The sequence below is a fragment of the Yoonia maritima genome (assembly GCF_043641945.1).
Taxonomy (GTDB): domain Bacteria; phylum Pseudomonadota; class Alphaproteobacteria; order Rhodobacterales; family Rhodobacteraceae; genus Yoonia; species Yoonia maritima_B.
In genome coordinates, this window is sequence record NZ_JBHZRX010000005.1 from 1 (window position 1) to 224,607 (window position 224,607).

Genomic DNA, 224,607 nt, shown 5'->3' on the forward strand with positions numbered 1-224,607 from the left:
TCACCCAACACCCGCAACCCCTTTTTCAAAAAATCATAAAGTTTTTGAGACATTCATTTTTAATCAAACAAATTCAATAGCTTACAAACCACACCACAAGCCAATCCCAACACCAACCGCCCAATCCTTACGCAATTCATAAACGCAAAACACCACATCTAGACTTATCCACACAAACACCCACAACAAACACTGGAATCACACCAATCCAAAGCAAACAAAACACCCAAAGAATCAAAAAACCCGGCAAAATGCCGGGCTTTTTGATTCTTAAGCGACTGAACAGCCTTCAGAGAAAACGCTGCTCCTCTAAGAGGTCAGGAAGATCGTTCTCGTACAGCACAACGTCCTTAGCTTGGATATCTGCATCAATCTTCGCGCGCGCCTCGTAAAAGGATGCGACTTCGATCACTTTGACCTGCCCCCTATCAAGGCCATCCGCAAAGCTACGGATCCGGCTTGGGTTCACTACATACACTGTGTCGCAGAAATCATTGCAGGTCTGGGCAAGCCGGGCGTGAACCGCGTCATGCTCTAACCCCAGTTCAGCGACACCGGGCGTCACAAGGATCGCGCGACCGCCACGTTCTTTTGCAAGATCATGCATCGTGGCGACGGCAGACTTAAAGCCCAGCTCATTCGCGTTATACGCGTCATCAAGGATCAGAGGCTCACCGGGGTTCTCGACTTTTTGCAAACGGTGCGGGATTTGCGAGACTGTCTTGGTAAAGAACGGCAGGTCGTCGACGAGCGCAGGATCAACATGCAACGTCAAGACAACGGCCAGCGCGGCGTTCATCACGTTATGATCACCTAGCAATGGCAGATCAAAGCTAACATCAGCATGCGATCCATCAACCCAGTGCAAGCCAATCGTCCAGCCACCACCTGCAGCCGTTTGCGCATTCACGATCACGTCTGCATCTTGCGCACCGACCGAAATGACCTGCTTACCGTATTGTTCTTTTAGTTTTGCAAACGGCTCATGGCGCAACACATCGACATTGATGATGGCAGTGCCGTTGTTACTACACACATATTCTACCAGTTCTGACTTTGCCCGCGCGATTGCTTCGATGCTGCCAAAGCGTTCCGTGTGTGCGTCGCCCACTGCGGTCACGATACCAAGGGTCGGCTGTGCAAAATCGCAAAGCCGCTTGATCGAACCTTCACCATATGCGCCCATCTCGGCGATGAAATATTTGTGCGACCATTGCAGGCGCTGGCGGATATGGCGGGTCAGCCCCAGCACAGTATTAATACTGCCCCGGCTATAGAATACGGGCGCTGATCCTTCGAGGATCTCTGCAAGGATGTGTTTGACGGTCGTCTTACCAAAGCTGCCGGTAATCCCGATCCGTTGTGGATCCATGCGTGCCAGCTTTTCGCGGGCCTCTACTATATACTTGTCGTTGATGCGTTGCTGGAACGGTGCAAGCACCTGATTGGCTGCGATCAAGGCAAAGGGGGCTAGCTGAATGGTGATGATCGCGAAGATCAGCCAGTAAAAGCTGATTAAGAACGGCAAAACCAAAAATGCTGCTGCAAGCAGATAGATCCGGCGTGCGCGTTCGGTCATCGCAAGCGGCTTTTTAAAGCGGTACCGTTTCTCGTCCCAGATAATCGCGCCGAGTGTCGCCGCAAGGATCAACAGCACAACGGCGCTTGGACCTGTCATCAACATGATCACCAGCGCGATCAAAATGGCAGCACTTGCACGCACATCATACAGGCGTACCGATTGCAGTGCGCCGACATAGCGGGCACCGTCGTATTCCTCTTGCTGGAAGTACGCGAGCAGCGTGCGCAGCCGCGTTTGCAGCAAATAGCCAAGCGCACCCATGACGATCAGTTTAGCGAGAATAATCATGTGCGGGCCTCGGTCAGGATATCTTTGATCACGTTTGCAATCTGGTGCCGTCCGCGTGTCAGAACAGACAGGTGGTCGAATTCAGGACACTCTATATAAGTAGAGTTCGGGATATGAGCGTGCAGCACCCTGCCTTCAGCTGGCGGGGTGGCCGTATCCTTTGATCCGTAAATCAAATGCGTCGGCGCGATGATACGCCCCACATCGTTTGTCTGATCTTCCTTAACCGTCTGGATAAAGATGTCGCGCATCCCAATCTCGCGACTATGGACATAATCGGCACTGCCGTATTTCTTTTCTAGGTCGATGATCTCGTAGTCATCTGTCGCGCGGGCCTTTTTGCGTTTGAACAAGAAGCTACGCCATTGACCGCGAAGCTGTTGCCAAAGAGAGCGAGGAAGTTTCACCCCTGCCCCCGCAACAATCACCATCTGTGCAATCGGGCTTTGCTGTTGCGCAGCTAATCGCAGTCCGACACGACCACCAAAGCTGTGGCCGACCCAGATACACGGCTTATCGCCAATCTTTTCAGCCATAACTGTACGCATGTAGTCGGCATAGTCATTCGTATCCCACGCATCATCTGGGCGGGGTGTATCGCCAAAGCCGGGCAAATCAAAAAGAATGCAGCGCGCCTGCCCTGCAATCAATTCCGCCACGGGCAGAAAATCTGCATGGGTTCGCCCCCAACCGTGGGCAAAGACAACAACTGGTCCATCTGGTTGCCCCAGCTCGACGCTCGCGATTGGCTTCATCCGCATTCACCTTTTTATCTATTGGCACCACCTGCTGTGGCGCTTGCCTGCCCTTGGACGTATAACTATCACTGAGGCAAACGATATTCTAGGACAGTACAACGTGACCAAGCTAAATATAGCAGTTGTCTTTGGCGGACCAACCCAAGAACACGACGTGAGCGTTGTCAGCGCCCAGCAGTTGATGGATGCCGCCGATCTACGCAAGCTCAACATCATCCCGATTTATCTAGATTTCGAAGGGCGCTTTATGCATGGCGCACGCCTGCGTGATCTTGGCGCGTTTCGGCCCCGCCCCGGTGGACTAAAGCAAGTGACGTTTGCATGGGGCGACAATGGCCCTTGTATTAATGCCGCTGACGGCAGTTGGTCTAAGAATATTGACTGCGTACTACCGGTGTTCCATGGGCCCTACGGCGAAGACGGCCGCATCCAAGGGATGATGGAATTGCTTGGCATTCCAGTCACCGGGTTTAACGCCACGAATTCTGCCATCGCGATGCGCAAAGACGCGACAAAGGCGATTGTCAAAACAGTTGGCGTGAATGTGGTTGATCACGTGGTGGCAAACCATGCGACCCTGCAAAACCCCAAAGCCTTTGCACAAAAGGTCGCCCAGCAAATTGGTTACCCGGCAATTGTGAAACCTGCCAACCTTGGGTCCAGCATCGGGGTCGGCATCGCGACTGACGACGAAACCTTGATCGCGCTTAGCCAAGCGGTGCTGCGCCAAGACGGATTTGCGTTGATCGAACCGAAGGTTCAAAATCTGGTCGAATACAACGTCGCGCTAACATATCGCGACGGTCAGATTTGCCATTCTGCGATCGAACGCCCCAAATCTTCCGCTGACTTACTGGACTTTAAAGAGAAGTATTTGGCCTCTGGCGACGGCGGTCCACCCAAGAAGGGCGGCAAACTGGGGAATTCCCCTGTGCCATCACAAGGGATGCTTTCGCTAACCCGCGACATCAACCCGGACATCCCCCAAGGGTTGAAGGCGCGCATTTACGAATACGCATCAGCTGCATTTTCGGTGCTCGGGCTACGCGGTGCGCCACGCATCGACTTTATGGTCGATAGCGAAACCGGTGAACTGTGGTTCAACGAGATCAACCCGATCCCCGGATCATATGGGTTCTTCCTTTGGGAAGCCGCCGATCCGCCACTCCTGTTTTCAGAACTGATCCAGCATTTGGTGGAAGAGGCGATTGGCGACAGCTTAAAAACCTTTGACGATCCGGTACCGCAAGGGGCACATCTACTTCCCCGCTAGGTCGAAATAGTGAAACCCATCATGAAAGGTGTCGCCGTCAAAGGTCGACACCTTTTTTCGATTCCCTGCGGCCACACACGACACATGCACCCAGCCATATTCGCCACAACGCGGGTCGAACTTTTCAAGGATCAGTTCATCGAAATCCGTGTTGTCGATGAGCCAAAGCGCCAGCGTGTCATTCGCAATACCGCCCATCATGATATCAGCCGCCTCGCCTCTCAAATGCTGCGAATCCGGCAATCCACCGATTTCAGCATTCAAACGGAGGCAACGATATCCACTTGTGATAAACAACGGGAGATCGAAGTGGGTAATCGCCGGCTGCAAAACCTGCTGGCAAAGTCGGGTTAGGTTTTCAACCACGCCCACGTCTTGCGGCAAGTTATAGATGCCCTGCTCTGCCGCTGTATCGCTTTGGCACAGGGTGAATAGATCCAAATCCGTAGAAAGCATCGGATTAAGCGGGTTTGTTTTATACATCACGGTTGCCCCGATTTACGGACGATATCACAAAGTGCGTCGAACTGATGCGCCAATGGGTTCGTTTTACGCCAGATCATCCCCACTGTTCGGCTGGGTTCTTTTCCGTTGAAGCGGTTTACGCAAACTGGCGCTGCCCGTCCTTCGACAGCAATTGCCATTTCAGGGATCAACGTCACCCCAATCCCTGCCCCGACCATCTGCACCAGCGTCGACAGCGAACTGCCGTCCAACCCTTCACGCGGGACAGCGGTCTGTATGTTGCAGAACGAAAGTGCCTGATCGCGAAAACAGTGGCCCTCTTCCAGCAAAAGTAACCTCATGGCCCGTAATGCGTCAGGGCTTGGCACGGGCAATTCTGATTGTGATTCATGCCGGACTAAAACCATGCTTTCATCAAACAATGGAACTTCGGTCATCCACGGTTCCGACACTGGCAAGGCAACAATCGCCAGATCGATCTGTCCGTCAGCAAGTTCATCAATTAGTCGCGGCGTCACGGTTTCCCGGATATGCACGTCGAGTTCCGGATGCGCTTCATCCAGATGGCTTATCAGCTTGGGCAGAAGGTATGGCGCAATCGTTGGAATCACCCCGATACGCAAACGCCCGTATAACCCACCATGGGCAGCCCGCGCCATTTCGCCCAATTCGTCAACCGATTGAAGGATTGAACGCGCACGTTCAGCAAAGCTTTCGCCAAATGATGTCAGGCGTACATGCCTTGGGCTGCGCTCAAACAGTGGTGTTCCAAGGCTTTCTTCTAGCTCTTTAATCTGAACAGACAAAGCAGGTTGAGAGATAGAACAAGCATCTGCTGCGCGGCCAAAATGACCGTGGCGGGCAAGTGCTTCGAAATAGCGCAGTTGTTTGAGCGTCAAATTCTTCATAAGTTGAAGTTATCGCAACAATTAAAAAATGCAACTTAAACTAATTCTAAAACTATGGTAATTGACGTCCGTGCGGTGGGGGAGGCCCCGGTCGCGACAGCTTAGCTAATATAAATAGACCCAGCCAGGATCGGAGAAAAAGATGGACGGAGACAACGTCGGGAAATGCCCCGTTGCACACGGAGGTGCAGTGCACACTACATTCGCAGGGCGGTCAAACCGTGACTGGTGGCCAAACCAGCTAAACCTGCGCATTCTGCACCAGAACACACCAGCATCTGATCCGCTTGGCGCGGATTTTGATTATGCGGAAGAGTTCAAAAAACTAGACCTCGAAGCACTCAAGGCCGATTTGACGGCCCTGATGACAGACAGCCAAGATTGGTGGCCTGCTGACTATGGTCACTATGGTCCGTTCTTTATTCGTATGGCTTGGCACAGTGCCGGTACATACCGTACGGCGGATGGCCGCGGTGGCTCGCGTTCAGGTACACAGCGTTTTGCGCCACTGAACAGCTGGCCAGATAACGGCAACCTCGACAAGGCACGCCGCCTGTTGTGGCCAATCAAACAAAAGTACGGCAACCAGATTTCTTGGGCCGACTTGATGATCCTGACCGGTAACATCGCGCTCGAATCTATGGGTTTCAAAACCTTTGGTTTCGCTGGCGGCCGCGAAGACATCTGGGAACCAGAAGAAGACATCTATTGGGGTGGCGAAGCTGAATGGCTGGCGACTTCCGATAAAGAAGGCAGCCGCTATTCTGGTGAGCGTGAACTGGAAAACCCGCTAGCTGCGGTTCAGATGGGTCTGATCTACGTCAACCCAGAAGGCCCAGACGGCAACCCTGATCCACTGGCATCTGGTCGTGATGTACGTGACACCTTTGCACGTATGGCGATGAACGACGAAGAAACTGTTGCGCTGGTTGCGGGTGGTCACACATTCGGTAAGGCACATGGTGCGGGCGACCCAGCACTTGTTGGTCCTGAGCCAGAAGCGGCACCAATGGAAGCGATGGGCTTTGGTTGGGCAAACGCATTCGAAAGCGGCAAGGGTGTTCACACCACGACAAGCGGCATCGAAGGCGCATGGAGCCCAACGCCGATCAAGTGGGACATGACATTCCTTGAAACTCTGCTGAACAACGACTGGGAGCTTACGAAATCCCCAGCCGGTGCGCACCAGTGGAAACCTGCGAACGGTGCAATGGCTGATGCCGTGCCAGATGCGCACGACGGATCACGCCACGCGCCGATGATGACAACAGCAGATATGTCGCTGAAGCTCGACCCGATCTATGCACCAATTTCCAAGCGCTTCTTGGAAAACCCTGCAGAGTTCGCAGACGCGTTTGCACGTGCTTGGTTCAAACTGACACACCGCGACATGGGTCCAAAGTCACTGTACCTTGGTGCTGACGTTCCCCAAGAAGATCTGCTGTGGCAGGATCCAATCCCTGCTATTGATCACGACCTGATCGACGACGCCGACATCGCAAAGCTGAAAGCTGACTTGCTTAGCTCTGGCCTGACAATCTCGGAACTCGTTTCGACAGCTTGGGCGTCTGCATCTACATTCCGTGGTTCAGACAACCGTGGTGGTGCAAACGGTGCGCGTATTCGCTTGGCTCCTGCAAAAGACTGGGAAGCAAACGAACCAGCAAAGCTGGCCAAAGTTCTCGCTAAACTGGAAAGCATCCAAAGCGCGTTCAACGCTGCACAGTCCGGCGGCAAGAAAGTATCGATTGCTGACTTGATCGTTCTGGGCGGCAGCGCTGCTGTTGAACAAGCTGCGAAAAATGCGGGCCACAATGTGACTGTACCGTTCACACCGGGTCGCACAGATGCATCGCAAGAAGACACCGATGTCGAAAGCTATGACGTGCTAGAGCCGCTTGCAGATGGTTTCCGTAACTACCTGCAAAAAGACTTTACCGTTCCGGCTGAAAAGCTGCTGGTAGACCGTGCTCAGCTTCTGACGCTTTCCGCGCCAGAAATGACCGTTCTGGTTGGTGGCCTGCGCGTACTTGGCGCCAATGTCGGCGATAGCAAAAGCGGCGTCTTCACAGACAAAACTGATGCGCTGACCAACGACTTCTTCGTGAACATTCTGGACATCAAGACCGAATGGAAACCAGTCGAAGGTGACGCGAACCTGTTCGAAGGTCGTGATCGGACAACTGGCGAAGTCTTTGGCACTGGCACACGTGCTGACCTCGTGTTTGGTTCCAACTCGCAGCTGCGCGCAATCGCAGAAGTTTACGCGCAAGACGACGCAAAAGCGACGTTCGCGGACAACTTCGTTGCTGCATGGACCAAGGTGATGGAACTTGATCGCTTTGATCTAAAGTAATCAACAACATGTAAGAAACGAAAAGGGCGCGACCAGCAATGGCCGCGCCCTTTTTCCATTGGTCCAGTGCCGGTTTATTCTGCCGGCATTGGCGCCGCGTTCCCGGCAAAGCGTGCCGCGCGGCGTTCGCCCAGCATCAACATCGCAGGTGTCACCAGCAACGTCAGGATGGTCGCAAAAACCAACCCACCCGCAATCGCGCTAGACAGTTCGGTCCACCATTGGCTGGACGGCGCGCCATAGACGATTTCGCGGGTGAAGAAGTTGATGTTCAGCCCAATCACCATCGGCATCAGACCCAATGCAGTCGTCACCGAAGTCAGTACAACAGGGCGCAAACGCTGCGCACCTGTGCGCAAAGCAGCCTCTAGCGAAGAAAGCCCCTCTTGCTTGAACTCGTTGAACGCGTCGATCAACACGATGTTGTTGTTCACAACAATCCCCGCCAACGCGATCACACCGATCCCGCCCATTACAACACCGAACGGACGCCCGGTGATCATGAGGCCCAGCAACACGCCAGCAATCGAGAAGATGATCGCCGACATGACGATGAACGCCTGCCAAAAGCTGTTGAACTGCGTCAGCAAGATCACAAACATCAGGCCAATCGCGGAAACAAATGCCCCCATCAAGAAGATCATGGATGATGCCTGATCCTCTGCTTCACCGCCGAACTTCACCTCGATACCAGCAGGCAGCCCTAAACGATCAAGCGACCCTTCCAAGGCAACCGTTTGGTCGTTCGCCAGAACACCCGGCGCTACATCAGCCGAAATCGAAACAACGCGTTCTTGATCAATGCGCGTGATAATCCCGCTGCGTGGTGCCGGGATGAACGACACAAAGTTCGAAATCGGAACGAGGCCCGACGCAGTCGGAACGCGCAGTGATTCCAGCTCTGCAAGCGTCCGGTCAACCGCTGGGAAGCGTACGACGATGTCGACTTCTTCGTCGGTATCGTCAGGACGGTAATCTGCCACTGTAATCCCGCGCGTCAAAAGCTGAACCGCTTGCCCAAGCAGGGCAACGTCAGCACCGCTGCGTGCAGCCTCTGACCGGTCAACGCTGATCTGCCATTCCACACCCGGACTTGGGCGACTGTCGACAACGTCGATGAACCCGCCCATGCGCTCCATTTCATCCAAGATGATTTGAACGCTGGCTTCTTGATCGGCAGTGTTATTGCCACGGATTTCAAGGTTAATCGGCTTGCCACCACCCGGCCCACCAGAGTCGGTTTGGACCTGAATATCGATACCCGGAATCTGCGCCATATCCGCACGAATGTCTTCGGCGATCAAAGCTACCGGACGGCGTGTATCCCATTCGGTTAGTTCCAGCTGGATTGATCCGATCACGTCGCCAGTGCTGCTGGACGAACCTGAGCGCGAATAAATGCTTGCAATTTCATCATAGGTTTCGAGCTTTGCTTCAACCTGACGAACCAAGGCATCTTGTTCGTAGACAGAAAAGTTATCTTTGGCGCGCACTTCGACCTGTGCATAGTCAGGTTCAACCGATGGAAAGAACGTCAGCCCGTTCCCAAAGGTACCGTAAGCAACAAACGAACCGACCAGCGCCATAATCGCAAAGCTAAGAGTAGTCCAAGGGCGCAACAGCGACCATTCAAGAACACGCACATAGCCGCCCATAAAGCCGGTCATTTTGCGTGGATCGCCACGTTCAGCCGCATACATCTGCGCCTGCGCCTTTGCCGACTGTGGCTGCCGTTTGCCGATCAGACCACCCATGACTGGGATAAACACCAGCGCCATGAATAGTGACGCGGCCAATGTGCAGATCACAGTAATTGGCAGGAACTTCATGAACTGGCCAACAATGTCTTTCCAGAACAACAGCGGCAAGAACACACAAAGGGTTGTCGCAGTGGACGCAATAATAGGCCACGCCATCCGCTTGGCGGCCTCTGCATAGGCGACCTTTGGTGATCGCCCTTCGTGAAGGTAGCGGTCAGCCAGCTCAACGGTCACAATCGCGCCGTCCACAAGCATCCCAACCACAAGGATCAACGAAAAGAGCACAACGATGTTCATCGTGTAACCCATGATAAACAAAGCAGCGACACCCGTCAGGAACGCACCCGGAATAGCAAGACCAACCAGAATGGAAGACCGGAAACCAAGCGCGTAAACTACCACAACCATCACTAGGAAGATCGCTGCGATCACGTTCGCCTCTAGATCTGAAAGCATCGAAACCACGGTTTCGCTTTCATCCAGTGTATAGCGGATATGAACGCTTTCAGGCCAAGCTTCGCTTGATTTAGTTACGACTTCACGAACAGCAGCAACTGTTTCAATGATGTTCGCGCCTGCACGTTTCTTGATTTCCAGCGCCAGTGCGGGCTGTCCATCGATCCGAGCGAAACCTGTCGGATCCACGAAAGTACGGCGGATCGTAGCAACATCACCAAAGGTAACGACGGTTTGGTCGCGGACCATGATCGGCAGTTCCATCACGTCCTCTAGGTCTTCGATAAGACCGGGTACCTTTAGAACTAGTCGTCCCGCTTCGCTTTCGATCGCACCCGCGGCAATCAACTGGTTGTTGCGTGTTATCGAACCAATCAATTCGTCGAACGAAATATTGTAAGTTTCAAACACAGTTGGGTCGATCAGCACCTCAAGCAGTTCGGTACGCTTACCGCCCACATCCACTTCGAGAACACCGCTCAGCGCCTCAATATCGTCTTTGAGGTCTTCGGTGATGGTGTTCAACGTCCGCTCTGGCACGGGGCCAGATAGGATCACCGTCAAAATCGGGAACAGCGCCGTATTGATTTCGGTGACGGTGACGTTAGCATCTTGGGGTAGCTCGTTCTCGGCCTTGTCGGCGGCCTCGCGCACGCGATCCAGCGCTTCGTCAGAATCGAAACCAGGTTCAAATTCCAGCTGAACACTAGCGTGCCCTTCGCTGGCAGTACCTGTCATCGACTTTAGGCCCGTCAGCGATGCGAACTCGACCTCCATCGGGCCAACAAGAACATCTTCTGAATCCTCTGGCGAAATGCCGTCTAGGCTTGTTGATACATAGACAATCGGGATCGGAACTTCTGGGTTACTTTCTTTGGGGATGGCAGAATATGAAACCGCACCCACTAAAAGCAAGAAAACCAAGACAAGCTGAACAACTTTGCTGCGTTTAAATGCAGCGTCAATTATGGCGTTCATTGTGATGCATCCGCTGTTTGATCGGCGACAGGTGGCCGTGGGTTAACAACGTCGCCTGCGTTCACGAAGCCTTGGCCAACGGTAATGATGTCAACCTCGTCAGGCAGACCAGTGACCCAAATGCCATCGGGCTGCGCGCGCACGATAGACACCTCACTAAATGCAACAACATCACCCTCGGCGACGGTTTTCACCCCAAGATCACCATTCGCGCCAAGCGACAAAATCGCTGGCGAGATAAAGTGACCACGCGCCTGCCCAGTTGGGATTTCGATCCGTGCGCTTAGGCCAGCTGGCATTTCGCTGTTGGGGTTATCTACTGAAACCTCGACACGGAAGGTCCGGGTCTGGGCATCAGCGTTACTTCCAATAAAGCCGATCACACCTGTACGTTCTTCGCCAGTGATGAATGACACTTTGGCTGTATCGCCTTTATGCAACCGCGAAAGCGCCTGCTGCGGGACCTGAACAACAACGGTCAGCGGGTCGTTATCCAAAACTTCGGCGACTGCATCGCCGTTATTGACGAATTCACCGACATCAAGCGTCATATCGTTCAAACGGCCCGGGAAAGGTGCCGTGATAATTGTGTTTTCCAACTGCTCTTTTGCTGCGGTGACAGCCGCCTCTGCTGCGGCTTTGGTTGCGCGTGCCGCACTCACACGGTCGTCCGTCGCGATACCGCGATTTTGCAAAGCGATTGCGTTATCATAATCACGCGTTGCTTGCTCTAGTTGCGTTTCCGCCTGCAATAGCTGCGCTTCGATAGTTTCAGCGTCAATGCGCCCTATTTCTTGGCCCGTTGTCACCAAATCCCCGCGTTCGACAAGAACATCAACAATCTGGCCGCTGGTCTTCGCACGGATTTCAGTCGAACGATCCGGTGTCGACTGCCCTTCTGCGGTCAACACCAACTGCACATCTTGCGCCGCCGAAGGAAGCACGGCGACGGTGACGATGCTAGGCGCACTGTCATCGGCAACTTCTTCTTCAGGTTCTGTGGGCGCGAAATATCCGCTGCCCATCCAGCCAACCATGGCGAGCCCCATAAAGATGGCCACCCACTTTGACCGCCCCGCCCCTTTGTCGCCATCAAACGTAAGTTTGCCGGTCAAATCCGGAGCACCATCCTGAGACATGTCGTTCTTCCTTCGATATCAATAGAGCGTCGGGCGGACATAGTGCCACACCGCAATCCGCCCTTAGTTAGGGGCGAAGGTCTAAGGTTACCAGTGCGTCAGCCTAGAAAAACCCGGACATATCCGCAAATTGGCCACACAAACTAATCAATTGCCCATAAATGCGACATCTATGTCGCGCACCGCAAAACTTGGGGCACTAGATGAAGCGGATATTTGGCTTTTCAAAAAAGTGATATCACGACTTGTCATTTCTTCGCGCAACCTTCCTATTCTGCATAAATAGCGAGGCAACATGACTGAGAACTCTCTGGACCCTGAAGATTGGGATGCGTTCCGCGCAAGAGCGCACGCGATGTTGGACAAATCAATCGACAAGATGGCAAATGCCCGCGAAGGGCGTGTTTGGACGCCTGTACCAGATGATATTAAGTCCCCGTCATCAATTCCGGTGCAAGGCGACGCAACCAAAGTAGACACCCAGCTGGCCGACCTGTTGCCTTATGGAGTTGGCAATACGCACCCTCGCTTCTTTGGGTGGGTTCACGGATCAGGGACGCCATCAAACATCATGGCCGATATGGTCGCGGCTGCGATGAACGCGAATTTAGGCGGGCGTGACCACGGCGCAATTTACATCGAAAAACAGGTTGTGAACTGGTGCAAGAAGATGTTCGGCTTTCCAGCGACCGCAAGCGGGTTGGTCGTATCCGGGACATCCATCGCAACCTTGGTGGCCTTAAAGGCCGCCCGCGATCACATGAGCAACTTTGCCTCGCGCCAATCAGGTATCCTAGCTGGCAAGCTGGTCGGATATACATCGACCCAGACCCATTCTTGCGTTGCGCGGACCTTTGATATGCTTGGGCTAGGTACAGATGCGCTGCGCAGAATCCCGGTAAATGACGCGTTTGAAATAGACACCAATGCGCTGCAATCCGCGATCTCTGCTGACCGGGCTGCGGGTCTAACGCCTTTTGCCATCATCGGAACTGCGGGCGCGGTGAATGTCGGTGCGATTGACGATCTAGAGACGCTCGCCGACATTGCTCGGTCCGAAAAACTTTGGTTGCATGTCGATGGCGCATTTGGCGCGACCGCGATCTTAAGCGACAAAATCAAGCCACGCCTATCGGGCCTTACCCGCGCCGACAGCATCGCGTTTGATTTCCACAAATGGCTTCATGTGAATTACGACGCTGGGTTTGCGCTGATCCGAGACGAAGATGCGCATCGCCGCGCGTTTTCTGAACGGCCTGATTACCTGAAGGGCACTGATCGTGGTGTCGCTGCGGGAAACCCTTGGCCGACCGAATATGGGCCGGAACTGTCACGCGGGTTTCGTGCGCTCAAAATTTGGGCGCAGCTTGTGGAACATGGTACAGAAAAACTGGGGCAGTTGATCACGCAAAACTGTGATCAAGCGCAGTATTTGGCCGAACTCATCGACGCTGACCCAGTTTTGGAAACGCGTGCCCCCGTCGCGCTGAATATCTGTTGTTTTAGCTATGTCGCGTCAGGCACGAACCTGAGCCGTTTGAACGAAGAAATCGTGATCCAGCTACAGCTGCAGGGGATCGCTGTACCGTCAACGACGCAGATCCACGGGCAAACCGTGATCCGTGTGAATATCACAAATCACCGAACCACGCGTGCCGATCTGGACATCTTGGTCGACGCTGTGCGTAAGATAGGCGCGCAACTGGTCGAAGGGGGCGAATTTGCGACAGCTTAAGACGACTGCGGCGGCTATGGTCGCCAGCGCGCGCGCCAAAATCACGGAAATCGACACCGCCGATGCCATCGAGATGGTTGATGATCCGGAAGTCGTGTTCGTTGACCTGCGCGATGTACGTGAACGCCAGCGCAGCGGCGCGATCCCCGGCAGCTTTCACTGTCCGCGTGGCATGGTCGAATTCTGGGTCGATCCCGACAGCCCCTACATCAAAGACATCTTTGCCCAAGACAAACGTTTCGTCTTTCACTGTGCCTCTGGCTGGCGATCCGCGCTGACCGTCGCAACCCTGAACGAAATGGGGTTTGAGGCGTCACACCTGAAAGACGGGTTTACCGACTGGGTGGCCAAGGGCGGCCCAATCGAAAATTGCCCATGACCAAACCTGAAATCTGCCCGCTAGGCGTCGACGGCGTATTGGTACGTTTCGCGCGCACCTTAACAGACGAAGCCAACAGCCAAGCGCTCGCTTTTCGGACGCAAATTATGCATGCGGGACTGCCAGGCGTGACCGAGGTTGCCTCATCTTTGACCTCTGTCAGGGTCGGTTTTGATCCACAACGAACTAACCGTACCGAGATTACCCAGCACATCGTGGACCTTCTTGAACGCCCTGAAAAACAGGACAGTGGCCCCCGCCGTCTTTGGCGGATTCCCGTGGCCTTTGGCCCTGAGCTTGCGCCGCAAATGGCACAGGCTGCAAAACTGGCAGGCGTGACACAAGAACAAGCCGTCAAAGAAATCACATCGCAACGCGTGCGTGTGATCGCGCTCGGGTTCGCCCCCGGGCAGCCCTATCTGGGGATGCTGCCGCCACATTGGGACATACCGCGCCAAAGTGAACTGACCCCAAAAATGCCCAACGGTGCCTTGGTCGTCGCCGTGCGTCAGCTTATAATTTTCGCGGCGGACGCGCCGACAGGCTGGCGGCATATCGGGCAAACCGCATTTCGGGTCTATCAACCCGATGCCCCGGAACCTTTTGCATTCAACCCCGGCGACACCGTGGAATTTTGCGCCGTCGCGGACAGTGAATTAACCGCATTGCAAAACCGAACCGACACCAATGGCGGCGCCACCTGCAAGGTACTGCGCTGATGCCGACACTTACGATTCACAGCATCGGCCCCGGTGTCACCGTGCAAGATTTAGGACGTCCGGGGTGGACCGCCCAAGGTCTATCAACCGGCGGCGCAGCGGATCGGCTAGCGATACTTGAGGCCGCAGCGTTACTGGGAACACCGCCACAAGCAGGGTTAGAGATGATGGGCTTTGGTGGGGTGTTCAGCACGGACACCGACACCCGCATCGTCCTGACCGGGGCACACATGCAGGCAGCCATCGACGACAGCCCTGCCCCACATAACACAACTATCCTTCTACGGGCCGGACAACGGCTAAACATCGGCGGCGCCAAACACGGTACCTTCGGTTATCTGTCGTTCGTAGGTGGTATCCAGACCGATCCCGTGTTGGAAAGCAGGTCCACGCACCTAACAGCAGGCATCGGTGCAGTGCTACAAGCGGGCAACACGCTGCCACTTGGCACAGACAGTGACACCACGTCTGCGCCAATGCGGTTAACTACTGACGATCGGACCACTGGCGGCACGATCCGGGTGATGCCCGGCCCCCAGACCGCATTCTTTAGTGACGACACGAAAGCCAGCTTTGCGCAGACGACATTCGTTCGAAGCCCGCGCGGCAATCGGCAAGGGGTCCGACTTGATCACGATGGGGCTGGCTTTTCGTTAGATGGCGCGCTCAATATCACTTCCGACCTCATCGTGCCGGGCGACATTCAGATGACAGGCGAAGGGGTGCCGTATGTCTTGTTGTCAGAATGCCAAACGATTGGGGGCTATCCCCGCATAGGCACTGTGCTACCCGCCGATTTACCCAAACTCGCCCAAGCCGCCCCGGGAACAAAGCTGCGCTTTGCGTTCATCAGCCTTGCCGATGCCGACGCAACAGCCGTTTCAGACACGACATTGTTGGCGAACCTACGCAAAGATTGCCAGCCAATGATCCGTGACCCACATGACATTGTAGACTTGCTTAGCTATCAATTGATCAGCGGTGTTACCGCCGGGAACGACCCATAGGGAGAATACCATGACACGCAAAGTCGATTTAAACGCCGACATGGGCGAAGGTTTTGGCCCGTGGTCAATGGGCGACGACGCAGCACTGCTTGATATCGTGACCTCGGCCAATATTGCCTGTGGTTTTCACGCAGGCGACCCAGATGTCATGGCCAAGACCATGGCACGTGCTGTCAAAAACGGCGTGGGTATTGGGGCGCATCCGGGCTTTGCGGATCTTAAGGGCTTTGGCAGAAGGCAACTGCCTATTCCCCCTGATGAAATTGCCAACGCTGTGGCCTACCAATTGGGTGCTGCGCAAGCCATGGCGCGGCGTGCCGGTGGGCAAGTGCGTCACCTTAAACTTCACGGGGCCTTGTCAAACATGGCCTGTGTCGATGCCGATCTAGCTCGTGTTTGTTTTGAGGCCGCGCTAGCCGTCGATCCCGACATAATCATCATGGTTCTCGCCGCGACCGCGATGGAAGACGTCGTACGCGATTTGGGCTGCGCTTGGGCAGGAGAAATCTTTGCGGATCGCGCGTACAATGATGATGGCACATTAGTTGACCGCAGGTTGCTGGGCGCCGTGCTGCACGACACGGCCATTGCCGCTCCGCGCATTCTTGAAATGCTCAAAGCGGGGGCCATCATCGCCGAAAGCGGCAAACGCATCCCCTGCGAAATCGACACGATCTGCCTGCACGGCGATACCCCAGAAGCCGTCGAAATGGCCCGCGGCATCCGGGATCACCTGCAAAACGCAGGAATCACACTGCAAACACTATAAATCTCTGCACCTTCAAAGATTCCAACTAAATCCTTTCATGCGCTTCCCCCTATCGCTTGGGACGAGGGTACCGTTAACTGCCCCTAAGGGAGATAAATCCATGACAAACGCACCATACTATAGCCCCAAGGGCGGGCTACCTCCGCAGACCCAACTGCTGACCGACCGCGCAATGTTTACCGAAAGCTACGCGGTTATACCCAAGGGCACGATGACTGACATCGTGACCAGCTACCTGCCACATTGGGAAAAGACCCGTGCCTGGGTTCTTGCGCGGCCAATGTCGGGATTTGCGGAAACTTTTAGCCAGTACATCATGGAAGTCTCACCCGGTGGTGGCAGCACGCGCCCAGAACCTGATGCAACTGCCCAAGGGGTGCTATTTGTTGTCGACGGTGGGTTTACCCTGCGGATCGGCGACGAAACTCATCGGTTGAAAACAGGCGGCTATGCATACCTACCGGCGGGCTGTGAATGGGCACTGTCGAACGACACCGACGCCCCGGCAACATTCCACTGGGTCCGCAAAACCTATCAGGCCGTCGACGGGATCGACGCGCCGGAACCTTTCGTCACGCATGAAGCGGATACGACGAAAATCGAAATGCCGGACACTGACGGTAAATGGGCCACAACACGCTTCGTTGAGCCAACAGACATGCGCCACGATATGCACGTGAACATCGTGACGTTGGAACCCGGCGGCGTCATACCATTCGCCGAAACCCACGTCATGGAACACGGACTGTACGTCTTAGAAGGCAAAGCCGTGTACCGCCTGAACCAAGACTGGGTCGAAGTCGAAGCCGGTGATTTCATGTGGTTGCGCGCGTTTTGCCCACAAGCCTGCTATGCAGGCGGCCCGGGACCATTCCGGTATTTATTGTACAAAGACGTGAACCGGCACATGCCGCTAGGTAGGCCCAAATAATGCCAGAACTTGATTACTACGAAGAACGCTGCGCACTTGCCGCCGCGTTCCGCCTCGCGTTTCGCGAAGGTTGGCACGAAGCAGTCGCAAACCACTTTAGCCTCGCGGTTTCCGACGATGGTAAGACGTTTTTGATTAACCCAGCAGGGCTGCATTTTAGCCGCATCAAAGCGTCTGACCTGATCCTGTGCAACGCTGATGGCCCTGCTCCAACGGTTGGTCAAGAAAATGCGCCTGACTCCACGGCTTGGGCGATCCACGGCGCGTTCCACCGTCATGAGCCACGCGCCCGTGCCTGCCTGCATGTACACGCCGACAACGCCACGGCGCTATCATGTATTGTTGGGGCGGAACTTCCGCCCATCGACCAAAACACCGCACGATTTTTCCGGCACTATGGATATGACGACGGATACGGCGGTATGGGATTAGGATCAGAGGGCGAGCGGATTTCCAAAACCCTTGGCCCGCACCGCATTCTGGTGATGGGCAACCATGGTGTGATGGCCGCTGCCGAAAGTGTCGCGCGCGCCTTTGATGAATTATACTACTTTGAACGCGCCTGCGGTACGTACCTTAAAGCCGCTGCAACAGGGTTACCGTTAAAGGTTCTAAGCGATGACATCGCCGAAAAAACCGCCCGCGATTGGGAAGACTACCCGATGGAAACATGGGATCAACACTTTGAGGCAATGTGCGCGATATTGGATCAAGAAGGGTCTGATTATCGGGACTGACTGGTCAAATTTGTCGTTAAAAGAATAACCGCTTTGCGGACAAAGCTACCATCCGAATGACAATTTCCATTGGTAGCTTTAGGTTTAGGTCTCGCGTTGCAAGTAACCGATGATAGTACCGACCAGAGCTGAGTGAATATCAGCGCGGGATTGCCCTCCAGCGTCATCGCAAAGCGGGTCAAGTTCGCCCTCGTTTTTCAATATCCGCGTGCCTGATGGTTTGCATTGCGCCAAAAAGCTGAAGTGCGTGGAATCTGGGACAAGCGTGTATTGTGCGTGCGGGATTAGCGCTGCCGCGACACCTGCGTCAACGCCCGCCGGTATGGTGCCATCGTCGCCCAGATTGATCACCTGCATCGGTATCGCAATTTCGGCCAAGCTTTCAGCCGTCAGGGTGCTGACAATCCCCGGATCAACGATAACCGCATCAGTGATCCTTGGATCACGTAAATCCTGTCCCGCGGGTGATAAATCAAAGCTGTGCAGGTCAATACCAAAGTGCGCCAGAAATGCACAATCTGACATACCGTGATCCGTGTCGTCGCAAAACCGGTGCAGACGATCTGGATCAACCCGTGCACCCGCTAAAGCCAAGGCCGTATAGCCACCCGCCGAGAACCCAAGCGCCGAAATTTGGTCGGGATCAATATATGGATAGTCTTCAGTGTTCGCGGTCAGTTCGTCAAGGACGGCGGACACGTCGGCCGGACGCTCCCAAACCCTGACCGCAGCCTCAGCCGAGGCATTACCAGTCGTGGTCCCGGGATGGTTGGGCAGAACAACAACATAGCCCGCCTGCGCCAGTTCTGACGCGATCCATCCGAATTGTCCTGCGTTACCACCCGCACCGTGCGAAATGACAACAACTGGAAACCGGCCCTCTCGATGCGGCGCACCGCGGCCAGCGGGCGTGCCATAGAACACGCCGTTGCCACCAACGGTAACGGCTTTGCCGCCAGGGTTGGCCGGATACCAAATGGCAAAGTCAACCTCGCCACCGCGCACCGGTGCATAGGCCGCGCTATAGGTAATGCCGGCTGTTCCGTCATAGGGCGGGCGGGTAAGGTCATATATTGCCCACCCAGCCGGCCCAATCGCACCGACGAAAGCGGTGATTTTTGTGATTGATTTGAATATTGGCATCGTCTTTCTCCGTCTGTTCGATGGTTGATGCCAATAGGTGTGACGCAGATTGCACACCCATGCGTCCTAAAACACGTTCGAGGTCGCCTCATATCGCGTTCAAGGATAACGTCAGCCCAATTCACCTCGAAAGAATGCGTTAAGATGCTGTTTGTCCCATTGCCTTTGTTCGCCACATTGTTTTTGGGGCTGCTCCTTGGGCGCTTTGTCTTGACCCGCGACATGTGGGTACGCGCGCACCAATTATTTGCGCTGCTGGTGGGTCTTTATACGGTGCAATCATTGCTCTCGACCTTGCGGTGGGGGTACGAGATTAAGGAGGTGGCCGTCTTTACCGTTCTACTGGCACCTATCTTGCCCGCTGCAGCCTATCTTGCCTACAAAACGCTTTCGGGTCAGCACATGCGCTGGCAAATTTGGCCTTTGGGCGTTGTCGCGCTCAATTGGCTGGTCTTTATGGTTGCACCCAACGCGGCTGATCTGATGATCTTGATGACCTATATCGGCTTTGGCATCTCGCTTTTGCGGCTGGGTTGGAGAGGTGTCGATCATCTGTCGCTTTCGCCAATCAACGACGTCCGCGAGATTTTGACCGCTATATATGTAACAGGCGCGGCTTTGGTCGCTTCGGGGCTGACGGATGTTTATGTGATTTATGACTTCGTCAAAACCGACGGGCAGAACGCTGGTCTGGTTCTGACGTTTGTACAATCTGCCTTCGTCCTGATCATTGGGGGCGCCGGCGTATTTGGCAGGGCCACACAGCAGACGGCCAACGAAGCCGAAACCCCTGCGCCTGAAATAGAAGCAACCGAGGCCGACAGTGATATCGTCGCGCGGCTTGAAGACCTGTTCAAGCATCACAACCTGCACCGCAGCGAAGATCTTAGTCTGCGACGCCTGGCCCGCCGCGTCGGGGTGCCTGACCGTCAGGTATCAAACGCGGTTAATCGGCAGCGCAAGATGAGCGTTTCGCAATTCGTAAACACGTTTCGCATTGAGGACGCATGTACGATGTTAAAGGATACCGATCGCACTGTCCTTGACGTTTCACTGGCGGCCGGGTTCGCTACAAAATCGAACTTCAACCGTGAATTTCTACGGATAACAGGAGAAAGCCCATCGGAGTGGCGGCGCAAATTCGGTCAACAATAGAGAGCTATCCCGTGGCCGCGAACAGAAGCCGACATTCGCGCATCATGCAGCATCATGCACTTTGGGCTCACTACCGTCATTCGTGGCACGTATTTCTTTAAACAACATCCGCCCATATCGGCAGGTGGTCCGATGCATGTCTCGCCGGTCCTTCTTGCACGACGCCTGCGTCGCGTAACTCTATTTTTGATGACATTGCGATCCGATCCAATGCCGCGATGGGTCGTGCTGCGTGGAAGCTGTGGCCGGGGGCGTGGACGTTGAACTGGCCTAACGCTTCTAACCCTTTGTGCGGGGACCATTCGTTGAAATCTCCTGCAACGATAACGCGTTCAGCCCCTTCGACGGCTTTGGCAATTGCGTGAAGCTGCCGCACGCGGTGACGCCGCAAGAGCCCAAGATGGGCGGCGACGAAACTGAAGGCAGGCAGATCAACGCGGACAGCGCCACGTGGTTCTAATCCCGGCAGGTCGATATGCGTGACCGCGCCAATTTTCATGCCCTTACGGACCAAGATCGCGTTGCCGTGCCAGCCAAGGCTGACGGCATTACGCGCGACAGGGACGATTTCGAAATCGGTCTCGGCCTCGATCACGTTTCGGGCCAGCGCACCGGGGCGCGCACCCAGTCGTAAATCCGCCTCTTGCAGGGCAATCACGTCGGCCTCTAGGCCATTGAGAACCTGCACAATACGCATCGGATCACGCCTGCGATCCAAACCTTTGGCTTTTCTTATGTTGTAACTCGCGACCCGAAGGCCATTATTAAATGTAGACATGTTAAGAAAGATGGGGGCGCGACCTTCAAATGAAAAGGCCAAGCCATGATCACTGACAAGGTTCTGAAACAAAGCAGGGTTATGCTCGTGCTTTGGGGGTTACTGTTGCTTTCGGCAATTGTGGCCATGTTTGCAGGGCGTTGGTCCTTGGCGTTTGTCGCATTCAGCACGCTAGCGTTGGCAATTGCGCCGATATTCTTGGCCTCTCGCCTTAACCTGACACTGCCTCTGCCGTTTCTTGTTGCAACGACCCTGTTCACCTTTGCGACCGTTTTTATGGGCGAAGCGTTCGATTTTTATGAGAAGGTCTGGTGGTGGGATATCGCCCTACATGGCGGGTCCGCAGTTGGGTTTGGACTGATCGGGTTCTTGTTCGTTTTCATGCTATTCGAGGGGGATCGCTACGCTGCCCCGCCCGCCGCGATCGCTTTTATGGCGTTCTGCGTGGCGATTTCCGTCGGTACTATGTGGGAAAATTTCGAATACCTGATGGACCTGACCTTTGGACTGAATATGCAGAAATCAGGGCTTCAGGACACGATGGGTGACTTGCTTGTTGATAGCGTCGGCGCCCTGTTGGGCGCACTGTCGGGCTACGTCTTTCTGAAAGGGCATCGTACTGGCGTTACGACCATTCTGATCCATCAGTTCGTCGAAATGAATAAACGACTGTACCGCAAGTCCAAGGACCGGCTGCGGAAATAGCTCTTAAGGGTGGAACCCGGCCGGTATGTTGTCGCGGTCGTTTAGCAACAGGTCGGCCATTACCTCGCCTGCTTTTGGAGCCATACCAAAGCCAATCTTAAAGCCACCGTTCGCGACGAATTCGCCAGCGCGTGTGGGGTGCCGCCCAAGAATCGGGGAACGACTACGGCTGCGCGGGCGCACGCCTGCCCAGCGTTCGATCACAGGTGCATTTTTCAGCACTGGAAACGCCGCGATCGCACGGGTTAGCACATCGTCCAACTGATCATCAGTGGCCGTTGGATCGCCGAATTCCCGTTCAGACGTGGACCCAATTGCAACCGTGCCGTCGCTGTGCGGAATGATGTGTAGCGCGTCTGCAAATAGCTGCGGCTTGCCTGACGCATTGAATTCAAGCACTGCAGCCTGACCTTTGACGCCGCCGCCGCCCAGTTCTGCGACGCCTTTCCACCCTGTCGCCCAAACGACCTGCCCTGAAGCCGTGCCAGTCGTATCGAGGGAACCGCCAAGCGCAATCACCGCGTCAGCCAAAGCGCGGGTCGCGCGGCGTGGGTGGATCAATGCGGACAGTGTATCGCGAACCAACAGGCCGGTGGGCGATGGCGGCATCCAATCGCCTTGGCCTGCGGGGACGACCTCCCAAATCGCTTTGCCTTCCCAAAGCTTTGCGGCAGTGATCGCCCGATCACGCGCCAGTGAAACGGCCCGTTCATCGGCCAAGGGCTGAAGCCGCCCTGACCGTGAATAGCCAACGTTAGACTCTGAAATAGACTCTACTTCGGCCCAAAACTGTTCAGCCATGATCAGGCTTTCGAATTGAAACGCTTTCTTTTCATTCCAGTTCTCGGGGACATGGGGTGCCAGTGCGCCGACGACACCACCGCTTGAACCTGCAGCAACCCCATTTGGGTCGATCACTTGGACCTTCGCGCCACGCCGCGCACAGGCATAGGCCACCGATAGTCCAAAAACGCCAGCGCCCATTACTGTCACATCAGCCGTTGCCATTCCGGTTCCTTCCGCCCAAAGATGGGCTGACTCCTAAGGCATGACCTCATGACAAACCAGACCGCAAAACTTGACTGGCGGGACGGCCGTGTGCCGATCTCGACCCAATTCGATGATCCTTACTACTCGCTTGATAATGGGCTGGCCGAAACACGGCATGTGTTTTTGGACGGAAACGACCTGCCCGCCCGATTTGGCGGCACGTTTCAGATTGCCGAGCTTGGCTTTGGTACAGGCCTAAACCTATTGGTGACTTGGGCGCTGTGGGATCAGGCAGGGCGTCCCGGCCAATTGCGGTTTACGTCTTTCGAGGCCTTTCCGATGGCAAAGGAAGACATGCGAGCCGCACTAGCGCATTTCCCGGAGGTCGCCGAATATGCAGCCGTCCTGCTAGACCATTGGTCGCCGGGCGACGGGGCAACACAATTACCGGGCGGTCCATTGCTTGATGTTATTGTGGGGGATGCCCGTGAAACGGTTCCCGCTTGGGACGCCAGCGCAGACGCATGGTTCCTAGATGGGTTTTCACCCGCCAAGAACCCTGAACTGTGGGGAACAGACCTTTTACGTGCTGTCGGTGAACACACCAACTACGGTGGCACGGCCGCGACCTATAGTGCGGCTGGCCACGTCCGCCAAAGCCTGGCCGCCGCAGGGTTCACCGTGACCCGCACACCCGGATATGGGCGCAAACGCCACATGACTCGCGCAAGGATCGACAATGCAGAATAACGCGCGCCTTGGCATCATGTTCATGATCGCCACCACTTTCGTGTTTGCGATCCAAGACGGAATCTCGCGCCATTTGGCAGGGAACTACAACGTCCTGATGATCGTGATGATCCGGTACTGGTTCTTTGCGGCCTTCGTCATCACCATCGCCAGAAAGCAATCTGGATCCATCAGAAAGGCCGCGGCCACAAAGCAGCCGATCCTGCAAATCACGCGGGGCGTTTTGCTGTCGCTTGAAATCTGCGTGATGGTCACGGGGTTCGTGGCACTTGGACTGGTCGAAAGCCACGCTGTTTTCGCATGCTACCCGCTATTGATCGCAGCCCTATCTGGCCCGGTGTTGGGCGAACAGGTCGGATGGCGACGTTGGACTGCCATTGGGATAGGCTTTGTCGGTGTGCTGGTCATTTTACAGCCGGGCTATGCTGTCTTTGCGCCAGCTGCGGTGATCCCTTTGATCGCGGCATTAATGTTCGCGCTGTACGGCCTTTTGACCCGATACGCGTCACGCAAAGATACAACGGTGACCTCGTTCTTTTGGACGGGCGTCGCGGGTGCTGTCGTTATGACCATTGTCGGCGCATGGTCATGGGAACCAATGACGAGCCAAGATTGGGCATGGATGGCGACGCTGTGCGTTACTGGCGCCACTGGCCACTGGCTGTTGATCAAAACCTACGAAGTTGCCGAAGCCAGCGCCGTGCAACCGTTTGCATATCTACAACTGGTTTTTGCCAGCGCTATTGGCGTCTTTATTATGGGTGAGACCATACGGCCCAATGTGGCGTTGGGCACAGTAATCGTTATTGCAGCGGGGCTGTTTACCCTGTGGAGGGCACGACAAAAGTCTTAGCCGTCTTCGGGTCGGGCAACTGGCCGCTGCTGTGTCGGTGTTTCTTCCTGCGGCTGGCGCTCGGGTCGGGCCCTTGGGCGCAGCAATGGCTTTTCACCGATGAGCAGATCAGTGAACGCAATCGGTCCCGTTTTACCGGTTAACCGTGCCTCATAGATTGGCAGGCTTTCGGTCACCCGCATCACGTAGTTTCGTGTCTCGCGAAATGGAATGTGTTCGATCCAGTCTATTACATCCATTTCACGCAAACGCGGATCACCACGTTCTTCCATCCACGTACGCGGACGGCCCGGCCCGGCGTTATAACCTGCAGCAATCATCACGGGCGTCGGCCCAAACTGTTCTTGCAGTCCCGCCAAATACTGCGACCCTAACGTAGCATTATAGCGCCAATCATTCGTTAGCCGGCCACGCGAATAGGGCATATCCAGCAGTCCGGCGACTTCCTCAGCGGTGCCCGGCATAAGCTGCATCAACCCAAGAGCACCGACAGGGCTGCCGATCGTTGTGTTGAATTCGCTTTCGCGCCGGGCAATCGATAAGGCAAGCGCCGGGTCAACCGGCAGGTCCATCTCTGCCAAATCATGGATAGGGTAATAAAGTGATGGGATGACAATCCCCCGCGTGACTGCCGTTTTTCCCAGTAATAGAGTATAATATTGCTCGTTTAAGTGATCGAGATAGGCACCGGCTTGTGCCAACTCTACTGGCGATAGTGTCTTGCCCAGCTCTGCAAAGAACGTCACCGCTGCGCCACGTTCACCGCCAGCCAACAGCATGAAGGCGACCTTTGTCAGCTCTCGTTCAAAGACGAGCGCTCCCTTCCATTCGACGTCTGTCCCGACGAGAAACGGATCAAGCGGACGGCCCAGCTTTTCGGCGGCCAGCAGACCGTAAAACGCTGTCTGATGCGCTGCCGCTGCGCCATAAGAAAGCGTGGCCAAATCCGCGTTATTCATGACCGCATGCGTTCGGCCCATCCAATACTGCATCCGACTGCTAGAAATCGGACCGGACACAGCCGCCGACGCCTTTTCAAAATGCTCTAAAGCGCGTGATGGGTCGCCAAGATATGTCAGCGCGAGATAACCGGATAACCACTCTAAATCGGCATAAAACGCACCTTCATCCAGATAATGGCGTGAAGCGATGAGGTAAGCTTGTTCGGCCCTGCCTTCGCGCATTTCCCAGCGCGCAAGAACACGACGCCAGCCTGCCCAGCGGAATGGGTCGCCCAGCGCCGCGCGGCTAGTTGATCGCTCGCGAAGCATCGCAACCGCATCGGTCCAATCACCACGCTGCGCGCGCCAATTATAGCGGTCATATGCGAATCCTGGGTCTTCGCGCAGGGACGCAGGGACTGCTTCGTAAAGCGGCAGCATATTCCGTTTGCCCGCGATATAGCCGATGCGCGCTTCAGCTAGCGCGCGCTGATCAGACTCTAACAAAGGCAACATGCGAGTCGCATCGGTCCGCCGGGATCGCCACAGCATCGCGTCAGTGCGCGCCACGTGATAGGGTGCTAACACATCTGAAAAGGCAGACATCAACGCGTCTTGGCCATCGTCAGTTAACCCAAGTTCAAGCCAAGCCGTCCGTAGATATTCATGCGCTTTGTCAACCTGTCCGCTGGTCATCAAGGCTTCGGCGAGGCGGGTGGCACCTTCGCCGGTTTGGGGCGGATTATCGGCAAACCATGCGATGACTTCATCAGCCGGATGGCCCTTTTCAATCAAAGGTTCGGCCTTAGCACGCAGCCGATCTAGACCCGGCCAATCCGGATGCGCAGAAACAAAACGACGGTAGTCCTGAAAATCAGCGTCACCATCACGTAACCGCAACCATGTTAGAACTTCGGCCGTCAAAGGGTCCGCTTGCGAAGCCAGATTGTAGGCGGCATCCCAGTCAACACTGGCTGCAGTTAACGCGGCAACTGCCTTTGGGTCGACCTCTTGGGCCATCAGTGGCGCAGACAGGAATGTCACGGCCATCGCAAAGGTTATATCTCGCATCAGAGTCACCGCACCGTCTGTTTTCAAATAAACTAGCGTTGCGGCTGGTAATAACAACTCACAAACTTGGCAATCGGCAGAAACCCGTCTAGTGTCCGCGCGATTTTACCGGGCGATTCAATGCCCACAGCAACAAGGATGCGTGTCATGTTCAAAGGGTCACTCCCCGCCCTCGTCACGCCGTTTAAAGACGGCCAAGTGGACACTGATGCGCTGAAAAAGCTGGTGGACTGGCATGTGGATCAGGGGTCACATGGCTTGGTCCCAGTCGGGACAACTGGCGAGAGCCCAACACTGACACATAGTGAACACGACGCTGTCGTTGCTTGCGTGGTCGAAGCCGCCGCTGGCCGTATTCCTGTGATTGCGGGCGCGGGTTCGAACAACACAGTCGAAACTGTACGTTTGGTCAAAGCAGCGAAAGCTGCGGGTGCTGATGCGGCGCTGGTGGTGACACCCTACTACAACAAGCCAACACAGGCTGGGTTAATCGCACATTTCAGTGCGGCTGCTGACTGTGGTCTTCCGATCATCATCTATAACATCCCCGGTCGATCGGTTGTCGATATGACACCTGCAACGATGGGCGAACTGGCCAAACTAGAGATGATTGTCGGCGTCAAAGACGCGACTGGCGACCTGTCCCGCGTGCCAAAGCAACGCATGACATGCGGCACTGATTTCCTGCAGCTATCCGGCGAAGATGCGACTGCGCTAGGCTTTAACGCCCACGGCGGTTGCGGATGCATTTCGGTGACTGCGAACGTGGCACCAAAGCTGTGTGCCGAATTCCAAGAAAGCACGCTGGCTGGCGAATACGACAAAGCGTTGACCCAACTGGACCGCTTGATGCCTCTGCACGAAGCGATCTTTACAGAGCCCGGCGTAGCAGGTGCGAAATACGGTATGTCGTTGCTAGGTCTATGCAGCGAAGACGTCCGCTCACCTCTGACTGGACTAACTGATGGCACCAAAGAAAAAATGCGTGCCGCAATGGTGCACGCTGGTTTGCTGAACTAAGCGCAAAAAGCAGGGTGGGTTAAAACCCACCCTACGGTTTCATCGCGTTAGTCTGCGGTTGCGAACCACACGTGGTTCAGTCTCCATAGTCCAAACGCGATCGGAATAGCGGCCAAGCCAGCGATTACATATGCAAGTGGCTGGTCGTAAAAGCTTTCAAACATTTGGGTGTAGGCGTGGATACCTGCAAAGGTCATCCCGGCGTTAAACAGTCCACGACGGTTGGTCATGGCAGCCCACGCAATCAACCCGACCAAGATCACCGCCCAGACGACGCTAAACACATGTTCGCCAATCACAAGCGTGGTTTCTTTGAAAGCGTCTTGCGCTTGCTGCCAGTTTTCGTAGCTGCCGTTGTAATAATAGTAGGAATTTGGTCCCCAAAGCGTTTCACCAATGACATCTCCCCATAGGCTGCCAACCAGAAACGCAAGGTTCGCGACGACAAATCCCATGATTGCTAGAATGCCGGCATTGCGCGCGAGCCGCCCGGTCCAACGGTTCGCAGCCCATAGGCACAGACCAATTAGCGCCGCCATTTGCAGAATGCTAAGCGTCGGTTCGGGTGAGTAGAATGCATATGCGGCGTGAAAATAGCCAGTGCCTGTATCCAACATCTGAGCGAACGGAACGATTGCAAGTGCCGTCACGAATCGGATATCAAGAAGCACCCCACAAGCGGCAATTACTGCGAATGCGTAGAAATGCAGAAACGAATAGACCCAATCGGGGTAGTTGTAGGCGTATTCATTTGCAAAGGCATATGCCCCGCACAAATGCATGGCCGCCCCCATCAATAGGACTGCCCCATACGAAAAGCGCAAGTGAGGTAACGCCTTGGCGAACCGCCATGCGCAAAGCCCGGCAATGATACCGCCCATTGCGAACATGACGGGGCCTGCTTGGCCTTGGTACTTGTCTAGCAATTCAATGCCAGAACCGCTGATCAGCATCCCTGCACCGATGAGCGCGCTTGCGTTGCCAAACATCCGATAGACTGCTGTCCCAAACCGGAGGATCAATAACCCGACCCCAAGAAATAGTCCGCCAGAGATTGCAACGCTCAGTGGGCTGGCCAGATAGAACACGAGCCCCAGCGTCGCGGCCAGTATCCCGGCAATGAGTAGTGTGTTAACACAAAGCCCAATCATCGCAGCGCGCGCCCGATGTTTGATTTCGACCGCCTGCGCGGGGTTAATCACCCCATCGGCAACCAGTTTTCCTGTTTCAGCAACGTAATACATTAATGCCTCCGCGTTTGCTTAATCGCGGCTTAACATGAATATGAACATCGTTCAATAATTTATTTGATCAACGTTCACGCAGCCAGTCTGGATCGTAAGTAATGTCATTACACCCGCCAAATCGCGCGGCCCGCTCTAGCTCTGCGTGCAAAGCGCTTTGTCGCCCTGCCCCCATGCGCACCCCGTTTTCGGGCCAAAAAGCAGTTATGGCCAAGACGCCATTATCGCGTTTCATGTCGATCCGGCCGATTAGTCGGTCTCCTTCGATCACAGGAAACACGTAGTAGCCGTACTTGCGCTGCGGCGCGGGTACGAAGATTTCGATCCGGTAGTGGAAACCAAATAACCGTTCTGCCCGTTTACGGTCACGCAGTGCGGGATCAAACGGGGAAAGGATGCGTAGGCGCGGTACCGGTGCCGCGACGGGCCGGTCCATCACATCGGGCCACGCAAAGGACCGACGTAACTTGCCATCAACACCTTCGACGTCCACCTCAATAATACGGTTATCGGCTAGCGCGGTTGTGCACCATGCTTTTGCCTCTGCCGGTGTGACGTTATCCCAAAACGCCGCCAGTTCGCCACTCGTGGCGAACCCCAAACGATCCAATGCGCCAGCGCAGCACCATTCGATTGTGTCTTGCGTATCAGGCTGGCGAGCACGGAAAGCATCGGGAATGACCCGTTCAGTCAGGTCGTAGACTTTGGTAAAGCCATCGCGGCGCAGGACCGACAATTGCCCAGAGCGCCACAGGAATTCGAGCGCTGTCTTTGACGGGTGCCAATCCCACCAACCGCCGGAACCACGGCTTTCGTCTTTGCCAACCTGCCCCGATGTGCAGGGGCCATCGTCCGATATACGACGCAGGACTTCTTCGGTCTTAGACATAAAGTCGTCGCGCCGGCCATCCTTCCATCGATTTGCCAGCCGGGCTTCGTCGCGTTGAAATCTCAGACGCCAATGTGGAAAACTGGCAATAGGGATCGCAGCGGCGTCATGGGCCCAATGCTCAAACACTTGCCGATCCCGGTGCAGCAGGTTTTGCAGCGCGGCAGGACGATATTGTTGTCGGCGCGACCATAAGATTAGGTCGTGCGCACGGGCGAATGTGTTCACGCTGTCGAGCTGCACAAAACCAAGATCATCAATAGCGGCCGCCAAATCCGCGCCTTTACCCGGTCCAGTGGGACGCGATGTTAGACCATGCCTTTCTAGGAAAACATGTCGGGCACGTGTGTTCGTCAGAATAGGAGCGGTCATTCAGAATGCTTTCTAGTCGCAAGTTGCTGAAGGCGGACCTGGCGCAATGCCTCGACCAATAACGCCGTGACCATGCCAATGTTTAGCAATCCGTTTGCGGCAGCCAAACCGCCCAGCAAACGCCACTCCATCGGCAATAGGATGTCCCCGAACCCAAGCGTGGTGAATGCAACCAACGAGAAATAGACTGCGGGTTCCATGGCATCAAAAATGCCAAGCCCACGCAATGTCAGCGCCCATATCCAGACGCCTGCTGTCATTTGGCCAAGTATCCAAACAGACGCCAAGCAAAGCATTAGCATGAGCTTTGGACGATGCGGTTCACGGGTCAGCCAAGGATGAAGACGCAAAATCAACCCCTCCATCACCCAAAAGCTAAAGCCCGCGATAGCAATCGATAGCAGCGAAAGCGCTGAACCCAGCGCGAGTTGGACGAACATCAGCCAAGACCTTTGTGTTTCTTCACGCCACCATAACCACGTGAATAACAATGCAAAGCCGCAATCACTTGTTCCGCACCTCAACTTGGCCTATCTCAACGCAATCATGGCAAAGAAACCAGAAAATAAGAATTACAAAGTCATCGCGGAAAACCGGCGTGCCCGGTACGATTATGCGATTGAGGACGACCTTGAAGTCGGGATCATATTGCATGGATCCGAGGTGAAATCGCTGCGCATCGGCCAATCGAACATTGCTGACAGCTATGCGTCAGTTGATGACGGTGAACTGTGGCTGACGAACGCCTATATCGCGCCTTACGATCGCGCGATGTTCAGCCACGAAGAACGTCGCAAACGCAAACTTTTGGTCAGTCGCAAAGAGCTGTCGAAGCTTTGGAACGCGACCAAGCGCGAAGGCATGACTTTGGTCCCGCTGGTGATGTATTTTAATGACCGCGGACTAGTGAAACTGAAAATCGGGATCGCTAAGGGTAAGAAAAACCACGACAAGCGTGCGACCGAAGCAAAACGTGACTGGGGCCGCCAGAAACAACGCCTGCTTCGCCACGGGGACTAATTGTCGCAGGAAAACCTTTGCTGAATCCGAATCATTGGTTAACCTTCCTTCCAAGCGCGGTAACGGATCAGACCGACGCAGTATAAATAACGATCCACTTGGAAGGGACTATCTATGGAACAGATGATTATTCAGCTCATCTCGGGTGCTGTTGGTGGCAACGCAGCTGGCGCAGCAATGAAGAACCTGTCGCTGGGTACAATCGGCAACACAGTTGCAGGCCTAGTTGGCGGCGCTGGTGGCGGTAGCCTCATTGCTATGTTGGGTAGCGGCGCAGCGGCCGCTGGCGGCGGCGGTGACATCATGGGCATGGTGACACAGATTGCTGGTGGCGCCGGTGGCGGTGCAATCGTAACTGCGATTGTCGGTATGATCAAAAGCAAGATGTCCAGCTAATACGCCAAGACAGCTTACTTGCGCCTCCGTTAATTCACGGGGGCGCAATGCGTTTTAAGGGGCAGATCGCACCAAATACATGCGATTTGAATAATTATGTCACATTACCGCTGACCTAGGCCCGCAGCCCTACTTGTCATAATACACAGCGCAGGCTACCCCTTCGGCAATTGCCACGAAAGGTGAATGCCATGACAAAATCTGCGCCCGATGACCCCAAAACACTGGTCAGCACAGACTGGCTCTCCGAGCATCTTAAAGATCCCGATTTACGTATATTCGACGCATCGTGGTATTTGCCAGATGCAGGCCGTGATGCACGCGCCGAGTTTGAAAATGGCCACATCCCCGGCGCCCGGTTTTTCGACATAGACGAGATCAGCGACCTACGGTCCGAGCTACCGCATACAGCCCCACCGGTCGAAAAATTCATGTCACGTATGCGTGCAATGGGTGTCGGTGACGGCCATCAGGTGGTTGTTTATGACGGAAGTGGGCTGTTTTCCGCCGCTCGTGTTTGGTGGCTTTTCCGCCTCATGGGGCAGACCAATATCGCCGTCTTGGATGGCGGGTTGCCGAAATGGATCGCCGATGGCCACAAGACGACAAAGACACCTGCGACGATCCGCGATCGACATATGACGGTCAAGCAGCGTCCCGATCTTGTGAAGGACGTGACCCAAGTCGCGCGCGCCGCGAAACTGAAGGATCATAACATCGTCGATGCGCGTTCGCCCGCGCGTTTCCGTGGCGAGATCGAAGAGCCGCGCGAAGGCCTGCGTTCTGGACATATCCCGGGATCGCGGAACGTTTTTTACCAAGACTTGCTGAACGCTGACGGCACGATGAAGCAAGCAAATGCGCTGCGCACGATTTTCACAGATGCAGGCGTTGATATGCAAAAGCCCGTTATCACCACCTGTGGATCCGGCGTGACTGCCGCGATCCTATCGCTCGCCCTCGAGAGGATCGGCAAAACCGACCACTCACTTTACGACGGCTCATGGTCCGAATGGGGCATGTACGCCGACCTTCCAATCGCTACCGGAGCCGCTTAATGCTGGAAAACCTTACAGCCCTACCTGCCGACAAAATTCTTGCCCTGATGGCCAAGTACAAAGAAGACCCGCGCACCGATAAGGTCGATCTGGGCGTCGGCGTTTATAAAGATGCCAGCGGCAACACCCCCGTGATGCGTGCGGTCAAAGAGGCCGAGCGTCGGATTTTGGCAGACCAGACCAGCAAAGCCTACACTGGTCTTGCCGGTGATCCTGCATTTGGCACAGCGATGCGTGAATTGGTACTGGCTGACAGCGTTCCAGCCGAACGCGTTGCTGCAGTTGCAACACCGGGCGGTACAGGCGCAATTCGTCAGGCACTTGAGCTGATCAAAATGGCTGCACCTGACGCGACTGTTTGGCTTTCCAACCCAACATGGCCGAACCACCCGTCGATCATCAAATACCTTGGCATGAAAATGGCCGAGTATCGGTATTTTGACGAAGAAACCCGTGGCGTTGATTTTGACGGCTTGATGGCGGACCTCGATGGCATCGCTGCTGGAGACGTTGTTCTGCTTCACGGCTGCTGCCACAACCCGACCGGTGCGAACCTAACACTTGACCAGATGGATCAAGTGATTGCCAAGCTTCAGGCCAAAGGCGCGGTTCCACTTGTTGATATCGCCTACCAAGGTTTCGGTGATGGTTTAGACGCCGACGCAGTAGCCACGCGCCGGATCGCAAGCAGTTTCGACAATGTGCTGATCGCGGCAAGCTGTTCAAAGAACTTCGGGGTTTACCGCGAACGTACTGGTATTCTGATGGCCGTCGCAAAAGATGCTGATCAAAAGGCGCTTGCGCAGCAGACGCTCGCATATCTGAACCGTCAGAACTATTCCTTCCCGCCAGATCACGGCGCACGCGTTGTGACCACGATCCTGACGGATCCCGAACTGCGTGCCGACTGGGAAGCCGAGCTGGAAGAAACCCGCAATGGCATGCTTGCGCTACGTCAACAGCTTGCGGACGAACTGAAACGTCTCACAAACAGTGACCGCTTCAATTTCCTTGCTGATCACCGTGGAATGTTCAGCCGCTTGGGTACATCACCTGAAAAGGTCGAGCAGCTTCGCGCGGAGCACGGCATCTATATGGTTGGCGATAGCCGCATGAACATCGCCGGTCTAAACGCAAAAACGGTTCCGGTTCTTGCAAAAGCAATCGTCGACGCTGGTATTTAATCCCTGCGAAGGAATTTTTAGAAATTCCTTCTGCCGATAAAAATTCTAGAATTTTTATGCGCCCGCAGCGTAATTTGCTGCGGGCGCATAATTTTCTTGCGATCCATCGCGCAACATTATACCCCGAATGGCGACCAATTCGTAATTTTGATGCACGAAGGAAACACCATGTCATTCCGTCTTCAGCCTACTCCGCCTGCTCGCCCGAACCGCTGCCAACTGTTTGGACCGGGTTCAAACACTAAGCTATTCGCAAAAATGGCAGCAAGTACTGCTGATGTGATCAACCTTGATCTTGAAGACAGCGTATCCCCATCAGACAAGGATACCGCCCGCGCCAATATCATCGAGGCAATCAACACAATCGATTGGAACACAAAGTACCTGAGCGTACGGATCAACGGTCTCGACACCCCCTATTGGTATCGCGATGTCGTTGATTTGCTAGAACAAGCCGGCGACCGTTTGGACCAGATTATGATCCCCAAGGTGGGTTGCGCTGCGGATGTATACGCTGTCGATGCACTGGTAACTGCGATTGAAACCGCCAAGGGCCGGACAAAACCAATCAGTTTTGAGGTCATCATCGAATCTGCGGCTGGCATAGCGCACGTCGAAGAAATCGCGGCAAGCTCACCTCGCCTTGCAGCCATGTCACTAGGCGCTGCGGATTTCGCGGCCTCTATGGGTATGCAGACAACTGGGATCGGTGGAACGCAAGAAAACTATTACATGCTGCATGGCGACACACGGCACTATTCTGACCCGTGGCACTGGGCGCAGACGGCGATTGTCGCCGCTTGCCGTACTCATGGCGTTCTTCCCGTTGACGGCCCGTTTGGTGATTTCTCTGACGATGAAGGCTATCGTGCACAAGCGCGCCGCTCAGCAACACTGGGAATGGTTGGCAAATGGGCGATCCACCCAAAACAAATTGCACTCGCCAACGAGGTATTCACGCCGTCAGAGGAAGCCGTTGCCGAGGCCCGCGAAATCCTTGCCGCGATGGAAGACGCCAAGGCACGTGGCGAAGGTGCGACCGTATACAAAGGCCGCTTGGTCGATATCGCATCGATCAAGCAAGCCGAAGTCATTGTGCGTCAGTCAGAGATGATTGCGGGCTAAGACGTTCGGTTCACTGACCTGCAAGGGTCAGTGAACCTGCGTTAAACGCAGTTCTGCAATCTGTTGCATCTCGCATAATATCTTCTTGCAACAATGGCGTTGACGTCATGCCAGGGCCTGCGAAACGCATGTCGTCACACTCTTGGTCATTCGCCCACTGACCGCTGTCATTACCAAAATCAATTGTCCCATCTGCGGCGACACCCGCCAAAGTCAGCCGTCCAGCGTCAAACGCCGCTTTGCAATCTGCCGCATCACCAAGCACATCTTCTTGCAACAACGGCGTCGAGGTCAGCCCAGGACCTGTAAAGCGACCGTCATCACATTCTCCGTCATTAGCCCATTGGCTGCTATCGTCGCCGAAGTTGATGTTTTGAGCCATAACCGGGCCACCAGCGAAACACGCCATAATACCAACAAGACCAATAATCCGCATAATCTGCTCCTCAAAAAGAATACGTGTCGTTTTTGCGGACATCGTCCACAATTGTAAACATCTTATGGCTCCCGTTGCCATCAGCCTGACCTTGCGCCATATATCCCACAGCTATCGTAACAAGGTTGGCACAGCGCATGACACAATATCTCGATTTCGAAAAACCTCTGGCTGAGATTGAAGGCAAAGCAGAAGAACTGCGCGCCATGGCTAGGGACAATCCCGAAATGGACGTCGAAAAAGAAGCTAAAGCGCTTGATAAAAAGGCGGCTGATCTTCTTGTGTCGCTTTACGCGGACCTTAGCCCTTGGCGTAAATGTCTGGTGGCCCGACACCCAGAACGCCCGCATTGCATTGACTATATCAATGCCTTGTTCACTGAATACACGCCACTGGCTGGTGACCGGAACTTTGCTGACGACCACGCCATCATGGGCGGAATCGCACGTTTGGACGGCAAACCTGTCATGGTGATTGGCCACGAAAAGGGTAACGATACAAAATCGCGGATTGAGCGTAACTTTGGCATGGCCCGCCCAGAAGGTTACCGTAAGGCGATCCGCCTGATGAACCTTGCTGATCGGTTCGGCATTCCAGTTATTACACTAGTCGACACCCCCGGCGCTTATCCCGGCAAAGGTGCCGAAGAGCGTGGTCAGTCAGAGGCAATCGCGCGTTCAACAGAGAAATGTCTTGAGCTTGGCGTTCCACTGATCAGCGTTGTGATCGGCGAAGGTGGTTCTGGTGGTGCCGTTGCATTTGCGACAGCAAACCGTGTCGCGATGCTCGAAAACTCGATCTATTCGGTGATCAGCCCCGAAGGCTGCGCATCAATCCTATGGAAAGATGGCGGCAAGATGCGCGAAGCAGCCGAAGCCCTGCGTCTGACATCCAAAGACCTGAAAGAATTGGGCGTCTGCGATGCGATCATCCCAGAGCCAAAAGGCGGCGCGCACCGTGACGCAGAAAAAGCGATCAGTGCCGTTGGCGCAAAACTGAAAACGCTATTGGCTGAGCTTGAAGGGAAATCCCCTGAAAAACTGCGCGCTGATCGTCGCAATAAGTACCTTAAGCTAGGTTCAAAAGGACTGGCGGCTTAATCACTGATGCGGGCCTTTGTGACCGGACATTGGCAACTGATCCTTCTCACCGCCATAGTGTTCGCCCTATGGCGGACACCCGCGATGGTCCCGCTTAAGATTTTGATCGTGTTTTTGCACGAACTATCCCATGCGATTGCCGTCCTCTTCACTGGCGGTGAGATCGTCGATTTTTCGATCAACCAGAACCAAGGCGGCGCGGTCTGGAGCCGTGGCGGGAACCGTTTCATTGCCCTGACTTCTGGTTACTTGGGGTCGCTTTTAATCGGCGTCGGACTGTTAATCGCCGCAATGCGTACGAACGCTGATCGGATGATTATGGCAGCCCTTGGCGCCGCGATGTTATTGATCACCCTACTCTATATTCGCACGCCATTCGCAATGTCCTTCACCGTGGCAATGGGCAGCGCGATGCTCATACTTGCGTGGAAATTTGGGCATGCCGTGAATGACCTCCTGCTGCGTGTTATCGGCCTAAGCAGCATGTTCTACGTGCCCTATGACATTATCAGCGATACCATTCTGCGGTCCCAGCTACGGTCAGACGCACGGATGCTGGCCGAAGAATTCGGCGGCGCGACAATCATGTGGGGGATGATCTGGCTGATCATCAGCATCGGCGTAATCGGGCTTTGCCTGCGCTATGGCCTTGGAAGGAACAGCAACATTCCACTACCACAGTGGACAAGGTCACACACGTAGGTTTGGCACCGAAAGTCTTCCGAACCCTTGCGTATAAGAAAGTTGAGCATTGTGTCTCAATGCCTTCTAAGCGGACAAAACGGACCTAAATGGTCGCCCTCTCAGTGTATGCTTACAGCATATTGGCAAAGATATCGAAAGTTTCTGTGAGACTAGCTTCCGCTGAATGAACAAACGACGGCTCGATTGAAATGCATTGATCGGAAGCGACGATTTCGCAACTTGCGTCTTTAGTCTTAAACAAGAGAAGTTCCTGCTTAACGAAGTGCTGGTCGAACATATCTCCTTCGACGCTTGTCTCTGATTGAGCGACTATCATCTTAGCAGGCCGGAGGATCAGGTAACGTCGTGTCGTTGCTCCATAAAGGCGATTTTTCCAACGATCTTCGTATCGTTCAAGACCGCCTACTGAAACAGATACTTCTTTCACACCATTTTTGTAGCGGCCATGGGCTAAGACACTTCTTCGGATTTCTGGGTCTGTCCAAGCGGAGTAGGCATCCTCCGCTGACATCGGAAATTCTCGGCGGACAACCACTGTAAAATGACGTGATTTCTTTTTTTCTGGCATTTCTATCATTCTTCAAATGCTATCGTTGATTACAAGCGCAGCCAATCATCATGACTTAAATTCGGATGCCGAAGCCGCCATTCGCTGCACATCAGCATTCATGCACTTTGGGCTCCAAGCGGTTATTTGCTGCAACCGCACCAAAACTTGTTTGAGTATATCTTTGACGTAATATTCAAAGTCGCTTGGCGTTTGCTAACCGATCAATACCTACCACATCGTCTTTTCTGCTCGTGCGCCCCAGCTCGCGTCATATTCGACACCATCAAACCCTGCTTCTTGCTCGGCAAGCATCTGTCCAACGGTGGGCAAGTTGGCGCTTTCGTCATCTGCTTTCCAAATCCCAGCACGCAGCAAAGCACGTGCGCATTGGCTGTAGACCTCGGCCACGGCAATCACCGCAACACTGCGGGGGTGGTTACCCCGTTGATCAAACCGCCCCAACAGGTCGGGATCAAGCGATACAATTGCGGTGCCGTTGACCCGGACGACATTGTTGGACCCCGGTACAAAGAACATCAGACTGATCCGACCGTCTTGAACGATGTTGCGCAGTGTATCCATACGGTTGTTACCGCGCCAGTCGGGCAATAACAGTGTCTTTGAGTCCAGCTCCTGAACGACAGGGCCATCATCGCCACGTGGGCTGCCATCGGTGCCATTTGGGCCAACGGTGGATACGACACAAAATCGCGACGCCATGATCCATTTGCGGTAGAGGGGTGTCTGGTGGTCGGCGACTTTTATCAGCGATGCCTTGCCCGGTTTGCCGTAGATCTCTTCCAGTGCCGCAATATCAGTGACCGTGTGGTTATCCATTGAAACCGGCTTCGGCGTTGAGCCTATCGCATGCCGTTTCGATCTCTTCTTCAAGCCTTGCCATGAATACGTCGACGTCTAGGCCTTGCTCAATTTGTGGCAAGAATTCAAAGACAGCCGTACCCGGCTTGCGGTATATCCCGCGTTTCGGCCAGAACAGCCCAGCGTTGGTCGCGACTGGAACCACTGGCTGGCCCAATTCACGGTAAAGCAAACCCGTTCCGATCTTGTACTTGGCCTTTACGCCTGGCGCGATCCGCGTTCCCTGCGGATAGATGATTAGCTGACCGGGCAAAGCGCGCCCTGCTTTTACGTCCTCTAACATCTTTTTAATGGCTGCACCGCGCTTGCCGCGGTTCACCGGGATACAACCGATGCGCAGACCAAACTGTCCGATGATTGGCGCATATTTCAGGATCGCCTTCATAATGAATTTACCGCGGGGGATGGCGCCGTAAATCGCCAGCACATCCATGAACGACTGATGCTTCGCCGCGACCATGACTTCGTCTGTTGGAGGGGTTCCACGAATTTCCCACTTTAGCCCGATCATCCATGACGACGACCAGCGCACATACCGCACATAAGCATGACAGCCCGCAATCGCACCATGCCGCGATACGATGGCGGCTGGAAAGTATAGGACGCCAACGACAAGCATCGCCACGTACATTTGTCCAATGAAAATAAGCGACCGCAGCCACTGGATTGCATAACTCATGTTTGTTCCCTTAATCTCGCAAATGCAGCTGCCCGTGTCGCAAAGAAACCAGTGATCGCAGCCAACAGTGGCATCACAACCGGCCAAATCCATCCCGCGCCTTCAAACCCGACCTCAGCAAAGAAGCCGCCGCCGTCGGGCAAAACCTGCAACACAATCAAGCCCAACACAACGCCCGCAATGGCCCCTAATCCAGCCCGAAGCGTGTAACGCCGCACAAACGCCCGCGCGATATAGACATCGCGCGCACCCACTAGTCGGAGAACCCGGATCACCTGCGCATTCGCTGCCAAAGATGCATGCGCTGCAAGCGTGATCATCGCTGCGACACTTGCGCCAATTAGCAAGATCACGAACCAGCCAATCAGTCGAACGCGTCCAGCCGCAGCAAGCAGAGGATCACGCCAGTTCGCATGATCATCAAGAACTGCGCCGGGAATTTCAGCCGACAATCGTGCCCGCAGGCCTTCGACGTCATAGGGCGCATCCTCTGCAATGATTTCGACCAGTTGCGGAATAGGTAGCGTATCAAGCGGCAAGTCATCACCGAACCACGGTGCAAGTAGTTCTTGCTGTTCCTCGCCTGACAGCGCGCGTGCGCTTGCCACGCCAGGGGTCGTTTCAAGCACCTCTAACGCCTTTATCAGATGGGAACTCGCTAGTTCCGGGTCGGCAGGCAGGCGCAGTGTTGCTGCTTGGGCCAGCTCATCTGCCCAACGATCCGCTACGCGCCCCGTCGATAGGGACAAAGCCAGCGCGATAATCGCCAAGAACGCCATTACTGCAGAGACAAAGACAGTCAGCCGTGCAGTGATACCTGTCGGCGGCACGACGCGGTCAGCCTGCGGGTCACCGACAATTAAATCCAGCAGCGCTTTCATAGCACAGCCCCCGCTGTCGTCAGCTGCCCATCCTTTAGCCGCAGCACACGTGCATCTACATCTGATTTCAGCGATCTGATCATAGTCAAATCATGGGTCGCGATCAGTACGGTTTTTCCCATCCGGTTTAGCTCGACCAAGAGCCCCAAAAGCCGTTGCGACATTTCCCAATCCACATTGCCGGTGGGTTCATCCGCGATAATGACTTCAGGTGACATGATCACCGCCCGTGCAAGTGCGGCGCGCTGGCGTTCTCCGCCAGACAGCTCTGGTGGCAGCCGACCGGATTGCGCACCCAGCCCAACCCACGCAAGCAGTTCCTTGAGATTCCCTGCAGCTTCGGACACGCGATCAGCGACAGTCAGGGGCAAAGCGATGTTTTCGGCGACGCTCAGGTGGTCCAAAAACTGGCAGTCCTGATGCACCACACCTATCCGACGGCGAGCCATCGCCACCCCATCACGATCTAGGGTTGTAGCGTCTTGTCCGAACAATCGCACCTTGCCGCGTTGCGCCTGCAAATCTGCGTAGCACAAGCGCAACAATGTCGTCTTTCCAGCCCCCGACGGACCCGTCAGAAATTGAAACGATCCGGGTGCAAGTGTCAGAGATAGTTGAGAAAATAGTGCCGATCCATTATGGCCGTACGACACATTATCCAGTTCAATCACGGTTTTTCCTTTGCGTCACGCGCATGTATTGCCTAAATCAGCGCACGGTTACAATGACCGCTGAAGTCACAATCGCGCAAAAGCTTTGCGTTTGACGCTATGATTGCTAGATTACAGACGGATTTAGTAATTTAGTAATTTTGTGTAGGGCAGAAGGATAATAAGAAATGCGGCTGATTTGCCCCAAGTGTAACGCACAGTACGATATCGCCAGTGATGCAATTCCAGAAGGCGGTCGCGACGTACAGTGTTCAAGCTGTTCACATACATGGTTCCAAACCGAAGAAACGCCACCTGCCGCTAGCGTTGTCGCCCCTGCGGTTGCGGCCGCTGCTACTGCGGCATCATCTGTCGCCGCCGAAGTCGAATCCGCTGTAACCAAGCGCAAGCCTCTTGATTCATCCATTGCAGATATCTTGCGTCAGGAAGCTGCCCGCGAAAAAGCAGTTGAGCAAGGCGAGACAGTTGCCGCTCCTGCGGAGGACGTTCGCGAACCGGCGCTCAATCGACCAGCCGAGACAGTTAACGCCGATGAAACCCGCCGCCGCATTTCCATGATGGCTGCCGAAGATACAACAACGCCTGCAACGGTTGCTGCCGCCGCAACTGGCGCTGTAGCTGCTGACGCGAACTTGCGCACCGTACCAAGCATCGACGAAATCAATGAACAGCTGCGTGCCCGTTCTCAGGGCGACGGCATCCTAACTGAAAGCGAACAAGAAGAAGTAGCCAAGCGTCGCGGCTTCCGCCGTGGCTTTGTTTTGATGCTATTGCTTTTGGCAATTTTGATCGCGCCGTATTTCTTTGCTGACCAGATCGTCGAACAGTTCCCGCAAGTCGCTGAGCCGATGGAAACCTATATCGAAACGGTCGATAACCTGCGTCTATGGCTGAACGAGCAGTTCCAGACAGCGCGGGCGATGATCGAAGGATTTACCGGGGCAGAAGCAGCACCTATTTCTGCGGCACCAGCAACAGATGCGCTCGCGATTGAAACGGCGCCAGCTTCGATGCCGACAGCCCCACTGGACTAAGCCCTAACTAGAACTGATCGAGCAAGCGGCGCAAATAGTCGCGCTCGATCTCTGGGCGTTCCTGATCGCCAGACCGGCGACGGATTTCGTCCAACAGTTCCTCTGCGCGACGGTTTACATCCTCGCCACCCAACAGTTCCTGATCAGTGCCCGAAAGCCCCGTGTTTCCGATCTCGCGGCCCAACGGGTCACGCGCACCGGGAACAGGACGACCCGATGCTTCACCTTGCTCGGTACCTTGCCCCGGTTCGTTATTACCGTTTTCTGCCAGCGCCTGCCCCAGTTCACGCATCCCATTGCGCAGAGCATCCATCGCTTCGGCCTGACGGTCAATTGCTTCGGCTAAATCACCATCGCGCAATGCGTCTTCGGCACCTTCCATCGCACCTTCGGCACGTTCAAGCGAGTTGCGCGCGATGTCACCGGCTTCGCCATCAAGGTTTGGGAGGCCTTCGCGCTGTCGCTGCAGTTCATTGCGCAACGCTTGCTGCCGCTCAGCAAGGCTGCGTTCATCGCCTTCGCCGCCTGAACTACCCTCACCTTGCTCTCCGCCCTGCCCGCCATCGCCGGGGTTTTCGCCTTGGCCCTGCTGACCATCTTGGCCGGGCTGTTCACCGCTTTGGCCTTGCTGGCCGGGCTGTTGCCCCGGTTGCTCGCCCTCTTGGCCCTGTTCGCCTTGTTGGCCGGGCTGCGGCTGTTGTTCGCCTTGTTGGCCGGGATTGAACTGTTCTTGCAAGTCGCGGAACGCATCATCCGAAAGATCTTCTTGGTCGCGAAGCGTTTCAGCAAGATCCTGCATCGACTGCTGGCCCGGTGTCTGTGGCCCATCGCCACCTTCACCTTGCGTGATGCGCAGGTTTTCCATCATCTCGTTCAGCTGTTCCATCAGCTCTTGCGCTTCGGCCATGCGACCCTCTTGCATGAGCTCTTCGATACGATCCATCAGCGCCTGAAGTTCATCCATCGACAGTTCAGTCGAGTTCCCACTGTTGTCAGCCTGATCGGTCCCATCGCTTGGTTCCATTTCTTCGGCCAACATACGCATGTAATCATTGGTTGCTTCGCGCAATTCCTGCATCAGTTCGGCGATTTCCTCGTCGGACGCGCCATTGCGCATCGCCTCTGCCAAACGCTCTTGGGCGCGCTCAAGCCGCTTGCGCGCATCGGCCAAACGGCCATCTTCGAGCTGCACCGCCAATTCCCAAAGCGCATCGACAATCTCGGCCTGACCTTCGTCGTTCATGCCGAATTCGGCCATCCGGTCCAATTGGCGGATAATCGTGCGAAGGCGCAGATAAGGTGCCTCTTCGATGGAAAGGTCTTCTGGCCGGTTGGACAGCGCACGCAGCACTTGGTCCACGCGACGCACGTTCGCTTTGGACCACATCAGATCACGGCGCTGTTCGATGACCGCTTTGGCAAACGGCTGAAAGAATCGCCGCCCGGGTAGGATCATAGGTTCCGCCGGGGCGTCAGTGCTTAGCCCAGCTGCGTCAACCACCTGCAACTGCATCGTCACTGGTAAGTTGGCCAAAGGATGCTCGCTCAGGTTCTCAATCAGGAATTCTTCGAAATCTGTCCTGTCCCCAGTGAACGGCATCGGCAAGTCCAACACCAAAGGTTCGATCGGATCAGGGTCGATGGTCAGACCGTATTCGCGGGTTACCGCAGTCAGGTCCAAGGCAATCGTCGCAGTGCCGCTTTCGACGCCATAGTCATCCAGCGCCATAAACGGCTGGGATAGTTCGCCCATCGCATCAGATTCGATCGGGCCGGTTAGTTCGACCTCTGGCGGGAAATCCGTGATTGCAGTGATGTCCCAAGCAATGCCGTTTTCGCCCGCAACCGACAAGGTCCCTGAGTGCGTCACATTAAACTGCTGTTGCGCGTCAGACGCAGCGCCCACTTCGCCTGTGCGCCCTGAAATGGTTTCTGCAACCGTCAGCGCGCCGACTTCGCCATATAGGCGCAGGGTCACTTGGCTACCTTCGGGTACGGCCAAATCCCCGGCGGGGATATCATTCAGATAAATCGCAGGTTTGCCAGTGTACGCAGGGGGTTCAACCCAGCCTTCCCAGACCGGACCGGTGACAAGGCTTGGATCGCTACCTGCCACCATGTCGCCAACTGTCGTGACCCGCAAAAGCGACCCGAACAACAAAGCAACCACGAAGAACAGCAAAGCGATAAACCGCAAACCAAATGGATCGCGATCCGTCAGCCGTAGGTTCGGCTCAATCGCATGGGCTGATTTCGTTCGTTCAGCCATGCGTGCGATATGCGCATTCCAAACAGCTTGCGAAGCTGGATCACTTGCGCCGATGGCTTGTGTATCAGCAATGGCCGCAATCGGGCGGCCCGGCATCGCGGCGTCAACACGCGCGACGGCCTCTGACCGTTTGGGAATACGAAACCAGCGCAGCCCCCAAAACAGTGCAGCAAAAGTCCCGAGCGCTGCGACGACGACACCAGCCCAGAATGCCTCAAGCGGGAGCTGTTCGTGCCAGCCCATCATCAAAGGCGTCAGAATCAACAACAGCACCGTCCAAAGCGGCCAAAATGCCCGCACGGTTTGTTCTGCGATCATGCCCAAACGCGTGAGCGTGATAGGCCAGCGCAGGTGACGCAATTGCTCGGACTGGTCCTTCAGCGGGCCTCTCCTGTTACTTCGGCTACTTTAGCCATGGGGGTAGTGTATCGCGCGCAATCATTTCTTCATAGGTCGGGCGCTTACGGATAACTGCAAATTGATCCCCATCGACCAAAACCTCTGGGATTAAGGGACGCGAGTTGTATTCGGACGCCATCACGGCACCATAGGCACCAGCAGATCGGAACGCGATCAAATCATCGGGGCCGACAGCGGGCATTTCGCGCGCCTTAGCAAAGGTATCGCCGCTTTCGCAGATTGGGCCAACGATATCGTATTTCGCAGGCTCTTCACCCGGTGCAGGTTCAACAACAGGGATGATATCGTGCCATGCCTCGTACATCGCGGGACGGATCAGATCGTTCATAGCGCCGTCAATGATCAGGAATTCGCGATCTTCACCGGATTTCACATAGATCACCTTCGAAACCAAAATCCCTGCATTGCCAGAAATCAGACGACCCGGTTCGATCTCAATCTCGCAACCCAAATGACCAACAGTTCGCTGAACCATCGCACCATATTCGGTAGGTAGCGGAGGTGCCTCATTCGAGCGAGTATAAGGAATACCAAGACCGCCACCCAAATCGAGGCGGCTTATTTCATGACCATCAGCGCGCAACTGTTCTGTCAGTTCAGCGACTTTTTTATAGGCCGCTTCAAAGGGGGCAAGTTCGGTTAGCTGTGACCCAATGTGCACATCGATCCCAATGACCTTAAGGCCCGGCATTTTAGCAGCCATCGCATAGACCTCGCGCGCGCGCGAAATCGGGATGCCGAACTTGTTTTCGGATTTGCCGGTCGCGATTTTGGCATGCGTTTTGGCGTCTACGTCTGGGTTCACCCGCACCGTGATTGGCGCGACTTTTCCTAGCGACTGCGCAACAGAGTCAAGCATCGCCATCTCGGGTTCGCTTTCGACGTTGAACTGGCGAATACCGCCTTCGAGCGCCACGCGCATTTCGTCTGCGGTTTTCCCGACACCCGAAAACACGATGCGGTCACCGGGAACGCCAGCAGCTTTGGCGCGCATGTATTCACCTACGGATACAACATCCATGCCAGCCCCAAGGTCAGCAAGGACCTTAAGAACGGCTTGATTAGACAGTGACTTCATCGCGAAGCAAACGAGGTGGTCACCCCATGAAAGTGCTTCGTCAAAGAGCGTAAAGTGACGTTTCAGCGTCGCCGTGGAGTAGACATAAAACGGGGTGCCAACCGCAGCTGCGATGTCAGCTACGGGTACATCTTCGGCGAATAGCGCGCCATCACGATACAGAAAGTGATCCAAACCTGTCTTCCTTGTCCAAAATCAGTCTTGGACATATCAGATCAAGGACAAAGACCAACCCTTGTTTCGCGGTTACAGCGTGCGAACTGTATGGGTGTCGCGTGAAAAAACGACCCGGTCGCGCAGATAGAGATAAAGCGGCAAGCCACAGCTTACCCCGATGCAGATCGTAGCGGCGATCGCCCACAAACTTCTTAAGTTACGCGTCTTTGCCACCTCGGATAAAATCCAAATGATCAGTACGATTGCAGCAATCGTTACATCCCAAGTCAGACCAGTTGACGCTAAGTTCGCGCGCCAACCGTCAACCAGCCCGATAAGGCTCCAGCCTTCAAGCTGAAACCACTGAATGAAAAAGTACATCGGATGTACCGCGCCCCAAATGGCCAACACTAGATAAACCGGACGCATTAGAAACTAGCCCCAACACTGACGGCACCATTAGTTGCGCCGACGCTGGTGCTGGTGCTTACGCCCCCAGTACCAACGCTAAGCCCAACGTTTGCAGCGGGCCGCCATGGCGCGCCATCGGCGCCACAACTGGCCAGTGCACCAACCGACAGAATCAAAGCAATTCGTTTCATCCAAGTACCTCTTTCCAATGCGCGACCTGCGCGCGAACCTGCTCTGGGGCTGTGCCGCCAAAGCTCATTCGCGAGGCGACGGAGTTTTCTACCCCAAGCACATCAAAAACATCGGCGCGGATACCAGCGTGAACTGACTGCATGTCTTCAAGCGTCAGGTCTGGCAGGTCACAGTCCTTACCTTCGGCCATAGCAACAAGCGATCCGGTCACATGGTGCGCGTCACGGAACGGTAGCCCAAGTTCGCGCACCAGCCAATCCGCCAGATCAGTTGCAGTCGAAAATCCGCTGGAAGCCGCCGCTTTGAGGCTTTCACGGTTCGCGGTCATATCTGAAACCATGCCTGTCATCGCGGCCAATGCCAGCATCAGGTTGTCTGCGGCATCAAAGGTTTGTTCTTTGTCTTCCTGCATATCCTTGGAATAGGTCAGCGGAAGCCCCTTCATCACTGTCATCAGCGCAACGTTGGCACCAAAGATGCGGCCGATCTTAGCGCGGATCAGTTCAGCGGCGTCGGGGTTGCGTTTTTGTGGCATGATGGAAGACCCAGTTGACCATTTGTCGGACATCTTCACAAAGCGGAACTGTGCAGACGACCAGATCACCAGCTCTTCGGCCATGCGTGACAGGTGCATGGCACAAATGCTGCTTGCGGCAAGGAATTCGAGCGCAAAGTCACGGTCAGAAACGGCGTCCAGAGAGTTGGACATCGGACGATCAAAGCCCAAGGCTTCTGCTGTCATCTCACGATCAATCGGGAAGGAAGTCCCAGCCAGCGCTGCCGCACCCAAAGGCGATGTGTTCATACGCTTGCGTGCATCGGCAAAACGCGAACGGTCACGTGCGAACATTTCAACATAGGCCAGCATATGATGACCCCATGTCACAGGCTGCGCAGTTTGCAGGTGGGTAAAGCCGGGCATGACCCAGTCTGCGCCAGCTTCGGCCTGACCAAGCAGAGCCTTTTGTAGGGCGGCTAACGCTTCGTCCGCTTGGTCACATTGATCACGCACCCAAAGGCGGAAATCGACGGCAACCTGATCGTTACGCGACCGGGCCGTGTGGAGGCGACCTGCAGGTTCGCCAACCAGTTCTTTCAAACGCGATTCCACATTCATGTGGATGTCTTCCAACGCAGCCGAGAATTCAAACTTTCCTGTTTCAATCTCTGACAATACGGTGACCAGACCTTCCTTAATCGCCGCGGCATCGGTATCACTGATGATGCCTTTAGCAGCCAACATGGTTGCATGGGCAAGCGAACCTGTGATGTCTTGCGGCGCAAGGCGGCGGTCATACCCGATGGAAGCGTTAATCGCCTCCATAATCGCGTCTGGTCCGGCGGCGAAACGCCCGCCCCACATCGAGTTTGCGGTCTTGGTCATGAGGAAAAAAGCCTATGCGGAAGTTAATGTCAGCCCTGCTTTATACGGCCCTAGCTGTTGTTGCAAATACTGCCACCGCCGACACTGCCGCGATTGAGGCACTGCGCGAAGGAAACATGCGCAAGCTCATGTTTCACCAAACAGCCGTGGATAGTTCAGACGCTGTGTTTTTTGCCGAAGATGGAAGCGAAATGACCTTGGCTGCCTATGAAGGGCAGTATGTCGTTTTGAATTTTTGGGCGACTTGGTGCGCGCCTTGTCGTCAGGAAATGCCGCAACTTTCTGCGCTCCAAGACCTGATGGGCGGCGACGATATGCAAGTCGTGACCATCGCGACAGGTCGCAACCCTGCCCCGGCGATTGATCGGTTCTTTGCTGAAATCGAAGTCGAGAATTTACCAAAACACACTGACCCGCGCCAATCGCTTTCGCGCAGCATGGGCGTTCTTGGGTTGCCCGTCACTGTTGTGCTTGACCGTGAAGGAAACGAAATCGCGCGTATGCAAGGCGAGGCTGACTGGTCAAGCGATAGCGCGATAGCGGTGATGGAAGCGTTGATCGCAAGGGGCAGTTAGGCCCGCCCAGCGGACCCCGATAGCAGCAACGGATCAATTCCCATACGCTTTAACGCCGCCGACCATTTATGGTCGTTTGCCCGGCCAAATATGATGTCGCTATGCGCATCGCATGTCAGCCAACCATTATGCGCGATCTCAGACTCAAGCTGACCGGGACCCCAGCCAGCGTAACCAAGCGCAAGCATGGATGTCTCGGGGCCGTTACCTTTTGCAATATCTTCGATAACCGTCATCGTCGCCGTCATCGAAATATCTTTTGCAACCTCGAGGGTGCCAACATCCGAAGAGTATTCACTGGAATGCAGTACGAATCCGCGTGACTGATCAACCGGGCCACCAAAATGGACACGGATGTCACGAACGCCCTCTGCTTTTTTGATACCCATTTGTTCCAGAAGATCCGAAAAATGTATCTGAGACTGGGGCTTATTCACGATTAATCCCATGCCCCCATCCGCAGAATGGGCACACATATATATCACACTATGAGCGAAACGCGGGTCGTCCATGGCAGGCATGGCGATCAGCAGCTTACCCGTCAGGCTGGTATCTTGGGCTTCCATGGCCCCTAAATTGTTCATCTAGGGCAGGTTATGCAAGTAACAACGTTGCAATTACTCGCCTGAACGTGACTTCCCATTGCAGTCAGAATGCATAATTACATCTGCATGCGTATGATTACCCTGATACCCTTTGCCCTGTTGGCCGCACCCTCTGCTAGCCTAGCATTGCCTTTGGACAAGCTTGCTCAAGTCGAAGTCCTGCCGGGATGGCGCGCCGCAAACGGCGACCATATTGCGGGCCTTCGAATCACACTGGCGCCGGGTTGGAAAACCTACTGGCGTGCGCCCGGTGACGCAGGAATTCCCCCGATATTTTCATTTACGGGATCTCAGAACATTCAGGCCGTTGCCCCTCATTGGCCGGTACCCGAAGTATTCGACAGCAACGGCGTGCAAACGATTGGATACCACGACGGCGTGGTCTTTCCGCTTACCGTGTTTAGCAAAACACCTGACCAGCCGATGCAAATTACAGGTCAGATTGATCTCGGTGTTTGCGAAGAAATCTGTATCCCTGTCAGCCTCGACTTTGATGCGACACTACCGATCCGCGGCTCTCGCGATAGTGCGATAACTGCCGCACTTGTTAACCGTCCGCTGACGCAAAGTGAGGCCGGTGTTGGTGACGTGACCTGCGCAATTGATCCGATTCACGATGGGCTACGCGTTACGACGAAATTTGACCTTGCTCCGCTCGGGTCGTCTGACGTTGTGATCGTAGAAGCTGGTGATGCAAACATCTGGGTATCCGAAGCGCAAACCCAGCGTACTGGCAATCAGATTAGCGCAACGGTCGATATGGTGCATAATACCGAAACCGCGTTTGGCCTTGATCGCTCAAAGATCAAAATCACTGTCTTAGGCGGGCACCAAGCGGTCGAGATTCACGGCTGTTCAAGCAGCTAGGCTTTGCCACGCTTAAGGCCTATGCCAATCATGCTGGACGCATAAATGCCCAGCAGCAGCACAAATAGCAGCACGACATAAATCCCGAACGCCACGCCAAATCCGCCAGCGGCTAGCATTGGCAATACCGCCACCGCCCCCGCCCATGGCGCCCCTGTCAGCAGCAGCGGCGCGATCAGCGCGGCAAACAAACCCACCGCTGCAATCCCTGCCAACGCGGCAGGCACAGACATCGCTGCCCGACGCGCGCGTAATGCGCGCTTTGCTGCTGTGACTTGTCGTTGGAAATCTGCCTGCATCGCCATGACAGAAGGCACAACTAGCAGCACCAAAAAGAAGCCAAACGCCAAACCAAAGACCAGTGTGATCACGGTCGGTTTAAGGAATTCCGCCTGTGTAGAGCCTTCATAAAGGAGTGGAGCAAGCCCAAGCACGGTCGTCAATGTGGTCAGCATGACCGGACGCAAACGATCGACCGTCCCATCGATGATCGCAGGGATCAGGCCACGTTCTTCTGCGTATTCATCGATTGTCGTGACCAGAACGATGCTGTCGTTGATGATAATCCCGACCATCCCGATCAGGCCAATAACGGTGAACATGCTCATCGGAATGCCCCACGCGTTATGGCCGTAGATCGTGCCGACCAATGCAAATGGAATGATCGACATCACCACAATGGGCCGCGTCCAGCTGCTAAAAATCCACGAAAGGGTTAGGTAAATCCCCAACAACGCCAAGATCAGACCAGTGCGGGCATCCGAAAGAAATTCGCGCTCTTGTTCGCTTTGCCCCGACAACTGCGTTTCGATACCGAAATTGCTTTCGACGCGGGGCAAGATATCGTCGTTGATTAGTGTCTGAATTTCAGTGGCTCGCGTTGCGTCGTCGCTATCCAGATCACCTGTTACGGCGATCAACTGAATACCGTTTTCGCGCCGCACAGTCGAAAATCCAGTGCGTGTTTGCACCGTGACGACGTCGCCCAGCGGAACATAGACACCATCGGATGTTCTTATCTGCATGCGATCAAGGAAATCCGCTGACAATTCTGTTTCAGGTAACTGGACTTGGATCGACGCCGAACGTGTTCCGTCTGGGTATGTCGCGGCCTCAATCCCACCTAGGCGGTTCCGCAGTACGCTGCCAAGCCCGTCAATGCTTAGGCCCAGACGCTCGCCCTGCGGTGTCAGCTCGAGGATCATTTCTTCCTTGTCGTATGACAGTGAATCCTCTAGCGCAGAGACTTCTCCAAATTGCGCCAGTTCGGTTTTCAGGGCCTCGGCAGCCGCCTTGAGAGTGTCACTATTTGCGCCAAACATCTGCACCGAGAGGCTATCGCCACCCGGCCCGCTTCCCCAACGGCGAAAACTAACCGTTTCTGCCAGCGGGTGCTGTTGAATGCTGTCTTGTAGGGCGCTTACAAATGCGGCGCTGCTATAGGGGCGGCTATCACGGTCGATCAACTCAATCGTGATCGCACCCAACTGGTCCGCGTCTTTGGTATCAGACCCAGCAATCGCACGACCCGAATTTCCACCGATTTCAGCAACGACGAATTTCAGGGGGTTATTGCCGTATTCTTCTTCGTATTTGGCGCCCAATTCATCTGCAGCACGCTGCATTTCGCGCATCATTTCCATGGTGTCCTCGCGCGTCGCACCAGGCAGCATCGCGAAGTTACCTGTGACTTGGCTTTGCTCTGGCGCGTTGAAGAACCGCCAACTGACGTCGCCACGGATAAACAACGCAAGTTGCGAGGCAAGCGTCAGCAGCGCCAGCGCGAAGACTGGATACCGTGCCCAAACGACAAACCCCATAAACGGGCGGAATAGTGTCTCTCTGCACCAGACAAAGCCTTTGTTTACGAAACGCGACGGAGCGTCGTACCAGTGATCTTTCGCCGAATGGCCAATGGTGTGGGACAGGTGGTTCGGAAGGATTAAAAAGCATTCGGCCAAGCTGGCGATCAACACGACGATCACCGTGAATGGGATATCGCCGATCAAATCGCCAAAGCGCCCGCCGATTAACACAAGGCCATAGAAAGCGATGACCGTCGTGATCGTCGCAGATAGAACGGGACTAAACATGCGTTTAGCCGCATTTTCAGAGGCTATAACAGGGTGTTCGCCCAGATGGCGCACCCGGTAGTCCGCGTGTTCACCCACTACGATGGCGTCATCCACCACGATCCCCAGCGTGATAATCAGCGCGAAAATAGAGATCATATTGAACGTGATCCCAGAGATATACATCAATGAAATCGCAGCCAGCATTGCCACCGGGATACCCGCAGCGACCCAAAACGCGGTCCGCGCGTTCAAGAAAAGGAACAGCAAGACAACGACGAGCAATAGTCCAGTCGCACCGTTTTCCATCAGAATTTCAAGGCGCGCGGTAATCAGTTCGGCGCGCCCGTTGGTCAGTTGAATAGATACGCCTTCGGGCAGCGACGCGGTCAGTTCTTGCGCGACATCCTGAACGGTATGCTGCAATTTGATTGCATCACCCTGTGCGGAACGCGTGACCTTTAGTTTGATTGCGGGGTTTTCATCAACGTAATACGCACGTTCGCGATCGGTTCCTTCGACGCGCACGGTCGCAACATCAGCTATCGTTAATTGTGATCCGTCAGCGTTTGAGCGCAACACAATCGCACCGATATCTTCGGCACTTCGCTTTGCTACACCTGTACGCACACGCGCATTCCCAGACACGTCGCCAGCAGGGTCTGCCGCGGCTTCTTCGGCGATACGTGACGCGATATCGCTTAGGCCGATATCGTACTCGATAATTGAAAGCGAAGGCACCTCGACGATGGTGGAAGGGGCCGCAACCCCTTGTACAGACACTTGCGTGACGCCTTCTGCGAACAGACGCGTAGCCAATTCATCTGCGAACCTTGCCAGCTGATCGACCCCAACGGGACCTGCGATGACCACATCAGTGACCGTGTCCGACCAGCCTCCGCGCCGCACATTGGGGTCATCGGCGTCGGCTGGCAGGTTGCTCGTGCTATCGACAGCAAGCTGCACATCTTCGGTCGCCTGTTCGATGTCGTAGCCCGGTTCAAACTCTAGCCGAATTGTCGCCCGACCTTCGACTGAAGTCGCGGTCGAGGACATCACGCCTTCGACGGCCAACAGCGCAGGTTCAAGAACCTGCACGATGGCAGTGTCTACATCTTCGGCACCGGCCCCTGACCACGAAACCGAAACAGACAAGTCATCAACGACCACATCCGGAAAATACTGCGCTCGCATTTTGGGCAGCGCCAAAAGGCCCGCCGCGAGCATCAGAACCAGCAGCAGGTTCGCTGCCGTCCGGTGACGCGTGAAATATGACAACACGCCGCTTGCGCCAGTGCTAAGCTGTTCGCCGCCCGTAACCATCAGCTGCCCATCCGGCTTTCGAGGCGTTCAATCGTTTCAGATGACACCTCGTCTTGTTCCAATTGTCCGATAATGCGAGCCTTTACATCGTCGGGCATCCGACCAGCCGAAACAAAGGCGATTAACTTTGCCCGGCGTTCAGGGTCTAACGTTACCATTTCAGGCTCGAACACAGCGATTTCTTGCCCTTCTGGCATTATGGGGCTGACCTTGATCCCTGCGCCCAACAACGGTGAACGCTCAGCAACGATCGCGCGGCCGGCATAGTCGCCGACGCTGATAATCACGTTGTCGCCCTGACGGCGTAGCAAACTGACCTGCCCAACAGACAGCCGTTGGTCGTCGCCTATCAGCAAGACGGTTTGATCTGCGGCCACGGCTGTTGCGGGGACCAATGCCACGTTTTCTAACGCCGGTTCATCAATGCGCACAGTCACAAAATCGCCGGGGCGAAAGCCCAGCGCAGTGTCTAATGTGGCGAACAACAACCGACCGGTTTGGCCACTTGCGACAGACGCGCTTTCACGCGTAATTTTTCCGGTCGCGGTCAGGTCAAGACCGGCAACATCCAGTGCGACGTTGACAGGCGCCTGAACCAACTTGCCCTGACCATCCAAAAGACGGGCGTATTGCGAGGTAGAGACACGAAACGAGACCTCTAGCTGCGTCGGATCAACGAGCTTCGCGAAGGATTCATTTGCCGTAACACGGCCTCCGGCGCTGACGGTCACATCTGAAAGCTGTCCGTCGAATGCAGCATAAACTTCGGTATCGGCTAGGTCGCGTTCAGCTTCGGCCAAGTTGATCCGTTGCCGGGCAAGGCTGGTCGTTGCCTGATCAATGCGGGCTTGGGCGGATGCGACTGACTGGCGCTGCGTCAGCACCGCAGCCTGCGCAGAGGATGATGCCAGTTCAGCCGTTTCAACAGCCGCTGCCGTTCCCACGCCGCGCCCAGCCAAATCTTGCGCCCGTGTCAATGCCTGATCGCGCAGTGCAGATTGCGACCGTGCAGCCGTTAATTCATCTTCGGCCAGAACCAAGGCACGTTCGGCATCGCGCAATTCAGCCTCTGCATCCTGCAAATCCGCGCGGACACGATCTAATGCGGCCTCAGCGACGCCGGGATCGATACGCAACAACAGTTCGCCTTTTGTCACGGTCCCGCCATCAATCAAGGATTCACTGACTTCCTGAACAATACCGCCCGTGGCACTGCGTAAATCGAGGGTCCGCTGACTACGAAGCTCACCAAAAGCGGTTAGCTCTGGAACGATGGTTTGCGGGTCTAACATAGCGACATTCACCGACAAAACGCGTTCACGTTGCGGGAAACTGCGCGGTTCTTGGTTCATCTTCGCAACGACTGCGCCACGTATTAGACTGCCCGCCCAAGCAAGTAGGACAAGCGTCACCGCCAAAAGAAAGACGCCAGTCAGGCTACGTCGCAAAAACCGCATATTTATTTCCTTGAGCTAAACGCAAATGCATTTCTGCTAGGTTATACGGAATACAAAACTATTTCCGTCGCAGATGTTCATCTAATCTTGGCATTATCTCGACAAAGTTACAGGGACGGTGCCGATAATCGAGCTGTTTGCACAAAATTTCATCCCACGCGTCCTTGCAAGCACCCGGACTGCCTGGCAAAGCGAACAGATATGTGCCTTGGGCCACGCCAGCAGTTGCGCGGCTTTGCACAGCACTTGTCCCGATTTTTTGCATGCTAACGATGGTAAAAACCGTGCCAAAGGCATCGATTTCTTTCTCATACACATCGCGGTGTGCCTCAACCGTCACGTCGCGCCCCGTAAGCCCGGTACCCCCGGTCGAGATGACAGCGTCGATATCATCATCACCGCACCATGCACGCAGCTGGTCAGCAATCTGCGCCCGTTCATCAGCGATGATCTTGCGATCCGCTACTACATGTCCTGCGGCAGTGATCCGATCAACAAGTGTCTGACCTGATTTATCATCTTCCAACTGTCGGGTATCACTTACAGTCAGTACAGCAATGCGGACAGGTACAAAATCAAGCGCCTCGTCAATCCGGCTCATGTCTTTAATCTCGCGTTAACTTCAAGCAAATCGGCCCAGGCCTCGCGCTTGGCCGCAGTGTTGCGTAGCAGATAGGCCGGGTGGAACATTGGCAGGCAAGGTTTGCCCAATACCTCGGTCCATGTCCCGCGTATCCGCGTAATCCCTGTTCGCCCAAGAAGCGCCTGACACGGCGTGTTTCCCATCAAGATCACGACATCTGGATCGACCAGCGCAATGTGCCGCTCCAAAAACGGCAGCATCATTGCGATTTCTTCATTATCAGGTGTCCGGTTCGATGGCGGCCGCCACGGCATCACGTTCGTGATATAAACGCTTCGGGCAGCATCTTCTTGCGCGCGCCCCAGATTGATCGCACCCAACATCCGATCAAGCAATTGCCCAGCTCGTCCGACAAATGGCTTACCAGCACGATCCTCTTCACGGCCCGGCGCCTCACCTACGATCATCACCCTTGCTTCGGGGTTGCCATCGCTAAAGACAAAAGACCGCGCGCCGCGTTTGATCTCACAATGCTCAAACGCCTGCATTGCAGCAGCAAGCGCAGGCAAATCTGTCGCATTCGCCGCGGCTGCTTTGGCAACTGCGACAACGTCAACTTCGACTTCTACAGGTATAGGTGGCGGGCCTGTCGGAGTTTCGGGTTTTGGTTTCGGCTTGGCTGCCTCAAGCGTGTAGCGGTCAACAGGGGTGTCCTGAATGGCGTCAGTCGCCCCCAGTTCCACCTGCCATTCCAGCAGCGCGCGGTCATCCCAATATGTATTCCCCGAATCCATGTCGCATAGACTACGCGGGAATTCATAGGATGTGCAGTGGCTTGTGCAAAATCTGCAGGAAAGAACGCACGGATGCTACGGGAAGTTTGCATATTGCAGAACCAATACTCCAATGCCTAGCAAACCATTGATGCCCCTTCGCGGACTGCTATAAGCACTTTAAACCGTGACAAGGGGCCGATCATGACATTTCGCGCAAAACATCTTTTGGGCATTGAACATCTGCACCCGACGGAAATTACCACGCTGCTGGATTTAGCCGATAGCTATGCTGAACATAACCGGCGCGGCGTTGCGCATCGCGATGTGTTGGCGGGCATGACGCAGATCAACATGTTCTTTGAAAATTCGACCCGAACACAGGCGAGTTTTGAAATCGCGGGTAAACGTTTGGGCGCCGACGTGATGAACATGGGGATGCAGGCGTCTTCGATCAAAAAGGGCGAAACCCTGATTGATACGGCGCTGACACTGAATGCGATGCACCCTGATTTGCTGGTTGTTCGGCACCCACATTCTGGTGCGGTCGATTTGCTTGCGCAAAAGGTCAACTGTGCGGTGCTGAATGCTGGCGACGGGAAACACGAACATCCAACGCAAGCATTGCTGGACGCGCTCACCATTCGCCGGGCCAAAGGCCGGCTTCACCGTCTGTCCATCGCGATTTGCGGCGATGTCGCGCATAGCCGCGTCGCCCGGTCAAACATCATGCTACTGGGCAAGATGGAAAACCGCATTCGCCTGATCGCGCCTCCAACCTTGATGCCTTCGGGGATGAATGAATTCGGCTGCGAAGTGTTCGAGAACATGGAAGAAGGCCTGAAAGACGTCGATGTTGTCATGATGCTTCGGCTGCAAAAGGAACGCATGGATGGCGGGTTCATCCCTTCAGAGCGTGAATATTTCCACCGTTACGGGCTGGACGCAGACAAACTGGCGCATGCCAAACCTGACGCCATCGTCATGCACCCTGGCCCCATGAACCGCGGTGTCGAGATCGACGGTAATATCGCTGACGACATCAACCGCTCTGTGATTCAAGAACAGGTCGAAATGGGCGTCGCCGTGCGTATGGCTGCAATGGACCTATTGGCACAAAACCTTCGCGCGAGCCGTACGCCGCAAGGGCAAATGGTGTGACGACTGATGCAGCTTAACATCCCCGCCAATGATCACGGACAAATTCGGGTCTTCGCGACCGAGTCGCCGTTGCCGCCAGAAGTGACGGGAAAGTCCCCCAAAGGGATTACGGACCTGTTCGGCACTAGCCTTGATGTGACCTACGTTGATGTCGTTTGCATTGCTGATTTGGGCGATATGAGCCTGAGTGACTATATCGCTTCGGGGTATGACATGCAGCCCGACGCGGTCGATAAGGCGGCGGTCGATGCGATCACGGGTTACGCGATTTTGCTGCTTTCACGCGCGACTGGCGGACAAGACGTTACTTTGAGCCTTGCCCCCGATCTACGGCATGTCACGACATACAGCCCAACCATTCGCATGACACCGCCAACTGAACTGCCCTCTGAAGGTGCCGAAGGCGTCATTACCCCCAAGCCTACCAAAGCCCCAAAGTCGGATGCACGTATTGGCGGGATGGTCGCAACTGCCGCCCTTATCGTGATGTTTCTGATCGTGGCCATGATGATTTGGATCGCCGGATGACTCCACGCTGCCCGCTAGAATTTGAAACAGGACCCATCGCATGACCGATATGCTATTTACCAACGCGCGCCTGATTGATCCGGTGGCCCTGACAGATAGCCTTGGGGCGTTGTTGGTGCGAGACGGCAAGATCGTTGACGTGTATGAAACCGCCCCCGACGCGAATGGTGCGACCGTGGTCGACTGCGGCGGCAAGTGTCTTGCCCCCGGCATTATCGATATCGGTGTCAAGGTGTCAGAACCCGGTGAGCGGCACAAAGAATCCTTTCGCTCCGCTGGGCGTGCGGCAGCGGCAGGAGGTGTGACCACGATCGTGACCCGCCCTGACACCATTCCATCCATCGACACGCCTGAAATCCTGGAATTCGTTGAACGCCGTGCCCAAGCGGACGCGCCTGTTCACGTCTTGCCTATGGCGGCCTTGACCAAAGGCCGTGAAGGCCGTGAAATGACCGAGATTGGCTTTTTGCAAGATGCCGGCGCAGTTGCGTTTTCTGACGCTGACCGGGTGGTTACTGATACCAAAGTATTCAGCCGCGCGCTGACCTATGCGCGTAGTTTGGATGCATTGGTGATCGGTCACACCCAAGATCCGGGGCTTTCCAAAGGTGCTGCTGTAACCTCTGGCAAGTTCGCATCGCTGCGCGGTCTGCCCGGCGTGTCCCCTATGGCTGAACGCATGGCGCTGGACCGCGATATCGCACTGCTGGAAATGACCGGCGCGCGTTATCACGCAAGCCAAATCACGACAGCCCGCGCCCTGCCCGCCCTAGAACGCGCTAAGCGTAACGGGCTTGATATTACCGCTGGCGTTAGCGTTCATCACCTGACGCTGAATGAAATGGATGTCGCGGACTACCGTACCTTCTTTAAGGTCAAACCGCCCCTACGCAGCGAAGAAGACCGCGTCGCAGTTGTCCAAGCTGTCGCTGACGGGCTGATCGACATCATCTGTTCGATGCACACGCCGCAAGACGAAGAAAGCAAACGTCTGCCCTATGAGGAAGCCGCGAGCGGTGCCGTAGCACTTGAAACGCTGCTGCCCGCCGCTTTGCGCCTGTACCACGCGGAAATGATCGACCTGCCGCGACTGTTCCGGGCGTTGTCGCTGAACCCGGCACGGTTGCTACGGCTTGACGCCGGTCGGTTACTTGCAGGTGCGCCAGCTGACCTCATCTTGTTCGACCCAGATGCCCCGTTCCAATTAGACCGGACTATGCTTTTGTCAAAATCGAAAAATACCCCCTTTGACGGTGCGCGTATGCAGGGCAAGGTGCTGGGAACTTGGGTCGATGGCGAACGCGTTTGGGAGAAAGCATAATGCCTGCAATTGAAAGTGGCTTTGCGGTTTTAGCCTTATGGGCTGTGATTGGTTATCTTTTCGGGTCGTTGTCCGGCGGTATGCTCATGGCGCGTGTGATGAACCTTGGGAACCTCCGCGAAATCGGGTCAGGCAATATTGGCGCGACCAATGTGTTACGGACAGGCAACAAAAAGGCGGCTGCGCTCACCTTGCTGTTTGATGCCGCCAAAGGGGCGATCGTCGTATTGCTTGCCCGCGCCATTGCGGGCGAAGACGCCGCGCAGATCGGCGCGTTTGCTGCCTTTGTTGGGCACTGCTTTCCCGTATGGTTGAATTTCAAGGGCGGTAAGGGTGTTGCGACTTACATCGGTATTTTGCTGGCACTGGCATGGCCGATGGGATTGGTGGCCTGCCTGATCTGGCTCGTGATGGCGGCAGTCACGAGGTATTCATCGCTTGCTGCGCTGGTCGCTGCGGGTTGGACGCCCATCGTGATGGCGTTCACTGGCTATGGGCATAGCTTCTTTTTGACCGCGCTTCTTTGTCTGCTGATTTATTTTCGGCATTGGGACAATATCAAACGCCTGAAAGCCAACACCGAGACCAAGATCGGGGCAAAGGGTTAACCAAAAAATCATCGCATTAGCGACACGGATAGGAGGCGCAGTTGTTCATTCAGCTGCGCCTTTTTTCTGTTGGCTCACCACTCCCACGGCAAACTCTTGACTTAGCTGCATGTACTGCTATTTCTGTTATTACAGAAATAACGTTAATTAGAATCGGTGAGGTTCAAATGTCTGTCGCAACTCTACTTGCCCCAAATAATCCAAAGCGGACCATCCGCTACTCCGTTAACCCAACTGCATTCGTTGCCGCGCTAATCCTTGCACCCGTCAGCGTAACTTTACTGACGTGTTGGACCATCATCGGACTGTTTGCTCTCCCGTTTGGGGCAATTCCGTACTTGCTGCTTGGCACTCCAGTGTTGCTATGGGCAGTGACCCGGATCGAACCCGAGCTCTGGAGCTACGCCATACTTGGCTTTGCTGTGAATTTGGTTTGCCTGCTTGCCAGCCTCGCGGCGCATGCTCTCAGCCTAAGCAGCCAGAGCGAGCAGCTAGTCTTCATATTCGCATACGGCCTACTTTTTGGTGCTCTTTACGCAGGCGCTTTTGGCGTCATTTACGCAAATCTCTATCCAAACAGACGCATCCTACAAATCTAGAAGGACAAAACACTATGCTTAGTTATTTGATGCTTTACTTCGGACTAGCCGCCGGCGCGTTGGCGGGGCTGTCATTCATGATCTTAAAGATCGGCAGCGCACTTGCCGATTGCCCAGACACCGGGCGCGCCGCAAAAGCGGGATCAATGACGATTGTTGCAGGGTTTGTCACCATTGGTGCAGGCGGCGTCATTTTGATCGCGGCAGGTGTGCTAGCAGTTTTGCCACACATGGCGCCAGCTGGCGTTTTGACTGCGCTTGGCCTTGCTGTGCTTTGCCTTGGGCTTGGGTTTACGCAAGCTGTTGCAACGCTGCGTGACATCGTTGCGCAAGCAGCGGCACGGGTAAGCGCCACCACTGAATAACAAAAGGTTCCGAAACGGATTAATAGCTGTATTCGCTGTAGATCCGTTTCAGATCACCATTCCAATCGCCATTGTAATGATCCAGCAGTTCATCGGCCAAGGTCTTGCCTGACTCGATGCTTTCTTTCAGCGCGTTTAGGAAATGGGTTTCGTCCGGGATCAGACCACCAGCGCCGGGGCGTGCGCGGTTCTTTAGGCCAGCTTCGGAAATCGCAACGACCTCGCGGGCGAGTTCATGCATATTGATCCCATCGACCTGCGCCTGAAGCCCATCAACGGAGGCAGCCACACGCAAGGCTTCGCGCTGTTCTGCTGTCCAGTCTTTGCAAATATCCCAAGCCGCATCGAGCGCCGTTTGGTCATAGGTCAGCCCAGTCCAGAACGCAGGCAAAGCGCAAAGGCGCCGCCAAGGGCCACCATCAGCGCCGCGCATTTCAATGAACTGCTTCATGCGAGCTTCGGGGAATACGGTTGTCAGGTGGTCGGCCCAATCTGACAACAGAGGTTTTTCACCGGGTAGCGCGGGCAATTCACCCTTAAGGAAGTCGCGGAACGACATGCCCAGCGCATCGATGTATTTTCCATCGCGGTAAACAAAGTACATCGGCACATCGAGAACCCACTGAACCCAGGCTTCGAACCCGAAACCTTCGTCAAAGACGAATGGGATCATGCCTGTGCGCGACGCGTCAAGATCACGCCAAATACGTGAACGCCACGACTTGTGCCCGTTTACCTTGCCTTCAAAGAACGGCGAACTTGCGAACAAAGCGGCGGCAACCGGCTGTAGCGCCACGGCGACACGCATCTTTTGGACCATGTCGGCTTCTGATCCGAAATCAAGGTTCACCTGCACGGTGCACGTCCGGCGCATCATCGCAGTACCCATTGTGCCCACCTTTTTCATATAGGCGTCCATTAGCTTGTAACGGCCTTTGGGCATCAGGGGCATTTCTTCGTGAGTCCATTCGGGGGCCGCGCCCAAACCGATGAATTTCACGCCAATCTCATCCGAGACTGATTTCACCTCGGCCAAGTGCGTATTCACTTCGTCGCAAGTCTGGTGGATCGTCTCAAGCGGGGCACCGGATAATTCAAGCGCACCACCGGGTTCCAAGCTGACATTCGCGCCGTCTTTGGTCAGGCCAATGATCTTGCCTTCCTCTTCGACACGGGACCAGCCAAAGCGGCCTTCCAGCCCCTCAAGCACGGCTTCGATCGAACGCTCGCCTTCATAAGGAAGCGGACGCAGGGTGTCCTGACAATAGCCGAACTTCTCGTGCTCGGTGCCGATGCGCCATTGATCCTTGGGCTTGCAACCCTTCGAGAGCATCTCGGCCAGTTGATCGTGATGCTCGATTGGGCCACCACCGGACTGAGGAATAGACATGGCGCGCGCTCCGTGCTTGCTGCGTTTCAGAATTTCTATCGGTGACCTGCCGCAAGGCTCATGTCAATGCAAGACCGGACGAACCCTTGCCCAAACGGTTACGCGCGCATCTGGTGTGCGTGAAAGCGCGTCGAGCACATCAGCTGTCTTGATCCCGGGCAATCCCGCGAAAATATCGAACAGCGATTCCGCACCAGTCGCATTAATAGGGATAGATAGATTTTGCCCACCGACACCCGTTAGAACCCAATTCGGATCAGGGTGTGCGCTTGGATCCAACTCTAGCTTGGTCAGGTCTGCAACGTCGATGACGCCACCATCAAGCGGTCCGAAATATGACAGCCGGCGCTCATTTATCTGCACAACACCAGCGCCAACGCCTTGCTGCCGAAAACGGGCGCGTTGAACGCCCGCGGCTGCCAAAATTGCGCCGATTAATACCACGAGGTATCCAAGCCATTGCACCGCACCAAATGCCCGCAACCCCCACCAAAGCCCCAGCACCATCAGCCCGACACCGATCAACGTATCGCGCCAGCGCCATAGAAATGCGCGGACCTCGGGGCGAAGAAAGTCAGACATGGATCACCTGTGGTTCCTCATAAACCAGAATAGAAAACGCGCCGATCTTGTTGAAACCAATCGCCTCATATGCACGCGCAGCGTTGTCACTTGCCGCAAATAGGATTGCGTCCGTCACACCGTTACGACGTGCCTCTTGTAGGTGGAGCCCAACAGCCCGCCGTGCAACCCCCTGGCACCGGAATTCAGGCTCCGTGTAAACACCACCGATCTGAACGACCTGTGGCAACTGCGCATTAAACCCCGTCATCGCAACGGGTGTTCCATCGCGATAAAGCGCCCGGTGGCTGTCCGCATCAAGATAGGCGGCGATCTCTCTGGCCGCTGTTACATCAGGCTCTTCTCCCGGCACAGGCATGACTTCGGTCAGATAAGCAGCCCGCCAGCCCAGCACTGTGTCTTTGGGCGCATTCGCCAGAGGATACAGCGCAAACCCCTCGCAATCAGGCAATTGCAAATCCGACAGCGATAGATGGTACAGTGGTTCAACGTCATCGATTCCGGACTCACCTTGCCAGTTCAACGCATGACGCAGAGCCGCCACTTGCCCAGCATCGCCCAAAATCCCGCGATATGCCTGCCCTGCCAAAACTGTCTTGATATCGCCCCACGGGCCAGTCGGGCATTGCGGGAACAAGAAGCCCTCGTCCGTCACAGTCAGCACATCGGTGATTTGTCCGTCCAGCCAACGCACCCAAAACGTCACAGCACGCGGGTGGCCACCCGACATGCCGTAGCTGCGTAAGTTCGAAAGCGGAAACATCGACGTGGCGATGTGGTTGGTCAGGAATGCCTCAATCGCGGGGCGGTCAGCCTCGGTCGCGCGGATCACCCCCAGTCCCCCAGTGCCTGTTGCCAAACCGTGAGTGCGGCAACTGCTGCTGTGTCGGCCCGCAAGATGCGTGGCCCTAGGCTTACGGGGTGGCTGAAGGGGAGTGCGTGGAGCTTTTCACGCTCGGCCGGGGAAAATCCGCCTTCGGGGCCGATTAGGATCGCCCATGGGCCGGGTGTGTCTGGCAAGCCGATCGGGTCGCCGATTTTTGCTTCATCGCAGAACATCAGTTGACGGTCTGCGGGCCAGTCGGCCAGCAAGCGGTCCAGCTTTTTCAATTCTTCCACTTTGGGCACAAATGTACCACCGCATTGCTCGGCGGCCTCGACCGCATGGGCCTGTAGCTTGTCTTGGCGAATGCGATTCGCGCTTTGGGTATAGTCTGTTTGCGCAGGGATAATCCGTGCCGCACCCATTTCGACCGCTTTTTCAACGATGAACGCGGTACGTTCTTTGCGGATCGGGGCGAATATCAGCCACAGGTCAGGCGGCATTTGCAACGAGCGCGTCTGTGTCTGACACAGCAGAATACCGCCCTTTTTGCCTGCTTTCACAACCTCCGCGTCCCATTCGCCGTCGCGGCTGTTGATCAGAGACAGCACCGCGCCTTCGTCCAGTCGCATCACCCCAAATAGGTAGTGCGCCTGATCACGATCAAGCGGAACTGATTGCCCTTCACCCAGCGGGTGATCTACATAAAGTCGAACCTTGGAAGCCATAGGCAGACCATATGACCGAGAACGCGCCAACACCAGAGCAGACAGGCACAGTTTCTGATGCCGTAACAGGGAATTGGGTCGATACCAGCGCCCCGGCCTTTGCCCGCCCATACCTGCGGCTTTCCCGCGCGGATCGTCCTATTGGAACGTGGCTGCTGTATATGCCCTGCCTGTGGGCGTTGGGGCTGGCGATGCTGGCGACGAAAAGCGCAAGTATCCATGATCTTTGGATTGCCGTTGCATGTGGTATCGGCGCATTCCTGATGCGCGGTGCGGGCTGCACATGGAACGACATCACGGATCGTGAATTTGACGCTAAGGTCGCACGCACCCGGTCACGGCCAATTCCATCGGGCCAAGTCACCGTGCGCGGTGCGGTTATCTGGATGATCGCGCAGGCGCTTGTTGCCTTTGCAATTTTGCTGACCTTCTATTGGGCGGCGATTATTCTAGGGGTGCTCGCGCTATTGCCTGTTGCGGTTTATCCGTTTGCAAAACGGTTTACCTGGTGGCCGCAGGTGTTCTTGGGGCTCGCGTTTAACTGGGGTGCGCTGCTTGCTTGGGCTGCACACACAGGCAGTATTGGACCAGTCCCGGTCGTTTTATACCTGGCAGGTATCGCTTGGACGCTATTTTATGACACGATCTATGCGCATCAAGACACCGAAGACGACGCGCTGATCGGCGTGAAATCCACCGCCCGTCTTTTTGGCGATCAAACACGCGAATGGCTGCGGCTGTTCTTGACCATCACAATCTTGCTGTTCGGTGCAGCGGTCGTGTTGGCATGTATCGACAGAAGCATACTTTCGCTGGTCATCGCGCTTGGTGGACCTTGGGCGCTGGGCTGGCATCTAACTTGGCAATTGCGGCGTTTCGACCCTGACGACAATGATGGGTTACTCCACCTTTTCCGATCAAACAGAAACGCTGGGTTGATCGTCCTGCCATTTTTCGCTCTTGCGATGTTCGTGTGATTGAACAACGTCGCAGCTAGTCCTATGCAGGACGCCAATCAACAAAGCGGATACGCATGCGCCTTTCAGCTATTTTCATTCGTCTCGTCGCCTTTGCCATAGCAGGCATTGTCTCGGTCGGCGCGGCACGCACCACAGTATCGGTCGTCGAAGAACGTTCGGTAGAGGGTGTACAGCAAACCCTTATCAATCAGGGATATTTATGGGCCTCCGTGCTTGGCGATGGGCTTCAAGTCATCATCGAAGGGCAGGCCCCAACCGAGGCTGTACGGTTCCGTGCGATCTCTGCCGCTGGGGGCGTCGTGGATGCCAGCCGCGTTATAGACAACATGTCTGTGACCGATTCGGAAAAGATCGCAGCACCCGAATTCGCCATCGAAATCCTGCGCAACGATAGCGGCGTTTCGCTGATCGGGCTTATTCCTGCTTCAACAGATCGTGAGGCGCTCGCTGACCAAATCCAAGATATCGCCGATGGTCAGCCTGTTACCGATCTATTGGAAGTCGCGGATTACCCCACCCCAGAAAACTGGCGCCGCGCGCTGAACTATGGCTTCCGTGCTTTGGAAATGCTTCCGCGTTCAAAAATATCTGTGAATGCCGACCGCGTAATCGTGAACGCGATTTCCGACAGCCCCGAAGAAAAGCACCGTCTTGAAACGGCATTGGCCCGCAACACCCCAGCTGATGTCGAGCTATCGATAGAAATCAGCGCACCCCGCCCTGTTATTTCGCCGTTCACTGTCCGTTTTGGGATCGACGAAGATGGCCCGATGTTTGACGCATGCGCGGCAGACACCAGCGAAGCTGTTGCCGAGATTATCGCTGCCGCATCAAAAGCTGGTCACACTGATCAGGTGAACTGCACATTAGCACTAGGCGCGCCATCGCGTCTGTGGGGCGAAGCCGTCGCGCTTGCCATCAAAGCTGTTGGCGACCTTGAAGGCGGTACAGTCACGATTGCGGACACAGACGTTACCCTGCTTGCGCCCATGGGCACTGACGCAGGCAAATTCGACGATGTTGTCGGCGCACTTGAAAACGCTTTGCCCGAAGCATTCGCCGTCACCGCAGAGCTACCCGTCATGCCAGAAGCATCACCCGAAGGCCCGCCCCGCTTTACCGCAACGCGTAGCCCCGAAGGTCAGGTGCAATTGCGTGGCCGTATCCCGGATGACCTGACGAACACTGTCGCCGAAAACTTTGCCATCGCGAAATTCGGCCAAGGCAACATCACCATGGGTACACGCGTTGTCGAAGGTCTGCCTGCGGGCTGGTCTGTCCGGGTTCTTGCCGGGATCGAGGCCTTGTCAGAACTTTCGAACGGTGCAGTTGTTGTTGAACCTGATACGATCGAAGTCCGCGGCAACACCGGAAACGAAGTGGCGAGCGCAGATATCTCGCGCTTGCTGATCGAAAAGCTGGGCCAAACCGCTGACTTTGATATCGACGTAACCTACGTCAAACAGCTTGACCCTATCGCGAACCTGCCGTCGCCAGAAGAATGCATCGAACAAATCAAATCGGTGACCGCCGACCGCAAGATCACGTTCGATCCCAGCTCGGCTGATATTTCGGCTGGTGCTGTGCCACTTGTCGATGACATTGCTGACATCCTGAAAAAATGCGGTGATCTACGTATTCAGGTCGCTGGCTACACCGATAGCCAAGGCCGCGAAGAGATGAACCAGCAACTATCGCAGCGCCGTGCTGATGCGGTCCTGACAGCGCTGCGTGCGCGGCGTGTTCCTGTGTCTACTTTCGAATCGGTTGGATTTGGCGAGGAGAACCCAATCGCTGATAACGGTACCGAATCCGGTCGTGAAGCAAACCGTCGTATCGAATTTAGCTTGATTGTTCCTGAACCGATCCCCGAAGAAGAAACAACTCTTGAAGCGATCGCAGAAGAAGAACCGCTACCAGAAACAGTTGCGCCCGCAGAAGATGCATCAGGCGAAGAAGCCCCCGCTGATGAAGCGGCCACTGAATAACTAAAAGGCAAAGACGTTGAACAGAACTGAATTCATTATCGCCACCGCGATCATCCTGTTTGTAGCTTTCGCCCTAGGTTGGTTTGCAAGCTGGTTGGTTAATCGTTTCACACGCGTCACCAAAGCCGAGATCGGCGAACTGGATAAGATGGCGCAATCCCTGCATGAGGCAGAAGAGACACGCGATCAGGCCATTACCTACCTACAGCAGCGCGAAGCTGAGATGACCAACCAGCTGTCCCAGACAGAAGCCGAACTGCGTGCGGCAATGGACGGTTTACGCGAAGCACGTCGCGAAGCAGAAGAGCTTCGTGCCTATGTAGAGCGTCAAAACAGCAAATAATTCTAATCGCGCGGGGCGGCGGCGCGTTTCAACCGATCGTTGATCGCACGCCCTAGCCCGTGATTAGGGATTGGCGACACCGCAATGCGTGTCGCTCCCATCGCATCTAGCTGATGCAAGCAGTCAAACAGTCGCGCTGCCGCTTCGGTCAGATCACCTGACGGTGACAAGTTCAAATCCGCGTCTACCGGGCCAAAACCTAGCAATACTTCACCCTCTTCAACATGTTCAGCGTTCAGCCGCACTTGACCCTTTGGCGCATAATGCGACGCAAGTTGACCGGGTGACATGGGCGTATCGGGATCATCTGGCATTGCAATCGGGCGCCCAAGGCAGGCTGATATCGCCTCGGCAGGTATGCCACCTGCCCGCAACAGCGCAGGTTCCCCAACACAGCTCACGATAGTCGACTCAACCCCAACGCTACATGGGCCGCCATCTATGACAGCGTCGATTTTGCCAGTTAGTCCAGCCACGACATGTTCTGCTGTTGTGGGGCTGATCCGGCCCGATGGGTTGGCAGACGGTGCTGCCACTGGACCGCCGAAAGCCTGTAAAAATTCTTGGGCCACGGCGTGATCCGGGACGCGTACGGCAAGCGTATCTAACCCAGCAGTGACGAGTTTGGACACGCCAGCGTCTGGCCTTACGGGTAAAACCAGCGTCAGCGCGCCCGGCCAGAATGCCGCCGCCAGCGCACGCGCATCATCGTTGAAAACACAGTATTTTTCGGCCAGCTCAACGGTCGCCAAATGGACGATCAGCGGGTTGAAACTGGGGCGTCCTTTCGCTTTGTAAATGCCCGCAACAGCGGTATCATTGCATGCGTCAGCACCCAGCCCGTAGACCGTCTCGGTTCCGAAGGCGACTAGCCCACCTGCCCGCAAAATCTCAGCGGCCTTTGTGAAACCTTGGGCATTCGGTGAAATTTTTAGCAAAGGTGCATGAATCATGACGTGGCGTTTCGGTTGATGGGTCTGCGGGCGCAGGTAGGTTAGAAGCGAATGAGTGATGCATAGCCGTGGCACCCAATTTTGCCAAGCGGATGCATAGAGTGGAGAATACCCAATGGCTTATCGCGCCCCTGTCAGCGATTTTCGTTTTCTGATGGACCATGTTGTCGGTTTCGGCGAAGTGGCCGGAACAGATCGTTTTGCAGAAAGCACACCAGATATGGTCGATGCTATTCTCACTGAAGCCGCCAAAATGTGCGAAGAAGTCATTGCCCCATTGAACCGCGCAGGTGATCTTCACCCTGCGAAATTGGAAAACGGCGTTGTTCGCACGTCACCGGGTTTTGCAGATGGCTACCGCGCAATCGCAGAGGGCGGTTGGATCGGTATGTCTGCCTCCACCGACATGGGCGGCATGGGTCTGCCAATGACGTTGACCACTGCGGTCAATGACATGATGTCCAGCTCTTGCCTGTCATTGCAGCTAAATCCGTTGATGTCACAAGGCCAGATCGAAGCATTAGAGCACCACGGCTCTGAGGAAATCAAAGCGCTGTATGTCCCCAAGATGATCTCGGGGGAATGGTGCGGCACGATGAACCTGACCGAACCACAGGCAGGGTCAGATGTTGGTGCGCTGCGCTCAAAGGCCGAACCAAACGGCGACGGGTCGTTCGCGATTTCGGGCCAAAAGATATACATCACTTGGGGCGACAACGATTTCACAGAAAACGTATGTCACCTTGTTCTTGCACGCCTTCCTGACGGCGTGCCGGGCACAAAGGGCATTAGCCTGTTCATGGTTCCCAAATTTATCCCGGATGCCGATGGCAACCCCGGCAAGCGCAACAACCTGCGTGTCGTCAGCCTAGAGCACAAGCTTGGCCTGCATGGTTCTCCGACTGCAGTCATGGAATACGATGGCGCAACTGGATGGCTAGTTGGCCCGGAGCATGGCGGGATGGCCGCAATGTTCACAATGATGAACAACGCGCGTCTAGGCGTGGGCGTTCAAGGCATCGGCATTGCCGAAGCTGCCTACCAACATGCGCTGGCATACGCCCAAGAACGCAAACAAGGCAAAGCTGGCGGATCAGGCGCGATCATCGAACACGCTGACGTGCGCCGCATGCTGGCCAGCATGAAGGCCGACACTTATGCCGCCCGCGCGATTTCCCTGATGAACGCAGTTGCGATTGATATGACAACGGCGACTGGTGACGCAGGCTGGAAGGCACGCGCCGCATTCCTCACCCCAATCACTAAGGCCTTCGGAACTGATGTAGGCATCGAAGTGTCCAGCACAGGTGTGCAGGTCCACGGCGGTATGGGCTTTATCGAAGAAACAGGCGCGGCACAGTTTTCCCGCGATGTGCGCGTAACTGCAATCTACGAAGGCACCAACGGCATTCAGGCCATGGACCTTGTCGCACGTAAATTGATGGATGGTGGCGAGGCCGCTTTCCGCTTGCTCGAAGAAATCGAACAGGGCGCAGAAGCCGCGAAAACCACGCACCCCGACTTGGCCGAGGCCGTTTGGCAATCTGCGGAATCCTTGCGCGAAGCAACCGAATGGCTGGTTGAGCAAAGTGACCTAAATCAGCGCTTTGCGGGTGCGGTGCCTTACCTTCGTGCGTTTGCACGTGTATTGGGGGGGCATGTTCATCTTGCTTCTGCAATGGCCGGGGATGCGTCGCGCGTGAAATTGGCAACCTTCTATATCAAACGATTGCTGCCAGAACATGCTGGCCTGCTTGCCCATGTGCGTGAAGGCGCGGATGACCTGCTGGCAATCACAGCTGAAGATCTGGTCGCGTAATGGCGGACGGCGTCAGCGGCATACGCTACCCGTTTGACGCCCCGCCTGCACAAGGCGAAGCAGTTACTATCGCGCCCGGCGTATTATGGATGCGCCTTCCGCTGCCGATGGCGCTTGATCACGTCAATATTTACGCGCTGGATGACGGCGATAGCTGGACAGTGATCGACACTGGTTTTGCTAGCAACAGCACCCGCAAGATTTGGCAAAAATTGCTAGGTGGCCCCATGGCCGGCAAACCCGTTCGGCGGGTTGTTGTTACGCACCACCACCCCGATCACGTCGGTCTAGCAGGCTGGTTCATGGACAATGGCGCGACCCTCAGCATGCCGCGCACGGGCTGGCTAATGGCGCGCATGCTGACACTGGATGTACAAGAAACTGCACCTGCCGAAACACTAGCTTTCTACAAGCGCGCTGGGATGGATCCAGACGAGCTTGCCCGGCGCTCATCTGATCGACCATTCAACTTTGTTGATTGTGTTACACCTTTGCCACTTGGCTATGACCGCCTGATTGACGGCGGGTCGATCCAAATAGGCGGGCGGACATGGGACATACGCATGGGCGATGGACATGCGCCCGAACACGCAACGTTCTGGAGCCGCGACGACAACCTTGTCATAGGTGGTGATCAACTGCTCCCGTCGATTAGTGCGAACCTTGGGGTTTACCCAACCGAACCAGAGGCCGACCCTGTTGGTGATTGGCTCGCGTCCTGCGAACGGCTGGCACCATATGCAACGGACGATCAGCTTGTTCTGGGTGGGCATAAATTGCCGTTTACTGGTTTGCCACTACGGATAAAGCAGATGATCGAAAATCATCACAGCGCGTTGTCACGGCTGCTCGAGCATCTGTCAGAACCGCGCGCAGCAGGCGAATGTTTTGCACCGCTGTTCAAACGTAGCATTGGCCCTGCCGAATACGGGTTGGCATTGGTTGAGGCAATCGCACATGTGAACCATCTATATCACACTGGGCAAGTAACCCGTCACATGCGCGATGACGGTGCGTGGGTATTCCAAGCCAAGTAGCGTGGACTAAAATCCACCCTACGCGCGCTGCATTTTTATAATCGGGTCACTTCACGCTTTTCTGTCTCGGACATTTCCACAAGTTTCGTTATTGAAGAAATCAATAAGACAACCGAGGTGCGCAAATGACCAAAGATACCCCCATGCAGATGAGCATAGACACCTCTGCGGAGCTGCTTGAAAACGACATCCTGCCCAAATCGCACGAGATCCATACTGATCCCAATGTGCCTTGCCCATCCAAGGCTGATCTGCCCAAAGCGATGGCTGAATCCACAGCCAAGAAAAGCCCCGCCCAATGGGCATATGAGCGGATCATCATGTATATCCAGAACTTTGAAAAACAGCTGGATAATGATCACGAAGTTGGTGTTGGGTTGGCCGGCGGCCTAACTGGCGTTATCCGGATCGAAGGGCTCGGGTATTACGACCCCGACATTGTGACCTATTACGGAACGAACGAAGCGGGCGCCAAAACCCAGCTGATCCAACACGTCACGCAAATGAATGTGACCCTAATCGCGAGCCCCAAGAATATTGACCAGCCAGAACCCAACCGGATCGGCTTTCAATTGGCGGCAGCACTTGATCGCGATACAGATGTGACCACCTGACCGGGTGACAGGCCAGATATTATCGGCTATGCGACTATAAAACTCGTCTACTAAGGATTCTAAGTATGTCTGACTACAAACACGGCGAAATGGACATCACAGCGCAAGAAAAAGCGTTCAACGACTTTATCCAGAAGGTCACTTGGGGTGCGGTCATTTGCATCGTCGTGCTGATTTTCGTGGCGCTCGTTAACGCCTAAATCACCGATGTATCGTCGTCAGTTTATCGTTGGGCTTCCGCTCGCCCTGTCTGCATGTTCAGCGACAGAAGTGTGGGCACCCGATGACGTTGTGTCGCGCGCGATCTACCGCGACCCCAGCGCCGCATATCTGACACTTTATACTATGAAAAACGTGGGCTCTGACAGCGGGGCCCACTCTGCACTGTTAATCAACGCCAGCCAACGCGTCATTTTTGACCCGGCGGGATCGTTCGAACAGAACCGAATGCCGGAACGCAACGACGTGCTGTTTGGTGCTTCGCCGTTGCTCGAAGAATTCTATGTCAGCTATCATGCCCGCGTGACCTATTACGTCATCGGTCAAACAGCGCAGGTTGCGCCTGACGTGGCCGAACGGGCGTTGAAGCTTGCATTGGCTAACGGCCCTGTACCACAAGCGCATTGCGCGCGGTCAACATCGCGACTGTTGCGCCAGCTTCCTGGCTTTGCAGACTTCCGGCAGACTTGGGACCCTAACCGCATTTCCGAAGATTTTGCGCAACTGCCCAACGTCACTAGCCGTAGGTTCCACGAATCCGACGAGGACGACAAATCTATCGCTGCGGCGCGTATCAACGCGGCCCTTACGGCGCAGTAATCCCCATCCCCGCGTAAAGCGTCACTACCCCAGCGGCAATCGCCCACAACACGTTGCGCGTCCACAACCCGACACCCACGGTGGCCAAGGCCGCAAGAATTCGTATCAGATCAGGCTGACCACCAGTCGCAGCAGGCCATAAAACCAGCGGCGCGACCATCCCCGGCAACACAGCGACTGGCGTGAATCGTAGCAAACGCAGAACGAAAGGGTGCATCGGACGGTCACCTATAAGACCCAAGAACGAAAATCGGATCAGGTAGGTGCCAACGCCCAATACCGCGATTATGAACCAAATCTCAGTGCTACTAAAAGTCATTGCGCGCGTTTCTCCGTCCATGTTTCAACCATCGCACCCGTCAGCATCGCGACAGCCGCAGCAATCAAAAGCCCTGTGCCAGACGGCAACCCGCTCAGCACGAGCGCAACGATGACGGATGCCCCTGCCGCTGCAACGTGGGCTAGCGATTTCATCATCGGGGCGACCATCGCCAAGAACATGATCGGCATGATGAAATCCAATGCCCAAGCCTCGGGGATTGCCTTTCCCGCCAGAATGCCGACCAAAGTCATACCAATCCAAACAGGCGTAATCGGCGTTGCCACCCCGAAAAAATATGCAACGCGATCTGGCACTGACATCTCTGGCCGTGCCTCGTAACGTGCAACCGAAGTGATATAGGTCTGATCAAAATTCAGGTACGAAACCAACGCCCGCTGCCACAGCGGCGCATTCCCGAGATAGGGCACAAGCGACGCCGAATACATCGCCATCCTCAAGTTAACAGCAAGTGCAGCCAGCAGAACAAATGCGATCCCAGCATTTTCCGTGATCATCTGAACCGCCGCAAATTGTGACGCCCCCGCGATGACCAAAACGGAAAACCCCATTGCCTGCCCAACGCTTAGACCAGCATCCATGGCGACAACACCAAACAGCACCGAAAATGGCGCGGCCATAAAGATATACGGCAAGCCATCGCGCAATCCGGCCCAGTAGGCGGATTTCGCTGGATTTTTGACGGTGGAAGTCGTCATCTCTTTCCCCTAGCTTTGATGTGATACGACAGGCTTAGACCTGCAAAACGGGAATGACAATTGGCACGACTTGATAACATCACTGACTATCTGATTGCGCCCCAGCCTTCGGCTACCGGATTGACGCGCGCGGTAACGGGGACCGACCAAAACGGCACCAAAATCGACCTAAACGTGGTCGAAGAACGGCCGCTTACGATATATTTGAATTCCCAAGAAATCGTGACCGCCATGACCATCGGTGATTACCCCGAATATTTGGCGCTTGGCTTTTTGCGGAACCAAGGGATGCTACGCAACGGTGAGGTGATCAAGGGCGTCGACTATGACGACGAACTTTCGGTCGTCGTCGTGCGTACCGATGGACAAACGACCTATGAAGACAAGCTAAAGAAAAAGACACGGACCAGCGGCTGCGCTGTTGGCACAGTCTTTGGTGATATGATGGAAGGGCTGGACGACGTCACACTTGCCCCGACGCCTGTCAAAACATCTGACCTTTATACACTCGCCGCTAAGATCAATCGCACCCCGTCGCTCTATCTCGAGGCCGGCGCGATCCATGGCACTGTGCTTTGCCAAGGCGACCGGCCACTTGTCTACATGGAAGACGTCGGCCGCCACAATGCTGTCGATAAAATCGCAGGCTGGATGCTGTCTGAAGGTGTCACAGCAGATGACAAAGTTCTCTACACGACGGGGCGGCTTACTTCCGAAATGGTGATAAAAACCGCCCTCATGGGAATCCCCGTGCTGGCATCTAGGTCCGGGTTCACAGCTTGGGGCGTCGAAATCGCACAACAGGTCGGCCTTACATTGATCGGACGCATGAAGGGCCAGCGTTTCGTCTGCCTCGCGGGCGAAGATCGCCTTATCCGCGACGCAGACCCAAGCCAAATCGAAAATGAACCGCCAAAAAGCGGACGAAAGGGCAGTAAATGACCCCCCTATCATCTTGCCCTAAATACTCCCGCCAGAGGCGGATTCACCGCGCCGCAGGCGAGGTGAAATCATGATCCAACCTCTTGGCGTCATACTGGCAGGCGGACAAGCCACGCGAATGGGCGGTGGTGACAAGGGGCAGCTGCCGCTTGGAAACGGAACAATCCTGTCCCACGTCATCGACCGATTAGAACCGCAGGTCGCCGGTCTGGCGTTGAACGCGAATGGCGATGCCTCTCGGTTTTCCAACCTTGGCTTACCGGTCATTTCAGACACTATTTCAGGCTATGCAGGGCCTTTATCAGGTGTGCTTGCCGGGCTTGATTGGGCTGCAAGCAAGGGCGCGACGCATATCGTAACAGCAGCGGCGGACACCCCGTTTTTTCCCTGCGATCTGGTACCGCACCTCATGATGGCCGCCGAAATCGCAGGGGCCGAAATCGCGTTAGCCTCCAGCCCCGGTGGGCGTCATCCTACGTTCGGCCTATGGCCCGTTGCATTGCGCGATGACCTGCGCACAGCGCTAAACGATGGGCTACGAAAGGTCGTTCTATGGACAGACAAACACGGTGCAGGCACTGCAACGTTCCCCGACGATGCGGCCTTCTTCAACGTTAATACGCCAGACGATCTGGCCCTAGCACAGGCGATGCTATGAAAATCTATGGTGTCGTTGGATATAAAAACGCGGGCAAAACCGGTTTGATGGAACGGCTAGTGACCGAGATCGCGTCGCGCGGCGTTTCTGTTTCAACCATCAAACACGCGCATCACAGTTTCGATGTCGATCAGCCCGGCAAAGACAGCTATCGCCATCGCGACGCGGGCGCGCATCAGGTGCTGCTTGCCTCCAAATCCCGATGGGCATTGATGACCGAACTACGCGATCAGCCTGAACCACCGCTGTCGGATTTATTGGCGCAACTTGCCCCCGTCGATCTGGTCCTGATCGAAGGCTACAAACGCGACAATCACCCAAAGATCGAGGCCTTCCGCGCCGAGCCCGAAAACCCGTTGATCGCGCCAAATGATCCAACGATCCGGGCAATCGCCACAGACAGCAAGATTGATATCGACCGCCCCGTCTTTGATCTGAACGACACTAAATCTATCGCCGACTTCATCTTGGCAGAGGTCGGGCTATGAAAGCACAGTCCAACCCGCATCCATTAAACCCGCCCCCCCTGCGCAATGATTGCTTTACGATGCCGCAGGGCGCGCATTGGACACCTGTTGAGACGGCTTCAAACCATCTCCGCGATCAACTGTCCGCGATATCTGGTGTTGAAACGATCCCTATCGCGAGCGCTGCAAAACGGTTTCTTGCACAGGATGTTATTGCACTCCGATCTCATCCGCCCGCCCCAAATGCGGCAGTCGATGGTTACGGATTTGCAGGTCCAGCGCCAGACGGACCGCAGCAAATACCCTTGGTCGCGGGACGTGCTGCGGCGGGGCAACCTTATATAGGCGCTGTTCCGAAGGGGCAGGCGATCCGTATTCTAACAGGCGCCAACCTGCCAGAAGGCGTCGATACGGTTGTCCTGCAAGAAGACGTCAATGCCTCGGAAACCCAGATCGCGTTTCATGGTCCGCTTAAGCGCGGTGCCAATGCAAGAAACGCGGGCGAGGATATGAAGCAAGGCGATGTGATATTACCTGCCAATCACCAACTCACCTCGGCGGATCTGGGCACCATGGCTGCTGCGGGTATTAGTGAAGTCGCCGTACGCAAACGCCTGCGCGTGGGCATTCTATCCACGGGCGACGAACTGCGTGATCCGGGAACGAATGCAGATGTTGGACATATATTTGATGCCAACCGCCCTATGCTTTGTGCGGTGGCGGATGGCTGGGGCTATGATGTTATCGATCTAGGGCGTGCACCCGATGATCGACCTAAGCTGCGCGCGATGCTGGATGAAGCCGCCAAGCAATGCGATGTGATTATCAGTTCCGGCGGTGCCTCTGCCGGTGACGAAGACCATATGTCGGCATTATTGCAAGACACTGGTTCGTTTGCGCTCTGGCGGATTGCAATGAAGCCGGGGCGACCGCTAGCCATGGGGCTGTGGAATGACACACCCGTGTTCGGACTGCCCGGTAACCCTGTGGCCGCGATGGTCTGCGCCTTAATCTTTGCCCGCCCGGCGCTGCGCATAATGGCAGGCGGCGATTGGCAGGAACCCGAAGGATATTTGGTGCCAGCCGCATTCACCAAGTCAAAGAAAGACGGACGCCGCGAATATCTGCGAGCACGTATCGAAAACGGCCACGTTCAGGTCTTTGCATCAGAGGGATCTGGCCGCGTTTCGGGACTTAGTTGGGCAACAGGGCTTGTCGAATTGGGCGATCCTGCGCAAAAGGTTGTCCCGGGCGACCTTGTTCGTTTCATACCCTTTGGAAACTTCGCGCTATGAAAATTACCGTCGGCATTCCTGACGCCAGTCGTGGCGAAGCAGCAGCCCTGTATTGGGAGGCCTTTGGCAATAAGCTGGGCTTTACGATGGGGCCGAAATATCGGGCTCTTATCTACATCAACCGTGTGATGCGATCCGACCATGGGATTTGCGCCCATGACGATCACGGACGCCTTGTTGGCGTTGCGGGGTTCAAGACAATGAACGGTGCCCTCGTTGGTGGAAGCTTTACTGACATTCGCAAGGTTTACGGCTGGGTTGGTGCGTTGATCCGTGTGCGGCTGATGGGTGCGCTTGAGACAGATACCGAGAACGAACGTTTTCTTATGGATGGTCTATTCGTCGCACCAGAGGCACGCGGACAAGGTGTCGGGACCGCGCTGCTCGATGAGATCGCCGCCGAAGCAAAGCGGCGCGGCTATCGCCAAGTCCGCCTTGATGTCGTTGATACCAACCCACGTGCACGTGCGCTTTATTTGCATGAAGGGTTCCGCGAAATGGAAACCCATAAACTGGGCCTACTCCGCTATATCTTTGGGTTCAAGGCCGCGACAGTGATGGTCCGCGACGTCTAACCAGACCCAATTAACGCCCCCGCAGCGAACACCAACGCGCCCCCTAAAACCACCTGAAACGCAGCCCGCAAGAATGGCGTCTGCATATAGCGGTTTTGTATCCACGCAATTGCCCAAAGCTCAACGAACACTACAAAAAAGGCCGTAATCGTCGCTGTCCAAAATTCCGGGATCAAATAGGGCAGTGCATGGCCCAACCCACCAATGGTGGTCATCACACCCGCGGCGATACCGCGTTTAATGGGCGAACCACGACCAGACAGTTGCCCATCATCCGATGCGGCCTCTGTAAAGCCCATTGATATCCCTGCCCCGACCGACGCTGCCAAACCAACTAGAAATGTTGTCCAAGTGTCTTGCGTCGCAAACGCAACGGCAAAGATCGGGGCAAGCGTCGATACCGACCCATCCATGAGACCAGCAAGCCCCGGCTGCACCCATGTCAGGACAAACTGGCGATGCGCTGCGTTCTCTTCCGCGGTTTTCTCGTCACTGCCTAGATGTTCTTCGGCCAATGCGTCGGCAGTTTCTGAATGGCTGGCCTCTGCTGCCGCAAGATCGCCTAACAGCTTTCGTGTGGCAGCATCGGTACTTTGTGCGGCGGCCATTGTGTAAAACCGTTCGGCATCATGTTCCATCTGCGCCGCTTCTTCGCGGATGCGCTCAAGCCCGAGGTTTTCGATCAACCACACTGGGCGGCGACCATAATACCCGGACACATGTTCACGACGGATTAAGGGAATCACTTTGCCAAATCGGGCACTGTGCAGGTCAATGAGGCGACGACGGTGTTCGTCTTCTTCCGATGCCATGCCATCAAAGACTGCAGCAGAGGCAGGATAATCCGCACGTAATCGTTCGGCGTAGCTTCTGTAGATGCGTGCGTCATCTTCTTCAGATGAAATCGCAAGTGCTAAAATTTCTTGCTCTGACAAGTCTTTAAATCGCCTGCGGTTCGCAAATCCTGGGATCATAGGCAAAATCCTTTTTAGAATAATTCTAATGTAATGCTAGCACGGGATTTCACAAATACAAATAGTGAACCGATCAGTTTAGTTTTTACTTGAATTTAAAACTAAACCGTTTAGTTCATTCATTACTGATTAACACATGAACGGAGAACATCATGAACCGCATCGCTTTTGGTCTAATGACCGCCGCAACAATCGCCCTCGCTGCCCCAGCCAGCGCCCAATCGTTTGGCGTCTTCTTTCCAACGCTGACTTTCCCACCGCAACCGACAGAACCAGTTTCGGACCAGTCTTGCGTTAACCTGACAACCTTGAACGACGTAACTTGCGCACCTGTTGCCAAGTAATGTTCTACGCAGCAGCGCCATTCTAAACCCGCCGCATCGCGACGTCATACTTGCCTGAACTGAACCGGTCAGTTTATGATACGGTTCACTCGGGAGGTCCAAAAAATGCCAGACGGCGCCGCAGAACCCAAAAAAGGTCGGAAGTTTGATCAGGTCCTTGATGGTGCCAGACAAGTGTTCCTGTGCGACGGGTTTGAAGGTGCGTCAGTAGACGATATCGCCAAGGCCGCCGGCGTTTCCAAAGCCACGCTTTACAGCTATTTCCCTGACAAACGGTTCCTGTTTATGCAGGTGGCCAAGGCCGAATGCTGCAAGCAGGCCGAACGTGCGATCGAAACGATCGACATGGATGCGCCTGTCCAAGACGTGCTTTATCAAGCGGCCCGCGAAATCGGGGATTTTATCACCTCGGACTTTGGCATGCGGATTTTTCGGGTTTGCGTCGGCGAAGGTGGCCGCTTCCCAGAACTTGGACGTCAGTTTTATGAAAGCGGACCGTTACTGGTGCGCGACCGACTAGTTGCCTACTTTGATAAAGCCATCGCCAAAGGCGACCTCGCCATCGAAGACCGTGAATTGGCCGCCGACCAGTTCAACGAACTTTGCCGCGCTGACCTGTTCCCGCGTATGATCTTTAACATCGCTGACAGCTTTAGCCGCGAAGAAAAAGAACGTATCGCCAAAGGCGCAGTCGATGTTTTCATGGCTCGTTATGGCACAGGCAGCTAACCTAATAACCTGCGCACCTCATGATGTTTGCCCTGACCTTGCCTTTTACGGACCTCAAACTGACCCGTCTTCGCCAATAATTCACTTAACTTAGAGCTACCATACGTTCGCGAGTCAAAATCTGGATTTGCTCGCGTGATATATTGGCCAAGCTGACCTAAATGAAACCACTCAGCCTCTCGGTCGATGCTATTCATAGCCTTAATTACCAATGGTACCACCTTTGATGGCGGCTGTCGGGATCCTGTGATTGTCGCCGTGTCTTTACCCGCCTTTGAAGAAAGCTCGCTTTCTTTATCCATTTCGGACAAGTTTTCTATTAGAATAAAACGGTTACAAACATTGCGCAGACTGACAGGGGCTTTACTTTCCCCGATACCGATCACCTCGACACCATCTTCGCGCAACCGGTTCGCCAACGCAGTAAAGTCACTATCAGAACTGACGAGTACAAAGCCATCAAAACGCCCTGTGTGCAGAATATCCATGGCATCAATAACAAGTCCTATGTCACTCGCATTTTTACCCTTGGTGTTCGCGGTTTCTTGATTGGCAACTAGCCCCAACTCCACCACTTCCTTCTTCCAGTTTGTCAACGCACTGCTGGACCAATCACCGTAAACACGGCGAAGTGCGGGCTCACCATAGGTTGTGATTTCACGCAGAATTGCTTTTGCGTGCTTCGCAGGAATGTTGTCAGCATCAATCAGCACCGCAAGTAACATTCGGTCTTTAGACATTTTCTATCTACCTCCATCTGACAACGGGGCATCAAAAACCCCCAGCGAAAAGGCCCCGGCAATGCCGGGCCTTTTCAGTTCCAACTGCGGTTTAGTATTCCACGACAGCGCGAATTGATTTTCCTTCGTGCATCAGGTCGAAGCCTTTGTTGATATCTTCGAGCTTGAGCTTATGGGTGATCATTGGGTCGATTTCGATTTTGCCGTTCATGTACCAGTCGACGATCTTGGGCACGTCGGTCCGGCCGCGTGCGCCGCCGAACGCGGTGCCGCGCCAGCTGCGGCCTGTGACCAGTTGGAATGGGCGGGTTGAAATCTCGGCCCCGGCAGGTGCCACACCGATGATGATGCTTTCGCCCCAACCTTTATGCGTAGCCTCAAGCGCTGTGCGCATCACGCCCACGTTGCCCGTTGCGTCGAACGTGTAATCCGCGCCGCCACCAGTCAGTTCGACCAGATGCGCGACCAGATCGCCGTCAACTTTGGATGGGTTCACGAAATCGGTCATGCCAAAGTGGCGACCCATTTCTTCTTTGCCGTCGTTCATGTCGACGCCAACAATCTGATCCGCCCCAGCAAGGCGCAGGCCTTGCAGCACGTTCAAGCCAATGCCGCCCAGACCGAACACAATCGCGCGGCTGCCGATCTCGACTTTCGCCGTATTGATCACTGCGCCGATGCCGGTGGTGACGCCACAACCAATGTAGCAAATCTTATCAAACGGGGCGTCTTTGCGGACCTTCGCCAGCGCGATTTCCGGCACAACCGTGTGGTTCGCGAAGGTCGAACAGCCCATGTAATGGTGGATCGGCGTGCCATCGAGCATCGAAAACCGGGTCGAGCCATCGGGCAACAGACCCGCACCTTGGGTGCTGCGGATCTTTTGGCAGAGGTTGGTTTTGGGGTTCAGACAATATTCGCATTCGCGACATTCCGGCGTGTAAAGCGGGATCACGTGATCGCCGACCTCAAGCGTCGTGACGCCTTCGCCGACCTCGATCACAACGCCAGCACCTTCGTGGCCTAGGATCGCTGGAAAGATACCTTCGGGATCGTCGCCAGAGCGGGTAAATTCGTCGGTGTGACACAGGCCAGTCGCCTTCACCTCGATCAAAACCTCACCGGCACGTGGCCCTTCGAGGTTCACTTCCATCACTTCAAGTGGCTTGCCAGCTGCAACAGCGACCGCGGCACGTGTACGCATTCTAATTCTCCATTTGCTTGGCCGGACGATCTGCGAATTGGCACAAAACTTCAACCGGGACTTTGTTTCGACTTGCGCGTTATCCGCGTTGCCCGGCATTATCAAATCATGAAATATATCATCCCCATTCTCGCGCTCAGCGCATGTGCCGCCACTGCGCCCAGTCTACCCACGGTGCAAGAAGATACCTGCAACGCAAACAGCCATGCCGATTTAGTCGGTCAGGATGTTACTGCGCTTGAACGCGTGTTGATTCTGGGAATGGTCCGGGTCATTCGGCCCGACGATATGGTCACAATGGATTACCGCGCCGAGCGCATAAACTTCCGCATCGACGCAAACGAAACGATTGCGGCAATCGACTGCGGCTAGATTTTCAGGAAAGCAGTATTCCCCGGCGTCACGAACAAGGTGGGGGCTATGAGCCGCAACACCGGGGTAGCATTTTGCTATGCCCTAGCCTTGCAATGACTTGTGTCCCCAGTTGGTAACTGCTGCGTCTGCCGGGTGGTCATTTTGCGGCATAACAATGGCATTTCGCTTCAATGCTTGATTTTAGTGCCGTTTGGCGCAACGCTACCCCATGACTATTCATTCGCCAGAACCCTTTTCGCAAAACCCCCAAATCGCATTCCACCGCACGGAGCTAGGGGTGATTCTTGGGCTCTATGGGCGGATGGTCGCAGCGGGCGAATGGCGCGACTATGGGATTTCATGCCTACGCGAGGTCGCGGTATTTTCCATATTTCGTCGAGCTGCTGAACATCCAATCTACCGGATTGAGAAACGGCCCAAGCTCCGATCACGGCAAGGGCAATACGCTGTCATCGGTATGGATGGGCGTATTTTAAAGCGCGGAAACGATTTGAAACAGGTTTTGCGCGTGCTCGAACGCAAGCTGATCAGGTCGGTCGAATAGAAAATAATATACCTGACTAAAAAAGTCGGATTGACTTTTTGGGCGCTTTCTACGAATGTAGGCCCTGTATCCAGCCACCTGTTCACACGACAGCTAGCCCGATCATGAAAATGAAAGGACGAAGGCGATGCATCTTCCAGTCTCCCAACCGGGTGGTAGCAGCTCTTCGACAAAAATAGTCACCGCAAGGAGCGCAAAAATGTCATTCCACAGTGTCCCACGCCCACAGCCGGCAGCGACCCAAAACCTACCAACTTATAACGCAGATATTCTGACCCAAGATGGCGACCAAGCGCACATCGTATTGCGCGATCAGGTCTATACATTGCGCATCACGCGTGCAGGTAAGTTGATCCTGACTAAATGAACATGGCCGTCCGTAAACAGGGTGGCGCGGCCGTTGGACAGCTATCGGACCAACCCCGCCTAGAGGCCTGCATCGTCCTGTATTTTCGGATGTGGTGTGACGGCCCCGACGGGCAAATGGCGATTGGGAATGACTTAGCAACGGGGCTAGGTCAAGCGCACGGACGCGCGACCCTCAAAACGCTAGAGCAGCTATTCGCCATTTGCACCGAACATCGGCGACGGCCGCTGATGCGTCATGCCATCGGGTGCAGTTGTCTGGGTGCGGACGAAGCGTGCTTTGCCAACTTCGTGGCGATTGCGGCAACGGGTGATCGCGAAGATGCGTTGCTGATTGCCACCCTACTTGTGCGTGCTGATATTGCACCAGTGATTACATCGCTTGCCGCTGACGTTGGCCTTGCGCTGAAATCAATGTTGCTACGTGGCCGGGCCATGCCGCAGCCCCAAGCACCTCTGCACGCAACACTTCACTAAAGGCGACGGCGCGCCAACGGCCCGCCGTGGCCCTGCGCCTCGACACGTGCCATGACTTTGGCGACCGGTTCATAGACCGTAGCCATCGGTGTTGCGCTGGCGTGTAGCATCGTTTCCGGATCGACCATCATGCCAACGTGGCCTTGCCAAAACACGATATCCCCGCGCTGTAATTCACCCTGCACATCAGTGCCGATCACATCGCATTGCAGGTCGCTATCGCCCGGACAAGGGATACCGCAGGCCGTCAAACTTGCTGAAATCAGACCTGAACAGTCGATACCCCGTGTCGAATCCCCACCCCATAGATAAGGCACCCCAAAATGAAGCTGGGCTACATTGATTGGGTCCTTGAACGCCCGATCAACAGGGCGCAGATGCTTTTTCGAGACAAAGCCAACACTCGTTTCCAGAAAATCGCGCCGTTCATCAATGACTGAAACGCGTGCGCCGAATGGTAAGCCCATCGCAGGTTCAGACTTAAAATCATCACCAGTGTAGGCATGCGTCGCCATTGTTCCCACAAAATGGGTAATGTCCTGTGGGTCAGTCAGGTGCTTCGACAAGACATAACCGACGTAGCCGTTAGCGGCCTGAACAAAGGACCAACCGTTCAAATCCTCGAAAACCGTGACTTCAGCGCCCAACAACAATTGCCGTTCCCGCGCACCATCCGGTGACCGCCGCAAATCAGCAACGGCCCGGTTCACCATCATGGGCCAACCGCTCACATAGGCATCAGCCTTTACCTTGCCAGCAAGGTGCATTGCCGCGACACGCCCGTTGGCAGGGGTTTGTCGACGATCCGTCATAGATTCAACAGCTTTGGCAGGGCCTCAAGCACGGCGCGGGCACCCATACCCACACCGCCCTTAGGTCGCGACGGCGCAGCGGTTGGCTGCCAACCATAGATATCAAAGTGGATATATGGGCTTTCGATAAAGCGGCGCAGGAACAACGCGGCCGTGATGCTGCCAGCCATCCCACCTTTGGGCGCGTTATCGAGATCCGCAATTCCGGGTTCGATCATCGTTTCATAGGGTTCATAAAACGGCATCCGCCAAACCGGATCAGCGACGGCGCGGGCCGCATCGCTAATCGCTGCCGCATGGTCATCCCTGTCGGTATAGAAAGGCGACAGGTCCGGCCCCACAGCTACACGCGCCGCACCTGTCAGCGTTGCCATTGAAATTACCAGATCTGGCTTATCCTCATCTGATAACGTCAGCGCGTCCGCCAATACCAACCGCCCTTCGGCGTCAGTATTGTTAATCTCGACCGTTAGACCCTTGCGCGACGTCAGGATGTCTTGCGGACGGAATGCATCGCCATCAATGCTGTTCTCGACTGCCGGGATCAAAACCCGAAGCCGGATAGGCAACCCAAGCCCCATGATCATATGCGCAAGGCCCAGCACTGTGGCAGAACCGCCCATATCCTTTTTCATCAGCCCCATTGACGAACCCGGCTTAATATTCAGGCCGCCGGTATCAAAACACACACCTTTGCCCACAAGCGTTAGCTGCGGGCCAGTTTCCCCCCAGCGCATATCCAACAAACGGGGCGCCCGCGAAGACGCACGCCCCACCGTATGGATCATCGGGAAACCCGCGCTAAGCAGGTCGTCGCCAGTGGTGACCTCGATCTTTGCGCCGTGTTTGGTCGCCAGCGCACGCGCAGCATCTTCAAGTTCCTGCGGTCCCATGTCGGATGCAGGCGTATTGATCAAATCGCGCGTCAGCGCCTCTCCTGTTGCAATGGTGGCAATGCGATCTGCATCGATACCTTCGGTCGCGGCCAGTTGCGCCCCTGTCGAGGTGGAAACGGCATAGCGGTCGAACTTGTATTGGGCGAGCAACCACGCCAATGCGGCCTCTTCCAGATCAGCGCCCGACAGGCCGCTCGCGATCTGGTAGACACCGTCAGGTAACTTTGCTGCAATCGTTCCCATGTGAAAACGACCACGCGCCCTGTTCCCCGCTGTCCCATAGCCTGCCAACACTTGCGTAATCGCGCCGTCGTCACCGGGGACCGTCAACACCTGCCCCAGAGCAGCCTTAAAGCCCTGCGCAGTTGCCCATCCACGCCCTGCGTCTGACAATCCTTTCAGTGCGGCATCTAGACCATCTGTTTCCACCACATGTAGCGGGATCACATTGTCTGTTTCGGTGGCAAAGTTAAGTAGCATGAGGCGCGTCCTATCACATCTGATTTGCCGCCAGACTACCCTGCCACCCTGGGGCCGCAAGTAGGGCTGTCACCTTTGGCGGAAATTCCACACCTCGCTCACCGCAAAGTCAAAGGCGCGTTCAAGCCGCGCCATCGTCGCTTCTAGCGCGATACCATCAGCCTGCTTAAGGCAAGTTTGAATGTGGCCGGCAGTAACGGCCATTTCTGTCAGACCAATCTGATCAGCAATCAACCGAATTTTCCGACAGGGCTTCAGCATCGTCGCAAAATTCTGGCTGGCTAATCCTTGCTGCAAGACTTCAAGATGCGCGGCTAGCTCCTCAAGCACACGGCTAACGATGTCTTCCGCCTCGGCCACCGGTTTTGTCGCGAACAAGCGATTAAGTGGGGCAGGGTCAAACTGCAATTTATCCACACAGCACAAAATCACGATGTCATCGTAAGGTGCCTGCCGGACCGCGAAATGAGAGGTATTGTTTTCCATAAAACGAGCAATAGTTCACTAAGGTTTTCGGAAGGTTGATAACGATGTGAAAAAGCGCTCGAAATTTCTGAAAATACGACATAGTTTCGATCAAAATCGCTAGGGAGCCTATAATGAAATTCGCCCGCCCACTGCCAGCATATATGGTCACACGTTACCACGGCTGGAAAGCAACAACCTATGCGGACAATAAAGGTTGGTATCGTCGCCTTGCTGACGAAGGCCAGCGCCCTCGCGCCATGATCATTTCATGCTGTGATAGCCGCGTACATGTCACGTCGATCTTTGGTGCGGATCAGGGTGAATTTTTTATCCACCGCAACATCGCAAACTTGGTTCCGCCATTCCAACCTGATGGTAACCAACACGGTACGTCGGCAGCAGTCGAATATGCAGTGACCGCGTTGAAGGTATCGCATCTTGTGATCCTCGGACACTCAAGCTGTGGCGGCGTCGCAGGCTGCTATCACATGTGTTCCGGCAACGCGCCCGAACTTGAAGAAAAAGGCAGTTTTGTTGGCCGCTGGATGGATATCTTGCGCCCTGGCTTCGATGCGTTGCCCGAAGGCGACGAAGAATCCCGCTTGCGCGCGTTGGAAAAAGGCGCGGTACTCGTGTCCCTAGAAAACCTGATGACATTCCCGTTTGTGGAAAAAGCCGTCAAAGAAGGCACGCTGTCGCTGCACGGCCTATGGAACGACATCGGCGAAGGCACGTTAGAAGCCTACGATCCCGACGTCGGCGAATTCGTCGGAATCTAATTCCCCCAGTCAGCCGATTGCATTTCACGCAAACGGCTGGCGGTTCGCTCAAATTCAAAGGTTCCTTCGCCTTCAAGGTATAGCATCTCAGGCTCGGCGGCGGCGGAACAAATTAGCTGCACTTTGCCTTCATAAAGCGCGTCGATCAGTGTGACAAAACGCTTTGCCTCGTTAAAGTTACTACGTGACAGGGCGGGAATATCTTCCAAGATCAGTACACGCACCGCATCGGCCAGCGCCAGATAATCCGCAGCGCCAAGGAACCGACCACATAGATCGTAGAATTTCGCCCGCGCCGTGCCATTGTGATAACCCGGCAATTCGACTTCGCGGCCTTTGACGTGCAGCACCAATGGCTCTGACTTACCGTTGCTTAGGTGATCCCAAATCTCATTTATTGCGCTGCGTGCGGCATCATCGTTGGGTGTGAAATAGCTTTGTTTCCCGGCTAGTCGATCCTGACGATAATCCGTATCGCTGATCAACTCATGCACAACCATCTGCTCTTTGATGAGCGCGATGAAAGGCGTGAACAACTGGCGGTTCAACCCGTTTTTATACAGATCGTCTGGTGGGCGGTTTGATGTTGTCACCACGATTACGCCTGCAGCAAATAGCGCCTCGAACAAGCGCCCAACAATCATTGCATCTGTGATGTCGGTGATCTGCATTTCGTCGAACGCAAGGAACCGCACCTCATCTGCTAGTTTGGCGGCAACAGGTGCAATCGCGTCATCGACACCCTTTTTGCGCGCCTCTGTCATTTCAGAATGCACCCACTGCATGAACGCATGGAAATGACGGCGGCGTTTGGGGACTTCGACTTGATCATAAAGCAGGTCCATCAACATGGATTTACCGCGCCCCACGCCACCCCACATATATAGCCCGGGCGCCGCTGGAGGCGCTTTGCGAAACAACCCACGCTTAACCGGGGTAGCAAGTGCGACGCGCACGCGTTCAAGCTCGGGCAGGACCGCGATCTGGGCGTCGTCAGGTGTAAGCGTACCCGCGTCAACGGCGGACTGATATGCATTTTGAACTGTCATAGCCGTGAGATACCCCGGCACCGCGATGATGAAAAGCGTGTCGATACAATTGAATAATTGACAATGATCCGGTGACCGCGCGAACTGGGCATATGGAACACAAAGCCCCCCTTATAACCCCCGTTCTAGTCGCGGGATGTCTGATCATCATGACCGGTTTCGCGATCCGCGCGTCATTTGGGGTATTCCAAATCCCGATTGCTTCGGAATTCGGATGGCTTCGTTCGGATTTCAGTCTTGCCATTGCGATTCAGAATTTGGCTTGGGGCATTGGGCAACCGATCTTTGGCGCTATCGCAGAGAAAATTGGCGACCGTAAAGCGATCATCATGGGTGCGCTGTTCTATGCCGCTGGGCTACTTTTGTCTGCGGGTGCCACAACGCCCGAGGCACATCAATTCTATGAAATTCTTGTCGGATTTGGGATCGCGGGTACCGGCTTTGGTGTGATCCTTGCCGTTGTGGGCCGGGCAGCATCGGCCGAGAACCGATCAATGGCGCTGGCCATTGCGACTGCGGCAGGATCAGCTGGACAGGTCATCGGTGCGCCATTAGCGGAATACCTGCTGGGTTTCATGACGTGGCAATCTACCTTCGTGGCATTCGCAGGCATGATCATGGCAACGCTGTTGGTTCTGCCAATGATGCGCAGCCCGGCCCAAGCGACCAAGGCCGAGCTCGAAGAAAGCATGGGCACCATCCTGATCCGCGCTTTCAAAGATCCGTCTTACACGCTCATCTTCCTTGGGTTCTTTTCCTGCGGGTATCAGCTTGCGTTTGTGACCGCCCACTTCCCTGCGCTTGTCACCGAAATGTGCGGGCCGTTGGATCAGGGCGGGCTTCTTGCCAGTATGGGCATCACAACGACCAGCAGGCTTGGCGCTGTTGCGATTTCGCTTATCGGGCTTGCAAACATTGGCGGGACACTACTGGCTGGCTGGGCAGGCAATCATTATTCAAAGAAATACCTGCTCGCCGGAATTTATGCTGGCCGGACCATCATTGCGGCCGCGTTCATCATCTTCCCAATTACCCCGCTTAGCGTAATCCTGTTCTCAGTCGGTATGGGGAGCCTCTGGCTCGCCACTGTACCGCTCACGTCAGGCCTGGTCGCGCATCTATATGGGTTGCGCTACATGGGCACGCTTTATGGAATTGTCTTCTTTTCGCACCAGCTTGGGTCATTCATGGGCGTTTGGCTGGGTGGCAAGCTGTACGACATCTACGGTACCTATTCCCATGTTTGGTGGGTCGGCGTCGGCATCGGGGCGTTCAGCGCAATCGTTCATCTGCCGATCAAAGAAAACAGGCCAGCCGCTGCGATGCCAGCCTGATCTTTAGGAACGTAACGCTTTGCCGATGGCCTGCATTAATTGTGAACAATGGGTATAGGGCATCGCGTGGCCAGCATCTGGTACAACCTCTTGCAGGACATCACGGTGCCATTGCGCCATAACGCCCAGCGCACGGATAGGAATGACGTGGTCTTTCTCGGCCCAGATTGCGATTGTCGGTACATCCAACCGAGCAAGGCGACGATGATCGGCTTCTTGAACTTCTGACAAGATACCACGACGGCTGGACAAGACCGCGGGCAAATAGCCACGGCGCTTTAGTTCTTGGCGCTGCGCGGCATAAACCGTGCTTGCCATTTGGCTGTTACCCGAACGTGGGATCGCCTTGCGCGCACGACGTCGCGCGAACATCCCATGCGCCCAATCGCCAATGAGCGGGAACCGACGGCAAAACCGTGAAAACTTGCTTTCTTCGGTCATCACGCCTGCGGTAGCGACAAGGATAACACGTTTAATATAGTGCGGGTTCTCTGACGCGAACGCCGTCGCAATTGACCCACCCATCGAATAGCCAACAAGGGTAATATCCTCAGTCAGCCCTTGATGCTCGAGCATATCGGTCAGCTGTTGCAAGAAAAATGCGCGGTTCTGCCGGCCGGATACGGCATCCGACAATCCACGCCCATAAAGATCATAGACCAAAACCCGATAGCCCATCTCGCCCAGCCCTCGTGCCAGACCTTCGACAGCGACCGACGACGTTGATATCCCATGAACCACAACAGCAACCGGCCCACGCACGGGCCCAACCCAGCGGTAGTGCGTGATGCCTTGGCTCAACTGGGCCAAATCACCCGTCGTTTCGCCGCGTTCTTTTTCACTGACTGGCTTGCGTCGCAATTCCAGAATGATGGGCAGAGCCGCCACAAAAACAAACAGCCCCAAGTAAACTAGATACGACATTACTTTCCGTCCCGTTCTTTGGCTAGGTCGCGCCCCGCGCTAGCCATGCCGCCAGTATGTAGCGGCTCGTCATCAAATCAAGGTGCGCACCACCGCCGTTTTTAAAGAGTGTAATTTCGGCATCATCGGTGCGTACAAATTGGTCTAGCCCATAATAATCCGCCACGATACGGTCTTGGGTAATTGCCCCCGTTTTGAGCGGAATTTTGATCTCTCCGATGTGATCGACCGTAGTGTCAAAGCTATCGACAAATATGCGCGACCGCTGCAACGCGGCGTCATCAACTTCGCGCATATCGGGACGATACGCACCGATAAGGTCAATGTGCTGACCGGGTCGTAGCCATTCACCTTTGATCAACGGCTCGGTCGACATCGTAGCCGAGGTCACAATATCTGCGCGGTTTACGGCCTCGGCAAGGTCTTCTGCGATATAGACATCGGGAAATGCTTCTTTGAAGCGATCAGCGCCTTCAGGCGATCTATTCCACACGGTAAACTGCGCATCAGGAAAAGCCGCAGCATAGGCTTCGCGCAGCCCATGCCCGACTGTCCCGGCACCAACGATCAGAATATTTTTACTGTCAGGTCGCGCCAACCGACGCGCGGCAAGCAGGCTATCGCCCGCCGTTTTCCATTTGGTGACAAGATGGAAATCGACAATTGCTTCAAGCGATCCATCCTCGTCAGAAAACAAGTTCACGGCACCGCCGACCATCGGCTTGCCGACAGAACGGTTCCCTGGAAACACTGTCGCGCATTTCACGGCGAGGCCCATCCCCGGAATCCACGCGGATCGATTCAAAAGCGTGTTGTCGCCCTCGTACAAAAACACATCCGCGAGATCAGCCTTTTTCAGTTTGTGGCCATCGGCCAAGGCATCCGTCAATGCGAGCCAATCAAGCTGAGCCTCCCCCTCAGCAAAAGGGATCATCACAGTCATTGTGCGGCTTCTGGTGTTAGCAACCCTTCAGCCACCAGCCGATCAGCCCAGCCTTGTGGGTGGGTGAACAAATGGGTTTGCCAACCTCGTTCCGCAGCAGTCGCGATGTTATCCGCCCGATCATCGGCAAACAGCAACCCGGCAGGCGCTATGCCGCAGTCCTCCTCGACCATTTCGTAAATACGTTGCCCCGGCTTCACTTCTTTCATGTGCCCCGAAATATAACGCCGGTCGAACTCTTTTAGGAATGGATAGACAGGCTCTGCGATTTCAAACGTCTGAATACCAAAGTTAGAAAGCGCAAATACTGGCACGCCGGCCACGCGTAATGCACGCAACAAACGTACAGAATGCTCAATGGTCGGGGTCGCCATGTCGGACCAATTATCATGCCACATGCGGACTTCGTCACGCCATTCGGGGTTTTCTTCGGCAGCGGCATAAATCGTGTCGCGGAAATGATGGCCACGATCGACCAGATCATTGATCCCGTGCAGATCAATATCGGCAAACATAGCCTTGCGACGATCAGCGCCAATAACACGGTCGTAAAACCGCTCTGGCTGCCATTCGATTAGCACGTTTCCAATGTCAAAAATAACAGCCTGAATATCTGCCATGTTGGCCCCTCATTTTCCAATTAGGGCCACCTTAGCAGTCGCTTACAGGGTGTAAACGGTAGACTTCGCTAGCGTGCTGCCTGCCGTACCATCCGTTCAAGAGAGTCTAAGAAACGTGCGCGGTCTGTCTTGCTAAAGGGCTTACCACCGCCTTGACGAAACGGGTCGGCTGCGCGCATGTCTGCCATAAGATCACGGGTTGCAAGCACGTTGCCAATGTTGGCTTGGGTCAGTGGTTCGCCGTTATGCTTTAGCACCAGTGCACCGTTTTCGATGCACCGTGCAGCAAGAGGAATGTCACCCGTGATCACCACATCGCCTTTGGTCGCACGGTCAGCAATCCACATGTCCGCCACATCGGGGCCATCAGGGACCACAACGGTTTCGACGAATGGATTAGCCGAAGGCCGGATGCCGCCGTTAGAAACGACGAACATCTTTAGCTTATGGCGGGTACCGACGCGTTCTACTTCGGCTTTGACCGGGCAGGCGTCGGCATCAACGTATATCATGCGTAGAGCGCCTCGGCGTGAAAGTTGACGTGATCTTCCATGAAGGTCGAGATGAAGAAATACGAGTGATCATATCCCTTTTGTAGCCGGATAGTGCCCTCTTGGCGTTTTGCGGCCATCGCTTGCGCGAGCGCCTCGGTTCCAAGTAGGTCACCAAACTGATCGTCTGTTCCTGTGTCAATCAAGATTGGGCCATCAAACCCGCCGCCCTGCATCAGGACACTGGCGTCATGTGGTCCCCATTTGGATTCATCCGCACCCCAATAGGCCGTGAATTGCTTGCGACCCCAGTCGCTTTTCAGTGGATTGCAAATCGGCGCAAAGGCAGAGACAGACCGGAAACGGCCGGGCAGCGCCATCGCAAACGTCAGCGCACCGTGACCGCCCATAGAATGACCGCAAATCGACTGACGCTCCATATCAAGCGGGAAGTTTTCGCCGACCAGCGCAGGCAGCTCATCCGCGATATAGCTCCACATTTTGTAGTGCTTGCTCCAAGGCTCCTCGGTCGCGTCGATGTAGAACCCAGCGCCCTGCCCCAAATCGTAGGCTTCGTCGTCGGCGACATCTTCGCCACGCGGTGACGTATCAGGAAAAATGATCGCAATCCCTCGTTCGGCGGCCCATGCCTGCGCGCCCGCTTTGGTCATCGCGTTTTCATGGGTGCAGGTCAGCCCCGACAGGAACCACAAAACGGGAACCGGGCCAAAAGCGGCCTCTTCGGGAAGAAAAACCGCGAAGGTCATATCGCAGTTACAGGTTTCAGAAGCGTGGGAATAAACCCCTTGAGTGCCGCCGTAGCAGCGATTTTCAGAAATGGTTTTCATTGCTAGCCCCTTTCGTTTGGTAAAGGGCTAGCGCACCATGACTATCTTGTCACCCGGCTTGCTTATTCAAAGCTGCCTTTCACGCGGGCTAGCAGCATAAAGGCACGTGCCGTCCGGGTTTCAGCCAACGCAAGCAAATCATCATCGCTGGCGTTGATTTCAAAGGCCGCAACCGTCTGATCAAAGCGACGCAGGAAATGTGACATAGAATCACGAAAGATCGTGTCTTCGGTCATGCGTTTGGCAGTTGGTACCAGATGCGCAGGATCATTCACGCCACCCAGCCCAGCGATACCCTCACCACGTTCACCTTTGGCAAATCGGCGCCACAGTTCAGCTGGTGCCGGATCTGCATGCAGGTCATCCATATAGATGCCGTCCTGCGAAAGCAGGGTCAGCACATCTTGGCTGGATTGTACGATCTGACGGGCATCAGGGTCTCGTAAGGCACGGCGCAGCGCAGCAAACCCTTCGACGTCATCTTCGTTGTCGGGAAAGTTCAGCGCGCGCACCAAATCAATATGCGACAATTGCTGGATAGGTGGGGATGGCTCTGCCGGTGGATCAGCAACTGGTGCTGCTGTCTGGGCCCGCAACTCTGGTGGCTGGCGGCGCGCTGCCGCAGCGGGTGACGCTGCCGCCGGACGCTGCGGTGCAGGCTGTGACGCGCGGGTTTGGCGCATCGCATCAAGCGCGGCCTGCATTCGAAACGATTCATCACGTGACGCACGATGTGACCGCGCAGCAAAAGCAACGACGGCAATCATCATCACAGGCATGAAGATCGCGACCAGCAACATCACAAAACGCAGACTGTCAAAGCCTGCGTCGGTGAATACTCCCGGCGGCAAGATCAAGAAAAACAGGCTGACAACAACAAGCCAGCCGACCGCAAGCCCCAAAGCGGTGCGGTCAAAACGGGTTAGCCCATCGCCACCCGTTGTCGATCCGTTGATTGATCGATGCGCCATAACACGGCACCTTTTTACTTATAAATGATACTTAGGATTTCATAACTACGCACACCACCTGGTGTCCGCACTTCGACACTGTCACCTTCGTCTTTACCAATCAAGGCACGTGACAACGGTGACTGCATATTCAACTTACCACTTTCGATGTCGGCTTCATACTCGCCAACAATCTGATAGGTCTTTTCTTCGTCGGTTTCTTCATCGACCAGCTCAACTGTCGCACCAAATTTCACCGTGCCCTTTAGCTTGGCCACGTCGATCACGTCAGCCAGTGAAATTACGCCTTCCAGCTCTTTCACGCGGCCTTCGATAAAGGACTGCTTTTCTTTCGCAGAATGATATTCCGCGTTCTCGGACAGGTCGCCATGCTCGCGAGCTTCGGCGATGGCGCGAATAATTGCGGGGCGCTCAACTGTTTTCAAATGCTTAAGTTCGGCATCTAATTTGTCAAAGCCTGCGCGTGTGAGTGGAATCTTATCCATATTGCATCCGCTCCCGGGGGTAAAAAGTGTCAATCGAACGTTCATAGCCTAAGTGGGGTAATCAAAGTCAAGGCCCATGCCGCGATCACGTGTCGCGGCATCTGGTTTTGACGTTGTGTCTTGATTGCCCCACAATCTCGCTTCAGGTAACCCTTGCTGCAACCGATTAAAAGGGGGCAGCAGTCCCAATAAGTGAAGGATTTGTCGATGGCCGAGATTGAACGCGAAGCGATGGAATATGACGTAGTAATCGTTGGCGCAGGGCCTGCCGGCCTATCAGCGGCGATCCGCCTGAAGCAAATCGATGCTGATCTGAACGTCGTTGTGCTGGAAAAAGGGTCCGAAGTTGGCGCACATATCCTGTCTGGTGCGGTGCTTGACCCATGTGGTCTGGACAAACTGATCCCTGATTGGAAAGAAAAAGGCGCGCCCCTGAACGTGCCGGTCGAGAAAGACAATTTCTACATGCTTGGCGAAGCAGGACAGCTGCGCGTGCCGAATTTCGCCATGCCACCGCTGATGAACAACCATGGCAACTACATCGTGTCGATGGGGAACGTCTGCCGTTGGATGGCCGAACAAGCCGAAGAACTGGGCGTCGAAATCTTCCCTGGGATGGCATGTTCCGAACTCGTTTACGGTGACAACGGCGAAGTCAAAGGCGTCGTAGCAGGCGAATTCGGCAAAAGCGCAGACGGCACACCCGGCCCATCCTATGAACCCGGCATGGAACTGCACGGCAAATACGTGTTCCTGTCCGAGGGCGTGCGCGGATCACTATCAAAAGAAGTCATCGAGAAATTCGCGCTGGGTGCGGGCCACGACGTTCAGAAATACGGCGTTGGCATGAAAGAAATCTGGGAAATCGACCCAGCTAAGCACAAAGAAGGCACTGTAACCCACACCATGGGCTGGCCTTTGGGCGGAAACGCGGGCGGCGGATCCTTCATCTATCACCTTGAAAACAATCAAGTGTACGTCGGCTTTGTTGTCCACCTGAACTACAAGAACCCGCATCTGTTCCCTTACATGGAATTCCAGCGCTTTAAGCATCACCCAATGGTCGCCGACCTGCTTAAGGGCGGAAAACGCATCGCTTACGGTGCCCGTGCAATTACCGAAGGCGGCTATCAGTCGATGCCAAAGCTGACATTCCCCGGCGGCGCGCTACTGGGTTGTTCTGCGGGTATGGTCAACGTCCCACGGATCAAAGGCAACCATAACGCAATGCTATCAGGCATCGCGGCTGCCGAAGCAGCGGTTGAAGCATTCAAAGAAGGCCGTCAAAGCGACGAACTCACCGATTACGAAACCACCGTACGCGATGGCGAAATCGGCGATGACCTGAAAAAAGTCCGGAATGTTAAACCGCTTTGGTCAAAATACGGTCTACTCGCTTCGCTTGCGATTGGCGGCATGGACATGTGGACCAACACATTCGGGTTCTCACTGCTTGGCACGCTCAAGCACGGCAAATCCGACGCGGATGCCACCGAAGAGGCCAGCAAGCACAAGGTTATCGACTATCCCAAACCTGATGGCACGCTGTCATTTGACCGGCTTACAAACGTGGCATTCAGCTTTACCAACCACGAGGAAAGCCAACCTGCCCACCTGCACCTCAAGGACCCGTCGGTGCCGGTTAACATCAACCTGCCCAAATACGCTGGCCCCGCCGCACGTTACTGCCCGGCTGGCGTCTATGAGTACGTAGAGGAAGAAGGCAAAGACACCCGCTTTGTCATTAACTTCCAAAACTGCGTCCACTGCAAAACCTGTGATATCAAGGACCCAAGCCAGAACATCAACTGGACAGTCCCACAAGGCGGCGACGGACCGAACTATCCGAATATGTAAAATAAAAAGGGCCCCGCTTGGGGCCCTTTTATGGTTTCATGACACAATCAAACTGCGGATACTGCAACGCAAAATATGGAAAATTATCCAGCATACTCTCGAAAACAGTGGATAAGAGCCGTGAACCTAGCAGCACTTATCGGGTGGGCCTGTATTGCGATACCCTTGGCCATACTAAGCAACATATTTGTTCTCGTTTATGCAGCAATATTTGGTCTTCCGGTTTCATTTCTTTGCTGTTGGGTCATTGGCGCTCCCATTCTAAAATACCTTATGCGCGATGAAATAACTTGGGGCAAAGCGGCATCTTGGGGTGGGGGAATTGCGTTACTCATATCTCTGTTAGGTACTGTAGCCCGCCTCTATATGAACTTGCGGGAAACGCTTATCCCCGGGCTTACTCTCTTCGTCGATGCCAACACATACGCTAGACAGAATGATGGATCTTTATCCGCATATGATTGGCTAACACTTGCAACGCCAACATTAATATTTGTGACAATTGGTGTTCTGGTTGCTTCGTTAGTATGGGCGTTTATTGGTGAACCTGACACTGGGACTGACGACACCTAAACAACATTACCTGCCGAATAGGTTACGACTTTTGTCAAACCATATCGCCTTTTGCGACCGGGAGACTGCAACATCTTCATGCCGCAGTCCCGTAAGGTAGATCTTGATCCACCCTTATTTACCGTTCAGCACTTCGGAACCTGACCTCCAAAATCAGCGCGACGAGAAAGAGCGGAGCGGCAAGAAACACATAAGCAAAAATAGCAAATGCGTTGAAGCTCGACACGATTTCGGCAAAGGTTTAATGAGGATCGAGATAACTTTGAGGCTAGCGTCTCTTAGTTCATCCTCATGATGTGCCACGTTAGACCAAACCAATCTAGCGTGGCACCCGTAGGGTGGATCTTGATCCACCCTTATTGAAGTACATACCCCGACGGCCATGTAAGCGTATAATCCAATGTGATTTCTTGCTTTTCACCGGCTGGTACTGACAAGTCCCATTCAAGTATACCACGACGCCCTTCGGGGTTCGTGCGCGTCACAGTCGGGCTGGCAGTGACCTCGACCTCTAGGTCGTCTTGTTCGGAATATGGCACCGCATCACGCAGCAGCACGTTCCAGTCTTGGCCAGTCAGGTTTTCGACCGTAATCACCGCCTCTTCTTCCAGCTGATTGCTGCTGGAAAACACGCCGCGCTCGCCCTCAGATTTGCTTGGTGTCATCCGATTCAGCACGATGCCATCTAACGGACCAAATCCCATTTGGGTTTCAGAACCCGCAGCGACCAGCGGCAGTTCTGCAAAGCCGATCATTGTCCCGTCAGCGAACATCAACGCAGTACCGGGCAGCAGAATTTCCTGTGTGTCATTGGTGAATTCCGCGACGCGGTAGGCGATGCTATCGCGGCTTGGGGCGGCTTCGGCCCAGACGTCAGCCTCCAGCGCCAAGGTATCCAATGGCAAACGCAGATCATCTACGCCGTTTCGGATGCTCACACGGCCCGGATAGGTATAGGTCACGGCGGCGCCACTAAAGTCTGCAGAAGCCTGTACGCTTGGCGCAGGCATCATCGGCGCTGCAAATGATTCCATTGCGACCGGAGCATCCATAAGGACTCCATCCGCCATGGTGCGCATTGTCTTTTCGCGCTGAAGGTCTTCCTCTGAAACGATCCGGCGCAGTGGTGCCCAAACGCCGCTTGGCGCAATTTGTTCGCCCGGGCGCGCAGTTGATAGGATCAGCTTTACGTCCATCCAATCTTGGCCAGTATGCTGCGCCACCACGACTGACCGATCCAGATCAAGCGTTGGGGTGTCCCCGGTCGTCAGCCGCATATCGTAAACAGGAGACCAATTCGCAAACCCTTCTTGGGTACTGACGTCGATGGTCACCTCGCCCGCCTCTTCCAAAACGACAGAGAAGGTTAACACTGAGCCGTCTTGCTCTGGCGCCATTAACGCTTCAAGCGCACGCTGTGCGTCACGTAATGCTTCGACGTCATCTTCGCGGGCGCGCTCAGACGCCTGTGCTTCTTGCTCTGCCTCAAAGGCAGCCCTGCGCACAGCAAGCGTTTCAGAGCCGACCATGTGGGCAAGTGCCTGAATGTCAGCGATACTGCTGGTCGTTAGGGTTTCGCCAGCGCTGGCCTGTGACAGGCTTTGCAGGAATGCAATTTGTTCTTCCGCGGCCATGACACGCAGCCGAATTTCAGCGATCTCAACGTCACGTTGGCGAAGCACTTCCTCGAGCCGTTCCACCTCATCCTTTGCAGCCTGAATTTCTGGCGAAGTCTGATCGGGGGTCACGGGCAAGCGATCACGCGCAAGGCTAACCGCCCCGATCCGAACACCTTGTGGCGCAGCAAGGCGTAGCCCTTCGGTCGCCAACCCTTCGGGCAAACCAGGCACCGTGATTTCATGCTGGCCCGCAGGTAAATCCAGCGTCACCTGACGTGTCACCGTTGCAAGCCCCGGATAGATTGTGACGGTATCAACATTGGCCTCGCCGATGAATGTATCGGCAAAAGCAGGGGCGCATAGCGCAATAAAGCTCGTGGTTAGAAATGGGCGAAACATATGAGTTCTCCTACAAATTTCGCTAGATAGTTGTACACTATATGACGCGCGTCACGGGGCAATCCTTGGAACGCATTCAAAAAATTCTAGAATTTTTTCTGCCGTCAATTGACCAGCCTTACAAAGCCCACCACACATAGCCGAACCATTCACGACAGGACTGACATGCAAGACCAGATCACATTGGATCGGCGTGCCAATTTAATTGGTAGCCTATGGATGATCGCTGCGATGGCGTGCTTTGCAATCGAAGACGTCTTTGTCAAAGCGGCCTCTGTGACTCTACCGGTTGGGCAACTGTTGATGTTGTTTGGTGCTGGAGGCGCAATTGTATTTGTCGCGGCTGCCGTTGTGACCAAAACTCCATTGCTTAGTGCTGATGTTGTTTCAGGCCCTATGCGTGTCAGGGTCCTGTTCGAGGTTTTGGGCCGACTATTCTATGCACTCGCCATCGCGCTGACTCCGCTTTCTTCTGCAACTGTCATCTTGCAAGCGACCCCCATTGTTGTCGTCGCAAGTGCTGCACTCGTGTTTGGAGAAAAGGTCGGCCCGCGCCGCTGGATCGCAATTATCATCGGACTGATTGGCGTGCTTATCATTATCCAACCCGGCAGCGATAGCTTCTCTGCCCTCTCGATATTGGCCGTGCTTGGAATGCTAGGTTTTGCGGGTCGCGATCTGGCAAGCCGTGCAGCGCCCAAAACGCTAGGGACCGCTGCGCTTGGGTTCTATGGATTTCTGGCTGTCGTCATCGCAGGTGCGATCTATTCTGCTTACGAGGCCGTGCCTTTCACCGCCATCAGCGCACAGGCCGCGCTACATCTTAGCGGTGCGTCGGTAATAGGCGCCGCAGCCTATGCCGGTTTGATGAAGGCCATGCGTACGGGCGAAGTGTCCGCAGTAACACCATTCCGCTATTCCCGGCTATTGTTCGGGGTCGCCTGTGGTGTGTTCATCTTTGGAGAAACCGTTAGCACGAATATGTTGTTAGGTAGCGCGCTTATCGTTGCGTCCGGCCTGATCATCCTTTGGCGTAGTAGGCCCGCGGCAGTCCCAACTCAGCGCCGCTGAAAGTGCGATTTTAACGCAAGACACACACCAGCCAAGATGATCATAACAATGCCGATCATTGATATGCCATCCGGCAGGTCGCCGAACACCAACCACCCCAGCAAAGCCGCCCAAACCAAATGTAGATAATTCACAGGCGCGATCAGTGACGCTGGCGCGTGGCGGTAAGCGACGGCGAATAGGAAATGGCCCGACGTCGCAAATACCCCAAGCAAAACCATCGCCGCAAAATCAGGCAAACTGGGCAATGGACCGCTAAGCGTGGGAAGCGCCGAAAGCGTAAAGAAAACCGCGCCGACCAAAGTCACGTGAAAGATCAGCGCGACGCTTGTTTCTGTCCGCGACAACACGCGCGTTAGCAAATGATAGGCGGTCGCACATGCTGCGTTTAACAGCGCCCATAGCACTCCCATTGGATCAAGCCCGGCACCAGGTCGCATAATCAACAGCACGCCGCAGAAACCAAGGATCGCAAAGAACCAGCCTGCGGGTGTTACTTTTTCACCCAATAGCGGAACAGCAATCGCCATTACTGCGAATGGGGACACATACATAATAGCGATGGTTTCACCGACGGGCATCAACCTGAGCGCCAGCCCCATCGTCAAAGAGGCTAACGCCAACGTGCACCCCCGCAGCAGCACCAAACCAGTGCGTTCTGTTTTCCAAAGTCTGGATCGCATGCGCGGCCAGACAAAGACTGTAAGCAACACAAGGCTCGCGAGATACCGCACAGCGACAATCATCGGGATCGGATAATGGGCTGTCAGCCCTTTGGTCAGCACATCCCCGACAGCAAAAAAGAATACCGCGAGTGCGACCAGCAGCACCCCGAACAAAGGGCGCGTATCGGGCTCGGCGATTGTCGCACTTGCTACCATGATCCGCTATCCTGTCGATTAGACGCAAAAAAGGGCGCCGAAGACGCCCTTTCGTTATCGATACTAAAACGGGTCGTTACCCTTTTTTTAAGCACTCACGTCCAAGCAGTTCGGCGATCTGTACCGCGTTCAGTGCCGCGCCTTTGCGCAGGTTGTCTGATACGCACCACAGGTTCAGGCCGTTGTCGATTGTGCTGTCCTGACGGATACGGCTGATGAATGTCGCGAAATCGCCAACGCATTCAACTGGGGTGACATAACCGCCATCTTCGCGCTTATCGATCACCATAACGCCGGGTGCTTCGCGCAGGATCTCGCGGGCTTCGTCTTCGTCTAGGTGGTCTTCGAATTCGATGTTGATCGCTTCAGAGTGACCCACGAAAACGGGTACACGCACACAGGTCGCTGTCACCTTGATCTTCTTGTCGACGATCTTTTTGGTTTCCGCGACCATCTTCCATTCTTCTTTGGTCGATCCGTCTTCCATGAAGACGTCGATGTGCGGAATAACGTTGAACGCAATCTGCTTTGTGAACTGTTTTGCAGGCTTGTCGTCGGTTGGGTTGTATATCGACTTGGTCTGATCCCAAAGCTCGTCAATCCCACCCTTACCAGCGCCTGAAACAGACTGATAAGTACTGACAACAACGCGTTTGATCGTTGCACGGTCATGCAGCGGCTTTAGCGCGACAACCATTTGAGCAGTCGAACAGTTGGGGTTCGCGATGATGTTTTTCTTGGAATACCCGTGAATCGCGTCTGCGTTCACTTCTGGCACGATCAGCGGCACGTCAGCATCGTAGCGATAAAGCGAAGAGTTATCGATCACGACGCAACCGGCTGCGGCGGCCTTTGGAGCGTAGACTTTTGTCGCCTCGGAACCGACGGCAAACAGGGCCATATCCCAGCCTTTAAAATCAAACGTGTCTAGGTCCAGCGTTTTCAGGGTCTTGTCGCCAAAGCTTACTTCGGTGCCCAGCGATTTGCGGCTGGCCAGCACGGCGAGTTCTTCGATTGGAAATTCCCGCTCATCAAGGATGTTCAGCATTTCGCGACCAACGTTACCGGTGGCCCCTACGACGACGATTCTATAGCCCATTTGGCTGGCTCCTTCGTTATATCAAAGGCCTATTAACGTGCAACGAACCCAAGGGAAAGGGGCATGCAGTTAACGTCACCGTCTACCGTACGGCAAAACGTGAATTGAGGCGTTCTGCCTAGCAAAAATCGACGGAATTGAACCTATGTCCATAGTTCAACCTGATACAGATTTGACAATACCCTACCCTTTTTCGTCAGCTTCGATGCCTTTGAATATATTGCGATTATGAAATGCAACTGTTCTTTTAGCTGGAGAGCAACCTCACCTATGGCGGTTCACGCAAACCCAACTCGCTTTATGCGTGTAGTCACTTGAGGCAGTAATGGTCCAACATTCACTTACATTTGTCGCGCTTGCTGACACGTCAGCCACCTACACATGGACGGGTGCCGCAGACCTGAATCAACCTTCGGCCTATGACAGTCTTGCCAATGTCACGTTCACAAACCCGGACACGATCATCATTAACGACGGTGACGCCACTCTTGGCGATGAGCCGAGCGGGCTGCAGACTGTAGTAGAGCCTGCTGGAACACTCCGGGCTGGATCTATCGTTGAAGCAAAGTTCCGGTTCGACTTCACCACCGCGTCCGGTGAAACATACCGCGTCGTCGTCCTGACAGAGGTCGATGCCGCCGGGGACACCATTGGACTTTCTGGGTTTGTTTTCGAAGGGGAAATACCACCGCTTGATGAAACACTGCAGCTAACGTCCTCAGCAAAAATCGATAACGCGATAACCGACTTTTCTATCCTCACACCTGCCCCAACACCGCCAGCTTGCTTCACTGACGGTACATTGATCCGTACAATTACGGGTGACCGTCCAGTTGAAACACTCGTGCCTGGTGATCTAGTCGAAACGCGCGAACATGGGTTTCAGCCAATCAAGGCCATTTCTAGAACTGACTTGGAATTCAAGGGCGTTATGAACCAAGAGAGGTTCAAGCCCATTTCCATTACTGCCCACTCACTGGGGAATGGTTTGCCAGAACGCGACCTATGTATTTCGCCACAACACCGCGTACTGATGCGCGACGAAACAGATCAGTCAGAGCTATTAGTCGCCGCTAAATCGCTTGTCACTAAACCCGGCATTCGCGTGATGAAAGGCAAGCGATCAGTCAGCTACATCCACATCGTTTTGGAACAGCACGAAATCCTTATTTCAAATGGCACCGCAACTGAAAGCTTCTTCGCGGGACCTGTCGCGTTCTTGAGCGTGAGCAAAGAGTGCCAGCGCGAACTGATCCATCTTTTTCCTAAACTTCTATCTGGGTCGCCAGAGCCCGTCATGACCCCGGCCAGACCTTTCGCAAAGGTGCAAGACGTGAAGAAAGTGCTTCATAATCTCGTTGTCCCAGCACCCGCATCAGCCCCAGCGCGTATTCCGTCCACTACCGATCGGGTTCTTGCCCACGCCTAAACTGGTAGAGCCGTCGTCTGTCGAACTGTACGCAATGCAAATGATGACTGCATTTGCGCCACGCCCGGCAGCCGTGCAAGGTAACGTCTGTGGATACGCGCAAAGTCTTCAGTGTCATTGGCGACGACTTTCAGCAAATAGTCCGCTGACCCTGCCATCAAATGACATTCAAGAACATCAGGCACCAACGCAACCGCGCGCTCAAATGAATCCAGCACTTCGTCGGCCTGCGCACTTAGCGTGATCTCCACGAAAACGATCGTTGGCAACCCAACCTTGCGCGGGTTCAAAAGCGCCACATAATCCCGAATGAAGCCTTCTTTTTCCAGCCGCTGCACCCGGCGATGACATGCAGACGGCGATAGATTTGCAACCTCAGAAAGTTCAGCATTGGACATCCGCCCTTTCTTTTGCAGCACCTGCAAGATTCGACGATCTATACTGTCCAGTTCCATTTGACGCACAATCCTTCGCTACCTTGCCCATATGACGCACAAAGCTACCGCAGTTACCGCAAACAGCCAATACGAATACCCAAGAAATTGCACTACAATGCGTAAAAGCTTTCTCTCATCAGGAGGAGACTGAGATGCACATTGGCTGCCCAAAAGAAATCAAACCCCAAGAGTTCCGCGTAGGCATTACCCCTATTGCCGCCCAAGAGGCCGTCGCGCATGGCCATTCGGTTACAATCGAAACCGGAGCGGGAACCGGGGCGGGATTTTCGGATCAAGACTACATCGCGGCCGGTGCGACCATCGCTGATACCGCCGCTGAAATCTTTGCCAGCGCCGAGATGATCGTCAAAGTAAAAGAACCTCAGTCAGCGGAGCGCAAGATGCTGCGTGAGGGTCAAATCTTGTTCACATACCTCCACCTTGCTGCCGACCGCGCACAAACCGAAGACCTGCTGGATTCCGGCGCGACCTGCATCGCGTATGAGACCGTCACAGACGACCGCGGCGGGCTGCCATTGCTTGCACCCATGTCAGAGGTTGCAGGCAGGTTGGCCCCTCAGGTCGGCGCATGGACGCTGCAGAAGGCAAACGGCGGACGCGGGGTGTTGATGGGCGGGGTACCCGGCGTCGGACCAGCGAAGGTTGTCGTTATCGGTGGCGGTGTTGTGGGCACACAAGCCGCCAAGGTCGCCGCTGGCATGGGTGCCGACGTCACTGTGCTCGATCGCTCGCTGCCTCGGCTTCGGTATCTGGACGATGTTTTTGGTGGTCAGTTCAAGACAAGCTATGCCAGTGCCGGAAACACCATGGAACTATCCCAGCAGGCCGATCTAATCATTGGTGCGGTTTTGATCCCGGGTGCCGCTGCGCCCAAACTCATCAGCCGTGCACAGCTGGCGGAACTCAAACCCGGTGCTGCGCTTGTCGACGTCGCAATTGATCAGGGCGGTTGCTTTGAAACCTCGCGCGCAACAACGCACGAAGACCCGATCTATGACGTAGATGGAATCATGCATTATTGCGTCGCAAATATGCCGGGCGCTGTCGCCCGCACCTCGACAATCGCGCTTGGCAACGCAACCATGCCGTTCATGATCGCACTTGCTAACAAAGGATGGCGCAAGGCCTGTGAAGAGGATGATCATCTGCTTCGCGGTCTAAACGTTCACGCGGGTAAGCTGACCTATGCAGCGGTCGGCAAAGCGCTAGAAATCGACGTTCTATCGCCTGTTTTGGCGTTAAAAGTCTAACAACCAAAAAGGCCCGCCGGAAAACCGACGGGCCTTTGCAATTAGCGAGTCGCTAATATTACTTCTTCAGAGCAGCCAAGATATCTGCCAGCAACTCTTCCTGAGTTGGGCCAGCTGGTGCTTCTTCTGCTGCTTCTTCTTCAGCTTTCGCCGCAGCGTCTTTGGCGCGGTTAACCATTTTGACCAGCATGAACACCACGAACGCGATGATCAGGAAGTTGATGATTGCCATGATGAAAGCACCATAAGCAAAGATCGAACCGCCTGCTTCACGTGCGGCTTCCAAAGAAGCGCCAGCAGGAATGTCACCAGACAGAACAGCGTATTTGTTAGTGAAGTCGATGCCACCAGACACGAGGCCGATGATTGGGTTGATCAGGTCACCAACAAGCGATGTTACGATCGCTGTGAAGGCTGCACCGATGATAATACCAACTGCCATGTCCATGACATTGCCTTTGGCGATAAAGTCTTTGAATTCGTTGATCATGTGTTGTCCCACTTCCTTTTTGGCGCGCTGATCCTACGCCAGCTGCGCATGTGCGCACATATTTACGCAGTTTTACGAACAAAATCATGGGTTTTATTTCGCTGCGTTCCCCCTACGTGAAAACAACGAAGCCACACAAAGGATTCAACCAATGATTGATGCTGCAAATTTTCCGATTACCGAACGCTGGCCGGCCCAAGACAAATCCGTCATTCAGCTTTATTCTTACCCGACCCCAAACGGGGTCAAAATTTCTATTGCGCTCGAAGAAATGGGCCTACCTTATGAGGCACATCTGGTGACGCTTAGCGACGACGATGTGAAAAGCCCGGCTTTCCTGTCGCTCAACCCCAACAACAAGATTCCAGCCATCGTTGATCCCAACGGCCCAGACGGCCCGATTGGGATTTTTGAGAGCGGAGCGATCCTGCTTTATCTGGCTGAAAAAACGGGGAAATTCATCGGCACGACAGCAACCGATAAGGCGCGCGTGACCCAGTGGCTGATGTTCCAAATGGGCGGCCTCGGGCCGATGCTGGGACAGATGGGTTTCTTTTATAAGTTCGCGGGTTCCCAGATCGAAGACCCCCGCCCGCGCGAACGTTATCGAGACGAGGCAATCCGCCTTCTGAACGTGCTTGAAAAACAGCTAGATGGGCAAGACTGGGTCGCTGGTGATTACTCTATCGCGGATATGGCAATCGCCCCTTGGGTCAACGCGCTCGAGTTCTATGGAACCAAGGACGAAGTCGGCTATCACGACCTGAAAAACGTGCCAGCATATGTTGAGCGGTTTTTTGCACGCCCAGCTGTTCAAAAGGCCAAAACCATTCCTGACCCGAATGGATCATCTTGATAGGGGCAGCTGTCCGCTAAGCACGTAGTGCAAGATATCAACGACCTGCGCCGGCTCTTGCACAACAGCAAGGGCCGCTGCATCCACCTCTTTCAGGGCGTGCTGGTGGTCATCGCCATGCATCACGATCAGTGACTTGCCAAGCGCGGCGGCGTATCCCGCATCAAAGGCTGCATTCCACTGTTTGTATTTGTCACCGAACCGAACGACGACAATATCAGCAGTCTCAATCGCGTGACGGGTGCGGATGGCGTTTAGCTTGGCACCTTTGTTGTCATGCCAAAACTTGTCCGGCTCTGCGCCCATGATCGCGACACCGCAATCATCAGACGCTGCGTGATCAGTCACCGGAGCAGAAAAGCTAACGTCCAGATCACCAGCCGCTGCCGTGATCTGATCACGCCAGTCAGTGTGGATTTCACCTGACAAATATACCTTTAGCATTTCCTGCTCCTTTGCTTGCTTCACACTAAACGCCGACACGGTTTTACCCGCGCAGCGTTCCGCCTGTGGCTTTGGCTACTTTTTCGACGATCTTTGCACTGACCGCTTCGATATCCGCATCCTTTAGCGTTTTGTCTTTGGGTTGCAGGCGAACGGTTACGGCAAGGGATTTCTTGCCCTCACCCAAAGCGCCACCGATGAATTCATCGAAAACGCGCACATCAGTGATCAATCCTTTGTCCGCACCTGCAGCAGCGTTGACCAGCGTCAGCGCCTCGACATCTGCGTCGACGACAAAGGCAAAGTCACGCTCGACCGCTTGCAAGTCTGTCGCGGCAAGCGCAGGACGCGTTGCAGATTTGTTCTTCGGTGTCGGAATTTCGTCCAGCCAAACAGTAAAACCAACCGCTGGGCCTTTGATGTCCATTTCGCGCAGCACCTTTGGATGCAGTTCACCAAAGACGGCCAGAACCTTTTTCGGGCCAAGGCATACTTTACCGTGGCGACCAGGATGCCACCATTCGCGCGCACCACGTAGGATTTGCACCTTTGTAGGCGCGCCAATCGCGGCCAACACGGCCTCAACATCTGCCTTAGCGTCATAAACATCAACCGGACGGGACGTGCCATGCACATCCTTAGGGCCAGTGCGACCGATCAAAACACCAGAAACGAGGTTATGCTGTTCGCCGGGCTCACCACCGTGGAAGGCAGCGCCGACTTCGAACAATGCCATATCCATGAAACCACGCGCCTGATTGCGGGCAGCAGCACGCAGCAGACCGGGCAGCAACGCAGGTCGCATATGCGACATTTCTGAACTGATCGGGTTCTCAAGCATCGTTGCATCATCGCCACCGCCAAACAGCGTCGCTGCCTCACGGTCGATAAAGCTGTAGGTGACGCATTCGTTGTAACCAAGCGCAGCAGCAGTCCGGCGCGCGTTTTTCTGGCGGGTTTGGCCGTCTGTCAGAATTGGCTTTGGCACGCCAGCGTCCATGCGCGGCAGTGGCTTACCTTCGAGTTTGGTCAGCGACGCGATACGCGCGACCTCTTCGACCAGATCAGCCTCGCCCTGAACATCGGGCCGCCATGACGGCACATGCGCCATGTTACCTTCGAGCCTGAAACCAAGCGCAGTCAGCGTCTGACGCTGTGTGCTTTCTGGGATATCCATGCCAACCAGACTGATCACGCGCTTCGCGTCCAGCTTGTAGGCGCGTGCGGTATCAGGTACCTCGCCGGCTTGAACAACCTCGGATGCCTCACCACCAGCGTGATCCACGATCATACGCACAGCATGCTCTAACCCTTCGGGTGTGAAGGCCGGATCAACACCGCGTTCAAAACGATACCGCGCGTCTGAATTGATCTTTAGCGCACGACCCGCGTAAGCGATCTGGATCGGATCCCAATAGGCGCTTTCAACGAACACGTTCACAGTATCTTCGGTGCATCCAGTGTCAGAGCCGCCCATGATGCCAGCGATGCTTTCGACGGTTTTGTCGTCAGAAATGACCATCTGGCCAGCCTGCAGTGTGTATTCTTTGTCGTCCAGCGCAGTGATGGTTTCGCCACCCTTAGCACGATGAACACGCAGGTTACCCGCCACCTTATCCGCATCGAACACGTGCAGCGGACGGTTTAGGTCATATGTGAACCAGTTGGTCACATCGACAAGGAAACTGATCGGACGCAAACCAATGGCACGTAGCTGTTGCTGAAGCCATTCCGGGCTTGGGCCGTTATTAACGCCTTTGATCAAGCGACCATAGAAAACAGGACAGCCATCAAGCGTATCGTCATCAATAGAAACGGTCAGGTCAGATTTGAACGATGCCGCGACAGGATTAACCTCGCACGGTTTCAGCTTGCCCAGACCACGTGCGGCCAAATCGCGAGCAATACCACGAACACCTAACGCATCAGGACGGTTCGGGGTAATCGCGATTTCAATCACGGGATCGACCTTAGACGGATCATTCGCAGCAAGCCAATCAGCAAAGTTTTCGCCAACTTCGCCAGATGGTAGCTCAATGATGCCGTTATGTTCGTCAGACAGTTCCAGCTCTTTTTCAGAGGCCATCATGCCAAAGCTATCAACGCCGCGAATGTTGCCCACCTTGATGGTGATATCCAGACCGGGAATGTAGGTGCCGGGTTTCGCGAGAACGACAATAATACCTTCGCGCGCGTTTGGTGCACCACAGACGATTTGTGTCTCGCCCTCGTTTGAGATAACCTTACAAACCTTCAGCTTATCCGCGTCAGGGTGCTTTTCGGCGTGAACGACTTTGGCGATGGTAAAATCGCGCAGCTTTGCAGCCGGGTCTTCGATGCCTTCGACTTCAAGCCCAAGGTCAGTCAGCGCTTCCTCGATTTCCGCAACGGATGCATCAGTTTCAAGGTGGTGTTTCAGCCAGGAGAGGGTGAATTTCATGGGTCCGGTCCTGCGGTTTTAATTGGTTGAACAGGGCTTAGCCTAAATGTGTGGCACGGAAAAGCGATCACACAAAAAATCACTAGAAAAGGTAATCGAACAAGCGTAAATAGCGTTCAGTTCGGACTGAGACTGTTCAGCCGTTCCGGGTTTACGAGAAATGTCTGGTATTCAGTATCTACTCTTTGCCACCGCGCTGTTTGTGGTTGGCCTGCTGTTGCATTCCAACAGCGATTCTTTGGTGTCTGGTCGGATGACCAACATGGCATCCGCTGTCCAAGTTTACTGCAACCAACATAGCCGCACCGTGGGTGGGGTCGAGATTGGCTGCAAACATTTTGCGGACGTACGCAAGATCGACATGCGGTCCGACAACCGCCACCGATCTTTCGCAGGCGATCACATCGTGCAGATCAAGCGCTAAAGTTCACGCCCGGCTAAATCTTCGACCAGTTCGAAGTGTTCGAACACGAGCATCATCTCGGGATCGAAACCGCCGTTGCGCTTGAAATAGGCCTTGTGCGATTTGCGCCACGCCAACAGCGTGTCGTCTTCGCCCTCGGCCAGCGCCATTTCTTCGGTCACATCGCAAAAGCGAACCTCTTCGACGCCCGTGGTGCGGATGACCAGCGCAGGCGTGCCGTCCCAGTTGGCGGCAATATCGCAGCGGCCAACGACGGGCATTGATTCAGGGTCACCATCGAATTCAGAAAGCGCGCCGCAGGTCGCGCGTTTCTTGCCCTTGCGGACAAGCGCGATCAGATGCTGGCACAGCTCTGGCCCATCACCAAACCGAAACGTCCCCGCGCCGGGATATGTGTCTTGCAGGTCTTCAACGTCATTGGTCATGTGATTTCCATTCATTCAAAACAGAGGGCGCCGCTCGGCAAACGGCAAAAGGTCTAGGTAACTCGAGCCGGCCTCCGTTGCCTTACTCAGACTTAAACACCAAAGGTCTTTTGAGGTTCAATTTGACTCCGAAGTGACCTTCAGAGTCGTGTTGCTTCCAGCCGCCCACGATCTTCGCCCGCACGACCGCATTTGGAAGTGAGCTTGCCAATTGTGCTAACTCGCTTCGATACCCCAATGCGACATCCTTCGGCAAATATCCAACAAGCCTATTATCTATTTTTACCGCAACGGCGTTCTTGTCGTAGCGGTTGCCTGTTTCACAAATGAGTAAAGCAGCGCAGTAGTGTTTTGCACTCCTGTCCCTTTTCCCACCCGTGATTTTCGTTAGTGCCTTTTGATAGCTAGCCTCACCAACAACATCTTGTGTAAATCCACGAGTATGTGCCAGCTCGATCGCTGACGTTACGTCAGACTTTTGCCTTTCAAAGAGAGCACGAATAAATTTCACCTACAGCCCACCATGCAGCGTAGGCACTTGAAGCGCACTAAAGCCATAGTGCCGCAGCCAGCGTAGGTCGCTATCAAAGAACGCGCGCAAATCAGGGATACCATATTTCAGCATCGCAATCCGGTCGATGCCGACACCAAACGCAAAGCCTTGCCATTGATCAGGGTCGATTTTGGCGGCTTGCAGCACCTTGGGGTGGACCATGCCGGAACCTAGAACCTCTAGCCAACCGTCGCCTTCGCCGACCTTTAGCTGCCCATCAACCCATGAACACTGAATATCAACTTCGGCCGATGGTTCGGTGAAGGGGAAGTGGGACGCGCGGAAACGGGTTTTCACGCGGGCACCGAAATACGCGCTAAAGAATTCTTCCAGTGTCCATTTCAGATTCGCCATGCTGATGTCTTTGTCGATGGCCAGACCTTCGACTTGGTTAAACATCGGGGTATGGGTCTGGTCATAGTCCGCACGATACACGCGACCCGGGCAGATGATGCGGATCGGGGCGCCGTTGGCCTCCATGCTGCGGATTTGAACCGGGCTGGTGTGCGTACGCAAAACATGCGGCGGGCGGTTATCACCTTCGGCCCGGTGCGTGTAGAAGGTATCCATCTCGGCCCGCGCGGGGTGGTGGCCCGGGATGTTCAGCGCATCAAAATTATACCAATCAGATTCGATCTGCGGGCCTTCGGCCACGGCAAAGCCCATGTCGGCAAAGATCGCGCTGACTTCTTCAGTTACTTGGCTGATCGGGTGTATAGAACCTTCGCGACGATCACGCGCCGGCAGGGTCACGTCCAGCCATTCGCTGCGCAGGCGTTCATCCAAAGCAGCATCAGCCAGCGCGGCCTTTTTCGCGGATAGGGCGCTGTTGATCTCATCCTTCAACGCGTTCAGCGCGGGACCGGCGACTTGGCGTTCTTCTGGGGTCATCTTGCCCAGTTCACGCATTTGCAGGCTGATCTCGCCTTTTTTGCCGACGGCTTGCACACGCAGGTCTTCGATTGCGGCCTCATCGGCGGCATCGGCAATCAGGGAAAGGTATTTGGATTTCAGATCGTCCATGGCGCGCCTCTTACAACTGTCCACGCGGTGCTAGCGAAATGGGGCCACGGTTGCAAGCATCTGCGCAGTGGAAGCACCAACGAAAAAAGGCCACCCAATGGGCGGCCCTTGATCAATTCTTGTTACTCGGCAGCTTAAGCAGCCAGAGCGTCCTTAGCTTTGCCAACGATTGTCGCAAATGCTTCAGGCTCGTTCACTGCAAGATCAGCCAGAACCTTACGGTCGACTTCGATGCCAGCCAGTGTCAGGCCGTTGATGAACTTGGAATAGTTCAGTGTTTCGTCAACCGAACGAACACCTGCGTTGATCCGCTGAATCCACAAAGCGCGGAAGTTGCGCTTGCGATTGTGACGGTCGCGTGTTGCATATTGGTTGGCTTTGTCGACGGCCTGTTTAGCGACTTTGAAAGTCTTTGACCGGCGATCATAATAACCTTTGGCAGCGTCGAGAACTTTTTTGTGACGACGATGTGTGACTGTTCCGCCTTTAACGCGCATATCCTAATTCCCTCTAATTAACGTGCGTAAGGCATCATTGATTTAACGATACCTTCGTCTGCTTTGCACAATGTGGTTGTGCCACGTGCGTTACGAAGGAACTTGTTCGAGCGTTTGATCATGCCGTGCTGTTTACCCGCTTGGGCAGCAACGACACGGCCAGAAGCCGTCGTTTTGAACCGCTTTTTGCAGCTCGATTTTGTCTTCATCTTCGGCATTTCCGTCTCCTCTTTGGGTCGGTCGGAAGCGCGACTCGGCATGCCATACGGGCCGGACGCGCGGGTTGAGACGCGCCGTATAGGACGCATCATTCAAATAGGCAAGGGATTTAGAGCAGATACCGCCCCACGACATCAACAAATACTTCGTCAATCGTCGCAAAGCCGTAAACACCCGGATTTTCCTGCATCGCATAGGCAATACTAACGCCCCCCACCACGACGAACAGAATCGCCACGCGTGGAAAGCGTCGGTCCGAAAACGCGCTGATCAAAGCTGGAATTGCGAAGGCGCAGCACAGCACACCCACAACAAAAATCAGATCATAGTCCATTCAACGCGTTCCCGTTTTATCACAGGCCGCAGCTTAATCCGCTTCGGCTGGGAAAATCAAACGCTCATCACAGGGTGCGACGCGCAGAATGTTTGTTGAACCCGGCGTGTTAAACGGAACGCCTGCGGTGATAACCACCATATCTTCCTTGGTTGCCAGCTCTAGACCAATTGCGGCACGAACAGCCGCGATAACCGCATCCTTAAAGCGATCTACCGGGCCAGTAACGACACAGTTTGTCCCCCAAGACAGGCACAAACGACGCGCTGTCTCAATTTGGTTTGTCATAGCAATGATCGGCACACGTGGACGTTCGCGCGACACCAATAGCGCCGTAGTACCCGACTGTGAAAAACAGCAAATTGCTTTGACGTCTGTCGTCTCTGCAATTTCACGGGCAGCGGAAACGATACCGTCTGCGACTGTTTTACCGTCAGTCTTGCGCGATGCTTCGATCATCTCCGTGTAGGTCGGATCAGATTCGACTTCGCCAGCGACGTTGTTCATCGTTGTGACGGCTTCGATTGGGTAGGCACCCGCCGCAGATTCAGCGGAAAGCATGATCGCGTCAGCGCCTTCGTAAATCGCGTTCGCAACGTCAGATACTTCGGCGCGGGTTGGCATCGGTGATTCAATCATCGACTCGAGCATCTGTGTCGCCACGATAACTGGTTTTGCAGCAGCGCGTGATTTCAAGATCAGTTGCTTTTGAATTGGCGGAACCGCCTGCACAGGCAATTCAACACCCAGATCACCACGCGCGACCATGATACCATCGCTGACCTTTAGGATTTCATCAAATGACTTCACCGCGTTCGGCTTTTCAATCTTCGACAGAATCGCAGCACGGCCCTTTGCAAGCGCACGCGCCTCTTCAACGTCTGCAGCACGCTGCACGAACGAGAGCGCCAACCAGTCAACACCCAACTCACATACGAACTCTAGGTCTTTCCGGTCCTTTTCGGACAAAGCCGCCACGGGCAGCGTAACGTCAGGAACGTTCACGCCCTTACGGTTAGAAATCGTACCGCCGACAACCACTTCACAGTCAGCAAAGTCACGACCACAATCTTTGACGCGTAGCTTAATCTTACCGTCGTTCACCAACAGGTGCGCGCCAGGCTCTAGCGCGTCAAAAATCTCTTTGTGAGGAAGCTTAACACGGTTCACGTCGCCCTCGGCGTCATCCAGATCAAGGCGGAACGCTGCACCTTCAACCAGTTCTTCTTCGCCGTTAGCAAAAACACCGACCCGCAACTTTGGGCCCTGCAAATCTGCAAGAATGGAAATCGGGCTATCCAAGTCTTTTTCGACTTGGCGGATAATCTCGTGACGGACCTTAATTTCTGCGTGATCACCATGCGACATGTTCAAGCGGAACACATCGGCACCGGCCTCGTGTAGCGCGCGGATCATCTCATAGTCATTGGAAGCTGGGCCGAGTGTGGCGACAATCTTTACGTTACGGTGGCGTCTCATGATTTTTCCTTCGTGCGGCTGTGCCGTTAGCGATAACAGGTGGCTTGTTGCCCTTATTGCGCAATTCCAATCCTATCACAACTAGCCTAAATCGGGTGACAAAGGAATGACACCAAAGATGACACACTTTACCTTCGAAACGATCGGCACGGATCGCCCGGGCCGCTGGCTTGTTAGCTGCGATCATGCAACCAACCATGTCCCTGATTGGATCAATAACGGCGACCTTGGGCTTCCCCATGACGACATGCAGCGCCACATCGCATATGATGTCGGTGCCGCTGGGGTGACCCGCCATTTAGCAGAGGCACTGGACAGCCCAGCCATTCTATCAAACTTCTCGCGGCTCGTGATTGATCCCAACCGGGGTGAAGATGACCCGACACTGCTCATGCGTCTTTATGATGGAACCATCATCCCCGCGAACCGTCATGCCGATGTGGTTGAAAAGGAAAAGCGGCTAGAGTATCTTCACCGCCCCTATCACAACGCCTATGCCGAACTGGCGGCGCAAATGCGGGACCCCGTGATCTGCGCGGTCCATAGCTTCACACCGCAACTACGCGGACGGTCAGCGCGGCCTTGGGAAGTTGGCGTGCTTTACGCGCATGATGATCGGCTTGCGAAACCATTCATCGAAGCCTGTATCAATCAAGGTTGGTGCGTTGGAGACAACGAACCCTATTCTGGCCACCTCAAAGGCGACGCTGTCGACCGACATGCGCTACAGCACGGACGGCCAAACGTTCTTATCGAAGTGCGCAACGACCTTATTGCTGAAGAAGCCGGACAAATCCTTTGGGCGCAGCGATTAGCACCTATATTGAAAGAAGTACTCGCCCAGACTGGGCTTTGACGGAGACTATTATGGACGACCAAACTCGCATCGAAATCGAAGCCGCCGCATTCCGCCGCCTACGCCAGCACCTTCTTGAAGATCGGCCCGACGCGCAAAACATCGACATGATGAACCTTGCCGGTTTCTGCCGTAACTGTCTGTCGCGCTGGTACCAAGAAGCAGCTAACGAACGCGGCATCGAAATGGACAAAGAGCAAGGCCGCGAAACGTTCTACGGCATGCCGTTTTCTGAGTGGAAAGCGAAGCACCAGACCGAAGCGAGTGCGGAGGCAAAAGAAGTGTTCAAGAAGTCACATGGGTGACCGATCAAGAGGTAATTTCGCGTCCTATTTGATGTAACATGGGACGCGAAAAGCCACTTCGTGCCAGCAATGCCCGTGGTGAGTAATCGCTGCATTTGCCAACGGCAGGATGTGCGCATCAACTTGAATGGCTCGAGGCGTTAGGAATAACCGCAGTCACCGCACCGTGCCGCGTGAACATTTTGTCCCTATTTAGCCATAGAACTACCAAAAGAACCGCAGCGAGGATCCACGTATCGTAAGGCTGGGCATCCGGCCAGAACGGGTTGTTAAGCTGCCAGTGCAACAGCATTGGCCAAAGAAGGCTACCACGCGAATTGTTGAACAGTGGGGTGACAAGAACCGCCAGCACCACATTGCCGATGAAAAACGGCGTAAAGCTCCAGCCGCTTTGCACGGTGCCGGAAAGGTAAAAGGCTGGCAAATGCCAGATGCCCCAAATTGTTTCAATGATCATCCCAGCCCAGATCGGCGCGACATCCCTTTGCAAGAGCGGTTGCGCAACGCCGCGCCATCCAAACTCTTCGATCGGGCCGAGAAAGAGCATGAGTACTAACAATGCGAACAGCGTACCTATCCCCTCCGGCGGAACAGGTGCAAGCAAGGGACCACCTTTGATCAACGATCCTAGGATGAAAACGAATGGCACCCCGAAAAGAACAAAGACAACCCACCACGGTGAACACCGCCAAAGCCCCAACCGTGATAAAAACAACCTGACACCAGACACTCCACCATAAAACAGCACCAAAACGAAACCCGCTATTGCGGGCCCCCAAGTCGCCAGAAAGAACGCAGGATGTGTGCCAGTGATTTCGCCAAGCATGGCTTCGGCACGATCTGGAAATAGTATCAGGCCACCGGCCAATCCCCACGTGATCGAAAATGTAATGATGACAAAGAGTGCCAGCGCGGATGAAGGCACGTCCTTTGCCGGGCTAGTCGCAACATTGGTCATGCCTGACAATCCTTAAATGAATCAAATCCACTCTAGGGATGGTCACCCAAGACAATCACTCTCTCAATGATCTCGCTCAATTCACGGGGATTTTGCAGTCATCTTACTAATCGATAGCCGTCCATCGACATCAATCAACCGATGGACAGATCGACAATACGGATATCAAACAGCCAACTTACGGCTTTCATCCAGATAGATTTCACGCAAGCGCGCCGCGATTGGGCCGGGTGTGCCGTTGCCTATGGATGCGCCATCAATGTCGACGACGGGCATCACGAATGTGCTGGCCGACGTGATAAATGCTTCGTCAGCTTCTTGCGCTTCGGCAATGGTAAAGCTGCGTTCTTCGACCTTCATCTGTGCTTCGCGAGCAAAACGCAGAACGGCTGCGCGGGTGATCCCGTGCAGGATTTCGCTGCCCAAGTTCCGTGTAATGATCGTGTTGCCTTTGACGATATAGGCGTTGTTTGACGTGCCTTCGGTCACGGCACCATCTTCGACCATCCACGCATCATCAGCGCCTGCGGCTTTGGCCATCATCTTACCCATGGACGGGTACAGCAACTGAACAGTTTTGATGTCACGACGCGCCCAGCGCTGATCCTCAATCGAGATCACTTTGATCCCTTTCTTGGCCGTTGGGTTGTCAGCAAGACCAGGTTTGTTCTGGGTGAACAAAACAACAGTCGGTTTGGTCGTTTCCGGATCAGGGAAGGCAAAGTCGCGGTCATCTGGCGCACCGCGTGTGATTTGAAGATAAATCATGCCTTCCTCAATGCCGTTCAAACGCACCAATTCGCGGTGCACCTCTAGCAAGTCAGGCAGCACGTCAGGGCGCGGCATGTCGAGCTCATCCAATGACCGCTCGAGCCGTTTTGCGTGCCCGTCAAAGTCAATCAGCTTGCCATCCAGAACCGATGTTACCTCGTAAACGCCATCGGCCATCAGGAAACCGCGATCAAAGATCGAAATCTTGGCTTCGTTTTCAGGTAGGTATTCGCCGTTGACGTAAACTGTGCGCATGGTCATCCCCATAATGCGGCGGCAGGAGGGTGCACGCCTTGTTCATCAAAAATAAGTGGTTGATCACGGTCTTCGGCCAATAAGAGCGGGCCGTCAAGGTCCGTAAAGGCCACACCCTGCGCAAGAATGGTAGCAGGTGCCATGGCAAGCGAAGATCCGACCATGCAACCGACCATAACACCGTAACCCTCAGCGATGGCTTGCTCTTTCAATGCGAGCGCTTCGGTCAGGCCACCCGTTTTGTCCAGCTTGATGTTCACCATGTCATATTTGCCCTTTAGCGCAGGCAGGCTACTGCGATCATGGCAGCTTTCGTCCGCGCATACCGGCAAGGGGCGCGCGATTTCCGCTAGCATGTCGTCTTCCCCAGCAGTCAGTGGCTGTTCAACCATTTGTACGCCGAGCCGGATCAGATGGGGCGCAAGGTCAGCATAGACGTCAGCAGTCCAACCTTCGTTTGCATCGACGATAATCCGGGCATCTGGGGCGCCGCGGCGAACCGCCTCTAACCGGGCCATATCGTCGGGCGTACCAAGTTTAATTTTCAGCAACGGACGGTGCGCATTTTTTGCGGCCTGAACCTGCATTGCCTCGGGCGTATCAAGCGACAAAGTATAGGCAGTGATCTCCGGGCCGGGCGCTGGCAGGCCTAACAAGTCCCAAACCCGTTTTCCGGCTTGCTTGGCTGCATGATCCCAATACGCACAGTCCAAAGCATTACGCGCCGCACCCGCTGGCAAAGCATCTTGCAGGTCACCCCACGCGCCAGAAAAGCCGCTGATCTGTTCTGTCACGCTATCCAAGGTTTCGTCGTAGCGCGCATATGGCACGCATTCACCCCAACCAACGGCGCCATCGCCGCTAACCGTGACGGTTAGCACCTCTGCCTGCGTGCGCGAACCACGACTGATCGTGAACACCTGCGCGAGCTGGAATACATCACGCGTCACTTGAATTTTCATCGATATGCCTTTTCTTGGTTAGAACGCGGGCGCGCGATCAAATTTAGCTAAATTTGATCTTATATTGCCGCCAATGCATCGACCAGTCGCCCTGCCCCTTGGCGGAACGTGTCGACCGTTGGAAGGCCCATCCGCTCTTCGATCTCTGCCATATATGCAATCGCTTCGGGCTCAGACATGTGCTGCGTATTCACCGATACGCCCACAACCTGGCAGTCAGGGTTGGCAATACGCGCCATCGAAAGCGCAGTATCACGAAGCGCCTCTAGGCTCGGCAGTGCGTAGTCAGGCAAACCACGCATATGTGTGCGGGTCGGCTCATGCGCGAGCACCAACGCATCGGGCTGCCCACCGTGGATCAGTGCCATTGTCACACCTGAATATGACACGTGAAACAGGCTCCCCTGCCCTTCGATATGATCCCAGTGATCCGGATCGTTATCAGGGGTCAGATACTCCACAGCGCCCGCCATAAAGTCCGCGATCACCGCATCCAATGGAACACCACCACCTGTGATCAAAATGCCGGTCTGCCCGGTCGGACGGAATGTCGACTTCATGCCGCGCTTTTGCATCTCTGCGTCCATTGCGAGGCCAGTGTACATCTTGCCAACCGAACAATCCGTACCAACTGCCAAACACCGTTTGCCAATGCGCTTCTTGCCGTTCGCGATGGGATAGGCAACCGACGGAATACGCACATCAAACAATGTACGCCCATTCACGCGCGCTGCTGCCATCAGATCATTTTCGTCACGAAGCAGATTGTGCAAACCAGATGCGACATCGAAGCCCATTTGTAGCGCCTCTACCAAGACGGCCTTCCAAGCGTCCGAAATTACACCGCCCCGGTTTGCCACACCAATCACAAGAGTTTTAGCACCTGCCGCTTGGGCCTCTGCCAGCGTCATGTCCTTGATGCCGACATCCGCGCCACAGCCCGGCATACGGAATTGTCCAACGGCATTGTCCGGGCGCCAGTCCTTGATGCCCTGCGCGACCTTCGCGGCAAGCTGATCGGGCGCATCGCCCAGAAACAATAGATATGGGGTCTGGATCATGGGAAACTCCGGATTCGAGGAAAACTGCTATCGAGAGAATTACGCGTCATTGCTAGAATAATATCGTTAAGATGACTCTCAGTACGAAATTATACGCAACAATTTTGCATGATATCGCAGTTTAGAACAAATTCTTGCGCTTAAATCGTAGGGTAGATCTTGATCCCCCCATCCAAGAAAAAACCCGGGCGCGAACGCCCGGGCAAGTATTGAAAAACTGACAGGAAGGGTATCAGCCTTTCGAGAACTCAGGATAGGCTTCCATGCCCAGCTCGGACACGTCCAGACCGTTGATCTCAGCCTCTTCAGATACCCGGATACCCATTGTGGATTTCAGGATAATCCAAACGATCAGAGATACGACAAAGACGAAGATACCGATTGCTGCGAAGCCGATGAACTGTGTCACGAAGCTTGTGCCATCTGTGTAAACAGGCACAACCATCGTACCCCAGAAGCCCGCAACGAGGTGGACTGGAATAGCGCCAACAACGTCGTCGATTTTCAGGCTGTCCAGCAATGGAACAACGAAGACAACGATTACGCCACCAACAGCACCAATCCAAAGCGCACCGAACAGCGACGGGTCAAGCGGGCCAGCCGTGATAGAAACCAGACCAGCAAGCGCACCGTTCAGCACCATGGTCAGATCGACCTTTTTGTACATGACTTGTGTCAGGATCAGCGCTGCAACAGCACCGGCAGCGGCAGCCATGTTGGTGTTTGCAAAGATGCGGCCAACGTCAGTGATGTCACCAACAGTACCCGCAGCCAACTGCGAACCACCGTTAAAGCCGAACCAACCCAGCCACAGGATGAATGTACCCAGTGTAGCAAGTGTCAGGTTAGAACCCGGCATTGGGATTGTTTTGCCGTCTTTGTATTTACCGATCCGTGGACCCAGAACAAAGGCACCAGCAAGGGCAGCGAAACCACCAGCAGCGTGAACCAGAGTTGAACCAGCGAAGTCAGAAAAGCCCATTTCAGACAAGAAGCCGCCGCCCCACTGCCAAGATGCTTCGATTGGGTAGATGAAGCCAGTCAGCACAACAACGAAGATCAGGAATGGCCACAGTTTGATGCGCTCAGCCAAAGTACCAGAAACGATCGATGCAGTCGTTGCACAGAACATTAGCTGGAAGAAGAAGTCAGAAGCGACAGATGCGTAATCAAGTGACGCATCAGCAGCAGCCAGCCCTACAGGCTCTAGTGATGTGATCGAGAAGAACGGGCCAAGCCAGCCTTCGACAAGCCATTCACCTGGGTACATAAGGTTGAAACCAACCAACCAGTACATGATGGACGCAATTGAAAACAGCGCGATGTTCTTTGTCAGCTGTGTTGTAACGTTCTTAGAGCGCACAAGACCTGCTTCGAGCATGGCAAAACCGGCAGCCATCCAGAACACCAAAAAGCCGCCCACAAGGAACAGCAAGGTCGTCATCAGATACGGGCCGATTTCATCGAATGTTGGCGCGGCATCCTGTGCCAGCGCAAATGTCGGCATAAGCGCAAGGCCCGCACCAACAAGAAGAGATTTATTCAGTTTCATTAGTCTGTCCCTTAATTCACGCTTAAAGCGCGTCATCGTTTGTCTCGCCGGTGCGCACGCGAAGGGCGCTTTCAACGTCGAGAACGAAAATCTTGCCGTCACCGATTTTCTCGGTCTTGGCTGTGGATGCGATGGTAGAAACCACCTGTTCGGCCATTGAATCTGGCACGACGACCTCGAGTTTAACTTTTGGTACAAAATTCACGGCGTATTCCGCACCACGATAAATTTCAGTGTGGCCGGACTGCGAGCCGAAGCCCTTGATTTCAGACACCATCATGCCGCGCACGCCCACGGTGGTCAGCGCCTCGCGGACCTCCTCGAGTTTAAACGGCTTAATTGTTGCAATGATGAGTTTCACGTTCTTCCCCTTGCAAATTCATATGCAAAGCGCTCTTGGCAGCGCTCGCTTGCAAAGAGACAGAAACCGCGTGTCGCCCATGCGAGCAAGGCTCTGGGGGTATCAGATCGCCCCAAAAGCAGGCACGATTGCACAATTTTTGCACAAACGGACATAACTGCCTAATTTTTTAGCGGCATAAAAACACCGAGCCCGCGACTCATCGCGCTCTACATTTGTGAAAGCCCCCGTTATGGTAGAAAAAAATCGGACAAACAGTCGGTCGAGCAGAACATGAGTGGAAACGGTAATAAACGGACACCTTTGGTGGCCGAGAAGCGCTACCCGACGAATGGGCCAGCGAAAAAGAAGCCTGCGCCCAATAAAGCGCCGCGCAAAAAACCAGCGGCGCGACGCAAGGCCACGCCAAAGCGCAACAAGCCACGCGGTATACTCGGCTGGATCCTATTTCCGTTCCAATGGGCGCTTCGGATTATCTGGGCGGTTAGCTGGCGGCTTGGCCTTGTTGTCGGGCTGATCATTGCCGGTTTCTCGTTCTACTTTGCTTCACAAATGCCCCCAGTCGGTGACCTCATTGATGGTCGCACGCGTGGTTCGGTGACGATGACCGACTTTCGTGGAGAGGTCTTTGCATGGCGCGGCGATCAATTCGGCGGCATGATTACCGTGGAAACTATCTCGGACCATCTGAAAAACGCCGTTGTGGCCACCGAGGACAAGCGGTTCTATCGCCACTTTGGTATTTCTCCCCGCGGTATTGCATCTGCTGTACGCATCAACCTGCGAGAAAACCGCGGCCCGTTATCGGGCCACGGCGGGTCAACTATTACGCAGCAAACCGCGAAACTGCTTTGCCTTGGCGTGCCATTTGACCCGAACAAATGGGATTCCGAGGCCGAATACGAAAACGACTGCCGTCAAGGTTCGCTTTGGCGCAAAGCCCGCGAGGCTGTTTTCGCTGTCGGCATGGAGATCGCATATACAAAAGACGAAATCCTGACGATCTATTTGAACCGCGCCTACCTTGGCGCCGGCGCACGTGGGTTTGAGGCAGCATCGCATCGCTACTTCGACATCCCAGCTATGGCGCTCAGCCCCGCAGAATCCGCGATGCTCGCCGGTCTTTTAACGGCACCTTCTACACTGGCACCGACAAGCAACCTTCAGCGGTCACAAAACCGCGCGGCTGTCGTTGTGGGCCTCATGGAAGAACAAGGTTACCTGACAAAGGCACAAGCTGACGACGCCCGTGCGAACCCGGCAACACTGTCAGAAACCGCACGTGCAAACGCCGCCACCTTCTTTGCTGACTGGATTATGCGAAGCGGCCCAGAATCGTTCACCCGAAACACGACGGAAGACGTATTCATCCGCACGACACTCGACCCCGAAATCCAAACCGCCGCCGAAGAAGCAATGCTAAGCGTCTTTGAAACCGAAGTCCGCGCAGGGTCCGAAGCACAAGCAGCCATCGTGGTCATGTCTGCCGACGGCGCAGTCCGCGCCATGGTCGGCGGAAGAAACATCGGCGACACCGGTGCATTCAACCGCGCCACGCAAGCGAACCGACAGACCGGGTCTGCGTTCAAGCCCTTCATTTTCGCTGCTGCGTTGGATTTGGGCATGTCGCCCTACACCATGATTGACGATGAACGCACCTGCTGGAAACGTCGTGGTGCGGGCGATTGGTGCCCCGAAAACTATGATCGCGAATTCAAAGGCCCGGTCACTTTGATCCAAGCCCTCGCAGAAAGCCGTAACATTCCGGCCATCGTTTTGTCAGAGGATGTTGGCCGCGAATTGGTGCGCAATGTTGCGAACGGTTTTGGCCTGAACGGCGACTTGGCCGCAGGCCCTGCGCTGGCGCTAGGCGTATCGGAAAGCACCTTATTAGACATGACTGGCGCATATGCCGGCATCTTGAACGGCGGATCACAGGTTACGCCTTATGGGCTGGTTGATCTGCGGATTCGTGGCGACAATGACTCTTTGATGGATTCACAAGGTGCAGGCATTGGCGAACGAATTATTCGCCAAGAAGCCGCACGTCAGCTCACCTGGATGATGACCAAAGTCGTTGAAGAAGGGACCGGGCGTCGCGCACATATCGACGGATGGGAAATCGCTGGGAAATCTGGCACAACCCAAGGTGCGCGCGATGCATGGTTCATTGCCTTCACCGGCGACTATGTAACGGGCGTATGGATGGGCTATGATGACAACCGTCCGCTTAGCGGTGTGACGGGTGGGGGACTGCCCGCTACAATCTGGCGCGAGACGATGACCCGTGTTCTTGCGAACAAAACGCCGACGCCACTGCCCATGCTCATCCCAGAGCGGCCAGCACAGTCCGGGATTCTGCATAGCGAAGGCGGTGAGGTGTTGGATCAAGACATCTTGAACTTGCTCGATTCGATCATCGGGAACTAATGTCTCGACCTCATGTCCGGCGGCACCCTATGCAAGGCCGGACATGCCAGAATCAGTATTCGCCCTGTTCACACCGCTCATAGCGGAAGGCATATCCGTTCCACACCATGATGATACCATCGGTTTCCGCGTCGTTCATCAAGATGGATCGTTCGGTCCAAGTCTGCCCCGCACCAGAACATTCCATCTGATAGATCGTGGCGTCCATGTCATTGATATCTACAGGATTCGTCATGCGGCATTCCATCTCGACACCATGAAAGATGCCGTCCGCGATCTTTAGGGTGCCGCCATCGACGCCAACAAGCGCGCATTCGGAATGTGCTGTTTGCTTATAAAGCCCGTCATATGGGCCGGCAAAAACAAGCGATGGAACCACGATTGCAATGGCGCACGAAAAGGTAGACAAATGTTTCATGACGTTGATATTTGCGATAAATCGCCATATTGATCAATCATTTATATTACCCATGCGCCTTCGCGAAAAATAACAACAGATAACCAGTTACCGACACCACGTTTTTCTATAGGTTGCACAGTAGGTTTGCGATGCAAGGAAAAGACCAACCAATGCCATCATATCCGACAGGGCGCTCGCAGTTGCGTGCCGCCAGAAAAGAAAGTCGTACGCTCTATTGGTCCGTCGCAATATTTAGCTTCTTTGTGAACTTACTAATGCTGACCGGGCCGCTTTATATGCTGAACGTGTATGACCGCGTTCTAAGTTCGCGATCCTTTGAAACGCTGATCGCGCTATCTGCACTGGTCGCATTCCTTTATGGTATGATGGGCATTCTTGATTACGTCCGTGGCCGCGTGATGGGCAGGATCGGCGCACGGTTTCAGGCGCGCCTTGATCGCCCTGTCTTTGCTGCGGTTATGCGCGCCACGACACTGGCCCGCGCCCCACGCGAAGCAGCCACTGGCTTGCGCGATCTAGAATCGGTTCAACGGCTTATCACCTCACCCGCCCTGATGGCCCTGTTTGACCTTCCTTGGGCACCCTTGTTTTTCTTCGGTATCTTCATCTTCCATCCCGCGTTGGGAATACTCGCCATCTGTGGCGCAGTCGTTCTGATCATCGTCGCGGTCGCGAACCAAATCACGAGCCGTAAACCGCTCGAAACTGCGAACTCGACACGTTTTGCAGCGGATCAGCTTGGCACACAAATCCGGTCCGAAAGCGAAATGGTACATTCACTTGGCATGCGCGGCGCAGCCTTTGATCGCTGGCAGCTGGCCCGTGGGAAATCTTTGGATGCTACGATCTCGGCGGCGGATGCCTCTGGCACGTTTACCGCGATGACGAAGACATTCCGTCTATTTTTGCAGTCAGCGATGCTGGGTCTTGGTGCTTACTTGGTGCTTATGAACGAACTGTCGCCCGGTGCGATGATTGCGGGTTCCATTTTGCTTGGTCGTGGGCTTGCCCCGATTGAAATGATCGTCGGTCAGTGGGCCGTGTTCCAACGTGGCCGCGAAGGCTGGGCAAACCTAGGCGTGTTGCTAAGCGCAGTCCCACCAGACACAGAGCGTACAGAACTGCCCAAGCCAAAGGCTGCGCTGCGCGTCGAACAGGTAACCGTCGTGCCACCGGGTGAAAAACTGCCAGCCCTTCGCGCTGTTAGCTTTGAGGTACAGCCCGGTCAGGCCGTCGGCGTGATCGGCACCTCTGGCGCGGGTAAATCGACACTGGCAAGGGTTTTGACCGGCGTTTGGCAGCCCGCATCAGGCAATGTGCGTCTGGACGGTGCTTCGCTTGAACAATACGACCCTGACATCTTGGGCCAATACATCGGCTATCTACCACAGCGCGTGCAGCTGTTCGAAGGCACCATCAAAGAAAACATCGCACGCATGTCGATGCAGCCAGACGATGCCGCCGTCGTTAAAGCCGCGCAAAAGGCTGCAGCGCACGAAATGATTTTGCGACTGCCGGACGGTTACGACACACGCGTGTCAGCAACCGGCGGGCGCCTTTCAGGCGGGCAAATTCAGCGGATCGGACTTGCGCGTGCGCTATATGGCGACCCGGTTGTTCTTGTGCTTGATGAACCCAACTCGAACCTCGACAACGAAGGTTCGGTCGCTTTGAACCGCGCGATCAAGGCACTCAAATCCGAAGGAAACGTCATCTTTATTATGGCCCACCGCCCTGCTGCGATCCAAGAATGCGATACACTTTTGGTCATCGAAAACGGCACGCGCCGCGCCTTTGGTCCAAAGGATGCCGTCATGGCGGAACTGGTCAAGAACCACGGTGAAATCCAACGCGCAAGCGGTAAAGCCGGGGGTGTCGCATGAGCGATCAAAGTCAAAAACGCTGGTCCGCGAAACGACACTTGGGCGTCGGGATTTTAACGCTTCTTATTCTTGTCGGGGGCTTTGGGACTTGGGCGATCATCGCGCAAATTACTGGTGCTGTTATTACAAGCGGCCAGATTGAGGTCGACCGCAATCGCCAAGTCGTTCAACACCCTGATGGTGGTGTGGTGTCCGAAATTCTTGTTGAAGAAGGTGACACTGTTAACGCTGGCGATCTGCTGATCCGCCTTGATGCCACGATCCTGAAATCAGAGCTTGCCGTCGTCGAAGGGCAGCTATTCGAAATCCTTGCGCGCCGCGCCCGCCTAGAGGCCGAGCGCGACGACAGCGATACCCTTACCTTTTCACCGACCCTAACCGAGGTCGGCACCCCAGAGGTCATGGAGCTTATCGAAGGGCAAACGCGCCTGTTCGAGGCCCGCCGCGAGTCTAACGAAGGTGCAGTTGAACAGCTTACCCAGCAACGCGCCCAAATCGCGAGCCAAATCGACGGTATCAAAGCTCAGCAAACCGCCCTTACCACACAGCGCGATCTGATCGCCCAAGAACTGCAAGATCAGCAAAGCTTGCTCGACCGCGGCCTTGCGCAGGCAAGCCGTGTTTTGGCCCTGCAACGCGAAGAAGCGAGCCTTCTGGGTACAATGGGCGAACTAACCGCCCAAGCCGCCCAAGCCGCAGAGCGCACGACTGAAATCGACCTTCAGATCCTAAGCTTGGCCACCACCCGCCGCGAGGAAGCGATCACGCGCATTCGTGACCTTCAGTATAATCAGCTAGAGCTCGCCGAACGGCGACGTACGCTGGTACGCCAGCTTGATCGGCTGGATATTCGTGCACCCGTGTCTGGCGTCGTTTACGGCATGCAAGTGTTCGCACCGCAGTCGGTTATACGCCCTGCTGATCCAGTCCTGTTCCTAATCCCACAGGACCGCCCGCTGGTCATCGCGACGCAGGTTAATGTTCAAGATGTCGACCAGATTTATGTTGGCCAAGAAGTAACCCTGCGGTTTTCTGCCTTTGATCGCAATCGCACCCCAGAACTGAACGGCAAGGTCACACTTGTGTCAGCGGATGCGTTCCAGAACGAGAATTCCGGGCTGTCATTCTACCGCGCCGAAGTTCAGCTGAACGATGGCGAAATCAACCGCCTGCCTGCTGACATGACACTGATCCCGGGTATGCCCGTCGAAGCATTCATGCGTACGGCTGACCGTAGCCCAATGGCCTATCTGCTAAAACCGCTCGCTGATTATTTCGCCAAGGCGTTCCGCGAGTCATGATTGCACCCTGTCGTTTTGCCCGCTAGCGTTCGGGCAAAATGACAGGAGATTCCCATGAGCGCGATTGAAACCAAACTGGCCGAACTGGGCGTCACTCTACCGGATGCGCCCGCCCCGGCAGCGAACTATGTCCCCTATGTGGTTATTGGCGATTTGGTCCATGTATCCGGCCAGATCTCGGCCAATGCTGACGGGCTGATTATCGGAAAACTGGGTCAGGACACTGACGCCGAAGCAGGCGCTGCCGCAGCACAAACATGCGCGGTCAACCTGCTCGCTCAACTCAAAGCAGCCTGTGGCGGCGATATCGACCAGCTCGTGCGCGTCGTTAAGCTGGTAGGCTTTGTGAACTCGACCCCAGAATTTACGGACCAACCGAAGGTAATCAACGGCGCTTCTGACTTTATGGTTGCGGCGCTCGGCGATGCAGGACGCCACGCGCGGTCTGCGGTAAGCGCCGCGAGCCTGCCATTTGGCGTTGCTGTTGAAATCGAAGCGATTTTTCAGATCAAATGACCTTGCCGCCGTCTTTCTTTGCTCGCCCGATCACGCACCGCGCCCTACATAACCGCGCTGCGGGGCGGGTGGAAAATAGCCTTGCCTCTATCCAAGCTGCCGTCGATGCAGGTTATGGCATCGAAATTGACGTACAGCTAAGCCGCGATGATCAAGCAATGGTTTTTCACGACAACCTGCTTGATCGCTTAACCGCGGAAACTGGCCCTGTCCGGGCACGCACAAGCAAAGAACTGGGCGCCATAAAGTTAACTGGTGACGTTGGAACCATTCCAACACTAACGCAAGTTCTGGAAACTATCGGTGGCCGCGTGCCTTTGCTGATCGAAATCAAGGATCAAGACGGCGCGATGGGTCCAAATGTCGGCCCCCTCGAACGGGCCACTGCCGATGCGCTGACAGACTATTCCGGCGAGGTTGCGGTCATGTCGTTCAATCCGCACAGCGTCGCCGTGATGGCGCAGATTGCCCCGAATATCCCGCGCGGGATCACAACATCAAGCTATGAGGCGCAGTTCTGGCCCGAAGTCCCGGATAAAACCCGCGCCGTTTTACGAGAGATCCCGGACTATGACCGTACCGGGGCCTGCTTTATCAGCCACGAAGCTGCCGACTTGGATCGTCCGCGCGTTGCGGAACTGAAATCCCAAGGCGCACAGGTGCTTTGTTGGACAATCCGTTCGCCCGCAGCCGAGGCAAAAGCGCGCGAGATCGCCGAAAATGTGACCTTTGAAGGCTACCTCGCTTGACGAAGCGCAGATCGCACCCAAGTCTGATGATATGACAGACACCCCAATCGAAGTCGCCGCTCACCCCAGCCTTGCGGACATTCACCCAGCCGACTGGGATGACTGCGCGTGCCCAGAGGCAACAGACGGTCGCCCCTATGATCCGTTCACGACATATCGGTTTCTAAAGGCGCTTGAAGACAGCGGGTCCGTTGGTGGTGCTAGTGGCTGGCAGCCACGCTATTTGACCGTACGCCAAAACGGCCAAATGATCGCCGCAGCACCGCTTTATGCAAAGGGGCACAGTCAGGGCGAATACATCTTTGATCACAACTGGGCGCATGCCTATGAAAACGCGGGCGGGCGATATTACCCCAAGCTCCAAATCGCAGTACCTTTTACCCCGGCCACAGGACGCAGGTTTCTGACAAGACCGGGATATGAGGTGATCGGAATGTCCGCCCTGATCCAAGGCGCGATCCAGATCGCCGCAGACAACGAAATCTCATCCGTCCACGCCACCTTTTGCACAGAGGCAGAAGCAATCGCGGGCGCGGAAATGGGGCTGCTTGCCCGCATTGGCCAGCAATTCCACTGGGTCAACGACGGCTATAAAGACTTCGATGCATTCCTTGCCACGCTATCCAGTCGCAAGCGCAAGAACATCCGCAAAGAACGCGCACAGGCCCAAAGCTTTGGCGGAGATATCATTACCCTGACAGGCGATGATATTCAGCCCGAACATTGGGATGCCTTTTGGCAGTTTTACCAAGACACGGGCAATCGCAAATGGGGCACCCCGTATCTGACGCGGAATTTCTTTGACTGCGCTCAAGAAACCCTTCGCGACGATATGATGATGGTGCTGGCGGTGCGCGACGGCCGCGCCGTGGCTGGGGCGCTGAATTTTATCGGGCGCGAAACGCTTTACGGGCGCTATTGGGGCTGTATCGAACACCACCCCTGCCTTCACTTTGAACTTTGTTATTATCAGGCAATAGAATTCGCCATCACCCACGGCCTGTCGCGGGTCGAGGCGGGTGCACAAGGCGAACACAAACTGGCGCGGGGATATCTACCCGTCACCACCCATTCGCTGCATTGGTTCGGCGATCCAGGCTTTCGAGATGCGGTCGCGCGCTATCTTGATGCCGAACGTGACGCCATCGACCACGAAATCGAAGTTCTGACCAGCTATGGTCCATTCCGCAAAACCAACCGTGAGGAACAGCAATGACTGACACATTGACCGAAGCCGAACGCAACGAATTGATCACCCCGCTTCTGGAAAACGGATGGGGGTTTGTGAGCGGCCGCGACGCGATTGAAAAAACCTATACGTTTTCCAACTTCATCGACGCCTTCGGCTTTATGACTCGTGCGGCGATCTGGGCCGAAAAATGGAACCATCACCCCGAATGGTCCAATATCTATAAAACCGTCTACGTCACGTTGACCACGCATGACGCAGGTGGTCTATCGGCCCTCGACGCCAAACTTGGCGCAAAATTGGATAAACTCGCAGGGGGCTGACTTGGATAAGCTGCTGAATACCGTCATCTGGAATGGCAAAACTATTGGGGATCTGCTGACGCTCGAATTCCTCGCGTCTATTTTTGGCAATGTCATCGCGGCATTATTCATCATTATCGCGGGCTTTGTCATTGGTGGTTGGCTGCGCAAGCGCCTGACACGACTGGGCGAAACGAACACCCACCTCGATATCACGCTGTTCAACTTCTTGGGCAATATCGCGCGCTATATCGCTGTTGGCTTTGCATTCCTGTTCGTACTGAACACCTTTGGAGTTGAGACAACATCATTTGTTGCTGTTATCGGTGCCGCCGGTTTGGCAATCGGTTTGGCCTTGCAAGGCACGCTGTCGAACGTCGCAGCCGGTGTGATGATCGTGTTTTTCCGCCCCGTCAAAATTGGCGACTTTGTCGAAGTCTCTGGCCAGATGGGTACCGTCAAAGACATCACCCTGAATTTCATTGAACTGGCATCACCCGCGAACGTGCAAATCATCATTCCCAACGCGCAGGTTTGGGGCAACACGATCGTGAACTACTCCACGTTCCCGACACGCCGGGCCGAATGGACATTTGGCGTGGGATACGGTGCCAACCTTAAGAATGTAGAACAAGTCATCCGTGACACGATCCTTGCCGATCCACGTGCAAAAGCTGAGCCTGCGCCATTCATTCAAGTGAATAATCTGGGCGAAAGCTCAGTCGATTTTCTGGTACGTGTTTGGTGCGACAGCGGTGACTTTTTCCAGTTTCAGGCGGATATGAAACGACAAGTCAAAGAGGCGTTAGATCAAGCAGGGATCGATATCCCATTCCCGACACGGACACTGATCCAGTCCAAAGCCTAACGAAAAAGGGCGGTGCAATCAGCACCGCCCTTTTTGATTTATTAAATTGCTTCAAGCAATGTTTCACCAGCCGAGATTTCACACTCGCCGGGGTTGGCTTCAGCGTTTAGAACTTTGACTACGCCGTTTTCAACCAGCATTGAATAACGCTTGGACCGGTTCACGAAACCAACAGGTGCCGCGCTAAAGTTCATGCCGATGGCCGTGGTAAACGCACTTTCGGCGTCGGCCAACATTGTGATGCCAGCGTCAATTGCACCAGTCGCATCGCCCCATGCCTTCATGACAAATGGATCGTTGACCGAAATGCAGATGATTTCATCAACGCCTTTGGCCTTAAAATCGTCATGCGTAATCATAAAGCTTGGTACGTGCGCAGTTGAACATGTCCCAGTGTATGCCCCTGGCAAGCCAAAGATCACCACTTTGCGGTTCTCAAGCTTATCTGCGAGCACCACTTGTGCTGGCCCGTCGTCGCCCATCTGAAGCAAGGTCGCGCCCGGAAGTGTATCACCTGTTTTGATAGTCATTATTATAGCCCCTTCGTGTTTGTATCTTTTGATGACTCACATATAGATGTTCCTGAAACAAGAGGGTGAACCCCAAGGAGATAAGTATGGCTCACGTCGTCATTGTCGGTGCAGGTCAGGCAGGCGCATCCCTTGCCGCGAAACTTCGCAGCGAAGGCTTTGATGGTGACGTTACGCTTATCGGAGCAGAAAAGGTACCACCTTATCAGCGCCCCCCCCTTTCAAAGGCTTATTTACTTGGGGAAATGGCCGAAGAACGGCTGTATCTACGCCCCGAAGAATTCTATGCCGATCACAACATAACCCTGCGCCTAAATACACGCGTGGTTGCAGTTGATAGCCAGAACAAAACCATCACGCTATCTGACGAAGAAGTCATCTCTTACGATGATCTCGCACTGACAGTCGGCGCACATCCGCGCATTTTGCCTGCCGCTGCTGGTGGGATGCTCGATGGCGTGTACGCGATGCGCGACCTAAGCGATGCAGATGCGATGGCACCGGCGTTTGTTGCCGACAAACATGTTCTTATTATTGGCGGTGGCTACATCGGGTTAGAAGCCGCTGCAGTAGCCGCAAAGCGCGGGCTAAAGGTTACTCTGATCGAAATGGCCGACCGAATTCTACAGCGCGTCGCGGCCCCAGAGACATCAGACTATTTCCGCGAGCTTCACCGCGCGCATGGCGTTGATATCCGCGAAGGCGTCGGTCTTGATCGATTGCTGGGCGACGACCACGTCACGGGTGCGTTGCTGACCGATGGCACCGAATTAGCGATCGACTTTGCCGTGGTTGGTGTTGGGATCACCCCAGCCACGATCCTTGCTGAAAGCGCGGGTATCGCCGTCGATAACGGCATCACCACTGACAACCACGGGCGCACGTCTGACCCGCATATCTGGGCGGCAGGTGATTGCGCATCTTGTTTGTTTAAGGGCGACCGCATCCGTCTTGAAAGCGTAGGCAACGCCATTGATCAGGCAGAGGCCGTCGCACGCAACATCATGGGGCGCGACGAAGAATATACGCCGAAGCCATGGTTCTGGTCTGATCAATACGACTGCAAGCTGCAAATCGCCGGGCTGAATATTGGTTATACCGATGTTTATATCCGCAAAGGGGACGCGCCCGGTGTGCAGTCCAACTGGTATTACAAAGGCGACGAACTGCTTGCCGTCGACGCGATGAACGACCCACGCAATTACATGATCGGCAAGCGCCTAATCGAAGCTGGCCGCAGCCCTGCCCCAGCGGCGATCACCGACCCGGCCACCGATATGAAGGCACTGTTAAAACCGTGAGGATCATCGGAGGCACCCATCGTGGAACCGCCTTGGCCGCTGTCGGCAAAGGCGACGCAGGTGCGCATCTGCGCCCCACGACCGACCGCGTGCGCGAAAGCCTGTTCAACGTTCTGCTAGGTGGCCGGTTTGGCAATCCCATCGCGGACATGAACGTGTTGGATTTATTCGCGGGCACCGGTGCGCTTGGGCTTGAAGCCCTGTCGCGTGGCGCAGCTCATGTGACCTTTGTCGATAGCGGGCGGGTCGCGCAAAAGCTGATCCGCGAAAACATCGCCAAACTGCGGCGACAGTCCGACACGACGTTGATTAGCAGTGACGCATCGCGCCTTCCCCAAGGCGACCCCTGCGCGTTAGTTTTCCTTGATCCACCCTACGGCCAAGGTTTGGGCGCAAAGGCGCTTGGCGCGGCCAAGGCCGCAGGCTGGATCGCCCCTGATGCGCTGATCGTGTGGGAAGAAAGCACCGCCCAAATCGCACCACCCGGTTTTACGACGCTCGACCAACGCCGCTATGGCGATACTTGGGTCACATTCTTGAAGGCTATTTCATGACTCCTAAACTTGTTATTTTCGACTGCGACGGCGTTCTAGTGGACACCGAACCAATGACGGACCGCATATTGTCCGCAAACCTAACGCGATACGGCCAGCCTATCACCCCACAAGAGGTTCACTTGCTGTTCGCCGGCGGCACGATGGAAGCGGTCGGCGTTGAGGCAACCCGCAGAGGCGCGAAGTTGCCCGACAACTGGCTAGATGACATTTATGCCGAAGTCTTTGCTGGGTTGCGCAAAGGGACGCCTGTCGTTGCCGGTGTATTGGACCTAATCCATGCGCTTGATCGCGCAGGCATTAAGCGAGCGATCGCGTCCAACGGGCCGATTCCGAAAATGGAAATCAGCCTGACGCCAAGCGGCCTTTTCGATCTGTTCGATGGGCGCATCTATTCCGGCCACGACCACGGACCAAAGCCCAAACCAGATATGCTGCTACAAATCGTGAAAGATATGGGCGTCACGCCACAAGACGCTGTAATGATCGACGATATGCCCGCTGGGTTCTTAGCTGCAAAAGCAGCAGGAATGCCCTGTTTTGGCTATGTTGCGGAAGGTGACGCTGCACGTATCGGCGACACTGGCGCAACGCCCGTAACCCACATGGATCAAGTCCAGCAAGCGCTTGGGCTATAACCTAAAAGACCTGCCCCGTGCCTAACACCTCGGCCGGGGCGACCCACCAATCCATCTGTGACACTTGGACGATCCGCGCGACATGGCGTGCCGTCGCCATATCCTTGACCAAACCATAGCAGGTGGCACCCGAACCGGACATGCCCGCGACACTCACCCCGGGCAAAGAATCCAGCTTGGCGATGACTTCACCAATCTCAGGCGCGATCTTTTCGGCAGCGGCCTGCATATCGTTTCTTTGCACCTTTAGCCAATTTACGAACGCATCATAATCGGCACCATCAGGCAACGGTGTCATAGGCGCGCCATTCTTATCTGTCATGGTGTTGAAAACCTGCCCCGTCGGGACATCGACCCTTGGCCGCACCAAAACGATTGCACATGGCGGTAGTTGCGGCACAGGGGCAAGCACATCACCAATCCCCGACATCCGTGTCGGGTCGGGTGCACGCAAACAAACAGGCACGTCAGCGCCCAATGCGACCACCTCTGGTGCACTGGCAGGCAGCGGATCAACGCCCCATAGCTCTGCCAGCATGGCAAGCGTCACAGCAGCGTCCGACGACCCGCTTCCGATGCCAGCAGCATGCGGAAGGTGTTTTTCAAGCGTGAGAAGTGCGCCGTTGGTGACCCCACGGGCTTGGCGTAACGCATCTGCCGCGCGCATCATCAGATTGCGTTCGTCAACTGGCACACCAGTCGAAAACGGTCCGTTCACCGTAATGCGCATATCCGGCGCAATCGTCGCAGTAAGCTGATCTGCAACACCGGCAAACACAACAAGGCTATCAAGCAAGTGATACCCGTCATCCCGTTGTCCTGTCACATGTAAGGTCAGATTAACCTTTGCAGGTGCTATCGCCTTAATGGTCGCCACTGGCCACCCGTATCGGCGCAACGCCTTCGTCAAGCAGTACAAGATCCAGTCCACGATCTAGCTTATCGCGTATCCGCGATGCGTTAGCTTCTTGCGGATCAAATGACAGCGCACGCTGCCATTGAAAACGCGCCTCGATCTCGCGACCGACGGCCCAATACACATCGCCAAGGTGATCATTCACGACGGCGTCTACTGGCTCTAGCTCAGCCGCGCTTTCAAGCAGCGCTACTGCTTCATCATAGCGACCAAGTTGGAACAACACCCAGCCAAGGCTATCAATAATCGCACCATTATCGGGGCGCGCGGCAGCGGCTGTTTCCAGCATACCCAATGCCTCGTCCAGCTTTTCACCGCGCTCGACCAACGAATAACCAAGGTAATTCAAGATCTGCGGATGGTCTGGCTGCAAAGCAAGGGCTTCGCGAAAATCTGCTTCGGCTGCAGGCCAGTTATCCGTCTTATGCTCGCAAATTCCGCGTGTGTAATAGACAAACCATTTCGCCGGATCATCATCAGAATATAGCTCTATCGCACGCGAATACGCTTTGGCGGCTTCGCCATAGCGGCCAGCCTGACGCAATGTATCGCCTTGATTGGCAAACACCTGCGGTAGCTCTGCATGACTGCGTGCAAGCGCGTCTAGCACTTCGATAGCGGCGTCAATGCGGCCACCAGAACGCAAGACTTCGGCGCGTCCCAGCTCGGCGGCATGGAATGCAGGATCATCGCGCGGGACGCTGGTGTAAGCCGCATTTGAAAGGTCATACTGGCCCAGGTCTTCTAACAGGCCCGCGGTCATCAATGTCGCGATGGTATTCTCTGGCCACAAGTAATTTGCTGCCCGCGCGTACATCAACGTGTAGGCGCTCGGTGCTTCGCTTTGGATGGCACCTGCAGTGATGTGATAGATTTCGGCCATACCCTGTTCAGGGGTCGTAACCGCGTTATAGGCAACGGATTCACCCGCCGCTAATCTATCGCGCAATTTGGCAAGACCCGGATCAAGCTGTGCACCAAAAATCCCATCCATGATAGCAACCGCATCGTCGTTGCGGCCCAGCTGGCTTAGGATTTGAGCGTGCGCGATCCCGCTTTGACGGTTGTACCGCATGCCACCGGGGATACGAGAGGCAAACATCGCCTCAGCGCCTTCAAAGTCACCAACCGACGCCAGCGCATAGGCTTTATGCGTGACACCATAGACGGTCATACCTTCGGTCTCGATCACACGATCAAAACCCCCGCTCGCCTTGGTCATGTCACCATTACCAAGATGGGCCCATGCTTGCGCAACACCATCAATCAATGGGCTAACCGTGCGGCCCTGTTCCAGTGCTTGGAAAATACCATCCCAGTTCTCGGCTTTCACATCCGCGATCTGCAGAACCAAATGCGCCACTTGGCTGTTAAAGCCCTGATCCACGATTGCCTGCGCAATCGCAATAGCCTGATCCATCTGACCAAGCGCCACATAGGATGTCATCGCCCGATCAAGCAAATAAGGGTTCGTTGGGTCGCCAAGCAGCCCCTCGGTCAGGTACCGCGCGCCAATTTCAAAATCATGTTCGTGAATAGCTTGCCGCCCTGCAAGGTACGCACCCGCGTTTGGATCGGCTAGTAGAGCAGACCCAGAAGACAACAGACATGAAACAACAATAGTAGTGAGTGAGCGTTTAAGCACGATTTAAACAGGCCTTCCGGATAGCTTTGATATCAACCTAAAGACACTATGGCAGTCATGCAAACACGACCTCGTGATGACGGCAGGATGTTGCGGCGGGTCTGGCTAAGGTCATAAAATGGCACAAGAAGACAGGCCCGAAAGCCCGCCAACTCGCCCTGCCAAGACTGCTCCGGTACGCCTATTATGTTGGCGCTTCACGTTGAAGACGACACTAAGCGATGAAGTGATTCGCAGTCAATAGAGTGATTCGCGAATCGGCGTTAACTTACCGGTGCGTAAGTTCGGCAATATGGATCAACAGGCACAGGACTGACCAAAAACGGTGTATCTGGCGGCATGCCGCTTTCCTCAATCCACTGCCCGTTCACGCAAAAGTCCTGTGCATAGTTACCAAGGTTGAAGCCAAACCCCGGATTACCGCAGTCATTCGCGTTCCCGTTCGCGTTCCACGCCTGCGTCACGCCTAAACCCAGTTCCCCCGGTGTCGCGAACACAGCGCGGCCCGGGTCATAGCGTAACATCCAACTTGCGCCGTCTAGGCGCGTTGCCATGTCCCACTTTCCCAACAAAGAACCTGCCTGATAGCCCGCGATTTTGAAGCGCGTCACGTCGGCCTCGGTCACCATGGGCTGGGTCAGCGCCACGTCCGGGATCGTCATCTGACCGGTCATTGTATAGTCATTCGCGCCGATCCAACAAAAATAGAAATCAGCAGCATTCGCCTGCGTCGTTGCCAGCGACAATATGACGGCACCAGCGCGGATCACTTGGCGTTCTCGCGCATGACATGACCCGCAAGATACAGTGACCCGCAGATCAAAATGCGGGCATTTGGTGCTGTCGCTTTGATCGTGGTGATAGCATCCGTCACACTATCAGCCACCGATGCTGGCATCCCGACGTCCGTGGCGGCCTTTGCCGTATCTTTGGCAGGGATCGTGTTAGCCTCACCGGGGATCGACACCGCTGTCAGCGTGTCCGCCACCTCAGACAGCGGCGCAAGATAGCCGCCGATATCTTTGGTGTTCAGCATACCGCATATCAAATGGGTCGGCCGTTTGGGTTGCTGGCGCAATGTCTCAGCAAGCGCGCGACCAGCGGCGGGGTTATGACCACCGTCCAGCCACAGCTCTGCTGGTGCGGCAAGATCAACAAGCGCGCCTTTGGTCAGACGCTCCATCCGAGCAGGCCAATAGGCGCGGGTCACGGCGGCTTCACAGGCGGCTTCGTCTTTGCCTAGCAGGCGCAGGGTCGCAATCGCAGCACCTGCGTTCATGATCTGATGTGGCCCAGGTAAATTCGGCAGCGGCAAATCAAGCAACCCGCGCTCGTCCTGATAAATCAGCCGTTCATGCTCTGCACTGACGTGCCACTGCTGACCGTAAGCATAAAGAGGCGCACCAAGACGGGCGGCGATGCTTTCGATCACGTCCAAGCTTTCGTCATGTTGCGGGCCAACGACACAGGGAACGCCGCGTTTGATGATCCCAGCCTTTTCACCAGCGATCTGCGCCAGCGTATCACCCAGAAACTGCTGATGGTCCAAATCCACGGGCGTAATCACTGTTACCGCCGGCTTATCGATCACATTCGTCGCATCCAGACGCCCGCCCAATCCAACCTCGAGCAACGTATAGTCGGCAGGCGTTTCAGCGAACGCCAGCAAACCAGCAACGGTGGTGATTTCAAAATAGGTAATCGAGTCAGACCCATTGACCTGATAGCAACGGTCTAAGACTTCGGTCAGCGCCTCTTCCGTGATCAGCTCACCAGCGAGCCTGATACGTTCGTGAAACCGCGCCAAATGCGGTGAGGTGTAAGCATGCACCTTGGCATTACCCGCCTCTAACCCTGCGCGGATCATGGCTTGGGTCGATCCCTTGCCGTTCGTACCTGCTAAATGGATGACAGGCGGCAAACGGTTTTGGGGATTGTCCAGTTTTTTAAGCAAGGTCCAAACGCGGTCCAAGGTCAGGTCGATGACCTTGGGATGCAAGGCCATCATCCTTTCAAGGATCACATCAGACGACGCTGTCACTTTGCGTCTTTCGCAGGTGTTTCTTTTGGTGCTTCTTCAACCGCTTCGGCAACGATTTCGGGCGCAGGCAAGTCACCTTTGATCGGGGCTTCAAGCCCCATCAGCATCCGCAGAATAGTGGTCAGCTCATCCTTAAGATCGGTACGCTTTGTCACGCGGTCCAGCATACCGTGGTCCAACAGGTATTCAGCACGCTGGAACCCTTCGGGCAGCTTTTCACCAATCGTCTGCTCAATCACGCGGGCACCGGCAAAACCGATCAGCGCGTTGGGTTCAGCAATCTGCACGTCGCCCAGCATCGCATAGGACGCAGTCACACCACCGGTTGTTGGGTGGGTCAGCACGACGACGTAAGGCAGGCCTGCTTCTTTGAGCATCTGAACCGCAATCGTGGTGCGCGGCATTTGCATAAGGCCAAGAATGCCTTCTTGCATACGTGCGCCACCTGCGGCGGAAAACAGGATCAGCGGACGGCCCAGCGCAATTGCGCGTTCAGCAGCGGCAACAATCGCGTTGCCGACGTACATCGACATCGACCCGCCCATAAAGGAAAAGTCCTGAACAGCGACAACAACAGGCGTACGGCCCATTTCGCCCTCGGCGACCAGCATTGCATCTTTTTCGCCGGTCTTCTTACGGGCTTCTTTGATGCGGTCTGTGTATTTCTTCTGATCACGGAAATGCAGCGGGTCAGCGACTGGCTCTGGCACAGCAACTTCAACGAACACGCCGCCATCAAAGATTGACATTAGACGTTCACGCGCCGAAATCGCCATGTGGTGATCGCAATTCGTACATACGTTCAGATTGTCGGCCAGTTCGCGGTGGAACAACATGGTTCCGCACTCGGGACACTTGGTCCAAAGGTTTTCAGGCACCTCACGGCGCGAAAAAAGCGAGTTGATCGTCGGACGGACGTAGTTGGTGATCCAGTTCATTGGCGCGCCTTTTGCATTAACGCCTTTCAGATATGACGAGGCGTCACGAAATGCAATCAGTGGTGAACCTTGCCGTGCACAAAACAGCAAAGCGCCTGCTGTGCGTCACCGCCGAATCGCAAGCCGTGCTGCCAGCCACATCACAAGGAGCGATAGCATCTGACCTGCGATTTGCAGCAATATAAACGGCGTCACTAACGCGCTTATCCCATCGCTGTATGTCGCCGGGTCTTCGTATGGGAATAGGAACAAGGCAACACCCGTGCCCGACCAGCCGCTGATCCCATACAACAATATCGCGAAGGCGTTGTTTGCCAAATGCAGCCCAACCGCCGCCCCCAAATTACCGCTTCGCGCAGTTAAGTCCGCGCAGGCAACCCCCAGCATCGTCGCCCAAAGTGCCCACATGAACCCTTCGGCGGCACCGTTGCCGTTCCAGTAATGAAGCACCCCGAACATGACCGAAGGCACGCCCATCCAAACCCATCGCTTATCTGACAGGCAGGCAAATTGTTGCTGAAGATACCCGCGAAACAGCATTTCCTCGGTGCCAACCTGCACCAACAACGCCAGCAACGTCACGGGAATCAGCAAGAGCCACGCCGCCAAGGGGCGCGGCATTTGTGCAGAACTTAGGTCGTACCAAGGCGGCAACAGCTCTTGTGCCAGTAAAACAAGTACAACAACCCAAGTCGCAGCCACCATATCGCGCCAAGCCGCATCAGCCGGTCCGATCAATGACCAAAACCCGCGCCCATGCACAAGGTTCAGCAACATCACGAGGCCAAGTGCACCAATTCCAAAAGTAAAGAACTGCGCTAAGGTCCCAAAGGCCGAAGTCCCTTCAATATATGCTTCTCGGGCACCTGAGCCTGACAAAAAGGTCAGCATAATGTCGGGGGCCAATCCGAAAATGACTTCGAACCCAAACACAACGAGGCCCACCCGCCAAAGCTGCGGCTCGCGCGCTGCGACGCTAACAAAGCTGTGATGCGGGGCGTAAGGATCAGACATAGTGGACATTAGGCCGCGCAGCTGCTGGCCCGCAAGCGCAGTTCTAACTTGCGTCACCCCCGTCCAACTTTTAGACCAACAGCATCAGTTCCCGGGAGACAAGCCAATGCTTAAAGGCAAAGCCGACAAGACAAACCTACCTAGCCGCCACGTCACCGTAGGCCCAAGCCGTGCACCGCACCGCTCTTATCTATACGCAATGGGTCTGGACGAAGACGATATTGCACAGCCATTTGTTGGCGTCGCGACCTGCTGGAACGAAGCTGCTCCTTGTAACATTTCGCTGAACCGTCAGGCCCAAGCTGTAAAGCTTGGTGTTAAAGCGGCGAATGGTACGCCCCGTGAATTCACAACCATTACCGTCACCGATGGTATCGCGATGGGCCACGAAGGCATGCGCGCATCGCTGGCATCACGCGAAGCAATCGCTGACTCCGTTGAACTGACGATGCGCGGTCACTGCTATGACGCGCTGGTCGGACTTGCGGGTTGTGACAAATCACTGCCTGGCATGATGATGTCGATGATCCGCCTGAACGTGCCATCCGTCTTTATCTACGGTGGTTCGATCCTTCCGGGCCGGTTGAATGGCAAAGACCTAACAGTTCAAGACGTCTTCGAGGCCGTAGGCCAGCACCAAGCAGGCAACATGTCTGATGCAGAACTCGAAGTGCTGGAACGCGTTGCGTGCCCTTCTGCGGGTGCTTGCGGTGGTCAGTTCACGGCCAACACCATGGCATGTGTTTCCGAGGCAATCGGCCTTGCGCTCATGAATTCATCCGGCGCCCCTGCACCATATGAATCGCGCGACCAATACAGCGTCGCTTCTGGTGAAGCGGTCATGAACCTGATCGAAAAGAACATCCGCGCCCGCGATATCGTAACGCGCAAATCGCTCGAAAACGCAGCGCGCGTTGTGGCCTGTACAGGCGGATCAACAAACGCAGGTCTTCACCTGCCCGCGATGGCGGCCGAGGCTGGCATCGACTTTGACCTGTTCGACGTTTGCGACATCTTCCGCGATACGCCGTATTTCGTAGATCTGAAACCGGGCGGTCAATACGTTGCCAAAGACCTTTACGAAGCAGGCGGCGTTCCTGTCGTAATGAAGGAACTGCGCAAAGCCGGCCTGATCCACGAAGACTGCATGACAGCATCCGGCCGTACAATCGGCGAAGAACTGGACATGATCAAAGGCGAAGCTGACAATAAAGTCATCTACTCTGTTGAAAACCCGATCACTAAAACCGGTGGTGTTGTTGGCCTGAAAGGCAACGTTGCCCCCGAAGGAGCGATCGTAAAAGTTGCCGGAATGGATGAAGAACAACAGGTCTTTACCGGCCCAGCACGCGTGTTCGAATGCGAAGAAGACACATTCGAGGCCGTCAAAGCCCGCCAATATAAAGAAGGTGAAGTTCTGGTTATTCGCAACGAAGGCCCATCAGGTGGCCCAGGCATGCGCGAAATGCTGGCAACAACCGCTGCACTGTCTGGCCAAGGCATGGGCAAAAAAGTCGCGCTGATCACCGACGGTCGTTTCTCTGGTGCGACACGCGGTTTCTGCGTGGGTCACGTTGGCCCAGAGGCCGCGCACGGCGGGCCAATTGCTTTGCTTGAAGACGGCGACATGATCACCATCAACGCGATCACAGGCGAGCTGTCGGTAGACCTGACTGATGAGGTTCTGGCCGAACGCAAAGCGAAATGGAAAGGGCCAAAGGAAACGATCTACGCTTCTGGCGCGCTTTGGAAATACGCGCAGTTGGTCGGTTCGACGCGTCTTGGTGCGGTAACACATCCCGGTGCGAAAAAAGAAAAACACATCTACATGGATCTTTAATCCAATGTTTCGTGTAATTGCGAGTGTGGCGGTGGCCTTGGCGATGATCGCCTGCACGACGACCGCCCCAACGCAAAAGGCAGTTGCGCTTATGGGCGGTGATATCATCGCCCGCGCCCCTGCTGGGTATTGTTTTGACGGCACAGCAAGCAACCCGCGCAAGGGCTTTGCAGTCATTGCGCCTTGTGCGGCACTTGGCGTCTCCGAGGCCGCACCAAACACCCGAGCAATCGCCACCATCCAAGTTGGCGATAAGGGCTCTGGTACAGTCACCGGCTCTGAAACCCAGATGCGTGATTTTCTCCAGTCAGACGCTGGCGCAGTTTTGCTAAGCAGCGTGGGCAACAGCGACACCATCACTGGCGTTACAGCACAGGCCGGGACTGGCATTGTCACCGTAAAGTTCCGCGATTCAGCGCCGCACGGCATGGCCAGGCTTCAAAACAGTGAATGGCGGGCCTTTACCGACGTTGACGGTCGACTGGTAACCATTGCGCTACGTGGACAGGCCAATTCGCCGCTGACCAATAACACCGGGAACTGGTTGCTGAATGCGATCGCTGCGGGCATTAAACCTGCAGGCTCGGTCGCAACCACGCAATCGTCTGATTCCTAACCAGTTTCATGCTAGGGTAGGCCTGTAAGGAAAGGCAGCGCATATGGCGATCAATCCAAACGGGATGCTTGGGCGGTTGATGCAGCGTGTCTCACTCACGCGCTGGAACAGGGCGGCCCGCAACGCGCCTAATGCAGAGTTGGCAACACTGCGAGCGAACCGCCAACATGCCCGACAGCTTTTGGTTCCTCTCCAAGAACTCAGCTATATTGCCGAAAACCGGCTTGCCCTTCCTCGCATTGGCACGAATACGTTTCAGCGGCCGGCAGGAACGGATTGGTCTTGGCGTCCAATGGCATGGCGCGCCGGGATCGCAAAACGTGGCCTTGCCCCTGCCCTGAACAAAGACAAAATCGGTGACGAGGTCGCGATTTTTCATGACTGCCAGCAGCAGGAATTATCACTGACGCAATACAGAAATCTACGCAGGGACGATCTTGCCGCATATGGGCTGGCGCTCGAGGTCTACCATTTTGATGGCAGCTTTCTGTCGCTTGTGGTTGATCTACCCACCGCCGCCTGTGAGGGACTGAAAAAGCGGCACGTGCTGCAGCTTGCCGCTGTGATCGAACGCGAAGTTCCGATTAATATCTATGCGCGGCTGAATGTGAAAAATGGGCCTAATACCGAGCAAATCTTGCTGACCTTGCCTGCTGATGAACCTGATACGATGGCAGAATTCGACCTTGCCTACACGCAACTAAACGAAGCACGTACCGAAAAAATATGGATCGACTTGCTGTTTGAAAATCCAAACATGAACAAGATCACGATCCGCGACTTAAACATCTGCCGCTATCCACGCGCGGAAATCTGATTGCTGGGAAAGGGACTGTTATGACAACCTACACGCTGACCAAAACCCGGCTGGTCGCTGGCATATGGGAAGGCTCCCTTACGGGTGCAGGCACTGAACAACCGGACCTACGGGTCACCCATCATGGAGAACCGGTTGAAGGGCTGCGTACGGATTATGACGCGGCTGAAAAAAAGTGGCGCGTCGAGTTCCCTGTGCCTGCCCACCTCATTAGTGATGGCGTCCAGACGTTTGTGATTAGTGACGACCAAGGCAATACGCTAGACAGCTTTTCCTTGTTGTCCGGCGAAGCATTAGCCGAGGACATCCGCGCCGAAGTGGATTTACTGCGCAGTGAATTGGACATGCTAAAACAAGCATTTCGTCATCATTGCAGTAACGGTTAAACGTAAACAGATGGCGGTTTTCACCGCCATCTGCATCTCCCCCGATCGTTCGCTCAGAGGCTTGGGAACGCTGATCAAATGATCAGTTGAAGTTGTAGATCACCGAAACGCCCAGTGTGTTCACACCTTCGGACAGGTCAGCATCTGTTTCGCTGTTGAACGAGGTTGTGTAACCTGTACGCAGCGACAGAGTTTCTGTCATTGCGACGTTCAGTGCCAGTTCGTTGACCAGTGTTGTCGCTGTTTCCGAATAGATCACATCGGTATCGTTCGTGATATAAGTCGCGTCAGACAGGCTCTTGAACACGTTAGATGACACAGAAGCAGCTGCTTCGGAAACGTCTTCCATGTTCACACGCTTTGCTGTGCGGTAACCTGGACCAGCTTGTACAGACCACTGAACGTCAGCCGCGTTGTAAATACGGTAACCAAGACCAGCACCCACAAAGACGTCCTGTGTAAAGTCGCCGTCAGTGTCAGCCATGTTGTCAAAACCAGCTTCCAATTTACCGAACGCAAACAGAGTGTCTGTCAGGTCACGACGGTAGTCGATACCAGCAAGCAAAGTGTCTTCTGTTTTGACGCCATCAGTTTCGCCGTAAGCAAGGCTTGCTGTCAGGTCGATACCGTTCAGGCCGTCATATGTGCCGTAACGCAGGCCAAGACCGATGTCGGTTGTTGTGCCGTCGTCATCTTTCACAGATGTACCACGAAGCGCGACCGAACCATAAGCACCAAGCTCACGACCTTCGTTGCCGAAACGGCCAAGATCCCGCTCACGGTCATCTTCGATTGCTTCTTCCAGATCATCAACCGCGTCAACAGAAGCGTCTTGGTTGCTGAAAGCAGTTGTTTGCGCAGCACCAGCTGTTGCGACGAAGCCGCTGATTACAGCGATGATAAATACGTTGTTTGTCATGGGTCTATCCTCTCCCAAGAAGGTGACCCGTCCGGTTCAAGGAACGGGAGCATCTCTGCTGAGCGGATATCTAGCGGCAGCCCGTCAATAAGGAAAATTCAAAATAATTATGCTTATCATGATTATTGCTTACTCATGATCGTGAGGCTCCCCGAGCACCTCAACCTCGTGATCCTCACTAATGTCACGTAGCTGGGCCAGCACTGCCTCGCCATCAGCTTCGGCGACATTGGTAACACGGTGCAAAGCCTGCTCTGCCATTTTGCGGATTTCTGGATCCATATCGTCGCGCCACACGGCCCAAACTGGATAGGGGAAGCGCGGCGCATCAGGGACCAAGAACAACTGCCCGGCATCAATGTACTTTTTGACATAGCGCGCCGGCAGATATGCCGCGCCCTGCCGATTGACGATAAATTCCGCCGCCATCGCGCCCAACGAAAAGGTAAGTCCGGGGTTCGTTAGCTCTGGCAAGGCTTGCGCATGCGCACCCACAAATTCAGGCCCCCAATCGACAAAGACATAGCGCCCGCCCAAATCCATGGTCGGATTTTTCCATGACGCCACCATCACCAATTCTTCTTCTAATACCTGTTCGGCCACCAACCCCGGACGCAGCTGTGGCATGTAAAGCAGTCCGACGTGCATGATCCCTTCAATCAAAAACCGAGTAAGCCGATCCGGCATCCCTAGTTCAGCGCGAATATTCAGGTCTGGCATTGTTTCTCTTAGCCCGTCGATCCAGCGAAACCCCATGCGCGGCCATAACGAATACTGTGCACCGATTGTCAGACTGCGGGTAAACCCTTCGGGGATGGCGACTTGCTGACGGGCTTCTTCCCAAACGCGGATAATCGACAACGCATAGCGTTCAAATTCGCGTCCGGCGTTGGTCAGCTCTGCCCCTGCCTTTGAACGGGTGAACATCGGCTTACCAAGTGTATCCTCGAGCCGCTGGATACGCAACGAAACCGCAGATTGCGTCACATATAGACGATCCGACGCAGACACGAACGATCCTGTCGCTGCGACCTCTAGGAAGGTTTTGAGCAAGGTAATATCCATCGGCGCCATCCATATCGCTTATTTATCTTAACAGCATTCATATTTGGTCTTGCTCGCGAAACAACCGATGAAATTTCGCGGAACGGATATATCTTACGCCACGTACAGGATGACGTGCGCGTCAGCTTCAGTCATGATTTGCCCAAATGGGAGGCACGCAATGACCGATTATCCACATCTTCTCGCTCCGCTTGATCTGGGCTTTACGACACTTAAGAACCGCGTGCTGATGGGGTCGATGCACACCGGCCTTGAGGAAACGAAAGACTGGAACCGCGTCGCGGAATTCTATGCAGCGCGTGCGCGTGGTGACGTAGGCCTTATGGTGACTGGCGGCATGGCCCCTAACCCCGAAGGCGGCGTTTTTCCCGGCGCAGCTGGGCTGTACACGGACGAAGACATCGAAAACCACCGCATCGTAACCGACCGTGTCCATGACGCTGGCGGCAAGATCGCAATGCAAATCCTACACGCTGGCCGCTATGCCTATAGCCCCAAATGCGTGGCCCCTTCGGCAATCAAATCGCCGATCTCTCCGTTCCCGCCGACCGAACTGGACGCGGAAGGAATTGAAAAACAGATCAGCGACATGGTCACCGCCGCCACCCGCGCCCAAGAGGCCGGCTATGATGGTGTCGAAGTCATGGGGTCCGAAGGGTACTTCCTGAACCAATTCTTGGTCACCCACACCAACAAACGCACCGACGAATGGGGCGGATCGTATGAAAACCGTATGCGTCTTCCCGTCGAAGTCGTCCGTCGCGTCCGCGAGGCCGTTGGCCCAGACTTTATCCTGATTTACCGCCTATCCATGATCGACCTCGTGCCAAACGGGTCCACATGGGAAGAAGTCGTTCAGCTTGCCAAAGCAGTTGAAGCCGCAGGTGCCACGATCCTGAACACTGGTATCGGCTGGCACGAGGCCCGCATTCCAACGATCGCAACATCGGTCCCGCGCCGCGCCTTCACTTGGGTCACCAAAAAGCTGATGGGCGAGGTTCAAATCCCAATCATCACTTCCAACCGTATCAACATGCCTGACGTTGGTGAATCTGTTCTTGCCGATGGCTGCGCCGACATGGTCAGCATGGCCCGTCCGTTCCTTGCCGACCCTGATTTCGTTGCCAAGGCAGCCGCTGGAAGACCCGCTGAAATCGCACCATGCATCGCATGTAACCAAGCCTGCCTTGACCACACATTCAGCGGCAAACTGACGTCCTGCCTTGTGAACCCGCGCGCATGTCACGAAACTGAACTGGTCATCGAACCAACCGCCAGCCCCAAGAAAATTGCGGTCGTGGGCGCCGGTCCTGCGGGGCTATCTGCCGCCCTAACCGCAGCAGATCGCGGGCATATAGTGACTATTTTTGACAAATCCACAGAACTTGGAGGCCAGCTAAACATGGCAAAACAAGTCCCCGGAAAGGAAGAATTCTGGGGTCTGGTGGATTACTTCCGCACAATGGTCGAAAAATCGAACATTTCGTTGAAGCTGGGCACCGCCGCCACACCCGAAACGCTTGCTGATTTCGACGAAACCATCATCGCAACAGGCGTTGCCCCCCGCGATCCGTCCATTCCGGGCCAAGATGGTCCAAATGTCCTGTCTTATATCGACGTTCTGCGCGGCAAAGCCGAGGTCGGTGAACGCGTCGCGATCATCGGCGCTGGCGGCATCGGCTTTGACGTCGCAGAATACCTCGTGACCGACGAAAGTCCGACGGAAAACCTACAAGAATGGCTCGAAGAATGGGGCGTCGGCGACCCCGAGAAAACACCCGGCGGATTGCGGGCCGAAGGCCCACAGCCGGAACCCGCAACGCGCCAAGTTACTCTGTTACAACGCAAATCTGAAAAGCTCGGAAAACGACTAGGTAAGACAACGGGGTGGATTCACCGCGCTGGTTTGCAGATGAAAAATGTCGAAATGGTTGGCGGCGTAAACTACGAAAAAATCGACGCCGAAGGCCTGCATGTGACGCGTGGTGAAACGCATGAGGACCCGCAGGTCATCGCAGCTGACACCATCGTTCTCTGCGCCGGACAAGTACCGGAACGCAGCTTGGCAGATCAATTGATCGCGCTTGGTCGCACGGTCCATGTGATTGGCGGCGCCGATGTCGCAGCCGAGCTTGACGCGAAACGGGCAATCAATCAGGGCACGAGACTTGCTGCGTCCCTGTAACCAATGAGCGAAAAACAGCTTCAAACAAGCGATTAACCTGACATAACAGCTCGGATACCCCGGATTTGTCAGGCATTGGTCCCATTCCTGCCTGATTTCCCTCGCTATAACGACGGGGGAAATTAGAAGTTTAGGAACACTCATGGATCGTCTGACGGAAATGGAAGCCTTTGCCACGGTTGTTGACCAAGGTGGCTTCACAGACGCAGCCAAGAAGATGGGGATTTCGAAATCCGCCGTTTCTAAACACGTTTCATCGCTTGAGGCCCGCCTTGGCGCGCGCCTTCTCAACCGCACAACGCGCCGCGTTAGCCCAACCGAAATTGGTCTTGCTTATTATGACCGCGCCCGTCGCGTTCTGAATGACGCAGGCGAGGCTGATGCGCTGGTCACCTCAATGCAGTCTGCGCCCTCTGGGTTGTTGCGGATTAGCGTCGCCACCGACTTTGGGGTTAATCACCTGTCCCCTGTCCTTGGAAAGTTCCTTGGCGAATTCCCTGACATTACAGTGAACATGGTGCTGAATAACCGCTACGTCGAACTGATCTCTGAAGGTTTCGACATGGCCGTTCGTATCGGTGAACTCGAAGACAGCACCCTACGCGCCCGCAAGCTGACGGAAACAACCCGCCGAATGATCGCAAGCCCTGCGTATTTTGAACAATACGGTCGCCCAGAAAAGATCGATGATCTGAACGACCACAAATTGCTGCACTATTCCAACCAAGCGAATTCCGCAGTTTGGAAACTGACCGCGCCATCTGGCGAAAAAAGGCAGGTTCGTACTGCTGGATGGTTGACCGTGAATGACGGCCAGTCGCTATTAAACGCTTGTATTGGTGGGCTTGGCATCGCTTACTTGCCATCTTTCTTATACGCAGATGCAATGCGCACAGGCCTTGTCGAAGAGGCGATTCCTGACCTGCCTGTCGAAACGCAAGGGATCTATGCTGTGTACCCACCGGGTCGCTTTACCCAACCCAAGGTACGCGCATTTATCGACTTCTTAGCCCATGCATTTGCCGACAAAGGCCCGAACGACTGGTAAAAATGCCAAGGTTTTATCACGCCAGTTAAGGCCGCTTTAACATTATGGCGCGTATTGTCGACCTCCTATAGTTGGGGGTCGCCGATGGAAAAACTAATGCGTTATTTGGAGCCACGAAGTGTTCCGGCTCTCATTGCGCGCTTTGTCATCGCAATTGCACTCATTGCCCTTAGCAATATGTCCTTTGCACGCCTGCACGGCCCACACGACTACAACGATCCCCTTTATCACATAAAACATGCTATTTTTGTCGGCGGACCGTTTGCGCTGTTCGCACTATTCATCATGATGTTTCAGGTGCGTCTTCAGCGAAGACTATCAATCCTATCGCGCAAGGACAGCCTGACCGGGCTGAACAACCGTCGAACATTCCTAGAATGCGCCAGTCGTCGCCGTGAGGATCGCACCGATGGCGCACTTCTTTTGCTTGATGCCGATCATTTTAAACGCATTAACGATTCTTACGGACACCAAGCAGGCGACATTTGCCTGCAAAGTATTGCTGAAACTCTTCGTCGCAACGTCCGGCGCGATGATGTTGTGGGTCGCATTGGCGGTGAGGAATTCGCGATCTTTCTATGCGACACTACACTAGAGCAGGCACAAATTATCGGTGAACGCCTTACAAAACCAATTTCATTCCATCCCACAGATCAAAGCACCGAAGCGCATCTAAGCGTGACGCTTTCAATTGGCGCTGCTGTAAACAGCCCTGACCTTTCGCTGAACACCATGCTCGCGAATGCGGATCAGGCGCTTTATCGCGCCAAGGCCGAGGGCCGTGCGCGAATGGTTGTCTGGAGTGATCAGCTTTTGACGCACTAGGCTGTTATTGGTTGGTTGACGTGATGATAACCTCAACGCGCCGGTTTTCTTCGCGGCCTTCTTCCGTCAGGTTCGAAGCGATTGGCGAAAGATATCCCATCCCCTCGGCCGCGAGCTGAGCACGATTAACGCCATATTCGGACACGAGCCTTTCGAGTACCGAGCCTGCCCGCCGTTTTGACAACACGATATTTGCATCCAAGCTGCCAGACGCATCGGTGTGCCCGACAAGCGCGACGTTGCGATCCGGAAAATCGGCCAAGTAATCAGCCAAAGCTTGAAGTGATACAAAGCTTTCGTCCGCTAACTGCGACGACCCCGTTTCAAACGACAAATCTGGCAGGACAGCGCGGCCGACCTCGTCCAGTTGGTCCCGTAGAGGCACGATCCCTTCACTTCCCGTTGCACGCAAGGCTGGGCTTGCCGCCACCGTCAGTGGCGGCGCATCTTCGACTGCCGTTCCTACATGGGTGACTTGCACGAAACCTGCCTGCGCGGTCCGGCTCACGAATAAGCTTAGGTATTCAGGGCCATTTGCACCTATTCGCTTTGCGGCAAGGAACCGAAAATCCCCGATATTGATCTGCATTTGCGGCGGCGGCAGCGTCTCTGTTCCAAAGCGGAAATCAAATCCGCCGCATGCTTCGGTTTGGCATTCGAAAATGATCCGGTAGCGATCATTAAGCAGTTGTTCACGCAAGGGACGCAACAGCTGCAAGGTCGTCAGAGCCTGCGCATCAATGCGCCACGCCTGCTGCGTCAGCTGCCCTTCGACCTGTTCAACGGGCAACACGCCGTCTGCCCAGATATCGATCGGCATTGCGTAGCTATCAAGTACACTAATTTGCTCAAGCTGGAGATTGGCGTTACTGGGAAAGCTAAGCGTATCGGCGATAGCTGCCGTTGCACCAAAAATAATTGCGCCTGCCAAGGCAATAGAGCGGCAAAATCGCATGGTCGTTAAGGCAGTTGTGCAGCCGCTCAAATGGTTACTCCGGCAAAATCCGATAGTGGTATTGTCCCACATGGGTCATGCCAAGGGAAGCATATAGGGCGTTCGCACCTTCGTTTTCCCGCGTCGTGACCAGCGTCAGATATGTGGCGCCCTGCGCTTGCGCCCAGTTTGCGGCGGCCCGTGTCAGATCACGGGCAAGCCCCATGCGCCGATGCGTTGCTGCCACTTCTAGCGCGTGGATCATGGCACAATCCGCTGCGATCGCGACATATACGCTTCCGGCTGGGTTTTCGTCGACGCGCCCCAAAACCGTGGCTTTGGGAAAGCGTGCCCTGTCCATCACGGCAATCCGCCCGGGACCAACCCCGCCAGCGGCCCAAATCTCGGCCTGAATTGCGAGTGGCGGCCAGACTTCCATCGTCCGTTCTACATCGACATCGCCAGCAATCTTGTCGACTTTGGCCGCATACATATTCACCGGATCCTTGATCACATAACCACGGGCGGCAAGCATTTCATCAAGCTTTTCTTCGCCCTCGCGGATCATGAACAGCGGGCGCTGCCCACCGTCAATCATGGCGTCTTCTGCGATTTTGATATCGTCATCTTTGTATGGCAATTCGGCAGTTGCCGCATTCACCCTGCTGCTGTTGCTGTCATCAAGCCGTACCGTCCAAGGGCCAAGTGCCTGTTTAACTGCTGCTGGCCAAGTCCCATCGATCACCGCATATAGTTTTTTGGCCGTCGGAAAACTCATACATCAAATACCTTTTTTAACCCCTCCAGCGCGGCATCCAGTCGGTCTGCATCCTGCCCACGCAAGACAAGGTTTGTACCATACACCCCTTCCTTTTGGAACGGATAAGACCCAACAGAAATATCACTGTGTTCTTTTGCAAACGCCGCCAAGGGTGCCGCGACATCGCCTTCGCCTTTCATTAATGGCAGCGTACGCGACTGCAATGGAGCCCCACCAACGAGACTAGGCAGTACAGAAGCGACCATCGCTTGAAAGACGGACGGCACACCGGCCATCACATATACATTGTGCAAAGTGAAACCTGGCGCAACACTGACTGGGTTATCGATAAGCGCCGCACCATCTGGAATTCGCGCCATCCGAAGCCGGGCGTCATTCAGTTCCTTGCCCGACGCATCATAGTGTGCCTGAAGCAAGGCACGCGCGTCGTCGCGAATGTCGATTGGCGTATCGAAAGCCGCAGCGATGCAGTCGGCAGTGATGTCATCATGTGTCGGCCCAATGCCGCCGCTCGTGAACACGTGATCATACCCATCTGACAGCGACCGGACCGCCTTGATGATCGCATCTCGATCATCGCTCACGACCCTTACTTCGCGCAAATCAATCCCTGCCTGCGTCAACTGCCCAGCGAGGAAATGCATATTCGCATCACGCGTCCGTCCCGAGAGTATTTCGTCCCCAATGACGAGCATAGCAGCAGTTGGGTTTGGCATGGTGTTTCTCCTATCGTGGTCAGCTGGTTATAGGCCGAGCAAAGCGATTTGCCACGTGCCAGTCTTCGTCCACCAAAGAAAATCCAATTTACGGACAATTGAGTTAGATCAACACGCTGCCAAAGGGTTCCTGACACGATGACAGGGAAAGGACAGCCCTTGCCCGATAATGTTGTGTTCAGGATGAAAGACGTGACCAAGGTCTACGACACTGGTGAGGTGAAGGTATATGCCTTGGCCGGCGTTGACCTTGAACTGTACACGGGCGAGCTGTCAGTACTGCTTGGCCCCTCTGGCAGCGGCAAGTCGACTTTGTTGAACATTTTGGGTGGCCTAGACCACGCAACAACCGGTCGCGTTTGGTTCCGCGATCTTGAACTAACGGACCTCGGGGATCGTGCGCTAACACGTTATCGGCGCGACCACGTGGGGTTTGTGTTCCAATTTTACAATCTGGTTCCCAGCTTGACCGCACGCGAAAATGTTCAGCTGGTCACAGATGTTGCGCATAATCCGATGAACCCCGCCGAAGCGTTGGAACTCGTTGGTCTTGGGCATCGGCTTGATCACTTTCCGGCTGAAATGTCGGGTGGTGAACAACAACGTGTCGCCATTGCACGCGCGATTGCCAAGCGCCCTGAAATCCTTTTGTGTGACGAACCAACCGGTGCGTTGGACAGCACGACTGGCGTTCAAGTGCTTGAGACACTGCGCAATATCAACGAACGCTTTGGCACGACCACGGTGGTGATCACTCATAACGCCGATATTCAGCGCATGGCCCACCGCGTCATTCGGTTTCAGGATGGCCGTATCAACGATGTGACTGTCAACGAGACCCAGTTGGCCCCGTCCGAGATCGTGTGGTGACCATGATACATGTGCTCGATAAAAAGCTGCTGCGTGATTTTCGACGTCTGTGGGTGCAGGTCATTGCCATCGCCCTTGTGCTCGGCTGTGGGGTCGCCATTTTGCTTGCCTCATTCGGCATGTATCGCGCTTTGGGTGATACGCGAACGGCGTACTATGAACGTAATCGCTTTGCCGATGTGTTTGTTGATGCCCGTCGCGTTCCAGACACCCTATTACCAGAGCTTGCCGCAATTGAGGGCATCGCTGCACTAGAGGCCCGCATTTCGGGCTCCGCCATTCTTGATATTCCCGGATACTCAAAATCCGCGGTTGGGCGCATCCTGTCCCTGCCGGAATCTGGCGATCATATTCTCAATGCACCCATTCTACGGTCCGGCAGCTATCCACAGCGGACCGCCTCTGATCAAGTTCTGGTGAATGAACCCTTTGCCGTGGCGCACAGCTTTCGTACAGGCGATCAGTTCTACGCCAACCTGAATGGCACGAAACGCCTGCTGACGATTTCAGGCACCGTGCTGTCGCCGGAATTCATTTACACAATCGGCCCCGGTGGCATGATGCCCGACAATGAAACCTTTGGGATTATCTGGATGCCAAAGCGGGCCGTTGCCGCCGCATTTGATAAGACTGGCGCGTTTAACGACCTAAGCGTCAAGCTGATCCCGGGCGCGCGCACCCAAGAAGTCATCGACGCCATTGATACACTGCTGGACCCTTATGGCGGGTTGGGCGCGTACGACCGGACGCGGCACCAATCAGACAGTTTTGTTAATGCCGAAATCACGCAATTGCGCAGCATGTCGACGGTTCTACCGCCCATTTTCTTTGGGATATCTGCATTTCTTGTCAGCATGGTCATGGGGCGTATCGTTGCCCTAGAGCGCAGTGAAATCGGGCTTTTGAAAGCCATCGGTTACTCTGATCTTGAAATTTCACTCCACTATCAGATGCTGGCGGGGCTTGTGGCCTTAACGGGTATTGCTATTGGCTGGGTGGCAGGCACATGGCTGGCACGAATGTTGTCGCTGAGTTACGCTGAATTCTTTCACTTTCCGTTTTTGATTTTCCGGGTCTCGCCCAGCACCTATGCCATATCGGGGCTTCTTGCGCTGGTGACGACGGCATTGGGTGCGGCACGATCAGCCCTAAGTGCGGCACGCCTTGCCCCTGCTGTAGCGATGCAACCACCGGCACCGCCCCGGTTTAAACGGTCTTTCATTGATCGTCTGCTAGATCACCTCCGATTGGCCCAAACGACCACGATGATCCTGCGTAGTTTCATCAGGTGGCCAGTGCGCAGTGCGTTGACCGCACTGGGGCTATCTTGTGCCGTCGCCTCGGTTGTCGCCGCGCTATACATCAATGACGCATTGGACGAGATCGTAGACAGCGCATTCTACCAATCGAACCGTCAGGACGCGATGCTGCTATTCGCCCAAGACATACCAGAATCCGCCCTGCAAAACGTCAAAGAACTGCCCGGTGTTCTTAGCGCCGAAGGGCAACAGTTTCATGCCGCAACCCTACGCAACGGGCACCGTAACAAGACCACCGCAATCGAGGCCCGGCCAGAATACACCGACCTGAGCCGCGTGATTGATACATCAGGCAATGTCGTATCAGTCCCGTCTGGTGGCATCGTATTATCGACACGCCTTGCGCAGCATTTGGACGCAACCATCGGCGACGACATCGAAGTCGAATTCCTAAGCGGTCGGCGCGAAACCTTTGAGCTAACGGTCACAGGCATCGTCACGCAGTATTTCGGATTGGGTGCCTATGTTGACCAAACCTATCTGAATCAGTTGTTCCGCCAAGCGCCGCGTATTTCAGTCGCCAATGTCTTGCTAGACGAAAGCAAATTGGATGAGCTTCATGCGGCTATCAAAGACATTCCAAAGCTGACCGGCACAATCATGATGACCGCAACACGCCGCTCTTTTCAGAATACGATCCGCGAAAATATCGTCGTGATGAACGCGGTCTATATCACCATCGCAGTACTTTTGACGATTGGTGTCGCCTATAATGGGGCGCGCATCCAACTGTCGGAACGGTCCCGCGAACTTGCTAGCCTACGCATTCTTGGCTTTAATCGCGCCGAAGTATCCTATGTCTTGGTCGGCGAAAGCATGATGCTTGCCATCTTGGCACAGCCCCTTGGCTGGCTGCTGGGCGCACTCATTTCCTACGCGATGAGTTCCGGATTTTCGAGCGATCTATACGCCATTCCGCTCGTGCTAAAGCCCGCGACCTTTAGCGTTGCGAGCCTGATCGTGCTTGGCACGTCGCTGGCTGCGGTGCTTCTTGTTAAGCGCAGACTGGACCGCATCAACCTTATCTCAGTTATGAAAACACGGGAGTAATCGGATGACTTGGAACCCCAGAACAATCGGGCTTGTCGGCGTCGGTGCCGCAGTCGTTGCGGGTCTCATGTATGTGACCTTTCGTACCGAACCCGTACCAGTCGATATTCACGTTGTCGCATCGGGGCCGATGCAAGTGACGATAGACGCGGACGGCAAGACCCAGATCCGTGACCTATTCGAAGTCTCAGCACCGATCGCTGGCACTGCGTTACGCTCACCCGTCGAAGTGGGCGACTTGGTGGCTGCAGGTCATACTGTGGTCGCGGTCGTTGAACCCATCACCCCAAGCCTATTGGACGCCCGAAGCCGCATTCAAGCCGAAGCCAGCGTGCGCGAAGCCCAAGCTGCTTTGCATGTCGCAGAAACAGAGCTGAGCAGAGCACAAGAAAACCAACTATTGGCGCAATCTCAATTTGACCGTGCACAGGCATTGGTCGAACGCGGCGTGTCCACGCTGTCGAGCTTTGAAGATTTCGCACAAAGACTGGCGGTCGCCAACGCAACCGTCGAAGCGGCGCAGGCGCGCATCGATATGGCAAACAGCTCTTTGGAGCGAAGCCGCGCTGCATTGATCGAACCCGATTTAGTTGCTTCAGGAAATGGTAATTGCTGCGTCGAAATATACTCTCCGACTGACGGTGTTGTGCTTTCTGTTAGCTCAACAAGCGAACGCCCCGTCGCGGTCGGTAGCCCGCTGTTGTCGATTGGTGATCCACATAATATCGAATTGGTTGTCGATCTGCTTTCCACCGACGCCGTCGGACTCGGCCCCGGCACCACCGCAATTGTCGAAAGATGGGGTGGCCCCAACCCACTGGATGCTGTTTTGCTTCGGGTTGAACCCACAGCGCGCACCAAAGTTTCTGCCTTGGGTATTGAGGAACAACGCGTGAATGCGGTCTTTGACATCACTTCCCCTCTCGCGGATCGTCCAAAATTGGGGGATGGTTTTTCGGCCTTTGTAAGGGTCATAGAATGGCAGAATGACAACGCAGTTCAGGTTCCACTTAGCGCCATTTTTAAGCGTGGCGAAGAATGGGCCGCCTTTGTTGCGGTCGACGATTATGTTGAAGAACGGCGCCTATCACTGGGCCAGCGCAACAACCGCATGGCCGAAGTTTTAGATGGGCTAGAGGTCGGCGAATTGGTCATCACACACCCCAACGATAGCCTTTCTGTCGGCAGCCTGATCATCAATCGCAGTGAATTGTAGGAATACGCAGATGGATGAAACCGTTAAGAAATCACCAGACGCTGCATTTCATGCGGCCATTGGCAAGCTCACCGGCGGGCTATCCCCGGTCGCTTTGGCCAGTGCTTTTTGGGATTGGTCGTTGCATCTGGCAGGTTCGCCCGGTCGGCAGGCCGAACTGGCCCTACTTGCCCGCGACAAAGCTATCGACCTGATGACGGATCACCTTGACGGTGCCGATGATCCCAAGACCGACAAGCGGTTTACTGACAAGGGCTGGGACCAATACCCGTTCAATATCTACCGCGACACATTCCTTGCCCAACAAGCGTGGTGGGAAGCGGCAACGACCGATCTTAAAGGCGTCGATCCAAAGCATGAAAGGATCGTCAGCTTTGGCGCACGCCAGTGGTTGGATATGGTGTCGCCTACAAATTTCGCACTGACAAACCCAACCGTGCAGCGCGCCACGGTCGAAGAAAAGGGCAAGAACTTTTCACGCGGGCTACACAACTGGATCGACGACCTGAATCAATTCGTCGGCAGAAAGCCAGCAACCTGCGAAGGATACTGTGTGGGAGAGAATGTCGCGATCACCAAAGGTGACGTCATCGTAAAAAACGATCTGATGGAACTGATCCGCTACACGCCGACGCAAAAAGAAATCCGACCAGAACCAATCCTGATCGTCCCGGCGTGGATCATGAAATACTACATTCTTGACCTTTCTCCGGAAAATTCGCTGGTGAAATACCTTTGTGACCAAGGCTTTGAGGTGTTCATGATTTCATGGAAAAACCCCCAAGCTGAAGACGCCGACTTTACGCTGCAAGACTATTTGGATCTGGGCATCCGGGCGGCTTGCAAGGCCATCCACTCTCTTGGAAAGCGGGACAAAATCCATGCAGTCGGCTATTGTCTAGGCGGCACCCTGCTATCCATCGCAGCCTCTGCGATGGCACGCGATGGTGTGAAGTGCCTGAAGACCATTAGCCTGTTGGCGTCTCAGGTCGATTTCTCGGAACCGGGTGAAATCGGTCTATTTATCAATGACAGCCAGGTCGCGTTTCTCGAAGACATCATGGCGACGCAGGGCTATTTATCTGCCGACCAAATGGCCGGTGCGTTCAAAATGCTCCGTTCCAATGACCTCGTTTGGAGCCGGGTCATCAGGCATTATCTGCTGGGTGAACGCACCAAGATGAATGATCTGATGGCTTGGAACGCAGACAGCACCCGGATGCCCGCCGCCATGCATTCACAATATTTGCGCCAGTTGTTTCTAGAAAACCGTCTCGCGCGGGGGCGGTTTAAGGTTGACGGAAAATCCGTTGCGCTAAGCGATATTCGCGCGCCGATCTTTTGCGTTGCGACAGAAAAAGACCACATCGCGCCGTGGCATTCAGTCTATAAGCTGCTGCCACTGACCGACACTGACGTCACATTCTTGCTCACCAACGGCGGGCATAACGGCGGTATTTTGTCAGAGCCGGGCCATCCTCACCGCCACTACCGGATGCGCCATAAACGCGAAGGTGGTGCATACACCGCTGCCGAAGATTGGCAGACAAGTGCCCCCCTGAAGGAAGGGTCATGGTGGCCCGCTTGGGTGGAATGGCTCAAATCCGAAAGCGGGAAGGCCGAGGCTGTTTCGTCACTGAAACTCAAGTCGCTCGGCCCTGCACCCGGAGAATACGTACGCGGTTAAACAGGCGTGCTATGACGCTTTGGCGGTGTGATTTCCACGCCGTCCTCGGTGCCTTCGAACAGTTTTGAACTCATCTCAACAAGCTTGCCGGTTTCGGCTTGATACTGCTCTACCGCTCTCTGGAAAAACGCGATTTGGATCTTCTGCAATTCAGCAACGTCTTTGCAATGCAGAATTTGGTGCTGCGTTGCGACGTCTTCTTTGATCCGGTCGGTCACGAAATCCAGCCATTCGGCGGTGACGTCGCTCATGCGTTCAATCCAAGTCGTTCCCAGCCATGCAAGCGATCCCATTCCCGCACTTTGCATGCCTGTCAAAATCGCCGCCGCACTTTCGCTCGGCGTGGAAGAAGTGTCCGTACTTTTCTTAGCCATCTGAAGGTCCCCTTAAAATCTCAAGATACCACAAGCTCGCATTCCATAGCAGAAATTCAATTGATCTGGGTCAATTCAGGCAGATCAGTTTCCGGCTAACTCGCGATATGAACCCGTTAGCCGATAAACCAATCGTCCCTGATGCCTACGGATTGTCGGATTCGCAGGTTGAAGCATTACGCGCAAAACATGGCTGGAACGAACTGCCCAGCGCACCGGCACCATCGCCACTACGGATATTCTTCCGGCAATTTACCAGCTTTCTTATCATAATCCTAATTCTAGCAGGTGTGATCGCTTATTTTCTTGGTGATCGCGCCGACACCTTGGCCATCGCTTTGGTCGTGATCATGAATGGCGTCCTTGGTTTCGTTCAGGAATGGCGTGCCGAAACAGCGCTAGAGGCGTTGCGCAATATCCTATCGCCTCAGGCAATTGTCTTGCGCAATGGCGTAGAGACGATGCTAGACGCGCGCGAAATTGTGCCGGGCGACATTATCTATCTGAACGCGGGCGACAAAGTTCCGGCAGATGCCGTACCGGTTAGCGCAAATGAGCTGAACGTCGATGAAAGCGTATTAACAGGCGAATCCCTACCTGTCCTAAAAGACGCCCGCAGTGCCGAGGCGATGTTGTTCGCTGGAACCAGCATTGTTTCTGGTCGCGCCGAAGCACGCGTCGCCGCCATCGGAGCGGGAACGGCCCTAGGCAAAATCGCGAACCTTACCGGGTCAGTCGGCCAAAAGACGACCCAACTTCAGGTCCAGCTAGGTAGGCTGGCAACACAGCTGGGCCTTACCGCGCTTGCTATTGCTGCAGCCATTCTGGCGGTTGGGCTGTATGTGGAACGAGACCCGGTCGAGATGATGATGACCGCGCTATCGCTTTCGGTGGCGATGGTGCCAGAGGGACTGCCCGCCGTGGTCACAATTACCCTTGCCCTTGGCGCATCAGCAATGGCCCGTCAAAAGGCATTGGTGCGCAAGCTGCAAGCCGTCGAAACGCTTGGCGCAGCGTCCGTAATTTGCACCGATAAGACCGGCACGCTGACCGAAAACAAAATGACAGCGACAGAAATTTGGACCCCCTTGGCCAGATATAACGTCACCGGAACAGGCTATGACCCCGCCGGACACATTGCGTTGGACAGCGCACGCGTTCGTGCAAAGGACAGCACCGACCTAGCCAATCTTTTGAATGTTGCGATCAGATGTACCCATGCCAAGCTAAATCATTCTTCCAATGAATGGCGCATTACTGGCGTCCCGACCGAAGCCGCGCTTGTGGTGCTGGCTTATAAGGGCTGGGCAGACCTACCCGCCTCAAACGATATTGTGCTCGAGCGTCCGTTCAGCGGTGAACGCAAGCGGATGAGTGTGCTGGTCAAAGACACCGACGGAATGAAGCTACTGACCAAGGGCGCGCCAGAGATCGTCTTGGACCTATGCACCCAAGTGATGGAAAACGCGGTGCCCAGCCCCCTCACGACTGAACGCATGACTGAGATCAAACATGCCTACGAAGAAATGGCCGGGCGGGGGCTACGGGTTGTTGCGCTTGCCATGCGCGATGCTGCCCCAAACGATACGTCAGAAGAAAACCTAACCTTCCTTGGTCTTGTCGGGCTGCTAGATCCACCACGCCCCGAAGTACGAAAAGCCATTTCTGCTGCACAACATGCGGGTATCAAGATCATTATGATCACGGGGGACAGCCCAGTGACCGCCACCGCGATCGCGGGGCAGCTTGGGCTTAACATTGCGAAGACGCTGACCGGTGACGCGCTAGAGGCCATGTCTGAGCAGGAACTGAGTGCCGCGCTAGAGGACGATGTGTTATTTGCCCGGACCCGGCCCGCAGACAAGATGCGCATCGTTGCCGCGCTTCAGAATAGCGAAAAGGTGGTCGCAATGACTGGGGATGGCGTGAATGACGCACCCGCCCTAAAGCAAGCGGACATCGGCATCTCAATGGGTATTCGCGGCACCGATGTAGCCAAAGACGCCTCTGACCTCGTTCTACTGGATGATAATTTCGCGACAATTGTCCGCGCAATTCGCGAAGGTCGCAGACAGTTTAGCAACGTCAAGAAATTCGTCCGCTATCTGCTTTCTTCTAACACTGGCGAAGTCGTGGCCATTCTTGCCAATATTATCATTGGCGGCCCTCTCATATTCTTAGCCACGCAGATTTTGTGGATGAACCTCGTCACCGACGGCGCAACGGCTGTCGCCCTTGGTTTAGAGAAAGCCGAACGCCGCCAGATGCGTGAACCGCCAAGACCCAAATCTGCACCCATCCTCGGGATCCGCGGCATCGCAACAATTGGCGCGTTCGGGATATACACTGGCTTTGCCAGCCTTTGGATATTCATCACTCTGTTACCAATGGGCGAGGCCGTCGCCAGAACGACCGCGTTTACCGCGATGGTCGTATTTGAAAAAATCAGCGTCTTTGCATTCCGGTCACTTAGTCAGCCCTGCTGGCGTATCGGCTGGTTTTCGAACCCACTTTTGCTGTTGGCCCTTTCAATTACGCTCTGCCTTCAGGTTGCCGCTGTTTATTGGCCGCCGATGCAGGCGCTGTTGCACACTGCCCCAATCGGACAAGACCACTGGATCATGATCGGGCTATTCGCACTTCCACTGCTAATTGTCCCCGAAATTCTGAAATCAATCCTACGCCTGCACGCCGAGCCGAAGGCGCTGTCAACACCAGAAGAATAAGGCTTATTTATCAAAGACAAAGCCAACTTTTGACTGAGATCAAAAACCCATGAACCGCCCGCAGTTATATTGGGCGGAAATATGGAGCGGAATAAAATGTTTTCCAATTCGGTCAAGCTGTTCAAGTTAATGGGCTTTGACATCAAAGTTGATCCAAGCTGGTTCTTGATAGCCACGCTAATCGTATGGACCTTGTCCACTGGATATTTTCCGCAGCTCCTAGAGGATGAGAGTCAGTTCACCTACCTCTTATTGTCAGTTGTCGCGATGATCGGGTTTTTCGGATCGCTCATTTTGCACGAATTGGCGCACAGCGTTGTCGCACGACAACACGGGGTAGAGATCAAAGGCATCACGCTGTTTGTCTTCGGCGGGGTTGCAGAACTGGGCAGTGAGCCCAAGACAGCAAGATCTGAGTTTCTGATCGCCGTGGCCGGCCCCGCGATGAGCTTTGTATTGTCCGCGCTGAACTGGTCAGCTGCCGTGATGACCCAAGCATTCGGTCCTGCCACTGCGTTGACTATCGTCTTGTCCTATTTGGCGATCATAAACCTTGTGCTGGGTATTTTTAACCTGCTGCCCGCTTTTCCACTGGATGGTGGCCGGGTTTACCGCGCATTCTTGTGGAGCCGGACAGGCAATTTCCTAGAGGCTACGCGTCGCGCCAGCAACTTGGCCAGTAGAATCGCGTTCGTGCTAATCGGGCTGGGTTTGCTTCTGGTCTTCACCGGCCAAGGCTTGGGTGGCCTATGGCAAGTCTTTATTGGCATCTTTCTGCTAACTGCCGCTAAGAGCACTTATACGCAGACACTCATTACCTCGGCACTCAAGAACAAGACGGTCGGGTCTATGATGACTGAGACCCCCCATACGATCACACCTGACAAAAGCCTGTCTGAGCTAGTGAACCTTACGATGCTAAGGCACCGCGTTGGTTTTGTTCCCGTTGTCGAAGATGATGTTCTTTTGGGCTATGTCGATAATGAGGTCCTAAACCGAATTGACCGTGAAAACTGGTCAAATACGCAGGTGGACGATGTTTTTGTCGCGATTAATGACGAAAATACAGTGTCCGCGACCCTGTCCGCCCACGAGCTATTTGAACAGATGTCCAAACAAGGCCGCCGCAAATTTCTTGTAGCGACCGATCACCATCTAGAAGGCGTCATTACGCTATCAGATTTGATGGGGTACTTGGCGGTTCTACAGCAAGTTGGCCCGACGCGTTTTCAAACACCGTCAACTTCATTACCGTAGGGGCTTGTCGTAACTACTGTGCTAGGGGCAAACTGGCGCACGTAGGGGGATTAGACCACGATGCTTACTCAGTCCAAAGACGCTGCATTACTTACCGCAATATTTGATGCGGCAGTTGATGCGATTATTATCTCGGATCGCGACGGTAATGCGACCCGCGCAAACGAAGCCGCCTGCAAACTATTCGGTTACGCGGAATCAGAGATGATAGGCCGTAACGTATCCATGTTGATGCCCGAAGGGCTAGCGCGCCGCCATGACAGCTTTATCAACAACCACATTGAAACCGGTGAAAAACGGATCATTGATATCGGGCGCGACGTCGAAGGGCAGCGCAAAGACGGTTCTGTCTTTCCGCTTCACCTGTCCGTTGGCCGCGCCACGGTGGATGGCGAATTGGTCTTTATCGGCATTATGCATGACCTGAGCGCCCGGCGCGCAACCGAAGAAGCATTATCCCGGTCGCAGCGGCTAGATGCCATTGGGCAAATGACCGGCGGTATCGCACACGACTTCAACAACCTGCTGACGGTCGTCATCGGTAACCTTGAACTGCTCGAAATGCGGATCGATGATGACAAGCCAAGGACCTTGATTCAGGATGCGCTCGAAGCGGCAGAGCTGGGCGCAGACCTCACATCCCGGCTGATGGTATTCGCGCGCAACAGCATGTTGAATCCCGAAACCTGCAATTTGAACGACGCATGTGAAAAATCGCTGTCGATTCTAAAGCGGACACTTGGCGCCAAATACGCGATCAAGACGAAGTTCCACGAGGATCTGCCGATGGTTCTGATCGACCCGACACAGTTGCAGACCTCGATCATGAACCTAGCGCTAAATGCACGTGATGCCATGAAAGACGGCGGCAAGTTGGTTTTTGAAACCGAAAAGGTTGTCATCGACGATAGTTATGTTGCCCAAGAAATCGATTTTGATACAGGATCATACGTGCGCCTGACGATTAGCGATTCTGGCGAAGGCATGAGCCGAGAAACGCAGCGACGCGCCTTTGAGCCGTTCTATTCTACAAAGGAAAACGGCAAAGGCACTGGGCTGGGGCTGTCCATGGTCTACGGTTTCGTGCGGCAATCGGGTGGGCACGTCACGCTTTATAGCGAACTGGGTCACGGCACTTCGTTCAGTCTATATTTCCCAGCAATAGACGAAGCTGAACTAGATGCTGTCACAGGCACATCAAAGCGTGGGGATGAACTTCCTAATTTTGCAGGTCACCTTGTATTGGTCGTAGAGGATAACGCCCGGGTTCGAAAATTGTCAGTTGAACGGCTGCATGATCTTGGCTTCAAAACCATTGAGGCCGAAACCGCTGATGAAGCATATGCCATGTTGAAAACAGAACCTGACGTAGTCGGGCTATTTTCAGACATCGTTATGCCAGGAACAATGTCGGGTTATGAGCTCGCTAACCTAGTCAGAGTAGAGTTCCCGAAAGTCAAAATCTTGCTGACCTCCGGTTACTCAGAAGATGTAGTGTTTCAAGCCCACGATGATGATTCCGCATTCCAGATGATACGTAAACCGTTCCGTCAGGCTGAACTTGCTCACCGTCTTCAGGCGCTTTTCTCGGACGTTTGAACGGGGCCGGATCGTACGCCGCTCGCGAACATATAGCCAATCCCCCGCACGGTCTTGATCAACTGCGGATGCGCTGGATCACGTTCCACTTTCTTGCGAAGCCGTGCGACTTGGTTATCAATCGTCCGATCAAGTGGCGTCCACTCTGGACCATTGATTAGATCCATCAGGCGCTCGCGTGACAGGCTACGCTTTGGGTTATCCAGAAAAATCTTAAGCAGTTTGAAATCACCACTAGTTAAATCACAGACGTCACCCTCACGGCTGATCAGCTCCATCCGGTCGATGTGCGCTACCAGACCATCAAAATGAAGGCCATTTTCGATTTCTTCGACGGAATCTTCGACATAAGGGTCACTGGAAATTCCTGTTCGCCTAAGCACTGATCGCACACGAGCGAGTACTTCACGGATGTGGAATGGCTTCGTGATATAGTCATCAGCGCCGACTTCCAGTCCGACGATTCGGTCGATTACATCATCTTTACCGGTCACCATAATAATAGGAACTTGCGAGGTTTGCCTGACCATCCGCGCAACCTCTAGCCCATTATCCGCGCCGAGATTTAAATCGAGCGTGATAAGATTTAGCTTCTTAGATTGTACAACAGCTAGCGCCTCAGCCCCATTTGCTGCAGCGTGTACAACTGCGCCCTCACTCTCAAAACAGTTGCGTAACAGCGTTGCAATCTTTGGGTCGTCATCAACGACCAGTATATGAGCGTCGTGCATATTGTCCCCCAAAACAAATGTCAGCTGACTAAACTTTTGTGCCTTGTTTAGCAGGCTGCGTCACAAAAAACGCCATGGTTCGACTCATTACAATTACAAAATGATACAATTCAATACGAGAAAGCAAGGAGTGCTGCGACCATCCTTCTGCACATTAGCCTCAAACGCAACAAGGAGAGCCCGATGTACGTTACGATCCCAACAACCCGCAGCAACCCGATCAGCACGCAACCAGCTCCTATCAAAAAAGCAGCACCTATCGCCCGCACCCTCAAGGCCGGCACGTTTCTTTACCGTGAAGGCGACGAAGCAAAACGCATATATGAGTTAGAAACCGGTGTGTTACGTCTAAGCCGCGTTCTGGAAAACGGGCGCCGCCAAGTTATCGCCTTTGGTTACCCTGGCGACATTGTCGGCTTTCCAAACGGAGACGAGTACCACACTGAGTGCGAAGTACTGTGTGACGCCACAGTCGTCGCGCACCGTCGCGAAGTATTGGAAGACGGTGAAGGTGAGACAATATTACACAAGCGCCTACTGCAGGCTGCCCTGCGTGAAATTAGTGGAATGCAGGATCATTTCATGATGCTGGGACGCAAATCAGCCGAAGAAAAAGTTGCCTCTTTCCTTTGCGTATTGGCTGATCGCGTTGGTTCACCACTAGGCAACTATACACAAGTTACCCTGCCTATGTGTCGGTCTGATATTGCTGACTTCCTAAGCCTTTCCACCGAAACAATTAGCCGTACACTAACGCAGCTACGTCGCAACAATGTTATCGCTCTTGAAAATGTTCACACCATTATCGTTCTAAAGCCAGATACGCTGTTGAACCTCTCTGCTGGCGACGACTGCTAGAACCACAAAATCTCAACACAGAAAGCGCCACCCATTCTTAAAAATGGGTGGCCTTTTTGTGTTATGGCGCAGGCCAAAATTCTTTAATTTCTTTAGGTAGATTGGCGCGAACATCTTCGACTTCGCCACGTGATATACGCGCATTGATCATCTTCAAGACAGTTCGAATGTCTTCCGCGCCTCGGTATTCCAGCACATCAGCAACCGTCCCTTCGATGCGAATGATGAAGTCCTGAACATGGCGTTCCTTGATCGGCGTTGTCTTAGGCATCCACCCTTCAAAATACATACCGCGAACCAACAACGGCAGCTGGGCAGAGAACTGCGCGCTCTCCTCCGTTCCAAGATGATCTCGAATCGCATGAAGCGTTGTTCGCATCAACCGCAGCACGTCGCGCGGGCTGGACCAATCCAGCCGATCCGCCAGTTCGTTGATCCATTCATGGGTCAGGTGAACTGTGCTTTCGATAACTTCTAATCCCTGAGCAGACATGTACCGCCCTCCTTTATGGTGTTTTGAATTCAGTCTTTTATGGGTTTCATATCCACATCGAGCGCAGGGCCCGGATTGCCGATCAACCGTTCAAACAGCATGTGCGTCATTGCGCCGATACCCAGCAGGACCAGCGTATAGTTGGCCACCCAACCGATGAACGGAATGAAGTTCAGTATGGCAATTGCGATAACTGCGATCGCCAGTGCGGCCAGACGCCCCCAGATTGATGGTTCTTCTTGGCCGCCAAATGCCTGCCAGACACGCATGCCCACGGCATATGCCGCCAAAATGTAACCAAGTGTCCACGCCAGAACGATAGCGAGCAGAACAAACGGCACCAGCGGTAGCCCAACAACAGTCATTGCCGTGATCGGCACCATTCCAAACAGAATAGAAAGCCCAATCACCCCAACCAAAAAGATCATGCCCGGACGTTCCGAGATGGACGCACGCAGCCGCTCAACTGGTTTTGGTAGAAATGTTAGGAAAATGGCTCCGACGATGACAAAGAAAGCCAACGTGATTAGGAAGCCCGCGAAAATCGACGCGAAAGTCGGAAAGACCGGGTATTCCATATGATGCCAAGTCTCACGTGCGGACGAAAATGCCTCTGATCGATCTAACCTTTCGAAACTAACACGATCCGCCGAAATAACGCGCTCTGGCGGTGTAATTTCAGAGGTAGATGAATAATTTAGCCGTCCCGATATGACAGCTTCGGGGCCATAAGTGATTGTTTCTGCAACAATCCAAGCATCGCCATCAATAGCAGCGTTCAAGAAAACCTCGCTGCCCATGGCAGTCAGCGCACCGCCAACAGGTCCATCAATCGTAACGGTTTGTCCAAGCAACCGCGCGTTTCCACCTGTCTCAGCGCCTTGGGATGTCCGCACTGAAAAGCCCATCGCAGACAGGTCCTCTGCGATCTCGGCCCGCACGGTCACCGTCGCGCCCATCGCATAAAGATCGCCTGCTGTTCGGGTTTCGACATCAACGTCAAAGCCCGAGACATGAACGTCACCTTGCGCCTGCCCCCGCAGTGTTACCGATGAACCAGAGGCGAAAACATCGTGCTCCGCGTTGATGGTCTGCGAGACATTGTTGCCCGCCATAAAGACGTCACTGCCATTCGTTCGCTGAACCGTTTCCGCGACCGATGGCACCGCGAGGCCGCAAATAAGTAAGGTATTGATGCAACGTAGTATGAAAGACATTGTGAATATCCTCTGAAACTGCGGTTGGTGTTTGTTGTGTAACCCCGCGTGAGCGTCAGCAATTGATGCCAATCAATTACTCTGACGAAACATCGCGTTGATCAGCCAGCAGCCAGTCGCCACCCAAATCTTCGGGAAGTTCTTCGGTCAGAAACGGCGATAATGCGGCCAACAACCGATCGCGTTCTTCCAGCAGATCCAGAACCAAGGCGATGCCAGACAGGTTGATACCCATGTCACGGCGCAGCCCTTCGGCCTTTGACACCCGCGCTAGACACGTGCTTTGAAACCGATAGTTCGTTTGGTTGCCAGAGATCGGGTCAAGTATCCCTTCTGAGACAAGTTCAATCACCCAATCAGCCGAAACACCGCAATGACGGCAAAGTTCGGTGATTGTTACGGTTTCGACGATCTCGCTCGTCGTGACATGTAACGATGCAGGTTTCATGGTCTAGGCCTCCATCTTTTTGCGTGGGTCAAAGCTAAGTTCTTTGGCCATTTTTTCGTAGAATTCGCGCGCCTGCGTTGAATTGACGGGCGGGTTCACGATTTTAAGAATGGCGATGAGGTTCCCAGGCTGGGCAGCGGGAATTCCCCGCCCCTTTAGCCGCAGTTTCTGACCTGAACGGGCATTCTTGGGGATAGTGATGTCAACCTTGCCTGCAGGCGTTGGCATCTTCACCTTTCCACCCAATGCCGCCTCCCAAGGGGTGATTGGCAAATCTAGATAGACATCACGCCCTTCGACGCGAAAGACTGGGTGTGGATTAAAGGCGACCTCCAGTAGCAAATCGCCTGCGATACCAGCACCCATTGCAGGCTGACCCTGCCCTTTTAACCGAATATGCTGACCTGCGCTGACGCCCTTGGGGATGTGAACCGCGATATCGTGGTTGCGCATATGAACAAGACCACCATGGTCGACCTCTTGCCGGCGCAGGGTCAGTGTCCGTGTTGCGCCGCTATAAACATCAGCAAGGTCGACGTTAATTTTAGCAAGCTGATCAGCCCCGGCCCTTGAAAACTGTGGCCCGCCACGGTTGGCATGTCCAAAAAGTGTCTCAAAGAATTCACTGAAATCCGCCTGATCACCGCCAGTATAGCCGCCGCCTGAAAAGGCGAAATCTTGTTGCCATTCGGGGGGAGTCCGAAACTGTTCGCCAGCCTGCCAGTTTGCGCCCAACTGGTCATAGGCTGCGCGTTTTTCAGGGTCTTTGAGAACCTCATAAGCTTCGCCAGCTTCTTTAAAACGGGCGTCGGCCTCGGGCGTTTGGTTGACGTCAGGATGGTATTTGCGCGCTACTTTACGATAGGCGCGCTTTATCTCATCTTGGGTCGCTTTCCGCTCTAGGCCAAGAATTTCGTAGTAGTCCTTAAAATCCATCTAAGTCACCATTCCTTAGCTCGCTAAACCCGCGCCAAATTTACGTCTTGATTGCAGATGATTTTATCGCGCTTGCCGGCCAGAAGATTGATCCAACTCAAATTCCGCGAACCGCCGTCGTCTAAGTTGAACGCAAATTCCACAAGAGGACGATAAGATGAAAAACCACACCATTTTGGCCCTCATTGGCCTTGAAGCCACCGCAGCAGAGCTTGCTCCGTTTCTTGAAAAAGCACGCGATACAGGAGCCCATGTTGCCGTCATCGTTGTAGGTGTCGCGCCGCGGCTTCCTGCGCCTGCGTATGGCGTGACACCCTATGCGCCTGCTCTTCTTAGCGAAGACTGGCACCACAACTATACAGGTGCCCGCAAAAAACTGATTGCCAAGGCCGAGGACATCGAAAGCGTTCTTGCCACGCACGATGTGTCTGGCGATGTCGCAACGATCTTTGGTGACGCATTGATGATTGAACAATCTGTCGCTGACCGTGCGCGGTTCTGTGACTTTGTATATCTTAGCCAAGACCTGCGCGCGAACGGCTTTGCATTTGATCACGCGCTTCGCGGTGCCTTGTTTGATGCACCTGCGGGTGTCGTTTTAAACGGCCTATCGGCAAAGGCGGCCGATCACGTGTTGATCGCGTGGAATGCGAGTCTGGGCGCGTCGCGTGCCGTTCACGCCGCGCGGGCCATCCTGACCGAGGCAAAACAGGTCACAGTGGCGGTCTTTGACCCGGTCATGACGGAATCGCACGATGGCGAAAACAGCGGTTCAGACCTCGCAAAATGGCTAAGCCATATGGGCTGCAACGTCACCGTGCAGCAATACCCAAGCGGTGGCAAAGAAATCGGAACATGCATCAAGGAACGCGCCGAAGAGTTGGGCGCAGACATGGTTGTCATGGGGGCCTACGATCACAGCAGATTACGGCAGGCCATGTTTGGCGGCACCACACGCACTATGGTCGAACAAACCGAAATTCCGGTGCTTCTTGCCCACTAAAATTTTCGTGTGCGGGCAAAGCGACTTTGACTTCAGTCAATTTGCGACTCGCCGGACACTTTACATTGAAATCGTTCTTCAACATTCAGGAGAGTAACAATGTCCTATCAAGATTATCTACCAGCGAGCTGGCTCAAAAATCGCCAAAATGACGAACACCCACTCGTAAACCTTCGCAAGGAAGTCGACAGCCTGTTCGACGATTTCGGGAACGGCTTTTTCAGTAGCAACACCGATGTAAGTATTCGTTCAAATGTCAGTGAAACAGACACGGATTTCTGCGTTACTGCGGAACTTCCTGGCCTGACCGAAGCTGATGTCGATGTTTCTATTACGGGTGACCGCATCACCATCAAAGGCGAAAAGAAATCCGAGAAAGAAGAGCGCGGCGACGAAAAAGGGCGCGAATTCCACCGGATTGAGCGTACGTCCGGCGCATTTCAGCGCGTCATGACCCTGCCCTTCACAATCGACCCTGATAAGGTTGAGGCTGTTGTAAAGGATGGCGTTCTTACGGTCACAATTCCGAAGCCACCAGAAGCCGCCGAACAGACCAAAAAGGTCAAAGTCGCGCGCGCTAAATAGTCCCACACTCAGGATTCTATGCCGATGCGCGATGCCGCGATATAATCTTAAGACAAGCGTGAATTACCACGCAACGTCAGAGGAACGAAGATGTGGCAGAAGGCACTAGATAAGATGCTTCGCTCCACTTTGGGGCGGGGCAACATTTGTATTTGCATGCCGGATGGGCGGGTGCATCGATACGGTGATGAAACAGGAAAACCACTGACCGTGCGCTTGGCTGATACCGCGACCGTGCGGCGGTTGGTCATCAACCCTGAACTCGCATTTGGCGAATCTTACATGAATGAGACGCTGACCGTTGATGGGGACGAAATACAAGAGCTGATCGGGCTTATTGTCCAAAACCTGAACGCAACGCAGCGGGTGTGGTGGCAACGTCCGCTCTTGCGGCTGCGGGTCGCGTTGCGGCGCTTTGCGCAAAACAACGTCGCCCACCGGGCCAAACGAAACGTTGCACATCACTATGACCTATCAGGTCAACTCTATGATCTATTCTTAGATGAAGACCGGCAATATTCATGCGCGTATTTTCGGGATCCATCAGACACCCTTGAGCAAGCACAAACGAACAAAAAACATCACATCGCAGGTAAGCTGTTAATCAAACCCGGAATGCGGGTCTTGGATATCGGATGTGGCTGGGGCGGCATGGCGATTACCCTTGCGCGTGACTATGGCGCAGATGTTGTCGGTATTACGCTTTCAAAAGAACAACACGCCTACGCGGTCGAACGCGCAGCCCGCGAGGGGCTATCTGATCGTATTGATTTCCGGCTGTGTGACTATCGCGAAGTCAACGAAACATTCGACCGCGTTGTATCAGTTGGTATGTTTGAACATGTCGGACTTCCCCATTTTGATACCTATTTCCAGACCATCAGGGACAGGCTGTCGCCAGGTGGGATAGCCCTTGTCCATACGATCGGCTGGACGGGGCCGCCGGATGCAACAAACCCGTGGATTGCGAAATATATCTTTCCGGGGGGCTACATCCCAACGGCATCCGAAACGTTAGCCGCCATTGAAAGGTCTAGGCTTTGGACGGCAGACATTGAGTTTCTAAGACTGCATTATGCCTACACAATCCGGCACTGGTTCGACCGTTTTCTGGAAAACCAGTCGACAGTAAAGGACCTTTATGATGACCGCTTCGTACGGATGTGGAAATTCTACCTCGCGGCATCAGAACAAACATTCCGACACGGCCGTCAAGCTGTGTTTCAGTTTCAGCTATCAAAGAAGATCGACAGCGTGCCTTTAACCCGCGAATATCTTTCCAATGCGGCACGAACCGACCAGTCGGACCGTGCCGCAGAATAATCGTTTAGGGAACAAGCAACGTCGGCAACCGTGGTGTTTCAAGAACCGTCTCTGTCAGGCTACCGTAAAGTAGGTTAAGCGCGCGTCTGTGAATGACACAGCCAAGCACAAGTAAATCGCTTTCCAGCTCGACCGCCTTGTTCACGATTGCCTCGGGTGACTGCCAGCCACCATGTCCGACAAAGCGATGGACCTTCGCAGATACGCCATGTAGCTTTAGATAGGCGACTAGCCCTTCGGCATTGTCATCCATCAGATATTCATCGCCCTCGTCGCAGCACAGAATGTTGACCTTTTTCGCCGCCTGCAAAAACGGCATCGCACCAGCCACTGCACGCGCCGCCGCAGCAGTGTTATTCCATGCTAGCGCGACAGTCGCACAATCTGCCGTGTCTATGTTCAGTGGCGCAACGAAAACGGGGCGCGCTGTTCGTCGAAACGCCGCGTCGAGTATCGGGCGCGACCGCGCGTTCCAAGTCGTCTCGGAACTGGCCACGACGATTAAATCCGATAGCCGACCAAAGGCACCCACTGTTTCACCGACTTCGCCAAGTTGTTCGACAAAGCTTGCCTTGGGCTTGGGCGTGCCTTCGACATCGCCCTGCACTTTGTCGTAGCTTTCTTTGGCTTGGCGGTTGCGCGCGTCTTCTTGTCGTTCGATCGCATCCAGCAATTCGTCCATTCCATAGTCCGGTATCCAGTCATCCCATACCGTGTCCTTGGTGTTTCTGGCCTGCGTCACGCACAGCGCCTCTAGTTTGGCTTCAAATTTCTGCGCAAGTGAGAAAGCCGCAGAAAGCGCTGGCACATCCACGCTCTGCGGATCGTCAGCTGCATGTCTGCCGCTTAGCGGTACGAGTATCTTGCGAATGGTCATTATCTTATCTCACTTGTTGATCGTCATAGAGGAACTGCGTTGCAGCTCGGCTTGTGAGCACGCTGACATGATTGAACAAAAGCCGATTGATTCACGTCAATCGATCCGATGCGCATTCAGGTACTTCGATAGTGAGAACCAGTGAGGAATGTCATGACTAGCGAACCCAAACCCCATCATTCGACCTATATCAATATTCCCGAAGCCGTCGGCGTATTTGACAGCTTTGAAACATTGCAAGCCGCGATCTATGATCTTCGTATGTCAGGTTTCAGCCGCTACGACATCAGCCTGCTTGGCGGTCCCGAAGCGATGAAAGAGAAATTAGGGTCCGCGTATTGGCGTGCGCCCGAATTAGAGGACAACCCAGATGCCCCACGTGCGGCGTTTGTGTCTGAAGAAGCCATTGGCGAACTAGAAGGCGCTATCGCTGGCGGTTTCTTCTTTTTGGGTTCTTATATCGCAATGGCGGCCATGCTGACGCCAGTTAGCACCTTGGCTGCCTCAATCGCTGCGATTGCAATTGGCGGCGGTCCCGCTGCTGTCATCGGTACATTGCTCGCGCGGCGCGTCGGCAAGCAGCACAAAGACTATTACGCTAATCAGATTAAGAACGGCGGCATTCTTCTATGGGTCAGAACATCTGACAAAGAGAAAGAAGAACTCGCTGTTAAAATCCTAAAAGGCCATTCCGGCAAGGATGTGCACGTCCATGACTGGAGCGAATAAGCGCGACCTTCGACCGCGCTTGGACCACTGCCAACTAGTTTCAAAAGGAACGCACCAATGAAAAGCTACGCGGAAATTTCCGACGAATATCATTCCGGCTATGCGGATCTGGGCGCAGTCATTCCCGGCACGACATCTGCATTTGGCAAGCTCGTGTCAGTGGCAACCGCCGACGGCGAACTATCACTCAAGACAAAAGAACTGATCGCCTTTGCTATCGCAATTGCAGTGCGCTGTGATGGCTGCTTAGCCCACCATGCGCAGGCAGTTCTAAAGGCTGGGGCGACACGAAACGAAGTGGCCGAGATGATTGGTGTGGCCATTCTAATGGGTGGCGGTCCTTCGACGGTTTATGGTGTTGAGGCCTTGCGGGCCTATGATGAGTTCGTTCGTTCCGAAGTCTGACGATACCTTTTTCAACCTGTCGCAAAATTCTGGCGGCAGACAATACACTACGCACTCTTACTATCTAGGTAATACTGAACAGGGCGCGGCACCGATAATTTACGAAAACCATGGAGACGAAAAAGTGACCGACCGCGTTCAATCCCTTATCAAAAAAATCCATGCATTGGAGGATGAGATAGAGGATGAATTCAATGCGCGCCGGAAAGAGTTCAATTACCGAATTGAACAACGCCGCATCGTGTTTGAACGTGATGTCCGCCGCCACCACAAGGCGCTTAAACAAAAGCTGTCGTCTTATGTGGTCGAGGCGCGCCCGCTTGTGGTTCTGACGGCACCCGTCATCTATTCAATGATTATCCCGTTCGTCCTGCTGGATATCTTCGTGACGATTTATCAAGCGATTTGTTTCCCCGTTTACCGGATCGCAAAAGTTACACGGTCCGAATACATCACGTTTGATCGCAAGCATTTATCCTATCTAAACGGTCTCGAAAAACTTAATTGTATGTATTGTTCTTATGGAAATGGGCTGCTGGCCTATACCGTTGAAATCGCCGCGCGTACCGAAAAGCACTGGTGCCCGATTAAACACGCAAAACGGATGGCCGGGCGCCACGCCCACTATCCTGACTTTCTTGAATACGGGGACGCCGACGGTTATCAGCGCGTGAAACGCGAACTGCACGAAGTAACCAAGTAACCGCAAGATTTCTTGGCGTTACCAGAACCACCTCCCCAAGCCTTTGGTCCCCTAGAACTTGGCCGCCAAATCGCCTATGTCGCAAGTAACACGATAAGGGATGATAACTGTGGATACGAACAAAGGCCGCATTACCAAAGATGGTATTCGCATTTACGAAGCCAGCGATTTTGCAGGCATGGCCACAGCCGGTGCGCTTGCCGCTAAAATCTTGGATGACATCGCCGAGCATGTGCGCGTTGGTCAGACAACCGGCGAGCTTGATCGGCTTATCACGAAAATGGTTGATGACACTGGCGCGATTTCGGCGACCATTGGCTACAAAGGCTATCAGCACGCAAGCTGCATTTCGGTGAACCACGTCGTTTGCCACGGTATCCCCGGCGCCCCCATCCCCAAAGGAGCCAGCGAAACAGTATCCAAAGATTTGGAAAAGCGGCGCGCAGACGACAAGCTAAAGGCAGGCGATATCCTAAACATTGACGTCACCGTCATTGTCGACGGTTGGTTCGGCGATAGCAGCCGCATGTATGTTGCGGGCAAGCCAAAACCGATCGCAAGAAAGCTGATCGATGTGACACATGACGCGCTGATGATAGGGATCGAAGCCGTTAAGCCGGGCAACACCTTTGGTGATATTGGCCACGCCATTCAGACCTACGCAGAAAGCCAAGGCATGTCTGTCGTTCGTGATTTTTGTGGTCACGGCTTGGGTCGCGTATTTCATGCCCCACCAAACGTCGTGCACTTTGGTCGGCCGGGTACGGGTCCGAAGCTAGAAGAAGGTATGTTCTTTACCATCGAGCCAATGATCAACCTTGGTCGGCCCTATGTCGAAGTCCTACGCGATGACTGGACTGCCGTGACAGCCGACAAATCTTTGTCCGCGCAGTTTGAACATTCCGTTGGTGTAACTGCTGATGGATGCCAGATTTTCACGGGCTCTCCGTCTGGTCGTTTTCACCCAACATTCGACGTTTAATTCGTCACTTTTGCGAATGACTTGCAACTAGCAGGCAACACCACTATATAAGTGGTGTCGCTAGCGGTGGCACCCTTCCCAAAATTATCGACGAAAGGATGCATATCATGCACCTGTTTAAGCATGCCGCGTTTGCGGCCGCCTTCACTCTGTCCGCTACATCCAGCATGGCCCAAGAAGTCACACTGCGCTTTCAGCACTTTGTGTCACCGGCCAGTGCCAACCCGACCTATTTCATGCAGCCTTGGGCTGACGCGATTGAGGAACAATCCAACGGTCGGATCAAAGTTGAACTATACCCGTTCATGCAGTTGGGTGGCTCTGCCCCTAACCAATACGACCTGATCCGCGATGGCGCGATTGATGGTGGCTGGGTTATCCCCGCCTATCAACCAAACCGTTTCCCCGAGGCCGAGGCGCTTGAACTGCCCTTCATGACCACAAAATCAGCCGAAGAAGCCAGTGCAGCGGCTTGGGTCTATACCCAAGAATATCTGATGGACGACTTCCAAGACGTTCACGTGATCGCGGCCCACATGCATGGCCCCGGTATCGTACACAAACGCGGTGACGCGATTGAGACTGTCGAAGATTTCGCCGGGCTAAAGCTGCGCGGCCCATCACGGCCAGCCACGATGCTGCTGGATGAACTAGGCGCAACACCTATCGGCATGCCCGTCCCGCAGTTCCCAGAGGCATTGTCAAAAGGCGTTGTTGATGGTGGTGTGATCACTTGGGAAATGTCTCCTTCGCTCAAACTAAACGAGCTAACAGACAGCCACACCGACGTCGCTGGCGAGCGTGCACTTTATAACCTCTACTTCCTCTGGGCGATGAACAAGGACGTCTATAACGGCATGCCAGCAGACCTGCGCGCGATCATCGACGCAAACTCTGGTATGATGGCAAGCATGTGGGCAGGTAATGCGCATGACACCGGGGATGCAGTTGGGCGTGACGTCATGATCGCTGACGGCAACGAAATCGCAACACTGTCCGAAGAAGAAACAGCACGCATTGTAGCGCTAGGCGAAAACGTCACCGCACGTTGGATCAGCGAGATGAACGACAAAGGCTTTGACGGCGCAGCACTTGTTGAGTCCGCACGCAGCGCTGTAACGAAAACAATCACCGACTAGCAAGCCATGAACCGCCCCTACAAGAATATCTTGTGGGGGCTTTGCTATTCTGATTGCTCTGCCTCAGGCCTGTCCGTTATGACTATGACGTATGGAAAGCATATCACACACACGCATACAGCAAACTATGCAAACCGCTACGTCCAGTCGATTTCAGTATCTTGTAGTGTGCTGCGCGCTTGTTGCATTTGGCCTGCTCGCCGCCCGTGCTAGTGATTTTCTTTGGCCATTGTCCCAAATTGGAGCGTCTTACGGCAGCAGCGTGATTATCTTTACTGCAGTTTGTCTACTCTCGCATTTCATAACGCTTCGCATTTTGTACACGCGTGGCGTCCGGTCACCTAGCAAAGAACCGTTAGCATGGGAAAAGTCCTACCTACAGGATATCCCATGGCGCGATACATTAATCGCAATAGGTGGGTTAATCATGACGATGACCTGCTTCACTGTGTTCAAAGCTCGCGTCGTGGGCATGAACGGTTATGACTATGATGCCATATTTGCAAAATGGGATCTCGCAATATTTGGCAAACAACCTTGGGAAATCACCCACGCAATTTTTCCTGATGCACAGACAACAGCACTGTTCGACATAATCTACCACCCAGCATTCCTTCCGATGTTGATCGGCTATCTTGTTTGTGCCAGTGCACGCAGCAAGCCCGCTCTACGGTACACCTATATGGCCTCATTTTTGGTGGGTTTTATTGTGATCGGAATGGTTATGGCCGCCGCGATGTCATCAGCGGGTCCAGTCTACGACGACATTCTATTCGTGACCGGAGGCGATTTTGCGCCATTAATATCCCACTTGGCAGCACAGGGCGAAGAAGTTCCAAACATGAGCTTTCTATACGCACAAAAGTATTTGCTAGCATTACAACAATCCGACCATGCCGGATTTGGCGGAGGCATATCAGCAATGCCCTCGATGCATGTGGTGATGGCCTTTTTGTGGACACTCGCGGGATGGCATCTGAATCGTGCTATTGGCGTGCTGATGACTGTATATGCTTTACTGATATGGATGATATCGGTTCATTTGGGTTGGCATTACTTCGTCGACGGCCTAGTGGGCATCATTGTGATCAGCCTGATCTGGGTCACCATTGGCCGCGTCATGGGTTTGTACCCAATCAGGTAATTCGTGCCACGACGTAGTCGGCGAGATCAGTCAACATTGTTTTCAGCGGGTGATCAGGGATCACTGATAGCGCGGACTTTGCCTTTTCAGCCCAAGCGATTGCGTCAACGCGGGTGCTTTCCATTGTGCCGTGTTTAGCAAGCAGCGCGATTGCGTGGTCAAGGTCGCCATCTTCTTGGCGGCCTTTTTGGATCGTACGCACCCAGAATTCACGCTCGGTTTCATCGGCAGCGGCAATGGCCCGGATCACAGGCAGGGTCAGTTTCCGTTCGCGAAAATCGTCGCCAACGTTTTTACCCGTTGCTTTGGTTCCACCGTAATCCAGCAGGTCGTCGACAATTTGGAACGATACTCCCAACGCGTCGCCGTAATCGTACAGCGCCTTCTTAGTCTCCGCGTCTTGCCCCGCGATTTCGCCACCGACTTCCATTGCGGCAGAAAAGAGCGCGGCGGTTTTTCCGCGTACAACTTGGATATAGATGTCTTCTGTCGTGGCCAGATCGCTCGCGGCTGTCAGCTGCAGCACCTCGCCTTCAGCAATTGTTGCGGACGCATTCGCCAGGATGTCCAACACCCGCAGCGACCCAGTCTCCACCATCAACTGGAATGAACGGGCAAACAGATAGTCGCCGACCAGAACACTAGAGGTATTATCCCAAAGCAAATTCGCAGTCGGGCGGCCACGGCGCTGGCTGCTTTCGTCCACGACATCGTCGTGCAATAGCGTCGCCGTGTGAATGAACTCCACTGTTGCGGCCAAATGAACGTGATACGGGCCGTCATAGTCGCACATGCGAGCCGCAGCGAGCGTCAGCATTGGGCGCAAACGTTTTCCGCCTGCCTCAACCAAATGCGCTGTGACTTCGGGAATTCGGGGGGCATGTTCAGACGCCATACGCGCACGGATCATATCATTGACGGCGCTCAGATCATCGGCCAATGCCGCGGCCAGTTGTTCGTGCGGTTTGGTGGCTGCTTGGTCAAGGCTCATGCGCGGTTCCGTCATGTGATAGACAAAGGCGTCGCCCCGTCTTAGGTCTTAGTTATGAAAGAGCTTTTGCGCACCAATGACCCGACTGTCATCGCCTTTGCAACCGCCCTGCTGGACAGCGAGGGTATAGACTGGTTCACCTTCGACGTAAATATGAGCGTCCTCGAAGGAAGCATAGGCATAATGCCACGCCGCCTGATGGTGATTGACCGCGACTTGTTTATGGCAGAAGCCGTCATGCGTGATGCAAAGATTGACCTTGGCCGTGATTGAAGACCTGACAAAAGACGATTTTCTAGGGGGTAAACTGCGGGTTTATCAGCCTAGAAAGGGATACCGCGCTGGTGTTGATCCCGTTCTGCTAGCCGCCAGCACGCCCGCAAAACCGGGACAAACCGTGCTTGAACTTGGCTGTGGCGTTGGGGTCGCCTCATTGTGCTTAGCCGCCCGCGTACCGGACCTTAGTCTGACGGGCGTCGAATTGCAGGACGACTATGCGGAGCTCGCCCGCCGAAATGCATTAGAAAATAACGCCATGTTGAAAGTGGTGAACGCCGACCTGCGCCGGTTGCCTGCCGAGGTCCGTCAGCAACGGTTTGATCACGTCATTATGAACCCTCCGTATTTTGACCGAACAGCAAGCGTCGCCGCACAAGACGCCGGGCGCGACGTTGCACTGGGAGGCGATACCCCCCTTGCAGACTGGCTGGATATCGCCGCCCGCCGGGTTGGACCCCGTGGCTATCTGACGATTATTCAAAGGATCGAACGGTTGCCAGAAGTCATCGCAGCGTTAGAAGGACGGCTCGGGGCGATGATTCTACGCCCAATCGCAGGCCGCGAAGAACGTGCGCCGGAACTATTTTTGCTTCAGGCGCGGCAAGAAGGGCGCGCAGCATTTCGAATGGCACCCGTTCTGGTCATGCATAAAGGCAAGGTGCATGCTGGTGATAAAGAAAGCTATACCCCGCAAGTTAATGACGTTTTGCGAAGTGGCGCAGAATTACCCATCCTCCCTTAATCTTCCAGCAAGGTTTTTCAACCAACCTATATTCACACTGAATTGCTGTGGTGCAGCGTGACTTCGCGTTACAAATGTGTTGCAATTGATTTACTCACAAACCCCAGAGGAGGACGACCATGAGCTTGAGTTCACACCTGCAGGAACTGAAGAAAAAACACCAAAACCTCTCGGACCATGTCGCGGTTATGCAGCGAAGCCCTGCGACAGACGATCTTGAAATTGCGAAGCTCAAAAAACAGAAGCTTATGCTGAAAGAAGAAATCAACAAACTCAGCACGCACTAAAAGCGACGGGCGTAAACTCAAACGCCTAAAGTAGGAGTACGTCTCTTGTGCTTTGACGCGCCCCAGATCCGGGTGGATAGGAAATCTCACCCGTGAATGCGTAGACAAAGCCAGACGCCCCACAAACAAAAATGGCCACGTCATCAAGACGTGGCCATTCTCGTATATGAGTGCCAAGTTTAGATCATGTACTGACCGCCATTGGCGGTAATCGTTGAACCAGTAATGAAACCCGCCTCATCTGACGCCAAGAACAGAACAGCACGCGCGATTTCGGATGCTTCGCCCAGACGCCCTACCGGGATTTGGGGCAAAATGACTTCGTTCATCACCTTTTCGGGGATTGTGCTCATCATCTCGGTGTTGATGTAACCCGGTGCAACGACGTTCACAGTGATGCCAGCGCGGGCACCTTCTTGCGCCAATGCCTTGGTAAAGCCGATGTCGCCTGCTTTCGCCGCCGCATAGTTCGCCTGTGCGAACTGGCCCTTCTGCCCATTGATCGAGCTAATGGTGATGACGCGCCCAAACTTGCGTTCACGCATACCAGGCCAAACCGGATGGGTCATGTTGAAGACCCCAGATAGGTTGGTATCCACGACCTCTTTCCACTGCTGCGGGGTCATTTTGTGGAATGGGGCATCGCGTGTGATACCTGCATTGTTAACCAGAACATCAACTGGACCAAGATCAGCCTCGACTTGCGCAATCCCTGCGGCGCACGCCTCGTAATTGCCAACGTCCCATTTGTAGGTCTTGATGCCGGTTTCCGCTGTAAAAGCTGCTGCCTTTTCATCATTCCCGGCATAAGTCGCTGCGACTGAGTAGCCCGCGTCCTTGAGTGCTGTTGAAATCGCCGCGCCAATACCGCGCGAGCCTCCTGTGACGAGAGCTACTCGTGTCATTTCTTCTCCTCCCAGAGATTTAAGCGAGCAATCTTATTGCTCAAAACGTTCAATTACAGACACATAGTTACGGGCGCTCGACGCACATTGCAACACCCATACCGCCACCGATACACAACGTCGCAAGTCCTTTTTTTGCACCGCGGCGCTTCATTTCAAACAAAAGGGTGTTCAGCACGCGACAACCGGACGCACCAATGGGGTGTCCAATCGCAATCGCGCCACCGTTGACGTTTACAATTTCGGGATCCCAGCCCATTTCCTTGTTCACAGCACAGGCCTGCGCGGCGAAGGCTTCGTTCGCCTCTACAAGGTCAAGGTCAGACACGCTCCACCCTGCTTTTTCTAGCGCCTTACGGCTTGCCATGACGGGACCGACACCCATGATTGACGGGTCAAGACCAGCAGTGGCGTAAGACGCAATCCGCGCTAGTGGCTCAATCCCGCGTTTTTCGGCATCATCTGCTGTCATCAACAACGTCGCAGCGGCACCATCATTCAGACCAGAAGCATTCGCAGCGGTAACCGACCCATCTTTTGTGAAAGCGGGGCGCAATTTTTGCATCGCTTCCATTGTCGCGCCGTGGCGGATGTATTCATCCTGATCAACGACGATGTCACCTTTGCGGGTCTTTACCGTGAAGGCCGCAATCTCATCCGCGAATTTACCAGCCTTTTGTGCCGCCTCTGCTTTGTTTTGCGATGCGACCGCGAATTCATCCTGCATGTCACGGGTGATTTGCCACTGGTTCGCAACATTTTCAGCAGTCTGGCCCATATGATAGTTGTTGAATGCATCCCAAAGCCCGTCGCGGATCATCGTATCGATGAACTGCATGTCGCCCATCTTTTGGCCAGCGCGTAGGTGTGCTGCATGGGGGCTAAGGGTCATGCTTTCTTGGCCACCGGCGGCGACAATCGTCGCATCACCTAGCTGGATATGTTGCGCGCCCAGCGCCACAGCGCGAAGCCCGGAACCACATACTTGGTTAATCCCCCAAGCAGCGGATTCGATTGGCAGACCTGCGTTTATATGGGCCTGACGTGCCGGGTTTTGACCCTGTGCAGCAGTCAGCACCTGACCGAGAATTGTCTCGCTTACTTCCGACTTGTCGATCCCAGCGCGCGCTACAACTTCCTCTAGAATGGCGGCACCCAATTCATGTGCAGGTGTGTTTGCAAAAGCACCGGCAAAGCTGCCCACTGCGGTACGTGCGGCGGACGCAATAACAACGTTGGTCATAAAATTTCCCCTAAGTTTTCCTCACTCAAATGAACGGTGCCACTTACAGGCGAAAGGCGCAAGCTGACATCCAGTCACAGGCCTAATTTTGGAACCCCGTAATAATAGCCCTGAAGACAATCGACCCCCAACCCTTTGAGGAAAGCTGCTTCTTGTGCTGTCTCGACGCCGTCAGCGACGGCAAACATCTCAAACTGGCGGGCGACGGTTACCAGCGCCTCTGCCAGAACTTGGTTGTCGGCATTCTGATCGATTCCCCTGATAAAGCTTTTGTCGATCTTAACGAGGTCAAAGAAGAAATCCTTAAGATGACGAAAGGCGGTATAGCCTGCGCCAAATCCGTCCAATGCAAATGCGACCCCCTTGGGCTGCATCTCGGTCATGAAACGGATGACATTTTCATGCAGCATCATCGCAGATGTCTCGCTAATTTCAAAAATTAGACGATCACCCGGCTTTGCCCGATTTAGCAGGCCATTGTCCAATATACGCCGCCATTCACCGTCACCGATTGACCGCGCTGACAGGTTAACAGACAGCCGCAAGTTGGGACGAGCGACCAGCATTTTGAGGGCTAAATCTAGCGTCACACAGTCAATCTGACGCCCCATGACAGTTTCTTCGATCAAGGACATAAAATGCGCAGCGGGGATAATACGCCCAGCATCATCCGATAGGCGCACCAGACCTTCGTAGAAAGCGATTTGCGGGGATGCTTCGCTAGTCATGATCGGCTGAAACGCCAGCTGCGCGCGCCCAGCGCCTAACGCGTCACGCACCAAGTCCATGACATCGGCATCACGGCTCGCCATCGCATATTGCAGGGGATCAAGCAGCGCATGATCATCCAGTTCGTTAACAGCTTGTTGCATCTTTCGATTCCATTGGGACATGCCCAAAATGAACCAAAGCTAACTAACATCGGATTAATAAAGACGCGTCACCAGCGTTTTAGCGCATCTTCGTCTGCGTCCTTAGCCGCGACCCAGCTTGCACCTGCTGTTGTTATCTCTTTCTTCCAGAATGGCGCACGCGATTTGAGGTAATCCATGAGGAAATCGGCCGCCTCGAACGCCGCTGCCCGGTGTGCTGCAGCCGTGGCCACCATCATAATCGGGGCGCCCGGTTTCAGTGCCCCATACCGATGAATGACCAGCGCATCGGCCAACCCCCAACGGGTTGTTGCCTCTTGCACTATCTTTGCAATCGCGGATTCTGTCATGCCGGGATAATGTTCGATCTGCATTTCCTGTAAGTCGCCATCGGTGTCGCGAACGACGCCCGTAAAACTAACCACGGCACCAACGTCGCTGCGACCCTGCGCAAAACGATTAAGTTCGGTCCCGGCATCAAACAATTCTGGCTGCACGCGGACTGTCATTTATCCACCTGTCATCGGCGGAAAGAATGCGATCTCTTTGACGCCAGCAAGCGGCGCATCAAACTCGGCAAGTTCTTGATCCAATGCCACCCGCAGCGCGGATATGTCTGCAAAGGCTGCCTTGTACCGATCTTCGCGGGCTTTCAGTTCTTCGACCAAGTCTGCCACAGTTGCCGCATTCGTATCGACCTGTTCTTGCGGCAGACCGATACGTTCACGGACCCAGGCAAAGTAGACGACGTTCATCATGCACCATCCCGAAGATATGGGCGAGATTTGTTAAAGTAATCCCAGCCGGTGATCGCCGTTAGCAATGCCGCGATCCAAAGAATCGAAATACCGGCCCAGCTGCTAAAGATCATGCCGTTGTATTTCCATGAAAGGCCAAAATCATCCGGTCCTGTGCCATTCAGGGCGGCATCAACCATTTCTGAAGTCATCGCGAGCGAATGGATCATGAAATAGTGTTCAAACGCGCCAGCCGCAAACAGCAGTGCGATACCAACCATCTGGGCGGTCGTTTTCCATTTCGCGAGCTTAGTGACTTTTAGAGTTCCTGCGGTATCACCCAAGAATTCGCGCAAGCCAGATACAAAGACTTCGCGAAAAATGATCAAGGTGGCGGGCAACAGAATCCATGGGTTCATACTGGAAAAGCCGGTGATCACCACAAGGGCGATAATCACCATCGCCTTGTCAGCGATTGGGTCAAGCATCGCGCCCAATTTGCTTTCTTGTTTCCAAAGCCGCGCAAGGTAGCCATCGACAAAGTCGGTCAACGCAGCCACGACGAACAACACCAGTGCGAACCAGTCCGCCCAAGGCCTGTTAAAGTAAAGGAACATGATCACAACGCCTGGCGCAGCGGCCAAACGTAAGATCGTGAGGATATTAGGTATATTCATTGTCATGCCTCTACCTACCCCGCTTCGCAGCCGCTGACCATATCCCACTTCTTTTGTGTCGAAATACCGCAGCTAAACGCAAATATCGTTCTCGGCTTAGCCCTTTTCGTGGAAGTAGTCATAGATGGTCTGCGCAAGGCTATCCGAGACACCGACAACGGCCTTTAGATCAGCAAGATTTGCACGAGTGACGGCCTTGGCCGATCCGAAATGCGCGAGCAAAGCGCGCTTGCGCGTCGCACCTACGCCGGGCACATCATCCAAAGGCGTCGCGCCGATCGCTTTGCTACGTTTTGCGCGGTGGGTGCCAATGGCAAAGCGGTGAACTTCGTCGCGCATACGTTGGATGAAATAAAGCACCGGGTCGTTGTGGCGCAGTGCCATGACACGTTTGCCAGTACGGTAGAATTCTTCTTTACCGGCGTCGCGGTCCTCGCCTTTGGCCACTCCGACCATCGCGATATCGCCAACGCCAAGTTCAGTCATAATTTCACGCACAGCGCTGACTTGGCCTGCACCGCCATCAATCAACAGCAAGTCGGGCCAAGACCCGGTTGTTCTATCGGGGTCTTCTTTCAACAGCCGTTGGAAGCGGCGAGTCATGACCTCTTTCATCATGCCAAAGTCGTCCCCCGGCACGAGGTTATTACCGCGAATGTTAAACTTGCGGTATTGGTTCTTTTCGAACCCATCTGGCCCTGCGACGACCATTGCGCCGACAGCATGCGCACCCTGAATGTGCGAGTTATCATAGACCTCAATCCGCTGCGGGGGTTTGGGCAGTTCGAATGCTTCGGCCAACCCTTTTAGCAATCGGGCCTGTGTCGCAGTTTCTGACATTTTCCGCGCAAGGCTTTCGCGGGCATTGCGTAGCGCATTATGGACCAGCTCGGCCTTTTCTCCACGCTGCGGAATGATCACATCAACCTTGCGCCCGGCCTTTTCTGCCAGCGCGTCAGCCATCAGCTCATCGTTATCCAGCCCATGTGAAAGGATCACCATTTTGGGTGGATCTCGGTGGGCGTAGAACTGACCAACAAAGGCCTCCATCACCTCGGATGGGTCTTCGTCGCCGCTGATCCGCGGATAATAATCGTGGTTCCCCCAGTTCTGGTTCGCACGGTAAAAGAACACCTGTACACAGGCTTGCCCGCCGTCCGTGTGCAATGCGATGACGTCGGCCTCTTCAGTGGTTTGCGGATTGATCCCTTGCGCGGATTGCACCTGCGTTAACGCCTGGATACGGTCGCGTAGGGCCGCTGCGCGCTCAAACTCAAGGTTGTCAGACGCATCCTGCATCTGCTTGGCCAACGTTTCCTGAATCCGCTTTGTGCGCCCCTGAAGAAAGCTTTCGGCGTCGCGCACTGTATCAGCATAATCTTCGTCAGAGATTTTGCCACAGCACGGGCCACTGCATCGTTTGATCTGATACTGCAGACATGGGCGTGTCCGGTTTTCAAACTCGATATCCGTACAGTTGCGCAGCAAGAAAACGCGCTGCAACTGCTTTAGCGTTCGGTTCACCGCACCTGCGCTAGCAAAGGGGCCGAAATAGCTACCCTTTTCCTTCTTAGCACCACGGTGCTTCTTGATCTGCGGATAAGCGTGCGACTTTGTCACGAGGATATTCGGGAATGATTTATCGTCGCGCAGCAAAACATTGTAACGCGGCTTTAGCTGCTTAATCAGGTTCTGCTCAAGAAGCAGCGCCTCTGTCTCGGTCCGCGTCGTAAGAAACATCATCGAGGCAGTTTCGCTGATCATCCGCGCGATCCGCGGCGAATGATTGCCCGGCCGAGAATAGTTACTAACACGGTTCCGCAGGTTGCGTGCCTTACCGACATACAGCACCCGGCTTTCCGCATCGAGCATACGATAAACGCCCGGTGAAGAATCCAACGTACGCAGATACCCGTAGATCCGATCATATCCTGTCGTCGGTTGCTGGGTCGTTTGCTCGGTCATGGGCCGTTTCTTTGATTCTACTTTGGCTGCAATGGTAATGCAGCAGGGACAAGAGGAAAGGCATCCACCGTTTCTGTGGATAAGTCGGTGGGCATTTCCGTGAGAGTCGGAAATTTCCTTTCTATTTAGCAGGGTTCGTCGATTTGCTCAAAAAATAGGCAAATATTTAAGTCATTGATAAATCTATGAATTTTTATGAACAACCAATTAAACCCCTGAAAAACTGGTTAATTATGACAGTTTCGTGACCAAGCCACCCGCATAGTGCACAACTCTCGCGTCACTACTCAACCCCAAGGACATCTGGCGTTTGCCAGCCAAGATGCTGGCCACCGTCCACGGCAATCATTTGGCCCGTCACCGCGGGCGCATCCAAGAAATATCCAAGTGCTGCAGTGATGTCTGCCGGGTTAGCACCGCGCCCCAGAATGGTCGCCGCACGCTGCGCATCAAAGTGGGCTTTGGTCTGTCGATGGCCCTGCAAGGTCGGACCAGGCCCGATACCGTTCACCCGCACATGAGGGGCCAATGCCTGCGCCGTGGTCTGTGTCATCGCCCACAACCCCATCTTGGCAATCGTGTAGCTCATGAACTCTGGAGTCAGCTTGTGAACCCTTTGATCCAGCATGTTCACAATCAGCGCCTGCGCAATCGGCTCACCGTTTTCGTCAGTGCCTGCCTTGGGGGCCTGCGCCGCGAACTGCTGCGTCAAAACGAAAGGCGCACGTAGGTTAGATTCGATATGTCTGTCCCAGCTTTCACGGGTGGCAGACGTCACGTTGTCATATTCAAATATCGAAGCGTTATTCACCAGACAGGTCAACTGACCGCCCAGCGCGTCAACAGCACGCCCGATCAACGCTTGCGCCGCGCTTTCGTCTAGCAAATCAGCCTGAAGAGCCACCGCAGTACGCCCCATATCCTGTAACTGCGCTACTGTCGCGGCAGCACCATCAGCGGAGCCAGCATAGTGGACGGCCACATCATACCCGCGCTTCCCTAGATACAGCGCCATCGCCTGTCCCAACCGTGCACCTGCACCTGTTACAAGCGCCTTCATGGGCGTCCCTTTTTGCATTGGCACGGGCCTTTACCTATCCGATAGCGCTGGCAGTTCGGGCATTTCGCATCGGACAATCGCTGCTGTCCCGGAAATCGCCATTTACCGAAAATGCCAAGCACGGCCATGAAGGCCAAAAACAGAAATATTGCTTTGACGATCACAGGCCGAACCTTGCGAAAGCGGCCCGTTCTTCGATCCCTGCCACAGTGTTATCAACAATCTGCGCGCCAAAGCGAGACAGGATTGTCTTTTTCTGACCGTAGCGGCGGAATTGGACGTCGTCGCCAAAGCGCTGTTTCATCACGGGTACAAGGTGGCCAATCCCATCGACAAGACCTTCGTCGACGCTTTTCTGGCCGATGTAGACCTCGCCTGTGAATAGATCAGGGTTATCCGAAAGCTTTGGCCCGCGACGCGATTTTACATAGGCGATAAAGGTCTCGTGCAGGTCATCTAGCCAAACTTTGAGCTTTTTCACATCAGCAGGTTTTTCGGGCTTAAACGGGTCCATCATTGATTTGGATTTACCGGCTGTATGCACGCGGCGTTCAATTCCGTAACTCGCGATAGCCTCGTGCGCACCAAAACCAGAACTAATGACGCCTATAGAACCTGTCAGCGAGCAGGCATCAATGAAGATTTCGTCCGCAGCACATGCCAGCCAATAGCCGCCGGATGCAGCAACATCTTCGACAAAGGCAAAGACAGGTACTTTCTTTTCATCTGCCAGCCGCCGGATACGTGCAGCAATCAGTGATGATTGCACAGGCGATCCACCGGGACAGTTAATCTCAAGCGCAACTGCCGCAGGTTTACCCTTGCGAAATGCCTTCTCAAAGGACGGGGCAAGGCTCGGGTTATCCAACCCGCGCCCATTATTAGTGATCGCACCCTGCAACCGAATGACGGCAACAAACGGGGGCGTTTTCACAAAAGGGATAAAGCGTTTCATAGGTTAACCTTAGGCAGAATTACGGGTTTCGCAAGCTTACTGACGGATCCGCCAGCCAGTACGGAATATCCACCAGATGGCGGCCAAACATGCACCGGTGAACAGCGCAATCGCAGCAAGCGATACCGTGATGTCAACATCGGCCACCCCAAAAAACGCCCAGCGGAACCCAGAGATCAGATAAACAACGGGGTTAAACATGGCGATCGTCTGCCAAATACCAGGCAGCATCGATACCGAATAGAAAGACCCACCAAGGAACACAAGCGGTGTGATGACCAGTAGAGGGATCAGCTGCAATTGTTCAAAGTTGCCTGCCCAAATGCCGATGATGAACCCAAGTAGCGAAAAGCTAAGACAGGTCATTACCAAGAAAGCGACCATCGCAATCGGGTGCGCGATGTTAAGATCGACAAAGAAGAACGCGGTGATCAGGATTATCACGCCGATAAACATCGCTTTCGTCGCGGCTGCGCCGACATACCCCAAGACGATCTCTAGGAAGTTGACCGGTGCTGACAGTAGTTCATAGATCGTGCCCGTGAATTTCGGGAAATATATCCCAAAGCTCGCGTTTGATGTGGCCTGCGTCATAACTGACAGCATGATCAACCCCGGCACAATAAACGCACCATAGCTGACGCCTTCGACTTCTTGGATGCGGCTACCGATAGCGGCCCCAAAAACGATAAAGTAAAGCGAGGTCGAGATCACCGGAGAGATCAAGCTTTGCATGATCGTCCGAAAGAAGCGCTTCATTTCGGATCGATAGATTGTCTGAACTGCGTAAATGTTCATGCCGTTTCCTTTACGAGGCCGACAAAAATGTCTTCTAGGCTGCTTTGTTTGGTTTGAAGATCGGTCATGGTCAGCCCCGCTGCCGCCAGATCATTCAATAGTGTTGTGATGCCAGTGCGTTCGCCGTTGGTGTCATATGTATATGTCAGGCTTAGACCATCATCTGCACGGTCAAGCTCATAACCTGCGAGTGCCGCGGGTACTTCGGCCACTGCTTCGCTAAGCGAAATCTGCAATTGCTTTTGGCCCATCTGCGCCATCATTTCGGATTTGTCCTGCACCAACAGGATTTGCCCGCCATTAATAACACCCACACGATCAGCGATCGCTTCCGCCTCTTCTATATAGTGTGTCGTCAGGATGATCGTGACACCTGCGGCCTTTAGCTCGGCGACAACGTCCCACATATCTTTGCGCAGTTCGACATCAACACCTGCGGTCGGTTCGTCCAAGAACAGAACGCGCGGCTCATGCGAAAGCGCCTTAGCGATCAACACGCGACGTTTCATGCCGCCGGACAGCGCCATGATCTTGCTGTTCTTCTTGTCACCAAGCGACAGCTGATCAAGGATACGGTTAATATAGTCATCATTGCGCGGCTTGCCGAATAGTCCACGCGAAAAACTCACAGTGTTAAAAACCGTTTCAAACGGCTCGAGATTTATCTCTTGGGGGACAAGTCCGATCAGGTCACGCGTCGCGCGATAATCAGTGAGCGTATCGAAACCACCCACAGTGATCGAACCACCCGTCGGAACTGTAATCCCACAGACAGTCGAGATCAGGGTCGTTTTACCAGCCCCGTTCGGGCCAAGAAGGGCAAGTATCTCGCCCTCTTCAATTTCAAGATTGACGCCTTTAAGCGCCTCAAAGCCACCTGGGTATGCTTTGCGTAGATTTTCGACAGAAACGATGGAGGGCATGAAGCAACCTTTGATTAGCTCATGGAACTTAACGTGAACGGAGCGAAAGTGAAAGGCTACGCAATACCTTCGGCGGCGCACAGTTTTGGGGAATGTTGATGCTAAGTAGTCATCATCTGCGCCACATCAAGCATCCGACATGAAAAACCCCATTCGTTGTCATACCACCCAAACACACGCACCAAACCACCGGCGGTCACGCGTGTCTCTGGCAGGGACACGATCAGACTTTCTGGACGGGCACGTAGATCAGATGACACCAGCGGCTTGTCCGTGTGGCCGATGATACCCGACTGCTGGCGCAGCACATCGTGCACTTCGTCCAATGCCACCTTTCGGTCCAACGTTACTGTTAGGTCCACAGCCGAAACTGATGCGACAGGCACACGTACGGCCGCAGCTTCGATCCGCCCTGCAATATCAGGAAGCACTTCGTTTAATAGACGCTGCGCGGATGTTGTGGTCGGCACCATCGAAAGCCCAGCAGCGCGGCTACGCATCATGTCACCGCGCGGGGCATCAATTGTTGGCTGACTGCCAGTGTAACAGTGGATCGTCGTCATCCAGCCAGTTTGCAGACCCCACGTATCATCCAAAAGCTTCACCAAAGGTGCGAGCGCGTTTGTCGTACACGATGCATTCGACACGATTGGTTGGTCGGCAAGCAGATGATCATTAGCGCCCAGGACTACGGTCAAGTCCGCCGCGCTTGAGGGTCCGGAAATAAGCACACGCTTCGCACCAGCTTTCAAACTGCGCTCTGCAATGTCACGTGCGTCAGCTTTCCCGGTACACTCTAATACTAGATCGACTTCCTGCAGATCGAGCGTGCTGATGTCGGATGTTTGGCTAAATGGAAACGCTCGACCATCAAGAATCAGTGAACCGTCAGAAAAATCTGCCTTCCCCTGATAGGGTCCAAAGACACTATCATACATAAATAGATGCGCGCATAGCTCTGGAGCGGCGATATCGTTGATCCCGACGATCTCAATGTCTTGCCAAAGGCCAGATGCCCATGTGCGCAGCATTGTGCGACCGATTCGACCAAAGCCATTGATGAAAATACGTGCCATTGCCCTGCCTTTAGACGCCTAACCTGATGCTGCACCTTTGTTATTAGGGGTTCAAGGCGGGTACTAGAGCTAGTTTTTTCATCGCTCCAATGGCTTGGCCGTAGAGAATCGGTGTTCCAACTGCACGATTTTTCCCCGTTTCCCTCACATAAGTGACGCGTACAAGCATCACATCGATGCAAATTCAGTATCTAGAGAAAGAAATGGACTAATTTTTTGCCACGGCTCTGGCCTTCGGCATATTTCTAGATGAAAAGCATCTATTATCAGTAAAAATAGGGCGGATTAGGCGGAAAACCGCCTGCTACTGTTTCTTGCTGAGGTGGCAATCCATCGATTTTTCGGGGATTACGAACCACTAAACAACAAGTTGGCGTCACTTTTTGGCCTAATTTGGATGAGACTAGACGATAAAGGCAAGCGGCTGTTCCGCAATGCCGTTGAAGTTTGAGAGCTGGATGTAGGATGGCCGAGGCGCAAGTGAAAGAAAACGCGGACGATAAAGACAGCTTCGTTGACGAGCTTAAGCCGGGCACGAAGTTGATGCACGGCCAGTACACGATTGAAAGCTTCCTGAACGCAGGTGGTTTTGGGATCACGTACCTCGCGAAGGATAGCCTTGATCGTAAGATCGTTATTAAGGAGTGCTTCCCAGGAGCATTCTGCCGTCGTAGCCGTTATGTCGTGCAGGCGCGTTCCCGCGCGCACCAGAACGAGCTGAAGTCAATTGTGCGCCTGTTCGTACAAGAGGCCCGCAGCCTCGCGAAGCTGAATCACCCGAACATCGTCGGCGTGCACCAGGTCTTCGAAGACAATGATACTGCGTATATGGCGCTCGACTTTGTCGAAGGTCGTGACCTGCTGGATACGATTGAAGATCCGACAAACACACTGACACCAGCGCAAATCAAGACGATCCTAAAAGAGGTTCTTGGTGCTGTCGGCTTTATCCACGATCAGGGCATCCTGCACCGTGACATTTCGCCAGATAACATTCTTATCAATCAGGATTTTCACCCTGTTCTGATCGACTTTGGTGCGGCGCGCGAAGAAGCGACAAAGCAAAGCCGTGTGCTGTCTGCACTACGCGTTGTTAAGGACGGCTATTCCCCACAGGAATTCTATATCGCTGGTTCCGAGCAAAGCCCAAGCAGTGACCTTTATGCGCTTGCTGCATCTTTCTACCACCTGATCGAAAACGACGTTCCGCCAAACAGCCAAGCACGCCTCGCGGCGATCGCTTCTGGCGACGAAGACCCATATGTCAAGTTGGCAGGTCGTTTCCCTGACTATGAAGACTCATTCCTTCAAGCGATCGACAAAGCGCTGGCCGTTCTGCCAAAGGACCGCATTCAGTCTGCCAAAGAATGGCTAGACGTGATGGACGGCAACGTTAGCAACGTAACGCCTCTGAATGTGACCAACAACGCTAAGCCGGCTGCCGCTGCCGCCGCTGCCACAACAAAGAAAAAGTCTAAGCTTCCTCTGTTGCTTGGTTCCGCTGCTGTAGTTGCTCTTCTTGGTGGTGTTGCTGTTATGACTATGTCTGGCGGCGAAGATGCCCCAGTCGCACCAGTTGCAGAGCAGGAAGTCGCAACAGAAACCACACCTGAGGTTGAAGCGCTTGCACCAGTAGCGCCAGTCGTAGAGACACCAGCGGCTGAGCCGGAAGAAGAAGTTGCAGTCGTCGAACCAGAAGCAGAGGCACCTGCGCCCGCACCTGTGGTCGTTGAAGAACCTACAATTGCGCCGGTCATCGTAGAAGAGCCGGTGATTGTAGACGAACCGACTCTGCGTCCAACAGTTCGTCCTGAAAGCGTTGAGCAAGCAGCACTACCAGAGCCTGAACCAGAACCCCTGCCAGAGCCAGTTGCAACGCCAGAGACCACAGTCACAGATCCAGACGTGAACGCTGAATTCCCTAATCAAACTGGGAATCGCCCTGTCGCGGATACAGAGACTGCAGATGTTGCTCTCCCAGCGACACCTGACACCGTTGATACGATCGGTACTGGCTTAGAAGTCGCAATCGACGCAGTCGTACCCGGCAATGAGCTAGTACCCGCATCTTTGGAATCATCATGGAACGTGGAACTTCCATTCTCGGCCGCTGATGATGCCTCAAACGTTATTTCTGAGGTCGCACTGATCTCTCCTGTTTGGGTTAAGCCCGGCCTCGAGATCACAAGCGTCAATGGCATTGCTGTCGATTCAATTTCGGATATCCCGAATGCGCTTCGTGCTTCAACCGACCCAGAAAATGTACCAGCAAATATTAACGTTGCATTTGGTACAATTGACCCTGCGACCGGCGCAACTGCTGAACATTCTTGGGGTCTGCCAGTCGTGCAAGAGGTTAACTTGCTGAACGGCGTCCAGTTTGAAACTGCCTTCGTTGGCGATGCATGGCGGACAATTGTTGCCGATATGCCAACGAATCTGGCTGGTGGCCTGCAAACTGGCGACGTTGTGGTATCATATATCCCAACAGCCGAAAGTATCACTAACCGCGACTCTTTGTTGAACATCTTCAACCGAGAGCTGGATAAAGGTGTAGAGCAGTTCATGTTCGCCGTTCAACGTGACGGCAGCATGTGGGTTGCCTCACTGATCTATTCAGGCGCTGAAAACTAATCCATGACGCGGCCGTCGGGGGTCGCATCATGATGCAAATTGGAAGGTAAAGAAAATGAAATTCATTCGTAATCTCATTGGTAAAAAGCGGCGTGATGAAACTCCTCGCCGTCCTGCAGGCGTTGACAATTTAGAGCAGTCATACCGTGATACCGTTGGTGCGATCACTGGCGACGAGTCCGGCGAAGCCGCAGTCTCAGACATTCTGTCATCTGTGAACACCAAGGTGTCTCCTGCCGCGGACAAATCAGCGGCGTCCGCTGGTCCTGCAAACATCTGGGATGTTGAAGAAGACACTGCTTCATCAGGCCTGCCTGAAACAGCACCTGAACTGCCAAACGCGTCCCCTGCTGCAGCATCTGCCGCTGCTGCGCGGTCGCCAGCACGTGCACGTCGGACAAAAACCCGTCTTATCGGATTTGAAAAGTCTGACGGCGATGTTGTTGATCTGTTCAACGACGCACCAAAGGCAGCACCAACACAACGCGCTAAGTTCCCAGTGGGTTGGCTCGTGGTATCCGAAGGCCCAGGCCGTGGCGAATGCTTCACACTGATGGCTGGCATGTCACAGATTGGTCGTGGCGAAGATCAGGCTGTCCAGCTTGATTTTGGCGATAACTCTATCTCGCGCACGAACCACGCGGCGATCGTTTACGACGCCGAAACCAAAGAATTCCTGCTTGGACACGGCGGCAAATCGAACATCGTTCGTCTGAACGACAAACCGCTTATCAGTAACGAAGCCCTGAAGTCCGGCGATGTCATTCGGCTAGGCGAAACAGTTCTGCGCTTTGTAGCTCTGTGCGACCAAACGTTTAACTGGACCGATGGCGCTTCTGGGGAGGACGAAGATGTGGCGATCGCCTGAACCTCGTTTTGACGTCGCATCAGCGATTTGTCAGGGCGGCCGAGACTATCAAGAGGACGCAATTGTCAGCGACTTCCCTTTTGGGGCTGACAGCGGTGTGGTCGTTCTTGCTGACGGGATGGGCGGTCATGCTGCCGGTGACGTCGCGAGCAAGATCGTCGTAACTGAAGTATTCAGTGAGCTTAAATTTCAAAGTGCAAACTTTGCAGATTTTGAAAGTGAGATCCCGCAGTACCTGACTGCTGCTGCAGTTAACGCCAACAACGTGGTGCGTGAGCACGTGCAGGAGCACCCTGAGACACGTGGCATGGGCGCAACGCTTGTATCGCTAGTGCTGATCGAAAACCGTATGTTCTGGATGTCGATTGGGGACTCTCCCCTTTACCACTTCCGCAACGGCAAGATGCAGCAGCTGAACGAAGACCATTCGATGGCACCGCAGATTGATTTCATGGTGCAGTCAGGTCTGTTGGATCCTGAAGCTGGTAAAAACCACCCTGACCGCAATTGTCTAACCTCAGTTATTCTGGGCGACCGTGTTGCGAAATCAGATTGCCCAAAGACCCCATTCGAACTGCAAGTCGGTGACATCGTCGTCGTTTCCAGTGACGGTCTTCAGTACCTAGAAGAGCCGCAGATCCAAAAGATTCTGCAACGCTATCGTCGTCGCAAAAGCGCCGAGATCGCAGGTTATCTTCTTGAGGCAATCGAAGCTTTGGCCGATCCAGATCAGGACAACGTCTCATTCTCGGTTATCAAGCTAAACCACAACAAGCCGGTTATCCGCGCTATCCGCGCGAAACCAATTGGTCACGTGGAAACACATGCTTCGACAATTACACGTGTTGTAGACCCAACCGAAGTTGACAGAGTTGCTGCTAAAGATGCCAAGCCGGTTATCAAAGAAGTGAAGCCTGTCAGCAAAGTTGACGACAGCACAAATCCGGAGGTTGATGAGGCTACGCCTCAGGCTAAAGTGGCCGCCGGAGGCAAGTAATGTCGAATCAATCACTGAGCACACGTGTTCAAGAAGAACTAAAGCAGGCTGTCGAAAGCGGCCTGCTTCCTGATGCCGCGCGTCGCCGTGCGATGCAACTGCTGGGACGGCTGGATCAGCCTGTCCGTGTTGGCTTGCTGGGCATGCCCGGCGCCGGAAAATCCAAAATCCTCAATCTTCTGGTCGGAAAAGAGGTCATCCCTGATGGCGTCAATCTGCCAACCGTACAGCTGATTTACGGCGACACCGAACAAGCGATCTGTACGCTTGCCGACGAAGATAAGACCACGCTCAATGGCATTGACGTACAAGAGATCGCGGAGCTCGAGCCCATCTTTGTTGAACTGCGTATGCCGCTTCCCGCGCTAAAGAAAATTTCTGTGATGGAAGTTGAAGCGTCGAGCGGTGATCCAGAAGCGCTTCACCGTGCCAGCCAATGGGCTGCAAAACGCTGTGACGTCGCTATGTGGTGTACAAAAGGTTTCCTCCCGGCAGAGCAAAACGTGTGGGCGCAAATGCCCGACATGATCAAAGACCACGGTTTCTTGATGCTTACCCACGCGGATCACATTGCTGCTGCGGGTAAGTTGGACATCGCAATGACGGCTGTTCGCAAGGCCGCAGGCAACGAATTCAATCACGTATTATCGATCGCAACGACCGACGCACTGGCCTCTCGCAAGCCAGATGGCTCTGTCGACAAAGACCAAATGCGCGCCAGTGGCGGACTTGCGCTCATTGCTGCGGTTTTGAAGCAAGTCGACCAAGGCCGTCAGTCAGCTGTCGATAGGGGCGATATCCTCTTGCATCAGAACGCTGATGCGCTCGCAGGAAAACTAGAAGCTGTTTCAAAGCAAGATGTTACCGCTGGCGATCCCGGTCAGACACAAGATGCGACAACTGTAACGCTATCAATTGTCGAGAACGGTGTCGTTTCCAGAATCGAAACAGATATCCCTGTTTCAAGAACAGCTGACAGCGACGAAATCAAAAGCGCCGTCGTTACATTGCACCCCGCAACTCGCGAAGCGTACGAGACAGCGCTGCAGTACATCGCCAAGCAAAGCAGCGAGATCGCTGAAATTGTTGCAGCTGCGGGCGAAGACGCGCCAGCGCAAGTCATCGCGACGACAGTCGAACACGTTCAGTGGATTTGTGACTATCTAAATGAAAACGGTGATGATTCTGATCAAGCATTGGTTCGCGCACGTGAAACCGCGTTTGATGCGGCGGATCTTGCCCAGCTGATGCAAATGGAAAAGAATGATAACGCAGCGATCGAGGCGCTAAGCCTGCTGTTGCAAATCAAATACGAATTGCAGGCGGATCTGGCGGCCTAGATTGGGTACATTTGTCAAAAACTTTGGGTCGGTGCCTTATTCTTAACGCATCAATCTGTTTCCGTTTTGGCAATAAACCTGTGATAGCGTCGTGATTTGGCGAAGCGGCTATCAACTGATATGGATGGTAGCCAAGAAGACTATTGAGGACGGACACGAATGAAGATGGAAGAGCTGACAAAAGGGGATGGTTACAAAGTCCCGGCAGCACACCACCCGTTCATGCGACTTGGCTTAGAGAAGCTCGAAGCGTTTCATGACGAAGTCGTTGATCTGGAAGCTACGCTAGCTGACGTTGTCAAGCTAGGTGGTTCGGATGCGGAAAAGAAATCTACACGACTTATCAAACAGTTACGCGCATTTGAGCCAAGCATCACAATGATTGGTCAGATCAAATCTGGTAAGACCTCACTTGTGAACGCCATGGTTGGGCGCCCGAATTTACTACCTGCGGACGTAAACCCGTGGACCTCTGTTGTAACGTCTTTGCACCTCAATGCTCCTCTAGCAAAGGACGCGCCGACGGCGACGTTCCAGTTCTTTAGCCAAGGTGAATGGGACCACTTGGTCGAAAACGGCGGCCGAATCGGTGAACTGTCCAGCCGTGCTGGCGCCGACGAAGAGCTCGAAAAAGTGCGCGAACAGATCGCAGAGATGCGTGACAAGACCAAAGCGCGCCTTGGCCGTAAGTTCGAACTGCTGCTTGGTCAAAAGCATAACTATGCAGAACTGAACGATGACCTTGTTCAACGCTACGTCTGTATGGGCGACGATTTCGAAGATTTGGAAGAAGAAGACCAGCAAGGTCGCTTCGCTGATATCACCAAGTCGGCCGATCTATACCTCGAAGCCAAATCCATTCCGATGCCGCTGTGTGTCCGCGACACTCCCGGTGTGAACGATACGTTCATGATGCGCGAGCAAATTACCATCAACGCGCTGCGCGATAGCCGCATCTGTGTTGTCGTGTTGTCCGCCCATCAGGCACTTAGCTCGATGGATATGGGCCTGATCCGCCTGATCGCCAACGTCAAATCGCGCGAAGTGATCATATTTGTGAACCGGATTGATGAGCTTTCGAACCCGGCAGAGCAAGTTCCAGAAATTCGCGACAGTATTCTACAAACGCTGAAGGATAATAACGGGCCTGAAAATCCGGAACTTATCTTTGGTAGCGCCTACTGGGCTAACATCGCCCTTGGCGAAACGCTTGACGACATCGTCGCCGAAAGTGCGGAAGCCATGTTTAACTGGGCTGAAGCGTCGCTAAGCGCTGAAACCGCTGGCATGGAAATCAACGAATTGGTTTGGCACCTGTCGGGCGTACCTCAACTGTACCGCGCTTTGTCCGAACGCATTTCCGAAGGTCCGGGTGCCGAGATTCTTTCTGCCTCGCGCAAGCGTGCATTGAACCTTGTTGGCGGCGTACGCGCGTCCAGCTCTATGGTTTCTATGCGGCTTGAGGGCGACTCTGTCGAAGTGATGCCACACGACCAGCTGGTTGCCCATTTGGACAAGCTAGAGGCCGACAATCTTAAATTCCTGAACGACCGCATGGATATCGTTTTCCAGCAGTTCGGATCACGCGTCGATCAATCGCATAAACGGTTCTTGGATCGTGCATTGGAATCATTGCTTCAGCACCTTGAAAACAACGGTGAAGAAGAAGTTTGGCAATACAGCCCTGATGGGCTGCGCATGTTGCTGCGCACCAGCTATCAGGTGATGCGGCGCAATGTGTCGTCGACTTGTGATCAGGTGTTTGCGGCGGCTTCCGCTGATCTGGCAGAAACTTACCGCACGGCGTTTGGCGTCGCGGTTGAAAACTTCTCGATCACTCCACCTGCAGCTCCTGAAATCCCTGCGCCCGTGTCGCTGGGTCAAACCATCGCGCTTGATCTGCAGACGTCGTGGTGGAAAGGCTGGTGGAAACGCCGCAAAGGTTATCGTGCCTTCGCAAGTGGTTTTTATGACCTGATCGAAGCAGAGACAGCGCCAATCGTGGATGAACTCAAAGTCCGGCAGGCAGAAGAAATTCGTAAGTTGGCAGAAGCCGAACTACGTGATTTCCTTGCTGAACAGCGCGGATTCCTGACCGATCTCAGCGAAAAATCGAACCTCAACAAAGAAGACCTGAAAGACATCTTCGGAATCACTGCGCAGCAAGAACGCGAAGAGCTATTCGACTACATCTTCGAAGAACTTAGTGATAGCGCGCCAGCCGAAGCAGAAGGAACCGCCTGATGACTGATACGACCCCCGCGTCAGGTGGGCCACGCAAACCACGCATCGCTTTGATGGGCGAGTTTTCGGCCGGTAAAAGCACGCTTTCAAACCTCTTGATGGGTGCACGTCCTCTACCTGAAAAGGTTACAGCGACGCGTTTGTCGCCCGTCTGGATGTCACACGGCACCCATGCGCCTTTCCGTGTTGACGTTGATGGGTCTACAGAACCTGTGTCGCTTGATCGTCTCGAAGATATCCCTGTCGAAGAAACCATGTGCATTCGCCTGTTTCTGGAATGTGACATCTTGGATGTCTGCGACCTGATCGACTTTCCCGGCATTTCTGACCCCAACATGTCTTCCGACGTTTGGGAACGGATGCTGCCCGAAGTGGATGCCGTTATCTGGCTGACCCACGCGACCCAAGCATGGCGACAGTCCGAAGCCGCTGTTTGGGACACGATGCCTAATGCAGTCCGTGAAAATTCGATTCTTCTGATCACACGTTTTGATAAGCTAACAACCGAGAAAGACCGCCTGCGCGTCTTTAAGCGGGTACGTCGTGAAACAGATGGCCAGTTTGCTGCCACCTTCCCAATTTCATTGCTGCAAGCGCTGGAAGCTGGCGAAGACTTTGAGCGCTGGGATGCAAGCGGCGCGGGTCCGTTTGTTGAGCACCTCATTCAAGCGGTTGAAAAGCTCAGCAAACTTGCCGCGCGGTCAGAACTGCCCCTGTACAACATTGCCGATGGAACAGCGATTCCAGAGCCTGTTGCCGCAGCGGTATTGCCACGCCGTGTCAAACGCCCGCTGAACGCAGACAGCCCCAAAAGGGAACGACCGACAGCAGAACAGGCACAGGCAGCGGAAATTCCGTCAAAGCCCGGCGCACCCACATCCTAGGCGTGTGTCGATTTGACAGGCTTCCACACTGGACCGTTTTGACGTAATCAGTCACATATCAACGAAAAATTAGCGGGCCAACAATCATGGTTGTGGACGATCTAGATGCATTGCAGGAAAAATTCGCAGCGTGCGATACTATCGCCTTTGCGGATTTGTCTACGCAAATGATCCTTGTGACAAATTCGGCGACATCTTTGCCCCGTGAGGGCCTTGATAACCTATGTGCCGAGGCCGCATTGACCATGGGCACCAAGCGCCAGCAATTTCTTGGAACAGAGCCCAGCGCGAGCGCAGTTGTCGCAAGCCGCGGCCAGATTCGCATTTTTATCCGTGCAAAGTCTGAACCAAACGACGTGATGTGCTGCGTTAGCTCATCGAATCTGGATATCAACGCGTTTCTTGCAGACGCGCAGCCACTGCTCGAAAAGCTAAGCACGGGTGGATGAGCAGTATGAACAAAGTAATGAACCGAGGCAGCAACCGTGAGTGACACGTCAATTATCGCGAACAAACTTGCCGCGCTGCTGGCCGACAACGAAGTCTATGTAGGCGGTAGCCGCATTATTTCTCAGGGTGGGTCCCCGACCCCACTAGCCGCCGTGTTGAACGAAGTCGACGCGACTGTATTGGAACGCACGCTGGTCTTTAGCATCGATGATGTGAACGTCAGCATGATCGTCGCGGGCCGCCGTCTTCGTGGCCTCGTCGAAGTTTCAGGTAATGTGCCAGAGGCTGCAAACGTCATCGGCAAAGTGTTGTCACGTGATGAGCCAGAAACGCTGCAGGCCGCTGGCGACCTCATGCTATTGCTATGCGCATCCGCGAACCGCGTCACCGTGCGCAGCTTGCCTGTTCAACCTCTTGGTACAAGTTCAGAGGCTGGCATTTCAGCCGGCGGTCTAGCCAAGCTATGGCATATCGATCTTGATGCGAAACCTGTCGCGCTGATTGAACGTTTCCTGACCGCAAATTCCAACGACATGACCGCCTATGTCTATGTGTCGAATGGTGACGTTGCCAAAACTGTTGGTGATGTCGGCATGCTCGAAGCATTGTGGAGCACGCAGGTCGCAGAATTCCGTAAACGCCATCGTGCCGTTCAGCCAAAGCAAGAAGGCGCGCGCCTGTTCTGCCTTAACGAACCACTGGGCGAAGGAACAACAGTCGCGGTTGCGATCGATGGCAACGATGTTGGTCTGTTTAGCTATAAGCCAAGCCAAATGCCGAAAATCGTCGCGGCATGGACCGCCACCCTAGGTTAATTAATAGGCAAGGCAAAACAACCCTAGCCACAAAAGTTTAAAAAGCGCCGACCGAAAGGTCGGTGTTTTCATTTGTGTGACTTGCAGAATGCGACATAACGCTGCGTCAATGCCGCAACTTCCCCACATGCCTATAATTTAAACAACAGCATCGAAATGTGGCGAATAATACCGCAACCGACAGCGACTGCCGTGTTATTCAGCGCTGCAAACAGGACTCTGCTCAATCCGCAGCCTACTCAGATGATCGTCTACAAAAGACATCCATCGCCGCGCAGTGGGGCTTCCTGGCAGAAACTTCCCGCCGCGCGACTACAACAGCACTGTTGCGGATCCCGCATAGCACCTGGCGCAGGCCAAGTGAAAGGGCTCTGCGATAACGAAACGGGGATATTGTTTCAATGGCATATAAAAAGACACTAGGCGCGTCCGTATTTGCGGCATTGCTGGCCAGCACTTCTATGGCCGCCGCAGAATGCGCAGATCCGATCAAAGTGGGCGTATTGCACTCGCTATCCGGCTCTATGGCGATTTCCGAAACTACACTGAAAGACGCAATGCTGATGCTGGTCGAACAGCAAAACGCAGCTGGCGGTCTTTTGGGCTGTGAAATCGAAGCCGTCGTCGTTGACCCGGCATCCGACTGGCCACTGTTCGCTGAAAAAGCACGCGAGCTGCTGACCGTATCCGAAGTCGACGTTATTTTCGGTAACTGGACGTCGGTTTCACGTAAATCCGTTCTTCCTGTGATCGAAGAACTGAACGGCTTGCTGTTCTACCCTGTACAATACGAAGGCGAAGAATCCTCGCGTAACGTATTCTACACAGGTGCGGCCCCGAACCAGCAAGCGATCCCAGCGACGGACTACTTCCTTGAAGAGCTTGGCGTTGAGAAGTTTGCGCTGCTGGGTACAGACTATGTTTACCCACGTACAACCAACAACATTCTCGAAGCATACCTGATCGACAACGGTATCGCAGAAGAAGATATCTTTGTGAACTACACACCGTTTGGTCACTCTGACTGGGCAACAATTGTTGCTGACGTTGTAGCGCTTGGCGAAGACGGCAAACAGGTTGGCGTGATTTCCACCATCAACGGCGACGCAAACATCGGCTTCTACAAAGAACTGGCTGCTGCTGGCGTATCCGCTGACGACATCCCTGTTGTGGCCTTCTCAGTTGGTGAAGAAGAACTGTCAGGTCTGGATACATCCAACCTTGTCGGTCACTTGGCCGCTTGGAACTACTTTCAGTCTGCTGAAAGCGACGCGAACACTGACTTCATCGCGGCATGGAAAGCATTCGCTGGCGAAGATCGTGTCACAAACGACCCAATGGAAGCGCATTACATCGGCTTCAACATGTGGGTGAACGCGGTCGAGGCTGCAGGCACTACTGACGTCGACGCTGTTCGTGACGCAATGTACGGTCAGGAATTCCCGAACCTGACAGGCGGTACAGCCGTCATGCTGCCAAACCACCACCTGGCAAAGCCAGTTCTGATCGGCGAAATCCAAGCCGACGGTCAGTTCGATATCATCAGCCAAACCGAAGAAGTTCCGGGCGATGCATGGACAGACTTCTTGCCTGAATCAGCGGTTCTTAAGTCTGATTGGCAGGAACTTGGTTGCGGCATGTACAATGTCGAAACTGAAAGCTGCGTTCAGCTGACTTCAAACTACTAAGCATTTCAATCAGGCGCGGAGCCCTTCCGCGCCTGACCACTTTTGAATTCCGAAAGACCCTCATGCCCCGCGTCTTAATTTTGCTCGCCTTGCTGTTGGGATTTTCGCCCGCGGTTCAGGCCCAAGAACTCCAAAACCTACTGCAAACCCACGCCGAACAAGTCGCCAAGCCGGGCCGCCGCACTGTTGGTACCGTGCTGGATGACCTTGCTAGCTCCGGCATTCCGCAAGTCGCAACGTTTTTAGAGGAATGGCAGGATAAATCCGTCTGGCAAAGCCCTGAAGGTCTGTTCTTTATTGCAGACGAGGACGGCGACAACCTGATCCTTACTGATATTGATAGCGGTGTAGAAACGACCGCCCCCTCTGACGGTTTTACACAGCTTAAGCCCAACGGTGGCGTGCGTCGCGTGATCGGCACAGCGCTTGTTCAGTTCCAACTGATGGACCCAGACCTTAACCGTCGAACAACGGCCGTCGCATCCATCGCCCGCCGTCCAGAGGCAAGTCAGCTTACCCCGCTGCTTGGTTCGATTGATGGCGAAGAAGACTCCACACTAAAGGCCCGAAAAATCCAGCTCGCGAATTTCCTGTCAGCGAGCTTTGCTGAGGAACCTGCAGACCGTATTGCCGCCATCGACAGCCTATCCACCGATGTCAGCGTCGAGGCACGCGCGGTATTGAACCAAATCCTGACCACAAACCCCGCACTGGCCGAAGAACTGCCAACTGACGTCAATATCGCCCGTGTCCTGAACCCCGGCGAAGACATGTCATTAGATGCCGCATACGAACTGCTGGTCGCTGATGACTTTGCCGCCCCACGTACCGATGCGGACACGATCAAGGCGGCACTTGCATCCAACATTATCAACGGTCGCGTTGGCGATGTGCCTGTCGCACAACTGGGCACCACAGCCAACCGAAACCGCGCCTACGCACAGCTGGCCCATGCCGGTACGGTTCCACCGCTGGTGACCGAAACAGACCGCGATGCGGCGCTAGCGAAGTTCACCTTCTTTGAGGTCTACGACGAGTCCGATGCAGCAATTACCGATGCCGCGAAGGCCGCACTTGCGTCAGTTGAGACGCGCGTAGCCGTTGGCCAATCAGCCGACCTCGCGCTTGATGCACTGTCACTTGCCTCGATCTATTTTCTGGCGGCCATTGGGCTTGCGATCACGTTCGGCGTTATGGGCGTCATCAATATGGCCCACGGCGAATTCATCATGATGGGTGCCTATACGGGATATGTCGTGCAGCTGTTCATCCCCAGCTACACGGCGTCTATCATCATCGCGCTACCGCTTGCCTTTGCCGTTACCTTTGCCGCTGGCGTCGCGATGGAGCGTCTGGTGATCCGTCACCTATACCACCGCCCACTGGAAACTCTGCTGGCGACATTCGGCATTTCGATCGCGTTGCAGCAACTCGCCAAAAACATCTTTGGCACCCAAGCACGCCCCCTGACATCGCCAGCATGGTTGGACGGCGCATGGGTGTTCAACGATGTGGTTCAGATCAGCTATATCCGTATTGCGATTTTCGTACTCGCGGTGATCTTCCTGTTCCTGATCTTGTTCGTCCTGAAACGCACCCGGCTTGGGCTAGAGGTACGTGCTGTCACCCAAAACCCCGGCATGGCCGCATCCATGGGGATCAACCCGGATCGGATCAACATGCTGACCTTCGGACTTGGTTCGGGGATCGCAGGGATCGCAGGTGTTGCGATTGGGCTATACGCCAAGGTCACCTCCGAGATGGGTGCCGATTATATCGTGCAGTCGTTCATGACCGTGGTTGTCGGCGGCGTTGGGAATGTCTGGGGCACGCTTGCAGGCGCGTCACTTATTGGCTTCCTGCAAAAAGGGATCGAATGGCTGAACCCGTCAAATACCTTGGCCGCGCAGACCTACATGATCCTGTTCATCATTCTCTTTATTCAGTTCCGACCCAAAGGCATCGTTGCGCTTAAGGGCCGGGCAGCGGCGGACTAAACCAATGAATAAAAGCTTTCTAATACGCAATCCGTCGACACTTTGGTTTTTGCTGGGGCTCAGCATCTTTACCATCGTCGTTACCATTCTATCCGACGCCGGCCTTGGAATCATGTCCACGTCATTCGTGAAAACGCTGGGTAAGACACTATGCCTATGCCTGATCGCTGTCGCGATGGATGTCGTCTGGGGATATTGCGGTATCCTAAGCCTTGGGCATTTCGCCTTCTTCGGGATTGGCGGCTATGCCGTTGGCATGTGGCTAATGTACGCGCGGACCGAAGGGATCGTGCTCGACAGCCTTGCAACGCAAACCATCCCCCCAACCACACAAGAAATCACTGATGCCATCGGCAACCAAATCTTTGGCGTTGTTGGTAGTTCTGAATTCCCGATGATCTGGGCGTTCTCTGACAGCTTGTTCCTTCAGTTGTTAATGGTCGTGCTGGTGCCGGGGTTGCTCGCGCTCGTCTTTGGCTGGCTCGCGTTCCGTAGCCGGGTCACGGGCGTCTACCTGTCGATTCTTACCCAAGCGATGACCCTCGCGCTGGCACTGTATCTGTTCCAAAACGACAGTGGGTTGCGCGGAAATAACGGCCTGTCCGGACTGCAAAACATTCCGGGGTTTGAAGACACACCGCAATCCACCATCTCGCTCGCGTTCTTCTACGCATCAGCACTGGCTGTGGCACTCGGTTACGTACTGTTTGCTTGGGTCACATCAGGCAAGATGGGCAGCGTCATCAAGGCAATCCGTGACAATGAATCACGCGTCCGGTTTCTTGGGTATCATGTGGAAAGCTACAAACTGTTCGTGTTCACTCTGACCGCCGTCGCCGCCGCCATCGCGGGCGCACTGTATTATCCGCAGGCAGGCATCATTAACCCAGCAGAAATCGCACCTATCGCGTCAATTTATCTGGCTGTTTGGGTCGCGATTGGCGGGCGCGGGCGGCTTTATGGCGCGGTTATCGGGGCCGCATTTGTGTCGCTGTTGTCCAGCTGGTTCACAGGCGGTGGCGCACCGGCCATCCCACTTGGCTTTTACACGATCCAATGGACCGACTGGTGGCTTGTACTGCTTGGCGTGTCGTTCGTCGCAGTCACCCTATACGCGCCCAAGGGCATCGGCGGGTTGTTTGATTATCTGGTGAGGAAACCATCATGAGCACGCTTTTAGAAGTCGACGGTGTGTCAGTTAGCTTTGATGGCTTTCGCGCGATCAACAACCTATCCATCCAAATCGGCGAACCTGAATTGCGCGCGGTGATCGGCCCGAACGGCGCAGGTAAAACGACCTTTATGGATATCATCACGGGCAAGACGAAGCCGGATGAAGGGCGCGTCACATGGGGTGATCGCAACATATCTTTACTTGGCATGTCCGAAAGCGAGATCGCGATGGAAGGGATCGGGCGCAAATTTCAAAAGCCCACCGTTTTCGAAGATCAAACCGTGCGCGAAAACCTTGCGATGGCTTTGCGTAACCCCCGCGGACCATTCGCTGTTCTATTCTATAAAAAGACCAAAGAAGGTGGCCAACGGATCGAAGAAATAGCGGCCGAGATTGGCCTATCCGATAGTCTGACACGCCGCGCAGGCGAATTAAGCCATGGTCAAAAACAATGGCTCGAGATCGGGATGTTGCTTGCCCAAGATCCACGCCTTTTGCTCGTCGATGAACCCGCCGCTGGGATGACAACTGCGGAACGCGAACTGACAACTGACCTGTTAAAACGCGCGGCCAAGACGCGTGCGGTTGTGGTGGTTGAACATGACATGGAATTCGTGCGCCGCCTTGATTGCAAAGTCACCGTGCTGCACGAAGGATCGGTTCTTGCCGAAGGATCGCTGGACCACGTGACCGCCGACCAAACCGTTATCGATGTGTATCTAGGACGCCAATAATGCTGAACGTTGAGAACCTGACCCTGCATTACGGGCAAAGCCAGATCCTGCATGGCATCACGCTGAATGCACCCGTTGGCGAAGTGACCGCTGTGATGGGTACGAATGGTGTGGGCAAAACCAGCCTGCTCAAGGCGATATCTGGCCGCCACCCTTATACCGATGGCACGTTGGCAGTTGGTGATCAGCAGCTTAATCATCCATCCGCATTCGCCGCCGCCCGTGCGGGCATCGCCTATGTCCCGCAAGGGCGCGAAATCTTCCCGCTGATGTCAGTACAAGAAAACCTAGAGACTGCCTTTGCCTGCCTTCCCAAGGATGAACGTTCCATTCCTGAAGAGATTTTCCAGCTCTTCCCAGTTCTACTGGACATGAAAGCAAGACGCGGCGGCGATCTGTCCGGCGGTCAGCAACAACAACTAGCTATCGCACGCGCACTGATCACACGGCCTAAGGTATTGCTTCTCGATGAACCGACAGAAGGCATCCAGCCGAACGTGATCCAGCAAATCGGTCGTACAATCAGCCTGCTGCGCGAGCAAGGAAACATGGCAATCGTCCTCGTCGAACAAAACTTCGATTTCGCATATGGCCTAGCAGATCGTTTCATTGTGATGACAAGAGGCGAAGTTACACGTCGCGCGGGCAAGGCAGATGTCACACGCGAAGCAATGCTTGCTGAGCTGGCGCTCTAGTAGGCCATCACAAATCAGTTTCTTTTTGCACACGACGATAGTAGTATTCGAAAAAGTGAATATGAGATCGTTATGCACATCACACGCCGCACATTTTTAACCAGCACCGCCGCGTCATTCCTTACACCACAGTTGACTTGGGCGCAGACCACCTTGGATGCTGGTGGTACTCGGCTGGATACGCTGAGCGATGGGAATTTGGTCTTGCCAAAGTCCTTTTCACTCGGGGACGCCCCAATGGAGGAAGCGGATCAAATACTGGCCAAATATGGTATCAGCGGCGAAACGTTAGAACCTGACTGCAACGTGACCTTGTTGCGGAATGGTGATCGCACGGTTTTGTTCGATGTTGGTGCTGGCCCTGATTTTATGCCATCCGCTGGTAAACTGATGGACGCGCTAGATGAACTAGGTGTCGACCCTTACGACATTACTGACGTGGTCTTTACACACGCACATCCAGATCATTTGTGGGGACTGTTGGATGACTTCGGTGACCTAACGTTCCCCGATGCAGCCTATCATATGGGCCGCGCTGAGTGGGATTATTGGACTGATCCCAATACCGTTTCGACGATCGAAGCCGCGCGGCAAGTGTTTGCAGTGGGCGCGGCAAGTCGGTTAGCCGAGCTAGGCGACCGCATCAACCTTTTCAATGATGGTGAGGAATTCCTAGGCGGCATCGCGGCACGCGCTACGTTCGGGCACACCCCCGGCCATATGGCGTTTGAGGTCCAGTTGGGTGATGAGCCAGTCATGATCGTCGGTGATAGCATCTTGAACCACCACGTCGCGTTTGAGCGCCCTGAATGGTTGTCAGGTTCTGACCAGGACGCCCCGATGGCCGCACAAACACGGATATCGCTATTGGATCAACTGGCGCATAGCCAAATGCGTATGGTTGGCTTCCACCTACCTGACGGTGGGTTAGGTCGCGTCGAAAAACGCGACGATAGCTATAGGTTTGTCGCCGACGGGGCTTAGCCCTTGGCTACTGTGCCGCCATCGGAATGCGGGCGAGTTGGCACTGCATCCACAGCTTTTCTAACGCAGAAACAAGCCGATCAATGTCTTCCGGCGAATGCACGGGCGACGGCGTGATACGCAGGCGTTCTGTGCCTTTTGGAACCGTCGGATAGTTGATTGGCTGGATGTAAATGCCGTGTTCGGCCAACAGGATATCGGACAGATATTTGCATTTGACCGGGTCACCCACCATCACGGGAATGATGTGGCTTGGGTTGTCGATATGCGGAATACCAGCCGCGTCTAGACGTTCACGTACGGCGGCCACATTGGCCTGTTGTTCCTGACGCTCTGCACTGCTGGATTTCAGGTGTTGGATCGACGCACGCGCCCCGGCAGCGACCGCAGGCGGCAACGCAGTGGTAAAAATGAACCCGCTCGCGAATGAACGTACAAAGTCACAAAGCGCCGCGCTGGCTGCGATATAGCCACCTACCACACCGTATGCCTTGCCAAGTGTCCCTTCGATAACCGTAATCCGGTCCATCAGCCCTTCGCGTTCGGCGATGCCGCCACCGCGTGGGCCGTAAAGACCAACGGCGTGGACCTCATCAAGATAGGTCATCGCGCCGTATTTATCTGCGAGATCACAAATCTCGGCTATTGGGGCCACGTCGCCATCCATGGAGTAGACGCTTTCAAAGGCGATCAGTTTTGGACGGTCAAGCGGCTGCGCTGCAAGCAGCTCTTCCAAATGCTCCAAGTCATTGTGCCGCCAAATCTGACGTTCTGCTTTTGAATGACGGATGCCTTCTATCATGCTTGCGTGGTTCAGTGCATCTGACAGGACAATACAGTTTGGTATCTTTGATGCCAAAGTCCCAAGCGCCGCCCAGTTCGAGACGTAGCCCGAAGTAAAAAGCAAAGCTTGTTCTTTGCCGTGCAGATCGGCCAATTCGGCCTCTAGCAAGACATGTTCATGGGTGGTGCCAGAGATATTACGCGTGCCGCCCGCGCCTGCACCAACCGTGTCTAACGCGTCATGCATGGCGGATATCACGGCGGGATGCTGGCCCATGCCCAAATAATCGTTCGAGCACCAAATAGTGACTTCTTTGGTTTCGTCACCGCGATTGGTCGCATGCGGAAAGTTCCCGCGGTGACGTTCAAGATCGGCAAAAACCCGGTAATTGCCTTCGTCTTTTAGCCGGGTCAGTTCGGCCTCGAAATAGTCGTTATAGTTCATGCGTGTCCTATTCGCCGACGGCGTCTTGGATAATTTCTGTCAAAAGCGTCTGCACTTGCTGCATTTCGCCTTCGGGATAGTTGCGGTGCCCGATGAAAACCTCGCCTTCGCGGTCAGCGACGAAAATCCCATAAGGGCAATGGGCGATATTCAAATGGTCAGCTTCCATTACTTGGCGCGATATTTGCGCCGAGCAGAACAAAAACACATCTGCTGCGTCGAAAATCACGACATCACTGCCAACGTCGGCCCCGGTACGGTTCATCATGTCACCGACGTGGCTTACGTAATCAATGACAAGCCCCTTACCGATGATCGCATTTTCAACCGCAAATGCCGCGTCATCAAAGCTACCGTCAAACGGATAGGTCGTTGCCTCTTGGGCAGTTGCAGTTACACCCAGCAGACAGATCGCACTGGAAATTAGAATTTTTTTCATAATGTATCCTCCTACGTTCAGTTTAGTGCGGGATGGTTTTTGCGTTTCTGATCTCGATCAAGGCCGGATCAGTGTCCACCCGGTTTCATCAAGCATCATCAATTCGGCCACCCCAGCAGCCACCCTGTCAGCGTGGTCTGAAATCGGTGGGGCGCTACCCTCTTTTGCTGTCATAGTGTCGATTGTATTCCCGCACGCCGCAAAACTGACGTTGGGCATAGACTGTTCAAACGCGCTAAGCCGCTCCAAAACCGGCGACGTATCCGTGCGCAGCATATGTAATCCTGCGTTAAATGCGACGATCCTGATTTCGACTTCTTCGCCTAAATCTTGGTAGTGCTTTGATACGTTAACGGCCACATTCAATACGGTGTTCATCTTCTGCGAATCGTTATCGCTGATCTGGAGCGCAAGATAATGAACACCATCATCTTGCGCCAAAGTTCCAACAGCGGAACCAATGAACAACACGGTCGCAATGACAAAGTTTCGAATTACGTTCAGCATGGCGTTCCCTCCCCTTGCCATTTGCGACCGTCAGTGCTGCGTTACTCCTCGAACTGGTTAAGATACGCGATCAACGCATCTGCATCGGCTGGGTCACGCAAACCGCGGAACGACATCTTTGTTCCGGGCATTGTTCCCCGAGGATCCATAAGGAACGCCGCTAGGTTCTCGTTCGCCCAGACTTCGCCTGCATCTGCAGCCTCAGCAAATCCGCGTGAATAGCGGAAACCTTCAACGCCACCGATCGTCCGGCCAATGATGCTGTTCAGATGTGGACCTGTCCGGCCACGCGCACCATCACCAACTTCATGGCATGATTTACACTGACGGAACAAGCCTTCGCCTTCAGCGATCAGTGCTGGATCAACCGCAGGTGCGGCTTCTTCAACGACTTCTGGTTCTGCTTCAGCAACTTCTTCTACAGCTGGCTCTTCTACAGCTACGGCTTCCTCATCAGCTGTTTCCTCAGTCTCTGGCGTCACGTCCAGCACGCTCGCGTGCATCGTGATTTCGACACTGTCTTTGCAGTTTTCCATACAGATGTCTGCGACCGAGAACTCAGGAAGCTCAGTCTCGGCACGGTCATCCATGTAGAAATTGTCCGCATTGGGCATTTCCACATCAAGGAAGTTTTCGTTGCTAAGTGTGAAGTCGTCCTCGACCAAATCGTTCACGTACAGAAGATAGGCGGTAATCGCATAGACTTCGTCCGGCTCAAGTGTTCGGGCGGCGCCAAAGGGCATCGCGCGGTTCACATAGTCATAGACGGTCGACAGATAGGGCCAGTACGAACCGATTGTTTTGACTGGGTCGTCGTCTGACAAGCTACCATGCCCGCCAGCCAGTACTGGCCAGCGGCCTACGGCCTCGCCAAAGTCGCCATGACAAGCAGCGCATTTTTCGACGTACACTTCTTCGCCAGTGAACACATCGCCACTGCCTACGGGCAGGCCAAGACCATCTGGGCGCACATCAGTATCCCATGCGGCAATTTCGTCAGGCAACGCTGCGCGGCCAAGTCCCAAGGTATCTTGTGCGAACGCCGGTGTTGCGAGCAATACTGCTGCCCCAATTGGGGCAAAACCCTTAAGAAATTTCGACATTTTCAGCCACCCCTTGTTCGTTTACTGCCCATGTCTGGATGCCGTTGTTGTGATAGATCGAGTTTTCGCCACGGACAGCGCGTAGCTGATCCTTTGTCGGCTGAACGTAACCCGTGCTGTCATGCGCGCGGCTTTGCAACAGCATTGGTTTTCCGTCCCATTCGAAATCAAAGTAGAAACGGTGCATCGACTTATCCATCGATGGCCCTGACATGCGGGCCTGATGCCAGTTGGCACCGCCGTCAATTGTCACGTCCACACGCGGGATCGTTCCACGACCAGACCATGCAACACCGGTCAGAACCATTGGACCCGGACCATGGGTGATTGGCTTTTGCGGGCTTGGGCTTGTGATGACGGATTTTGCGTCCATCTCCCATGTGAAGCGACGCGCCTGACCATTGCCAAGTAGATCAGTGTATTTGCTGGTTTCCTCGCGATGGTGCCAAGGCTGGTCACCAACCTCGATACGACGCAGCCATTTGACCCACATGTTGCCTTCCCAGCCGGGGACAACCAGACGGACCGGGTAACCTTGTTCTGGGCGCAGGGCCTCGCCGTTCATTTTGAACGCAACAAGGCAATCATCCAGCGCTTTTTCCATCGGGATAGAGCGGGTCATACCAGACGCGTCTGCGCCCTCTGGTAGCAGCCATTTGCCTGTGGTTTTAACACCAGCCTCTTGCAGCAATAGGCGCAGCGGAACGCCGGTGTACTGAACGTTGTGGATCATACCGTGAGTGAATTGACATCCGTTCAGCTGTGCACCAGCCCATTCCATCCCAGAGTTCGCCGCGCATTCAAGGAAATATACGTGGTTCTCACGTGGGAACCGCATCAGGTCTTCCATCGTGAAAACGAGCGGGCGGTCTACGAGACCATTGATCATCAGGCGATACTCGCCGGGATCAATCTCGGCGACGCCAGCATGGTGACGCTCAAAGCACAGGCCGTTGGGCGTAATGATCCCGTCCAACTCGTGAAGCGGCGTAAAGTTGATCGAGCTGATCGGATCAGCTGTCAGCCATGGCACGTTCTGGCGGCGCACATGCGCCTCGAACTTTGACGGCATGCCATATGGGGCTTCGTCAACGCCCGGCCCAAGAAATTGGCTCCATGGCTTGGTTTCCAAAATTGCGGGCTCGCTTTCTGCCCGTGCGACTGTCGCACCGCCAACAAGCGCAGCACCGCTGGCCGCCGCGCCGCGCAAGAAGTTGCGCCGCGAAGGTTTCATACCTTTGAAAATATCGCTCATTTTCTGTTCCTTTTCCTTAGGCACCGACAACCTGAACAGAGGTGTTCGGCGCAACCGAAACTGTCCCTTTGTTGCGAATGTGGCTTTCGACCACGTCCCAGATATCGGGGCCTTCCGTGTTTTCGTTCACGCTTGCCCAGCCTGCGACGACATAGGACTTGGCAGGGTCAATTTGTTCGCCTGTTTTCAGCAGGGTCATGTCGGAAATACGTTCGCCAATTGGCTTGGTGATATCGATCCGGTAGCCCATGCCACCCACGCGAACCATGTCGCCACCCTGTTGATAGTAGGGGTCAGGGTTGAACAGGTTGTCAGCGACGTCTTCCATGATCGTATGGATGAACTCGCCGGTCATTTCCGTGCGATAGGCCTTAGGGTACGTCATCGAAGTGACGTTCCACAGGTCTTCGCGTGTGATGTCTTGGCCAGGCATAATTGACGGCCCCCAACGCACGCCAGGCGACATCGAAATGTCAGCTTCGCGTTCCTCGATCAGTGCCTCGCAGATCAGGTCATCCCATGATCCGTTAAAGTTCCCACGACGATACAAAAGCGTGTCGTCGTCGGTCTTACCCAGCACTTCTGTCAGCGTGTCGATGTAAGGCGCGCGCTCTGCGTCGATGGCCGCGGCCACTTCGGCGTCGGGCTCAATCACGTCAGAGAAGATCGGGATCAGCTTGTGACGGAAACCCATCATACGGCCGTCACGCACGTCCAGATCAACGCGGCTCACGAATTTACCATTTGAACCGGAGGCAATGATGATCGTCTCGCCGACCAGTACCGGCTCTGGCAGTGCGTCATGAGTATGCCCCGCCAAGATCACGTCGATCCCGGTCACGCGGCTTGCCATTTTTTTGTCGACGTCAAATCCGTTGTGCGACAGGCAGACTACAAGCTCGGCACCTTTGGCGCGTACTTCGTCGACCATTTCCTGCATGCGCTGATCACGGATGCCGAACGAATACTCCGGGAACATCCAGCCGGGGTTCGCGATCGGCATATATGGGAACGCCTGACCAATGACGGCGATCTTTACGCCGCCACGTTCAAAGAATTTGTAAGGTACGAAATCTTCGGCGGGTTCGTCCCATTCGGCGTCAAAGATGTTCTGCCCCATCGCGGCGAAAGGCAAATCACCAACGATTTCGCGTACGCGGTCGGACCCTAGCGTGAATTCCCAGTGGAACGTCATCGCATCAGGTTTCAGTAGGTTCATGACGTTCACAACGTCCTGACCTTCGGTCTGATAGCAAGTGTAGGACCCGTGCCACGTATCGCCGCCATCCAGCAACAAGGCGTCAGGGCGGGCAGCGCGAATATTGTTCACGACAGTCGCAACACGATCCATCCCACCCATTTTGCCGTAAGCACTGCCAAGAGCGGTGAAATCATTGTAGGTCAGCGCATAGGCCGAATGACTATTGTCTTCGATGCCATAGAGCTTGCGGAAATCAGAACCAGTGACGTGCGGCACCTGCCCCTTGTTGTCACCGACACCAAGGTTGATTTCAGGCTCGCGGAAATAGATCGGCTTAAGCTGGGCGTGGATGTCAGTAATGTGGATGAGTGACACATTACCGAAGGTATCAAAGTCGAGCAGTTGGTTCTGGGTCAATGCCTGTTGGGCGGCCAACCTGCCCCAGTTCCCAAAACCAGACGCACCGACAATAGCTGACGCTGCCATACCTGCTTGTAAGAAATCACGACGAGAGATCATTTGGTCGATCCTTTGTATCAGCTTTATATTCCAAAAACTGAATATTTAAGAAAAGAGTTAACCCGTGACCAGTTATCCAGTCACGGGCAGTCGGGAGGATTAGTTGCGGACGGACGGTCCTTCGACGGACAGGCCATTACCGCGGGAAGCTACATAAAGTTCAAGCGCGATGAACTCATCGGAGCCAACCGCATATGTTTCTGCGCGAGTGTCACGGACACATCCACGGAAACGCGACTGTACGCCATTCAGCTTTGCGTTCTTCAGGCGATAGGTCGGAAAGCCGTTGATCTGACCTTGGCTTAGGTGATCCGCACGAATGTTGTTGCCATAGTTGTCTTCGTGGCAGTTCGCGCACGATAGATCCAGCTGGCCAGTACGCGTGTAGTATAGCTCGCGACCGAGCTCCCACGCTGACTGTGCAGGCCCATCGATTGCAACGTTCACTGGTGTACCGCGCCCGACAGAAGAAATCAGCGCTTCCATGTTGAGCATATCACCGCCGTCATACTTCCACGCCTCAGCGCCCATCTGTTCGGTACGACATCCGTTGATCTGCATCGCAAGGGTGCGGACTTCTTCGGCTTCGTCGTTCCATTTGGGGTAGCTACCGCGCACATCAACAAGGGATTCAGCATCGCCGTGACAATCTGCGCATGACTTCCCCTCGGTGCCTTCAGCCATCGCCCAAGTCTCGAGTGCATCATCCACAAAGATCATGCCGGGGTTTTCAAAATCATCCATTTGCAGCGACTGGGTCTCGTCTGACCGATATACCCAACCGGAATAGATCGTACGCAGATTTTCCAGATGTTCTGGTGCATCAGTACGTACCGTGATCTCGATCTCTTCATTGATCACCAGATCTGCTTCCTCGTCAGCTCGCAGCGCAGTCGAGGACAGCAGCAAGAGGGCCATAGCCCCACCCTTGATAAGCGTCTTCATGAATATTGGCCCTCCCTGGCAATGTTGCGGTCTTTAGTTGACCGCAATCTCTTTGGTATCAGTGTAGACAGACCCGTCATCGTCATACCAAGTGAACTCGAACGCACCTGATTCAGGCACAACAGTTTCAAATTCAAAGTACGGGTTCGTCGAAATCGCCGGCTCGAGCGTGACATCGATCACGTTCTGACCGTTAAAGTCACAAGTGAACCGGTTGATGATTGAACGTGGGATCAGGTTGCCATCGCCATCTTTGCGCAACCCAGACTCCATCGGGTGGCTAATCAGCGTTTTGATTGTGATAACTTCGCCAGCCGTTGCGTCGCGGGGAACACGAACGCGTGGTTTTACATTCTCTGCCATGTTTCTATTCCTCTCGCTTAGCCGCCGCAGCCGCCGATGGTGACTTTTACTTCTTGGCGGGCCTCGACAAAGCTGCCGTCAGCCATCCGCGCAACCGCGACAACATCCTGGGTGCCAGCAAGGCGGATGCGTGTTGATGCCATTTGGGACGCGGCGAGCGGACCAAACGTAAAGGTCGCGACAGCTGGAGTTGGATTACCAGCCGCAAAAATCATGATGGCCTCTGCACCCGGTGCGTCGACCGAGATCGGCACCGTGTTCCCGTTCTCTGCAATTTCTGGTGCGGTTAGCGTCAAGCCGCCAGTTCCGACCTCAGCGCCACCTGTGAAAGCGGCAATCGCCTCTTCTGCGGCAGCGGAGGCCCGAAGCGGCAGCATCGCCGCAGCAGCCGACCCCATTGCCAGCATCAGCGTGTGTCTACGCGTCAGTTTCATGGTTTCTCCTGTTCATAAATGGGCCGTATCACTCAGACAGAGTCTGAAGATAGGCCACCACATCTTCGATTTCTTGCGCGGTCAGCAACGGCGACAGCGGCCCTTCGGCTGCTTTGCCAGTGAACGCGTTACCGGGACGCGTAAAACCGCTAATCCGATAGAACGCCGGCATGATCGTCCCATCATATGTCATCTTAGGGTTCGCAATGATGCCACGCAGCTGCGCAGCGTCCCAGCGATCGGCAACACCATCAAGTGACGGGCCGACTTCACCGTGGAACGGGTATTCCTCAAGCGCTGTCACTTGGTGGCAGGCGATACAGTTACCTTTACCACGAGCGACCATAATTTCCAAACCGGCAGCGGCATCACCCGGCACACCCGTAAGCGAATTCTCGACTTCACCGTACTCAGTGAAAACCACATCATCGGGCGCAACATCCTCGGCCAGTGCGGCAGTTGCAAAGGCGGCCAAAGCGCCAGCGGTGATTATACGTTTCATGGTCCCTCCCTGGATCATCGGCGGATCATCGACCCTCGGTGTATACCGTAGCGCACGAAACTAGATTCTCGCAACAACAAAATCAATTATTTGAATGTTTATATGCAATTGTCCCATTTACTCAGTAATTCCAGCCTCTTGGATCATACGCGCATGGTACTTTTGGAACGGCTCATCCCCTAAATACCCCTCATCGACGATCCAAGTTAGCAAATTGAGAGTCGTCCATTTGCCAAAGGCACCCGGCATCATCGCGACGGCCGCTTGCGTTGCAGTCGTATCCTCGGGGACCTCCTCTGGAAAGAACATCATGGTCGGCGTGAACAGTGCATTCCACCGACGAACCATGTCTTTTTCCGCCAACACAGTACCGTCAAAGTCTGTGACTTCGATGTCGCCGAACATGTTGATTTGGACGACGAAAAACTCTTCGCGAATAAGCGCATCAATAGCCGGATCAGGAAAGACTTCCTCGTGCATCTTCGTGCAATAGATACAGCCACGTTGTTCGATGATAACCATCAGCCGCTTACCTTCGGCGTTGGCCTCGTCTAAATCTTCACGAAGATCTTTGAAGGTGTCGCGCATCCAGTCGGTTTTGTGCAGACCATCATCCCCCATCGTCAAAGCAAACGCTGGCAAGGCCGCGACCACGGCCAAAGTTGTTAGAACTTTACGTAGCATCGGGGCTTCTCCCTATCCCAAGTTACTGAATGCAGGCATGACTTCTATCATCCATTGCGCGATGTAGTTCACCGAGTTCGTCGCAATCAGGATCGCAAATATGATCAGCATCGCGCCCATCACCTTTTCGACATGTGCCAAATAACGACGGTTTCGTTGCAGCCACCCCAAGAACGGACGCGCGAATAATGCCGCAACGACGAATGGCGCAGTCATCGCAACGCCGTATACGAACAACAGCGATCCACCGTGCCATACGTTGCCCATTCCGCTCGCGACCATCAAAATTGCAGCCAACGCCGGGCCGACGCATGGCGTCCAGCCAAAGCCAAATGCCAACCCCATGAGGTAAGCACCGACAACCGTGGTAGGTGACGCACTGCTTTCTAGGCGTGCCTCGCGAAACAAAATCGGAATACGTACGATACCAAGAAAATGCAGACCAAAGACGAATAGAATACCTGCAGCAACATACGTGAGTGCATCACGCCATGCGCCAAACGTCTGCCCTAACGCAGTTGCGCCCATCCCCAGCAGAACAAAAATCGTTGTGACGCCAAGCGCAAAGAATACAGCCGAGATCACAAGTCGACGCTGGGCACCTGCCGGAATTCCGGTGCCTTCGCGCAATTCGTTCATCGACAAACCAGCCATATAACACAAATAAAATGGGACCATCGGCAACACGCAGGGTGTGAAAAAAGAGAGCAACCCGGCAATCGCAGCCCCAAAGTAAGAAACGTCGAGCATCGTTGTTTCCTTGATCAAACGATATATTCATATTAAGATTATTGAATGCGTAGGCATTTGGCTATCTTTTTCAGCGGCATCCTGTCGCTCTTTGTGCTGACCCTTCCCTTGCGGGCAGAGGTCCAACTTCTGATGGCCGAAGAGCCCGGTTGTATGTGGTGCGCACGATGGAATGCCGAGATCGGCCCAATCTATCCAAAGACTGGCGAAGGAGAAGCAGCGCCTCTACGTCGTGTCGATATGACAAAACCTATCCCCGACGATATTCAACTGGTCCGCCGTGTGAGTTTCTCACCAACGTTTGTGTTGCTTGTGGACGGTGCAGAGGTGAACCGCATAGAAGGTTATCCGGGCGAAGATTTCTTTTGGGGACTTCTAGGGCAAATGCTTGCGCACGCTGAGATTCCCTACCAAATCAGGCATTCCGACTAGATCATGAGCAAAATAGTGCGGAATATATTAATTACCTATGGTTACACGGGTGCCAGACTTGATCCGCTGCGCATATCCGCTATTGAGTTCGGTGTTTATCCGAAAACATGGGACCCGTGCTAATGCCACTTCCAGTACTTAACGCCAATTTGGAAGACGATCAGATGGATCGGATGATGGAAAATGCCACCACGGCAACCAACTATCTAAAAGCAATCAGCCACGAAGGTCGGCTGATGATCCTGTGCCACCTTGCGACTGGCGAAAAGTCAGTGACCGAACTAGAAGAACTGCTTTCCGCGCGCCAAGCCGCTGTATCCCAGCAATTAGGCCGCCTGCGCCTTGAAGGTCTGGTGCAGCCCCGCCGCGAAGGCAAAACGATTTACTACAGCTTGACCGATGATCGGTCCCGCAGAATAATTGGTCTCGTTTACGAGCTATTCTGCGAGGCTGACTAACCGGACCGCTTGTTTCCCACAGATCATGCGTCCGACCACACGCCTTGGGAGGGGTGCGAATGCTTGAAGCATGGGGAGACGGGAATGTCGCCGCGATCATAGGGTTGCTTGGCGGTATCCTTCTGGGGCTAGCAGCACGGCTTGGCCGCTTCTGCACACTCGGCGCTATCGAAGACTTCCTCTATGGAGCAAACGACATGCGCCTGCGCATGTGGGGGCTCGCTATTGGAACCGCGATCATCAGCAGCTTTGGACTGATGGCCTTCGGTCTATTCGATCCAACCAGTTCGTTTTATATCGCCGCACGTTGGTCCCCTATTTCAAGTATCGTTGGCGGACTGATGTTCGGCTATGGCATGGCGATGGCTGGCAACTGCGGCTACGGCGCAATCGCGCGTTTAGGCGGCGGCGACTTACGGTCGTTCGTTATCGTCGTCGTCATGGGAATGGCGGCATATGCGACGATTTCTGGCCCCCTAGCCCCAATTCGATTGGCAATATTTGGAGGCATGACACCAGCCGATACACCTGCTGGTATTGCACACCTGTTAGGGGACGTACTTGGCGTACCTGTGGCAGTCGTTGGGCTTGTTGTTGGAACAGTGATCGCAGCCATCACGCTTACTGACAGAGATTTCATCCACAATCGGAGCGCAATAATCTGGGCGATCATCGTCGGCTTCGCTGTCAGTTCTGCTTGGGCAGGCATGTATTACATCCACAGCACTGGATTTGAGAACCTACAAGTCGTCGGTCATACGTTCGCGGCACCCATTGGCGAGACAATGCTCTACGGCATGACCTCAAGCGCACGATCACTGTCGTTTGGTATCGGATCAATCGCAGGCGTGTGGGTCGGCGCCTTCTTAGGAAGCTTGATAAAAGGGCACTTCCGCTGGGAGGCCTGTGAAGACCCCAGGGAACTACGCCGCCAGATATTCGGAGCCGCATTGATGGGCGTAGGAGCCGTAATCGCAATAGGATGCAGTATCGGACAAGGCCTCTCAGCGTTTTCGCTATTAGCTTACAGTGCGCCAGTGACATTTGCGGCGATCTTTACGGGCGCCGCTTTTGGCCTAAAACAAATGATAGAGGGGTTCGCCCCGGCGGAGTAGATTGCGCATAATTGCTTCCTGTCACTCTGCCGCAGTAATTGGTGCGAGTTTACAGCGCGGTTTGCGCTTTTAATATTGTTGACTGAATTTCAAAGTTCGGAGCGAGAACACGCGCAAGTATTCCGCAACTCTAAAACAATGATGGTAACCAAAGTGAAACAGCGGGCACATAGGTCACTAGGATCAACGCCCCCAAGATGGCCAGGTAGAACGGCCAAATTGACTTAAGTGCGTCTTCAATTCTGATTTTCCCCACAGCACACCCGACGAACAAGCAAGTTCCAACCGGCGGTGTGCATAGCCCCAAACCTAAGTTCATCAACATCATGATACCAAATTGGGTTGGATCCATCCCAAGCCCTTTTGCAATCGGTAGGAAGATAGGTGTGCAGATCAGGATCAATGCCGCCATGTCCATGATCATGCCCAAGAGTAGCAAGATGACATTGATCATCAACAAGATGATGATCGGGTTATCCGAGATCGTCACAAGTGCGTTGCTCAACCTTTCGGGCACTTGGTAAAGGGCTAACAAATAGGCAAACGAACTAGCGAAAGCTATCAGGATCATGACCATCGCAGTCGTGCGCACCGTTCCTGTTATCGATAGGACGAATGATTTCCAGCTAAGGCTACGATAGAAAAAGGTTGTCAAAAGCAGCGCATATATCGCGCCGAATGCACCCGATTCAGTCACCGTAAAGACGCCTGATAAGGTACCCCCGACGATAATCACCGCCGTTAAGAACCCGGGAACCGCGTCACCTGCACTGCGACCAACTTCGCGCCATCCTGGAAACGGTTCAGCCGGGTAGTTGTGTTTGACAGAAAGAACGTAAGCCGCAACAGCAAGGCTCGCGCACATCAACATGCCGGGAATGACACCTGCGAGAAACAGTTTCGATACTGACAACCCGCCGCCAGCGGCAACGGCAAAGATGATCATGTTGTGGCTTGGTGGGATAACGATACCCGCAATCGATGACGTGACCGTCACATTCACCGCAAAGTCAGGGCGGTAGCCGCGCTTTTTCATGACAGGGACAAGGATCGATCCGAGTGCAGAAATATCGGCAACAGCGGAACCCGAAATACCGCCAAATAACATGCTAGAAAAGATATTCACCATCGCTAGACCACCTTTAAAGTGACCAACCAACGCTGATGCAAGCTTTACCAGCCGCTCTGCGATACCACCGCGTAACATGATTTCGCCGGCCAAGACGAAGAACGGGATTGCCAAAAGCGAGAATACCGACACCCCAGCGGTTGCGCGCTGGAATGTGATTAGCATCGGAAAGCCTTCATACCAAAAGGCAGAAGCTGCTGCGATACCCATCGCAAACGCAACCGGCACGCCCAGCACCACTCCCACACCGAACACGAGCATCAAAATAGCGAGACCCATCTTAGGACTCCTGCAAATATGGGTTAGGTTTCCATTCGGAGAACGTCGCAATCCGAATGAGGCCGCGGATACCGGCGTTCAAAACGATCAACGCGCCACACAATGTAATGGCAAGCGTTCGAAAGCTTTCCGGAATGTTGAGCATCGGTAGGAACGAGTCCCACCCAAATTTCATAAGCGTGATGCCCGCTATACACATCACAATACCAAATGCCGCAAGAACAAAGTCGATGCTGATAATTACAACTTTCTGTACAACAATAGGCATCAGGTCACGAAATATGGTGACTCCAAGATGTGTTCCCTCTCGGACGCCCGCCGCCGCGCCAAGAAAGGCGATGTAGCATATCAGTAATAGCGCAAGCTGTTCGACCCAGGTCGGTGTAACGTTCAGAACATATCGGCCAAAAACCAACCAACCAAAAGTGATAACAAGTACCACCAACGCCACGGATGCCGTAAAAATGCTGATCCTCTGGATCACATCCAGTACAGTTTCACAGCGCGCTATTAGAGATTTAGAACCGCTCATTCTCGTCTCACTTGAATTTTAGCCTGACAGAAATACGGCCCATGCCTCACATTGACACAGGCCGCTTGGCGTTTCGCAAGTGTTTTAGCTTGCGTCGCGGATCATGTTGACCAAATCAGCAAGGTCTGGATTATCTGCTAGGAACTTTTCGTAAACAGGCGCCATTGCGTCTTGGAATGGGCCTTTGTCTGCGATTGTGTTCACGACTGTGCCGCCCGCCTTTACGATTTCCATGCTTGCGGCTTCACGTGCTTGCCACAGTTCACGCTGAAGAAGTGCGCTGTTGTGACCTGCATCTAACAAGATCTCCTGCTGTTCAGCTGTCAGCTTGTCCCAGGTTACTTTCGACATGCATAGGCACTCTGGAATGATCAAGTGCTCCGTCAATGAGTAGAAAGGGGCAACCTCATAGTGGCTGGTGGATTCGTATGAGGGTGGGTTATTTTCCGCACCATCGACAACGCCAGTCTGGATTGACTGATACACTTCGGCGAACGCCATGGGTGTCGCGTTACCATCCATCGATTCAACCATCGAAACAAACAAATCATTGCTCATTACGCGAACCTTGAGACCTTCAACGTCTGCTGGAGTGTTGATCGGTCGTACAGAGTTATAGAATGACCGCGCACCCGCATCGTACCAACCCAACGGAACGATACCACGCTCAATCATACCCGCGCCGATAGCTTCGCCAACTTCGCCGTCCATCATTTCATACATCGCCGGGATGCTTGGGAAAATGAATGGCAGCGATACAACGTTTGTTTCAGGAATTGATGTTCCCATAGGCCCAAGGCTGAATTCACCAAAGTCGATCACGCCTAGGCGGATTTGTTCGATAGCGTCAGGCTGACTACCTAAGACACCGTTGTGGAATGTCTTTGCGGTCAGTTCGCCATTGGTGCGTTCGGCAACCTCTGCTGCGAAGGATTCCATCGCAATGGAAACCGGATAATCCTCTACGTGGATATTCCAACCACGAAGTTGTTCTGCCGCAACCGAGGTGGCGGCGAACGCCAGACAGCTACCAATTAGGGCGCCGCGAATTGTAAAAGCCAATGTCATGTAATCCTCCCAGATCCAATTGTTTGCTTGCGTGCTTCCCTAGAACCGTTGGATTCTCTCCCAACACGCCAACAGGTATACTAGTATACTCGTCAAGTTAACGTGTCAAACAAACCCTTCGCGGCAAGCAGTATTTGGTGTCGTTTTCTTAAGTTTAAGCCGAAAAATAGCGGCTTAAACATGTTTGCAG

232 protein-coding genes are annotated in these 224,607 nt (G+C 54.5%); 114 read left to right on the top strand and 118 right to left on the bottom strand.

Annotation, left to right across the window (positions count from 1 at the left end; translation table 11 throughout):
- Positions 1-289: 289 nt before the first annotated feature.
- Positions 290-1,870 (bottom strand): Mur ligase family protein, encoded by a 1,581-nt coding sequence (locus ACHUEV_RS12115; RefSeq protein WP_394180205.1) that lies wholly within the window; start codon positions 1,868-1,870, stop codon positions 290-292.
- Complete coding sequence (locus tag ACHUEV_RS12120) at positions 1,867-2,625, bottom strand: alpha/beta fold hydrolase (protein WP_394180207.1); 759 nt, start codon at positions 2,623-2,625, stop codon at positions 1,867-1,869. Before ACHUEV_RS12120 ends, ACHUEV_RS12115 begins: the two co-directional genes overlap by 4 nt.
- A 157-nt stretch (positions 2,626-2,782) precedes the next feature.
- On the opposite strand from ACHUEV_RS12120, the gene ACHUEV_RS12125 reads away from it, so the two are divergent.
- The gene (locus ACHUEV_RS12125; protein ID WP_394180642.1) at positions 2,783-3,901 is read left to right on the top strand and encodes an ATP-binding protein; all 1,119 of its coding nucleotides are present in this window, start codon (positions 2,783-2,785) and stop codon (positions 3,899-3,901) included.
- Here the strand turns inward: ACHUEV_RS12125 and ACHUEV_RS12130 are convergent.
- Positions 3,887-4,384 carry a D-Ala-D-Ala carboxypeptidase family metallohydrolase gene (locus tag ACHUEV_RS12130; RefSeq protein ID WP_394180209.1) on the bottom strand — a complete coding sequence of 166 codons (498 nt, stop codon included), beginning with the start codon at positions 4,382-4,384 and terminating at the stop codon, positions 3,887-3,889. The genes ACHUEV_RS12125 and ACHUEV_RS12130 overlap by 15 nt on opposite strands.
- Positions 4,384-5,274, bottom strand: coding sequence for a LysR substrate-binding domain-containing protein (locus tag ACHUEV_RS12135; RefSeq protein ID WP_394180211.1), 891 nt, complete (start codon positions 5,272-5,274; stop codon positions 4,384-4,386). Before ACHUEV_RS12135 ends, ACHUEV_RS12130 begins: the two co-directional genes overlap by 1 nt.
- 142 nt (positions 5,275-5,416) lie before the next feature.
- Here ACHUEV_RS12135 and katG point away from each other — a divergent pair, with 142 nt between their 5' ends.
- Complete coding sequence (gene katG / locus ACHUEV_RS12140; protein WP_394180213.1) at positions 5,417-7,630, top strand: catalase/peroxidase HPI; 2,214 nt, start codon at positions 5,417-5,419, stop codon at positions 7,628-7,630.
- A 74-nt stretch (positions 7,631-7,704) separates the two neighbouring features.
- On the opposite strand, the gene ACHUEV_RS12145 is transcribed toward katG, so the two are convergent.
- On the bottom strand, positions 7,705-10,824 hold the full coding sequence (locus tag ACHUEV_RS12145; RefSeq protein ID WP_394180215.1) for an efflux RND transporter permease subunit: 3,120 nt from the start codon (positions 10,822-10,824) through the stop codon (positions 7,705-7,707).
- Positions 10,821-11,963 carry an efflux RND transporter periplasmic adaptor subunit gene (locus ACHUEV_RS12150; protein ID WP_394180217.1) on the bottom strand — a complete coding sequence of 381 codons (1,143 nt, stop codon included), beginning with the start codon at positions 11,961-11,963 and terminating at the stop codon, positions 10,821-10,823. The genes ACHUEV_RS12145 and ACHUEV_RS12150 overlap by 4 nt, the downstream gene beginning before the upstream one ends.
- Positions 11,964-12,258: 295 nt before the next feature.
- Between ACHUEV_RS12150 and ACHUEV_RS12155 the strand changes: the two genes are divergently transcribed.
- From ACHUEV_RS12155 to ACHUEV_RS12185, 7 genes are all read left to right on the top strand, one after another.
- Entirely contained in the window at positions 12,259-13,698 is a 1,440-nt protein-coding gene (locus tag ACHUEV_RS12155; protein WP_394180219.1) for a pyridoxal phosphate-dependent decarboxylase family protein, read from the top strand.
- Positions 13,685-14,077: a rhodanese-like domain-containing protein gene (locus ACHUEV_RS12160; protein ID WP_394180221.1), complete on the top strand. Its 393-nt coding sequence runs from the start codon at positions 13,685-13,687 to the stop codon at positions 14,075-14,077. The genes ACHUEV_RS12155 and ACHUEV_RS12160 overlap by 14 nt, the downstream gene beginning before the upstream one ends.
- Positions 14,074-14,796, top strand: coding sequence for a 5-oxoprolinase subunit B family protein (locus ACHUEV_RS12165; protein ID WP_394180223.1), 723 nt, complete (start codon positions 14,074-14,076; stop codon positions 14,794-14,796). Before ACHUEV_RS12160 ends, ACHUEV_RS12165 begins: the two co-directional genes overlap by 4 nt.
- The gene (locus tag ACHUEV_RS12170) at positions 14,796-15,803 is read left to right on the top strand and encodes a 5-oxoprolinase subunit C family protein (protein WP_394180225.1); all 1,008 of its coding nucleotides are present in this window, start codon (positions 14,796-14,798) and stop codon (positions 15,801-15,803) included. The genes ACHUEV_RS12165 and ACHUEV_RS12170 overlap by 1 nt, the downstream gene beginning before the upstream one ends.
- A 10-nt stretch (positions 15,804-15,813) precedes the next feature.
- Positions 15,814-16,572 carry a LamB/YcsF family protein gene (locus ACHUEV_RS12175; protein WP_394180227.1) on the top strand — a complete coding sequence of 253 codons (759 nt, stop codon included), beginning with the start codon at positions 15,814-15,816 and terminating at the stop codon, positions 16,570-16,572.
- Between the two features lie 100 nt (positions 16,573-16,672).
- The gene (locus ACHUEV_RS12180; RefSeq protein ID WP_394180229.1) at positions 16,673-17,503 is read left to right on the top strand and encodes a bifunctional allantoicase/(S)-ureidoglycine aminohydrolase; all 831 of its coding nucleotides are present in this window, start codon (positions 16,673-16,675) and stop codon (positions 17,501-17,503) included.
- Entirely contained in the window at positions 17,503-18,240 is a 738-nt protein-coding gene (locus tag ACHUEV_RS12185) for a class II aldolase/adducin family protein (protein WP_394180231.1), read from the top strand. The genes ACHUEV_RS12180 and ACHUEV_RS12185 overlap by 1 nt, the downstream gene beginning before the upstream one ends.
- A gap of 84 nt (positions 18,241-18,324) precedes the next feature.
- Here ACHUEV_RS12185 and ACHUEV_RS12190 read toward each other — a convergent pair whose 3' ends face one another.
- Positions 18,325-19,383: an alpha/beta hydrolase family protein gene (locus tag ACHUEV_RS12190; protein WP_394180233.1), complete on the bottom strand. Its 1,059-nt coding sequence runs from the start codon at positions 19,381-19,383 to the stop codon at positions 18,325-18,327.
- Between the two features lie 144 nt (positions 19,384-19,527).
- Between ACHUEV_RS12190 and ACHUEV_RS12195 the strand changes: the two genes are divergently transcribed.
- Positions 19,528-20,538 (top strand): helix-turn-helix domain-containing protein, encoded by a 1,011-nt coding sequence (locus ACHUEV_RS12195; RefSeq protein WP_394180235.1) that lies wholly within the window; start codon positions 19,528-19,530, stop codon positions 20,536-20,538.
- 97 nt (positions 20,539-20,635) lie between these two features.
- Here the strand turns inward: ACHUEV_RS12195 and ACHUEV_RS12200 are convergent, their stop codons facing one another.
- Complete coding sequence (locus ACHUEV_RS12200; RefSeq protein WP_394180237.1) at positions 20,636-21,316, bottom strand: endonuclease/exonuclease/phosphatase family protein; 681 nt, start codon at positions 21,314-21,316, stop codon at positions 20,636-20,638.
- Positions 21,317-21,361: 45 nt separating this feature from the next.
- Between ACHUEV_RS12200 and ACHUEV_RS12205 the strand changes: the two genes are divergently transcribed.
- A complete protein-coding gene (locus ACHUEV_RS12205) occupies positions 21,362-22,021 on the top strand; it encodes a hypothetical protein (RefSeq protein WP_394180239.1) in 660 nt (219 codons plus the stop codon).
- Between the two features lie 3 nt (positions 22,022-22,024).
- Here ACHUEV_RS12205 and ACHUEV_RS12210 read toward each other — a convergent pair whose 3' ends face one another.
- A complete protein-coding gene (locus ACHUEV_RS12210) occupies positions 22,025-23,029 on the bottom strand; it encodes an NAD(P)/FAD-dependent oxidoreductase (RefSeq protein ID WP_394180241.1) in 1,005 nt (334 codons plus the stop codon).
- 48 nt (positions 23,030-23,077) lie between these two features.
- Between ACHUEV_RS12210 and mnmC2 the strand changes: the two genes are divergently transcribed.
- Together mnmC2 and ACHUEV_RS12220 are read left to right on the top strand one after the other, a co-directional pair.
- Positions 23,078-23,761 carry a tRNA (5-methylaminomethyl-2-thiouridine)(34)-methyltransferase MnmC2 gene (mnmC2, locus tag ACHUEV_RS12215; protein ID WP_394180243.1) on the top strand — a complete coding sequence of 228 codons (684 nt, stop codon included), beginning with the start codon at positions 23,078-23,080 and terminating at the stop codon, positions 23,759-23,761.
- Complete coding sequence (locus ACHUEV_RS12220) at positions 23,751-24,614, top strand: DMT family transporter (RefSeq protein WP_394180245.1); 864 nt, start codon at positions 23,751-23,753, stop codon at positions 24,612-24,614. Before mnmC2 ends, ACHUEV_RS12220 begins: the two co-directional genes overlap by 11 nt.
- Here the strand turns inward: ACHUEV_RS12220 and ACHUEV_RS12225 are convergent.
- A complete protein-coding gene (locus ACHUEV_RS12225; RefSeq protein ID WP_394180247.1) occupies positions 24,611-26,626 on the bottom strand; it encodes a lytic transglycosylase domain-containing protein in 2,016 nt (671 codons plus the stop codon). The two genes, ACHUEV_RS12220 and ACHUEV_RS12225, sit on opposite strands and share 4 nt — an antisense overlap.
- Before the next feature lie 147 nt (positions 26,627-26,773).
- On the opposite strand from ACHUEV_RS12225, the gene dapA reads away from it, so the two are divergent.
- Positions 26,774-27,646: a 4-hydroxy-tetrahydrodipicolinate synthase gene (dapA, locus tag ACHUEV_RS12230; RefSeq protein WP_394180644.1), complete on the top strand. Its 873-nt coding sequence runs from the start codon at positions 26,774-26,776 to the stop codon at positions 27,644-27,646.
- Between the two features lie 47 nt (positions 27,647-27,693).
- Here dapA and ACHUEV_RS12235 read toward each other — a convergent pair whose 3' ends face one another.
- The 3 genes from ACHUEV_RS12235 to ACHUEV_RS12245 form a co-directional block, all read right to left on the bottom strand.
- On the bottom strand, positions 27,694-28,890 hold the full coding sequence (locus tag ACHUEV_RS12235) for a hypothetical protein (RefSeq protein ID WP_394180249.1): 1,197 nt from the start codon (positions 28,888-28,890) through the stop codon (positions 27,694-27,696).
- Positions 28,891-28,957: 67 nt separating this feature from the next.
- The gene (locus ACHUEV_RS12240; protein WP_394180251.1) at positions 28,958-30,151 is read right to left on the bottom strand and encodes a winged helix-turn-helix domain-containing protein; all 1,194 of its coding nucleotides are present in this window, start codon (positions 30,149-30,151) and stop codon (positions 28,958-28,960) included.
- Positions 30,148-30,591: an ion channel gene (locus ACHUEV_RS12245; RefSeq protein ID WP_394180253.1), complete on the bottom strand. Its 444-nt coding sequence runs from the start codon at positions 30,589-30,591 to the stop codon at positions 30,148-30,150. The genes ACHUEV_RS12240 and ACHUEV_RS12245 overlap by 4 nt, the downstream gene beginning before the upstream one ends.
- A gap of 106 nt (positions 30,592-30,697) precedes the next feature.
- Between ACHUEV_RS12245 and smpB the strand changes: the two genes are divergently transcribed.
- The 5 genes from smpB (at position 30,698) to ACHUEV_RS12270 (ending at position 34,934) form a co-directional block, all read left to right on the top strand.
- On the top strand, positions 30,698-31,171 hold the full coding sequence (gene smpB, locus ACHUEV_RS12250; protein WP_394180255.1) for an SsrA-binding protein SmpB: 474 nt from the start codon (positions 30,698-30,700) through the stop codon (positions 31,169-31,171).
- A gap of 114 nt (positions 31,172-31,285) precedes the next feature.
- On the top strand, positions 31,286-31,567 hold the full coding sequence (locus ACHUEV_RS12255; protein ID WP_394180257.1) for a hypothetical protein: 282 nt from the start codon (positions 31,286-31,288) through the stop codon (positions 31,565-31,567).
- Between the two features lie 191 nt (positions 31,568-31,758).
- Entirely contained in the window at positions 31,759-32,625 is an 867-nt protein-coding gene (gene sseA, locus ACHUEV_RS12260; protein WP_394180259.1) for a 3-mercaptopyruvate sulfurtransferase, read from the top strand.
- Positions 32,625-33,809 (top strand): amino acid aminotransferase, encoded by a 1,185-nt coding sequence (locus ACHUEV_RS12265; RefSeq protein WP_394180260.1) that lies wholly within the window; start codon positions 32,625-32,627, stop codon positions 33,807-33,809. The genes sseA and ACHUEV_RS12265 overlap by 1 nt, the downstream gene beginning before the upstream one ends.
- Before the next feature lie 168 nt (positions 33,810-33,977).
- Positions 33,978-34,934: an L-malyl-CoA/beta-methylmalyl-CoA lyase gene (locus ACHUEV_RS12270; protein ID WP_394180262.1), complete on the top strand. Its 957-nt coding sequence runs from the start codon at positions 33,978-33,980 to the stop codon at positions 34,932-34,934.
- A gap of 10 nt (positions 34,935-34,944) precedes the next feature.
- On the opposite strand, the gene ACHUEV_RS12275 is transcribed toward ACHUEV_RS12270, so the two are convergent.
- Complete coding sequence (locus ACHUEV_RS12275; protein WP_394180264.1) at positions 34,945-35,370, bottom strand: hypothetical protein; 426 nt, start codon at positions 35,368-35,370, stop codon at positions 34,945-34,947.
- A 137-nt stretch (positions 35,371-35,507) separates the two neighbouring features.
- Between ACHUEV_RS12275 and ACHUEV_RS12280 the strand changes: the two genes are divergently transcribed.
- Both ACHUEV_RS12280 and ACHUEV_RS12285 read left to right on the top strand, forming a co-directional pair.
- Entirely contained in the window at positions 35,508-36,470 is a 963-nt protein-coding gene (locus ACHUEV_RS12280) for an acetyl-CoA carboxylase carboxyltransferase subunit alpha (protein ID WP_394180266.1), read from the top strand.
- A gap of 6 nt (positions 36,471-36,476) precedes the next feature.
- Complete coding sequence (locus ACHUEV_RS12285) at positions 36,477-37,172, top strand: M50 family metallopeptidase (RefSeq protein WP_394180268.1); 696 nt, start codon at positions 36,477-36,479, stop codon at positions 37,170-37,172.
- Positions 37,173-37,284: 112 nt separating this feature from the next.
- Here the strand turns inward: ACHUEV_RS12285 and ACHUEV_RS12290 are convergent, their stop codons facing one another.
- The 5 genes from ACHUEV_RS12290 to ACHUEV_RS12310 all read right to left on the bottom strand — a co-directional run bounded on the left by ACHUEV_RS12290 (position 37,285) and on the right by ACHUEV_RS12310 (position 40,835).
- Positions 37,285-37,743 carry an SRPBCC family protein gene (locus tag ACHUEV_RS12290; protein ID WP_394180270.1) on the bottom strand — a complete coding sequence of 153 codons (459 nt, stop codon included), beginning with the start codon at positions 37,741-37,743 and terminating at the stop codon, positions 37,285-37,287.
- Between the two features lie 210 nt (positions 37,744-37,953).
- On the bottom strand, positions 37,954-38,562 hold the full coding sequence (locus ACHUEV_RS12295; RefSeq protein ID WP_394180272.1) for a pyridoxamine 5'-phosphate oxidase family protein: 609 nt from the start codon (positions 38,560-38,562) through the stop codon (positions 37,954-37,956).
- The gene (locus ACHUEV_RS12300) at positions 38,555-39,283 is read right to left on the bottom strand and encodes a lysophospholipid acyltransferase family protein (protein WP_394180274.1); all 729 of its coding nucleotides are present in this window, start codon (positions 39,281-39,283) and stop codon (positions 38,555-38,557) included. The genes ACHUEV_RS12295 and ACHUEV_RS12300 overlap by 8 nt, the downstream gene beginning before the upstream one ends.
- Positions 39,280-40,164, bottom strand: coding sequence for a cell division protein FtsX (locus ACHUEV_RS12305; RefSeq protein ID WP_394180276.1), 885 nt, complete (start codon positions 40,162-40,164; stop codon positions 39,280-39,282). Before ACHUEV_RS12305 ends, ACHUEV_RS12300 begins: the two co-directional genes overlap by 4 nt.
- The gene (locus ACHUEV_RS12310; protein ID WP_394180278.1) at positions 40,161-40,835 is read right to left on the bottom strand and encodes a cell division ATP-binding protein FtsE; all 675 of its coding nucleotides are present in this window, start codon (positions 40,833-40,835) and stop codon (positions 40,161-40,163) included. The genes ACHUEV_RS12305 and ACHUEV_RS12310 overlap by 4 nt, the downstream gene beginning before the upstream one ends.
- A gap of 167 nt (positions 40,836-41,002) precedes the next feature.
- Between ACHUEV_RS12310 and ACHUEV_RS12315 the strand changes: the two genes are divergently transcribed.
- Positions 41,003-41,869: a zinc-ribbon domain-containing protein gene (locus ACHUEV_RS12315; protein ID WP_394180280.1), complete on the top strand. Its 867-nt coding sequence runs from the start codon at positions 41,003-41,005 to the stop codon at positions 41,867-41,869.
- 7 nt (positions 41,870-41,876) lie between these two features.
- On the opposite strand, the gene ACHUEV_RS12320 is transcribed toward ACHUEV_RS12315, so the two are convergent.
- From ACHUEV_RS12320 to argH, 5 genes are all read right to left on the bottom strand, one after another.
- Positions 41,877-44,498 carry a TIGR02302 family protein gene (locus ACHUEV_RS12320; protein ID WP_394180282.1) on the bottom strand — a complete coding sequence of 874 codons (2,622 nt, stop codon included), beginning with the start codon at positions 44,496-44,498 and terminating at the stop codon, positions 41,877-41,879.
- A 43-nt stretch (positions 44,499-44,541) separates the two neighbouring features.
- Positions 44,542-45,810, bottom strand: a complete 1,269-nt coding sequence (gene lysA / locus ACHUEV_RS12325; protein ID WP_394180284.1) for a diaminopimelate decarboxylase — start codon at positions 45,808-45,810, stop codon at positions 44,542-44,544.
- A 72-nt stretch (positions 45,811-45,882) separates the two neighbouring features.
- Positions 45,883-46,221, bottom strand: coding sequence for a DUF2834 domain-containing protein (locus tag ACHUEV_RS12330; protein ID WP_394180286.1), 339 nt, complete (start codon positions 46,219-46,221; stop codon positions 45,883-45,885).
- The gene (locus ACHUEV_RS12335; protein ID WP_165793412.1) at positions 46,221-46,394 is read right to left on the bottom strand and encodes a hypothetical protein; all 174 of its coding nucleotides are present in this window, start codon (positions 46,392-46,394) and stop codon (positions 46,221-46,223) included. Before ACHUEV_RS12335 ends, ACHUEV_RS12330 begins: the two co-directional genes overlap by 1 nt.
- On the bottom strand, positions 46,391-47,779 hold the full coding sequence (argH, locus tag ACHUEV_RS12340; protein WP_394180288.1) for an argininosuccinate lyase: 1,389 nt from the start codon (positions 47,777-47,779) through the stop codon (positions 46,391-46,393). The genes ACHUEV_RS12335 and argH overlap by 4 nt, the downstream gene beginning before the upstream one ends.
- 14 nt (positions 47,780-47,793) lie before the next feature.
- Between argH and ACHUEV_RS12345 the strand changes: the two genes are divergently transcribed.
- Positions 47,794-48,354 (top strand): TlpA disulfide reductase family protein, encoded by a 561-nt coding sequence (locus ACHUEV_RS12345; protein ID WP_394180290.1) that lies wholly within the window; start codon positions 47,794-47,796, stop codon positions 48,352-48,354.
- Here ACHUEV_RS12345 and ACHUEV_RS12350 read toward each other — a convergent pair.
- Positions 48,351-48,920, bottom strand: coding sequence for a YqgE/AlgH family protein (locus ACHUEV_RS12350; protein WP_394180292.1), 570 nt, complete (start codon positions 48,918-48,920; stop codon positions 48,351-48,353). The genes ACHUEV_RS12345 and ACHUEV_RS12350 overlap by 4 nt on opposite strands.
- An 87-nt stretch (positions 48,921-49,007) precedes the next feature.
- Between ACHUEV_RS12350 and ACHUEV_RS12355 the strand changes: the two genes are divergently transcribed.
- Positions 49,008-49,826 carry a protein-disulfide reductase DsbD domain-containing protein gene (locus ACHUEV_RS12355; RefSeq protein WP_394180294.1) on the top strand — a complete coding sequence of 273 codons (819 nt, stop codon included), beginning with the start codon at positions 49,008-49,010 and terminating at the stop codon, positions 49,824-49,826.
- On the opposite strand, the gene ACHUEV_RS12360 is transcribed toward ACHUEV_RS12355, so the two are convergent.
- From ACHUEV_RS12360 to ACHUEV_RS12375, 4 genes are read right to left on the bottom strand one after another with little or no spacing between them, the layout of a single operon-like run.
- Positions 49,823-53,221: an efflux RND transporter permease subunit gene (locus tag ACHUEV_RS12360; protein ID WP_394180296.1), complete on the bottom strand. Its 3,399-nt coding sequence runs from the start codon at positions 53,219-53,221 to the stop codon at positions 49,823-49,825. The genes ACHUEV_RS12355 and ACHUEV_RS12360 overlap by 4 nt on opposite strands.
- The gene (locus ACHUEV_RS12365; RefSeq protein WP_394180298.1) at positions 53,221-54,678 is read right to left on the bottom strand and encodes an efflux RND transporter periplasmic adaptor subunit; all 1,458 of its coding nucleotides are present in this window, start codon (positions 54,676-54,678) and stop codon (positions 53,221-53,223) included. Before ACHUEV_RS12365 ends, ACHUEV_RS12360 begins: the two co-directional genes overlap by 1 nt.
- 58 nt (positions 54,679-54,736) lie before the next feature.
- Entirely contained in the window at positions 54,737-55,279 is a 543-nt protein-coding gene (gene moaB, locus ACHUEV_RS12370) for a molybdenum cofactor biosynthesis protein B (protein WP_394180300.1), read from the bottom strand.
- Entirely contained in the window at positions 55,276-56,055 is a 780-nt protein-coding gene (locus ACHUEV_RS12375; protein ID WP_394180302.1) for a uracil-DNA glycosylase, read from the bottom strand. The genes moaB and ACHUEV_RS12375 overlap by 4 nt, the downstream gene beginning before the upstream one ends.
- Before the next feature lie 183 nt (positions 56,056-56,238).
- On the opposite strand from ACHUEV_RS12375, the gene ACHUEV_RS12380 reads away from it, so the two are divergent.
- The 6 genes from ACHUEV_RS12380 (at position 56,239) to ACHUEV_RS12405 (ending at position 60,616) form a co-directional block, all read left to right on the top strand.
- Positions 56,239-57,195 carry an aspartate carbamoyltransferase catalytic subunit gene (locus ACHUEV_RS12380; RefSeq protein WP_106746351.1) on the top strand — a complete coding sequence of 319 codons (957 nt, stop codon included), beginning with the start codon at positions 56,239-56,241 and terminating at the stop codon, positions 57,193-57,195.
- 6 nt (positions 57,196-57,201) lie between these two features.
- The gene (locus ACHUEV_RS12385) at positions 57,202-57,723 is read left to right on the top strand and encodes a hypothetical protein (RefSeq protein ID WP_394180304.1); all 522 of its coding nucleotides are present in this window, start codon (positions 57,202-57,204) and stop codon (positions 57,721-57,723) included.
- Positions 57,724-57,763: 40 nt separating this feature from the next.
- Positions 57,764-59,044, top strand: coding sequence for a dihydroorotase (gene pyrC, locus ACHUEV_RS12390; protein ID WP_394180306.1), 1,281 nt, complete (start codon positions 57,764-57,766; stop codon positions 59,042-59,044).
- Positions 59,044-59,652, top strand: a complete 609-nt coding sequence (gene plsY / locus ACHUEV_RS12395) for a glycerol-3-phosphate 1-O-acyltransferase PlsY (protein ID WP_394180308.1) — start codon at positions 59,044-59,046, stop codon at positions 59,650-59,652. The genes pyrC and plsY overlap by 1 nt, the downstream gene beginning before the upstream one ends.
- 167 nt (positions 59,653-59,819) lie before the next feature.
- Entirely contained in the window at positions 59,820-60,251 is a 432-nt protein-coding gene (locus ACHUEV_RS12400; RefSeq protein WP_394180310.1) for a hypothetical protein, read from the top strand.
- Positions 60,252-60,265: 14 nt separating this feature from the next.
- Complete coding sequence (locus ACHUEV_RS12405) at positions 60,266-60,616, top strand: hypothetical protein (RefSeq protein WP_394180312.1); 351 nt, start codon at positions 60,266-60,268, stop codon at positions 60,614-60,616.
- Between the two features lie 19 nt (positions 60,617-60,635).
- Here ACHUEV_RS12405 and ACHUEV_RS12410 read toward each other — a convergent pair whose 3' ends face one another.
- The 4 genes from ACHUEV_RS12410 to ACHUEV_RS12425 all read right to left on the bottom strand — a co-directional run bounded on the left by ACHUEV_RS12410 (position 60,636) and on the right by ACHUEV_RS12425 (position 64,139).
- Positions 60,636-62,006 (bottom strand): glutamate--cysteine ligase, encoded by a 1,371-nt coding sequence (locus ACHUEV_RS12410; protein ID WP_394180314.1) that lies wholly within the window; start codon positions 62,004-62,006, stop codon positions 60,636-60,638.
- Between the two features lie 63 nt (positions 62,007-62,069).
- Positions 62,070-62,588 carry a hypothetical protein gene (locus ACHUEV_RS12415; protein ID WP_394180316.1) on the bottom strand — a complete coding sequence of 173 codons (519 nt, stop codon included), beginning with the start codon at positions 62,586-62,588 and terminating at the stop codon, positions 62,070-62,072.
- Positions 62,581-63,420: a GNAT family N-acetyltransferase gene (locus tag ACHUEV_RS12420; RefSeq protein ID WP_394180317.1), complete on the bottom strand. Its 840-nt coding sequence runs from the start codon at positions 63,418-63,420 to the stop codon at positions 62,581-62,583. The genes ACHUEV_RS12415 and ACHUEV_RS12420 overlap by 8 nt, the downstream gene beginning before the upstream one ends.
- Positions 63,417-64,139, bottom strand: coding sequence for a 16S rRNA (uracil(1498)-N(3))-methyltransferase (locus ACHUEV_RS12425; RefSeq protein ID WP_394180319.1), 723 nt, complete (start codon positions 64,137-64,139; stop codon positions 63,417-63,419). Before ACHUEV_RS12425 ends, ACHUEV_RS12420 begins: the two co-directional genes overlap by 4 nt.
- 11 nt (positions 64,140-64,150) lie before the next feature.
- Here ACHUEV_RS12425 and ubiA point away from each other — a divergent pair, with 11 nt between their 5' ends.
- The 3 genes from ubiA to ACHUEV_RS12440 are packed head-to-tail and all read left to right on the top strand — an operon-like array spanning position 64,151 to position 67,450.
- On the top strand, positions 64,151-65,116 hold the full coding sequence (gene ubiA, locus ACHUEV_RS12430; protein WP_394180321.1) for a 4-hydroxybenzoate octaprenyltransferase: 966 nt from the start codon (positions 64,151-64,153) through the stop codon (positions 65,114-65,116).
- A 56-nt stretch (positions 65,117-65,172) separates the two neighbouring features.
- Positions 65,173-67,107 carry an OmpA family protein gene (locus ACHUEV_RS12435; protein WP_394180323.1) on the top strand — a complete coding sequence of 645 codons (1,935 nt, stop codon included), beginning with the start codon at positions 65,173-65,175 and terminating at the stop codon, positions 67,105-67,107.
- Positions 67,108-67,123: 16 nt separating this feature from the next.
- Positions 67,124-67,450 carry a hypothetical protein gene (locus tag ACHUEV_RS12440; protein ID WP_394180325.1) on the top strand — a complete coding sequence of 109 codons (327 nt, stop codon included), beginning with the start codon at positions 67,124-67,126 and terminating at the stop codon, positions 67,448-67,450.
- Between the two features lie 2 nt (positions 67,451-67,452).
- Here the strand turns inward: ACHUEV_RS12440 and ACHUEV_RS12445 are convergent, their stop codons facing one another.
- Positions 67,453-68,403 (bottom strand): L-threonylcarbamoyladenylate synthase, encoded by a 951-nt coding sequence (locus ACHUEV_RS12445; protein ID WP_394180327.1) that lies wholly within the window; start codon positions 68,401-68,403, stop codon positions 67,453-67,455.
- Between the two features lie 115 nt (positions 68,404-68,518).
- Between ACHUEV_RS12445 and ACHUEV_RS12450 the strand changes: the two genes are divergently transcribed.
- From ACHUEV_RS12450 to ACHUEV_RS12470, 5 genes are all read left to right on the top strand, one after another.
- A complete protein-coding gene (locus ACHUEV_RS12450; protein ID WP_394180329.1) occupies positions 68,519-70,222 on the top strand; it encodes an acyl-CoA dehydrogenase in 1,704 nt (567 codons plus the stop codon).
- Positions 70,222-71,259 carry an MBL fold metallo-hydrolase gene (locus ACHUEV_RS12455; protein WP_394180331.1) on the top strand — a complete coding sequence of 346 codons (1,038 nt, stop codon included), beginning with the start codon at positions 70,222-70,224 and terminating at the stop codon, positions 71,257-71,259. The genes ACHUEV_RS12450 and ACHUEV_RS12455 overlap by 1 nt, the downstream gene beginning before the upstream one ends.
- Before the next feature lie 125 nt (positions 71,260-71,384).
- Positions 71,385-71,873, top strand: a complete 489-nt coding sequence (locus tag ACHUEV_RS12460) for a DUF6173 family protein (protein ID WP_394180333.1) — start codon at positions 71,385-71,387, stop codon at positions 71,871-71,873.
- A gap of 65 nt (positions 71,874-71,938) precedes the next feature.
- Positions 71,939-72,073, top strand: coding sequence for an aa3-type cytochrome c oxidase subunit IV (locus ACHUEV_RS12465; RefSeq protein ID WP_394180335.1), 135 nt, complete (start codon positions 71,939-71,941; stop codon positions 72,071-72,073).
- A gap of 7 nt (positions 72,074-72,080) precedes the next feature.
- Positions 72,081-72,692: a hypothetical protein gene (locus ACHUEV_RS12470; RefSeq protein WP_394180337.1), complete on the top strand. Its 612-nt coding sequence runs from the start codon at positions 72,081-72,083 to the stop codon at positions 72,690-72,692.
- Here ACHUEV_RS12470 and ACHUEV_RS12475 read toward each other — a convergent pair.
- Both ACHUEV_RS12475 and ACHUEV_RS12480 read right to left on the bottom strand, forming a co-directional pair.
- Entirely contained in the window at positions 72,679-73,011 is a 333-nt protein-coding gene (locus tag ACHUEV_RS12475) for an AzlD domain-containing protein (protein ID WP_394180338.1), read from the bottom strand. The two genes, ACHUEV_RS12470 and ACHUEV_RS12475, sit on opposite strands and share 14 nt — an antisense overlap.
- A complete protein-coding gene (locus tag ACHUEV_RS12480; protein WP_394180339.1) occupies positions 73,008-73,730 on the bottom strand; it encodes an AzlC family ABC transporter permease in 723 nt (240 codons plus the stop codon). The genes ACHUEV_RS12475 and ACHUEV_RS12480 overlap by 4 nt, the downstream gene beginning before the upstream one ends.
- 60 nt (positions 73,731-73,790) lie before the next feature.
- On the opposite strand from ACHUEV_RS12480, the gene ACHUEV_RS12485 reads away from it, so the two are divergent.
- From ACHUEV_RS12485 to ACHUEV_RS12505, 5 genes are all read left to right on the top strand, one after another.
- Positions 73,791-74,672: a formate dehydrogenase accessory sulfurtransferase FdhD gene (locus ACHUEV_RS12485; protein ID WP_394180341.1), complete on the top strand. Its 882-nt coding sequence runs from the start codon at positions 73,791-73,793 to the stop codon at positions 74,670-74,672.
- Positions 74,673-74,742: 70 nt separating this feature from the next.
- Complete coding sequence (gene mobA / locus ACHUEV_RS12490) at positions 74,743-75,330, top strand: molybdenum cofactor guanylyltransferase MobA (RefSeq protein WP_394180343.1); 588 nt, start codon at positions 74,743-74,745, stop codon at positions 75,328-75,330.
- On the top strand, positions 75,327-75,818 hold the full coding sequence (mobB, locus tag ACHUEV_RS12495; RefSeq protein WP_394180345.1) for a molybdopterin-guanine dinucleotide biosynthesis protein B: 492 nt from the start codon (positions 75,327-75,329) through the stop codon (positions 75,816-75,818). The genes mobA and mobB overlap by 4 nt, the downstream gene beginning before the upstream one ends.
- On the top strand, positions 75,815-77,092 hold the full coding sequence (locus ACHUEV_RS12500; RefSeq protein WP_394180347.1) for a molybdopterin-binding protein: 1,278 nt from the start codon (positions 75,815-75,817) through the stop codon (positions 77,090-77,092). Before mobB ends, ACHUEV_RS12500 begins: the two co-directional genes overlap by 4 nt.
- Complete coding sequence (locus ACHUEV_RS12505; protein WP_394180349.1) at positions 77,089-77,667, top strand: GNAT family N-acetyltransferase; 579 nt, start codon at positions 77,089-77,091, stop codon at positions 77,665-77,667. Before ACHUEV_RS12500 ends, ACHUEV_RS12505 begins: the two co-directional genes overlap by 4 nt.
- Here ACHUEV_RS12505 and mbfA read toward each other — a convergent pair.
- On the bottom strand, positions 77,664-78,641 hold the full coding sequence (mbfA, locus tag ACHUEV_RS12510; RefSeq protein WP_394180351.1) for an iron exporter MbfA: 978 nt from the start codon (positions 78,639-78,641) through the stop codon (positions 77,664-77,666). The genes ACHUEV_RS12505 and mbfA overlap by 4 nt on opposite strands.
- A gap of 152 nt (positions 78,642-78,793) precedes the next feature.
- Here mbfA and ACHUEV_RS12515 point away from each other — a divergent pair, with 152 nt between their 5' ends.
- Both ACHUEV_RS12515 and ACHUEV_RS12520 read left to right on the top strand, forming a co-directional pair.
- On the top strand, positions 78,794-78,985 hold the full coding sequence (locus ACHUEV_RS12515) for a hypothetical protein (protein ID WP_394180353.1): 192 nt from the start codon (positions 78,794-78,796) through the stop codon (positions 78,983-78,985).
- A 105-nt stretch (positions 78,986-79,090) separates the two neighbouring features.
- Entirely contained in the window at positions 79,091-79,714 is a 624-nt protein-coding gene (locus tag ACHUEV_RS12520; RefSeq protein WP_394180355.1) for a TetR/AcrR family transcriptional regulator, read from the top strand.
- Here ACHUEV_RS12520 and ACHUEV_RS12525 read toward each other — a convergent pair.
- A complete protein-coding gene (locus ACHUEV_RS12525) occupies positions 79,711-80,454 on the bottom strand; it encodes an NYN domain-containing protein (RefSeq protein ID WP_394180357.1) in 744 nt (247 codons plus the stop codon). The two genes, ACHUEV_RS12520 and ACHUEV_RS12525, sit on opposite strands and share 4 nt — an antisense overlap.
- A gap of 91 nt (positions 80,455-80,545) precedes the next feature.
- A complete protein-coding gene (locus ACHUEV_RS12530; RefSeq protein WP_394180359.1) occupies positions 80,546-81,658 on the bottom strand; it encodes an S-(hydroxymethyl)glutathione dehydrogenase/class III alcohol dehydrogenase in 1,113 nt (370 codons plus the stop codon).
- A 108-nt stretch (positions 81,659-81,766) separates the two neighbouring features.
- On the opposite strand from ACHUEV_RS12530, the gene ACHUEV_RS12535 reads away from it, so the two are divergent.
- From ACHUEV_RS12535 to ACHUEV_RS12550, 4 genes are all read left to right on the top strand, one after another.
- Positions 81,767-82,030 (top strand): I78 family peptidase inhibitor, encoded by a 264-nt coding sequence (locus tag ACHUEV_RS12535; RefSeq protein WP_394180361.1) that lies wholly within the window; start codon positions 81,767-81,769, stop codon positions 82,028-82,030.
- A gap of 211 nt (positions 82,031-82,241) precedes the next feature.
- Complete coding sequence (locus ACHUEV_RS12540; RefSeq protein ID WP_394180363.1) at positions 82,242-82,577, top strand: DUF2794 domain-containing protein; 336 nt, start codon at positions 82,242-82,244, stop codon at positions 82,575-82,577.
- Between the two features lie 199 nt (positions 82,578-82,776).
- A complete protein-coding gene (gene hemP / locus ACHUEV_RS12545; protein ID WP_106358886.1) occupies positions 82,777-82,944 on the top strand; it encodes a hemin uptake protein HemP in 168 nt (55 codons plus the stop codon).
- 2 nt (positions 82,945-82,946) lie between these two features.
- Positions 82,947-83,420, top strand: coding sequence for a hypothetical protein (locus ACHUEV_RS12550; protein ID WP_394180365.1), 474 nt, complete (start codon positions 82,947-82,949; stop codon positions 83,418-83,420).
- Here the strand turns inward: ACHUEV_RS12550 and ACHUEV_RS12555 are convergent.
- From ACHUEV_RS12555 to ACHUEV_RS12565, 3 genes are all read right to left on the bottom strand, one after another.
- Positions 83,417-84,232 (bottom strand): C40 family peptidase, encoded by an 816-nt coding sequence (locus tag ACHUEV_RS12555; protein WP_394180367.1) that lies wholly within the window; start codon positions 84,230-84,232, stop codon positions 83,417-83,419. The genes ACHUEV_RS12550 and ACHUEV_RS12555 overlap by 4 nt on opposite strands.
- The gene (locus tag ACHUEV_RS12560) at positions 84,229-85,608 is read right to left on the bottom strand and encodes a leucyl aminopeptidase family protein (protein ID WP_394180369.1); all 1,380 of its coding nucleotides are present in this window, start codon (positions 85,606-85,608) and stop codon (positions 84,229-84,231) included. Before ACHUEV_RS12560 ends, ACHUEV_RS12555 begins: the two co-directional genes overlap by 4 nt.
- A 69-nt stretch (positions 85,609-85,677) precedes the next feature.
- Complete coding sequence (locus tag ACHUEV_RS12565; protein WP_394180371.1) at positions 85,678-86,094, bottom strand: hypothetical protein; 417 nt, start codon at positions 86,092-86,094, stop codon at positions 85,678-85,680.
- Positions 86,095-86,207: 113 nt separating this feature from the next.
- On the opposite strand from ACHUEV_RS12565, the gene ACHUEV_RS12570 reads away from it, so the two are divergent.
- Positions 86,208-86,855 (top strand): carbonic anhydrase, encoded by a 648-nt coding sequence (locus ACHUEV_RS12570; RefSeq protein ID WP_394180373.1) that lies wholly within the window; start codon positions 86,208-86,210, stop codon positions 86,853-86,855.
- Here the strand turns inward: ACHUEV_RS12570 and zapE are convergent.
- Positions 86,852-87,904, bottom strand: coding sequence for a cell division protein ZapE (gene zapE, locus ACHUEV_RS12575; protein WP_394180375.1), 1,053 nt, complete (start codon positions 87,902-87,904; stop codon positions 86,852-86,854). The two genes, ACHUEV_RS12570 and zapE, sit on opposite strands and share 4 nt — an antisense overlap.
- Positions 87,905-87,996: 92 nt before the next feature.
- Here zapE and ACHUEV_RS12580 point away from each other — a divergent pair, with 92 nt between their 5' ends.
- The gene (locus ACHUEV_RS12580; protein WP_394180377.1) at positions 87,997-89,238 is read left to right on the top strand and encodes an MFS transporter; all 1,242 of its coding nucleotides are present in this window, start codon (positions 87,997-87,999) and stop codon (positions 89,236-89,238) included.
- Positions 89,239-89,241: 3 nt separating this feature from the next.
- Here ACHUEV_RS12580 and ACHUEV_RS12585 read toward each other — a convergent pair whose 3' ends face one another.
- From ACHUEV_RS12585 to greA, 7 genes are all read right to left on the bottom strand, one after another.
- Positions 89,242-90,162 carry an alpha/beta fold hydrolase gene (locus tag ACHUEV_RS12585; RefSeq protein WP_394180379.1) on the bottom strand — a complete coding sequence of 307 codons (921 nt, stop codon included), beginning with the start codon at positions 90,160-90,162 and terminating at the stop codon, positions 89,242-89,244.
- Between the two features lie 22 nt (positions 90,163-90,184).
- A complete protein-coding gene (locus ACHUEV_RS12590; protein ID WP_394180381.1) occupies positions 90,185-91,105 on the bottom strand; it encodes an ornithine cyclodeaminase family protein in 921 nt (306 codons plus the stop codon).
- Entirely contained in the window at positions 91,102-91,725 is a 624-nt protein-coding gene (locus ACHUEV_RS12595) for an HAD family hydrolase (protein ID WP_394180383.1), read from the bottom strand. The genes ACHUEV_RS12590 and ACHUEV_RS12595 overlap by 4 nt, the downstream gene beginning before the upstream one ends.
- Positions 91,726-91,793: 68 nt before the next feature.
- Positions 91,794-92,237, bottom strand: a complete 444-nt coding sequence (locus ACHUEV_RS12600) for a YaiI/YqxD family protein (protein ID WP_394180385.1) — start codon at positions 92,235-92,237, stop codon at positions 91,794-91,796.
- A complete protein-coding gene (gene fghA, locus ACHUEV_RS12605) occupies positions 92,234-93,064 on the bottom strand; it encodes an S-formylglutathione hydrolase (protein ID WP_394180387.1) in 831 nt (276 codons plus the stop codon). Before fghA ends, ACHUEV_RS12600 begins: the two co-directional genes overlap by 4 nt.
- A gap of 62 nt (positions 93,065-93,126) precedes the next feature.
- Complete coding sequence (locus ACHUEV_RS12610; protein WP_394180389.1) at positions 93,127-94,035, bottom strand: hypothetical protein; 909 nt, start codon at positions 94,033-94,035, stop codon at positions 93,127-93,129.
- A 14-nt stretch (positions 94,036-94,049) separates the two neighbouring features.
- Positions 94,050-94,520, bottom strand: a complete 471-nt coding sequence (gene greA, locus ACHUEV_RS12615; RefSeq protein WP_394180391.1) for a transcription elongation factor GreA — start codon at positions 94,518-94,520, stop codon at positions 94,050-94,052.
- Between the two features lie 207 nt (positions 94,521-94,727).
- On the opposite strand from greA, the gene ACHUEV_RS12620 reads away from it, so the two are divergent.
- Positions 94,728-96,377 carry an electron transfer flavoprotein-ubiquinone oxidoreductase gene (locus ACHUEV_RS12620; RefSeq protein WP_394180393.1) on the top strand — a complete coding sequence of 550 codons (1,650 nt, stop codon included), beginning with the start codon at positions 94,728-94,730 and terminating at the stop codon, positions 96,375-96,377.
- 929 nt (positions 96,378-97,306) lie between these two features.
- Here ACHUEV_RS12620 and ACHUEV_RS12625 read toward each other — a convergent pair.
- Entirely contained in the window at positions 97,307-98,968 is a 1,662-nt protein-coding gene (locus tag ACHUEV_RS12625; RefSeq protein WP_394180395.1) for a DUF4139 domain-containing protein, read from the bottom strand.
- Between the two features lie 165 nt (positions 98,969-99,133).
- On the opposite strand from ACHUEV_RS12625, the gene ACHUEV_RS12630 reads away from it, so the two are divergent.
- Complete coding sequence (locus ACHUEV_RS12630) at positions 99,134-100,039, top strand: DMT family transporter (RefSeq protein WP_394180397.1); 906 nt, start codon at positions 99,134-99,136, stop codon at positions 100,037-100,039.
- Here ACHUEV_RS12630 and ACHUEV_RS12635 read toward each other — a convergent pair.
- Together ACHUEV_RS12635 and ACHUEV_RS12640 are read right to left on the bottom strand one after the other, a co-directional pair.
- Positions 100,027-100,920 carry a DMT family transporter gene (locus ACHUEV_RS12635; protein WP_394180399.1) on the bottom strand — a complete coding sequence of 298 codons (894 nt, stop codon included), beginning with the start codon at positions 100,918-100,920 and terminating at the stop codon, positions 100,027-100,029. The genes ACHUEV_RS12630 and ACHUEV_RS12635 overlap by 13 nt on opposite strands.
- A 76-nt stretch (positions 100,921-100,996) precedes the next feature.
- Complete coding sequence (locus ACHUEV_RS12640) at positions 100,997-102,019, bottom strand: aspartate-semialdehyde dehydrogenase (RefSeq protein WP_394180401.1); 1,023 nt, start codon at positions 102,017-102,019, stop codon at positions 100,997-100,999.
- Between the two features lie 325 nt (positions 102,020-102,344).
- Here ACHUEV_RS12640 and ACHUEV_RS12645 point away from each other — a divergent pair, with 325 nt between their 5' ends.
- A complete protein-coding gene (locus ACHUEV_RS12645) occupies positions 102,345-103,448 on the top strand; it encodes a Hint domain-containing protein (RefSeq protein ID WP_394180403.1) in 1,104 nt (367 codons plus the stop codon).
- Here ACHUEV_RS12645 and ACHUEV_RS12650 read toward each other — a convergent pair.
- Positions 103,445-103,903, bottom strand: a complete 459-nt coding sequence (locus ACHUEV_RS12650; RefSeq protein ID WP_394180405.1) for an Lrp/AsnC family transcriptional regulator — start codon at positions 103,901-103,903, stop codon at positions 103,445-103,447. The genes ACHUEV_RS12645 and ACHUEV_RS12650 overlap by 4 nt on opposite strands.
- 134 nt (positions 103,904-104,037) lie before the next feature.
- Between ACHUEV_RS12650 and ald the strand changes: the two genes are divergently transcribed.
- On the top strand, positions 104,038-105,156 hold the full coding sequence (gene ald / locus ACHUEV_RS12655; protein WP_394180407.1) for an alanine dehydrogenase: 1,119 nt from the start codon (positions 104,038-104,040) through the stop codon (positions 105,154-105,156).
- Positions 105,157-105,214: 58 nt separating this feature from the next.
- Here the strand turns inward: ald and mscL are convergent, their stop codons facing one another.
- The gene (mscL, locus tag ACHUEV_RS12660) at positions 105,215-105,646 is read right to left on the bottom strand and encodes a large conductance mechanosensitive channel protein MscL (RefSeq protein WP_394180409.1); all 432 of its coding nucleotides are present in this window, start codon (positions 105,644-105,646) and stop codon (positions 105,215-105,217) included.
- 151 nt (positions 105,647-105,797) lie between these two features.
- On the opposite strand from mscL, the gene ACHUEV_RS12665 reads away from it, so the two are divergent.
- Positions 105,798-106,502, top strand: a complete 705-nt coding sequence (locus tag ACHUEV_RS12665; RefSeq protein ID WP_394180411.1) for a glutathione S-transferase family protein — start codon at positions 105,798-105,800, stop codon at positions 106,500-106,502.
- Here ACHUEV_RS12665 and ACHUEV_RS12670 read toward each other — a convergent pair.
- Together ACHUEV_RS12670 and pheT are read right to left on the bottom strand one after the other, a co-directional pair.
- Positions 106,494-106,946 carry a YtoQ family protein gene (locus tag ACHUEV_RS12670; RefSeq protein WP_394180413.1) on the bottom strand — a complete coding sequence of 151 codons (453 nt, stop codon included), beginning with the start codon at positions 106,944-106,946 and terminating at the stop codon, positions 106,494-106,496. The two genes, ACHUEV_RS12665 and ACHUEV_RS12670, sit on opposite strands and share 9 nt — an antisense overlap.
- 43 nt (positions 106,947-106,989) lie before the next feature.
- Positions 106,990-109,386: a phenylalanine--tRNA ligase subunit beta gene (pheT, locus tag ACHUEV_RS12675; RefSeq protein WP_394180415.1), complete on the bottom strand. Its 2,397-nt coding sequence runs from the start codon at positions 109,384-109,386 to the stop codon at positions 106,990-106,992.
- A gap of 160 nt (positions 109,387-109,546) precedes the next feature.
- Here pheT and ACHUEV_RS12680 point away from each other — a divergent pair, with 160 nt between their 5' ends.
- Entirely contained in the window at positions 109,547-109,810 is a 264-nt protein-coding gene (locus ACHUEV_RS12680; protein ID WP_394180417.1) for a hypothetical protein, read from the top strand.
- Here the strand turns inward: ACHUEV_RS12680 and ACHUEV_RS12685 are convergent.
- From ACHUEV_RS12685 to pyk, 7 genes are all read right to left on the bottom strand, one after another.
- A complete protein-coding gene (locus ACHUEV_RS12685) occupies positions 109,807-110,235 on the bottom strand; it encodes an ASCH domain-containing protein (RefSeq protein WP_394180419.1) in 429 nt (142 codons plus the stop codon). The genes ACHUEV_RS12680 and ACHUEV_RS12685 overlap by 4 nt on opposite strands.
- A gap of 82 nt (positions 110,236-110,317) precedes the next feature.
- Positions 110,318-110,746, bottom strand: coding sequence for a hypothetical protein (locus ACHUEV_RS12690; RefSeq protein ID WP_394180421.1), 429 nt, complete (start codon positions 110,744-110,746; stop codon positions 110,318-110,320).
- A complete protein-coding gene (gene pheS / locus ACHUEV_RS12695; RefSeq protein WP_394180423.1) occupies positions 110,747-111,811 on the bottom strand; it encodes a phenylalanine--tRNA ligase subunit alpha in 1,065 nt (354 codons plus the stop codon).
- Between the two features lie 134 nt (positions 111,812-111,945).
- The gene (rplT, locus tag ACHUEV_RS12700; protein ID WP_106358914.1) at positions 111,946-112,308 is read right to left on the bottom strand and encodes a 50S ribosomal protein L20; all 363 of its coding nucleotides are present in this window, start codon (positions 112,306-112,308) and stop codon (positions 111,946-111,948) included.
- 17 nt (positions 112,309-112,325) lie between these two features.
- The gene (gene rpmI, locus ACHUEV_RS12705; RefSeq protein ID WP_045997239.1) at positions 112,326-112,526 is read right to left on the bottom strand and encodes a 50S ribosomal protein L35; all 201 of its coding nucleotides are present in this window, start codon (positions 112,524-112,526) and stop codon (positions 112,326-112,328) included.
- A 110-nt stretch (positions 112,527-112,636) separates the two neighbouring features.
- Positions 112,637-112,861: a hypothetical protein gene (locus tag ACHUEV_RS12710; protein WP_394180425.1), complete on the bottom strand. Its 225-nt coding sequence runs from the start codon at positions 112,859-112,861 to the stop codon at positions 112,637-112,639.
- A 33-nt stretch (positions 112,862-112,894) separates the two neighbouring features.
- Positions 112,895-114,340 (bottom strand): pyruvate kinase, encoded by a 1,446-nt coding sequence (gene pyk / locus ACHUEV_RS12715; protein ID WP_394180427.1) that lies wholly within the window; start codon positions 114,338-114,340, stop codon positions 112,895-112,897.
- A 118-nt stretch (positions 114,341-114,458) separates the two neighbouring features.
- On the opposite strand from pyk, the gene ACHUEV_RS12720 reads away from it, so the two are divergent.
- Both ACHUEV_RS12720 and ACHUEV_RS12725 read left to right on the top strand, forming a co-directional pair.
- Positions 114,459-115,196: an N-formylglutamate amidohydrolase gene (locus ACHUEV_RS12720; protein ID WP_394180429.1), complete on the top strand. Its 738-nt coding sequence runs from the start codon at positions 114,459-114,461 to the stop codon at positions 115,194-115,196.
- Positions 115,197-115,207: 11 nt separating this feature from the next.
- Positions 115,208-115,501, top strand: a complete 294-nt coding sequence (locus tag ACHUEV_RS12725; RefSeq protein WP_394180431.1) for a DUF1244 domain-containing protein — start codon at positions 115,208-115,210, stop codon at positions 115,499-115,501.
- Positions 115,502-115,619: 118 nt separating this feature from the next.
- Here the strand turns inward: ACHUEV_RS12725 and ACHUEV_RS12730 are convergent, their stop codons facing one another.
- The 6 genes from ACHUEV_RS12730 to ACHUEV_RS12755 all read right to left on the bottom strand — a co-directional run bounded on the left by ACHUEV_RS12730 (position 115,620) and on the right by ACHUEV_RS12755 (position 121,421).
- Positions 115,620-116,459 (bottom strand): CPBP family intramembrane glutamic endopeptidase, encoded by an 840-nt coding sequence (locus ACHUEV_RS12730; protein WP_394180433.1) that lies wholly within the window; start codon positions 116,457-116,459, stop codon positions 115,620-115,622.
- Positions 116,460-116,624: 165 nt separating this feature from the next.
- Positions 116,625-117,491 carry a D-amino-acid transaminase gene (locus ACHUEV_RS12735; protein WP_394180435.1) on the bottom strand — a complete coding sequence of 289 codons (867 nt, stop codon included), beginning with the start codon at positions 117,489-117,491 and terminating at the stop codon, positions 116,625-116,627.
- A complete protein-coding gene (dgcA, locus tag ACHUEV_RS12740) occupies positions 117,488-118,447 on the bottom strand; it encodes an N-acetyl-D-Glu racemase DgcA (RefSeq protein WP_394180437.1) in 960 nt (319 codons plus the stop codon). The genes ACHUEV_RS12735 and dgcA overlap by 4 nt, the downstream gene beginning before the upstream one ends.
- Before the next feature lie 59 nt (positions 118,448-118,506).
- Entirely contained in the window at positions 118,507-119,508 is a 1,002-nt protein-coding gene (gene dgcN, locus ACHUEV_RS12745; protein ID WP_394180439.1) for an N-acetyltransferase DgcN, read from the bottom strand.
- A gap of 232 nt (positions 119,509-119,740) precedes the next feature.
- Entirely contained in the window at positions 119,741-121,060 is a 1,320-nt protein-coding gene (amt, locus tag ACHUEV_RS12750) for an ammonium transporter (RefSeq protein WP_106358922.1), read from the bottom strand.
- Between the two features lie 22 nt (positions 121,061-121,082).
- Entirely contained in the window at positions 121,083-121,421 is a 339-nt protein-coding gene (locus ACHUEV_RS12755) for a P-II family nitrogen regulator (RefSeq protein ID WP_106358923.1), read from the bottom strand.
- A gap of 273 nt (positions 121,422-121,694) precedes the next feature.
- Between ACHUEV_RS12755 and ACHUEV_RS12760 the strand changes: the two genes are divergently transcribed.
- Complete coding sequence (locus ACHUEV_RS12760; RefSeq protein WP_394180442.1) at positions 121,695-123,851, top strand: transglycosylase domain-containing protein; 2,157 nt, start codon at positions 121,695-121,697, stop codon at positions 123,849-123,851.
- 52 nt (positions 123,852-123,903) lie between these two features.
- Here ACHUEV_RS12760 and ACHUEV_RS12765 read toward each other — a convergent pair whose 3' ends face one another.
- On the bottom strand, positions 123,904-124,269 hold the full coding sequence (locus tag ACHUEV_RS12765; RefSeq protein ID WP_394180444.1) for a hypothetical protein: 366 nt from the start codon (positions 124,267-124,269) through the stop codon (positions 123,904-123,906).
- 152 nt (positions 124,270-124,421) lie between these two features.
- Between ACHUEV_RS12765 and ACHUEV_RS12770 the strand changes: the two genes are divergently transcribed.
- From ACHUEV_RS12770 to ACHUEV_RS12800, 7 genes are read left to right on the top strand one after another with little or no spacing between them, the layout of a single operon-like run.
- Positions 124,422-126,155, top strand: coding sequence for a type I secretion system permease/ATPase (locus ACHUEV_RS12770; RefSeq protein ID WP_394180446.1), 1,734 nt, complete (start codon positions 124,422-124,424; stop codon positions 126,153-126,155).
- Positions 126,152-127,456 carry an HlyD family type I secretion periplasmic adaptor subunit gene (locus ACHUEV_RS12775; RefSeq protein ID WP_394180448.1) on the top strand — a complete coding sequence of 435 codons (1,305 nt, stop codon included), beginning with the start codon at positions 126,152-126,154 and terminating at the stop codon, positions 127,454-127,456. Before ACHUEV_RS12770 ends, ACHUEV_RS12775 begins: the two co-directional genes overlap by 4 nt.
- Positions 127,457-127,510: 54 nt before the next feature.
- Entirely contained in the window at positions 127,511-127,972 is a 462-nt protein-coding gene (locus ACHUEV_RS12780) for a RidA family protein (RefSeq protein WP_394180450.1), read from the top strand.
- A complete protein-coding gene (locus ACHUEV_RS12785; RefSeq protein ID WP_394180452.1) occupies positions 127,969-128,721 on the top strand; it encodes a glycerophosphodiester phosphodiesterase family protein in 753 nt (250 codons plus the stop codon). Before ACHUEV_RS12780 ends, ACHUEV_RS12785 begins: the two co-directional genes overlap by 4 nt.
- Before the next feature lie 31 nt (positions 128,722-128,752).
- Positions 128,753-129,937, top strand: coding sequence for a GNAT family N-acetyltransferase (locus tag ACHUEV_RS12790; RefSeq protein WP_394180646.1), 1,185 nt, complete (start codon positions 128,753-128,755; stop codon positions 129,935-129,937).
- Entirely contained in the window at positions 129,934-130,233 is a 300-nt protein-coding gene (locus ACHUEV_RS12795; RefSeq protein ID WP_106358930.1) for a 4a-hydroxytetrahydrobiopterin dehydratase, read from the top strand. Before ACHUEV_RS12790 ends, ACHUEV_RS12795 begins: the two co-directional genes overlap by 4 nt.
- Before the next feature lies 1 nt (position 130,234).
- Entirely contained in the window at positions 130,235-131,080 is an 846-nt protein-coding gene (locus tag ACHUEV_RS12800) for a mechanosensitive ion channel family protein (RefSeq protein WP_394180454.1), read from the top strand.
- Positions 131,081-131,121: 41 nt separating this feature from the next.
- Here the strand turns inward: ACHUEV_RS12800 and ACHUEV_RS12805 are convergent, their stop codons facing one another.
- A complete protein-coding gene (locus ACHUEV_RS12805) occupies positions 131,122-131,610 on the bottom strand; it encodes a peroxiredoxin (RefSeq protein ID WP_394180456.1) in 489 nt (162 codons plus the stop codon).
- A gap of 86 nt (positions 131,611-131,696) precedes the next feature.
- On the opposite strand from ACHUEV_RS12805, the gene ACHUEV_RS12810 reads away from it, so the two are divergent.
- The 3 genes from ACHUEV_RS12810 to ACHUEV_RS12820 are packed head-to-tail and all read left to right on the top strand — an operon-like array spanning position 131,697 to position 134,103.
- Positions 131,697-132,911 carry an NAD(P)/FAD-dependent oxidoreductase gene (locus ACHUEV_RS12810; RefSeq protein WP_394180458.1) on the top strand — a complete coding sequence of 405 codons (1,215 nt, stop codon included), beginning with the start codon at positions 131,697-131,699 and terminating at the stop codon, positions 132,909-132,911.
- The gene (rsmD, locus tag ACHUEV_RS12815) at positions 132,908-133,465 is read left to right on the top strand and encodes a 16S rRNA (guanine(966)-N(2))-methyltransferase RsmD (protein ID WP_394180460.1); all 558 of its coding nucleotides are present in this window, start codon (positions 132,908-132,910) and stop codon (positions 133,463-133,465) included. Before ACHUEV_RS12810 ends, rsmD begins: the two co-directional genes overlap by 4 nt.
- On the top strand, positions 133,462-134,103 hold the full coding sequence (locus ACHUEV_RS12820) for an HAD family hydrolase (RefSeq protein ID WP_394180462.1): 642 nt from the start codon (positions 133,462-133,464) through the stop codon (positions 134,101-134,103). The genes rsmD and ACHUEV_RS12820 overlap by 4 nt, the downstream gene beginning before the upstream one ends.
- A gap of 1 nt (position 134,104) precedes the next feature.
- Here the strand turns inward: ACHUEV_RS12820 and ACHUEV_RS12825 are convergent, their stop codons facing one another.
- The 6 genes from ACHUEV_RS12825 to ACHUEV_RS12850 all read right to left on the bottom strand — a co-directional run bounded on the left by ACHUEV_RS12825 (position 134,105) and on the right by ACHUEV_RS12850 (position 140,714).
- A complete protein-coding gene (locus tag ACHUEV_RS12825) occupies positions 134,105-134,980 on the bottom strand; it encodes a 4-(cytidine 5'-diphospho)-2-C-methyl-D-erythritol kinase (RefSeq protein WP_394180464.1) in 876 nt (291 codons plus the stop codon).
- Positions 134,967-136,664: a tetratricopeptide repeat protein gene (locus ACHUEV_RS12830; protein ID WP_394180466.1), complete on the bottom strand. Its 1,698-nt coding sequence runs from the start codon at positions 136,662-136,664 to the stop codon at positions 134,967-134,969. Before ACHUEV_RS12830 ends, ACHUEV_RS12825 begins: the two co-directional genes overlap by 14 nt.
- A 263-nt stretch (positions 136,665-136,927) precedes the next feature.
- Positions 136,928-137,434: a hypothetical protein gene (locus ACHUEV_RS12835; protein ID WP_394180468.1), complete on the bottom strand. Its 507-nt coding sequence runs from the start codon at positions 137,432-137,434 to the stop codon at positions 136,928-136,930.
- Positions 137,431-138,672: a bifunctional folylpolyglutamate synthase/dihydrofolate synthase gene (locus ACHUEV_RS12840; RefSeq protein WP_394180648.1), complete on the bottom strand. Its 1,242-nt coding sequence runs from the start codon at positions 138,670-138,672 to the stop codon at positions 137,431-137,433. The genes ACHUEV_RS12835 and ACHUEV_RS12840 overlap by 4 nt, the downstream gene beginning before the upstream one ends.
- Positions 138,673-138,701: 29 nt before the next feature.
- A complete protein-coding gene (gene accD, locus ACHUEV_RS12845) occupies positions 138,702-139,643 on the bottom strand; it encodes an acetyl-CoA carboxylase, carboxyltransferase subunit beta (protein WP_394180470.1) in 942 nt (313 codons plus the stop codon).
- Between the two features lie 105 nt (positions 139,644-139,748).
- Positions 139,749-140,714, bottom strand: a complete 966-nt coding sequence (locus tag ACHUEV_RS12850; protein WP_394180472.1) for a CPBP family intramembrane glutamic endopeptidase — start codon at positions 140,712-140,714, stop codon at positions 139,749-139,751.
- A 49-nt stretch (positions 140,715-140,763) separates the two neighbouring features.
- On the opposite strand from ACHUEV_RS12850, the gene ilvD reads away from it, so the two are divergent.
- From ilvD to ACHUEV_RS12870, 4 genes are read left to right on the top strand one after another with little or no spacing between them, the layout of a single operon-like run.
- Positions 140,764-142,497 (top strand): dihydroxy-acid dehydratase, encoded by a 1,734-nt coding sequence (ilvD, locus tag ACHUEV_RS12855; RefSeq protein WP_394180474.1) that lies wholly within the window; start codon positions 140,764-140,766, stop codon positions 142,495-142,497.
- 4 nt (positions 142,498-142,501) lie between these two features.
- The gene (locus ACHUEV_RS12860) at positions 142,502-143,113 is read left to right on the top strand and encodes a dihydroxy-acid dehydratase (protein WP_394180476.1); all 612 of its coding nucleotides are present in this window, start codon (positions 142,502-142,504) and stop codon (positions 143,111-143,113) included.
- Between the two features lie 43 nt (positions 143,114-143,156).
- On the top strand, positions 143,157-143,930 hold the full coding sequence (locus ACHUEV_RS12865; RefSeq protein ID WP_394180478.1) for a DUF6478 family protein: 774 nt from the start codon (positions 143,157-143,159) through the stop codon (positions 143,928-143,930).
- Positions 143,931-143,950: 20 nt separating this feature from the next.
- Entirely contained in the window at positions 143,951-144,316 is a 366-nt protein-coding gene (locus ACHUEV_RS12870; protein WP_394180480.1) for a hypothetical protein, read from the top strand.
- A gap of 82 nt (positions 144,317-144,398) precedes the next feature.
- On the opposite strand, the gene ACHUEV_RS12875 is transcribed toward ACHUEV_RS12870, so the two are convergent.
- Both ACHUEV_RS12875 and ACHUEV_RS12880 read right to left on the bottom strand, forming a co-directional pair.
- Positions 144,399-145,235, bottom strand: a complete 837-nt coding sequence (locus ACHUEV_RS12875; protein WP_394180482.1) for a DUF481 domain-containing protein — start codon at positions 145,233-145,235, stop codon at positions 144,399-144,401.
- Positions 145,236-145,364: 129 nt separating this feature from the next.
- Positions 145,365-146,300, bottom strand: a complete 936-nt coding sequence (locus tag ACHUEV_RS12880; RefSeq protein WP_394180484.1) for a LysR family transcriptional regulator — start codon at positions 146,298-146,300, stop codon at positions 145,365-145,367.
- Positions 146,301-146,460: 160 nt separating this feature from the next.
- Between ACHUEV_RS12880 and ACHUEV_RS12885 the strand changes: the two genes are divergently transcribed.
- The 3 genes from ACHUEV_RS12885 to ACHUEV_RS12895 all read left to right on the top strand — a co-directional run bounded on the left by ACHUEV_RS12885 (position 146,461) and on the right by ACHUEV_RS12895 (position 150,358).
- Positions 146,461-148,485, top strand: coding sequence for an oxidoreductase (locus ACHUEV_RS12885; protein WP_394180486.1), 2,025 nt, complete (start codon positions 146,461-146,463; stop codon positions 148,483-148,485).
- A 142-nt stretch (positions 148,486-148,627) separates the two neighbouring features.
- The gene (locus ACHUEV_RS12890; RefSeq protein WP_394180488.1) at positions 148,628-149,533 is read left to right on the top strand and encodes a LysR family transcriptional regulator; all 906 of its coding nucleotides are present in this window, start codon (positions 148,628-148,630) and stop codon (positions 149,531-149,533) included.
- Positions 149,534-149,629: 96 nt separating this feature from the next.
- Positions 149,630-150,358, top strand: coding sequence for a GGDEF domain-containing protein (locus ACHUEV_RS12895; RefSeq protein WP_394180490.1), 729 nt, complete (start codon positions 149,630-149,632; stop codon positions 150,356-150,358).
- A 4-nt stretch (positions 150,359-150,362) separates the two neighbouring features.
- Here ACHUEV_RS12895 and ACHUEV_RS12900 read toward each other — a convergent pair whose 3' ends face one another.
- The 3 genes from ACHUEV_RS12900 to ACHUEV_RS12910 are packed head-to-tail and all read right to left on the bottom strand — an operon-like array spanning position 150,363 to position 152,789.
- The gene (locus ACHUEV_RS12900; RefSeq protein ID WP_394180491.1) at positions 150,363-151,343 is read right to left on the bottom strand and encodes an OmpA family protein; all 981 of its coding nucleotides are present in this window, start codon (positions 151,341-151,343) and stop codon (positions 150,363-150,365) included.
- Between the two features lie 4 nt (positions 151,344-151,347).
- Positions 151,348-152,070, bottom strand: coding sequence for a GNAT family N-acetyltransferase (locus tag ACHUEV_RS12905; protein WP_394180493.1), 723 nt, complete (start codon positions 152,068-152,070; stop codon positions 151,348-151,350).
- A complete protein-coding gene (locus ACHUEV_RS12910; RefSeq protein WP_394180495.1) occupies positions 152,067-152,789 on the bottom strand; it encodes a competence/damage-inducible protein A in 723 nt (240 codons plus the stop codon). The genes ACHUEV_RS12905 and ACHUEV_RS12910 overlap by 4 nt, the downstream gene beginning before the upstream one ends.
- 183 nt (positions 152,790-152,972) lie before the next feature.
- Between ACHUEV_RS12910 and ACHUEV_RS12915 the strand changes: the two genes are divergently transcribed.
- Genes ACHUEV_RS12915 through ACHUEV_RS12930 form a run of 4 tightly spaced genes read left to right on the top strand, consistent with a single transcriptional unit; the run spans position 152,973 to position 158,931 of the window.
- Positions 152,973-153,659: an ABC transporter ATP-binding protein gene (locus ACHUEV_RS12915; RefSeq protein WP_394180650.1), complete on the top strand. Its 687-nt coding sequence runs from the start codon at positions 152,973-152,975 to the stop codon at positions 153,657-153,659.
- Between the two features lie 2 nt (positions 153,660-153,661).
- Positions 153,662-156,028: an ABC transporter permease gene (locus ACHUEV_RS12920; RefSeq protein ID WP_394180497.1), complete on the top strand. Its 2,367-nt coding sequence runs from the start codon at positions 153,662-153,664 to the stop codon at positions 156,026-156,028.
- A gap of 4 nt (positions 156,029-156,032) precedes the next feature.
- Positions 156,033-157,244 (top strand): efflux RND transporter periplasmic adaptor subunit, encoded by a 1,212-nt coding sequence (locus ACHUEV_RS12925; protein WP_394180499.1) that lies wholly within the window; start codon positions 156,033-156,035, stop codon positions 157,242-157,244.
- Between the two features lie 10 nt (positions 157,245-157,254).
- Positions 157,255-158,931 carry a PHA/PHB synthase family protein gene (locus ACHUEV_RS12930; RefSeq protein ID WP_394180501.1) on the top strand — a complete coding sequence of 559 codons (1,677 nt, stop codon included), beginning with the start codon at positions 157,255-157,257 and terminating at the stop codon, positions 158,929-158,931.
- Here ACHUEV_RS12930 and ACHUEV_RS12935 read toward each other — a convergent pair.
- Positions 158,928-159,305 carry a phasin family protein gene (locus tag ACHUEV_RS12935; protein WP_394180503.1) on the bottom strand — a complete coding sequence of 126 codons (378 nt, stop codon included), beginning with the start codon at positions 159,303-159,305 and terminating at the stop codon, positions 158,928-158,930. The two genes, ACHUEV_RS12930 and ACHUEV_RS12935, sit on opposite strands and share 4 nt — an antisense overlap.
- A 107-nt stretch (positions 159,306-159,412) precedes the next feature.
- Between ACHUEV_RS12935 and ACHUEV_RS12940 the strand changes: the two genes are divergently transcribed.
- The 3 genes from ACHUEV_RS12940 to ACHUEV_RS12950 all read left to right on the top strand — a co-directional run bounded on the left by ACHUEV_RS12940 (position 159,413) and on the right by ACHUEV_RS12950 (position 164,887).
- Entirely contained in the window at positions 159,413-162,031 is a 2,619-nt protein-coding gene (locus ACHUEV_RS12940) for a cation-translocating P-type ATPase (protein WP_394180505.1), read from the top strand.
- Positions 162,032-162,127: 96 nt separating this feature from the next.
- On the top strand, positions 162,128-163,288 hold the full coding sequence (locus ACHUEV_RS12945) for a site-2 protease family protein (protein ID WP_394180507.1): 1,161 nt from the start codon (positions 162,128-162,130) through the stop codon (positions 163,286-163,288).
- 60 nt (positions 163,289-163,348) lie between these two features.
- On the top strand, positions 163,349-164,887 hold the full coding sequence (locus tag ACHUEV_RS12950) for a PAS domain S-box protein (protein ID WP_394180509.1): 1,539 nt from the start codon (positions 163,349-163,351) through the stop codon (positions 164,885-164,887).
- Here the strand turns inward: ACHUEV_RS12950 and ACHUEV_RS12955 are convergent.
- Complete coding sequence (locus ACHUEV_RS12955; protein ID WP_394180511.1) at positions 164,863-165,618, bottom strand: response regulator; 756 nt, start codon at positions 165,616-165,618, stop codon at positions 164,863-164,865. The genes ACHUEV_RS12950 and ACHUEV_RS12955 overlap by 25 nt on opposite strands.
- A 183-nt stretch (positions 165,619-165,801) precedes the next feature.
- On the opposite strand from ACHUEV_RS12955, the gene ACHUEV_RS12960 reads away from it, so the two are divergent.
- A complete protein-coding gene (locus tag ACHUEV_RS12960) occupies positions 165,802-166,476 on the top strand; it encodes a helix-turn-helix domain-containing protein (RefSeq protein ID WP_394180513.1) in 675 nt (224 codons plus the stop codon).
- 61 nt (positions 166,477-166,537) lie between these two features.
- Here ACHUEV_RS12960 and ACHUEV_RS12965 read toward each other — a convergent pair whose 3' ends face one another.
- The 4 genes from ACHUEV_RS12965 to ACHUEV_RS12980 form a co-directional block, all read right to left on the bottom strand.
- Positions 166,538-166,969: a DUF2267 domain-containing protein gene (locus tag ACHUEV_RS12965; RefSeq protein ID WP_394180515.1), complete on the bottom strand. Its 432-nt coding sequence runs from the start codon at positions 166,967-166,969 to the stop codon at positions 166,538-166,540.
- Between the two features lie 29 nt (positions 166,970-166,998).
- The gene (locus ACHUEV_RS12970) at positions 166,999-168,186 is read right to left on the bottom strand and encodes a DUF1129 domain-containing protein (protein WP_394180517.1); all 1,188 of its coding nucleotides are present in this window, start codon (positions 168,184-168,186) and stop codon (positions 166,999-167,001) included.
- A 76-nt stretch (positions 168,187-168,262) separates the two neighbouring features.
- On the bottom strand, positions 168,263-168,634 hold the full coding sequence (locus tag ACHUEV_RS12975; protein ID WP_394180519.1) for a chaperone modulator CbpM: 372 nt from the start codon (positions 168,632-168,634) through the stop codon (positions 168,263-168,265).
- 3 nt (positions 168,635-168,637) lie between these two features.
- Positions 168,638-169,570 (bottom strand): DnaJ C-terminal domain-containing protein, encoded by a 933-nt coding sequence (locus ACHUEV_RS12980; protein ID WP_394180521.1) that lies wholly within the window; start codon positions 169,568-169,570, stop codon positions 168,638-168,640.
- Positions 169,571-169,727: 157 nt separating this feature from the next.
- Here ACHUEV_RS12980 and ACHUEV_RS12985 point away from each other — a divergent pair, with 157 nt between their 5' ends.
- The 3 genes from ACHUEV_RS12985 to ACHUEV_RS12995 all read left to right on the top strand — a co-directional run bounded on the left by ACHUEV_RS12985 (position 169,728) and on the right by ACHUEV_RS12995 (position 172,481).
- Entirely contained in the window at positions 169,728-170,573 is an 846-nt protein-coding gene (locus ACHUEV_RS12985) for a universal stress protein (RefSeq protein ID WP_394180523.1), read from the top strand.
- 99 nt (positions 170,574-170,672) lie between these two features.
- The gene (locus ACHUEV_RS12990; protein ID WP_394180525.1) at positions 170,673-171,158 is read left to right on the top strand and encodes an Hsp20/alpha crystallin family protein; all 486 of its coding nucleotides are present in this window, start codon (positions 170,673-170,675) and stop codon (positions 171,156-171,158) included.
- Positions 171,159-171,248: 90 nt separating this feature from the next.
- Positions 171,249-172,481 carry a class I SAM-dependent methyltransferase gene (locus ACHUEV_RS12995; protein WP_394180527.1) on the top strand — a complete coding sequence of 411 codons (1,233 nt, stop codon included), beginning with the start codon at positions 171,249-171,251 and terminating at the stop codon, positions 172,479-172,481.
- 4 nt (positions 172,482-172,485) lie between these two features.
- On the opposite strand, the gene ACHUEV_RS13000 is transcribed toward ACHUEV_RS12995, so the two are convergent.
- Entirely contained in the window at positions 172,486-173,358 is an 873-nt protein-coding gene (locus ACHUEV_RS13000; RefSeq protein ID WP_394180529.1) for a hypothetical protein, read from the bottom strand.
- A 153-nt stretch (positions 173,359-173,511) separates the two neighbouring features.
- Here ACHUEV_RS13000 and ACHUEV_RS13005 point away from each other — a divergent pair, with 153 nt between their 5' ends.
- The 6 genes from ACHUEV_RS13005 to ACHUEV_RS13030 all read left to right on the top strand — a co-directional run bounded on the left by ACHUEV_RS13005 (position 173,512) and on the right by ACHUEV_RS13030 (position 178,460).
- Positions 173,512-174,087: a hypothetical protein gene (locus tag ACHUEV_RS13005; protein ID WP_394180531.1), complete on the top strand. Its 576-nt coding sequence runs from the start codon at positions 173,512-173,514 to the stop codon at positions 174,085-174,087.
- 57 nt (positions 174,088-174,144) lie between these two features.
- On the top strand, positions 174,145-174,492 hold the full coding sequence (locus ACHUEV_RS13010) for a carboxymuconolactone decarboxylase family protein (protein WP_394180533.1): 348 nt from the start codon (positions 174,145-174,147) through the stop codon (positions 174,490-174,492).
- Positions 174,493-174,616: 124 nt separating this feature from the next.
- Positions 174,617-175,195 carry a hypothetical protein gene (locus tag ACHUEV_RS13015; RefSeq protein ID WP_394180535.1) on the top strand — a complete coding sequence of 193 codons (579 nt, stop codon included), beginning with the start codon at positions 174,617-174,619 and terminating at the stop codon, positions 175,193-175,195.
- Positions 175,196-175,295: 100 nt separating this feature from the next.
- Positions 175,296-176,177 (top strand): type I methionyl aminopeptidase, encoded by an 882-nt coding sequence (gene map, locus ACHUEV_RS13020; protein WP_394180537.1) that lies wholly within the window; start codon positions 175,296-175,298, stop codon positions 176,175-176,177.
- 107 nt (positions 176,178-176,284) lie between these two features.
- Positions 176,285-177,316 carry a TRAP transporter substrate-binding protein gene (locus ACHUEV_RS13025; protein ID WP_394180539.1) on the top strand — a complete coding sequence of 344 codons (1,032 nt, stop codon included), beginning with the start codon at positions 176,285-176,287 and terminating at the stop codon, positions 177,314-177,316.
- Positions 177,317-177,743: 427 nt separating this feature from the next.
- On the top strand, positions 177,744-178,460 hold the full coding sequence (locus tag ACHUEV_RS13030) for a phosphatase PAP2 family protein (RefSeq protein ID WP_394180541.1): 717 nt from the start codon (positions 177,744-177,746) through the stop codon (positions 178,458-178,460).
- On the opposite strand, the gene ACHUEV_RS13035 is transcribed toward ACHUEV_RS13030, so the two are convergent.
- The gene (locus ACHUEV_RS13035; protein WP_394180543.1) at positions 178,453-179,451 is read right to left on the bottom strand and encodes a polyprenyl synthetase family protein; all 999 of its coding nucleotides are present in this window, start codon (positions 179,449-179,451) and stop codon (positions 178,453-178,455) included. The two genes, ACHUEV_RS13030 and ACHUEV_RS13035, sit on opposite strands and share 8 nt — an antisense overlap.
- 54 nt (positions 179,452-179,505) lie before the next feature.
- Here ACHUEV_RS13035 and ACHUEV_RS13040 point away from each other — a divergent pair, with 54 nt between their 5' ends.
- The 3 genes from ACHUEV_RS13040 (at position 179,506) to ACHUEV_RS13050 (ending at position 180,759) form a co-directional block, all read left to right on the top strand.
- Entirely contained in the window at positions 179,506-179,724 is a 219-nt protein-coding gene (locus ACHUEV_RS13040; protein ID WP_394180545.1) for a putative signal transducing protein, read from the top strand.
- Positions 179,696-180,472: a tRNA1(Val) (adenine(37)-N6)-methyltransferase gene (locus ACHUEV_RS13045; RefSeq protein WP_394180547.1), complete on the top strand. Its 777-nt coding sequence runs from the start codon at positions 179,696-179,698 to the stop codon at positions 180,470-180,472. Before ACHUEV_RS13040 ends, ACHUEV_RS13045 begins: the two co-directional genes overlap by 29 nt.
- A gap of 119 nt (positions 180,473-180,591) precedes the next feature.
- Positions 180,592-180,759, top strand: coding sequence for a YdcH family protein (locus tag ACHUEV_RS13050; protein WP_394180549.1), 168 nt, complete (start codon positions 180,592-180,594; stop codon positions 180,757-180,759).
- Positions 180,760-180,938: 179 nt separating this feature from the next.
- Here ACHUEV_RS13050 and phbB read toward each other — a convergent pair whose 3' ends face one another.
- From phbB to ACHUEV_RS13110, 12 genes are all read right to left on the bottom strand, one after another.
- The gene (gene phbB, locus ACHUEV_RS13055; protein WP_394180551.1) at positions 180,939-181,664 is read right to left on the bottom strand and encodes an acetoacetyl-CoA reductase; all 726 of its coding nucleotides are present in this window, start codon (positions 181,662-181,664) and stop codon (positions 180,939-180,941) included.
- A 67-nt stretch (positions 181,665-181,731) separates the two neighbouring features.
- Positions 181,732-182,907 carry an acetyl-CoA C-acetyltransferase gene (locus ACHUEV_RS13060; RefSeq protein ID WP_394180553.1) on the bottom strand — a complete coding sequence of 392 codons (1,176 nt, stop codon included), beginning with the start codon at positions 182,905-182,907 and terminating at the stop codon, positions 181,732-181,734.
- A gap of 74 nt (positions 182,908-182,981) precedes the next feature.
- Complete coding sequence (locus ACHUEV_RS13065; protein ID WP_394180555.1) at positions 182,982-183,779, bottom strand: EAL domain-containing protein; 798 nt, start codon at positions 183,777-183,779, stop codon at positions 182,982-182,984.
- A gap of 68 nt (positions 183,780-183,847) precedes the next feature.
- Positions 183,848-184,288, bottom strand: coding sequence for a molybdenum cofactor biosynthesis protein MoaE (locus ACHUEV_RS13070; RefSeq protein WP_394180557.1), 441 nt, complete (start codon positions 184,286-184,288; stop codon positions 183,848-183,850).
- A complete protein-coding gene (moaD, locus tag ACHUEV_RS13075; protein WP_394180652.1) occupies positions 184,289-184,534 on the bottom strand; it encodes a molybdopterin converting factor subunit 1 in 246 nt (81 codons plus the stop codon).
- A complete protein-coding gene (gene pgsA, locus ACHUEV_RS13080; protein ID WP_106358963.1) occupies positions 184,534-185,199 on the bottom strand; it encodes a CDP-diacylglycerol--glycerol-3-phosphate 3-phosphatidyltransferase in 666 nt (221 codons plus the stop codon). The genes moaD and pgsA overlap by 1 nt, the downstream gene beginning before the upstream one ends.
- A 90-nt stretch (positions 185,200-185,289) precedes the next feature.
- Entirely contained in the window at positions 185,290-187,158 is a 1,869-nt protein-coding gene (gene uvrC / locus ACHUEV_RS13085) for an excinuclease ABC subunit UvrC (RefSeq protein ID WP_394180559.1), read from the bottom strand.
- A 283-nt stretch (positions 187,159-187,441) separates the two neighbouring features.
- The gene (locus tag ACHUEV_RS13090) at positions 187,442-188,218 is read right to left on the bottom strand and encodes an SDR family oxidoreductase (protein ID WP_394180561.1); all 777 of its coding nucleotides are present in this window, start codon (positions 188,216-188,218) and stop codon (positions 187,442-187,444) included.
- Positions 188,219-188,378: 160 nt separating this feature from the next.
- Positions 188,379-189,173, bottom strand: coding sequence for a S49 family peptidase (locus tag ACHUEV_RS13095; protein WP_394180563.1), 795 nt, complete (start codon positions 189,171-189,173; stop codon positions 188,379-188,381).
- Between the two features lie 36 nt (positions 189,174-189,209).
- Complete coding sequence (locus tag ACHUEV_RS13100) at positions 189,210-189,971, bottom strand: ABC transporter permease (RefSeq protein ID WP_394180565.1); 762 nt, start codon at positions 189,969-189,971, stop codon at positions 189,210-189,212.
- Complete coding sequence (locus ACHUEV_RS13105; protein WP_106358968.1) at positions 189,968-190,894, bottom strand: ABC transporter ATP-binding protein; 927 nt, start codon at positions 190,892-190,894, stop codon at positions 189,968-189,970. The genes ACHUEV_RS13100 and ACHUEV_RS13105 overlap by 4 nt, the downstream gene beginning before the upstream one ends.
- 101 nt (positions 190,895-190,995) lie before the next feature.
- Positions 190,996-191,970, bottom strand: a complete 975-nt coding sequence (locus ACHUEV_RS13110) for a type I glyceraldehyde-3-phosphate dehydrogenase (RefSeq protein WP_394180567.1) — start codon at positions 191,968-191,970, stop codon at positions 190,996-190,998.
- A gap of 465 nt (positions 191,971-192,435) precedes the next feature.
- Here ACHUEV_RS13110 and ACHUEV_RS13115 point away from each other — a divergent pair, with 465 nt between their 5' ends.
- The 14 genes from ACHUEV_RS13115 (at position 192,436) to ACHUEV_RS13180 (ending at position 209,474) form a co-directional block, all read left to right on the top strand.
- Positions 192,436-194,604 (top strand): serine/threonine protein kinase, encoded by a 2,169-nt coding sequence (locus ACHUEV_RS13115; RefSeq protein ID WP_394180569.1) that lies wholly within the window; start codon positions 192,436-192,438, stop codon positions 194,602-194,604.
- Between the two features lie 55 nt (positions 194,605-194,659).
- Positions 194,660-195,472, top strand: a complete 813-nt coding sequence (locus ACHUEV_RS13120; protein ID WP_394180571.1) for an FHA domain-containing protein — start codon at positions 194,660-194,662, stop codon at positions 195,470-195,472.
- Positions 195,456-196,469, top strand: coding sequence for a PP2C family protein-serine/threonine phosphatase (locus tag ACHUEV_RS13125; protein ID WP_394180573.1), 1,014 nt, complete (start codon positions 195,456-195,458; stop codon positions 196,467-196,469). The genes ACHUEV_RS13120 and ACHUEV_RS13125 overlap by 17 nt, the downstream gene beginning before the upstream one ends.
- The gene (locus ACHUEV_RS13130) at positions 196,469-197,809 is read left to right on the top strand and encodes a hypothetical protein (RefSeq protein ID WP_394180575.1); all 1,341 of its coding nucleotides are present in this window, start codon (positions 196,469-196,471) and stop codon (positions 197,807-197,809) included. The genes ACHUEV_RS13125 and ACHUEV_RS13130 overlap by 1 nt, the downstream gene beginning before the upstream one ends.
- 159 nt (positions 197,810-197,968) lie before the next feature.
- Positions 197,969-200,053, top strand: coding sequence for a dynamin family protein (locus ACHUEV_RS13135; RefSeq protein WP_394180576.1), 2,085 nt, complete (start codon positions 197,969-197,971; stop codon positions 200,051-200,053).
- Positions 200,053-200,937 carry a dynamin family protein gene (locus tag ACHUEV_RS13140; RefSeq protein WP_394180578.1) on the top strand — a complete coding sequence of 295 codons (885 nt, stop codon included), beginning with the start codon at positions 200,053-200,055 and terminating at the stop codon, positions 200,935-200,937. Before ACHUEV_RS13135 ends, ACHUEV_RS13140 begins: the two co-directional genes overlap by 1 nt.
- 86 nt (positions 200,938-201,023) lie before the next feature.
- Complete coding sequence (locus ACHUEV_RS13145) at positions 201,024-201,386, top strand: hypothetical protein (RefSeq protein WP_394180580.1); 363 nt, start codon at positions 201,024-201,026, stop codon at positions 201,384-201,386.
- A gap of 36 nt (positions 201,387-201,422) precedes the next feature.
- Positions 201,423-202,202, top strand: coding sequence for a hypothetical protein (locus ACHUEV_RS13150; RefSeq protein ID WP_394180582.1), 780 nt, complete (start codon positions 201,423-201,425; stop codon positions 202,200-202,202).
- Between the two features lie 401 nt (positions 202,203-202,603).
- Positions 202,604-203,890: an urea ABC transporter substrate-binding protein gene (urtA, locus tag ACHUEV_RS13155; RefSeq protein WP_394180584.1), complete on the top strand. Its 1,287-nt coding sequence runs from the start codon at positions 202,604-202,606 to the stop codon at positions 203,888-203,890.
- Positions 203,891-203,952: 62 nt separating this feature from the next.
- Positions 203,953-205,887: an urea ABC transporter permease subunit UrtB gene (urtB, locus tag ACHUEV_RS13160; protein ID WP_394180586.1), complete on the top strand. Its 1,935-nt coding sequence runs from the start codon at positions 203,953-203,955 to the stop codon at positions 205,885-205,887.
- A gap of 4 nt (positions 205,888-205,891) precedes the next feature.
- A complete protein-coding gene (gene urtC / locus ACHUEV_RS13165; RefSeq protein WP_394180588.1) occupies positions 205,892-207,055 on the top strand; it encodes an urea ABC transporter permease subunit UrtC in 1,164 nt (387 codons plus the stop codon).
- Positions 207,052-207,795, top strand: coding sequence for an urea ABC transporter ATP-binding protein UrtD (gene urtD / locus ACHUEV_RS13170; RefSeq protein WP_106358981.1), 744 nt, complete (start codon positions 207,052-207,054; stop codon positions 207,793-207,795). Before urtC ends, urtD begins: the two co-directional genes overlap by 4 nt.
- Complete coding sequence (gene urtE / locus ACHUEV_RS13175; RefSeq protein WP_394180590.1) at positions 207,795-208,490, top strand: urea ABC transporter ATP-binding subunit UrtE; 696 nt, start codon at positions 207,795-207,797, stop codon at positions 208,488-208,490. The genes urtD and urtE overlap by 1 nt, the downstream gene beginning before the upstream one ends.
- Positions 208,491-208,562: 72 nt before the next feature.
- Positions 208,563-209,474: an MBL fold metallo-hydrolase gene (locus tag ACHUEV_RS13180; RefSeq protein ID WP_394180592.1), complete on the top strand. Its 912-nt coding sequence runs from the start codon at positions 208,563-208,565 to the stop codon at positions 209,472-209,474.
- Positions 209,475-209,481: 7 nt separating this feature from the next.
- Here the strand turns inward: ACHUEV_RS13180 and hemA are convergent, their stop codons facing one another.
- From hemA to ACHUEV_RS13240, 12 genes are all read right to left on the bottom strand, one after another.
- A complete protein-coding gene (hemA, locus tag ACHUEV_RS13185) occupies positions 209,482-210,702 on the bottom strand; it encodes a 5-aminolevulinate synthase (RefSeq protein WP_394180594.1) in 1,221 nt (406 codons plus the stop codon).
- 7 nt (positions 210,703-210,709) lie between these two features.
- On the bottom strand, positions 210,710-211,141 hold the full coding sequence (locus ACHUEV_RS13190; protein WP_394180596.1) for a DUF302 domain-containing protein: 432 nt from the start codon (positions 211,139-211,141) through the stop codon (positions 210,710-210,712).
- A gap of 57 nt (positions 211,142-211,198) precedes the next feature.
- Positions 211,199-211,648 carry a DsrE family protein gene (locus ACHUEV_RS13195; RefSeq protein ID WP_394180598.1) on the bottom strand — a complete coding sequence of 150 codons (450 nt, stop codon included), beginning with the start codon at positions 211,646-211,648 and terminating at the stop codon, positions 211,199-211,201.
- A 41-nt stretch (positions 211,649-211,689) separates the two neighbouring features.
- Positions 211,690-212,751: a c-type cytochrome gene (locus ACHUEV_RS13200; protein ID WP_394180600.1), complete on the bottom strand. Its 1,062-nt coding sequence runs from the start codon at positions 212,749-212,751 to the stop codon at positions 211,690-211,692.
- Complete coding sequence (gene soxC / locus ACHUEV_RS13205; RefSeq protein ID WP_394180602.1) at positions 212,735-214,006, bottom strand: sulfite dehydrogenase; 1,272 nt, start codon at positions 214,004-214,006, stop codon at positions 212,735-212,737. The genes ACHUEV_RS13200 and soxC overlap by 17 nt, the downstream gene beginning before the upstream one ends.
- Before the next feature lie 16 nt (positions 214,007-214,022).
- Complete coding sequence (soxB, locus tag ACHUEV_RS13210) at positions 214,023-215,726, bottom strand: thiosulfohydrolase SoxB (protein ID WP_394180604.1); 1,704 nt, start codon at positions 215,724-215,726, stop codon at positions 214,023-214,025.
- A gap of 99 nt (positions 215,727-215,825) precedes the next feature.
- Complete coding sequence (gene soxA, locus ACHUEV_RS13215; protein ID WP_394180606.1) at positions 215,826-216,671, bottom strand: sulfur oxidation c-type cytochrome SoxA; 846 nt, start codon at positions 216,669-216,671, stop codon at positions 215,826-215,828.
- 33 nt (positions 216,672-216,704) lie between these two features.
- Entirely contained in the window at positions 216,705-217,034 is a 330-nt protein-coding gene (gene soxZ / locus ACHUEV_RS13220) for a thiosulfate oxidation carrier complex protein SoxZ (protein WP_394180608.1), read from the bottom strand.
- A 17-nt stretch (positions 217,035-217,051) separates the two neighbouring features.
- Positions 217,052-217,468 carry a thiosulfate oxidation carrier protein SoxY gene (gene soxY / locus ACHUEV_RS13225; RefSeq protein WP_394180610.1) on the bottom strand — a complete coding sequence of 139 codons (417 nt, stop codon included), beginning with the start codon at positions 217,466-217,468 and terminating at the stop codon, positions 217,052-217,054.
- A 28-nt stretch (positions 217,469-217,496) separates the two neighbouring features.
- Positions 217,497-217,970: a sulfur oxidation c-type cytochrome SoxX gene (gene soxX / locus ACHUEV_RS13230; protein ID WP_394180612.1), complete on the bottom strand. Its 474-nt coding sequence runs from the start codon at positions 217,968-217,970 to the stop codon at positions 217,497-217,499.
- Between the two features lie 117 nt (positions 217,971-218,087).
- Positions 218,088-218,654, bottom strand: a complete 567-nt coding sequence (locus ACHUEV_RS13235; protein WP_394180613.1) for a SoxW family protein — start codon at positions 218,652-218,654, stop codon at positions 218,088-218,090.
- A 12-nt stretch (positions 218,655-218,666) separates the two neighbouring features.
- Positions 218,667-219,404 (bottom strand): cytochrome c biogenesis CcdA family protein, encoded by a 738-nt coding sequence (locus ACHUEV_RS13240; protein WP_394180615.1) that lies wholly within the window; start codon positions 219,402-219,404, stop codon positions 218,667-218,669.
- Between the two features lie 45 nt (positions 219,405-219,449).
- On the opposite strand from ACHUEV_RS13240, the gene ACHUEV_RS13245 reads away from it, so the two are divergent.
- The 3 genes from ACHUEV_RS13245 to ACHUEV_RS13255 all read left to right on the top strand — a co-directional run bounded on the left by ACHUEV_RS13245 (position 219,450) and on the right by ACHUEV_RS13255 (position 221,409).
- Positions 219,450-219,836, top strand: a complete 387-nt coding sequence (locus ACHUEV_RS13245) for a hypothetical protein (protein WP_394180616.1) — start codon at positions 219,450-219,452, stop codon at positions 219,834-219,836.
- Between the two features lie 122 nt (positions 219,837-219,958).
- Positions 219,959-220,294, top strand: coding sequence for an ArsR/SmtB family transcription factor (locus tag ACHUEV_RS13250; protein WP_394180618.1), 336 nt, complete (start codon positions 219,959-219,961; stop codon positions 220,292-220,294).
- Between the two features lie 59 nt (positions 220,295-220,353).
- Positions 220,354-221,409, top strand: coding sequence for a YeeE/YedE family protein (locus ACHUEV_RS13255; RefSeq protein ID WP_394180619.1), 1,056 nt, complete (start codon positions 220,354-220,356; stop codon positions 221,407-221,409).
- Between the two features lie 130 nt (positions 221,410-221,539).
- On the opposite strand, the gene ACHUEV_RS13260 is transcribed toward ACHUEV_RS13255, so the two are convergent.
- The 3 genes from ACHUEV_RS13260 to ACHUEV_RS13270 form a co-directional block, all read right to left on the bottom strand.
- Entirely contained in the window at positions 221,540-222,817 is a 1,278-nt protein-coding gene (locus tag ACHUEV_RS13260; RefSeq protein WP_394180621.1) for a TRAP transporter large permease, read from the bottom strand.
- Between the two features lies 1 nt (position 222,818).
- Complete coding sequence (locus tag ACHUEV_RS13265) at positions 222,819-223,349, bottom strand: TRAP transporter small permease (protein WP_106359280.1); 531 nt, start codon at positions 223,347-223,349, stop codon at positions 222,819-222,821.
- An 84-nt stretch (positions 223,350-223,433) separates the two neighbouring features.
- The gene (locus tag ACHUEV_RS13270) at positions 223,434-224,417 is read right to left on the bottom strand and encodes a TRAP transporter substrate-binding protein (protein ID WP_394180624.1); all 984 of its coding nucleotides are present in this window, start codon (positions 224,415-224,417) and stop codon (positions 223,434-223,436) included.
- Positions 224,418-224,607 lie beyond the last annotated feature (190 nt).

What these genes read in the sequence shown, in the direction of transcription:
- ACHUEV_RS12115 (WP_394180205.1), bottom strand. Translation starts at nt 1,870, where the DNA reads ATGATTATTCTCGCTAAACTGATCGTCATGGGTGCGCTTGGCTATTTG.
- ACHUEV_RS12120 (WP_394180207.1), bottom strand. Translation starts at nt 2,625, where the DNA reads ATGAAGCCAATCGCGAGCGTCGAGCTGGGGCAACCAGATGGACCAGTT.
- ACHUEV_RS12130 (WP_394180209.1), bottom strand. Translation starts at nt 4,384, where the DNA reads ATGTATAAAACAAACCCGCTTAATCCGATGCTTTCTACGGATTTGGAT.
- ACHUEV_RS12135 (WP_394180211.1), bottom strand. Translation starts at nt 5,274, where the DNA reads ATGAAGAATTTGACGCTCAAACAACTGCGCTATTTCGAAGCACTTGCC.
- katG (WP_394180213.1), top strand. Translation starts at nt 5,417, where the DNA reads ATGGACGGAGACAACGTCGGGAAATGCCCCGTTGCACACGGAGGTGCA.
- ACHUEV_RS12145 (WP_394180215.1), bottom strand. Translation starts at nt 10,824, where the DNA reads ATGAACGCCATAATTGACGCTGCATTTAAACGCAGCAAAGTTGTTCAG.
- ACHUEV_RS12150 (WP_394180217.1), bottom strand. Translation starts at nt 11,963, where the DNA reads ATGTCTCAGGATGGTGCTCCGGATTTGACCGGCAAACTTACGTTTGAT.
- ACHUEV_RS12155 (WP_394180219.1), top strand. Translation starts at nt 12,259, where the DNA reads ATGACTGAGAACTCTCTGGACCCTGAAGATTGGGATGCGTTCCGCGCA.
- ACHUEV_RS12165 (WP_394180223.1), top strand. Translation starts at nt 14,074, where the DNA reads ATGACCAAACCTGAAATCTGCCCGCTAGGCGTCGACGGCGTATTGGTA.
- ACHUEV_RS12170 (WP_394180225.1), top strand. Translation starts at nt 14,796, where the DNA reads ATGCCGACACTTACGATTCACAGCATCGGCCCCGGTGTCACCGTGCAA.
- ACHUEV_RS12175 (WP_394180227.1), top strand. Translation starts at nt 15,814, where the DNA reads ATGACACGCAAAGTCGATTTAAACGCCGACATGGGCGAAGGTTTTGGC.
- ACHUEV_RS12180 (WP_394180229.1), top strand. Translation starts at nt 16,673, where the DNA reads ATGACAAACGCACCATACTATAGCCCCAAGGGCGGGCTACCTCCGCAG.
- ACHUEV_RS12185 (WP_394180231.1), top strand. Translation starts at nt 17,503, where the DNA reads ATGCCAGAACTTGATTACTACGAAGAACGCTGCGCACTTGCCGCCGCG.
- ACHUEV_RS12190 (WP_394180233.1), bottom strand. Translation starts at nt 19,383, where the DNA reads ATGCCAATATTCAAATCAATCACAAAAATCACCGCTTTCGTCGGTGCG.
- ACHUEV_RS12195 (WP_394180235.1), top strand. Translation starts at nt 19,528, where the DNA reads ATGCTGTTTGTCCCATTGCCTTTGTTCGCCACATTGTTTTTGGGGCTG.
- ACHUEV_RS12200 (WP_394180237.1), bottom strand. Translation starts at nt 21,316, where the DNA reads ATGTCTACATTTAATAATGGCCTTCGGGTCGCGAGTTACAACATAAGA.
- ACHUEV_RS12205 (WP_394180239.1), top strand. Translation starts at nt 21,362, where the DNA reads ATGATCACTGACAAGGTTCTGAAACAAAGCAGGGTTATGCTCGTGCTT.
- ACHUEV_RS12210 (WP_394180241.1), bottom strand. Translation starts at nt 23,029, where the DNA reads ATGGCAACGGCTGATGTGACAGTAATGGGCGCTGGCGTTTTTGGACTA.
- mnmC2 (WP_394180243.1), top strand. Translation starts at nt 23,078, where the DNA reads ATGACAAACCAGACCGCAAAACTTGACTGGCGGGACGGCCGTGTGCCG.
- ACHUEV_RS12220 (WP_394180245.1), top strand. Translation starts at nt 23,751, where the DNA reads ATGCAGAATAACGCGCGCCTTGGCATCATGTTCATGATCGCCACCACT.
- ACHUEV_RS12225 (WP_394180247.1), bottom strand. Translation starts at nt 26,626, where the DNA reads ATGCGAGATATAACCTTTGCGATGGCCGTGACATTCCTGTCTGCGCCA.
- dapA (WP_394180644.1), top strand. Translation starts at nt 26,774, where the DNA reads ATGTTCAAAGGGTCACTCCCCGCCCTCGTCACGCCGTTTAAAGACGGC.
- ACHUEV_RS12235 (WP_394180249.1), bottom strand. Translation starts at nt 28,890, where the DNA reads ATGTATTACGTTGCTGAAACAGGAAAACTGGTTGCCGATGGGGTGATT.
- ACHUEV_RS12240 (WP_394180251.1), bottom strand. Translation starts at nt 30,151, where the DNA reads ATGACCGCTCCTATTCTGACGAACACACGTGCCCGACATGTTTTCCTA.
- ACHUEV_RS12245 (WP_394180253.1), bottom strand. Translation starts at nt 30,591, where the DNA reads ATGTTCGTCCAACTCGCGCTGGGTTCAGCGCTTTCGCTGCTATCGATT.
- smpB (WP_394180255.1), top strand. Translation starts at nt 30,698, where the DNA reads ATGGCAAAGAAACCAGAAAATAAGAATTACAAAGTCATCGCGGAAAAC.
- ACHUEV_RS12255 (WP_394180257.1), top strand. Translation starts at nt 31,286, where the DNA reads ATGGAACAGATGATTATTCAGCTCATCTCGGGTGCTGTTGGTGGCAAC.
- sseA (WP_394180259.1), top strand. Translation starts at nt 31,759, where the DNA reads ATGACAAAATCTGCGCCCGATGACCCCAAAACACTGGTCAGCACAGAC.
- ACHUEV_RS12265 (WP_394180260.1), top strand. Translation starts at nt 32,625, where the DNA reads ATGCTGGAAAACCTTACAGCCCTACCTGCCGACAAAATTCTTGCCCTG.
- ACHUEV_RS12270 (WP_394180262.1), top strand. Translation starts at nt 33,978, where the DNA reads ATGTCATTCCGTCTTCAGCCTACTCCGCCTGCTCGCCCGAACCGCTGC.
- ACHUEV_RS12275 (WP_394180264.1), bottom strand. Translation starts at nt 35,370, where the DNA reads ATGCGGATTATTGGTCTTGTTGGTATTATGGCGTGTTTCGCTGGTGGC.
- ACHUEV_RS12280 (WP_394180266.1), top strand. Translation starts at nt 35,508, where the DNA reads ATGACACAATATCTCGATTTCGAAAAACCTCTGGCTGAGATTGAAGGC.
- ACHUEV_RS12285 (WP_394180268.1), top strand. Translation starts at nt 36,477, where the DNA reads ATGCGGGCCTTTGTGACCGGACATTGGCAACTGATCCTTCTCACCGCC.
- ACHUEV_RS12290 (WP_394180270.1), bottom strand. Translation starts at nt 37,743, where the DNA reads ATGCCAGAAAAAAAGAAATCACGTCATTTTACAGTGGTTGTCCGCCGA.
- ACHUEV_RS12295 (WP_394180272.1), bottom strand. Translation starts at nt 38,562, where the DNA reads ATGGATAACCACACGGTCACTGATATTGCGGCACTGGAAGAGATCTAC.
- ACHUEV_RS12300 (WP_394180274.1), bottom strand. Translation starts at nt 39,283, where the DNA reads ATGAGTTATGCAATCCAGTGGCTGCGGTCGCTTATTTTCATTGGACAA.
- ACHUEV_RS12305 (WP_394180276.1), bottom strand. Translation starts at nt 40,164, where the DNA reads ATGAAAGCGCTGCTGGATTTAATTGTCGGTGACCCGCAGGCTGACCGC.
- ACHUEV_RS12315 (WP_394180280.1), top strand. Translation starts at nt 41,003, where the DNA reads ATGCGGCTGATTTGCCCCAAGTGTAACGCACAGTACGATATCGCCAGT.
- ACHUEV_RS12330 (WP_394180286.1), bottom strand. Translation starts at nt 46,221, where the DNA reads ATGCGTCCGGTTTATCTAGTGTTGGCCATTTGGGGCGCGGTACATCCG.
- ACHUEV_RS12335 (WP_165793412.1), bottom strand. Translation starts at nt 46,394, where the DNA reads ATGAAACGAATTGCTTTGATTCTGTCGGTTGGTGCACTGGCCAGTTGT.
- argH (WP_394180288.1), bottom strand. Translation starts at nt 47,779, where the DNA reads ATGACCAAGACCGCAAACTCGATGTGGGGCGGGCGTTTCGCCGCCGGA.
- ACHUEV_RS12345 (WP_394180290.1), top strand. Translation starts at nt 47,794, where the DNA reads ATGCGGAAGTTAATGTCAGCCCTGCTTTATACGGCCCTAGCTGTTGTT.
- ACHUEV_RS12350 (WP_394180292.1), bottom strand. Translation starts at nt 48,920, where the DNA reads ATGGAAGCCCAAGATACCAGCCTGACGGGTAAGCTGCTGATCGCCATG.
- ACHUEV_RS12355 (WP_394180294.1), top strand. Translation starts at nt 49,008, where the DNA reads ATGCATAATTACATCTGCATGCGTATGATTACCCTGATACCCTTTGCC.
- ACHUEV_RS12360 (WP_394180296.1), bottom strand. Translation starts at nt 53,221, where the DNA reads ATGGTTACGGGCGGCGAACAGCTTAGCACTGGCGCAAGCGGCGTGTTG.
- ACHUEV_RS12365 (WP_394180298.1), bottom strand. Translation starts at nt 54,678, where the DNA reads ATGCGGTTTTTGCGACGTAGCCTGACTGGCGTCTTTCTTTTGGCGGTG.
- moaB (WP_394180300.1), bottom strand. Translation starts at nt 55,279, where the DNA reads ATGAGCCGGATTGACGAGGCGCTTGATTTTGTACCTGTCCGCATTGCT.
- ACHUEV_RS12375 (WP_394180302.1), bottom strand. Translation starts at nt 56,055, where the DNA reads ATGGATTCGGGGAATACATATTGGGATGACCGCGCGCTGCTGGAATGG.
- ACHUEV_RS12380 (WP_106746351.1), top strand. Translation starts at nt 56,239, where the DNA reads ATGACATTTCGCGCAAAACATCTTTTGGGCATTGAACATCTGCACCCG.
- ACHUEV_RS12385 (WP_394180304.1), top strand. Translation starts at nt 57,202, where the DNA reads ATGCAGCTTAACATCCCCGCCAATGATCACGGACAAATTCGGGTCTTC.
- pyrC (WP_394180306.1), top strand. Translation starts at nt 57,764, where the DNA reads ATGACCGATATGCTATTTACCAACGCGCGCCTGATTGATCCGGTGGCC.
- plsY (WP_394180308.1), top strand. Translation starts at nt 59,044, where the DNA reads ATGCCTGCAATTGAAAGTGGCTTTGCGGTTTTAGCCTTATGGGCTGTG.
- ACHUEV_RS12400 (WP_394180310.1), top strand. Translation starts at nt 59,820, where the DNA reads ATGTCTGTCGCAACTCTACTTGCCCCAAATAATCCAAAGCGGACCATC.
- ACHUEV_RS12405 (WP_394180312.1), top strand. Translation starts at nt 60,266, where the DNA reads ATGCTTAGTTATTTGATGCTTTACTTCGGACTAGCCGCCGGCGCGTTG.
- ACHUEV_RS12410 (WP_394180314.1), bottom strand. Translation starts at nt 62,006, where the DNA reads ATGTCTATTCCTCAGTCCGGTGGTGGCCCAATCGAGCATCACGATCAA.
- ACHUEV_RS12415 (WP_394180316.1), bottom strand. Translation starts at nt 62,588, where the DNA reads ATGTCTGACTTTCTTCGCCCCGAGGTCCGCGCATTTCTATGGCGCTGG.
- ACHUEV_RS12425 (WP_394180319.1), bottom strand. Translation starts at nt 64,139, where the DNA reads ATGGCTTCCAAGGTTCGACTTTATGTAGATCACCCGCTGGGTGAAGGG.
- ubiA (WP_394180321.1), top strand. Translation starts at nt 64,151, where the DNA reads ATGACCGAGAACGCGCCAACACCAGAGCAGACAGGCACAGTTTCTGAT.
- ACHUEV_RS12435 (WP_394180323.1), top strand. Translation starts at nt 65,173, where the DNA reads ATGCGCCTTTCAGCTATTTTCATTCGTCTCGTCGCCTTTGCCATAGCA.
- ACHUEV_RS12445 (WP_394180327.1), bottom strand. Translation starts at nt 68,403, where the DNA reads ATGATTCATGCACCTTTGCTAAAAATTTCACCGAATGCCCAAGGTTTC.
- ACHUEV_RS12450 (WP_394180329.1), top strand. Translation starts at nt 68,519, where the DNA reads ATGGCTTATCGCGCCCCTGTCAGCGATTTTCGTTTTCTGATGGACCAT.
- ACHUEV_RS12455 (WP_394180331.1), top strand. Translation starts at nt 70,222, where the DNA reads ATGGCGGACGGCGTCAGCGGCATACGCTACCCGTTTGACGCCCCGCCT.
- ACHUEV_RS12460 (WP_394180333.1), top strand. Translation starts at nt 71,385, where the DNA reads ATGACCAAAGATACCCCCATGCAGATGAGCATAGACACCTCTGCGGAG.
- ACHUEV_RS12465 (WP_394180335.1), top strand. Translation starts at nt 71,939, where the DNA reads ATGTCTGACTACAAACACGGCGAAATGGACATCACAGCGCAAGAAAAA.
- ACHUEV_RS12470 (WP_394180337.1), top strand. Translation starts at nt 72,081, where the DNA reads ATGTATCGTCGTCAGTTTATCGTTGGGCTTCCGCTCGCCCTGTCTGCA.
- ACHUEV_RS12475 (WP_394180338.1), bottom strand. Translation starts at nt 73,011, where the DNA reads ATGACTTTTAGTAGCACTGAGATTTGGTTCATAATCGCGGTATTGGGC.
- ACHUEV_RS12480 (WP_394180339.1), bottom strand. Translation starts at nt 73,730, where the DNA reads ATGACGACTTCCACCGTCAAAAATCCAGCGAAATCCGCCTACTGGGCC.
- mobA (WP_394180343.1), top strand. Translation starts at nt 74,743, where the DNA reads ATGATCCAACCTCTTGGCGTCATACTGGCAGGCGGACAAGCCACGCGA.
- mobB (WP_394180345.1), top strand. Translation starts at nt 75,327, where the DNA reads ATGAAAATCTATGGTGTCGTTGGATATAAAAACGCGGGCAAAACCGGT.
- ACHUEV_RS12500 (WP_394180347.1), top strand. Translation starts at nt 75,815, where the DNA reads ATGAAAGCACAGTCCAACCCGCATCCATTAAACCCGCCCCCCCTGCGC.
- ACHUEV_RS12505 (WP_394180349.1), top strand. Translation starts at nt 77,089, where the DNA reads ATGAAAATTACCGTCGGCATTCCTGACGCCAGTCGTGGCGAAGCAGCA.
- mbfA (WP_394180351.1), bottom strand. Translation starts at nt 78,641, where the DNA reads ATGATCCCAGGATTTGCGAACCGCAGGCGATTTAAAGACTTGTCAGAG.
- ACHUEV_RS12515 (WP_394180353.1), top strand. Translation starts at nt 78,794, where the DNA reads ATGAACCGCATCGCTTTTGGTCTAATGACCGCCGCAACAATCGCCCTC.
- ACHUEV_RS12520 (WP_394180355.1), top strand. Translation starts at nt 79,091, where the DNA reads ATGCCAGACGGCGCCGCAGAACCCAAAAAAGGTCGGAAGTTTGATCAG.
- ACHUEV_RS12525 (WP_394180357.1), bottom strand. Translation starts at nt 80,454, where the DNA reads ATGTCTAAAGACCGAATGTTACTTGCGGTGCTGATTGATGCTGACAAC.
- ACHUEV_RS12530 (WP_394180359.1), bottom strand. Translation starts at nt 81,658, where the DNA reads ATGCGTACACGTGCCGCGGTCGCTGTTGCAGCTGGCAAGCCACTTGAA.
- ACHUEV_RS12535 (WP_394180361.1), top strand. Translation starts at nt 81,767, where the DNA reads ATGAAATATATCATCCCCATTCTCGCGCTCAGCGCATGTGCCGCCACT.
- ACHUEV_RS12540 (WP_394180363.1), top strand. Translation starts at nt 82,242, where the DNA reads ATGACTATTCATTCGCCAGAACCCTTTTCGCAAAACCCCCAAATCGCA.
- hemP (WP_106358886.1), top strand. Translation starts at nt 82,777, where the DNA reads ATGTCATTCCACAGTGTCCCACGCCCACAGCCGGCAGCGACCCAAAAC.
- ACHUEV_RS12550 (WP_394180365.1), top strand. Translation starts at nt 82,947, where the DNA reads ATGGCCGTCCGTAAACAGGGTGGCGCGGCCGTTGGACAGCTATCGGAC.
- ACHUEV_RS12555 (WP_394180367.1), bottom strand. Translation starts at nt 84,232, where the DNA reads ATGACGGATCGTCGACAAACCCCTGCCAACGGGCGTGTCGCGGCAATG.
- ACHUEV_RS12560 (WP_394180369.1), bottom strand. Translation starts at nt 85,608, where the DNA reads ATGCTACTTAACTTTGCCACCGAAACAGACAATGTGATCCCGCTACAT.
- ACHUEV_RS12565 (WP_394180371.1), bottom strand. Translation starts at nt 86,094, where the DNA reads ATGGAAAACAATACCTCTCATTTCGCGGTCCGGCAGGCACCTTACGAT.
- ACHUEV_RS12570 (WP_394180373.1), top strand. Translation starts at nt 86,208, where the DNA reads ATGAAATTCGCCCGCCCACTGCCAGCATATATGGTCACACGTTACCAC.
- zapE (WP_394180375.1), bottom strand. Translation starts at nt 87,904, where the DNA reads ATGACAGTTCAAAATGCATATCAGTCCGCCGTTGACGCGGGTACGCTT.
- ACHUEV_RS12580 (WP_394180377.1), top strand. Translation starts at nt 87,997, where the DNA reads ATGGAACACAAAGCCCCCCTTATAACCCCCGTTCTAGTCGCGGGATGT.
- ACHUEV_RS12585 (WP_394180379.1), bottom strand. Translation starts at nt 90,162, where the DNA reads ATGTCGTATCTAGTTTACTTGGGGCTGTTTGTTTTTGTGGCGGCTCTG.
- ACHUEV_RS12590 (WP_394180381.1), bottom strand. Translation starts at nt 91,105, where the DNA reads ATGACTGTGATGATCCCTTTTGCTGAGGGGGAGGCTCAGCTTGATTGG.
- ACHUEV_RS12595 (WP_394180383.1), bottom strand. Translation starts at nt 91,725, where the DNA reads ATGGCAGATATTCAGGCTGTTATTTTTGACATTGGAAACGTGCTAATC.
- ACHUEV_RS12600 (WP_394180385.1), bottom strand. Translation starts at nt 92,237, where the DNA reads ATGATATACGTTGATGCCGACGCCTGCCCGGTCAAAGCCGAAGTAGAA.
- fghA (WP_394180387.1), bottom strand. Translation starts at nt 93,064, where the DNA reads ATGAAAACCATTTCTGAAAATCGCTGCTACGGCGGCACTCAAGGGGTT.
- ACHUEV_RS12610 (WP_394180389.1), bottom strand. Translation starts at nt 94,035, where the DNA reads ATGGCGCATCGATCAATCAACGGATCGACAACGGGTGGCGATGGGCTA.
- greA (WP_394180391.1), bottom strand. Translation starts at nt 94,520, where the DNA reads ATGGATAAGATTCCACTCACACGCGCAGGCTTTGACAAATTAGATGCC.
- ACHUEV_RS12620 (WP_394180393.1), top strand. Translation starts at nt 94,728, where the DNA reads ATGGCCGAGATTGAACGCGAAGCGATGGAATATGACGTAGTAATCGTT.
- ACHUEV_RS12625 (WP_394180395.1), bottom strand. Translation starts at nt 98,968, where the DNA reads ATGTTTCGCCCATTTCTAACCACGAGCTTTATTGCGCTATGCGCCCCT.
- ACHUEV_RS12630 (WP_394180397.1), top strand. Translation starts at nt 99,134, where the DNA reads ATGCAAGACCAGATCACATTGGATCGGCGTGCCAATTTAATTGGTAGC.
- ACHUEV_RS12635 (WP_394180399.1), bottom strand. Translation starts at nt 100,920, where the DNA reads ATGGTAGCAAGTGCGACAATCGCCGAGCCCGATACGCGCCCTTTGTTC.
- ACHUEV_RS12640 (WP_394180401.1), bottom strand. Translation starts at nt 102,019, where the DNA reads ATGGGCTATAGAATCGTCGTCGTAGGGGCCACCGGTAACGTTGGTCGC.
- ACHUEV_RS12645 (WP_394180403.1), top strand. Translation starts at nt 102,345, where the DNA reads ATGGTCCAACATTCACTTACATTTGTCGCGCTTGCTGACACGTCAGCC.
- ACHUEV_RS12650 (WP_394180405.1), bottom strand. Translation starts at nt 103,903, where the DNA reads ATGGAACTGGACAGTATAGATCGTCGAATCTTGCAGGTGCTGCAAAAG.
- ald (WP_394180407.1), top strand. Translation starts at nt 104,038, where the DNA reads ATGCACATTGGCTGCCCAAAAGAAATCAAACCCCAAGAGTTCCGCGTA.
- mscL (WP_394180409.1), bottom strand. Translation starts at nt 105,646, where the DNA reads ATGATCAACGAATTCAAAGACTTTATCGCCAAAGGCAATGTCATGGAC.
- ACHUEV_RS12665 (WP_394180411.1), top strand. Translation starts at nt 105,798, where the DNA reads ATGATTGATGCTGCAAATTTTCCGATTACCGAACGCTGGCCGGCCCAA.
- ACHUEV_RS12670 (WP_394180413.1), bottom strand. Translation starts at nt 106,946, where the DNA reads ATGCTAAAGGTATATTTGTCAGGTGAAATCCACACTGACTGGCGTGAT.
- pheT (WP_394180415.1), bottom strand. Translation starts at nt 109,386, where the DNA reads ATGAAATTCACCCTCTCCTGGCTGAAACACCACCTTGAAACTGATGCA.
- ACHUEV_RS12680 (WP_394180417.1), top strand. Translation starts at nt 109,547, where the DNA reads ATGTCTGGTATTCAGTATCTACTCTTTGCCACCGCGCTGTTTGTGGTT.
- ACHUEV_RS12685 (WP_394180419.1), bottom strand. Translation starts at nt 110,235, where the DNA reads ATGACCAATGACGTTGAAGACCTGCAAGACACATATCCCGGCGCGGGG.
- pheS (WP_394180423.1), bottom strand. Translation starts at nt 111,811, where the DNA reads ATGGACGATCTGAAATCCAAATACCTTTCCCTGATTGCCGATGCCGCC.
- rplT (WP_106358914.1), bottom strand. Translation starts at nt 112,308, where the DNA reads ATGCGCGTTAAAGGCGGAACAGTCACACATCGTCGTCACAAAAAAGTT.
- rpmI (WP_045997239.1), bottom strand. Translation starts at nt 112,526, where the DNA reads ATGCCGAAGATGAAGACAAAATCGAGCTGCAAAAAGCGGTTCAAAACG.
- ACHUEV_RS12710 (WP_394180425.1), bottom strand. Translation starts at nt 112,861, where the DNA reads ATGGACTATGATCTGATTTTTGTTGTGGGTGTGCTGTGCTGCGCCTTC.
- pyk (WP_394180427.1), bottom strand. Translation starts at nt 114,340, where the DNA reads ATGAGACGCCACCGTAACGTAAAGATTGTCGCCACACTCGGCCCAGCT.
- ACHUEV_RS12720 (WP_394180429.1), top strand. Translation starts at nt 114,459, where the DNA reads ATGACACACTTTACCTTCGAAACGATCGGCACGGATCGCCCGGGCCGC.
- ACHUEV_RS12725 (WP_394180431.1), top strand. Translation starts at nt 115,208, where the DNA reads ATGGACGACCAAACTCGCATCGAAATCGAAGCCGCCGCATTCCGCCGC.
- ACHUEV_RS12730 (WP_394180433.1), bottom strand. Translation starts at nt 116,459, where the DNA reads ATGACCAATGTTGCGACTAGCCCGGCAAAGGACGTGCCTTCATCCGCG.
- ACHUEV_RS12735 (WP_394180435.1), bottom strand. Translation starts at nt 117,491, where the DNA reads ATGACCATGCGCACAGTTTACGTCAACGGCGAATACCTACCTGAAAAC.
- dgcA (WP_394180437.1), bottom strand. Translation starts at nt 118,447, where the DNA reads ATGAAAATTCAAGTGACGCGTGATGTATTCCAGCTCGCGCAGGTGTTC.
- dgcN (WP_394180439.1), bottom strand. Translation starts at nt 119,508, where the DNA reads ATGATCCAGACCCCATATCTATTGTTTCTGGGCGATGCGCCCGATCAG.
- amt (WP_106358922.1), bottom strand. Translation starts at nt 121,060, where the DNA reads ATGAAACTGAATAAATCTCTTCTTGTTGGTGCGGGCCTTGCGCTTATG.
- ACHUEV_RS12760 (WP_394180442.1), top strand. Translation starts at nt 121,695, where the DNA reads ATGAGTGGAAACGGTAATAAACGGACACCTTTGGTGGCCGAGAAGCGC.
- ACHUEV_RS12765 (WP_394180444.1), bottom strand. Translation starts at nt 124,269, where the DNA reads ATGAAACATTTGTCTACCTTTTCGTGCGCCATTGCAATCGTGGTTCCA.
- ACHUEV_RS12770 (WP_394180446.1), top strand. Translation starts at nt 124,422, where the DNA reads ATGCCATCATATCCGACAGGGCGCTCGCAGTTGCGTGCCGCCAGAAAA.
- ACHUEV_RS12775 (WP_394180448.1), top strand. Translation starts at nt 126,152, where the DNA reads ATGAGCGATCAAAGTCAAAAACGCTGGTCCGCGAAACGACACTTGGGC.
- ACHUEV_RS12780 (WP_394180450.1), top strand. Translation starts at nt 127,511, where the DNA reads ATGAGCGCGATTGAAACCAAACTGGCCGAACTGGGCGTCACTCTACCG.
- ACHUEV_RS12785 (WP_394180452.1), top strand. Translation starts at nt 127,969, where the DNA reads ATGACCTTGCCGCCGTCTTTCTTTGCTCGCCCGATCACGCACCGCGCC.
- ACHUEV_RS12790 (WP_394180646.1), top strand. Translation starts at nt 128,753, where the DNA reads ATGACAGACACCCCAATCGAAGTCGCCGCTCACCCCAGCCTTGCGGAC.
- ACHUEV_RS12795 (WP_106358930.1), top strand. Translation starts at nt 129,934, where the DNA reads ATGACTGACACATTGACCGAAGCCGAACGCAACGAATTGATCACCCCG.
- ACHUEV_RS12805 (WP_394180456.1), bottom strand. Translation starts at nt 131,610, where the DNA reads ATGACTATCAAAACAGGTGATACACTTCCGGGCGCGACCTTGCTTCAG.
- ACHUEV_RS12810 (WP_394180458.1), top strand. Translation starts at nt 131,697, where the DNA reads ATGGCTCACGTCGTCATTGTCGGTGCAGGTCAGGCAGGCGCATCCCTT.
- ACHUEV_RS12820 (WP_394180462.1), top strand. Translation starts at nt 133,462, where the DNA reads ATGACTCCTAAACTTGTTATTTTCGACTGCGACGGCGTTCTAGTGGAC.
- ACHUEV_RS12840 (WP_394180648.1), bottom strand. Translation starts at nt 138,672, where the DNA reads ATGATGGCCTTGCATCCCAAGGTCATCGACCTGACCTTGGACCGCGTT.
- accD (WP_394180470.1), bottom strand. Translation starts at nt 139,643, where the DNA reads ATGAACTGGATCACCAACTACGTCCGTCCGACGATCAACTCGCTTTTT.
- ilvD (WP_394180474.1), top strand. Translation starts at nt 140,764, where the DNA reads ATGCTTAAAGGCAAAGCCGACAAGACAAACCTACCTAGCCGCCACGTC.
- ACHUEV_RS12860 (WP_394180476.1), top strand. Translation starts at nt 142,502, where the DNA reads ATGTTTCGTGTAATTGCGAGTGTGGCGGTGGCCTTGGCGATGATCGCC.
- ACHUEV_RS12865 (WP_394180478.1), top strand. Translation starts at nt 143,157, where the DNA reads ATGGCGATCAATCCAAACGGGATGCTTGGGCGGTTGATGCAGCGTGTC.
- ACHUEV_RS12870 (WP_394180480.1), top strand. Translation starts at nt 143,951, where the DNA reads ATGACAACCTACACGCTGACCAAAACCCGGCTGGTCGCTGGCATATGG.
- ACHUEV_RS12875 (WP_394180482.1), bottom strand. Translation starts at nt 145,235, where the DNA reads ATGACAAACAACGTATTTATCATCGCTGTAATCAGCGGCTTCGTCGCA.
- ACHUEV_RS12880 (WP_394180484.1), bottom strand. Translation starts at nt 146,300, where the DNA reads ATGGATATTACCTTGCTCAAAACCTTCCTAGAGGTCGCAGCGACAGGA.
- ACHUEV_RS12885 (WP_394180486.1), top strand. Translation starts at nt 146,461, where the DNA reads ATGACCGATTATCCACATCTTCTCGCTCCGCTTGATCTGGGCTTTACG.
- ACHUEV_RS12890 (WP_394180488.1), top strand. Translation starts at nt 148,628, where the DNA reads ATGGATCGTCTGACGGAAATGGAAGCCTTTGCCACGGTTGTTGACCAA.
- ACHUEV_RS12895 (WP_394180490.1), top strand. Translation starts at nt 149,630, where the DNA reads ATGCGTTATTTGGAGCCACGAAGTGTTCCGGCTCTCATTGCGCGCTTT.
- ACHUEV_RS12905 (WP_394180493.1), bottom strand. Translation starts at nt 152,070, where the DNA reads ATGAGTTTTCCGACGGCCAAAAAACTATATGCGGTGATCGATGGGACT.
- ACHUEV_RS12910 (WP_394180495.1), bottom strand. Translation starts at nt 152,789, where the DNA reads ATGCCAAACCCAACTGCTGCTATGCTCGTCATTGGGGACGAAATACTC.
- ACHUEV_RS12915 (WP_394180650.1), top strand. Translation starts at nt 152,973, where the DNA reads ATGAAAGACGTGACCAAGGTCTACGACACTGGTGAGGTGAAGGTATAT.
- ACHUEV_RS12920 (WP_394180497.1), top strand. Translation starts at nt 153,662, where the DNA reads ATGATACATGTGCTCGATAAAAAGCTGCTGCGTGATTTTCGACGTCTG.
- ACHUEV_RS12925 (WP_394180499.1), top strand. Translation starts at nt 156,033, where the DNA reads ATGACTTGGAACCCCAGAACAATCGGGCTTGTCGGCGTCGGTGCCGCA.
- ACHUEV_RS12930 (WP_394180501.1), top strand. Translation starts at nt 157,255, where the DNA reads ATGGATGAAACCGTTAAGAAATCACCAGACGCTGCATTTCATGCGGCC.
- ACHUEV_RS12935 (WP_394180503.1), bottom strand. Translation starts at nt 159,305, where the DNA reads ATGGCTAAGAAAAGTACGGACACTTCTTCCACGCCGAGCGAAAGTGCG.
- ACHUEV_RS12940 (WP_394180505.1), top strand. Translation starts at nt 159,413, where the DNA reads ATGAACCCGTTAGCCGATAAACCAATCGTCCCTGATGCCTACGGATTG.
- ACHUEV_RS12945 (WP_394180507.1), top strand. Translation starts at nt 162,128, where the DNA reads ATGTTTTCCAATTCGGTCAAGCTGTTCAAGTTAATGGGCTTTGACATC.
- ACHUEV_RS12950 (WP_394180509.1), top strand. Translation starts at nt 163,349, where the DNA reads ATGCTTACTCAGTCCAAAGACGCTGCATTACTTACCGCAATATTTGAT.
- ACHUEV_RS12955 (WP_394180511.1), bottom strand. Translation starts at nt 165,618, where the DNA reads ATGCACGACGCTCATATACTGGTCGTTGATGACGACCCAAAGATTGCA.
- ACHUEV_RS12960 (WP_394180513.1), top strand. Translation starts at nt 165,802, where the DNA reads ATGTACGTTACGATCCCAACAACCCGCAGCAACCCGATCAGCACGCAA.
- ACHUEV_RS12965 (WP_394180515.1), bottom strand. Translation starts at nt 166,969, where the DNA reads ATGTCTGCTCAGGGATTAGAAGTTATCGAAAGCACAGTTCACCTGACC.
- ACHUEV_RS12970 (WP_394180517.1), bottom strand. Translation starts at nt 168,186, where the DNA reads ATGTCTTTCATACTACGTTGCATCAATACCTTACTTATTTGCGGCCTC.
- ACHUEV_RS12975 (WP_394180519.1), bottom strand. Translation starts at nt 168,634, where the DNA reads ATGAAACCTGCATCGTTACATGTCACGACGAGCGAGATCGTCGAAACC.
- ACHUEV_RS12980 (WP_394180521.1), bottom strand. Translation starts at nt 169,570, where the DNA reads ATGGATTTTAAGGACTACTACGAAATTCTTGGCCTAGAGCGGAAAGCG.
- ACHUEV_RS12985 (WP_394180523.1), top strand. Translation starts at nt 169,728, where the DNA reads ATGAAAAACCACACCATTTTGGCCCTCATTGGCCTTGAAGCCACCGCA.
- ACHUEV_RS12990 (WP_394180525.1), top strand. Translation starts at nt 170,673, where the DNA reads ATGTCCTATCAAGATTATCTACCAGCGAGCTGGCTCAAAAATCGCCAA.
- ACHUEV_RS12995 (WP_394180527.1), top strand. Translation starts at nt 171,249, where the DNA reads ATGTGGCAGAAGGCACTAGATAAGATGCTTCGCTCCACTTTGGGGCGG.
- ACHUEV_RS13000 (WP_394180529.1), bottom strand. Translation starts at nt 173,358, where the DNA reads ATGACCATTCGCAAGATACTCGTACCGCTAAGCGGCAGACATGCAGCT.
- ACHUEV_RS13005 (WP_394180531.1), top strand. Translation starts at nt 173,512, where the DNA reads ATGACTAGCGAACCCAAACCCCATCATTCGACCTATATCAATATTCCC.
- ACHUEV_RS13010 (WP_394180533.1), top strand. Translation starts at nt 174,145, where the DNA reads ATGAAAAGCTACGCGGAAATTTCCGACGAATATCATTCCGGCTATGCG.
- map (WP_394180537.1), top strand. Translation starts at nt 175,296, where the DNA reads ATGATAACTGTGGATACGAACAAAGGCCGCATTACCAAAGATGGTATT.
- ACHUEV_RS13025 (WP_394180539.1), top strand. Translation starts at nt 176,285, where the DNA reads ATGCACCTGTTTAAGCATGCCGCGTTTGCGGCCGCCTTCACTCTGTCC.
- ACHUEV_RS13030 (WP_394180541.1), top strand. Translation starts at nt 177,744, where the DNA reads ATGACGATGACCTGCTTCACTGTGTTCAAAGCTCGCGTCGTGGGCATG.
- ACHUEV_RS13035 (WP_394180543.1), bottom strand. Translation starts at nt 179,451, where the DNA reads ATGAGCCTTGACCAAGCAGCCACCAAACCGCACGAACAACTGGCCGCG.
- ACHUEV_RS13040 (WP_394180545.1), top strand. Translation starts at nt 179,506, where the DNA reads ATGAAAGAGCTTTTGCGCACCAATGACCCGACTGTCATCGCCTTTGCA.
- ACHUEV_RS13045 (WP_394180547.1), top strand. Translation starts at nt 179,696, where the DNA reads ATGCAAAGATTGACCTTGGCCGTGATTGAAGACCTGACAAAAGACGAT.
- ACHUEV_RS13050 (WP_394180549.1), top strand. Translation starts at nt 180,592, where the DNA reads ATGAGCTTGAGTTCACACCTGCAGGAACTGAAGAAAAAACACCAAAAC.
- phbB (WP_394180551.1), bottom strand. Translation starts at nt 181,664, where the DNA reads ATGACACGAGTAGCTCTCGTCACAGGAGGCTCGCGCGGTATTGGCGCG.
- ACHUEV_RS13060 (WP_394180553.1), bottom strand. Translation starts at nt 182,907, where the DNA reads ATGACCAACGTTGTTATTGCGTCCGCCGCACGTACCGCAGTGGGCAGC.
- ACHUEV_RS13065 (WP_394180555.1), bottom strand. Translation starts at nt 183,779, where the DNA reads ATGCAACAAGCTGTTAACGAACTGGATGATCATGCGCTGCTTGATCCC.
- ACHUEV_RS13070 (WP_394180557.1), bottom strand. Translation starts at nt 184,288, where the DNA reads ATGACAGTCCGCGTGCAGCCAGAATTGTTTGATGCCGGGACCGAACTT.
- moaD (WP_394180652.1), bottom strand. Translation starts at nt 184,534, where the DNA reads ATGAACGTCGTCTACTTTGCCTGGGTCCGTGAACGTATCGGTCTGCCG.
- pgsA (WP_106358963.1), bottom strand. Translation starts at nt 185,199, where the DNA reads ATGACAATGAATATACCTAATATCCTCACGATCTTACGTTTGGCCGCT.
- uvrC (WP_394180559.1), bottom strand. Translation starts at nt 187,158, where the DNA reads ATGACCGAGCAAACGACCCAGCAACCGACGACAGGATATGATCGGATC.
- ACHUEV_RS13090 (WP_394180561.1), bottom strand. Translation starts at nt 188,218, where the DNA reads ATGAAGGCGCTTGTAACAGGTGCAGGTGCACGGTTGGGACAGGCGATG.
- ACHUEV_RS13095 (WP_394180563.1), bottom strand. Translation starts at nt 189,173, where the DNA reads ATGAAACGCTTTATCCCTTTTGTGAAAACGCCCCCGTTTGTTGCCGTC.
- ACHUEV_RS13100 (WP_394180565.1), bottom strand. Translation starts at nt 189,971, where the DNA reads ATGAACATTTACGCAGTTCAGACAATCTATCGATCCGAAATGAAGCGC.
- ACHUEV_RS13105 (WP_106358968.1), bottom strand. Translation starts at nt 190,894, where the DNA reads ATGCCCTCCATCGTTTCTGTCGAAAATCTACGCAAAGCATACCCAGGT.
- ACHUEV_RS13110 (WP_394180567.1), bottom strand. Translation starts at nt 191,970, where the DNA reads ATGGCACGTATTTTCATCAATGGCTTTGGTCGAATCGGTCGCACAATG.
- ACHUEV_RS13115 (WP_394180569.1), top strand. Translation starts at nt 192,436, where the DNA reads ATGGCCGAGGCGCAAGTGAAAGAAAACGCGGACGATAAAGACAGCTTC.
- ACHUEV_RS13120 (WP_394180571.1), top strand. Translation starts at nt 194,660, where the DNA reads ATGAAATTCATTCGTAATCTCATTGGTAAAAAGCGGCGTGATGAAACT.
- ACHUEV_RS13125 (WP_394180573.1), top strand. Translation starts at nt 195,456, where the DNA reads ATGTGGCGATCGCCTGAACCTCGTTTTGACGTCGCATCAGCGATTTGT.
- ACHUEV_RS13130 (WP_394180575.1), top strand. Translation starts at nt 196,469, where the DNA reads ATGTCGAATCAATCACTGAGCACACGTGTTCAAGAAGAACTAAAGCAG.
- ACHUEV_RS13135 (WP_394180576.1), top strand. Translation starts at nt 197,969, where the DNA reads ATGAAGATGGAAGAGCTGACAAAAGGGGATGGTTACAAAGTCCCGGCA.
- ACHUEV_RS13140 (WP_394180578.1), top strand. Translation starts at nt 200,053, where the DNA reads ATGACTGATACGACCCCCGCGTCAGGTGGGCCACGCAAACCACGCATC.
- ACHUEV_RS13145 (WP_394180580.1), top strand. Translation starts at nt 201,024, where the DNA reads ATGGTTGTGGACGATCTAGATGCATTGCAGGAAAAATTCGCAGCGTGC.
- urtA (WP_394180584.1), top strand. Translation starts at nt 202,604, where the DNA reads ATGGCATATAAAAAGACACTAGGCGCGTCCGTATTTGCGGCATTGCTG.
- urtB (WP_394180586.1), top strand. Translation starts at nt 203,953, where the DNA reads ATGCCCCGCGTCTTAATTTTGCTCGCCTTGCTGTTGGGATTTTCGCCC.
- urtC (WP_394180588.1), top strand. Translation starts at nt 205,892, where the DNA reads ATGAATAAAAGCTTTCTAATACGCAATCCGTCGACACTTTGGTTTTTG.
- urtD (WP_106358981.1), top strand. Translation starts at nt 207,052, where the DNA reads ATGAGCACGCTTTTAGAAGTCGACGGTGTGTCAGTTAGCTTTGATGGC.
- urtE (WP_394180590.1), top strand. Translation starts at nt 207,795, where the DNA reads ATGCTGAACGTTGAGAACCTGACCCTGCATTACGGGCAAAGCCAGATC.
- ACHUEV_RS13180 (WP_394180592.1), top strand. Translation starts at nt 208,563, where the DNA reads ATGCACATCACACGCCGCACATTTTTAACCAGCACCGCCGCGTCATTC.
- hemA (WP_394180594.1), bottom strand. Translation starts at nt 210,702, where the DNA reads ATGAACTATAACGACTATTTCGAGGCCGAACTGACCCGGCTAAAAGAC.
- ACHUEV_RS13190 (WP_394180596.1), bottom strand. Translation starts at nt 211,141, where the DNA reads ATGAAAAAAATTCTAATTTCCAGTGCGATCTGTCTGCTGGGTGTAACT.
- ACHUEV_RS13195 (WP_394180598.1), bottom strand. Translation starts at nt 211,648, where the DNA reads ATGCTGAACGTAATTCGAAACTTTGTCATTGCGACCGTGTTGTTCATT.
- ACHUEV_RS13200 (WP_394180600.1), bottom strand. Translation starts at nt 212,751, where the DNA reads ATGTCGAAATTTCTTAAGGGTTTTGCCCCAATTGGGGCAGCAGTATTG.
- soxC (WP_394180602.1), bottom strand. Translation starts at nt 214,006, where the DNA reads ATGAGCGATATTTTCAAAGGTATGAAACCTTCGCGGCGCAACTTCTTG.
- soxB (WP_394180604.1), bottom strand. Translation starts at nt 215,726, where the DNA reads ATGATCTCTCGTCGTGATTTCTTACAAGCAGGTATGGCAGCGTCAGCT.
- soxA (WP_394180606.1), bottom strand. Translation starts at nt 216,671, where the DNA reads ATGAAGACGCTTATCAAGGGTGGGGCTATGGCCCTCTTGCTGCTGTCC.
- soxZ (WP_394180608.1), bottom strand. Translation starts at nt 217,034, where the DNA reads ATGGCAGAGAATGTAAAACCACGCGTTCGTGTTCCCCGCGACGCAACG.
- soxY (WP_394180610.1), bottom strand. Translation starts at nt 217,468, where the DNA reads ATGAAACTGACGCGTAGACACACGCTGATGCTGGCAATGGGGTCGGCT.
- soxX (WP_394180612.1), bottom strand. Translation starts at nt 217,970, where the DNA reads ATGAAACGTATAATCACCGCTGGCGCTTTGGCCGCCTTTGCAACTGCC.
- ACHUEV_RS13235 (WP_394180613.1), bottom strand. Translation starts at nt 218,654, where the DNA reads ATGCTACGTAAAGTTCTAACAACTTTGGCCGTGGTCGCGGCCTTGCCA.
- ACHUEV_RS13240 (WP_394180615.1), bottom strand. Translation starts at nt 219,404, where the DNA reads ATGCTCGACGTTTCTTACTTTGGGGCTGCGATTGCCGGGTTGCTCTCT.
- ACHUEV_RS13245 (WP_394180616.1), top strand. Translation starts at nt 219,450, where the DNA reads ATGCGTAGGCATTTGGCTATCTTTTTCAGCGGCATCCTGTCGCTCTTT.
- ACHUEV_RS13250 (WP_394180618.1), top strand. Translation starts at nt 219,959, where the DNA reads ATGCCACTTCCAGTACTTAACGCCAATTTGGAAGACGATCAGATGGAT.
- ACHUEV_RS13255 (WP_394180619.1), top strand. Translation starts at nt 220,354, where the DNA reads ATGCTTGAAGCATGGGGAGACGGGAATGTCGCCGCGATCATAGGGTTG.
- ACHUEV_RS13260 (WP_394180621.1), bottom strand. Translation starts at nt 222,817, where the DNA reads ATGGGTCTCGCTATTTTGATGCTCGTGTTCGGTGTGGGAGTGGTGCTG.
- ACHUEV_RS13265 (WP_106359280.1), bottom strand. Translation starts at nt 223,349, where the DNA reads ATGAGCGGTTCTAAATCTCTAATAGCGCGCTGTGAAACTGTACTGGAT.
- ACHUEV_RS13270 (WP_394180624.1), bottom strand. Translation starts at nt 224,417, where the DNA reads ATGACATTGGCTTTTACAATTCGCGGCGCCCTAATTGGTAGCTGTCTG.